Origin of the sequence: Gordonia sp. NB41Y, assembly GCF_030718915.1 — a bacterium.
In the GTDB taxonomy this organism is placed as follows: domain Bacteria; phylum Actinomycetota; class Actinomycetes; order Mycobacteriales; family Mycobacteriaceae; genus Gordonia; species Gordonia desulfuricans.
Genome location: NZ_CP132196.1, coordinates 2247938 through 2478623, shown reverse-complemented (window position 1 = coordinate 2478623; position 230686 = coordinate 2247938). Strand labels below are relative to the sequence as shown.

Sequence of the window (230686 nt, the reverse complement as noted above, 5' to 3'; positions counted from 1 at the left end):
CCGGATGCCCGCTTCGCCGCCAGCTGTGCCTCGCCGAGCCGACGGCACGTCCCCGGATATGCACCCGGCGGGGTGTGCGGGGCACTCGGTGCCTCCAGGATCTCGCGGCGGGTGCAGAAGCACTCGAAGGTGCGGCCCGCGGCGGTGAGCTCGTCGATCACCTCGCGGTATCGGGGGAGCCGATCGGTCTGATAGACGATCGGCGGATCCCACTCGACACCGAGGGCGGTCAGGTCGGAGATCTGCTGCCGGTCGGCGCCGGCGGCGGTACGGTCCAGATCTTCCATACGCAGCAGGAATCGGCGTCCGGTGGTGCGGGCGAACAGCCATGCGAGCACCGCCGTCCGGAGGTTGCCGACGTGCAGCTCACCCGACGGCGACGGCGCATACCGGCCGGCGGGGCCGGCGGGGCCGGCCGGTCGGAGGGTTCCGGAGTCCGAGGTCATTGCCCTGAGGCTACAAGTGGGTGACGATGGTCGGGTGGAGCTCCCCGTCACACCACCTGTCGCGCCCATGCTCGCCAAGGCGGTCACGACCGTCCCCGCCCAGCCTGCCGATGCCCTGGAATGGTCCTACGAGCCCAAGTGGGATGGTTTCCGCGCGTTGATCTTTCGAGACGGCGACGAGGTGGTCATCGGGTCGCGCGGCGGCAAGGATCTGGCCCGGTACTTCCCGGAGATCGTCGCCGCCGCCAAGGAAGAACTGCCGTACAAGGTGGTGCTCGACGGCGAGATCGGGGTGCCGGATCTGATCGACGGCACCCACCGCCTGGACTGGGATCGTCTCGCCCAACGCATTCATCCGGCCGCATCCCGGGTGGCCCTGCTGGCCGAGCAGACCCCGGCGGTGTTCATCGGTTTCGACGCGCTGGCGCTCGGATCGGAGGCGGTGATGGCCGAGCCGTTCCGGGTGCGCCGGGAGACCCTGGTGGAGGCCATCGGGCCGGGGTCACGGGATCGGCATTTCCACGTCAGCCGCGTCACCACCGACCCGGTGATCGCGCAGGACTGGTTCTCGGCATTCGAGGGCGCCGGCCTGGACGGGGTGGTCGGCAAACGTCTCGACGGACCGTATGTCGAGAACAAGCGCGAGATGGTCAAGATCAAGCACAAGCGCACCGCCGACTGCGTCGTCATCGGCTACCGGGTGCACAAGTCGGGGACCGGCCTCGGGTCGATGTTGCTCGGCTTGTTCCATGAGGGTGAGCTGCGGATGGTGGGCGGGGCGGGTGCCTTCACCGACGCCAAACGTCAGGAGCTGCAGGCGAAGTTCGAGCCGATGCGGCTCGACCCGGACAAGCCCGCGTCCGGCGAACCCACGAGGTGGCGGTCGGAGAAGTCGGGGGAGTGGATTCCGATCCGGCCCGAGCTGGTCGCCGAGGTGGCCTACGACCAGATGGAGAAGGGCCGCTTCCGGCACACGGTGAAGTTCCTGCGCTGGCGGCCCGACCGTGAGCCGGAGAGCTGTGGATACGACCAGCTCGAGGTGCCGTTGACCTACGACCTGCACGATGTGCTGGAAGGAACCGACTGATGGCGTCCCGCTCACCCGCCGAACAGCTCGAGGTGGACGGCATCGACGTCCGGATGAGCAACCCGGACAAGATCTATTTCCCCGAACTCGGCGACGACGGCGGGCGCAAACGCGATCTGGTCGGCTACTACCGCACCATGGCACTGCCCCGCGACGGGGCGGACGGGCCGATCATGGCCGCCCTGCGGGATCGTCCCACCTTCTTGCAGCGCTTCCCCGACGGCATCGAGGGCGACGAGATCTATCAGAAGCACATCGCCAAGAAGCGTCCCGAACACGTGCAGTCGACCCGAATCGTGTTCCCGTCCGGGCGAACCGGCGATGCCCTCCGGCCCACCGTGCCCGCCGACATCGTGTGGGCTGCCAATCTCGGGACCGTCACCTTCCATTCCTGGCCCACCCGAACCGATTCCGGCCACGATCACCCGGATCAGCTTCGGGTGGACCTCGATCCGCAACCCGGAACCGACTTCGACGACGTCCGCCGCGTGGCGCTGGAGGTGTTGCATCCGATCCTCGACGACCTGGGCTACACCGGATTCCCCAAGACCTCGGGTGGTCGGGGCATCCACGTGTACATCCCGATCGAACCGCGGTGGGACTTCATCGCCGGCCGCCGCGCCGTGATCGCACTGGCCCGCGAGATGGAACGTCGTGACCCCGATTCGGTCACCACCTCATGGTGGAAAGAGGAACGCGGCGAACGGATCTTCATCGACTTCAACCAGAATGCCCGCGACCGGACGATGGCCTCGCCGTATTCGGTACGGCGAAATGCCCGTGGCCGGGTGTCGACGCCGGTGACGTGGGCCGAACTCGTCGACGTCGATCCCGACGACTGCACCATGGCCACCGTCGCCGACCTCGTCGCCCGCCGCGGCGACCCGATGGCAGGCATCGACGAGCACCGCGCCGGACTGGAACCGCTGCTGGAGATGGTGCAGCGTGACGACGCGGACGGGTTGGGGGACATGCCGTATCCGCCGAGCTATCCGAAGATGCCGGGGGAGCCGCCCCGGGTGCAGCCCAGCAAGAAGGTCGCCGCGCACTGGGATGCCGAGGGCAACCGGATCGAGGACTGAAAATCCTGGTCCGGCCCGTGACCCGTAGGTTAGGGTCGCCTCATGCGCGCACGCTTTGGGTTGATTGTCGGAGTCGTGGTGGCCCTGGTGGGTCTGGTGGCCGGCGGACTCGTCGGGACCGGGGAGGTATCGGCGGCGCCGACGTGGCGGCCCGCGGTCTCGGTTTTCCTCGCCGACGGCACCACTCCGGTCGGTCAGACCGTCGTCCATCCCGGTGACAAGCTCGTCGTCAAGGGCACCGGGTTCGACCCGAACGCCAATCGCAGTGGTCTGCCGCTGCCGGTCCCGCCGGGTGTGCCGCACGGCACCTTCATCGCATTCGGTGCGTTCGCACCGGACTGGAAGCCGTCGGCGGGTGCCCCGGAGTCGGCGCGTGCCACCAACCGTTCGGGTGTGGCCTGGGCGTTGTCGCGCTCGGCACTCGCCCAGGTGCCCGACGTGCCGTTCGACATGCGTCGCACGATCCGGCAGCAGTGGGTGCCGCTGAACACCGACGGCTCGTTCACGGCCACCGTGACCGCCTCCACCCCGAAGGACATCCCGGCCGGTGCCCGCTACGGCGTCTACACCTACGGTGCCGCCGGCGCCGACAACGCGGCACAGGAACTGTCGGTCCCGGTCAACTACTCCACCGCCCCCGGCCCCAACACGCCGGCACCGGCCCCGCGCAACCTGGTGTGGGGATACTCGCCGTCGTTCCATCGCACCATCACCGAGGACGCGCAGGGCGGTATCTCCGGCTCGAAGGGCGCAGGTATCACCGACAACGGTGCGATGACCTTCACCCTGGCCTCGTCGACTGTGCGCAACGGCACCGGTGAGCTGCGGTTCGAGGGAACCGTCGTCGCGTGGAGCCGGTTCCATCTGTCGGAGATCGCGCTCGTCGACCCGATCATCCGTGTCCAGGGCGGCAAGGGTGTGCTGAGCATGAAGACCTCGACCACCAACATGAACGGCACCGATGCACTGCGTCGCGTCGACATCGCCGACGTCGACCTCGCCGGTATCGGCAACGGGTCCGACGTCCACGGCGCGCCGGTGCGCTTCCGCGCCGGGATCACCCCGGAGGTCCTCGCTGCGCTGAGCCTGGGTCAGGCGTCGCCGCTCGACCTGAACTTCCCGGTCAACTGAGGCGGTTTGGGTTTGTGAGGTCGGCTCGGATATGATCGACCGTCGTTGGAGGATTCGCCTAGTGGCCTATGGCGCTCGCCTGGAACGCGGGTTGGGTTAACAGCCCTCAGGAGTTCGAATCTCCTATCCTCCGCCACAGCCGGACCGGTTCTCGAGTAGTCGAGAACCGGTCCGGTTCGTTTCAGCTATCCACAGGCTCCCCGCAGCAGCCGTCAGACGGCATGTCGCGGCCTATCGTCAGGCCATGACGTACCCGGGGGGACCACAACAGCATCCGTATCACTCGCCGACCGGTCAGTTCCTACTGCCCGGTGGCGTGCCGCAGGGATCGCCGACGCCGCTGATGACACCGCCTTCACGCGACACCAGGATGTGGCTCTGGCCGGCCGGTATCAGCGCATTCCTCGCCGCAGTCTTTCTGGTCTGGGCTGTGGTGGCCACCGTCGAGGCAACGGTCTCCTCGGCGGCAGCGCCGAGTACTACGACGACGACGCACACCGAGCGGCTGACCTCGACCAGAACGGTCACGGTGACCTATACCGAGTCTCCGGCCGCAGCCGCGCCGGAACCGGCGCAACCTCCGGTCCGGGCGGGCGACTGGCCGAGCCCGCCATTTCCGGCGGCAGCCGGCCGGGAGTGGATACCGCTCGGACCGTACGCAGAGGATGGGCTATGCGGTCGAAGCCACGCAGTGTGGCCGTCGGTCAAGAGCGAGTGCTTCGCCCACGACGGGGCCTACTGGTTCTACGTCCTGCGCAACGTCGGCTGAACGCGCGCCGACCGTTCCGGACCGGATAGTGTGTCAGATCCTCTGACCTGGGCTGTTGCACGTTCATTCGGATGTATGATTGAAAACATCCTGTTATCTATGGTGAAGTTCTTCCCATGCAGTCAGATACCGCACCGGGAAGCTCGCCGACCGTCGACGACACGCCCTCCACGTTCGGGGCCACCACTGCCGCACTCTTCACCCTGGCCTGCGTTGTCGCCGTGCTGATGCTTGCGATCGTTCTGATCTCCGCGCCGGCGGGGTAGTTGCTGGTCGAGCTGAGCCGACGCGGAGCGTAACGACTGCGTGTCGAAACTCCGCCGGCCGGGCTCGGGGAGTGGTCACCTCCCGGTGCATGCTGCGGAGATTTCGACTCGGGTCCTCGCGCTACTCGGTCCTGGCTCAATCATCGTTGAGTCTTCTTGCTCGATCACCCAGCGCTGCACGGTGGTTGAGCCGACGAGGAGCGCAGCGACGAGACGTGTCGAAACCTCGGACGGCCGAACTCGGAACCTAGCCACAGCGAACGCAAGATCTGAATCAGCAAGCTGCGGTGGGTGGTTGAGCCGATGAGGAGCGTAGCGACGAGACGTGTCGAAACCTCAGACGGCCGAGCTCGCCAACGCGACCACCTCGGAGGTGGTCACCTCCCAGCGCATGCTGCGGAGATTTCGACTCGGGTCCTCGCGGTGCTCGGTCCCGGCTCAATCAGCAATGGTGCCCGGCTCAATCATCGTTGAGTCTTCTTGCTCGATCACCCAGTGCTGCACGGTGGTTGAGCCGACGAGGAGCGCAGCGACGAGACGTGTCGAAACCTCAGACAGCCGAACTCGGAACCTAGCCACAGTGAACGCAAGATCTGAATCAGCAAGCAGCGGTTGGTGGTTGAGCCGATGAGGAGCGTAGCGACGAGACGTGTCGAAACCTCAGACAGCCGAAGTCGCCAACGCGACTACCTCGGAGGTCGAGGTGGTCAGCATCCGGCGCATGCTGCGGAGATTTCGACTCGGGTCCTCGCGGTGCTCGGTCCCGGCTCAATCAGCAATGGTGCCCGGCTCAATCGACAGCAACAGCGCTCCTACTCAATCACCCACGCCCAGTTGATGGTTGAGCCGACGAGGAGCGCAGCGACGAGGAGAGTCGAAACCTCGGACGGCCGAACTCGGAACCTAGCCACAGCGAACGCAAGATCTGAATCAGCAAGCAGCGGTTGGTGGTTGAGCCGATGAGGAGCGTAGCGACGAGACGTGTCGAAACCTCAGACAGCCGAAGTCGCCAACGCGACCACCTCGGAGGTGGTCACCTCCCAGCGCATGCTGCGGAGATTTCGACTCGGGTCCTCGCGGTGCTCGGTCCCGGCTCAATCAGCAATGGTGCCCGGCTCAATCGACAGCAACAGCGCTCCTACTCAATCACCCACGCCCAGTTGATGGTTGAGCCGACGAGGAGCGCAGCGACGAGACGTGTCGAAACCTCAGACGGCCGAACTCGCCAACGCGACCACCACAAACCCAGACAGCGCTCCGACAGCTCAGAGCCCCATCCCTTCCAGGATCTCGACAAGGCGGGTCTCGATCGGCCCGACGGGGGTGATGACTTCCCGGATGGGGAGTCTCAGCCCAGTGTCTGTCGGGTCGGGATTCGGGGTGATGTCGATGGGCGGTTCGATGTGGATGGGTGGGTCGAACACCTTGATCACCAGGGCATCAGCATCGATCATGACGAACCCGTCGTCGGTGGTGCTGTCGAGGGTCACCGTGGCGGGCTGACCGGCCTCAGTGCTGCTGGTGTTGGTGTCGGTGCCGTGGATTTCGGCACGCACTTGTGCCAGGTGTTCCACATACTGTTGTCCGACATCCGGGAGCCGGTTGACTTGTTTCTCGTTCTGGGGTTGGCCGGGTTTGGCGTTGCGTTGCCACCAGGTGCGGCCCTCATCCGGGCCCGACCTGATCTTCCCGGTGGTGTACTGGCCGGGTTGGTCACCGACCATCCGGTGGTGGGTGGGACACGCCGGTGCCAACTCGATGATGTCGGTGCGGCCGCCGTCGGCGAAGTCGTTGACCGCGTGATGGATTTCGACGTGTGCTGCTACCCGGTCGCATCCGGGTGCCGAACAGTGATGGCCGTCGGGGGCGGAGAACAACATCAATCGTTGATGTTTGGTGGCTATCCGTTTGGCTTGCCCGAAGTACAGGGGGATCGCGGTGTGGTCTTTGAACACCGACAGATACATTTGGGCATCGGCGGCGAGGTCGACCAGGTCCGACATGGGGATGAGGGTTCCGGTCGCGGTGATGGCGTACCCGGCTTCGCGGATCAGGTCGTTGACATCGGTTTTGACGATCAGTTGGATCGGGACACCCATGTTGGTTTTCCCGAGCATCCCGTCGGCGAGCACGGCGGTCAGCAGGGCGTTGACCGCATCGTGGTTGCGTTGGGGTTGGGTACGCATGTCTTTGACCGCCGCCGCGTCCAAACCGTCGGGGTCGACGACCTCGGCGGTGCGGCTGTCCCCGTTCAGGCCGTGTGGTGTGTCGGGGTTGTTGACGCCGTGTTTGCCCCAGGCGGCGAAGAGTGTTTCGAGTCGGGCGCGCAGGATGGGGTCGACGTAGCCGGTCAGTTTGGACATGCCGTCGGCGCCTTGTTTGCCGAGGGTGATTCCGCGTCGACGGTCCCGGTCTTTTTTCTCGATGAGTTCGCCGTCGGGGTCGATGTGGGCGATGATGCGGGAGCCGCAGGTGCCGAGTGCGGATGCCCCGAATTCGGTGGCGTGTCGGGCGAGGGTGCGTTCGGCGGCGATCTTTTCGTCAAACCCGGCGGCGAGGGGGATTTTCTTCAACCAGGACAGGGCGATGTCGATGTGGGTGGTGCCGGCATCGCCGGAGGCGAAGACTTTCGCGAGTTCGGGGTATTCGGCCTGGGTGGGTTCGCCGGTCAACGATCGTTCGGGTTGGACGCGGTCCATCCGTTCGAGTCGGGCTTTGCAGTTGGAGGCGTGGAGTTCGGTGTCCATGAATGCGAAGATGGTGCGGTAGCCGCGGTCGCGGTGGATGTCTCGGTGGTTGATTTCGGTGATCACTCGGTCGCTTTGGAAGGTCAACCGGTTCAACGATTTTTCGGTGGTTTTCGCGATGGTGATCAGGGTGTCGGCATCGCTGGTGGTGAGGTCGGCGGTAGCGAGTAGGTCCAACCCTTGCGTGATCAGGGCGACTGCTTGTGACACGCGGGATTGGGGATCGGTTGTGCCGGTGTCGTTGGTCATCGACGCTCACCCCCCTGTCGCGTGAAGATCCTTTTATGATACAGGTGTTCGATGGTGTGTGCAATCGGTTTGGGGTGGTTGGTTTTCGGCTCTAGTGCTACTCAATCGCGAACGGCCAGTGGGTGGTTGAGCCGGTGAGGAGCGTAGCGACGAGGCGTGTCGAAACCTCAGACGGCCGACGTCGTCGACGTGACCACCTCGGCAGTGGTCACCACCCAGCGTGCGCTGCGGAGATTTCGACTCGGGTCCTCGCGATGCTCGGTACCGGCTCAATCACCAACGGGCAGTGTCTGGTTGAGCCGACGAGGAGCGAAGCGACGAGGCGTGTCGAAACCTCAGACGGACGGGCTCGGGGACGTGACCACCTCGGGGGTGGTTGCTACCCAGCGTTTGCTGCGGAGATTTCGACACGGGTCCTCGCTACGCTCGGTCCCGGCTCAATCAACAAACGGGGTCCCGGCTCAAGCAGCAATGGTGGTCCTGGCTCAATCATCAAGTGTGTTCGAGATCAATCAACATGTGGTGGTTGTGTCGTCTGACCGAGGTAGGTCGATTCGAGGACCGTATCGGGAATGAGCTTCTGATATTCGGCGTGTGATCTGTGCGTGCGGGTTAGCCAGTCGCGACCCTCGTGTTGCTGCATGAAGTTCCGGTACTCCGGTGCGCCCGGGTAGCCGACGTTGTCGGCGACGACCACGGATCCGGGATGCAGCCAACGATGCTGGAGGATTCGGTGGAGGTCGGGAAGATACTCGCTCTTCTCATGATCGAGAAAGAGAAAGTCGAGGCAACCGGGGGAGAACCGGTGTTCCTCACGCAGGGCTTTGATGGTCTTGTCATCGTCGCCGAGTGTGCCGACGACCACGACGATTCGCTCACCGACGCCCGCGTGGTCCCAGATGCGGTGCGCAATATGCGCATTCGCGGCATTGAACTCGATCGAATACAGCCGGGCATCGGCAGGCATCGCCCGGGCGATGCGGAGTGCGCTGTAGCCACAGTAGGTGCCGACCTCCAGGAGACGTTGTGGCCGTGCGGCGGCCACGGCGTCGTCGAGGAGCTGTCCCTTCTCGTCGCCGATGTTGATCAAGTACTTCTTGTGGTAGCAGAAGTCATCGATCACCCGGATGGCGTCGTCGACGTCGCCTGGGCGCGCGTGCGCGCAGACGTAGTCGGCGAGTGCTTTCTCGCGGCCGTCGCCGACCTGCCAAGTGGCCCCCATGTGGTTCAGTGCGAACACGAAGCGAAGGAACGACCATCGAAGGAATACCACTGGCTTGCCGGCACATTCGTTGGCGCCGACGGCGAGGGCGAGAAGCGCGACGACGCCGAGCACCATCCTTGCCGCGCGGGACCGGAGCCAACGAGGCCACCCTGGCAGAGTGCGCCGCACCACCATCAGCAGCGCCGCCGAGGCGCCCGCCACCGTGAACGCCGCGGCAGTGCTGGGGGACACCACCCCCAGCCGCCCGGAGGGTGATCCGACGGGCCCCGCCGCGTTCGACATCAGTGCCGCCTCCGCAATTCCCCATCGAGGATCGGGCCGATGACCGCGAGGGCTTCGGGATTGGTCATCTGGGCATGACTCACGTCGACGTCGTGCTCGATGATGTGGCCGGAGAAGTGCGGTTGCCACATCTCGCCGGTGAGGCCGGCGGTGATACCGCGCCGTGCGGAGAAGTAGAGAAGATCGGCGTCGACGGGTGAGGGCCGGTAGGACGCCGACATCATCACGCACGCGACGTACGCTCGGTGCAGCCGTTCGAGTTGTGTCCTGGTCAGTCCCCGCCCGGGCCCACTGCTCTGTGCCAGCGTCGCCACGGCGCCGTCGACGGTGAGAGGTCGCGTGTCCGGGGTCTCCGACTCGTTGCCCTCCAGATGTGTCACCAGATCACGCATCGTCGGGGGCTCGGGCGGCGGCGAAACACCCTCGGCGAAGGCAACACTGTCGAGCATCACGACCAGATCCACCGGGTGGCCGTCGGCGCGGAGTCCTTCTGCGAGAGCATGGGCGAGTTGCCCGCCGAGAGACCAACCCAGCAGATGGACGGGTCCCCGCGGCAGCACACGGGTCAGTTCACGCCGATACATCTCGACCAACTCGTCCACGGTATGACCGAACTCCGATCCGGTTGCGATCGCCGGTGTCTGCACTCCATAGATCGGCCGGTTCCCGATGTACGGCAACAACCCGGTGTAGCACCACGCCAGGGGAACAGCGGAGTGAAGGCAGACGAGGGGCGTCCCGACGCCGGTCGCGCGCAGCGGCAGAATAGTCGCCAGGGCCAGATCGACCTCGCTCCCATGGTCGTCGGTGGCCCCTGCACCGTGGGACCCTGCGCCGAGATCCCCTGCGCCGAGATCCCCTGCGCCCCGGGTGTCTGCGGCGCGGCTCGCTGCAGTCGCGCGGTCGATGGCGGTCGACATGGTCTGCACCGTCGGGGTGAACAGCATGGACATCGTGACGTCCGCACCGGTCTCCTCCGACAACCGCCGGCACAGGTCGACGGCCAGAAGTGAGTTGCCGCCCAGTTCGAAGAAGTTGTCGTCCAACCCGACGTCGGACTGCCCGGTCACCTCGGAGATCGCCAGTGCCACACTGTGTTCGACGGTCGTTCGTGGTTCGCGGAACTCCGGGCGCGCCACCGTCCGCGGATCCGGCAGTTTCGACCGGTCGGTCTTACCGCTGCTGGGGTTGATCGGTATCTCGGGAACGATCATCAACGCGTCCGGAATCATGGCCGCCGGCAGCACTTTCCGCAGTCTCGTGACCACGGCGCTCCGGTCGGTGGCGGTGTCGGCGGCGACGATGTAGCCGATCAGCCGGTCGCCGAGTGTCTCGGAGCTCCAGATACGCACGGCGGCTTGGACAACGGCGTCATCGTCGGCCAGTGCGCGCTCGACCTCGGCGGGTTCGATGCGCTGCCCGCGAAGCGAGATCTGGTTGTCACTGCGCCCGAGGTACTGGAGGGTGCCGTCGGGTCGCTCGCGCACCACGTCGCCGGTCCGATACATCCGGGTGCCCTCCGGGCCGTGAGGATTGGCGACAAATGACTGTGCGGTCACCGCGGGCTGTCGGAGATAGGCGCGCGCAGTGGCGTCGCCGGCAAGGTAGAGCTCCCCGCGTGCTCCGCGCGGCACCGGCCGTAGGCGGGTGTCCAGGACGCAGAGCTGCACGCCCGGCAGCGGCCGCCCGATGCTGACCGCCGACCCCGGCACCATCCGATCGGTCTGCGTCACCACGACGGTGGCCTCGGTGGGGCCGTAGGAATTGAACATGGCCACCCGGGCGGCCCAATGGTCGGCGAGCGCCGGTGGGCAGGCATCCCCGCCGACCGCCACGGTCTGCAGCGAGGTCAGCCGATCCCGGTCGAGCGTTGCCAGGATGGCCGGGGTGAGCATCAGATGGGTGATCGCATGGTCGGTGATCACCCGCGCGAGGCGCTCGCCTGCCACGACCTCGGGCTCGGGTATCACCAGCGTCCCCCCGGAGGCGAATGCGGACAGGTACTCCAGCATCGATGCGTCGCAGTAGGGGGAATGGGTCTGCGGGACCACCGACGTCGGATCGATGCGGTACCGGGCGATCAGGTCGTCGCCGAGCGCCGCCAGGCCCTCATGGGTGGTCAGCACGCCCTTGGGTTGCCCGGTGGAACCCGAGGTGTAGATCAGGTAGGCCGGATGAGCGGCCCGCAGCGGCCGTATCCGGTCCGCGTCGGTCACCGTGGTCACCGGATGGGTCAAGGCGGCCGAGGTGAACTCGTCGTCGTCGAGGACCAGCCAGTCGGCCACCCCGGTGCCGTCCAGCGCGGAACGCCAGCGCTGGTGCGTGACACCCATGGCGGCTTGTGAATTGGCGAACAGGCCCTGCAGCCGGGCGGGTGGCCCACTCGGGTCCACCGGGAAGAACACCGCGCCCGTTCGGGCCACGGCCCACAGGGCCATAACCGATTCGACCGACCGGGGCAGGGCCACCGCGACGACCACCTCGGGACCGGCTCCGTGGGCGATCAGTTCGCGTGCCCACTGTGCAGTCCGTTGGTCGAGTTCGCGGTAGGTCAGCGAACGTCCCTGCGCTCGCACCGCGATCCGCCCGCCGGAACCGACTCCGGCCGCGAGGAGATCGGGCAGCAACCGCCCGCTGCGGAGCGGCTGGGCCGCGGCGATGCTTCGGGTGGCCGTGACGGCGTCCAGCACACGCTGCTCGCCGGATGCCTGCAGGAACCGGGACAGACAGTCGAGGAACTGGCGGTGGTACTGGCGTAGTTCCTCGGCGCCGTACCGTCCCGGATTGGCAAAGAAGTCGATGTTCAGGGGGCCGTCGCCGAATCGGTAGCAGTTGATCGTCAGGTCGTCGACCGGGCCGGCCGAGAGCAGATGGGCCCGACCACGGGCAGCACCGAAACCGATGTGCTCCGGGAAGGTGAGAACGTTGATCAGCGGGCCATACCCGTTGCGGCCGGCGACTCCCACTCCTTGGTCGCGGAGCAGGTCCTCGTGGCGGTACAACTGGTGGCGCAGAGCCCCGACCAGGGTGGCACGCGTCCGGCGCACGATGTCGTCGATCGACGAGTCGGCAACTCCGCGTACTCGCACCGGCACCACGTTCGACACCATTCCGGCAGATCGACGCAGCGCGTGCGTGATCCTCCCGGCGACCGGCAGTGACACCGTGACGTCGCCGTCGCCGGTCATCTGTGCCAGGAACGCTGCCAGTGCCGCCACCAGGACCTCGGCCATCCCGGCGCCGCTGCGTCGGCCCACGGCCTCGATCCGGGACACCGCAGGTGCATCGAGAGTTGCCTGTACGACATGCGGATTCGAGGAGGGGGCGGTGTGGCGCTCCCCGAGGCTGGTGACATGGGTCAGGTCGGCGAGGTGTTCTCGCCAGTACTCGCGATCGCCGGTGAATCGTGGTGAGGACCGATAGCGCCGCTCGGCAGCGACGATGCGGGCCACGGACAGCGCGCCCGACGGTGCCGCAGGGCGCCCTTCGGCCGCAGCCGAATACAGCTCGGCACCTCGCGCCAGCAGGCGGCCGGCACCGTAGCCGTCGACCGCGATGTGATGAGCGCGTCCGTAGCACCGGTATCGGTCGGGTCCGAGGACGAACAGCACCACCTTGCTGACATCGCCGCCGGTGAGATCGATGATCCGGTTGGTGTCCTCGAGCATCCACCGGTGTGCGACGCGGTCGGGGTCGGGGTGTCCGGTGAGGTCGATTCGGTCGAACGCGGTCTCGATGCCGTGGTCGACGAACTGCAGCGGTCGACCATCGACGACGGTGAATCGCACGTGCGGTGACTCGAGTTCGTGTCCGGCCCGGCGGGTGCACTGCTCGAGCAGGCCCAGGTCGACCGGGCCGCGGAGATCGAAGTACTGCGAGATGGCGAAGGGCACCGTCGGATGAACCTGCTGGGCCAGCCACAGTTCGGACTGGGCGGCTGACAACTCGACGAGTCCCGGGTCGGTGACGGTTCGGTCATCACGCCATACATCGGTCGGGCTGTGGGGCACCGTGATTCCTCAGTTCTCGCCGCTGGTCGTGACGAGGAAACGTCGGACCACGTCGAGCATGTGGTCGACCGAGTCGGCGACGAAGAGCACCGGTTGACACCGGCCGTCGTCGACGTCGCACTCGATCACGTCACCCACTCGGAAAGGCCGCAGGTCGGCGTCGGCGAGCGAGTTCATCTCGCCCACCGAGGACAGGATCGCCGCACCGGTCGCCCGTGGCCGTCCCTTCTCGGCGACCAGGCCCACCTCCATGGTGAACCAGAACACTCGTGCGATCGCCGTGCGCGCCTCGGCCGAGTCGGCGTGGTTGATCGCGCGACCGAACAGGCGGTAGAGGTCTGCGAACTCCGGGTCGCCGAGCATCACCGCGTGCCCGACCAGTTCATGGATGACATCGGGGTCAGGTGAGAAGGACTCCTCGGCCGTCGGACGCACATTCGGGGTCGCGTGCAGTGTGCCGTCGGCCAGTGGCCCGTAGAACTGGCGTCCCGGCAGGGAACCTGTTGCGGGCGCCAACTGGAAACCTGTCAGCGCGTGTAGCGTGCGTGAGACGTCCGCCAACTGCGGTACCCGGTGCGTCGGCAGTGGCACGCGCCGGGCCGCCGACAGGTAGCTCGCACAGCCGAACTCCTCGTGCATCCCGTCGAGTGTGCTGAACACCCGTGACCACAGCGCGTCCTCCTCTCGTGTGTAGGTGAACGCCGGTACGGGTAGTCCGCGCCGGTGCGCGCGTGAAGCGCGCTCCCGGGCGGCTCGGATGTCGAGGTCGGCCATTACGATTGCGAACTCCTTTCCGCCGAGTCGGTGACGACCGGCAGAGTCGGTGTCGTGGACCGTTCCGGGTCTCCCGGTCTCGCCAGTCGGCGAGTGGGGCGCCTGGGGCATCGTCGTCGGATGGGCAGTGCCTGTCGGCACAGTGCCTTCTTGGCATGGTGCTTGTCGGGGCAGCGCTCTCGTGGGCGACCAAAGCTCTTGTCGGGGACCAAAGCTCTTGTCGGGGACCAGAGTTTTGATGACTGTCCGGAACTGCTCGCCGGTCCGTGGTCCAGCGTACGACGCGGATTTGTCGGCGAGGATCACCGCGGTTCCGCGGAGGGTGGACCAGGAGGTTGTATCGGGCCGGGCTCACCTCCGATCCGTCGTCCAGTGGTATCGGTACTTGCCAAAGTACTACAAGTTCGTTCGGTGTCGAACCTGTTGGCGCACAAGGCCGCTATGACCGTTTTGGCCTGATTGGGCGACGTGGGGTCGCTGAGGTGTGATCGCCGGGTCGGAGCATTCGCCGGCCGTATGCACATCAGGCGCACGCAGCGCCGCCGTGGGCGGAGTCTCCTCCGATCCGAATATGTTGGGGAGGAGACGATCTCCGCGACGTCGAGGGGGACGTCGAGGGGGACGTCGGGTGCGGGCGGGTGCGGCCCCCTCGCGACGGCGGCGGGGTTGCCGTCGCCGCTCCGCGCCCGGACGAGTCGAGCTCGGCGCGCTGTGCGTGCGCGCCGAGCTCGATTGTGACAGGGTCGGATTCCCTTGCCGTCAGTCTCCGGTCAGCTTGTCCTTGACCTTGTTCGCGGCGTCCTTGACGTCCTCGACGCCCTTTTTGACCGCCGATGAGACCTGGTCGGCCTTGCCTTCGTTCTTCAGATCCTCGTCACCGGTCAGTTCGCCGCCGGCCTCCTTGGCCTTGCCCTTGGCGTCCTCGACCTTGTTCGAGATCTTGTCATCGAGTCCCATGATGTTCCCTTTCTTTCTTTTCCCCCACGGATTCGCAGGTGGTCTCCGATATCTGCCGGGTCATCGTTTCGTCTGTGTGGTGGTCGGCTGCTCGAGATGGACCAAGGCCTGTACGCCGATGTCGGCGCCCTCGACGGCCCGTCGGACATTGCGCACCTCGGGTGCCAGTGCCGCGGCGACCTCGTCGTAGGAGTGTCCCGGTGACACGGTGACCTCGATCCGGATCAGCCGGCGGCCCCGGTCGTCGACCGCCTTGGCGGCGACCTCGCCGAACATCGGGTTCGCCGACAGCGATTCGGCGACGGCTCCGGCGATCAGCTTGGGTGGCACGGTGATCTGCCCGGGCGCCGATGACGACATGGTCAGCTCGTCGGCCTTCCCGGGCCGCCACACGGTGGCGATCAGCAGACCTCCCCAGACGAGGCCGACGACGACCAGGCCGAGAAGGACCGCCCACCACCAGGATGCGACGATCGCCGTGGTGGCCCACGAGGCGTCCAACCGGTCCTCCCACTCGGTGACCGGGGTGATGCCGGCCTGGTGGGCGATCGCACCGAGACCCACCACCAGGCAGATCAATCCGATCAACCCGACGGTGAAACGATGCAGCGCAACGGGTCCCCGGTTCATGTGTCTGCACCTTCGGTCTGTTGTGAGTGGACGGATCTGGTCCGGATCCTGATCCGCGGCGTGCGCCGTACCGCCGACACCGCGTCGTCGGCCGCGGAGTGGAGCACGGCCCGGTCGACCGGGACGTCGGTCGTCACCGATGTGCTCACGCGGCGCCGGTACACGACGGTGCTCGCGTGGGCCACCCCGGGCACCGATCGCATCACGGTGCTGACGCGACGGGCGAGATCGCCACGGCGGGTCCACATCACCTCGTAGTCAGCGAGTCGGATGTGGGTCTTGCGTCGCGGTTTCACCGCCAGCCAGAGTAGCCACAGGCCGACGATCACCAACACCACCGCGACCGCCCACATCCAGTTCTGCCAGGTACTCGACGCCACCCAGCGGGCGGTGCTCTCGGTCCACGGGGTGCCCTCGACCCAGCCGAACCGCACGATGTGGTCGTGGATGCCGACCGCGGCGAGCCCGAGCAGGAGCACCCCGATCACCGTACCGGCGATGGCAGCTCCCGGAAATGCCGCCGGTGCAGCATTTTTCCGTTTTGTGGTGTCGGTGGTGATATCGATGACGTCGCCACGGTGTGTCGCGTCGGCGGACTCGGCCGACTCGGCGTCTGCGTCGCCGGCGGGCGGCAGTACTGCGAAACCCTTGCGTGCGGTGCGCTCGTCGGAGACGATCCGCCCGACACCCACATCTACCCGTGACGGACGAATCCCGGTGAGCCGCTCCAGTTCCTGCTCGACATTGGCCGCGGCGTCACGACACACCCGGGCCACCTCGCACGGCCAGGTGACCGCCACGGTGACCTCGATCGCCGGTACCGCCCCGGATGCGTCCACCCGGGTGTTGGGATAGGAGCCGCCGAGTGCGGCGACACCACCCAGCAGGGCTCCTGCGCGGCCGGTGCTCGCCACCACGCCGTCGATGTCGAGGACCGCCCGCCGGGCGATCTGTTCGAGCACGCGGTCGCGGATGATCAGGTCGCCGCGGTCGGAGTGACCGTGCTCGCCGATCTCACCCGGCTCACCGCCACCCGGATCACCGACACCGCCGGGTGGCGGGATGGTGCCCGGCGGTGCGGAGTCGGTGACGATCTCAGCCACGGTTACGGCTCCGCAGCAGCGCACCGAGGTCGATCGCACCGTCGCGGTGCAGGCCGATGACCAGTCCGATCCCGCCGAGCACCACGCCCAGCAACAGTCCGGTGAAACCACCGGTGGTGATGACCAAGGTCAGCAGGAGCCCGACGAGGAGTCCGGTCTTGGCATTGTCACTCATTGTGGGTCAACCTCTTTCACGTCCGGCGGTGGCGGGTCCGCTGGGTCGGGTGCGGCCGGGTCGGGATCCGGTGCGGTGTCGGCCGGCGCCGGGGTACTGACGTCCTCGACGGTGACCGAGACCGGCCCGCCGGTGATCTGGCGGGTGGTGGCCGCCACCTGGGCCGCCACCGCCCGCAGATCGCAGGTCAGATCGAGGATCACATGGACCTCGGTGCGCTCGTCGTCCACCTGGACGCCGGTCACCCGGCCACCGGGCAGATAGGTGGCGATCTCCCCGAACAGACCGCCATACAGGTCGGTGACACCGTCGACGGCCAGGACGGCGTCGGCGATCTGTTCGGCAACCGACTTCTCGGTGCCGGTGGACATCACTGGACCCGGGGTGAATCCGGGGTGTCGGTGTCGTCGTCGGCGAAGTGGACGTCGTGGACGGTCACGTTGACCTCGGTGACCTCCAGTCCGGTCATCGACTCGATCGCGTCGATGACGTGGCTGCGGATCGCGGCGGCGAGACGGTGGATCGCCACGCCGTACTCGGCGACGATGGACACGTCCACGGCCGCCTGACGCTCGCCGACCTCGACGCTGATGCCCTGGGTGGTGTTCACGGTGGTGCCGGGCAGCACGTCGCGGACCTTCCCGACGACCCGCTCGGTGGCCCCGCCCAGGTCGTGCACGCCGTCGATTTCGCGGGCGGCGATCCCGGCGATCTTGGCGACGACGGTGTCGGCGATGGACGTCGACCCGCGCTCGTCGGACGAGTGGCTCAACGCCAGATCCTTGCCCGGCGAGCTCTTGCCGGAGGTGTTCTTACCGGTGCCGGTCTCGGCGGTGGTGGGGTCGGTCGTGGTGCTCATCAAGACTCCTGTGTCCTCGTTCCGGATCGTGCCCTGAATACTGCTGCTACCGGATGTTCTTGTCCCAGTATCTGTTGCGATCTCCCTGCATGTCGCTCGAGACGCATCGGTGCCCGACGTGAATCGTCATCGGGTGGTCCCTTTCGCGGGTTCACGCTCGTGCGACCGGCGGGATTGCATTCACTGCACCGGCGGTGCACTGCGCCGGTATAGGGTTAGTCGTACGCGAACCGGAATGTGCACGCACAAGTAATGGTGATCTACATCACAGTCGTTGCGACGTCGGCAGGGGGGACGTGGACCTCGAACATCACGCGCCGGTGCTGGTGCTGGCCGAACTGGACACCGACGAACTGGCCGCGGCGGCCGCGGTCGGCGACACCGAGGCCTTCACCGAACTGATCGGGCGGCTCTCGCCATCGTTGCTGCGTTATCTCCACCGGCTGGTAGATGATCCGCAGTCCGCCGAGGATATCGCCCAGGAGGTGCTCCTCGATGCGTGGAGAGGGTTGCCGGACTTCGGTTTTCGCAGCACGTTCAAGACGTGGATGTTCTCGATCGCCTACCGCAAGGCCGTCGACCACCTTCGGCGACGCCGCGACATCCCCACCGAATCCGAACGATTCGTCGATCTGGCGGCGGGTACTCCGTTACCGTCGGATGAGGCCCTGCACGACGCGCTCGTCGATGCATTGGGCGCGGAACTGGCCACCTTGCCGTGGGTGTCGAGGTCGGTGTGGTGGCTGCGCGAGGTGGAGGGACTGTCCCTCGCCGAGATCGCGCAGGTCCTGCAGATCACTGTCGGATCGGTGCGGGGGCATCTGCAACGAACCCGGAAATACCTCGCGGCGCGGCTGGCCCCGTGGCGGCCGACCGGTGACGAACGACCCGCCGGGGCCGGGGTCCCGAGCGGAACGGTCCCGGGCAAACAGGCCGGGGACAAAGCGGTCCCGGGCAAACAGGTCCCGGACGTGCGGGGCGCAGACGAACAGGGCGCAGACGAACAGGGCATGGGCGGCAGGGGTGTGGGGGAGACGGACGAGAAGGGAGTCCGGTGATGGACCATCGTGGAATTTCCGGTGACCTCGCCAACGGCCGCATCGACGACGACCGCACCGACGTCTGGCTCGTCGATGCCGGTCGCGAACTGGGCAACCTGAGCAGTGATGCGAGTCGCCTGGTGGCGGCGATCACGGCCGACCTGGGAACGGTGCTACGGCCGGGTCGTCCGCTCGACACCGACACCGTCGGGGTCTGTGTCTCCGACCGTGTGCTCAAGCAGATCCTGGCGGTCGGGATCCGCCGGGCGCTGGGCCGGCTGGTGGTCTTCGTCTCGGTCGACGGTGACGACGATGCCGTCGATCGCCTGCGCGTCGGACTCATCGCCCGGTACGGCGACATCCTCCCCGACAGATCCGACGACGTCCGTGAGGTCGCGCGCACGGTGCTGGCCGATCTGCTCGGTCCCGAGCATGCCCGCGCGGCCTCCGCCCGGATCGACGTCCGCTGGCAAGACCTCGAGACCCGCGACTGGTGGGAGAGTCCGGCGGCCGACTGAGTCCGGTGGCGCGATCCGGCGTCATCCCTGCCGAACAGACCGGCTCGGTATCGCCCGACCGCACGGCCCGAATGCCCGAAAGCCGCACGGTGTGCCCCCTGTTCCGGCCGCCGCGCGTCCCGGTCCGACGGGGCGATCGGTAGCCGGTTTCGGTTCCGCGTGGAGTGCCCGCTACACTTGTCCACGGATCCCGCGCGGCGTGCATCCTGTGAACTCCCCCAGGGCCGGAAGGCAGCAAGGGTCAACGGGCTCTCTCGGGTGCGCGGGGTCCCCTATACAAAAACCCCCGGATTCATCAGATTGCTGCGAAGCCGTGCGGGGTGGGCGACCATCCCGCGCAGGCTCGGCGAGAGGTCACGCGTTGAATTATCACTCGAAGAGTGCCGACCAACTCCGCGCAACCCAGGATGAACTCCGAAAGCTCTACGAGCAGCTGCAGGCTGCCGGGCTCGAGCTCGATCTCACCCGCGGCAAGCCTGCCCCGGAGCAGCTCGACCTGTCCAACGAGTTGCTGGCGTTGCCCGGCGACGCCGATTTCCGGGCCGCCGACGGCACCGACACCCGCAACTATGGCGGGGTGAAGGGTCTGCTCGAACTGCGCGAGATCTTCGGTGAGCTGCTCGCCGTCGACCCGGCCGATCTGATCGCCTTCGGCAACTCCAGCCTCGAGCTGATGCATCACCTGACCACCTTCGCGATCATCAAGGGCACCGCCGACTCCACCCAGCCGTGGGGCGCCGGCCCGGTCAAGTTCCTGTGTCCGGCTCCCGGCTACGACCGGCACTTCGCGATCACCGAGCACTACGGCATCGAGATGATCCCGGTGCCGATGAATCCCGACGGCCCGGACGTCGCCGCATGTGCCGCGCTGACCGCCGCCGACCCGTCGATCAAGGGCATGTGGGCCGTCCCCACCTACTCCAACCCGACCGGCGTGACCTTCAGCGAGGAGGTCACCCGCGGGCTGCTGTCGATGCCGGCCGCCGACGACTTCCGGATCTACTGGGACAACGCGTACGCGGTGCACACCCTGGTCGACGCGGCACCCACTCCGCTGCCGGTGCTCGAGATGGCCGCTGCGGCGGGCAATCCCAATCGGGTGTACGTGCTCGGCTCGACGTCGAAGATCACCTTTGCCGGGGCCGGCGTGGCATTCCTCGGGTCGTCGAAGGCCAACATGGACTGGTTCTGCAAGAACATCTCGTTCGCGACGATCGGTCCCGACAAGGTCAACCAGCTGCGCCATGCCAAGTTCTTCGGCAGCGCCGACGGCGTCCGCGAGCACATGGCCCGCCATCGCGCGATCATCGCACCCAAGTTCAAGCTGGTCCTCGATATCCTCGACAAGCGGCTCTCGGAGTCCAAGGTCGCGTCGTGGTCGGAGCCCGAGGGCGGCTACTTCATCAGCCTCGACGTGCCCGACGGTGCTGCCAAGCGCACCATCGCGCTGGCCAAGGAAGCCGGGATCGCGCTCACCGCAGCCGGTTCGGCGTTCCCGTACCGCAATGATCCGCACGACCGGAACATCCGGCTGGCACCCACCCTGCCCAGCACCGCCGATCTCGAGGTCGCGATGGACGGGGTGGCCACCTGCGTGCTGCTCGCCGCCACCGAGACCCTGCTCGCCCACCACGATTCGTGACGTCGCGGGTCCCGCGCGGCAGGCAGATCCTGGCGTGTGTGGCCGCGCTGGCGCTGGCCGGCCTGGCGGTGTGGTTGCAGCATGCGATCCTCCCGTTCTCGACGCCGTTCTGGGGACTGTTCGACTACCAGCTCGACCTCGACGTGTATCGCGGTGGGGCACAGACGGTCTGGGACGGCGGTAGCCTCTACGACGCCAAGCTGCTGGGGCAGATGGACTACACCTATGCCCCGATCTCGGTGCTGGTGTTGATGCCGTTCGCGTTCATGTCCTTCGAGGTCGCACGGATCGTCTGGAGCGTCGGCATCTTCGTGGCGCTGTATCTGGTGATCATGCTGTCGTTCCGGTCGCTGGGCCGGTCGGCCACGTGGCCGTTGCGTTGTCTGGCAATCGCTCTCGTGGCGGTGGCGTTGCTGTTGGAGCCGGTGCGCACCACCGTCTGGTACGGGCAGATCAACGTCTTCCTGCTGTTGCTGATCCTGGCCGACCTGCTGCGCGGCGACGACGCGAAGCTCAAGGGCGTCGGGGTGGGGATCGCCGGCGGGATCAAGCTGACCCCGCTGATCTTCGTCCTGTACTTCGCGGTGCTGCGCCGGTGGCGTGCCCTGGCCGGGGTGGTGGCCGGATTCGCGGCGACCGTCGTCGTCGGTGCGGTGTTCCTGCCGCGGGAGTCGTGGGACTACTGGACCGGCAAGCTCTTCGACTCTGATCGGGTCGGGGCGCCGCAGACCCTCGGCAACCAGTCGCTGCGCGGGATGATCGCGAATCTGGTGCACACCGACGCCCCCAACACCCTCGCCTGGGCGGCGTTGGTCGCGATCGCGATGGTGCTGGGGATGTGGGCGGCGGTCCGGGCGCATCAGGCCGGGCACGAACTGCTCGCGGTGAGCATCGTCGGGATGCTCTCGTGTGCGGTCTCGCCGATGTCGTGGGGCCACCACTGGGTGTGGTTCGTGCCGATCCTGGTGATCTGCGTCGATCTGGTCCTGCGCACCGACCTCGGCGTGGCGCGGCGTGCCCTGGCCGGGGTCGGACTGACGCTGCTGATCCTGATCGCGTTCTCCTGGCGCACCCATTTCGCCTACCCGATGTGGTTCGTCAACCGCACCGTCCCGGACGCCTACTTCATGGGGTTGTTCTTCAAGAAGGGGCCCGTGTGGGCCGAGTGGTTCCTGGTGTTCCCGTACAACGTCATCTTCCTCGGGACGTGTATCGCGACCCTGGCGGTGCTGGCCCGGACGCCGCGCCCGGAGCCCGCAGCACTGAGTTAGGGCCGATTCACCGAAATCGGACACGGGGGAGTGGTGTGCGTTCTACAGTGACGCCGACCACATCTGATGGCGCCGTGATCGGCGCCGCGCACGATCCCCGGAGGATTCGCCGTGAGCCGCATCGACACCCCACAGACCATGGACCTCGGATCCTGGATCGCGCGTCGCGCCGCGATCGGTCCGCACCGGCAGGCCCTCACCTTCGACGGCGCCACACTCACCTTCGGGGAGTTCGCCGACCGGGTCGACCGGCTCGCCGCCGCGCTGGTCGCCGGGGGTGTGACACCGGGTGACCGGGTGGCCTACCTGGGTCCCAACCACCCCATGTTCCTCACCGCGCTGTTCGCCTCGGCACGCGCCGGGGCGACGTTCGTGCCGTTGAACTTTCGTCTCACCGGCAGCGAACTCGCCTACATCCTCAACGACTGCGGTGCGCACACACTGATCGCCGACGCCGCGCTGACCGGGACCGTCGACGCCGTCGCCGGCGAGCTGTCGGTGTCCCGGAAGGTCGTCGTGACCGCCGCCGACGGATGGGAACCGGCCGAGGAGATCATCGCCGGCAGTGCGCCGATCGCCGAGCCCGCCCACCCCGCCGCCGACGAGCTCGCCGTCATCATGTACACCTCGGGTACCACCGGACGTCCCAAGGGCGCCATGCTCACCCATGGAAACCTGTTCTGGAACAACGTGAATGCGCTGCTGTGCCTGGATGTGGAGGCCGGCGACATCACCTACTGTGCGGCGCCGCTGTTCCATATCGGCGGGCTCAACGTCACCACCCTGCTGACCCTGCAGAAGGGCGGGCATGTGGTGCTGTCGGCGGCCTTCGACCCCGTGCAAGCCCTCGCCGACATCGAAACACATCGCATCACAACGATGTTCGGTGTCCCGGCGATGTATCTGTTCATGAGTCAGGTGCCGCAGTACGAGACCGCCGACCTGTCGAGCCTGCGCTATCTGGTGTGCGGCGGTGCACCCGTCCCCGAACCGCTGATGCGCCGCTACGCCGAGCGCGGCCTGGCCTTCGCCCAGGGCTACGGCCTCACCGAGACCGCACCGCTCGCGCTGGTGATGGGCCTGGACGAGTCCGCCGCCAAGATCGGCGCGGCCGGCAACAAGGTGCTGCCGCTGTCGGATGTGCGGCTGGTGGACGCGACCAATACGGTTGTGCCGAAGGGGAGTCCGGGCGAGATCTGTGTCCGCGGACCGCAGGTGATGGTCGGCTACTGGCAGAACCCCGGCGCCACCGCCGCGGTGATCGACGACGAGGGCTGGTTCCACACCGGTGACGTCGGCCGCGAGGACGACGACGGCTACATCTACGTCGTCGACCGCGTCAAGGACATGGTGATCAGCGGCGGTGAGAACGTCTACCCGGCCGAGGTCGAGAGCGTGCTCTACAGCCATCCGGCGGTCGCCGAGATCGCGATCATCGGCCTGCCCGACGCCAAGTGGGGAGAAGCGGTCACCGCCGTCATCGCCACCGCGGCCGGACAGACCGTCACGCTGGAGGAGTTGCGGGAGTTCGCCGCCGATCAGCTGGCCCGCTACAAGCTCCCGCTTCGTCTGGAGTTCGTCGACGCCCTGCCGCGCAATCCGTCCGGGAAAGTGCTCAAGTACCAGCTGCGTGAGCAGTACACCACGGCCGTCCCGTCGGCGTGAGGGTGCCGGGGCCGGCGGCCTGTGGACCGGACGGGTGGGCTGTCGGCGCTCGCCGGTAGTCTCGACGCGTGGCACTGTATCGCACCTACCGTCCGTCGACGTTTGCCGAGGTCGTAGGTCAGGAGCACGTCACCGATCCGCTCGGTCATGCACTCGACTCCGGTCGGATCAACCACGCGTACCTGTTCTCGGGCCCGCGCGGTTGCGGCAAGACGTCGTCGGCGCGCATCCTGGCCCGCTCCCTGAACTGTGTCGAGGGGCCCACTTCCACGCCGTGTGGCGTGTGCTCCTCGTGCGTGGCCCTCGCGCCGGGCGGCCCCGGCAATCTCGATGTGATCGAACTCGACGCGGCCAGCCACGGCGGTGTCGACGACACGCGTGAACTCCGCGACCGCGCGTTCTATGCGCCGTCGGAGTCGCGGTATCGCGTCTTCATCGTCGACGAGGCGCACATGGTGACCAACGCCGGCTTCAACGCCTTGCTGAAGATCGTCGAGGAGCCGCCGGAGCATCTGATCTTCGTCTTCGCGACCACCGAGCCGGAGAAGGTGCTGCCGACCATCCGTTCGCGGACGCACCACTACCCGTTCCGGTTGCTGGCCCCGCCGGTGATGCGCGGCCTGCTCGAGAACATCTGCGCAAAGGAAGGGGTGCGCGTCGCCGACGACGTGTATCCGCTGGTGATCCGTGCGGGCGGTGGTTCGCCGCGTGACTCGCTGTCGATCCTCGACCAGTTGCTCGCCGGTGCCGGCGAGCAGGGCGTCACCTACGACCGCGCCCTCGCCCTGCTGGGTGTCACCGACATCGCGCTGATCGACGACGCCGTGGACGCGCTGGCCGTGGCCGACGGCGCGGCACTGTTCGGTGTGGTGGAGAAGGTGGTCGACGCCGGACACGATCCGCGTCGCTTCGCCGTCGACCTGCTCGAACGACTCCGTGACCTCATTCTGCTGCAAGCAGTTCCGGATGCGGCCGACCGCGGTCTGGTGGAGGCGCCAGGCGATCAGCTGGCCCGGATGCAGGGGCAGATCGAACGCCTGGGGCCCGGTGGGCTGACCCGCTTCGCCGAGATCGTGCACACCGCACTCGGTGAGATGCGGGGCACCACCTCACCCCGCTTGCTGCTGGAGGTGATGTGCGCGCGCATGCTGCTGCCCACCACCTCCACCGATGAGGCCGCCGTGCTGCAACGACTCGAACAGCTCGAGGCCGGGGTGGGGACGGTCGGGCGGGCGCCGGCGGGTCCGGCGGTGGCCGCGGGTGCGGGGGCGGCGTCGGCCCCGGTTGCTCCGGTGTCGGCGCCGGTGGGGGATGAGCCCCCGCCCAAGTACGTGCGTCCCTCGCAGCGCAAGGCCGCCGAGGACGCGGAGGCCGAGCGCAAGGCGGCCGAGAGCGCCGAGTCCGAGCAGGCCGAGTCCGACCAGGTACAGGCCGAACATCTTGCGGCGGAACGCGAGGCGGCGCAAGCCCAGCGTGCCGAGGCCGAGCGCGTGGAAGCCCAGCGTCTCGAGGCCGAGCGGGTGGAGACCGAGCGTCTGGCCGCTGAACGGGTTGCGGCCGAACAGGCTGAAACCGACCGGGTTGCGGCCGAGAAGGCCGAAGCCGATCGGGCTGCTGCCGAGCGTGCCCAAGCCGAGCGTGCCGAGGCCGACCGTGTGGCCGCTGAACGTGCCGAAGCCGAACGCCAGGAAGCCGATCGGGCCGAGGCCGAGCGGAAGGCGGCTGCCGAACGCCAGGAAGCCGAGCGACAAGCCCGCGCAGAGAAGGAAGCCGCAGACAAGGAAGCCGCCGACAAGGCTGCGGCGGAGAAGGCGGCTGCCGACAAAGCTGCTGCCGAGAAGGAGGCCGCCGAGAAGGCGGCTGCAGCAAAGGTTGCCGCCGCCGAACAGGCTGTGCCGGAGCCGATCTCCGCTGATTTCGACGACGACATCCCCCTGCCCGAGGAACCTTTCGACGAGTACGAGGCACCGCCGGACGAGCCTGGTCTGCGTGCCTCACCCCGCAAGGCGGAACCGAAGCCGCAGGCAGAACCCGAGCCCGAACCCGAGCCGGAGGCCGAGGCCGGACTCGGCCTGGACTCCGTGCAGAAGCGGTTCCAGGAGTTGCGGTCCGCGGTGCGTGAGCGGTCGAAGAGTCTCGAACCCATGCTGTCGGCTGCGGTGGTCACTGACCTGCAGGACGGCGTCGTGGTGCTCGCGCATCCGGTGGAGGTGCTCGTCGGCCGGCTGTCGGCGCCGCACGCGGTCACCATCCTGCGTGAGGCGCTGCTGGAGGTGTTCGGCACGGAACTGGACGTGCGCACCGTCCACCAGTCGGCGGCCGCGGTGGCCTCTGCGGCTTCGGCACCGGCGGCCAAGCGTTCGGCCCCCAAGAAGCAGACCTTCTCACGGCCGAGCCGGTCACAGCCGAAACCGGAGAGTGGTGCCGGCGAACCATCTGCTCCCGCACCGGCTCCCGAGCCGGATCCCGAACCGGGGCCGGAGCCCGAGCCGCCCCGCGCCGACGAGGACATCCCCGACGACGAACGCGCCGAGATGGTCGCCGACGCGCACAACGCAACTCCCGACGCCCGGATCGACCCGGACAAGATGGCCTTGGAACTGCTGCAGACCGAACTCGGAGCCCGGCCGCTGGAGTGAGTGCCGCAGTGGCATCGACGCGGGTTCTGTTCAATCATCCACGGCTAGTTGATGGTTGAGCCGACGAGGAGCGTAGCGACGAGGCGTGTCGAAACCTCAGGCGGCTGACGTCGTCGACGTGACCACTTCGGAGGTGGTCACCATCCGGCGTAGGTTGCGGAGATTTCGACTCGGGTCCTCGCTGCGCTCGGTCCCGGCTCAATCATCAACGGGCCGTTGACGGGGCGTGTCGAGACCTCTGTCGGCCGACGTCGCCGACGTGACCGCCTCTGAGGTGGTCACTGTCCAGCGTGGGCTGCGGAGATTTCGACTCGGGCCTCGCTGCGCTCGGTCCCGGCTCAATCATCAACTGAGCGTTGACGAGGCGTGTCGAAACCTCAGGCGGCTGACGTCGTCGACGTGACCGCCTCTGAGGTGGTCACTATCCAGCGTGGGTTGCGGAGATTTCGACTCGGGTCCTCGCTGCGCTCGGTCCCGGCTCAATCAGCAATCGGTGTCCCGGCTCGATCATCGCTGGGGATTCTCGCTCAATCATCCACGGCTAGTTGGTGGTTGAGCCGATGAGGAGCGTAGCGACGAGGCGTGTCGAAACCTCAGACGGCCGACGTCGCCGACGTGACCGCCTCTGAGGTGGTCACTATCCGAGGTGGGTTGCGGAGATTTCGACTCGGGTCCTCGCGATGCTCGGTCCCGGCTCAATCATCGAAGGATGCTCGGCTCGATCAGTCACTCGCCGTTGGTGGTTGTTCCCAGAGCGGTCGGCGGCGGGTCGTCCCTGCTCGACCAGTCACGAGGTGGGCTGGTCGAGCAGGAAGGGCACTCAGCAGATCAGGCGTCCCACCATGGGCGCAGGGGAAGGCTCTGGCGGCCCTTGTCGTCGAGCTTCACCGCGAGCACGTGGTGCAGCTGGACGATGTCGCGCTCGAAGCCGATCCGGCAGCCGGCCATGTAGAGGCCCCACAGGCGTGCGGTGCCGACACCGACCTCCTCGACCGCCTCGTCCCAGTGATCCACCAGGTTGCGGTTCCAGTCGCGCAGGGTGGATGCGTAGTGATAGCGGAAGTTCTCCTCGTGCACCACCTCGAGGCCGCCGATGTCCTGCATCTTGGAGATGATCTTGCCCGAGCCGGTGAGCTCACCGTCGGGGAAGACGTAACGGTCGATGAACGAGCCCGCCCGCGAACTCTTCATGTTGTCGGGCCGGGTGATGCTGTGGTTCAGGACGAGTCCGCCGACCCGCGCCTTGTCGCGCATGAACGAGAAATACGACGGGTAGTTGCCGACGCCGATGTGCTCGGTCAGGCCGATCGACGACACCGCGTCGAAATCGGACTCCGGGACATCGCGATAGTCGCTGTGCCGCACCTCGGCGAGGTCGGCGAGGCCCTCGTCGGCGATGGCCTGCTGCGCCCACTCGGCCTGCTCTGCCGACAGTGTCACGCCGAGCGCCTTCACGCCGCGGCGTGCGGCGTAGCGGACCATTCCGCCCCAGCCGCAACCGATGTCGAGCAGCCGGTCACCCGGCTTGAGACGCAGCTTGTCGAAGATCAGGCGGTACTTGTTCTCCTGGGCGGTCTCCAACGACGCATCCGCATCGGGGTACACCGCACAGGTGTAGGTCATCGACGGTCCGAGCACCCACTCGTAGAAGGCATTCGACACGTCGTAGTGGTAGCTGATCACCTCGGCGTCACGGGTCTTGCTGTGCCGCAGTCCTTCTGCGAAGCGACGCCACCGCGGCAGGGCCTCCTGGGGAGGCGGGGTGATGGGCTTGAAGTGCTCGATGCCCAGCGATCGGGCGATCTGGGCGAGGGCCAGCGGCGACGGACGCTTGAAGTTGAGGTCCTCGGCGAGCGCCTGCAGGGCCCCGTACGGGTCACCCGGATGCGCGCCGATCAGCTCCAGGTCACCGGAGACGTACGCACGTGCCAGACCGAGGTCACCGGGTGCGGTGACCAGGTAGGTGGTGCCGCGCGGCGTCTTCAGGTTCAGGCCGAACTCGGCGTCCTCCGGGCCTGCGGAGCTGCCGTCGTAGGCGGTGATGCGGATCTTGAGATCGCCACCGAGCAGCGTCTCGAAGATCTCCGCAAGACTCAGCTTGCCGTGGTGTACATCGGTTTTGGCAGGTGTGCCTTCTTCGAATGTGGTCATTGCTGCTTCACCGCTTTCGCATAGAGATCGAGCAGTCGGCCCCGAGGGTCGTACCGCTTCTTGAGCAGACGATAGTGGTCGCCCCCGTACAACTCATCGAAATCGTCGGGACTGTAGAAGGACTCCGAATACAAGGACTTGTGTCCGTCGAGATCGGCGACCTTGCGTTCGATGAGCTTGTTGGCGTGGCCCGGATCGCCCGGCGTGACCGTGACCGCCGACCAGAACCCGACGTTGACGTAGGTCCGGTCGGGCTGCAGGGGGTACAGCGGCCAGGGGCGGGACGGGTTGCCGTTGGCGGTGGCGACCTCGACAGAGGTGTCGAGTCGCAACGGGCACAACCAGATCGGCTCGATCGGGATGTTCGCCAGGAACCACTCCAGGTAGTCGGTGGTGTGCTCGATCGGGACCTCGATGTCCTGCACCACGCGCTCGTTGGCGGGCAGCCCCTTGCGCTTGTTGAGCCGGTCGGCGATGTTGTACTTCTTGTCGTAGCCGATCAGCTTCCAGTAGAAACTGCTGCGCAACAACGACTTCGGCCAGAGCCGCCGGACTCGGGGATTCTGCGCCCCGAACGCCCGCGAGCACCAGAACCAGTCGGTGTCCCACCGCCACAGGTAGTCATGGATGGTCAGCCGGTCCCGCTTGGGGGTCTGCCCCGGCTCGTGCTGCAACGACCGGTAGAAGATGTCCATCCCGGTGTAGTCGCTGACCGGCCCGGCCTCGGCGGTCTGGCGTCCCAGGGTCAGATAGGCCTCGTCGGCGCTGAACACGGTGCCGTCGAGATAGTCGACCCGCTCGCCGTCGTAGGTCTTCTCGTCGACGATCGTGCTCATCGTCGATTCGAGCGCGCGCAGATCGGTGAACCGGATGTGGCGCAGCGCGACGAAGGGGTGGACCTCCTCCAGCTCGATCTTGAGGCGCACGGAGTAGCCGAGCGTTCCATACGAGTTGGGGAATCCGTAGAAAAGATCGGCGTGATCGTTTGTCGGGGTGGCGGTGATGATCTCGCCGTCGCCGGTGAGCACGTCGATCTCGAGGACGGATTCGTGCGGCAGGCCGTTGCGGAACGAAGTGGACTCGATCCCGAGACCGGTGACCGCACCACCGAGGGTGATGGTCTTGAGCTGCGGGACCACCTTGGGTGCCAGCCCGTACGGGAGGGTGGCCGCGACCAGGTTCTCGTAGGTGCACATCCCGGCGACGTCGGCGGTCCTGGCGTCGGCGTCGACGCTGATCACGCGGTCCAGTCCGGATACGTCGAGGCCGGGATAGGGGTTCTTGGCCCGCGTCCGGAAGAGGTTCGAGGTCTTCTTGGCCAGACGTACGGTGGCCTGCGGCGGGATCGCCCGATAACTCGCCAGAAGGGCAGCGACACCCTCGTCGAAGGCAGCGGTCCCCATCTCCATCTGTGCCGAGCTCACTTGGCTAGCCTAGGACGAGACCCGCACGCCCGCCAATCAGTGTCACACCACTGAGATCAGCTCGAGGAGAGTCCGCCCGTGGGAGAGATTTCCGCCAGCCAGTCGATCCAGATCGCCGCCGCACCCGATGTAGTGACCGGTGCCCTCGCCGACTACACCGAGGTCCGCCCGGCGATCCTTCCCGAGCAGTACCACGACTACAAGGTGCTCGAGGGTGGTACCGGCGACGGAACCGTCGTGCACTGGATCCTGCAGGCCACCAAGAGCCGGCAGCGTGATGTGAAGGCGTCGGTGTCGGTGGCCGGCTCCACCATCACCGAGCGCGACGCCAACTCGACGATGGTCACCACCTTCACCGTCACCCCCGCCGGTGGCGGCTCCGCGGTCACCGCGACCACCACCTGGACCAGCAATGCCTCGGGGATCGGCGGCTTCTTCGAGAAGACCTTCGCGCCCAAGGGCCTCGGCCGTATCCAGGCCGCACTACTGGCCAACCTCAAGACCCGGCTGGAGAAGTAATACCCCCGCGGCGGCGGGGTCGGGCCCGGCCCTCGCCACTGCCACCGCGCGACGGCGTCGACGCCACCCGCGTGGTGCTGCGGGCGGGGCCTGAACTGATCGTCGGTGACTGCCTGCGGGCCACACCGGCGCTGGCCGACCTCGACGCCGCCGCCCTGATCGCGCGCGCCGACCGTGGGGAGATCGTCGACGCCGACGGTCGGCCGGTGGATCTGGATGCCCCGGCCCGCCTGAACACGTCGGTGTACCTCTACCGGGATCTGCCCGACGAGGTGCCGATCCCGTTCGGCCTGCCGGTGCTGTACCGCGACGAGAACATCGTCGTCGTCGACAAGCCGCACTTCCTGGCCACGATGCCGCGGGGGAGGCACGTCACCCAGACCGCGCTGGTGCGTCTACGGCGAGAACTCGACAGCGACCTGGTGGCACCGGCGCATCGTCTGGACCGGCTGACCGCCGGCGTCCTGTTGTTCACCCTGCGGCCGCAGGTGCGGGCGGCCTACCAGGATCTGTTCGCGACCCGTCGCGCGGTGAAGGAGTATCGCGCGCTGGCCGGTCCGGCGGACTGGACGGGGACCGTGGAGGTACGCGACCGCATCGAGAAGACCGCCGGTGACCTGCGGGCCCTCGTCGTCGACGGTCCCGTGAATGCGATCAGCGAGATCACCGAGATCGAGCGCACCGACGCCGGATCGATCTATCGGCTGGTCCCGCACACCGGCCGCACCCATCAGCTGCGGCTGCACATGGCCTCGCTCGGGGTGCCGATCGTCGGCGATCCGCTCTACCCCGACGTCCGGCCGGATCTGGCCGAACGGCCCGACCACGGGGACTTCTCCGCACCGCTGAGGTTGGTCGCGCACAGCCTCGCCTTCACCGATCCGATCACCGGCGTGGACCGATGTTTCGCATCCCGGCGCAGCGTGGCCACCACCGCGGATACCCACTGAACGGGTTCGGGCGCCCACTCAGCGGGTTGGGGCGCCCGGTGAACGGGTTGGGGCGCCCACTCAACGGGTTGGGGCGCCCGGTGAACGAGTTCAGGCGCCCACTCAGCGGGTTGGGGTGCCCAGTCAATGGGTTGGGGCGCCCGGTCGACGGGTTGGGGTGCCCGGTGAACGAGTTCGGGAAGTCGGTGAACCGCAGCGACTACCCTGGCGTCCTGTGACCATCCGCGCCTCGTACGAACGCCATCCCGATCTCGGCTGCGAGGCCGTGGTCTTCATCGACGACGAGTCGCTCTCGTGTTTCCAGATCCAGCGTGACCTGGTCGGCAGCCCCCGGCACGGCGACGGATATTGCGTCACCACCGGTGCGAGCGCACCCATCTACGGCGGCGCCATCCAGGACTGGCGCGTCGTCGACGGCAACCGACTGGAGTTCGTGCTCGGCCCGCGGGCGGTGCGGCTGTTCGGCGACGACACCCTGTCCTTCGAGATCACCCCGGTCGGCGAGGACACGGTCGACGACATCGTCGCGCACGTCGAACGGCTTCTGGACTGAGTACCGGGCTACCCTGGGACCCGTGACTCAACCTTTCGACCCCAGCGCACTCTTCGGCGGCGGTGCCGGCGGCGATAACCCGATGGCCGGCCTGCTCCAGCAGGCGCAGGCGATGCAGCAGCAGCTGATCAACGCACAGAACGAGATCGCGGCGACCGAGGTCACCGGCACCGCCGGAAACGGCCTGGTCACCGTCACCGGCAACGGCACCGGCGAGATCACCGCGATCACCATCGACCCCAAGGTCGTCGACCCCGACGACGTCGAGACCCTGCAGGACCTGGTGCTCGGCGCACTCGCGGATCTGTCGCAGAAGCGTGAGACACTCGCCGGTGAGAAGATGGGCCCGCTGGCCGGTGGCCTCGGCGGTGGCCTCCCGGGACTGGGCTGACCCGTCCCGACCCGACCCGCCGAGTGAGGAAAGTACCGCGCACCCATGTATGAGGGACCGATCCAGGATCTGATCGACGAGCTGGCCAAACAGCCGGGTCTCGGCCCCAAGGGTGCCCAGCGGATCGCCTTTGCCCTGCTCGCGGGCGAGAAGAACGAGATCGACCGGCTGATCGCCGCACTCGGCCACGTCCGCGACGACGTCACGTTCTGCGCCGAATGCGGCAATGTCTCGGCCAACACACTGTGCCGCATCTGTTCGGATCCGCGGCGCGACGCCACCAAGATCTGCGTCGTCGAAGAACCCAAGGACGTGCACGCGATCGAGCGCACCAAGGAGTTCAACGGCCGCTATCACGTACTCGGCGGTGCGCTGGATCCGTTGTCGGGGATCGGTCCCGACCAGCTACGGATCCGGGAACTGCTGCGGCGGCTCGGCACCTCCGCCGACGGCGAGGACGTGTCCGAGGTGATCGTGGCCACCGACCCCAACACCGAGGGCGAGGCCACCGCCACCTACCTGCTGCGGATGCTCAAGGACTTCCCGGGCCTGAGCGTCACCCGACTGGCGTCCGGGCTGCCGATGGGCGGCGACCTGGAGTTCGCCGACGAACTCACCCTGGGGCGTGCACTCTCGGGTCGGCGGGTCCTGGTCTGAGGACCGCCGCGGCCCCGATAGGGTGACGGCCCATGACCACCGCGCCCTCGCGCTCCGCCCAGCCGACCCCGGCCGTCCCCGAACTCGACGCCGCGTTGAGCACCCAGCTCGACGACCTCGCCGCCGAGATGGTCTCGGGCATCGTCGCGATCGACGGGCCGTCGGGTGCGGGAAAGTCGACGGTGGCCGACGCGCTCGTGGCCCGGCTGCGCGCCCGCGGAACCGGCGTGGTGCTGGTCCGCACCGACGACTTCGCCACCTGGGACGACCCGGTCGCATGGTGGCCGGAGCTGGAATCGGAAGTGCTGCACAGCTTTGTGCGCCGTCGCGACTACCGGTACCGGCCCCGCGTGTGGGTCGACGGACGCCCCGAGGCCGGTAGCCGTATCTGGTACCGCTGGGAGCCGCTGCTGGTGATCGAGGGGGTGTCGTCGGCCCGGCGCCGCATCGCCGACCGCCTCACCTACTCACTGTGGCTCGACGGTGCACCCGCCACCGAACGCCTCGAGCGGGCCGTCGCCCGGGACGGGGAGCCGTCGCGTCCGTTCCTGGAGCGCTGGCAGCAGTTCGAGCGCGGATGGTTCGCCGTCGACCGCACCCGCGACCGCTGTCGGGTACTGGACTGAGTCGCCGTGGTTGCGTAGCGAGGTCGGGTGCGGAGGTCTCGACACGACTTGTCGCTGCGCTCCTCGTCGGCTCGACCGGCGATGCTCTTGTCGCTGTGTTTCTTGTCGGTTCGGCCGGTGGTGTTCTTGCTGCTGCACTTCTCGTCGCCTGGGCCGGCGGTGTTCTGGTCGCTGCGCTCCTCGTTGGTTCGGCGGGTGATGTTCTGGTCGCTGCGCTCCTCGTCGCCTCGGCCGGCGATGCTCTTGTTTCTGTGTTTCTTGTCGCCTCGACCGGTGGTGTTGTTGGTGCTGTGTTTCCTGTCGGTTCGGCCGGCGATGATCTGGTCGCTGTGCCCCACGTCGGTTCGGCCGGCAGTGTTCTTGCTGCGGCGCTTCTCGTCGCCTCGACCGGCGGTGGTGTGTCGAGCCGGTCGGGGTCGGGTGTCGCGGCGACCCGTCCGGTGGGGTTAGCGTCGAAGGGTGGCCGCCTATCCCAGCATCGCCGCACTCGACGCCGAGCTGATCGAGTGCCGGGCCTGCCCGCGCCTGGTCGCCTGGCGTGAGCAGGTGGCGCGGGAGAAACGTGCCGCCTTCGCCGACCAGGAGTACTGGGGCCGACCGGTCCCCGGATTCGGGGACGAACACGCGCGCATGGTGATCCTCGGGTTGGCCCCCGCCGCGCACGGCGCCAACCGCACCGGCCGCATGTTCACCGGCGACCAGAGCGGCGACGTGCTGTTCAAGGCGCTCTACGACGTCGGACTGGCCAGCCGTCCGACGGCGGTGTCGGCCGATGACGGGATGGAACTGTACGGGGTGCGGATGACCGCGCCGGTCCGCTGCGCCCCGCCGCAGAACAAACCGACACCGGCCGAGCGGGATCGGTGTGCCACCTGGCTCGAAGCCGAACTCGCTTTGCTCGCACCGACTTTGCGGTCGGTACTGGTGCTCGGCGCGTTCGGCTGGCGCAGTGCGCTGACCGGGTTCGCGTCGATGGGCTGGACGGTGGACCGGCCGCGACCGAAGTTCGGACACGGCGCGCGCACCACCATCCGGCGGCCGCGCGCCGACGACGGTACCGGGGCATCGTCAACCGCCGCCGAGGAACTCACCGTCTTCGGCAGCTATCACGTCAGCCAGCACAACACCTTCACCGGCCGGCTCACCCCAGAGATGCTGCGGGCGGTGATCCGCGACGCGGCCGGAGCCGCCGGGTTGTCGACCGATTGAACCCTTTTGCCGGTATCGCCTGCGCAAACGCGGGATCGACGCCGATCTACGCGCGTACCGTGGTGCCATGGGATCGGGACGCGGGAAGATCTGCCGCTGCGGTCATCCGCGGTCGTCGCACGAGCACTACCGGCCGGGGTCGGACTGCGCCGAGTGCGGCAAGGCCGGATGCACGCGGTACCGGCCGCATCGGTTCTGGCACCGCACGACCGGCCCGCAGGACAGGTCAGCCGCGGCGGCCGGCGGCGAGACGCTCGGTGCGCAGCCGGTCTACCTGTGGGAGGTCGAGCGGCGCAAGCGAATCCGTCCCGAGGGCCCGGGCGAGGAGAAGATCGGCTAGTTCCGGATTGCGGGCCAGTGCCGGACCGTGCATGTACGTGCCGATCACCGAACCCTGCACCACGCCCTCGGTGCCGTCACCCACACCGTTGCCGACGCCGTGCCGCACCGTTCCCAGCGGGGTGGCATCGCTGCCGAGAGTCGTACCGCCACGGTGGTTTTCGAATCCGCTGAGCGGTTGGGAGAGCCCGACCATCACCGGTGTGGTGACCAGTTCGCCGATGCTGCGGGTCGCCTGCGGGGAGGTGGTCAGGTCGAACAGCGAGATCCCGTCCACGCGTTCCCCGGCCGAGGTCTCATACCAGTGCCCGAGCACCTGGATCGCGGCGCAGATCGCCAGCACCGGACGGCCCGCCGCCGCGGCCCGCTGCAGACCCGGGTACCGGGTGAGGTGGCGGGTGGCCAGCCGCTGGGCGTAGTCCTCGGCACCGCCGAGGGTGTAGACGTCGAGGGAGTCGGGCACCTCGTCGTCGAGGGTGATCTGCACGATCTCGGCGTCGATGCCGCGCATCCGTGCGCGTTGCCGCAGGACCAGCGCATTGCCGCCGTCGCCGTAGGTACCCATCACGTCGGGCAGGACCAGGCCGATCCGCAGGGTCGATTCGCTCACTGCCGTGCCTCCCGGGCTCGTTCCAGCGCCACGCCGAGATCCCGGAACGCGGTGTAGTTGGCCAGCACCTCCACCCGTCCCGGCGGGCAGGACGCGATGGCCTTCAGCGGATCGGGGATGGTGGTGTGCTCGGCGCCCGCGTACAGCAGCCGCACCGACAGGTCGGCGGCCCGCTCCCCGGCGGCCACCACCTGCATGGTCTCGAACGCCTCGAACCGCACATCCCACAGCCACGACAGGTCCTCGCCGTCGGGGACCTGACCGTTGACCGCGATGACCAGGCCGTCGGCGTCCTGATCGATCATCGACAGTGCCTCCTGCCAGCCCGCCGGGTTCTTCGCCAGCAGGGTGCGCACCGAGTGCCGGCCGATCTGGGCGACGCCGTAGCGGCCGGCCACCTCACCGACGGTCTGCACCGCGGCGGTGGCCTTGCCCGGGTCGGCGCCCATCGCGACCGCGGCCGCGACCGCCTGGGTGGCGTTGCCGCGATTGGCGCGGCCGGGCACGGCCAGCTGCATCGGGGCGACGAAGCCGTCGGGACCGTAGATGAACTCGTCGTCGAACCACCAGGCCGGAGTGGGCCGCCGGAAGTTCTCGTCACCGGTGCTGTACCAGCCGTCGGCGTCGCGGACGATCGGCTCACCGGTACGCGGGCAGCTCACCGAGTCGCCCACCCAGCCGGCACCCGCGGCCACCCAGATCACCGTCGGCGCGTCGAAGGCGGCCGAGGTCACCAGCACGTCGTCGCAGTTGGCGACGATGGTGGCGTCCGGATGCCGGACGATGCCCTCACGCAGCCGGCGTTCGATCATGTTGATCTCGCCGACCCGGTCGAGCTGGTCGCGGGAGAGATTCAGCATCACCAGCACCTCGGGGGAGGTCGCGTCGGAGACGTGCGGGACGTGCAGCTCGTCCACCTCGAGTGCGGCGATCGGGGCCGACCGCTGCAGGCTGAGGGTGGCGATGATGCCGGCGTCCATGTTGGCGCCGTCGGCCTGGGTGGCCACCTCACCGAGCTCGGCGAGGGCGGCGGCGGTCATCCGCGTGGTGGTGGACTTGCCGTTGGTGCCGGTGATCAGCGCGGTGCGCTTGCCTGCGGCCAGCCGGGACATGATCTGCGGATCGATCTTCTCGGCGACCAGGCCACCGATCATCGACCCCTTTCCGCGGCCGGCGGTGCGGGAGGCCCAGCGGGCGGTCGCCGCGGCGGCCAGGGCCAGCGAGGTACGCAGGGGAACAGACATGCCGTCGAGTCTGGCACAGGGCCGGTGACGGTGCGTTCGGGTGCGGACGGGGTAGGCTCACCAGGCGTGACCAAGGCCACACAGTCCTCGCTCCCGCTTCCGCTCTGTCCGGCACGTGCCGCCGTCCGGCTGGCCGGAAGACTGCCCGCCGTTCTGGCGTCCGCGCTGTCGCGCTGGTGCCCGGTCAACGCCGACGGCGAGCACCTGGCCCCCGAGGCGTGGCTCGCCTCGATGTCCACCGCGGTGATGCCCGGCGGTGACATGAGCGGTGCGACGATCCCCGCGGCCCGTCGCAACCTCGAGATCAACTCCGCGCTGGTCGCGGAGAAGACGCCCGAGCTGTCGGTGGTGGAGGACCTGCTCCTCGACGGTCCCGACGGTCCGATCGGGGCCACCCGCTACCGGGCCGAGACCAGCTCGATCGGCCTGGTCGTGTTCTTCCACGGCGGCGGATTCGCCCTGGGCAGCCGCGCCACCCACGACGCCTATGCGCGGCGCCTGGCCCTCGACACCGGTGCCGACGTGCTGTCGGTGGAGTACCGGCTGGCCCCCGAGCACCCGTTCCCCGCCGCCGTCGACGACGCCCTCGCCGCCTGGCGGTTCGCCGTCGACGCGGCCCCGCGCTGGGGACTCGATCCCCGGCGCATCGTGGTCGCCGGCGACAGTGCCGGCGGCAACCTGGCCGCAGTGGTGTCCCAGCACGTACGGGGTGAGGACATCACCCCGGTGCTGCAGTTGCTGATCTATCCGCTGACCGACCTCGACCGGAACGGTGGCTCCCGCGACGAGTTCGCCGTCGGCTACTTCCTCACCGCCGAGCGGATCGACTGGTTCACCGACCACTATGTGCCTGCGGGCATCGACCACACCGATCCGCGCCTGTCGCCGCTGTATGCCGCCGACCTCGCGGGCCAGCCGCGGGCACATGTCGTCGTCGCCGGCTTCGATCCGCTGCGTGACGAGGGACTCGACTACGCCGCAGCCCTCGAACGCGCCGGGGTGCCCACCACGCTGCAGCGGGAGGGCGGACTCATCCACGGCTTCGTCAACATGGTCGCGACCGGCCCCACCCCGCGTCGGGCCGTGTCACGTATGCACCAGGCCGTCGTCGACGCGCTGGGCTGACACCCGACGAATCCGGGTCGCCGGGTCCAACTCGCCCGGTGCCACGGTCCGCTGACCGGGCGCATCTTCGCGTTGACCGGGCGCCGGAACACGTTGACCGGGCGCAACTTCGCGTTGACCGGGCGCTGGAACACGTTCACCGGGCGCCGGAATACGTTCACCGGGCGCCGGAATACGTTCACCGGGCGCCGGAATACGTTCACCGGGCGCAACTTCGCGTTGATCGGGCGCCGGAATACGTTCACCGGGTGCAACTTCGCGTTGACCGTGCACGGCCGGGCGGGACCGGGGCGCCGCGAGGACCCCGACGGCGCAGCCGGCGATCACCAGCGCGGCACCACCGATCTCGACCCAGGTGGGTTGCTCGCCCAGCAACGCCCAGGAGGCGCTGATCCCGACGATCGGAACCAGCAGCGACATCGGGGCGACGCGGCTGGCCGGGTAGCGCTTCATCAGCCCCGACCACAGACCGGCGCCGACGATCGTGCCGAGCAGGACGACATAGGCCAGACCGGCCAGCGCGGTCAGACCCGACGACGTGCCGAGTGTGGTCAGCGATTCCAGATCGGCCGCCGGGCCGTCGATCAGCAGGCTCATCGCCAGCAGCGGGATGGGTGGCACCACCGACAGCCACAGCGTCAGGCGCAGCGAATCATCCATCAGCCCACGGGGTTTTCCGGGGGTGCCCTCGGTGAGTGCGCGCCGGCTACCGATGTTGCCGATGGCCCACGACAGACCGGCGAGCACGGTCAGCACGATCGGGACGACGACACCACCGACGCCGATGTCGCTGTGGCCTGCCCGGTCGACGCCGATCACCACGATACCGACGACCGCGGCCAGGATGCCGAGAAGCTGTGCGGGCACGACGCGTTCACGCAGGAACACCACACCCAGCAGGACGGTGAACGGTGCCGAGGTCTGCAACACCAGCGATGCCAGGCCCGTCGGCATACCGAGATCCATGGCGAGGAACAGCAGGGCGAACTGACCGAAGCCGAATCCCAAGGCGTACAGCAGGAACCAGCGCATCCGAACCCGGGGGAAGCGGACGAATGCGATCACCGGCAACGCCATCACGGCAAACCGCAACGAGGCGAACAGGAATGGGGGAAAGTGCTCCAGGCCGACGTGGATCGCGATGAAGTTCAGTCCCCACAGCACGATGACGGTGAGTCCGAGGCAACGGTCGCGAGTGGTCATGCATCCATCGTCACGATTCGATCGATGAAGCACAATTGAAATTAACTGTACTAACTCATCAGAATTGCTACACAGTCTTAGATCCCGCCGATACCCTTGCCGACCAGCACCGCGCCGATCACCAGGATCAGTACCGCCATCACGGTCTTGTTGTTGGCCTCGAGCCATGCCTTGAGGTGATCGAGCGGATCGCGCAGACGGTCGGCCGCGGCGAGGTAGGCGATCACCGGGACCAGGACGGTGCTCGCGGCGAGGGCCACGAAGATCGCGATGGTCCCGATGAGCTGTCCGGTGCCGAGATCGGCTGCGCCGATGGCGATTCCGGCACCGATGCACATCATCAGGTTCTTCGGGTTGATCGCCGCGAGGGCGAAGCCGATGCCGGCGGCCGCCGGTGCCTTCATCTCGTCGATGGCCCGCATCCATGCGGGTGTGCCGGCGTCGGCGTCGCGGGTCCGCCATTGGCGTAGGCCGTCGGCGAGCAGCACGATGCCGAGCGCCAGCTTGATCCAACCCGTCGTCGACGACGCCCCGTCATCGGTCGAGATCGCACCGCCGACGATGACGAAGATCACCGTCGCGACCAGGATTCCCGCCACCCAGCCGACGCCGAATCCGATGCTGGTGGAGCGGGCGCGCGTGCCCAGCATCATGAGGATCGCCGCGATCAGCGGGACCGGGGACACGGCCACGCCGACCGCCAGGGGCAGGATCTCGCCGATGACGGTGTTCATGGGTGGCCTTTCCCTTCGCGCCCGAGCGTCGCCGGCGGGGACGTCGTCGGCCCTCGTCGACGTCCCCACCATCCCGCGGCCCCGGCCGCAGCACATCATCCGTGAGGGATGATGTCCGGCGATCCGGCCCCGCCGACCGGTCGGGAATAGAATCGGACCGCAGTCCGGTTGCTTCCGGTATGACTAAGAAGATCGGGTTCCTCTCGTTCGGTCACTGGTCGGACGGGCTCGGTTCGCAGGCGCGGACGGCGGCCGACGTGTTGCACCAGTCGATCGACCTCGCCGTGGCCGCCGAAGAACTCGGCGCCGACGGCGCCTACTTCCGGGTGCACCACTTCGCTCAGCAGCTGGGCTCACCCTTCCCGCTGCTCGCCGCGGTCGGTGCCCGGACCTCGAGCATCGAGATCGGCACGGGTGTCATCGACATGCGCTACGTCAACCCGTTCGGGTTCGTCGAGGACGCCGGCGCCGCCGACCTGATCTCGGACGGACGCCTGCAACTCGGGATCTCGCGGGGATCCCCGGAGCAGGTCATCGACGGCTGGCGGTACTTCGGCTTCGCGCCCGCCGAGGGCGAGACCGACGCCGACATGGCGCGCCGGCACACCGAGCTGACCCTGGAACTGCTCAAGGGACAGGGCTTCGCCCGGCCCAACCCGCGGCCGATGTTCCCCAATCCGCCGGGGCTGCTTCGCCTCGAGCCGCATTCGGAGGGGCTGCGCGAGCGGATCTGGTGGGGTGCGGGCAGTCGCGCCACCGCCGAGTGGACCGCGGAGCAGGGGATGAACCTGATGTCCTCGACGCTGCTCACCGAGGACACCGGGGTGCCGTTCCACCAGCTGCAGGCCGAACAGATCGAGCGCTTCCGCGATGCGTGGAAGCTGGCCGGTCACGAGTGGGAGCCGCGGGTGTCGGTGAGCCGCAGCATCTTCGCGCTCACCAACGACACCGATCGCGCCTACTTCGGCCGCGAACGCAACGGCACCGACCAGGTCGGTCACATCGACGGCGGGATCGCGCGCTTCGGCAAGTCCTATGCCGACGAGCCGGACAAGCTCGTCGAGCAACTCCGTGAGGACGAGGCGATCGCCGCGGCGGACACTCTGCTGCTGACGGTGCCCAACCAACTCGGCGTCGAGTACAACGCGCACGTGATCGAGTCGATCCTGACCCACGTCGCACCGGCGCTCGGCTGGCGCTGAGCAACCCGATCCCGTCGCGAGGCGGGGCCGACCGTCGACGACCCGCTCCCGACCGGGCGGGTCGTCGACGGTCGGCGGGCGTCACCCCAGGTCACGATTGAGCACCACTGTGCATGCAGGTGTTGTTGTTGCCGGTGTTTCTCGCCGATGCTGCACTCGTGATGCTGACGAAGCGATCCGTCCTGTCCGCGGTCGCGGTGGTCATGATGGTCCTGACCGGGGCGCTGGTCTCGCCGGGGGTCGCCGGTGCCGCGCCGAATCCCTCGTGGCGCTACACGCTGGTCGGTTTCAGCAAGGCCACCGACCGCGCCATGGACGTCTACCAGTCGTCGGATGCCACGACCTTCGACCTGCTCCAGCAGGCCGCCTACCGGCCCGCGTCCGGACGGGTGCGTGACCCGAGCATCTTCCGGCACACCGACGGGTACTACTACCTCACCTACACCACCGCCGACGGCGCGAACATCGGCTTCGCCCGCAGCCCCGACCGCATCCGGTGGACCCAGATGCCGAACTGGCCGGTTCCGCTGTGCTGCGCCTTCCTGCCGGGCACCGGCGACGGCCGCGGACTCGGGTCGTCGAGCGGCCCCGGCTCGTCGGGGTCGGCGGGCTCCAGCGACGGCCCGTCGCTCTCGCCGTTCACCACCAAGGCGTGGGCGCCGGAATGGTTCGTCGAGGGTGGGCGCGTCCACATCATCCTGTCGATGTCGACCGGTGGGGGATTCGTCCCGTATCTGATGACCGCACTCGACCCGTCCCTGCGAAGGTGGAGCTTTCCGGTGCCGATCGCCGGTATCGGGGCCGACCACATCGACACCACCGTCGTGAAGGTGGGATCGACCTACCACGCCTTCACCAAGAACGAGACCAAGAAGTTCATCCAGCACGCCGTCGCATCGTCGTTGGCGGGGCCCTATCGCTTTGTCACACCGGGAAACTGGGGAAACTACGTCGAGGGCCCGGCGGTCATCCAGCTGCCCGACGGTGCCTGGCGGATCTACCTCGACGCCTACACCACGGGCAAGTACGTCTACTCCGACAGCACCGACGGCATGCGCACCTGGTCTCCGGTGAAGGTGTTGCCCGGATTGTCCGGAACCATCCGGCATGTCGGCGTGATGCGTGAGCCTGCCTGAGGTCACACCCGACGGCTCGCCGCGGCACGAGATGTCGGGCGGGTCGTCGAATCGGGCCCGCAGGCGAACCCGGTGACCGACACTGGGGATCGGACACGCACGCATGCGACACCGATCCCAGGAGGTCTGCCGAGATGGGAACGCTGTGTTACGGGGGTTCGATTTCGCTCGACGGGTACCTCGCCGACGCCGACGGTGATTTCGGGTGGTACGTCCCGAGTGAGCCGGTCTTCGCCAGTCACGTCGACCGGATGGCCGAGGTGTCGACGGAAGTGCTGGGCCGCAACACCTATGCACTGATGCGGTATTGGGAGTCCGAGCCGGACGACGGCTGGAACCGCCTGGAGAAGGAGTTCGCGCGGCGATGGCGCGACATCGACAAGGTGGTGGCGTCGTCGACCCTCACCCGCGCCGGTCTCGGCTCCGATCGCGACCGGCTGGTCGCCGACCTGGGGCTGGACGAACTCCGCGAGATCGTCGGCGCGGCAACCGGATTGGTCGAGATATTCGGGCCCACCGTCGCGGCCGCCGCGATTCGTGCGGGACTGGTCACCGACTTCCGGTTCTATGTGGTCCCGGTGCTGATGGGCGGCGGTCTACGCGCACTACCCGACGGCGTCCGCCTGGACCTGCGCCTCGTCGAACACCGGACCTTCGACGACGGCGTCACCTACCTCCGCTACGTCCCGCGCTGACGACCGCCACCGGTCCCGCGAACACCGGTCCCGCGAGCGCGGGGTCCCCGGGGGCCGGTTCCGCTGCGATCGGGGTCACGCCGGCTGTTCGACGAGGTCACGCAGCCGCGCGAGATCGTCGGCCACCATCGCGGCGTCCTGCTCGAACTGCTCGTCGGACATGTCGAGTTGCCGGAGGGTGAACACCACCTCGGCGCCGTCCGGATGGGCGAGGACACGGATCGGGTTGGTGACGACGACCCCGTTCGGCAGGGTCACGTCGTGGTCGAGGATGCCGAAGTCGTTGCGCTCGACGAATCTCACCGTCACCTCACCCATCGGCGAGTCCGCGACCAGCAGGTCGCCGCGTCGGGTGACGGTGGACCGGGCGAGTCCGGCGGCCCATCGTGGCAGGTTGTCGGGGTCGGCGGCGAAATCGTAGACCCGGGCCACGGGCACGGCGATCACCTGGCTGACATGTCGGCTGCGCATGAATCCGATGATCGCACGTGCCACCGACATTCCGGAGCGTCTCCGACGGTCCCGGACATCCCAGTAGGATCGGCCGGATGGAGGTGCGCCGGCTGCGGTTGTTGCGCGAATTCGCCGACCGCGGCTCGATCGGGGCGGTGGCCGATGCGCTGCACATGACGCCGTCGGCGGTGTCGCAGCAGCTCAAGGTCCTCGCCGAGGAGGCCGGTGTCGCGCTCCTCGAGCCGGACGGCCGCGGAATCCGGCTCACCGATGCGGGCGGTGCCCTGGTGCTTCGTGCCGACGAGGTGATCGCCGCGGTCGAGCGTGCCCAGGAAGAGATGGCGTCCTATCGTTCCGGTCAGGCCATGGTGCGGCTGGCGATGTTCCCGTCGGGATCGACGCTGTTGCTGCCCGGGGTCCTCGACCGTGCGGCGGCGTCGGGAATCGACGTGCGGGCGGTTCATCTCGACGTCGAATATGCCAATGCGGCACCGGGTCTGGCAGATTTCGACATCGTCGTCACGCATCGGGGCGAGCGCACGGCGTCGATGTCGGCGCCGCGGGTGCGGGTGACCGAACTGATGCGGGAGCCGGTCGACGTGATCGTCGCAGCCGACTCGGACCTGGCCGGTGCCGATCGCGTGCCGGTTGCCGACCTGGCCGACCGGGACTGGATCAGCGTGGAGGGTGGCTTCCCGGTGGACGATGTGCTGCAGTCGATCTCGGCGTTCACCGGGGTGGCGCCCCGGGTGACGCAGCGGATGCTGGACTTCACCACCATCGAGGCCCTGGTCGCCGGGGTCACGGGATAGCGCTGATGCCGCGGTATGCGGTGCGGCATCCGGGCGTGCATCGGCTGGAGTTGGCCGGTGTGCGGGCGGCGAGGGTCTACGAGGCGCTCACCCGGCCTCGCGTCCGACGTGCGATCACGACCGTCGAGGAGCATCTGCGGCAGGTCGCGGAGTCGGTCCAGGCTCGCTGACCGGTCCGGGGTGCCCGCGAGACGGGTTCCAGGGTTGTGTTCCGGCCGAAACTAGGATATCCAACTAAATGGGATTCCAACGTTCACCGCAGGAGGAAGTCGATGGCCGGGACGTCGAACAGTGAGGTATCGGTGGGCGAACCGTCGATCAAGACCCACCGCAACGGGCACGTCGGGGTGATCGAGCTCAACCGCCCCAAGTCGATCAACGCCCTCGATCACGAGATGGCGCTGGCCATGGAACGCACCCTGCGGGAGTGGGAGACCGACGACTCGGTGGCCACCGTGGTGGTGCGCGGCGCGGGTGATCGCGGACTCTGTGCCGGCGGTGACATCGTCGCCATCCATCGCGATGCCAAGGAACTCTCGGTGACCGGGGCCCGCGGTGATCGTGCCGATCGCGCCGCCGCCGACAGTCCGTCGGGACGGTTCTGGCGCGACGAATACCGCCTCAACCACTACATCTCCCGCTACCCCAAGCCTTATGTCGCCCTGATGGACGGCATCGTCATGGGTGGTGGCGTGGGGATCTCGGCCCACGGCAACACCCGCATCGTCACCGACCGCACCCGCCTGGCCATGCCCGAGGTGGGCATCGGCTTCGTGCCCGACGTCGGGGGCACCCATCTGCTCGCCCGCGTGCCCGACCAGCTGGGCACCTACATGGCGCTGACCACGGCCCCCGCGAACGGGGCCGATGCGGTGGCACTGGGAATCGCCGACCACTACGTCCCGGCCGAGAGCCTCGACGCGCTCGTCGACGCGCTGGCCACCCGCCCGGTGGGCGACGTGCTGGCCGAGTTCGCGGTGGAGCCGCCCGCCTCGTCTCTGCATGGCGACGGTGAGTGGATCGCCGAGGCCTTCGCCACCGACGACGTCGCCGAGATCATCGCGAACTGCCGCGCCGTCGGCTCCGAGGGCGCGACCAAGACCGCCGACAAGATCGAGTCGAAAAGCCCACTGGCCCTGCGGGTCGCGCTGCGCTCCCTGCGTGAGGCCGCGGCCACGCCGTCGCTGGCGGAATCCCTGCGCCGTGAATACCGGGTGTCGCTGCGATCGCTGCTGCATCCCGACATGGCCGAGGGGATTCGCGCCCAGGTGATCGACAAGGACCGCAACCCGCAGTGGCAGCCGGTCGCCGACATCACCTCCGCCACGATCGACGACTTCTTCGCGCAACTGCCCGACGATGTCGAACTGGCCGACGCCGATCGACTCGACAACCCCGACCCCCAGGAGATCTCGAATGTCTGAGCCCACCACGATCCTCGTCGAACGCCGCGACCGCGTCGGCCTGATCACGCTGAACCGACCGAAGGTCCTCAATGCGCTCAACAGTGAGCTCATGACCGAGGTTGTCGCCGCCGCAACCGAATTCGACGCCGATCCGGGTATCGGTGCCATCGTGATCACCGGTTCGGAGAAGGCCTTCGCCGCCGGTGCCGACATCAAGGAGATGTCGTCGAAGACCTATGCCGACGTCGTCAGCCAGCAGTTCTTCGGCGCCTGGGACGATCTCTCGCGTCTGCGCACCCCGATCATCGCCGCCGTCACCGGGTACGCACTCGGCGGCGGCTGCGAACTGGCGATGCTGTGCGACACCATCATCGCCGGTGAGAACGCCCGCTTCGGCCAGCCCGAGATCAACCTCGGCGTGATCCCCGGCATCGGCGGATCGCAGCGTCTGACCCGTGCGGTCGGCAAGGCCAAGGCGATGGACATGGTCCTGACCGGTCGCCAGATGAAGGTCGACGAGGCCGAGCGCGCCGGCCTGGTCTCCCGCGTGGTGCCCACCGAGAAGTGCCTGGAGACCGCACTCGAGGCGGCCGCGGTGATCGCCTCCAAGTCGGCGATCGCCACCGCGCTGGCCAAGGATGCGGTCAACCGTGCCTTCGAGTCGAGCCTGGTGGAGGGTGTGCGCGCCGAGCGGGCACTGTTCTACTCGACCTTCGCCACCGACGACCAGACCGAGGGGATGGCCGCCTTCGTCGAGAAGCGGGAGCCGAACTTCACCCACCGGTGATCCCCAGCGACACGCCGTGACCGCGCCGATCGACTCCTGTCAGTCGATCGGCGCCGTCGTGTTCCGGTGTCGTCCGGGTCGGGTGGTGCCGTCACCGGTGCAGATCTCGTGCATTCTCATCCTCGAAGAATGAGGTCACGACGGCGCATACGGTGCCAGACTGAGGGGCATGACCTCCGGACTACCGAGCTCTGACGCCGAAGTCGACATCGGACCGATCGACTATCTCGTCATCGAATTCCCCACCGACGCCCGATTCGACGGGAGCGGACTCGCGCATCTGCGTGATGTCGTCGACCGGGACATCATCCGCGTTCTCGACCTCGCCTTCATCCGGCACGACGGGGACACCGTCGTCGCCATCGACGTCGCCGACCTGGGCATCGTGGGCGACCTCGACGCCGCACTGTTCGCCGAGGCGGCGACCGGACTGATCGACGACGAGGACATCGCCGAGGTCGGTGCGATCCTCGAGCCCGGCCATGCCGCTGCGGTGATCGTCTACGAGAACCATTGGGCCGCACCACTGGCATCGGCACTGCGCCGCACCGGCGCCGAGCTGATCGCCGCCGGCCGGATTCCGGTCGACGAGGTGGTCGCCGCACTCGACGACCTCGACGGAGGATAGGTCGGCCGCCCCGGCCGGAGAACCGATCATCGCGAGTACAACACCAGCAGCGAGTGGAGAAGGAGAGAAGAGAATGCCCGGACTTCTACGGGGGGTGGCACGGACGGCCGTGATCGCCGGTACCGCGACCTCGGTGTCGAACAGGGTGTCGCGGCGCCAGGGCCGACGATGGGCGCAGCAGGACGCCCAGCAGGAGGCGGCCGATCAGTACACCGCACAGCAACAAGCAGCGGCCCAACAAGCAGCGGCACAGCAGGCTGCGGCGCAGGCCCCTGCGGCACAGCAGACCGACAACCGGATCGCGCAATTGCAGCAGTTGGCCGATCTGCGGTCGCAGGGAATTCTCACCGACGAAGAATTCGCCGCAGAGAAACAGCGCATACTTTCATCCTGATCGAAAGAGCACAAGTGGGAGTTTGTGCCCAGAATGCGTCTAATCGGTGCCATTGCCACGTACGGTCATCCTAGGTAGAGGATGCTCTCAGTGATCGACTAACTTGGGATTCACTATCGTGGTTTCCGCCATTGCGTGGGGCAATGGCATTCGCTGGCAGCAGACCGATATCGGTGTCTGCAGGATGGAGGCACAATGACGACGAGCGGAAGTATCAACGACGGGTCGCCCTCGACCGAACAGAATTGGGCGGCAGGACTGTCGATCGTAGCGGCGGTCGTTCTACTGATCACCGGAATCCTCCAGTTCTTCCAGGGGATCTCGGCGGTTCGCAAGGACACGTTGCTGGTGTTCACCGGCGACTATGTCTTCAAGTTCAACCTGACCACCTGGGGCTGGATCCACATCGTCGTCGGCTTGATCGTCGCCGTCGTCGGACTGGCTCTTTTCTTCGGTGCCACATGGGCCCGTGCACTGGCGATCGTCGTCCTGGCGATCTCGGTGATCCTGAACTTCCTGTGGATTCCGTACTACCCGTGGTGGTCGATCATCCTGATCATTCTCGGTGTCATCGGCATTTGGGCCGTTGCCGCCTGGAACACCGACGAAGAATAGCGAGAAACGACATGGACGCTCCGATTTCCACGATCGACAATCCTCGGGAACATCGGAGCGCCGCAGAACGGGAGGCGCTGGGCCGACAGGCCCGCGAGCGCCTCCCGTTGTCGTCGCTGGGCGACTTCGACGAGGAGTCCACACGCGACCCGGTCGAGCTGCTGTTGTCGCAGAGCGCCACCCGGGTCCCCGAGCTCGTTCCCATCCGGCACGGGCGGATGGCGCAGACCCCGTTCACGTTCTATCGCGGCGCCGCCCTCGTCATGGCCGACGATCTCTCCCGCACGCCACATTCGGGTCTGCAGGTACAGCTCTGCGGCGATGCACACCTGAGCAACTTCGGCCTGTACGCCACCCCGGAACGCCAGTTGACCTTCGACGTCAACGACTTCGACGAGACCTACCCGGGGCCGTTCGAGTGGGACGTCAAGCGACTCGCGGCGAGTCTCACGATCGCCGCCCGCCACAACGGCTTCGAACCCAAGACAGCGAAGAAGATCGCCCGCGCCTGTGCCGACGAGTACCGGTCGTCGATGGCCGAGCTGGCCGCTCTGGGAACCCTGAAGAGCTGGTATCAGCATGCGATCCCGACCGACACGCTGGAACAGCTGGGCCCGCTGCTCAGTCCCAAGATGGCCAAGTCCGTCCGCAAGACCATCACCAAGGCATGGCAACGCGACTCGCTGCAGGCGACGTCCAAGCTGACCACGGTGATCGACGGTGAGCTGCGATTCGTCGACCAGCCGCCGCTGATCGTGCCGGTGGAACGGCTCCTGGGCGACGACGTCGCCGCCATCTTCTACGACGAGATCGCCTCGCGGTATGTGGACTTCCGGCTCACCATGGAACCCCACCATCAGGTGCTGCTGGACAAGTTCCGGGTCGTCAAGATGGCGCGCAAGGTGGTCGGAGTGGGCAGCGTCGGCACCCAGGCATGGGTGCTGCTGCTCGAGGGCAAGGACGCGGGCGATCCTCTCATCCTGCAGGCGAAGGAAGCCCAACGGTCGGTCCTCGACCGGTATCTCGACGGTCCCGAGTACGGCAACCAAGGTGAACGTGTGGTGCGCGGCCAGAAGCTGACCCAGGCGGTCAGCGACATCTTCCTGGGCTGGAACGGCGGCGCCGGAATCGACGGCACCCACCGTGACTTCTATCTTCGACAGCTCCGAGACGCCAAGGGGTCCTTCGTCGTCGAGGTGTTCGACCAGAACGCCCTGGCGATCTACGGTCGCGTGTGTGCCCGCGTCCTGGCCTATGGTCACGCACGCTCGGGCGACCCGCTGGCGATCTCCGCCTATCTGGGGAAGACCGACGAGTTCGACCGTTCCATCGGACGATTCGCGACACGCTACGCCAAGCGCAATGCCAAAGACCACACCGAATTCGTCGCCCGGATCGATGCCGGACAGGTCCCGGCGATGTTCGACGTCTGAGAGCGCTGCTCGGCCGGATCGGCCACTGGCTGTGGGTGGTTCAGCCGATGAGGAGTGGAGCGACGAGGCGTGTCGAAACCTCTGATGGCCGGCGGTGTGGGGTGGTGGCGGGGGACATGGTTGTCGTGCGGGATTTCGACTCGGGTCCTCGCCCTTCGGGCTCGGTCCCGGCTCAATCATCAAGGGGTGGTGGGTGCTTGGGCCGGTGAAGGACGGCTCGCGGCTCGATCATCAAGGGGTGGTGGGTGCTTGGGCCGGTGGAGGACGACTCGCGGCTCGATCATCAAGGGGTGGTGGGTGCTTGGGCCGGTGGAGGACGACTCGCGGCTCGATCGTCGAGGGGACGTGGGTGGTTGAGCCGATGAGGAGCGGAGCGACGAGGCGTGTCGAAACCTCGGAGGCCGACGACGCGAGGCGACCACCAGGGGACAACGGGAAACAGAAAGGGCCGTACACTGCGAGGATCGCCCGCGGTGTCCGGCCCAGGTCTGTGGTGATGTCTACTCTGCGGTGATGCTCACGGGGCCCAGGTCCGGGGTGCGGCGTCGGCGGCCTCGGGTGCTGCGGCGGTCACCCGGTGTGCCCGGTTGACGGCGGAGACGACGGCCCGCAGCGACGCGGTGGTGATCGACGACGCGACACCCACGCCCCACACGGTCTCGCCGTTGACCTCGGCCTCCACATACGACGCGGCATTGGCGTCGCCGCCGGCGGTCATCGCGTGCTCGCTGTAGTCCAGTACCCGGACCTCGAAGCCGACGGTGCCCAGGGCGTCGACGAATGCGGCCAGCGGCCCGTTGCCCGACCCGGAGATCTCCTTCTCCGCGCCGTCGACCTTGACCACCGCGGTGATGTGGTCGTCGCCGTCGTCGGTCTCCGATGCGTCGACCTTCTGGCGCATGCGCTCCAGCGGCAGGATCGGATGCAGGTACTCGTCGGCGAAGACGTCCCACATCTCCTTCGGTGAGACCTCGCCACCCTCACCGTCGGTCAGCTTCTGGATCTCGCGGCTGAACTCGATCTGCAGGCGCCGCGGCAGGTTCATGCCGTGGTCGGTCTTCATGATGTAGGCGACGCCGCCCTTGCCGGACTGGCTGTTGACCCGGATGACGGCCTCGTAGTTGCGGCCCACGTCCTTCGGGTCGATCGGCAGATACGGTACGGCCCAGGTGATGTCGTCGATGTCGGCGTCGGCCGCGTCGGCGTCGAACTTCATCTGGTCCAGGCCCTTGTTGATCGCGTCCTGGTGGCTGCCGGAGAACGCGGTGTAGACCAGGTCGCCGCCGTACGGGTGACGCTCGGGCACGTTCAGCTGGTTGCAGTACTCGACGGTGCGACGGATCTCGTCGATGTCGGAGAAGCTGATCTGCGGGTCGACACCGCGGCTGAACATGTTCATGCCCAGGGTCACCAGGCACACGTTGCCAGTGCGCTCACCATTGCCGAACAGGCAGCCCTCGATGCGGTCGGCACCGGCCTGGTAGCCCAGTTCGGCTGCGGCAACGGCGGTTCCGCGGTCGTTGTGCGGATGCAGGCTCAGGATGATCGAATCGCGGCGGGCCAGATTGCGGCTCATCCACTCGATCGAGTCGGCGTACACGTTGGGGGTGGCCATCTCCACCGTCGCCGGTAGGTTGATGATCATCGGCTTCTCCGGAGTGGGGGCGATGATCTCGGTGACCGCGTCGCACACCTCCTTGGCGTAGCTCAGCTCGGTGCCCGTGTAGGACTCCGGCGAGTACTCGTAGCGCCAATTGGTGTCGGGGAACTTCTTCTCCTCCTCCAGCACCTTGTGCGCGGCATGTGTGGCGATCTCGGTGATCTTGTCCTTCTCGGCGCGGAAGACCACGCGTCGCTGCAGAACCGAGGTGGAGTTGTAGAAGTGCACGATCACGTTGGACGCGCCCTGGCAGGCCTCGAAGGTGCGCTCGATCAGCTCGTCACGGCACTGGGTCAGCACCTGGATGGTGACATCGTCGGGGATGGCGCCGTCTTCGATGATCTCGCGGACGAAGTCGAAGTCGGTCTGGCTCGCCGACGGGAAACCGACCTCGATCTCCTTGTAGCCCATCCGAACCAGCAGCTCGAACATGCGCCGCTTGCGGGCCGGGCTCATCGGGTCGATCAGCGCCTGGTTGCCGTCACGCAGGTCGACGGCGCACCACAGCGGTGCGCGGCCGATCACCTTGTCGGGCCAGGTGCGGTCGGGGACCGACACCTTCTCCACCTCGTCGGCGAACGGGCGGTAGCGATGGACGGGCATCGCCGAATTGCGTTGGGGGTTCCACACGGGCTGGCCGGCGGGGATGGGTCCGGCGGGCTCGACGATACGGCTCGCGCCCGAGGTGAAGCTGTCTGCTGGTGCCATTGGTCAATCTCCGAGATCTGGAAGAAAAAGGGGGAAGATGACCGGCGCATGATGGGGCCCCGCGACGGAGGGCCGGTCGTTCAGACCCCGCCGCGGCAACCGAGAAGGAGCGCGCGCTGCATGCATTCGACCTTACTCCTCGCGTTACGGCCAGATCAAATGACCCCATTTACCGTGGCGCCCGCCCCGACTGCGCGCCGGGGTCGGCCGGGATTGCCGGATTGGTCGATATTGTGCCTGTGACCTGCGGAAATTGTCAGGAGATCGGCAGGGTCGGGACCGCTCCGAGACGCCTCGACGCGCCTAGCGTGGAAGGTGTCACCGTCCCCCGACCGAACGAGGACCACCAGGGCCCGCACGGGGGTGACGGTCAGGAGGAGATCATGTCCACTCTCAGCCGTCCGCTGGTCCGACGCTGCGCATCGGTGCTTGCCGGAACCGCGGTCGCCGCGGCCGGAATCGGGCTCGCCGCCGGTACCGCGAGCGCCGACGCGGGGCCGTCCACACCGATGGCGGGTACCAACTGCGTCGTCGCACAGGGGGAACGCGCGCTCCGCGCCGAGGCGCCCGACATCTACGCCCACATCGAGCAGTACCCGACGTCGGCGCAGGGCCTGGAGAACGTCTTGGCCCTGAGTCCGGGCGACCGTGCCGACGATCTGTCGATCGCGCATCCCTACAACGACTCCGGGCTCATGAAGTTCCTGGGTGTGTCCGGGTGGTCGCATGACGAACGCCATGCCGCGACGGCGGCGATCGAACAGGCGGCAGCCGATTGCGCCGCCTACTGACCGCCGCAACCTACTGACCGCCGCAACCTACTGACCGCCGCAACGGGTCAGGACGCGCGGACCCGCATGTCGACGACGGTGCCGCCCGGCCGCAGCCGACGGACCAGTCCGTCGATGACGGTGCCGATGACGGCGTCGGCGGCCGGCCGTGCCGGATACCGCACGCGCAACTCCAGCCCGTGATGACCGCGGGAGAACCACAGCTGGGCGGTGTCGGTGGAGGTGACCGCTGAGATGTGCTGTGCACCAGGCAATGCCGGCCCCAGCTTGCGGTAGTCGAGGTAGGACACCATGAAGATGTCCTCCGAGACGAACTGCGGTGCACACTCGGCGAGCACCTGCTCGAGCGGCAGCGTCGACAACCCGGCCGCGTGCCGCAGCCAGGCGTCGGCGGAATCGGGGTTCCCGGCCTCGACGACCACCGGCGCATTGGAGACCATCCAGCCCGCGGTGTTGTGCCACCCGGATCGGGAACCGCCACGGGTGTGGATCGGGATCAGCGTGGCCAACCGGTCGGGTCCGCCGGCATCGGCGACCGCCGCGGCCAGCTCGGCGAGGATCGTGGCGAACGGCCGCGAGCTCAGGGCGGTCTCGGCGGCGTCGGCATCCAGGATGTGGATCACCGTGGTGTGCTGCGGATCCCGGCCCTCGCCGAGCGGGATCGGGAAGGCCGGCAGGGCGCCGTCGGTGGCGGCGAAGAAGTCCTGCCAGACACCCATCAGCTCGGCGCGCCGCTCGGCGGTGAGATCGGCCAGGATCGAACCGGTTCCGTCCTCGGCGCAGCAGCGCTCGGCGAAGTCCTCGCCGGGGCGGGCGGCGCTGTCCGGATCGGCGTACAGCTCGGCCATCCGGCGCAGCACCAGATCGATGGTCAGCGCGTCGGCGTGTGCGTGGTCGAAGGCGCACACGAGGGTGCTGCCCAGCAGTCCGAAGAACAGCCCCGGGACCCGTCCGGCATGGCAGCGTTCGTTGATCAGCGATGTCACGAAGCTGTGCCACACCCGGCCCACCAGGCGCGGACGCACCGACACCTGATCGGGCTCGAAGACGTCCTGGCGCGGGTGATCGCCCACCGTGAACCGGGCCCGGAGTGCGTCGTGCTCACCGAGGAACCGCTCGACAGCCGTGGCGACCTTCGCCGGATCGTTTGCCGCACCGGGCAATTCGACGGTACCGGCCAGCCATGCGCCGCGTCCGAGCTGTTGGGCGCGCAGGTGATTGCCCTGGTTGAACGCGACCGGCAGATCTCGTCGCGGCGGTTCACCGGTCCACGACACCACGAGTTCGGTCAACTGCCCGGACAGGTCGATGACATCCATCGCGGTCACATGCATCAGGCCACCTCACCCTCGAGCGCCACGGCTGTGGCGATGACGTCGCGCACCGTGGCGAAGAATCGGGTGACCGATTCCTGTGCCACCGGATTGCCGGGATACTGCGTTCCGATATGCAGACCGTCGGCGGTCCGCCACGCCCACATCGACGCATTGCGGGTGCGTCCCTCACCGGTGAACACCACCAGATCGCGGGTGTTCGGCGCGGTGGGGAACCACCGGAAGTCGAGCAGGTTGACCATCTGGGGGCTGACCACCACGGACGGGTCGATCACGCCCTGCATCAACAGGATTCCCAGCACGGCGTGGACCGGGTCGGCCGATGCACGCTTCATCGCCTCCACCGCGGGCCCGGCCTGGGCGAGGACCTCGGCGAAGTCGGTCGACGGGACCGGGAAGCCGAGCGGCGCGAAGTTGACATACCAGCCCTGCGACGCCATGTGCTCGCCGGTGCGGCTGCTGAGAACCGTTGCCGTGGCATACCATTCGCGGTCGTCGACGAGTCGGCCGGCGATCGCCAGCGCGGTGTGCAGCACGGCGGTGAGTCCGGTCCCGTGCTGCTTGGCGAGGGCGACCAGGCGGTCGGTGTCCTCGGCGTCGGACAACTTCTGCTCGGCAAACCACACCGGTTGGGGCTCATCGTTTTCCAGCCCGAGTGGGAGCGGGAACGCCGGGATTCGGCCGCCGGATTCGGTCAGCACGTGGCGCCACCGGGCCACCGACTCCGAGTCCGGCGTGACCTGACCCGCACGGCCGTATTCGTCGGTGATGTAGTCGATGTGGCTGCCGTGCGTCGTCACCAGCGGCGACGCGGAGTCGCCCCGGTAGCGGGCCAGGATCTCGACGAGTCCGAGAACCTGCGAGGCGCCGTCGCCGTAGGCGTGATCGATCCCGAAGTACAGATCGAACGATCCGGGGCGGCTGACCGCGCCGACCGCGCAGCCGGGAAAGGTGTCGAAGACCGCCTCGGTGGGCAGACGCCGGTCGAGGTGCGCGAGCGGATCGGTGTCCTCCGACGGTGTCGCCACCAGCGAGATGTCGGCGGCGTCGACCACGTACCGGATCGGTTGACCGTCGTCACCGATCCGGAACGACGACCGCAAACCCTCATGGGCACCGAGGAATTCGGTGAGGGCAGTCGTCATCCGGTCGATGTCGAGACTTTCGTCGACGTGCACGGTGCTGCAGGTGTAGCCGCGGTGCACCCGGCCGTCGGCGCGCTGGACGAGCACCGCGGAGATGTGATCGCGCTGCAGGAACGACGGTCCCACCGGATGGGCGGGTGCCGCGGCCGCCGCGGCGAGGGTCGCCGCCGACGGCGACCAGTCGAGGATGGTCCCGGGTTCCGGCGACCAGTCGTCGTCGTCGATCAGCCTCACAGCTGCTCCACCGCGTCGGGTGACCCGGCGGCTTCGGAGGTGTCGGTCAGCTGCAGGTCACCGTTGGTCGCGACATCGCGCAGGACCGCCGCGAACTCGCCGATCATGGCGTGGATCGATGCCGCGGCGACCTCGTTGTTCGGGAAGCGCAGCGAGATGTTCATGCCCTCGGTGGTGCGGTTGACCCAGATGTAGACCTCGTCGTTGTTCGCGATCCGGCTCCGCAGGGCGCGGTCGCGGTCGGTCCAGGTGGCCGCGCCCGGGAGGAACCGGGCGTCGACGAAGGAGACCGCGAAGCGCGGGGTGTCGAGCATGCCGGCGAGCGCGGCGATCCGCGGGTACGGCTGATGGGTGAGGGCGGCGTGACGGCGTACACCGGCGTCCACCGAGGCGAGGGCGGCCGAGAACGACGGGGCGTCGCCCAGGGTGATCGACGCCGGGACCAGGCCCACGTACCAACCGGCCGCGGCGAACGACTCGGGGGTGGTGCGGGTGTGCATGGGCATCACGAAGCGGGTCTCGCGCTTGCCGGTGAGGCGGTGCAGCGCGGTGGTGAGGGCGGTGAACGCCCCGGTCGACAGCGACGCGCCGTGCCGCTTGCAGGCGGCGTTGAAGGCGTTGGTCTCCTCGGCCGACAACAGCCACAGCGACAGGCTCGACTGCTGGCCCGCGACGTCGTCGGTGGGGACGGCCGGCTGGGTGGGCAGCGGGAACCGCGGCATGGCGGGGACGTCGGAGCCGTCGTCCCAGAATTCCTGCCAGGGTGCGAGCGCGGAATGGTCGGCGTCGATGCCCAGGCCGGCCTCGTGCTCGGTCACGCAGTAGTCGACATAGGAGCCGCAGGCCGGCAGCTCGGGTGCGCGACCCTCGCCGAGAGCCTGGTAGAACTCGTTGATCTCGGTGATCAGGAGGAGCTGGCTGTAGGCGTCCATCACGGAGTGGTCGGCGGCGAGCACGACGATGACGCCTTCGGCGGCCTCGATCATCGAGTCGGGTTCGATGGTGACCGCCACCACGTGCGGCCAGTGGGCGGCGCTCAGATCACGTGCGAAGAAGTCCTCGATGTGGCCGCAGATGTCGCTGCCCGGGTCCCGCTCGGCCGGGCGGGAGGTGACGGTGACCGCATCCGGCGAGATGCCGAAGCGCTGCAGCCCCTGATCGGTGAGGCGGGCGGAGGTGCGGAACGCGTCGTGGCGGGCGATCCACAGTGCCAGCGCATCGGCGAAGCGCTGCGGGTCGAAGGCGCCGATCAGGCGGAACGCGGTGCCGATCCACGAACCCAGGGGGTCGACGTGATCGGAGGTCAGCGCGTGTCCGAGGTGCGCCTCGTGGTTGGGTGACAGAGGTCGCTCATCCGGTTGCCACGCCCCGGAGTCGACGGCGGGGATCCATTCGGTGATCCGGCCGGTGGGCAATGGATAGTCGGCGAGTTCGGTGTACTCCATGGCGATCCCCCTGGGGTGATGAGTCAAAACGGGTTGGCACGCGAGGACGGCTTGCACCGCACGCAGACGCGTGTCGTCGGGGGGTGTGGAAACCGGAGTACCAGCATGTATTCCACGAACACCGCCCCGCACTCGGTGAGACCCGTCACGCGGGGAACCACCGGAATGCGGTTGTGTCAACACCGCCGGCGACGTTGCGCGACAGCTGTCCGGCGCCCTTCAGCCCCAACTCTGAAAGGCGTCGCGGAAAAGACATTAACCCGAAAACGTCAGCGGTTTCCAGTGCAAACAATCCGGTATTTGCACCCTTGCCTCACGGAATCGCATGGGGCACAATCAATGCTCCCAATTCTCGGCCGACACCTGCGAAGACGGATCCTGCGGAGGTCGTGATGGTTGTCACGATCAGGGTGAACCGGAAATGAATTCAGGGAATCCTACTGTGAATTAAAGTTACAGAAACCCTGGGGAAACGTGAGTTCACAGCGACTTGGCAGCGATCATATTGGATCACTCGATCAGGCATGTGTCTTTTGCCCCGCTCAGCAGGCTGTCCTACACTCCGGATCGGGACAAGGCGGGGGTCGCGTCCCACATCGGAGGCACGTTCGCGTTTTGCGATCGACAATTGTCGGTGTGGAGATGAAGCACCGTGATTGCCATACCCAACAATGGGTTCTGCAAAATCAACCGTGGAGGACGTGAGATAGTGACCTCGAGCACAGGGTCGGCGGATAGTGCCGGACCGTCCTCTGAGGGGGACGCCACCCGGGTGCGACTGTCGGTCGTCATCCCGGTCTACAACGAGCAGGACACCATCGGAGAGTGCCTCGGCCTGCTGATCAAGCAGATCGAGCACATCGCCGAGGTCGTCGTCGTGGACAACAACTCCACCGACCGCAGCCGCAAGATCGTCGAGGACGCGATGAGCGGCTGCCCGGTGATCACCATGATCGACGAGACCCGGCAAGGGCTCGTCTACGCCCGAAACGCCGGCCTCGACGCCGCCACCGGGGATGTCATCGCGCGGATCGACGCCGACACCCGGGTGCCCGAACGGTGGGCGCAGACCATCGTCGAGTTCTTCGAACACGACGCGGAGAAGGAGTGGGCGGCCCTCTGTGGTCGCGGCGCGGCATACGGTCTGCCGTTCGAGGGGTGGACCAGCAAGTGGAAGGCGCGACTGCGCCCGGTCTTCGACGCCCTGCCGTCGCGGTCCACCGCCGCCGCCCCGGACGACATCGCCGTCCGCGAATCGCCGGTGCTCTACGGCTCCAACATGGTGGTCCGCCGGGAGACCTGGGCGGCCATCCGGGACACCGTCAGCATGCGCCGCGATGTCTTCGAAGATGTCGACATGGGGTTGTGCGTTCGAGATATCAACGGTCGCAATGCATTCCTCACCTCCATCACGGTCGGCGTCTCACCGCGCCGGATGGAGACCGGGATGCTCGCCTTCATGGAGTACATGAGCTTCCTGCCCCGGACCCTGCTGCTGCACCGCCGCTACGGCATGGCCGCCACCGTGGTGCTGGGCTACCTACCGCCCCTGTTCGCCGTGCACGGTGCGAGACTGGTGATGATCCGCGCCTATGACCCGCAGACCGCGAGTTTCTCGGTCCGCAATTTCTGGCGTCCGACGGCGCAGCGCTGCCTGCCGTGAGGAGATGACGATGACGGCCGAGACGGCCACCACCCCGACGGGCCGATCCGCGACATCCGGGGCCGGTCCGTTACGGGTCGCCGGACCCGACGAGTCCTTCCTGCTCGCCGAACAGCGACTCGGATTCCGTACCCCGATCCAGTACCTCTGGGTACTCGACGACGATCCCGGTGCGGATGCGGTGGAGAAGTTCGCCCATGTGATCGCCGGTGGGCAGTTGAATCGCGCGGTCGCGCGGCGACGGGTGCCCGGGGCACGGGGACGGTGGGTGCGTTCGAGCATCCCCCCGCAGGTCCTGCACCTCGGCCGGATCGACGACGACGCGGTCGGACCGTGGGCCGACGGCATCCTGCGCACCGCCGACCTGCACGCGCCCGAGGGCCTGGCATGGAAGCTGTGCACCGTGACCACGACCCGCGCACGTCGTGTGGTGGCCCTGCTGATCTCTCATCTCGTCGCCGACGGCGAGGCCATCATGCGGGCACTGATCGCCGCCGCCGACGGCCACCTCGACCCGCTGCCCGATCCCGCTGTCGCCCGGGGCCGCCATGCCGTCCGGGAGGACGTGACCGATGCGGCCACCCAGCTGCGTGCAGCCGCACGATCGCTGAAACCGATCATGCGCGAGATCCGCTCCAAGCGGCCGGCGAAGTCGGAGGCCACGCCGGCCGTCCCTCGTCCGCCGGTCACCTACGATCCGCTGCGGGTCGCACTGGCGACCGTCGACCTCGACGCCGCGGACTTCCACGAGCTGGCCCGCCGGTACAACGGCACGGTCAACACGCTGTTCACGGCGATCGTCGCCGGAATCGCCCGTCGTGCAGGGCATCCCGACTCCGAGGAACTCCGCGTCAGTGTCGCGGTGAGCAAACGGGGTGGGCCCGAAGACCGTCGGGCCAACGCCTCCGGCGGCATCTGGCTGCGACTGCGTGACGGCGAGGACGCCCCGTTCGACCTGGGCGGAATCCGCGCCCAGAGCCGTGAGGCCTTCACCACCTATGCCGAGAGCGGCAACGACGTCCCCGACGAGACGCTGTCGGTGGTGCGGTTGCTGCCGCGCAAGGTGCTCGGTGCGCTGCTCCCGCTGGTGCCCGCACCCGACGTCAGCGTCTCCAATCTCGGTGTGCTGAACGAGAAGGTGCAGACCATCTGCGGGGTCCGCGCATCGTCCTTCGTGTTGCGGCTGATGGTCCAGGAACCGGTCGGGGGTGCCCGCGCCGACATGCCCGGACCCGGCATGTCCGGCTGGATCGTGCAGTACGACGACCGGATCACGTTGTCGTTCGCCGCGTTCGCGACCGAACGCTTCGGCGACGACGAAGGGTTGCGGGCACTGGTCGACGCGGAACTCGCCGCCTGGGATCTGGAACACCGGTTCTGGTGAGTCCCGCGCACATCGTCTTCCTGCTGTACGGCTCCCGGGGAGATATCCAGCCGGGTATCTGTCTGGCCACCGAACTGCTGCGGCGAGGCCATCGGGTGACCGCGGTGGTGCCGCCGAACCTCGTCGACCTCGTGGCCTCGGCCGGTGTGCCCACCGTGTACCCGGTGGGGCGCGACACCGACCGGCAGTGGTCGTCGGACACCGCCCTCGATGCGCAACGATCCCGGAACCCGTTGACCAAGGCGAGGTTTGCGCTCGACACCGTCGTCGATGGCATCCGATCGTTCGACGACGGCCTCATCCGGCTGTTCGTCGACGCCGATCCGACGACCGGCAAGCCGCCGGTCCACGACGTCGACCGGCTGGTGGTCGCGCCGATCTGTCAGGCCCGGGGGATGGCGCTCGCCGATCGGCTGGGCGTCGTGCTGACCGTGTTGCGGTTCGCGCCGATGTCGCCGAACTCCTGGTACGGGCCGGTACCGGGAGTCACCGATGGTCTGGGCCCCCGCGCGACCCGGGCGGCCTGGCGGGCCTACAACTCCGTGGTGTGGTCGTCGACCCGACACGGCGAGAACAGATTTCGGCGTCGGCTCGGTCTCGCCACGATGCATCGACCCTGCCCCGACCGTCTGGCGGCCCGCCGGATCGTGCAGATCCAGGCCTACGACCCGGCGATCGTCCCGGGCCTCGGCGACGAGTGGGGAAGTCTCAAGCCGATCATCGGGTTCCTCGACCTCGCCGCGCAGGACCGCCGGCACCTCACGGAGGTGTCCGGGCATGACACCGATCTGACGGCCTGGCTCGCGGACGGAAGCGCACCGGTCTACGTCGGGTTCGGATCGATGCCGATCGCCGATCCGGACCGGATCTCCGAGATATTCTGCAGTGTCGCAGCCGAATCCGGTCTCCGGCTGATCCTCGCGTTGGGTGGCAGACCCGGCCGTGACCCGCAGCACCCGGATGTCTACCACGTCGGCGCAGTGGACCACTCGTGGCTGTTCCCCCAGTGTGCGGTGGTCGTCCACCACGGGGGCGCCGGCACGACCGCGGCCGTCCTCCGATCGGGGACACCGGGCGTGATCTACGCTTTCACCGCCGAACAGCCGTTCTGGGCCAATCGGATCGCCGCACTGGGGGTGGGGGTGGGACGCCGCTTCTCCGCATTGAGTCGCAAGACCGTCGGCGAGGACCTCCGAGTGGTGATCGGTGACGGAATACGTGATGCAGCAAGAGGATTCGCGGCGCAGATGGTGACGCCACAACAGGCTGTCGCAACCGCCGCGGAACTCGTCGAGGGGCGCAGTCGAGCACTGGCGAGACCCTAGTGGTGTGTCTCTGAATTAGTTGGCTACTTGTTCGAGTGTTGCGCGTGCGCGGGCAACTTTGGCGAGGATGGATTCGGCGGTGGCGGTCCAAATGTAGGGCTTCGGATTGTCGTTGTGCGCGTGCATGTATGACTCGATACTGGCGATCAGCTCGGGCACGCTGGGGAAGATCCCGCGGCGGATGTTCTTGTCGGTCAGCTCGCGGAACCAGCGCTCTACCTGGTTGAGCCACGATGATGAGGTCGGGGTGAAATGGAAATGAAACCGCTTGTGCCGCTTCCTCCATTTCTGCACGTTCGGGTGTTTATGGGTGGCGTAGTTGTCCAGGATCAGATGCACCTGCAACCCGGCCGGGACCTGACGGTCGATGGTGTTGAGGAACGTGATGAACTCCTCGTGCCGGTGACGCGACAGGCACTGGCCGATCACGGTACCGGTGAGCACGTCCAACGCAGCGAACAAGGTGGTCGTGCCATTGCGTTTGTAGTCGTGGGTCATGGTCCCGGCGCGACCGGCAACCATCGGCAGCGACGCTTGGGTCCGGTCCAATGCCTGGATCTGGGACTTTTCATCCATACAGAGCACGATCGCCTTCTCCGGCGGGTTCAGATACAACCCGACCACATCGATCAGCTTCTCCTCGAATCGGGGGTCATTGGATACCTTGAACGTGTCGACTCGATGCGGTTTCACGTCGAGATCCGACCAAATCCGTTGCACTGTAGAAGAACTCACCCCTACTCGCTGCGCCATCGTCCGACACGACCAATGCGTCTGCCCCGGCGGTGTCGTGGTCGTGGTCAACCGCACGATCTCGGCGACCGTCTCCGCGCTGATCGACGACCGTCGACCCCGGCCCTTGCGAATCACACCCAGACCGGCCAAACCGTCCTCGCCGAACCGGCTCCGCCAGGCCCGCACCGTGGCCGCGCGGACCCCAACCTCCTCGGCAATCCGGATGTTGGCGACCCCGTCCGAGGCCAGCAACAACACCCTGGCCTGCAGCACCTGCTGATGCGGAACCCGCTGGCTGCGGGTCAACCTCTCCAACGTCTCGCGCTCACCATCGGTCAACGGCAACGGTGCCGCAGCTCGCCCACTCATACAGAGAATTGTACGCAACATGTAGACGGTTATTTGCGAGACACACCACTAGCCGAGGAGTCGGAGGTGGTTGGGGACGCGGGTGCCCGGCTCGACCATCGTTGGTGACCACCTCTGGGGTGGTTGCGGACATTGTTGTCTCGCCGGGTCTCGACACGGGTCCTCGCCTTGGCGGCTCGGTCCCGGCTCGACCATCGTTGGGGGAGCGCGTTTACGGTGGTTGAGCCGATGAGGAGCGTAGCGACGAGGAGTGTCGAAACCTCTGTCGGCCGACGTCGGGAGGTGGCCACCTCTGGGGTGGTTGCCGACATTGTTGTCTCGCGGGGTCTCGACACGGGTCCTCGCCTTGGCGGCTCGGTCCCGGCTCGACCATCCATGGTGACCACCTCTGGGGTGGTTGCCGACATGGTTGTCTCACGGGGTCTCGACACGGGTCCTCGCCCTTGGGGGCTCGGTCCCGGCTCGACCATCCAAAGTGGTTGCGTCCGTTTTACGGTGGTTGAGCCGATGAGGAGCGTAGCGACGAGGCGTGTCGAAACCTCTGTCGGCCGACGTCGGGAGGTGACCACCTCTGAGGTGGTGGGGGACATGGTTGTCTCACGGGGTCTCGACACGGGTCCTCGCCCTTGGGGGCTCGGTCCCGGCTCGACCATCCAAAGTGGTTGCGTCCGTTTTACGGTGGTTGAGCCGATGAGGAGCGTAGCGACGAGGCGTGTCGAAACCTCGGTGGGCCGACGTCGGGAGGTGACCACCTCTGAGGTGGTTGCCGACATTGTTGTCTCACCGGGTCTCGACACGGGTCCTCGCCCTTGGGGGCTCGGTCCCGGCTCGACCATCCATGGTGGCCACCTCGGGGGTGGTTGCGGGCATTGTTGTCTTACGGGGTCTCGACACGGGTCCTCGCCCTTTGGGGCTCGGTCCCGGCTCGACCATCCAAGGTGACCGGCTCGACCATCCATGGCGTCCGGCTCGACCATCCATGGTGACCGGCTCGGACGTGGGTACGGCCAGGCCTACGTCGCACGAGGATGTCCTGGTCACGGAGCGGGCGGGCGTGTCACCACGACTTCGCGGACAGGCCCCACCGATCGAGTTCCCTGGTGATCAGTCCGGTCAGGGCGGCGTCGTCGGCCACCCGATCGGGGTCGAGGGAGGTCATGCACAGGGTGATCGAACCGGCGCTGCGGCCCAGCCAGGCGCTGACCCCACCCTGCATGCGGCGCAAGGTCTCTGCGGTGGTGCCCACCGTGACCGAGCGGAGGGCCACCGAACCGGGGGTGCCGGTCCCGAGACCGGCGAAGGTGGGATCGAGGGTGCCCAGGGTGGATGCCAGGCACAGCGGGGCGCGGGAATCGGCGGCCAGCCGACGCACCAGGCCGTCACCGAGCGGCTGCGCGATCCGGCCCAGCAGGGAGAGCTGACCCGGTCCCGCCGACAACTCGCCGTAGGCGGCCTTGGTGGCGGTGCGCAGCGGCGAGAGATCGTGATAGCGGTCGGCGGTCACCGGAATCCGCGCCGTGACACCGGTCGTCGCATTCGCGCGACGATCACCCGGGGTGCGGGTGGACATCGGCAGACTCAACGGCACCACATCGCCCTCCACCACCCGGCCGGTGGCCTCGAGCACCCCGATGACGATCGCGGCGAACAGCGTGGTCATGGTGCCGCCCGCGGCCGACGCCGCGGCGTCGTAGGCTCCGCCGTCGATGGTCACCACCGCCGTCGGACTGACCCCGCCCCACGACGACTCGTCCACCGCGGGCACCGGGCGGGCGTCCGGACGGACGATCGGCTGCGGACGGGTACGGATCAGGCGCACAGCGGCTTTCACCGACCCGCCCATCGAGGAACCCAACTCGGTGAGGGTGTCGACGATGCTGGTGGGGGCGTTGGTGGTGTCGAACGGGACACCGACGAGGACCTCCGCGATCCCGCCGAGTACCGCACCGCCGTCACCGATCACATGGGATCCCGTCCACGTCACGAACGTCTCGTCGGTGTCGGCGGATCGGACCGCCGAGATCCGCCACGACGGTCCGGCGACCACGTCGAAGCCGGCACCGGCCTGCCCGCGCGCCCAGTCGAGGATCGACGACGCCGGGATCGGATCGTCGGCGTAGTGCGACACACCGGCAGATACGGAGTGGAACCACCGGTCGCGCACCGGAAGCGGGCTGCGCCGGACCAGCCTGGCCAGCCGGCTGTGGGACAGCCCGCTCGCCAGCCGATCGAAATCGGCACGGGCGAGCTCACCGGGTATCCGCCACACCACCTGGTTGACCACCGGCAGGTCGAGCGCCTGCTCCATCCGGACGAACAGGTCGTCGTCGGGGGTCAGTCGCTCGGGACGTGCCGGTGCGGGTGCGGTGACAGAGGCGTCGGTCTGGTCGGCCACGATGCCAGTCCTTCCGAAGGTGATGGGGTGCCCGGGATCTCGGGCGGTCAGGCGCGACGGAGATAGGCGCGCACCGCGATCGGTGCGAACACGGCGATGATCACGACGGCGCCGATCAGTGTCCAGCCCACGTGCGCGGTGACCTGGCCGTCGTTGGCCAGTGACCGCAACGACGACACCAGATGCGAGACCGGGTTGATGTCGGCAACCGAGGCGATCCAGGAGGGCATGGTCTGCACCGGCACGAAGACATTCGAGGTGAAGGTCAGCGGCATCAGGATCAGCATCGAGACACCCTGCACCGCAGAGGCTTTGGACAGCAGGACACCCATCAGCGCGAAGATCCAGCTGATCGCGAACGCCGCGAACATGGTCAGCAGCACACCGAGGATGGTGCCGAGCACACTGTGCGGGCGGTAGCCCATCACCATGCCGACGCCCAGCGACATCACCGCGGCGATCGCATAGCGCACGATGTCGGCGATCAGTGAGCCGGCCAGCGGCGCGATCCGCGCGATCGGCAGCGACACGAACCGGTCGAACACACCTCGGTCCATGTCCTCACGCAGCTGCACACCGGTGACCACCGAACTGTTGATCGCCACGGCGACCAGCACACCCGGAACCAGTTGCGGCAGATAGGCGGAGACATCACCGGCGATCGCACCGCCGAAGATGTTGGCGAACATGACGGTGAAGACGATCGGCACCACGATCACGTCGAACAGCTGCTGCGGGGTGTGCTTCATCCGGAGCAGCCCGCGGCGGGTCATCGTGATGGTGTCGGTGACCGCCTGCGCGAACCCGACCCGCTCGATGGGCGGGGCGAAGGTTGCGGTGGTGGCGGGCGAGGTGTCGGCGACGGCGGTCATGCGGCATCCTCCTCGGAGTCGGCGGGTGCGGGGGTCGTCGAGCCGGGCGAGTCGCCGGCGGTGATGGCGAAGAAGACGTCGTCGAGACTCGGTCGGCGGACCGCGATCTCGGCGACCGGGATACCCACCTCCTCGAGTGCGACCACCGCGCGCGCCGACAGCGTGGGGTCGGAGATCGCGGCGAGCAGCCGGCCGTTCTCGGGGGTGGTGGTGATCGGACCGTCGAGCACGCGCCGCAGGATGTCGGTCGCCTCGGTGAGCCGCACGGCGTCGAACAGGGCGATCTCCAGCGACCGCTGGCCGACACGGTCCTTGAGGGTGTCGGCGTCGCCGGAGGCCACCACCCGACCGGAATCGATGACGACCAGCGAATCCGACAGCTGATCGGCCTCCTCGAGGTACTGGGTGGTCAGCAACACCGTGCTGCCCCCGGCGACGAGTTCACGCACCGCGGTCCACACCTCCTGGCGGGTGGTGGGATCGAGACCGGTGGTCGGCTCGTCGAGGAACAGCAGTGCCGGTTTGCGGATCATCGACGCGGCGAGGTCGACGCGGCGTCGCATACCGCCGGAGAACCCCGACACCGGGCGGTTGGCCGCGGCGGTGAGGTCGAACTGCTCGATCAGTTCGGCGGCACGCTTCTTGGCGGCCCGCCCGCGGTAGCCGAGCAGCCGCGCGAACAGCTCGAGGTTCTCCGACGCGGTGAGGTCTTCGTCGACCGAGGCGTACTGGCCGGTGAGCGAGATCTGGGAGCGGACGGCGGTGGCGTCGGAGACGATGTCGCGACCGAAGACCGTCGCCGAACCGGAGTCGGGGCGGATCAGCGTCGCCAGCATCCGGACGGTGGTGGTCTTGCCCGCGCCGTTGGGCCCGAGCACACCGAGCACCGTGCCGGTGGGGACGGTCAGGCTGACGTCGTCGACGGCGACGACGTCACCGAACGTCTTGCGCAGGTGTTCGGCGCGGATCGCGATGTCGGGGAGCACTGCATACCTCCATGTCGGCAGGGAACCCACCGGGTTCCCGGGATGCGAGAAGAGTGCACCGCGGAACTTTCATCTCGCTTTCACGCAGGTCGGAGGGGGTCAGTGCAGCAGTGACAGCAATGCGGTCCGGTGCGACGCCGGCCCGGGGCCGATGTCGACGACGGGGAAGTCGCGCCGGTAGCGGGCGCCGCGGGCCGCCGCGAGGAGTGGGTCGTCGGCGTCGAGTCCGGTGACCATGCCGATCGCTGCGGCGGCCGCGCCGAGGGCGGGCAGATTGGGGGTGGGCATCATCGCGAGCCACCCCAATGCGACCCGCAGGCCCTCCGCGGCGATACGTGCCTCGGTGTCGGCACCGGTCACGAACAGGATCGCCGCCCGCACCCCGTGCAGGTAGGCCGAATGCCCGTCATGCGGCGGGCCGATCACGGCGATCGCGGTGTCGGCGGTGCGCCGGGCCCCTGACGGGTCGGCGGCCGCCCGGAGCTGGGCGCGGGCCATGTGGGCGGTCGCCACATAGGCGCGCCCGGAGTCGCCGGCCTCACGCAGACAGGAATCGAGGAGTTCGCCGGCCAGATCCGGATCGGACCGGAGCACGGCGAGCGCCTGATGGACCCGCACCTGACAGGCGTCCTCGGCCAGCCCGAGGGCGGCGTAGTCGGCCGCGGCCCGGCCGAGATGGACCGCTGCGCCGGCGTGGTCGCCGAGTAGGGCATGCCCGCGGCCGAGGCGGTGCCGGCCGGTGGTGACCAGCCACGGGTGCCGCGTGCGTTCGGCGGCGACGAGGGCTCGCAGCGCCGCCCGCCGGGACAGGGTCGGTACGGCGAGGAACTCGGCCGAGTCCGAACGGATGATCTCGGCGACCGCCACCACCATCGGGTCCCGCGACCGCGCGGCGCGGGTGACGATCCGGGTGAAGTCCGACGGGGATGCGGTCAGCAGGTGCACGATCAGGGCGATCACCGGCGGCAATGTGGCACCGGCGGCGAGGCGACGCAGCCGGGCCCGGGCCCGGGCCGCCGCCCGGGGCTGGATCAGGAGGATGAGATAGGCGGTGGCACAGGCGATGCCGACACAACACTCGCTGCCGGTCGCGTCGTCGATCGCGGCGAGGGCAAAGCGTTCGGCGTCGGGGTAGCCGCCGGTCCGGATCACCCGCCAGGTGATCACCGGCAGCAGCCGGGCCACCGAGCCCTGCGGTCCGTGTCCGTCCGCCGCCGCATGCAGCGCGGCCAGGAGCGCATCGGAACTCTCGTCGAGGCGTGCGACGACGCCGACCACCTCCCCGGCCAGCAGGCCGGCGCCGAGTGATTCGAGCAGATCGACCGCCCAACAGACGAATTCGCCGTCGAGTGCATCCTCGTCCCGGCCCGTGCGGGTGCGGGTGAAGTCCCGGACGGTCTCGGTCAGTCGGTAGCGGGTGAGTCCGTCGTCGCCCTCGATCACCGTGGCCAGGCTGTGATCGCAGACCTGTGCCAGGCCTTCGACGGTGACGCGGTCGAAGGTGAGCGCGTCGTGGATTCGGACGTCGCCGGGGAACAGGGCGAGCACGGCCAGCACGCGGCGGCCCCGGTCGTCGAGGAGATCCCAGCTGGCCGCGACCACGTCGGCCAGGGCGTGATGGCGGCCCTCGCCGGGTACCGCGAGCAGACCGAACCGTGCATCGAGCCGGCCGACGATGTCGGCCAGCGACAGATACCGCAGCTGGGCGGCGGCCAGTTCCAGGGCGAGCGGGGAACCGTCGAGCCGCGTGCACAATTCGGTGACCAGAGCCGGATCGAGGCGCACGTCGCCGCGGACCCGGCGGGCGCGTCGGGTCAACAGGTCCGCGGCGGCCGGCCCGGGCAGCGGGCCCACCGCCACCAGGTGTTCGCCGGCGAGGTCGAGCGGGGTGCGGCTGGTGGCGATCACGCGGATATCCGAACGGCGTGAACGGATCTCGGCGATGATGTCGGCCACGGCACCGGGCAGGTGCTCGCAGGTGTCGAGGACGACGACGGTGTCGGGCGGGGCGAGCTGGGCCACCGCCGCCCCGGCGGTGTGCGGTTGCGGCCGCAGCGACACACTCCGATCCGGGACCGCACCCCGGCCGAGGGCCACGGCCACCGCGGCGAGTGTGTCGTCGGCCTGCCGTGCCGCCGACAGATCCACGAAGACATTCGTCGGCTGTTGTGCGGCAATGTATTCGGTCACCAGCCGGGTCTTGCCGATACCGCCCGGACCGGTCACCGTGACCACCGCCGACGCCGCGAGGGCGGCGGTGAGCTCCTCGAGCGCGGCGGTGCCCGTGACATAGGCGTCGGCCGGGGGTGCCGGGGTGTGCGGCAACGGTGAATAGGCCAGTGCCGCACTGTGTGCCGCCGCGACCTCCGGACCGGGATCGGTCCCGAGGGCATTGGCGAGACCGGCAGCCAGCTCGGCGTGGACGGCGAGTGCGGCATTGGGATCGCCGGCCTGCAGCAGGGCCCGCATGTGCAGGGCGGCCAGGTGCTCGTCGAGAGATGCCGCAGAACGCAATTCGGCGATCTCGGCCGCCACCCGGCCGGGTTCACGGGCCAGCCGCCCGTGCCAGTCACGTTCGCGCAGCGCATGGGCCGCACGATCGGACCGCTCGATCAGTTCGTCGCGGATATCGCCCGCGGGCAGATCGGTTCCGGGTTCGCCCCGCCACCACGACCGCAGCAGCGTTGCCCCGGCGGCATCGTCGGCGGCGTCGGTGCGCAGGAACTCCTCGGCCGCCGCGAGATCGGAGGCGGGGGAGTCGGTGGTCAGGCGGTATCCGGCGGCCGACCCGGCGATGCTGTCGGGGCCCAGTATCCGCCGCAGCCGCGACACCTGCGTCTGCAGGGCGCCGGCGGGATTCTGCGGGGCCCGCTCCGGCCACACCGCCTCGATCAGCCGCGCCGATCCGACCGGGTGGGGGTGCGCCAGCGCCAGGGTCACCAGCAGTGTCCGGGCCCGTCCGGACGTGATCGGTTCCGGGCGGCCGTCCACCACGACGGTGACCGGACCCAGAAGTCCGACAAGCGGATTCGACCCTGACACGCCCATGTCGAGGCGATCAGCCGGCGTCGGTGAACGGCCGGCCCCACTCGCCGGTGAAGGCGATCTGGTGGAGGGGGAGCCGCTGCCGGGGCATCTCGTCGCGTTCGCGGACCTCGTCGGCCAGCGTGGCCGGGTCGTCGGCGAGTACACCGATCGCGAGGATCAGCATGGGCCGCTTGTCATCCGGGATGTCGAATACCTCGCGGGCGGCGACCGCGTCGAAACCGGCCATCGGATGTGGGATGAGTCCCTGGGCGACCGCCTCGAGGCTCATCTGCGCTGCGGCGAAACCGAGGTCCACCCCGCCGTAGTCGTGGGGTTTGACGTCGTCGGCGTCGTCGGTGGTGCACAGCAGGATCAGTGCGCCCGCGGCGGGCGCCCAGCTCTTGTTGCCGCGGTTGAGGACCGCCACGAGGCGCTCGAAGGTGTCGTCACCCCGCAGGCCCACCACGAACCGGACCGGCTGCAGCCTGCCCCAGGTGGGTGCCCACCGCCCGGCCTCGAGGATGTCGGTCACCGCCGCGACGGTGACCTCGCCGTGGGGGTCGTAGCCGCGTGCGCTCCAGCGCTTCTCGATCAGTTCGTGCACAGGGTCGAGGATACGTCGTCGCCGGTCACCGGGGTTTCCGGGCGGTATCCGCGCCGCGCTGGCTGCCGCCGTGACCGGCCCCGGTGGCCATCGCCCATTGTGGGTGAGTTCGCTTGTGTGGTCCGCCGTCAGGCGCGGACCATGAGCGAGGGGAGCCCGGCGTCCGGAGGTGATCGATGTCCGCACGCAGGATCATGGTGGCGGTGCTCGTCACGCTCACCGCCATCCTGACCATCGGCTCGGTGACCGCCGGATATGTGCGCGCGGTGCTGCTGGACTCCGACACCTATGTGTCGGTGGTGGGGCCGTTGGCGACCGACCCCGCAGTGCAACACGCGGTGTCCGAGGCGGTGAACGACGAGATCGCCGGCCACGTCGACTACCAGGCCATCACCGACTCGATGGTCGACGAACTCGCACAGCTCATCCCCGGTGACCGGCCGCGACTGGAGGGGGTGGCCACCGCGGCCGCACCCATGATCGCGAGCCGCCTGCAGGAGTTCACCCGGTCGGCGGTCGAGGAGTTCGTGGCCTCCGACCGGTTCGCCACGGCATGGGAGAACGCCAACCGGCAGGCCCACGAGGCGCTCGTCGCCCTGCTGACCGGCCGGGCACGACGCGACGCGGTCCAGATCGGGTCGAACGGCACGGTGGCGATCTCCCTGGATCCGATCCTCGTCGGGGTGCGTACCCGGCTGCTGGACCAGGGACTGTCCTTTGCCCAGCACCTGCCGACGTCGACCGACCGTCAGCTGGTGCTGCTGCACGCCCCCGGACTCGCCAAGGCCCAACGCGTGAACCGCATCCTGGACGCCGTGGCCTGGGTGCTGCCGTGGATCGCCCTCGGCTGCGCGGCGGCGGCGGTGGTCCTGGCCGGTCGGGGACGCCGCTGGTCGACCACGGCGGTCATCGGGGTGGCCGTGGTCGTCGGGATGGTGATCCTGGCGATCGCCCTGCTGATCACCCGTTCGGTCCTCATCGACCAGATCCCGTCGTCGGTGGGATCGGGGGCGGCCGCACGCGTGGTGCTTGACGCGGTGCTGGACCCGTTGCGGGTCGCGCTCCGATCGGTGGCCGCGGTGGGTCTGGTGCTCGCCGTCGTGGGATTCGTGGCCGGCGGGTCGGCGTCGGCCCGACGGCTGCGGGCCGGGGGTGGTCGCGTCATGGATGCGGTGGTCCGGCGCGGTGGCGGACATGTGCCGGCCGCCTGGGCGCGGGGGGTGTCGCAGAACCGCCGGATGCTGCAGGTGCTCGTCGTGCTGGCGGGTGCGCTCATCGTGGTGTTCTGGACGTCGCCGTCGGCGCTGGTCGTCCTGGTCGTGGCGGTCGTCGTCGCCGTGGTACTGGCGGTGATCGAGCTGGTCAGCCGGTCGGTGATCCGGTCGTCACCACCGGATTCCCCGACAGCCGCCGTCGGGGGCCCGCAGGATTCGGATCCGCCGACCGAGGAGACCCGACAGCCGACGTCGGAATGATCCGACGCCGGTTGTCAGGAGAGCGGGGAGTCGTCCCGATCAGGGGACTGGTAGGAGACGAGGTGGAATTCCGTCACCCGTAGCCCGAGGATCTCGCAACGCGAGAGGATTCCGAACATCTGGGACGAGTCGACGACAGCGCATCCGAAGACGGTGTCACCGTGATCTCGATCGACCCACACCGGGTGAAAGGAGTCGAGCAACTCGGCGCTCAATTCGCCCTCGATGCGAAATCGATAGATCTCGGTAATCGGAATCACCCCTGGGTTCACCCGTGTGGATCGGATTTCAGTGTGGCCGACGAGTTCTTCGTCCGCGTCACGCAAACAGGGTGAGATCGAATCGGACGTCGTTGTCCCCCAAGCGGACGACGGCGCGATCGCTTATCCCGACATCACGATCGGAGAATTCGGACACCTTGTCGCGGTGAGGCGATGGGCGGGGCACAATGACGACGGGCCGGGAGTGGATGGAGTGGTTGCAGAAGAACTGTGACGGCAGAATCGTGACGGCAACCCGATATCCGCGGAGACGAATCCCGGACGGTTGTGAATGATTTCTCGACAGACGGGTGATCGATGGCATCCGACGCCGATTCCGGGCGCAATTCGACTGCGCCCACCGGGCCGGTCGTCCGCAACATCGTTCTGCGCGCCGATGTGCTGAACCGGCTCGACGGGGTGCTGCGTGCCGATGTGTTCGTCGTCTGTGCACCGGCCGGTTACGGGAAATCCCTGGCGATGGCGGCGTGGCTGGATTCGCGCATGGTGGAGCAGGTGGCGTGGGCGAACCTCGGGGCCGTCGGGGAGTCGGCATCACGGTTGTGGTCGGCGGTGATCGACGGGTTCGTCCGGATGGCCGGCGACGACGGAGAACTGGCGGCGGTCGCGGTCCTGGCCGATCGGGCGCCCGCCGAGGTGCCCCGCCGGCTGGCCGGCTGGATCGCTCGCCGCTCCGGCCCGGTGGTGCTGGTGCTCGACGATCTGCACGGCGTGACCGGTCCCGAGGCGCACGAGCAGGTGCAGCAGTTGGTGGCGGTGTCGCCGGCGGGCCTGCACATCGTGTGCATCACCCGGCACGATCCGCCCTGGCCGCTGCATCGGATGCGGTTGGACGTGCGGATCGACGAGATCCGTACCGACCTGTTCCGCTTCGACGTCGCGTCGACGATGGCGCTCTTCGAATCGCTCGATCTCTCGCTGGGGCCGGCGATCGCGACGGCATTGGTGGACCGTACCCAGGGGTGGGCCGCCGGAATCCGTCTGGCCGCATTGGGTGCGGCGAACTCCGATGACCCGGAGGGGTTCGTGGACGGGATCACCGGCCGCACCGGGTACATCGCCGACTACCTCCTCAAGGAGGTCTATCAGCGGATGCCGCCGGCCTGGCGCGATCTGCTGATCCGCGTCAGCGTCGTCGACGTGGTGTGCCCCGAACTCGCCGAGGCGCTCGGTGCCGGGGTCGACGGCGAGGCGACGCTCGTCCAGCTGGCCCGCGAGCACGCCTTTGTCCACGAACTCGGCGACCAGCCGGGCTGGTTCCGGCTGCATCCGCTCCTGCTGGACTTCCTGCGCAGCCGAATCCACGATCAGCGCGAACTCCTCGACCTCCACCGCCGCGCCGCGCAGTGGTACGCCGATCAGGGCAGGCCGCTGGTGGCACTCGGACACGCGATCTCCGCCCACGACTGGGATGCGGCCGCGACATTGGTCGGCCGGCATGCGGTCACGTGGACCGTCTGCCGGAATCCTTTCGAGCTCAAACGAATTCTCGACGGCGTAGCCCTCGACGAGGTTCTGGCCCGCCCCGGGCTGGCGACCGGCGCGGCCGCGGTCCGGGCGATGGCCGGGCTCACCGCCGAGATCGAGGGGTTCGCGGTGGCGGCCCGGTCACGGCTGGACACCTGCGGCAGCGCCCGCCCCCGCCTCGAACTCCTCCTCGACCTGATCGACATCGGATACCGGCGCTGGACCGGCGATGTGGACGGCATGCTGGCCGGCTGCCGCCGGGTGAACACCGACCCGGCAGCCCTCGCCGGTTCCGGTCTCACCGACTGGCCGGTCATCGGGGTGCTCGTGACCAGCAACACCGGCAGCAGCGAACTGTGGACCGGTGAGATCGAACCGGCACGGTCGCATCTGATCGAGGCGGCGACGGCGACGGCCGGTCCGCCGATCATGTTGCCGGTGCTCAACGCCCGGGCGCACCTGGCATATCTGCAGTGGCGCTGCGGGGAGCTCACCTCGGCCGACGACCGGGCCCGCGAGGCGATCGCCGGATTCGCCGAGGCCGGGATTCCGGCGGCGGCCCATGCGGCGTCGGCGTATCTGGCGCTCGTCGGGGTGTCGCTCGACCGCGACGACCTCGACGCCGCCGACGCGTGGGTGCAGGCGGCGGCCGCGTCGGCCATCGAACCCCACACCCTGCTCGTCCTGGCGATGATGCGCGTGCGCATCCTGCTCCGTCGGGGTGCCGCCTACGACGCCGCATCGGTGATGCGGGATGCCGTCACCGGCACGGGATTCGACGTCGTCCCGGCGGCGCTGCGACGTGAGGCCGAGGCGCTGGGGTCGGTGGTCGCCGCCTACGTCGACTCGGGTTCGGGGCGGCGGGGACACGTCGATGCACCTGCCCTGCCCGATCGGCCGACCACCCGGGAACTCGTCGAGTATTCGCTGGCGGTGGCGTCGAATCCGGCTGTCGACCAACAGATTCGGACAGAACTCATCGATCGGGCCCTGGCCGCGGCCGCTGCCGAGGATCTTCGGCGGCCGTTTCTCGAACGGGCAGAACAGATCCGGGACCTGCTCGCCGGCCGGATCGAGCGGGGAAGTCCACAGGCCGACTTCGCGCTCGGACTGCTTCGGAGAATGCCGTCGGAGGGCCGGCGGACCGCCGACGACGGGCGGTTCGTGCCGCTCAGCGCCCGGGAGATGGAGATCCTCCATCATCTGGTGGGCTCGATGACGATCTCCGAGATCGCCGGCGCGCTCTACATCTCGGTGAACACGGTGAAGACCCATCAGCGTGCGGTCTATCAGAAACTCGGTGTCAGCGGCCGTCGTGAGGCGGTCACCCGGGCCCGGTCGCTGCGGCTGCTGTGACCGGCGTCAGTGCGCTTCGGTGACCCGTCCGGTCTCGACGACCTGCTCCACCACCGCCGGCCGCTCACGCATCACGACCGCGACGACGACGCTCAGCACACCCAGAGCGATCACCGCGAGCGCCATCGCGGCGTGTAGACCGTCGACGTAGGCCGCGCGGGCGGCATCGGCCAGCGCCACCCCGTCGGGTCCCATCCCGGATGCCGTCTGCAGGGTCTCGCCGAGGGTGTCGCCGAAGCCCAGACCGGCGCCGGAGGCGTGGAACACCAGCGTGGCGATCGATCCGAGTACGGCGAGTCCGGAGGCGGTACCCAGTTCGAAGCTCGTCTCGGAGATGCCCGACGCCGCACCCGACCGCTCCGGCGGAACCGAACCGACGACGATCTCCGACACCAGACTGAACTGCACCGCGAAGCCGACACCGGCGACCGCCGTCGACACGATGTAGATCCACAGTGGGCTGTCGGTGGTCAGGAACTGTAGGCCGGCCAGGCCGATCGCGGACAGGGCGACCGCCCCGGAGAGCGAGGCCCGCTCGCCGAAGCGGGCCACCACGCGCCCGGTGCCGATGGAGAACACCGCCACCGTGATGGCCATCGGCAGGCCCGCGAACGCGGCCACCAGGACGTCGTGACCGAGCACCGACTGGAGGTACACCCCGGTCAGGTAGGAGGTGCCGCCCAGCGTCATCATGCCCAGCAGGGCGACGAGGATGGCCATGACGAACCGTCCGGAACCGAACAGCGACAGGTCGAGCAGTGGGGCGCGGGCGGCCCGCTGTTGCAGGATGAACCCGACGAGGGCGAGCACCCCGATCGTGGCGCTCGCGATGATCACGGGGGAGAACCCCTCCGACGCCGCGGTCTTGATGGCGTACATTATCGGCAGGATCGCCAGCATCGACAGGACGACGCCGGTGACGTCGAACGGGGCGTGCGGCCCGTCGGCCCGGTACTCCGGCACCAGCCGCGGACCGAGCACGAACAGCACGGCGAGCACCGGCACGTTGATCAGGAACACCGCACCCCACCAGAAGTGGTGCAGCAGAATGCCTCCGATGACCGGACCGATGGCCGACCCGCCGGCGAAGGCCGCGGTCCACACGCCGATCGCGCGGGCCCGGTTGCGTCCGTCGGTGAACATGTTGGCGATCAGCGACAGGCTCGACGGCATCAGCGTCGCGCCGCCGATTCCCATCAGCGCCCGCGCGGCGATGAGCACCTCCGCCGACGGGGCGAATGCGGCGATCACCGAGGCGATCCCGAACACCGCGGCACCGGCGAGCAGGATGCGCCGACGGCCGATCCGGTCGCCGACGTTGCCCATCGTGATCAGCAGGCCGGCGATCAGGAAGCCGTAGATGTCGAGGATCCACAGCTGTTCGGCGGCACTCGGGTCGAGCGCGACGGTGATCGACGGGATCGCGAGGTAGAGCACCGAGAAGTCCATCGACACCAGCAGCACCGGCAAGGTCAGGACCGCGAGTCCCCACCAGGCGCGTCGATCGGCGGCCGAGGTGTCCCGGTCGCGCTGATCGGTGGGCGGGCAGGTGGTGGACATGAGTCGGCTCCGGATCGTCTCGTGGGCGGATGCTGCGTACGACGTACGCGAACATCACGATACGCCAGATGGGTACGCTGTACGCAACCCGAATATTCCCAGCTGGACGAGGAGTTGACCGCCGGTGGCCCCACAGCCGACCAAACTGACGACGGCGGTGATCGTGAACACGGCGATCGACGTCGCCGACGGTGATGGTCTCGACGCCGTGTCGATGCGTCGGCTCGCCGAGGAGATCGGCGTCGGCGCGATGTCGTTGTACCGGCACGTCGACGACAAGGATGCCCTGCTGCAGGCGATGGTCACCGAGGTGGGTCGCCGGTTCCCGTATCCGGTCGGCGACCCGGTACCGGCCGGCTGGCGTGAGCGTGTGGCGATCGCCGCCGACATCGACTGGGCCCTGTACCAGCGGCATCCGTGGGTGCTGCTGGCGTACTCGGTGCCCCGCTACGGGTTCGGTGCCGAGGCGCTCGACGGGATGAACTGGCTGGCCGAGGGCTTTCTCGAGCTCGGTGTCGACGCGGTACGGGCGGTCGACATGGTGCTCACCGTGTGGTCGTACATCAACGGTGTGGCCCTCGCCGCGGTGAGCGACCGTCTCATGCGGTCGGGGCCGGCGGGCGACGACCCCGGCGGGCTCGCCGACATCGTGTCCGGGCGGATCACCACCGGGCTCGAGAACCTGCCGCACCTGGCCGCGATCGTCGGCGACCCGGCGGCGGCACGATTGCTCGACCCGCGCGCCGCCCTCGATGCCGGCGTGGCCTACCTGTGTGCGGGATTCGAGGCGGCCACCGCCGACGGGCGGTGAGGGACCGGCTCGGTGAGCCCCGCCACGACTGCCGCGCCGGTGTGATGATCACGTCGGTGTGACCGCTACTCGGGTGTGACGACCATTCCGGTGTGACGACTACTCGGGTGTGACGATCGCGAAATCCGGATCCCCGGGTTCCAGCAACGCCGCGAGCCGGGCGAGCGTCCCGACGTCTCCGGTGATCTCGATCCCGGCGTCGGCGAGCTGTTCGGCCGACATCCCGCCCACCGCGAGCAGCGGCAGGGTTGCCGCGGTGGCGCTCACGCCGACATCGGCCGGCGTCGGCTGCGGATAGGTGCTGTAGGTGAGCACCCCGTTGGCCAGGCGGAGCCGATAGGTGTCGTCGGTGCCGGTGATGTGCACGTCGATCGAGAGCCGCTCGTCCCACGCGGCCGGCCCGTCGACCCGAATGGCGATGGCGTCGAAGAACGTCGGGGGAGTCAACCGGCCGAGGAGATCGGCCGACGCCGTCTGGGTGGGGCTGCCGAAGACGCCGCCGCGTAGTTCGGTTGCACCGGAGAGGTAGAAATTCCGCCAGGTGCCGTTCTCTGCGCCGTAGCCCAGTTGCTCGTAGGTGTCGGCGAGCAACTCGCGGGCGCCGGCATGTGTCGGGTCGGCGAAGACCACGTGGTTGACGACCTGTGCCACCCAGCGGAAGTCGCCGTCGGCGAACGACTTCCGTGCCTTCGCCACGACGGCGTCGGAGCCGCCCATGAAGTCGACGTACCGCGTCGACTGCTCGACCGGTGTGTGTTCCCACAGTGATGCCGGGTTGCCGTCGAACCAGCCGAGATAGCGCTGATAGACGGCCTTCACGTTGTGGCTGACCGACCCGTAGTAGCCGCGCGCCGACCACGAGTTCTCCAGTGCCGGTGGCAATTCGATCTGTTCGGCGATCTCGGGTCCGGTCAGCCCCCGGTTCAGCATCCGAAGGGTCTGATCATGCACATAGGCGTACAGATCACGTTGGGTGGCAATGAAGTCCACGACCCGCCGGTTACCCCACGTCGGCCAGTGATGCGAGGCGAAGACCACCTCGACGTCGGCACCGAACAGATCGATCGTCTCGGTGAGGTACTTCGCCCACCCGTGCGGATCCCGGACGACGGCACCCCGCAGGGTCAGCAGGTTGTGGAAGGTGTGCGTCGCGTCCTCGGCCGCGCACAGCGCCTTGAATCCGGGGAGATAGATCAGCATCTCCGACGGCGCCTCGGTGTCGGGGGCCATCTGGAACACCATCCGGACGCCGTCGACCGTCGCCTCCTGCCCGGTGGCGGTGACGATGTCGGTGGGGGCGATCAGGGTGATGGTGCCGGTCGACACCGTCTGGCCGAGGCCCGCGCCGACCTGCCCCTGCGGGCCGCGCGCGAGGGCGGCGCCGTACATGTAGCCGGCCCGGCGGGCCATGGCCGTTCCCGCGTAGACGTTCTCGGCGACGGCATGTTCCAGAAATCCTTCCGGTGCAAAGATCTTCACCTCGCCGGACTCGACCTGTTCCGGTGACACGAAGCCCCGGACACCGCCGAAGTGGTCGACGTGGGAGTGGGTGTAGACGATCGCGGTGACCGGACGGTCTCCCCGGTGCGCGCGATACAACTCGAGGGCCGCCCGCCCGGTCTCCTCCGACAACAGCGTGTCGATCACGACCACACCGGTGTCGCCCTCGACGAACGACGTGTTCGACAGATCGAGGCCGCGGACCTGGTAGATGCCCGGCACCACCTCGAACAGCCCGTCCGTCGCGACGAGTTGCGACTGCCGCCACAGACTCGGGTTCACGGTGTCCGGTGCATCGCCGGAGAGGAAGTCGTAGGTGGAGTTGTCCCAGATCACGGTCCCGTCGTCGCCGGTCACCGCGGCCGGTTGCGTCCGTGCGATGAAACCTCGTGCGGCGTTGTCGAAGTCGGTGGTGTCGGCGAAGGGGAGTGCCTCGCGCACCGCATTCTGATGGGCGATCACGGTGTCGGAGGCGGGCTTTGGCGATGGGGTCATGGGTTCTGTTCGGGGAGTGTGGGATCGGGAAACCGGCGTGGCGAGTTCACTCGGTCCGCCAGGTTGCCACCGCCCAGATCACGATGATGTCGACGGCGATGATGACGATCGACCACCACGGGTAGTAGGGCAGCCACAGGAAGTTCAGGATCAGCGACAACGCCGCGATGATGATGGCGACCACCCGTGCCCAGGCCGCCCCGGCGTACATGCCGATCGCCACGAGGATGGCGATGATCCCGACGACGATGTGGATCCAGCCCCACGTCGTGACATCGAAGTTGTAGACGTACTGCTGACCGACGACGATCAGCTGGTCCTTGGCGACGGCGGAGATGCCTTGGAGCAGGCCGAGCAGACCGGCGACGAGGAGCAGCGTGGCCGCCGCGATCGTCGTGACACCGGCGATGCCCTGCCCGACCGAACCGGACTTGTCGGGAGGCGGATTCGTGGCCATGGTGGGTCCCTTCGAGCGACGACGGACGGTGCATCCAGCATCGCGCCGATCCCGACCACACGCCTCACCCGTGCGGGGTGATCGCCGCGGGACCTCAGCAGATCGTCGACGTCACATCGCGTGGGGGTAGACCGTGAGCATGTACGCGCCGAACCAGGAACTGCCGATCACGATCGGGATCAGCAGCGCGATCCCGGCACGCGGCCGGCAGCGGGCCAGACCGATCGCCGCGGGCACCAGCAACACGAAGGCCGGCAGCAGCAGCCGGGGGCGGCTCATCATCAGCCCGCTGGACAGCACGATCGATGCCACCACGAGGATGCCGTAGACCAGCACCGGCCACGGCAGGCGCGCCCACACGGCCACCGCGATCAGCACCAGCGTGATCACGATGATCCACGACACCGCCACCGGGACCAGGCCGTCGGAGTTCACCAGCATGTCGTTGACGAAGTTGAACGCGGCCACCCCGCCGTCGAATCGGGTGTCCCAGCCCTCGGTCTGGACGGCGAACCATCCCGTCGGCGACCCGGTCTGCGACCACACATATCCCAGGTAGCCGAGGTAGCCCACCGGACTGATCACGAACGCGATCCACGGCACCACCGACTGCCACGTCGACCCGTCGTCGGCGCGCCGACGCTCACCGCCGGGCCCGAACCGGTCGATCAGCACCGCCAGCATCACCACCCCGATCACGACGACGGCGGTCGGCCGGACGGTGCCCACCAGGGCCGCGCAGATCCCGGCGAGCACCCACTGCCGGCGCAGCACGCCGACCAGCGCCCACACACTGAGCGTGCAGAACAAGGTCTCGGTGTAGGCCATGTTGAGCACCACCGACATCGGTGTGGCCGCGAACAGCGCCACCAGGAACAGTCCCACCCGGGCGGTATCGATGCGGCCCGGCCCGGTGGCGTCGGGGCCGGGGACGATCGGTGACCGGCCGCGCATCGCCCGGACGCACAGCTCACCGAGCCGCGCCACGCCCACCGCGGCCACACATCCGAGGAGCAGGTTGATGCCGACGGCCGCCCCATACTGGCTGATCAGCGGCAACGACGCCAGCGCGCGCACCAGATATGGGTAGCCGGGGAAGAACGCGAGCGCGGTGTCGGCGGTGTGGATGCCACGGGCATCGGTGAGATCGAACGGCACCCCGGCGTAGCCGTGCTCGGCGATCGCGAGCATCCACTCGCCGTCCCACGCCGACAGCGACTCGCGCAGCGATCTGCCCCGCAGCGCGTCGAACCGGATCAGCGTCAGGATGCCCACACCGCGAACCACCAGGTAGATCGCTATCGGGGCCACCCACGAGCGCCAGTCGGGCGTCGCCCGGCGCCGGGTCGTTACGTCGTCCGGCGCGGCGTCGGGGAGGGGGTCAACGTCGCCGACCGTGCGGGTGGTGGACACCTCAGCGATGGTAGGGCAGCACCCTTCGGATACGTGTCGTGGCCGGTCCGGACGGACGGGGCGCGAATCACCGGCGCCGCGCCGGTAAGGTTGTCGGCGCAAACATCGCATCCGACGTAACGACAATCTGCAGGAGGTCACCCGACGTGGCACTCGTGGTGCAAAAGTATGGCGGATCCTCGGTCGCCTCGGCCGAACGTATCCGCCGGGTCGCCGAGCGGATCGTCGAGACCAAGAAGCAGGGCAACGACGTCGTCGTGGTGGTGTCCGCGATGGGTGACACCACCGACGAACTGCTCGACCTCGCCCAGCAGGTCAACCCGGCGCCCCCGGCCCGTGAAATGGACATGCTGCTGACCTCCGGTGAACGGATCTCCAACGCGCTGGTCGCGATGGCGATCAGTTCGCTGGGTGCGCAGGCGCAATCGTTCACCGGCTCGCAGGCAGGTGTGATCACCACCAGCAGCCACGGCAAGGCGAAGATCATCGACGTCACCCCGGGCCGTGTCCGGACCGCGCTCGACGAGGGCAAGATCGTGCTGGTCGCGGGCTTCCAGGGGGTCTCCCAGGACACCAAGGACGTCACCACCCTGGGCCGCGGTGGGTCCGACACCACCGCCGTCGCGCTCGCCGCCGCCCTCGAGGCCGATGTCTGCGAGATCTACACCGACGTCGACGGCGTGTACACCGCCGACCCGCGGATCGTGCCCGACGCCCGCCGCCTCGACGCGGTCTCCTTCGAGGAGATGCTCGAGATGGCCGCGTGCGGCGCCAAGGTCCTGATGCTGCGGTGCGTGGAATACGCCCGGCGGTACAACGTTCCCGTTCACGTGCGCTCGTCGTACTCGACCAAACCCGGCACCATGGTGACCGGCTCGATGGAGGACATTCCCGTGGAAGAAGCGATTCTCACCGGTGTCGCACACGACCGCAGCGAGGCGAAGATCACCGTCGTCGGCCTCGACGACAAGCCGGGTTCGGCCGCGAAGGTCTTCCGCGCGGTGGCCGACGCCGAGATCAACATCGACATGGTGTTGCAGAACATCTCGAAGGTGGAGACCGGCAAGACCGACATCACCTTCACCCTGCCGCGCGAGCTCGGCCCGATGGGCGTGGAGAAGCTCACCAAGCTGCAGGCCGAGATCGGCTTCACCGAGCTGCTCTACGACGACCACATCGGCAAGGTGTCGCTGGTGGGTGCGGGTATGAAGAGCCATCCCGGCGTCACCGCCACCTTCTGTGAGGCATTGAGCAAGGCCGGTATCAACATCGAGCTGATCTCCACCTCGGAGATCCGGATCTCGGTGCTGTGCCGGGACACCGAACTCGACGACGCGGTCCGCGCCATCCACGAGGCATTCGACCTCGGTGGCGAGGAAGAAGCGGTCGTGTACGCAGGAACGGGGCGGTAGCACCATGGTCAACATCGGAGTGGTCGGCGCCACCGGTCAGGTCGGCGGCGTCATGCGGGCCCTGCTGGCCGAGCGCAAGTTCCCCGCGAGCTCGGTGCGGTTCTTCGCGTCGGCGCGGTCGGCGGGCAAGACGCTGCCGTGGGGTGACGGGGAGATCGTTGTCGAGGACGCCTCGACCGCCGATCCGTCCGGCCTCGACATCGCCCTGTTCTCGGCCGGCGCCACCATGTCGCGTGAGCAGGCGCCGCGATTCGCCGCCGCCGGCGTCACGGTGATCGACAACTCGTCGGCGTGGCGCAAGGACCCCGACGTCCCGCTGGTCGTCAGCGAGGTCAACGGCGAACTGGCCAAGACCCCGCCGAAGGGGATCATCGCCAACCCGAACTGCACCACCATGGCCGCGATGCCGGTGCTCAAGCCGCTGCACGACGAGGCCGGGCTGACTCGCCTGATCGTGTCGTCGTACCAGGCGGTCTCGGGTAGCGGCCTGGCCGGCGTCGAGGAGCTCGCGTCGCAGGCGCGTGCGGTGATCGACGACGTCGAGAAGCTGGTCTACGACGGTTCCTCGGTGACCTTCCCGGCCCCCGACAAGTACGTCGCGCCGATCGCCTTCGACGTGATCGCGCTGGCCGGTGCGCTGGTCGACGACGGTTCCGGGGAGACCGACGAGGATCAGAAGCTGCGCAACGAGTCTCGTAAGATCCTCGGACTGCCCGAGCTGCTGGTGAGCGGCACGTGCGTGCGCGTGCCGGTGTTCACCGGTCACTCGCTGTCGATCAACGCCGAGTTCGACCGTCCGATCTCGCCCGAGCGTGCCCGTGAGATCCTTTCGGGCGCAGCAGGAGTGGACGTCGTCGACGTCCCCACCCCGCTCGCCGCCGCAGGCCAGGACAACTCGCTGGTCGGTCGCATCCGTCAGGATCCGGGTGTCCCGGAAGGTCGCGGCCTCGCGCTGTTCGTCTCCGGCGACAACCTCCGTAAGGGCGCTGCGCTCAACACGATCCAGATCGCCGAACTGCTGGTCTGAGTTCCACACCCCGACGGCGGGGCCGGGTGCATGTCACCCGGCCCCGCCGTCGTTCATGTTGTGGCAGTTGGTGGTCGGTGGGTTGAGCCGATGAGGGTCGGGGTGTTGGCGGCTCGGTCCCGGCTCGACCATCGGAAGTGGTTGCGCTCGTTCTACGGTGGTTGAGCCGATGAGGAGCGTAGCGACGAGGCGTGTCGAAACCTCTGTCGGCCGACGTCGGGTGGTGACCACTTCTGGGGTGGTTGGGGACATTGTTGTCTCGCGGGGTCTCGACACGGGTCCTCGCCTTGGCGGCTCGGTCCCGGCTCGACCATCCATGGCGGCTCGGTCCCGGCTCGACCATCCGTGGCATCCGACTGGACAGCCGGTGGTCTTCAGTCGGTGGTGGGGCGGTCGTGGACGGCTTGTGCGGCCTCGTCGACGATCGCGCGCATCGCAGTCTCGGCGGCCCCGGGATCGCCGAGGCGGATGGCGCGGGCGACGTCGTCGTGCAGTGCGATCGCCACCGGATTGGGGGTCTCCGGCATCATCCCGTGATGGGTGCGTCCGGCCAGCACCTCGTCCACCACCCCGGTCAGGGCGCGGAACATCTCGTTGCCGCCCGCGGCCAGGAGGGTCTGGTGAAAGAGCTTGTCGGCCAGTAGATATGACTGCTGATCTCCGGTGCGGGCGGCGATCGCCATGTCGGATGCCGCTGCGGCGAGCACCCGGCAGTGGTGGTCGTCGCCGCGTTCGGCGGCCAGCGCTGCGGCCGCGGGTTCCACACCGCGGCGCAACTCCGACAACGTCACCAGGAACTCGGCCCGCCCGTCGCCGTCGAGGCGCCACCGGATCAGCCGGGGGTCGAAGACGTTCCAGTGGGTGGCGGGCTGCACGGTGATCCCCACCCGGCGGCGTGAGGTGACCAGGCCCATCGACTCCAGCACCCGGATGGCCTCGCGGGCGAGGGTCCGCGACACCGCGTACTCGGTGCAGATCCCGTCCAGCGTCAGTACGTCGCCCTCGGTGAGGGCACCGGTCGCGATGCGGGTGCCGACTGTGGTGAGCACGTGGTCGTGCAAGGCTCCGGGGCTGGTGTCCTGGGTCACCTTTTCATCTTCTCATTACCGCCCCGTGTCGGGTAAAGGCATACGTTCTACGAAGAAGTACTTGCAATAGTCATACGTTTGAGTCAGGATATGTGACCACCAGCACATCGACGTGAGGAGTGGTGATGAGCGGACCAGTGGTGGTCATGGGGGTCTCGGGGAGCGGGAAGTCCACGGTCGGCGCGGCCCTGGCGCAGCGACTGCGCGTGCCTTTCGCCGACGCCGACGACTTCCACTCGCCGGCCAACATCGCCAAGATGAGCGCCGGTGAACCGCTCACCGACGCCGACCGCGGGCCCTGGCTCGACGACATCGGCAGCTGGCTCGCCGAACACCACGAAGGTGGCGTGATGAGCTGCTCGGCGTTGCGCCACATCTACCGTGACCGGCTTCGCGCGGCATGCCCCGACGTCGTCTTCGTCCACCTCACCGGCACGCCCGAGGTGATCGCGGCACGCCAGGCGACCCGACCCGGGCACTTCATGCCGACGTCGCTGCTCGCCTCGCAGTTCGACACCCTCGAAGACCTCGGCGCCGACGAGCGTGGCGTGGTGGTCGACGTCGACCGCAACGTCGACGCCATCGTCGAACGCGTCGTGGCCGCGCCCGAGATCGCCGGAGGAACCCGATGAACCACACCGCCGTGCTCGCCGCGGGCACCGATCTACCCGAACCCGTGGGCTCCGGCTGGCATCTCGTGCTGGCCGCACTCGCCGGTATCGCGGTGATCGTCGTCCTGATCACCTGGGTCAAGATCCACCCGTTCCTCGCGCTCATCCTCGGTGCGGCCACCGTGGGAATCGTTGCCGGAGAATCGGTTCCGACCGTGCTCGACTCGTTCACCACGGGCTTCGGGTCCACCGCGGCCGGGGTGGGCATCCTGATCGCCCTCGGCGCGATGTTCGCGAAACTGCTCGCCGACTCCGGGGGCGCCGACGAGATCGTCGACACCATCGTCGGACATGCGAGCCCGCGGATGCTGCCGTGGGCGATGGCGCTGGTCGGCGCGGTGATCGGCCTGCCGATGTTCTTCGAGATCGGCCTGGTGCTGCTGATGCCGGTCATCTACCTGGTCTCGCGGCGCTCGGGGATCGGCCTGATCCCGATCGGTATCCCGGCGCTGGCCGGACTGTCGGCGATGCACGGCTTCGTGCCGCCGCACCCCGGCCCACTGGTGGCGATCGACGCCCTCGGCGCCGACCTCGGTCTCACCCTGGCCCTCGGTGTGGCCGTGGCGATCCCGACGATCATCGTCGCCGGTCCGCTGTTCGGCTCACTCGCCGGGCGGTGGGTCCCCGTCGAGGCACCGCACACCTTCGACGCCGACCCCGGCACCGCCGGTTCTGGTGCAGCCGCCGGGTCCGGCGGTGACAAGCCCCGCCGCCGGCCGGGTTTCGGGATCACCCTGACCAGCATCCTGCTGCCGGTGGTGCTGATGCTGGGCAAGGCGCTCGCCGAGATCTTCCTCGACGACGGACAGTGGCTGCGGCAGATCCTCGACGTCCTGGGCACCCCGCTCATCGCCCTGCTGATCGCGGTGCTCGTCGCGATGATCACCCTGGGCCGTGGGTCCGGCATGGGCCGCGACGAGATCTCGTCCTGTGTGGGGTCGGCGCTGCCCGCGATCGCCGGCATCCTGCTGATCGTCTCCGCCGGCGGCGGCTTCAAACAGGTCCTCGTCGACACCGGTATCGGCACCCAGCTCGCCGACTGGGCGTCGGCCGCCAACATCTCGGTGATCCTGCTCGGCTGGGTGCTCGCGGCCCTGATCCGCGTCGCCACCGGCTCGGCGACCGTCGCCACCATCACCGCGTCGTCGTTGATGCTCGGCCTGGTCGACGGCCTGGGGTCCACCCAGATCTCGCTGGTCGTGCTGGCGATCGGCGCCGGCTCGGTCTTCCTCTCGCACGTCAACGACGCCGGGTTCTGGCTGGTCAAGGAATATTTCGGGATGACGGTCGGCCAGACCTTCAAGACATGGTCGGCGATGGAGACGATCCTGTCGGTGACCGGTCTGATCGTGGTGTCGGCGATCGGGGTGTTCGTCTGAGGCGGCGCCCGGCCGTCCGATCATTCGCCGCGTCATCGAACACGATGCATCTGACACGATGACGCGGTGAACGCGACCCTCGTCACACACCCCGACCCTACTGTGCGGTAGGTTACGGTTCATGACGAAGTTTCGGGGGAACTCCTCTACACGTACGGCCCGGTCACGCCGGGGTGGGTCGGGCACCTGGACCCGGCGCTGGGCGGCGGTGCTCACCGCAGGCGCGGTGGTCGGCACCGGTCTGACCGCGGCCGCCGGGCAGGCCCAGGCGGCCGACTTCTACACACCGCCGGCATCGTTCGACCCGACGCCGGGATCGATCATCCGAAGCCAGCCGTCCCCGCTGCTGCTGCAGATCCCCGGGGTGCCCAACCAGTGGCCGGGCACCGCGACCCGGATCATGTACACCTCGCAGTACCAGGACGGATCGCCCGCCGCGGTGACCGGCACCGTCATCGAGCCGACCGCCCCGTGGCGCGGTCGCGGTCCGCGGCCCACCGTGGTGATCGGCCCGGGCACCGTCGGCCAGGGTGACCAGTGTGCCGGCTCCAAGATGATGGCGCTGCCGATGGCCATCGACGTCACCAAGCCGAGCATCGCGGTCAACTACACCGCCCCCGACATGTACCTGCTGCTGCTCAACGGGGTGCGGGTGACCATCACCGACTACATCGGCATGGGCACCCCCGGCGTGCACACCTACGTCAACCGCGCCGAATCCGGCCACGCCATGCTCGACGCCGCGCGCGCCGCGCTGCGGGTGTCGGGTGCGCCGGCCGACGCGCCGGTCGCCTTCTCCGGCTACTCGCAGGGCGGCGGCGCGGCGGCGTCGGCGGCCGAGCTCGCCGACACCTACGCGAAGGACCTGAACGTCAAGGCCACCTATGCGGGTGCGCCGCCGGCCGACCTGGCCAAGGTGATCGACCAGATCGACGGCACCGCGATCTCCGGCGGCATCGGCTATGCGATCAACGGACTGCAGGCCCGCTACCCGGTGGTGAAGGACGTCGTGCAGCGCGAGACCAATGCCGTGGGCAAGAAGGCGCTCGAGCGTCTGTCCACCCAGTGCATCGGCGACACCGCCCTGTCTTTCGGATTCCAGCGAACCAAATCCTGGACACGCACCGGACAGCCGCTCTCGTCGGTGATCAAGGCGCACCCGGAGGTGCAGAAGGTGGTCGACGACCAGCGGATCGGGCGACTCAAGCCCAACGCCCCGGTGCTGCTCGAGGGTGGCGTCGCCGACGACGTCATCCCGAACGGCCAGGTCAACCAGCTCTACCGGGACTGGAAGGCGCAGGGCGCCGACGTCCGGCTGATCACCAACACCATCCCGCCGATCTTCCCGGGCCTGGTGATCAACCACACCTTGCCGATGCTCACCACACTCCTGCCGGCGACGAACTTCTTGCTCACCGAACTGGATCGCTGATACTGGGGAGATGATGCAGTGGCGGTCGGGGGCCGGAAGACGTGAAGACAAGCTGTTGTGGCGAAAGGTCCACGGGCGAAGGCTGTTCGGGGCCACGGCCGTGACCGGCACCACACGCGCGACGGGTCCCAGGACGGCGACGCTCGTGGCCGCGATGATGGCGGCGGTCACGCTCTCGGCTGCGGTGGTGGCCCCGGCCGCTGCCGCGCCCACCACCGCCCCCGCCGATCCGGGTGCCCCGATCCTCGGACCGGTGGGTACCTCGCTGATGCACGGCGACCTCGCATCCACCGACTCCACCCCGAACCCGGGACCCGGACTCCGGGCCCGGGTCCGGGGTTCGTCGGTTCCGGGCGGGGCCTGCGCGGCGACCTTCATCGGCAGTGACGGAATGCCGGTGTCGTTGTGCACCAAGTTCATCGGCGATCCGCGGACCGGTGGATTCGCGGTGCCGTCGGTGGTGTTGTTCGACCCGCGCACCGCGGCGCCGGTGGCGAGCGTCGACCTGCGCAAGGGGGGTCTGCTCGGCGGTGTGTACGGCTACCTCGACGGCCGGAACCGGGTGGTGGTGGCCGATGGGTCGAATTCTGTTCTGTTCGTGGGACATCGACGCACCGCCCAGGGCTATCAGGTCTACGTCGACGATCGGGTGGACGTCTCGGCGCACATCCCGGCGGGGGACGCCGTGACGGGCCTGGCCCCGGATCGCCAGGGCCGCATCTGGTTTGCCACCACGAACGGGGTGATCGGGACCGTCGGCGCCGACCGTGACGTCCGGTCGATGCACCTGCCGGCCGGTGAACAGCTCGGCAACGGTCTCAGTGTGCGGCCCGGGGGAGTCTCGGTGCTCACCACCCATGCCCTGTACGAGATGTGGATACGAGCCGATGGCACCCCGGAGACGGTGTGGCGCAAGGCCTATGACCGCGGTCCCGCCCGGCGTCCGGGGCAGCTCACCTGGGGGTCGGGTACCACACCGACCTACTTCGGCCCGGGCGGTGACAGCTGGGTGGCGATCGTCGACAACGCCGATCCGCGACCCTCGCTGATCGTGCGGGAGAGCGACACCGGCAGGCTGGTCTGCCAGATGCCGGCGTTCGGCACCTCCGGACAGGGTACCGAGAACTCGCCGATGGCCTGGGGGAACTCACTGGTGATCCCGAGTACCTACGGCTACCAGTACCCGCCGATGGCGGTGACCGGGCCGTCGCAACCGTCGGATGCCGGATTCACCGGCGGGTCCACCCGCATCGACGTGAGCCCCACCGGCTGCCGTCGGGTGTGGGAGAACGGTGACCGGTTCGCGTCGTTGCCGCGCCTGTCCCGCGCCGACGGACTGATCCACGGGCTCGGCTACGGCCGGTATGTCCCGGGCGCGATCCAGCAGGCCGGACCCGTCTACTACCTGGCCACCGACTTCGCGACCGGACGCCGGGTGGTCAGCAGTCAGGTGGGGGTCGCACCCGCCGACGAACCGCTCGAGCTGACCGGGACCATCGCCGCCGACGGCACGATGTGGCAGGCGACCATCGGGCGGATGCTCGCCATCAGCGGGGACGGGAGGACAATGCAGTCATGACCGACCCCACCGATCCCACCGATCGGTCAGATCCCGAACACATCCCCACCCAGGCGGAGCTGGATGCGGAGGATCTCGCGCAGCTGCAACGCAGATCCCGGGACAAGGACGAGGCGAACCTGTACCCGGGTCGGCCCGCCGACCCGGGTCCGGCGCCCACGGCGCTCGCGGTGCACGCCCGGGTGGCCTGGTGGGGATCGGCGATCGCCGGTCTGGTGGTGTGGGTCTACGGGGTCGTCGACCGGTCGGCGATCGGCGACATGTTGCGGTCGCGCATGCTCACCGATGCGGTCGCGGCCCCGAAGGGCCAGCCGACCGACGGCCAGATCGACACCTATGCCGCCGTCCTGCCGGTGGTGGCATTGGTGGTGATGGTGGTGCTGCCGATCGGGGAGTACCTGTTCCTGGTCGCCGCGGCGTCCCGCCACAGCCGCAACTGCCGCAACTTCTTCCTCACGATCGTGGTGGTGCACCTGCTGTGCATCCCGGTCGGGATCGACCTGTTCTTCGACTACCCGGGCCTGTGGTCGGGGGCGGCGGTACTGGGCTGGCTGCAGTTCGCGCTGCTGATCGTGGCCGGGGTGATGACCCTGCGCCGCGTCGTCGACCGCTGGTTGCCGGAATCCACGCGGATGCGGCCGTCGCGGATGTTGCGCGCACGCTGACGGGTGTGCCGAAGCCCACTCCAGACTGGACTGGTTCCGGAAAGGGTTAAGCTGGAGTGCATGCAAGGCGAGCTCGACTTCCGACAACAACTCCGTGCGGCGGGTCTGCGGGTGACCGCACCCCGACTGGCCGTGCTCGAGGTCTTGCAGGAACATCCCCACGCGACCGCCGACATCGTCGCCACCGGGGTGCGTGAACGGCTCGGTGCCGTCTCCACCCAGACCATCTACGACGTGCTGCACGCCTGTGCCGAACACGGCCTGCTCCGCCGGATCGAACCGGCCGGCTCGGCGGTCCGCTACGAGGCCCGCACCGACGACAACCACCATCACCTGGTGTGCCGCGCCTGCGGTCAGATCGTCGACATCGATTGCGTCGTGGGCCGCGCACCCTGCCTCGACCCCGACGACGACCACGGCTATCTGGTCGACGAGGCCGAGGTGACCTTCTGGGGACTCTGCCCCGACTGCCGCGACTCCTGACCGAGTCCCCGGCCGGCGATCTGCGCCGGTGGGACGCCATTCCGCCGACGACGGTGTGTTCGGCCGGATCGATCTGACACGATCGAGGGTGGCGCCGTCATTCGCACTCGCCCGTCGGCGCCCGACTATCCGATTGGGAGTGAACATGGCAATCGAACCGGCATACCGTGTCTGGTCCAAGGCAAGTGGTGGCGGTCGCGACGGAGAAGTGGTGTCCGAGAGCGGCCGGATCGACCTGGAACTGCGTCCGCCGGCCGCACTGGGCGGCAGCGGTGAGGGCAGCAATCCCGAGGAATTGTTCTCGGCCGGTTACTCGGCATGTTTCCTCGGCGCGCTGCGTGCGACCTCCAAGCAGGCCGGTTCGCCGGTGCCCGACGACTCGACGGTGACCGTCACCGTCGGGATCGGCAAGGATCCCGCCGACGGCGGCTTCGGACTGGTCGTCGAGATCGAGACCTACATCCCCGGTGTCGACGAGGCCAAGGCGAAGGAACTGGCCGACGCCGCCCACGCGTTCTGCCCGTACTCGAAGGCCACCCGCGGCAACATCGACCACACGCTGACCGTGCGCGTCTGAGACCGGCTCCCGCCTCCCTGGCAGGGCACCTGTCAGGGAGGACGCGGATCCGGCCCGGGAGCGGATCTAGCCGGAGCGGGAAGCGGCTTTCTCCTTGAGCAGCCGCTTGAGGCCGATGGAGTAGACCACCGCCGACAGATAGAACCCGGCCAGCATGCCCAGCGCCGCATAGGACACGCCGCCGTGGGGGAGTCGGCCGCCGTCGAAGACCTGCAGGGCGAAGATCAGGATGGATCCGGAGATACCGAACAGCAGGGCGAACAGGCCCCATCGGTTGGAGGTCGGGGCGTCGTAGAGCAGCGCCGTCGGGTCGTCGTCACGACGCATGATGGTGTCGATGAGCGCGATGTTCACCCAGGGGCCGATCCAGACGCCGAGCACCATGATGTAGCCCTCGTAGGACGCCGGGAGATCGCTGGTCGCGGCCCAGCCGAGCAGGAAGGCCAGCACGGTCATCGTGATCGGCCCGAGCAGAGTGCCCGTCCGGGGCCGAGCCCGAGCTTCTCGACGTCGAACAGCGTCCGCGCCGAGCGCAGGGTCATCGAGTTGTTGGTCCACGATCCGCCGATCAGGCACAGCAGGACCACCACCCCCAGCCAGTCCGGCAGGAACGACGTGAACTGTGTGGTCGGGTTGACCTCGGCGGCGTGCCCCTCCGCCTCGACGACGATCGCAGCGGAGGTTCCGATGATCATCAGGAATGTGGTCGCGATGAACAGCCCGAGACCCGAGCAGACGCCGGCCATCCGCGGCGAGGCGCTGACCGGGGTCCACTTGCTGTAGTCGGTCGCATACGGATTCCAGCCGATGGTGTACGCCCACGCGATACACGCGACGACGACGATCGCGATGAGTCCGTTGAGGTTCCACGGCTGACCGGCGTCGACCGACGGATCGGCCTTGACGAAGCCGATGATGCCCGACACCACCAGGACCACGGTGATCAGCGGAAACAGATAGCGCTGCACCGCGGCGAACGGGATGTCGATCTGGGCGAGGAACAGCTGGACCACGACGGCGACCGCGGTCCCGGCCACCACCGGAAGTCCGAACAACGAGTTGATCGCGAGACCGGCGACCACCGAATTGACGATGAACCAGCCGAACGAGCTGATGATCGCCATCATCGTGGTGACGATCAGGCTGCCCAGGTCACCGAACGCCGACCGGCCGAGCACGATCTGCGGGACCTTCAGCTGGACCCCGCGGGTGGTGAGCACACCGTGGCTGATCGCACCGAACGCAGTTCCGAGGACGATGCCGATCACCGCCTGAACAAGGCTCATGTCCAGGTAGAGGACGACGATCATGCCGACGTAGACGGCGCCGAACTCGATGTGCGGTGTCACCAGCCAGGTCCAGAAGAACCACCAGCTGCTGCGGCCCCTGCCCGACTCGGTCTCGGCGGTTGGCGACTCGGTCTCGACGACCGTCCCGTACCCGACGACGCGAACTCCGGCGGGCAGTGAACGTGGTTCGACGGCACTTATTCTTCGACGGCTCCTGGCGGATTCAGGTCTGGTCTGGGCGTGGTCGTGCTCGTGGCCGTGGCCCCGATCGCCCGGTGGTGCAAGGGACGTCCGGTGGGTGCACGGCGTACGAGTGTGCTTCTCTGATCTTCTGTTTTCACAGTATTGAGGCGAATGGGCGACCGGTTATCATCTCCTGGCCGTTCTTCGTCCCACATCGGTTGCCCGTTCGTCCCCAAACACACGTGGGTGACGTGCCTCATAGTCGCCCGGGACGTCGCGGTAGCGTGGCCGTGTGGATTCTGGGTATGCGCTCGCGAGTGTGGGGTTCGTGGTCGTCGTGGGGGTCGTGGCCTACGCGTACTTGGCCGGCAGGGACACGCATCGGTTGCGTCAGGGGGCGGTTCTGGCACGTGACCTGCGTGAGATCGCCCGTGACGACGCCGTTCGGCTGGCCGCCGTCGACGAGTTCGAGACCACGCTCTACCAACGACTGTTCTTCGCCTCGACGGTCTCGCCGCGGCTGCGCAGTGCCGCCTGGGCACTCATGGCCGCGGTGATCGGTGCCATCGGTGCCCTGGTCACCCGGGGTGACGGCGTCGTGCTGACCGTCGTGCACGGCGTCGCGCTGGTGCTCGCGGTCCTGTTCGGTCTGGCGGCGCTGTTCTTCGTGGTGATGGCCGCATTCCATGCCGCCACGACGCCGCGGGTGTCCTTCGCCGAGTCCTATGCGGCGACGGCGTCGGCCGGTGAGTCCGCCCCGGTGCGGGACACAGCGGACGAGGACTGAGACCTGCGGCTTTCGTGCCGACAGTGGCGACACCGCACGCCATGCGATCTGTGACGTGAAGCCGCATGTTTTGTGCCACGCTTCGCGACAGGGTTTTTCCAGTCGACTGCCAGGAAGGGGTCGATTGGCGTCGATCGCTTCACCATGTCTCATGTTTGGTGATAGCATGCTCAGATTTGTATTCGTGCTGTTCCGGGGTGATTTCGCGGCCCTGGCCCCGTCACTTCGCTCTCACCTGCGGAAACCCGAACCTGCACGCCCCCGGGGCGGTCGGCGCGTCGGAAACGACAGGGATCTGTGGCCCCGGGGGCATCGCCCGCAGCGGGGGACTTTCGTCCGGTGGTGCAAGCCCTCTGGCTGAGATTAGATATTCGAGGTGATCCTTGCGTGCGGCCCCAATTGTCCGTGGTGTCCGGTCGGAAGGAACACCAGGGACACTTTGCGTCCGTATGTGAGAAAGGTATGACGTCGTGACACTGCCCGACGGAGGCGACGCCGCGGTCACCGCGCAGATCGCTCCCATCGCCGGCGGTGGGGATGACACCCCACTGCTGGTTGCCGAGAACATCGAGGTCAACGCTTCCTGGGGCCATATCTACGGTCCTGTCTCATTCACGGTCCGGCCGGGCGGCGTGACCGTCCTCGTCGGCTCGGGCGGACGCGGTCGCACCGCACTGCTGCTGACCCTGGCCGGCCGGATGAAGCCGTCGAAGGGTCAGCTGCACTCGTTCGGGCACACCAACAACGCGCAGCACCTCTTCAAGCAGGCCGCCATCGCCTACATCGACGAGGTCGACGAGATCGAGCAGACGATCCGGGTCCGCGACGTCGTCACCGAGACCATCCGGTGGGCGGCCCCCTGGTACAAGTGGGTCGCCCCGGCCAAGCAGGACGATCTCGAGCGGATCTGCCGTCCGGTGTTCGGTCCCTACTCGCTGCCCACACTCGAGGCCTACGTCGAAGAGCTGCCCGAGCTGACCGCGGCACTGTTCCGCATCGCGGTCGCCAACGTGCGCAAGCCACCGCTGCTGGTGGTCGGCGGTGTGGACCGTCTGACCCGTGTCGACAGCGCACACAAACTGATGGCCCGCCTGGTGGACCTCGGCCGCGAGCAGACCATCATCACCGCCGACGTCAACGGTGGGTTCCCGGACCTCCAGCTACGAGACGTGATCACGGTCGACAATCTGACCGACAACGAGTTCGTGAAGCTCGAACAAGAAGAACGGAACTGACCAGATGCTCGCCGCTTTCTCGCCGGGTAGCGATTTCAAGAGGTACTACCGGGGACGGATGCCCCGACTCGCACTCATCGTCATCATCCTGATGCCGCTGATGTACGGGGCGCTGTACCTGTGGGCGTTCTGGAATCCGTTCGACGCCGTCAACAAGTTGCCGGTAGCCCTGGTCAACGCCGATCGTGGCGCCACCATCGAGGGCAAGGACCTCAAGGCCGGTGACCAGGTGGTCACGGGCCTCGTCGACTCCAAGCAGCTCGACCTGCACCTCGTCTCCCAGGAGGAAGCGGAGCAAGGCGTCTCCGACGGCAAGTACTACTTCTCGATCACGCTGCCGGAGGACTTCAGTGAGTCGCTGACGTCGGCGACCACCGACAACCCGCACTCGGCACAGCTGATCTTCACCTACAACGACGCCACCAACTATCTGTCCACCGTGATGGGTCAGGACGCGGCGCTGCAGGTCATCGAGCAGGTCGGGGCGCAGGTCGGACAGCAGACCTTCGACGTGGTGCTCAACGAGGCCACCGCACTGATGCCCAAGCTCAAGCAGGTGCAGTCCGGTGTCAACGAGCTCAACAGCGGCATGAAGACCGCCAACACCGGTGCGCACGAGCTGGCCACCAACCTGGTCACCGCCAAGGACGGCGCCGGACAGCTCGCCAGTGCCCTCGGCGAGCTCGACGGTGTGGTCGACAAGGCCACCACCCCGCTGCTCAACGCACTCGGTCAGGACCAGACCGGGATCACCGCCGCGGAACTCACTGCCACCGCCGATCGCCTGGCCACCAACACCGGCACGGTCAGCACCCAGCTGAACCAGGCCGCGAACGGTCAGTCGCAGGCCTACCAGGTGGTCTCGTCGGCGCTCGCCCAGCTGCAGCGCAGCAGTGACCCCAACATGCGGGCACTGGCGCAGACGCTCTCGCCGGTGCAGACCTTCCTCGGCACCCAGGGGCTCGGCCCGAACGCGAACAACCAGATCAGTCAGGTCCGCACCGACGCCAACGCACTCTCCGAGCAGCTGTCCAACCCGAACAGTCCGCTGCGCACCGTGCTCGCGCTGTCGGAGAACGGTGGACTGCGCAACGACATCCAGACCCTGCGTTCGGCCGCGGGTGAGCTGAGCTCGGGCGCCAACCAGTTGAGCACCGGTCTCGGTGAACTCAGCACGGGTGCCGACGAGCTCGCCGACGGCACCACCCAGCTGGCGGCCGGTACGGCGCAGCTGGCCACCGGTGTCGACGAAGGGGTCAAGATGATCCCGCACTGGTCGGACCAGCAGAAGGCCGCCCTGGCCAAGACCCTCGGTCAGCCGGTCGCGCTGCAGGAGAACGTGCTCAACGAGGCCAAGACCTTCGGTACCGGCTTCGCCCCGTTCTTCTTCGGACTCGCGCTGTTCGTCGGCAGCATCATCGCGTGGATGCTGTTCAAACCTCTGCAGGCGCGGCCGATCGCCCAGGGGCTGAACTCGTTCCGCGTGGTGCTGGCCTCGTATGCGCCGACCTTCGCGGTGGGCATCCTGCAGGCGACGATCCTCTACCTCGTCACCGTGTTCGCGATCGGACTCAAACCCGTCTATCCATGGGCCACATACGGTTTCATGTTGTTGATGGTCGCCATGTTCATGGCGATGATCCAGATGTTCGACGCCGTCTTCGACATAGCCGTGGGTCGCGTGGTGACCCTGGCCTTCCTGATGGTCATGCTGACCTCCGCGGGCGGCATCTATCCGGTACCCACGACCACCAAACCCTTCCAGTACATCCACTGGGTCGACCCGATGACCTATACCGTCACCGGTCTCCGACAACTCACCGTCGGCGGTGTGGACCAGAGGTTCTGGACGGCGCTGATCGTGGTGATCGCCCTGATATTCGTGTTCCTCGCGATCACGACACTCGCGGCACGAAGAAACAGGCAGTACAACATGGACCGTCTGTACCCCCCGGTCGAGGTCTAGGAGGTCTCCGGACTGCACTGATTCGGCTACGAGTTGCCCTGACACCCCGTCGATTTCGTATCACTCACTCAAGGAGCAGCCTTGTCCAAGCACACCAATGCGCGTGCCACCACCAACTCCACCGAGTCGCACATCATCAACCCGGTCTTCGTCCGACCGGGTGAGGCGACGGAGTTCCCGAAGTTCACCATCCCGGACGGCCTGAGCCTGCCGGAGACCGCGTACCAGATCGTCCACGACGAGGCGATGCTCGACGGCAACGCGCGACTGAACCTCGCCACCTTCGTCTCCACCTGGATGGACGACGAAGCTCGGAAGCTGTACTCCGAGACCTACGACAAGAACATGATCGACAAGGACGAGTACCCGCAGACCGCGGCGATCGAGGACCGGTGCTGGAAGATCATCGCCGATCTGTGGCACGTCCCGGACGTCAGCAAGTCGATCGGTACCTCGACCATCGGTTCGTCCGAGGCCGCGATGCTCGGCGGTCTGGCGCTCAAGCGACACTGGCAGGGTCGCCGCAAGGCCGAGGGCAAGTCGATCGAGAAGCCGAACCTGGTGCTCTCCACCGCGGTCCAGGTCTGCTGGGAGAAGTTCCTCAACTACTTCGAGGTCGAGCCCCGCTGGGTGCCGGTCTCCGAGGAGCACCCGGTCTTCGACGGTTACGAGCTCGAGAAGTACGTCGACGAGAACACCATCGGTGTGGTCGCGATCGTCGGTGTCACCTACAACGGTCTGTACGAGCCGGTCAAGGAGATCTCGGCCAAGCTCGACGCGATCCAGGAGTCGACCGGCCTCGACATCAAGATCCACGTCGACGGTGCCTCCGGTGCCATGGTCGCGCCGTTCTGCCAGCCCGAGCTGGAGTGGGACTTCCGGGTTCCGCGCGTGGTGTCGATCAACACCTCCGGTCACAAGTACGGCCTGGTGTTCCCGGGTCTGGGCTGGATCATCTGGCGTGACACCGAGGCCCTGCCGGACAGCATGGTCTTCCACTGCAGCTACCTCGGTGGCGACATGCCCACCCTGGCCCTGAACTTCTCGCGCCCCGGCGCGCAGGTGCTGCTGCAGTACTACAACTTCCTGCGTCTGGGCCGTGAGGGCTACCGCCAGATCCAGCAGGGGTCGATCGACGTCGCGACCTACCTGTCGGGTCAGATCGAGAAGCTCGGCCCGTTCGAGCTGGTCAGCCGCGGCGACACCATCCCGGTGTTCGCATGGCGTCTGAAGGATGGCTACACCGACAAGTGGAACCTCTACGATCTGTCGGATCGCCTGCGTCTCAAGGGCTGGCTGGTCCCGGCCTACCCGAACGCCGAGGGCCTGGAGAACCAGACCCTGCAGCGCGTCGTCGTCCGGGCGGGCCTGAGCCACGACCTGGCCACCGCACTGCTGCGTGACATCGAGAGCGAGATCGCGTTCCTCGACGCGCTCGAGTCGCCGATGCCGCGTGAGGGCACCGGATCGCACTTCCATCACTGAGCGTCGTACCCGGTACGGACGAGCGGTCACCGCTCGTCCGTACCGGGTTTTCGCACCGACGACCGATTCCCCTGGCTTCCCCCGCGGATACGCGCTGATGCACGACAGGATCATGTGATGACCTCTGTGACCGCCCAGTCCTCGGCGGCTCCGACTCCCCGATGGAAGGTGCTGCTCCTCGCCCCGACGCTGACCAAGCAGTGCTGGGGCTTCATGATCGGGTCGGCGCTGTTCTCGCTCGGTTCGGCGCCCTGGCTCGGTGAGTGGATGGGCGCGTCGAACGCCAACATCTGCTACTTCATCGGTGCCTGGTTCTTCACCTATGCGGGCATGATCCAGCTGATCAACAGCGGTGCGGTGAGCGTCGCCGTCGATTACGCGCCGGGCCGTATGGTGCGGGCCGAGTGGCTGGCCGCCTCCACGCAGTCGTTCGGCACGATCCTGTTCAACGTCTCCACCACCTCCGCGTTGGCCGCGCACACGATCGCCTCCGAGAAGCATCTCGTGTGGTCGCCGGACGCCGGCGGGTCGGTGGCCTTCCTCATCTCCGGCGTCATGGTCCTGGTCGCCTACTCGCACACGGCGAAGGCATGGGACCCGGGCAAGATCGGGTGGTGGTCGGGCGTCATCAACTTCCTCGGATGTGTGGCCTTCGGTGTGGCCGCCGTCGGTTCCTACATCGCCCCCAACGGCAACACCATCGACAACACCCTTGCCAACGCCGGTACCTTCATCGGTGGGCTGTGCTTCCTGGTGGCCTCACTCGTCGTCCTGCCCCAGTGGACGCGATCGACACGCTGATCCCGCCGTGCCCACTTCGCAGCGACTGTCCCCGGATCGAGTCCGGGCCTGGCAGACCCAGATCGGGGCACTGGACCCGATCGGCGACAACTCGACCCGGCTGTTCCGGCGCACCGGGGTGGACGGACTGGCGAACTATCTCCCCGCGCTGGAGATGGTGGTCGACGATCCGACGGAGTTCGACGAGGTGGCCTACTGGCGTCCGCTCTCGGATCTGCTGGTCTACGTCCTGATCCGGACGCCGTGCACGATGCGGCGTGACCCGGCGCTCATCGCCGAGTATCCCTCGCAGTACGCCATCGTCGGGACCCAGACATTCGCCGGTGGCGGAGTCCTGCGCCAAGACGGGCAGGAACTGCCGTACCGACACCCCAACCACCTGCTGGTGGTCAACAACAACTTGCCCTACGAACACACCGCCTATTCCGTTGCCGATCTGGCCGGGCTGTGGATCCCGTTGGAGCTGTTGGGACATGACACCGAGGCGGGGCAGTCGCCGCTGGGGCCGGTGGTCACCGACACCCCGCTCGCCCGTGCCGCGGCGGCGTTCATCCGCAACTTCGCCTACGACGTCGCGGTGCGGGGCGCCGAGGTCGACCCGGACACCGAGCTGGCCGCGATCGACCTGGTCCGCGCCGCCGTCGGTCAGCGGCGGGCCGCCGACACGTTCGCCGATCTGCAGAACCGTCCGGTGTTCGTCCGGGAGGCCACCCGCACCCTGATCGAGCAGAACTTCCGCGATCCGGCCTTCGGTGCCGAGTCCATCGCCAAGGCGCTGCACATGAGTCGTCGGCATCTGTATCGGCATTTCGTCGACACCGAGGAGACCCCCGCCACGATGATCGCCGCACGCCGGCTGGAGCGTGCGCGGGAGTTGTTGTCGCACTGGGAGAACGCCGGACTGGATGCGATCGCAGCGGCGAGTGGTTTCACCTCCGCGGCGACGCTGCGCAACCGATTCCGGGCGGAGTACGAGATGACGCCCAACGAGTATCGGCGGGGCGCGGTCGGTGGTCAGGCGCAGCCGGATACCGACGGGGGGCTCCGATGATCTCCCAGCACCACGGGCTCGATCCGCTCCTCGTGGCCCGTTGGCGTCGTGAGATCGGCCTGTCGATGGCCAAGGGCCTCGACGACGTCACTCATCTGCGAGGGCGCAATGGTATTGCTGCAGAACGCCGTTGGCGATTCGACTGCCGGGACCCGGGGACCTTCGAGGCGTGGATCTACCAGCGCGAGTTGTCGTTGATGCACTGCCTGTGTGGGCTCTACACGCCCTGCAGCCTCTCCCGCGACGCCGAGCACATCAGCCGTACCGAGAAACCGGGCGTCTATGTCTTCGTCCGCACCATCGCCGGTGGGTTCGTCGCTCGGCACGGACGCAACGAGCACTCCTACACCGCAGGCCAACTCGTCGCTGCGCGGACCGACATGCCGCTCACCCTCACCATGCCCACCGCCGGTGACATGACCGGTGTGGTGATCCCGTTCGACCTGCTCGGTGGCGACATCGGCGGGAGTCGTTGGGACGGTGGGGTGCTCGCCGCCGACAATCTCCTGGGACGTGCGACCTCCCAGTTCATCCGCCGGCTCTGCTACACCGCGGTGACCGATCGGGCCTCGGTGGACACCGAGTTCGAGGAGGCCGGACTCAACCTGATCCGCAACCTGCTCGGCAACGTCGGTCACGACATGGACCGCGGGCGCGACATTGCGATGTCGGTGCGGCTGGCGACCCGTGAACTCATCGAGGAGAACTTCACCGATCCCTCCTTCTCCGCGGACTCGATCGCCCGCGACCTGCACATCAGCCGGCGGCATCTGTACCGGCAGTTCTCCGGGGCCGGTGACTCGGTGGCCGCGATGATCACCTCCCGGCGGCTCGACCGGGCGCGGGAGCTGCTGGTCCGCGCCGGGATGATCACCCTCGAGGAGGTTGCGCGGCTGTCCGGCTTCAGTTCGGTTGCCACGATGCGCAATCGGTTCCGGGGCCGATACGGACTCACCCCGAGTGAGTTCCGGGACCGGTCGCGGACCGTCGGGGGTGGACAGCCGGCGGGACTGGCCGGGCTGCCGGAACCGGCGCGACCGGTACTCGATCCGCTCGCCGATCTCGACGACGGTCCGAGCGTGGTGTCCTGACACCTGCGAGGATGGGGGCGGAGACCAGGAGGCGATGTGAGCGAGCAGAACACCGACCGGACCGATGTCGACGACATCCGCGCACGGGTACACGAGCTGATGCCCAGGGCCAGGCAGGATCTGGCCGAGATGGTGGCCTTCGGGTCGGTCTACGACCCCACCCGGCCGCCACCGCCGGACTGTGCGGAGATGGTCGCGTGGCTGCAGACGGCGTTCACCGAGATCGGGGTGCACGACGTCGCCGCGCACGTCACCGCCGACGGGTCGCAGGCGGTCACCGGGCACATCCCCGGACCGCCCGGCGCGCCGACGGTGCTGCTCTACTTCCACCACGATGTGCAGCCGGCCCTCGACCCGGCCCTGTGGGATTCCCCGGCGTGGACGCTGACCGAACGTGACGGTCGCTGGTACGGGCGCGGTGCGGCGGACTGCAAGGGCAACATCGCCGTTCACCTGACCGCCCTGCGGGCGCTGGCCGCCGACCCGCCGGTCACCGTCAAGATCATCGGTGAGGGATCGGAGGAGCAGGGTTCCGGCGGCCTGGAGGACTTCGTGCCGAAGCATCCGGAGCTGCTGGCCGCCGACGCCATCCTGATCCTCGACTCGGGCAACATCGAGGTGGGCCGGCCCACCCTCACCACCAGCCTGCGCGGGATCGCCAACATCGTCGTCGGTGTCGAGACCCTGGGCTCGGCCATGCATTCCGGCATGTTCGGCGGTGCGGCGCCGGATGCCCTCGCCGCGCTCATCGCGATGCTCGCGACACTGCGCGACGAGCACGGCAACACCACCGTGCGCGGCCTCGAGACCGATCAGGCGTGGGACGGCATCGACTACCCCGAGGCACAGTTCCGCAGTGATGCAACGGTTCTCGACGGTGTAGGGGTACTGGGCACCGGCAAGATCGCGGAGATGGTGTGGGCGCGGCCGGCTGCCACGGTGCTCGGTATCGACTGTCCGCCGGTGGTCGGGTCGTCGGCGGCGGTGCAGCCGAGCGCGCGGGCCCGGATCAACCTGCGGGTGCCGCCGGGGATGGATCCGCAAGCGGCACAGGACGCGCTGATCGCCCACCTGACCGAGGTGGCGCCGTGGGATGTGCGTGTCTCGTTCGAGCGGGAGGCGATCGGTGCGCCGTTCTCGGGGTCGACGTCGGGACCCGCATTCGATGCGCTCACGCGGTCGCTGGGCGCCGCATACGGCCGGGATGTGGAGCAGCAGGGGCAGGGTGGGTCGATCCCGTTGTGCACGGTGCTCGCCGAGACCTTCCCCGATGCCGAGATCATGCTGTTCGGTGTGGAGGAGCCGCGCTGTCTGATCCACGCCCCCAACGAGAGCGTGGACCCGACCGAGATCGAGAACATGGCGGTCGCCGAGGCACTGTTCCTGCACGACTTCGCCAGGAGCGCCGCGGCCTCGGACTGAGGCAGGACGACGCCGGGGGCGGAAACGACTCGGGCCGGACGCGATCGGTGATCGCGTCCGGCCCGGCGTTTTTCACGTTCTGGAGGTCAGTGCCCTCACAGGCCGTCGGCGCGCGGCTTCCAGCTGGCCACCGCCCAGATGACGATGATGTCGAGGATGATGATGATGATCGCCCACACCGGGTAGTACGGCAGCCACAGGAACTGCGCGATGATCGACAGGGATGCGATCAGGATGGCCGCGACGCGTCCCCAGTCGCTGCCCACCACCAGACCGCCGGCCACGATCACCGCGATGATGCCGAGCACGATGTGGATCCAGCCCCACGAGGTCAGGTTGAACTCGAAGATGTAGTCCTCGGTGAAGACCAGCAGGTTGTCGTTGTTGACCGCCGAGATGCCCTGGAAGATGGCGACGATGCCGGCGACGAAGAGCAGGGCGGCCGCCACGATCGAGATGCCGACCGCGAAGCCTTCCTTGGTCGCCGCGTTGATCTGTTTGTCGGTGTTGGACTCACTCATGAAAAACGTCCTTTCGCTGTGCACACGCCGGTGCTGTCCGAATTGATCGTAGTAAAGGTGAGGAGTGCACTGAAGTCATCTGTGGGCATATCGCCCAAGTCGGCACAAAAGTGTCGCAAAGTGTCCGCTGACCAGGCGATTTAATACTTTGCGCCGGTAGGGGGTAACCTAGTCGAGGTTCCACACACGGGGTGTGGCGCAGCTTGGTAGCGCGCTTCGTTCGGGACGAAGAGGTCGTGGGTTCGAATCCCGCCACCCCGACGCTAGGTTGAGATAGCAGAAGAGGCCCTGGCCGGAGAAATCCGGTCAGGGCCTCCTCGTTTCCGGCCGAACCCGGCACGAAAGTGTCGACGAACGTGCATGTATCCGACGACATTCCGTCACGAATCCCGGGCCGTCGCATACGACTGCAGGAACAAGGCCTCGACGAGTGCCATGTGCTCGATCTCCGACGGGTCGACGCTCTCGTTGGGTGCGTGGATCAGGCACTGCGGTTCCTCCACGCCGAGCAGCATGATCTCGGCGTCGGGGAAGGTCTCGGCGAAGACATTGCACAGCGGGATCGATCCGCCCTGTCCCATCAGCAGGACCTCGGTGCCATAGGCGCGTCGCATGGCGTCGACCATCGTGTCGTAGCCGACACCCGCGGTGGCGCCGATGAACGGTGCGCCGTCGGCCTCCCGGTCGATCGTCACGCGCACGTGCCACGGCGCGGCGCGCTGGAGATGGTGGATCAGCGCCTGCTGGGCGACCTGTGCGTCCATCCCGGGCGGCACACGCAGGTTGATCCGGGCGCGGGCACGTGGCTGGATGGCCGCCGACGACCCGACCACGGGCGGACAGTCGATGCCCAGGACGGTGGCGGCCGGTCGGGCCCACACCATGTCGGCGACACTGCCCGAGCCCAGGAGATCCACTCCGTCGAGGACCGTGGCGTCGGTCCGGAACGCATCGACCGGATACTCCACGCCATCCCAGTGCGCCGATGCGTCCAGTCCGGCGATCGTGGTGTTGCCGTGCTCGTCACGCAGTGTGGCCAGCATCGCGACGAGCGCGGCGAGGGCATCCGGCGCCGCGCCGCCGAACATGCCGGAATGCATTGCCGAAGAGAGGGTCTCGACGGTGACGACGACGTTGGCGATCCCCCGGAGGCTGGTGGTGAGGGCCGGGCGGCCGACGGCGAAGTTGCCCGAGTCGCAGACGAGGATGGCGTCGGCGGCCAGCAGATCGGCGTGCTTCGGCACGAAGTCCTCGAGGCCACCGGTGCCCTGCTCCTCCGATCCCTCGCCGACGATGGTGATGTTGACACCGCGCTCGCCGCCCAGTGCACGAAGGGCGGCGAGATGCATCGCGATGTTGCCCTTGCAGTCGGCGGCGCCGCGCCCGTACCAGCGGCCGTCACGTTCGGTCAGCGTCCACACCGGGGAGTCCCACTGGTCGTCGCCCAGCGGCGGCTGGACGTCGTGGTGGAAGTACAGCAGCACGGTCGGGGCGTCGTCGGGGCCGGCCAGATGGCCGACCACGGCCTTGCTGCCGTCCGAGGTGGTGTGGGCGGCGACGTCGTCGAATCCGATGGCCGAGAACGACTCCTGCAGCCAGTCGACCATCTTGTCGCACTCCTCGGGGGGCGACTGCGCGGCGTCATGGACCGACCGAAAGGACACCATCTCGGTCAGATCCGTTCGTGCACGTGGCATCTGGGCATGAACGCGGTCGCGTAGGGTGTCATCGGTCATCGCTGCTCCTCGGTTGCGGGGTCGGACGTGGTGGTGCGGGGCCAGATCCAGAACACCGCGGCGGCGGAAGCGAGCACGATGATCGCCGTGACCAGCATGGTCAGGCCGAGTCCTCGGGAGAAGGCGTCGATCACGGTGTCGGTCACCATCTTCTGGAGATCGGCGGGCAGTCGGGACAATGCCTCGGTGAAGGACGACGAGTTCACCAGCGCGGCATGGGCCTGATCGATCTCCGGCTGTGTCATACCCGAATCGGCCACGGCATGGTGGGAATCGGCGATCGTCAGGCCGCGGGTGATCGCGGTGAGCAGGGCGACTCCGAGTGCCCCGCCGACCATGCTCGACATCTTGAAGACACCGGCGGCGGTGCCGGACAGGCGATCCGGGACATCGCCGACAGCGGTGTCGGAGATCGGGGTGGACAGCAGGCCGAGGCCGCAACCGATCACCACGAGCGCCACCATGATCAGCCAGAGCGTCGAATCATGGTGCAGCGGGGAGATCACCGCGAATCCGACGGCCAGGACGACCAGGCCGAGCAGCACCGGCCGGCGTCCACCGACACGTTCGTCGAGCCGTCCGCCCAACGGGATCAGGGCGAAGATACCGATCGTCGCGGGCAGCATCAGCAGACCGGCGGTCACGGCGCTGTACCCGCGCGCATTCTGCAGCCACAGCACCAGCAGGTAGCTCAGCCCCGCGTAGGCGAGATTCATCACGAGGTTGGCGGTCAGTGCGCCGTCGTAGGCACGTAACCGGAACAGCGACAGATCCACCAGCGGCGCAGTGGCCTTGCGCTCCCACAGCACCCAGCCGACGGCCAGGACCGCAGCCGCCACGAACAGGCCGATCACCAGCGGCGACGACCAACCGGCCGTGGGACCGTCGGTCAGCGCGTACAACAGGGCGAAGACGGCCAGCCCGAGAGTCGCGAGGCCGAGCCAGTCGATGCGATGGTCGGCACCGGCATCGCTGACCTCGGGGGTGACCACGGCGATGGTGATCGCGGCGGCGGCCAGTGGCAGGTTGATCCAGAACAGCCACTGCCACCCCGGTCCGTCGGTGATCACCCCGCCGATCGCCGGTGCGAGCGCCTGCCCGCCCCAGGCGACCGCCTGCCAGATCCCGAAGGCGGTGAGCTGTCGGGAACCGGTGAACTGGGCGGGGATCACCGCGAGTGTCGCCGGGAGGATCAATGCCGCGCCGATTCCCATCAGGGCCCGCCCGACGATCAGGACCTCGACCGACGTCGCGAGCGCGGACAGGATGGAGAACACCGCGAACACGGCGATGCCGACCTGTAGTACCCGACGCTGACCGAAGATGTCACCGAGCTTGCCCGAGGCCACCACGAATGCGCCGGCGGTCAGACTGAAGGCGTTGTTGGCCCACTGAAGACTGCCGAGATCGGCGTGCAGGTCGTCGGCGACGGTCGGTGTGGCGACCCCGAAATCGGCGAAGGCCAACCACACCAGACCCGCCGCGGTGCAGGTGGCCGTCAGCGAGATCCATCGGCGTGAACCGGGTACGGTGGCCGCCGTCGTCATCGCGCGTAGTTCTGCTCGTCGATGAACTCGCGGACCACGGCCGCATTCTGTGGACAGTAGACCTCGACGATCAATCGCATTCCCTCGAAGACGTTCTCGGTCAAGATGATCGGACGGACATAGAACTCGCCACCGACGCCGATCTGGGTCTTGAGGTAGCCCAGTTGTTCCTTGCTGCCGGTGGCCGCACAGACGGTGCCGCCGTCGTCGCCGAGTACCTGGGCCACCTTCTGGGCCGGGTACGGCGTGGCCAGACCGTTCTGTTGGTACAGGGAGATCAGTTGCTCGGCCTTGGCGACCGCCTCCTTGTTGTCCCGGTGGTAGTCGTAGGTCGCCAGCATCACCACGAGGAGGACCAAGACCACAGCGCCGACGATCCAGTAGATCACCGTGCTGCCGGTGTGGCTGCTGTTGTCTGCGTGGGTGTTCGCACCGTCGGTGCTCATGACGGTTGCTCCTCGGAGTTCTCGGTGACATGCCAGCTCGGCTTTCGGAAGACGATCAGCAGCCAGGGAACGATGAGTCCCAGCAACAGGATTCCGCCGCCGACGATGCCGACGAAGGCCCACGGACTGCCGTTCCCGAACTGTGACGGCGGAACGAAACCGATCACGATCGCGGCCACCGAGGCGATGAACCCGACGCCGCACAGCAGCGGCAGCGCCGGGGCGCGGTAGCCGCGCGGGTGATCGGGGGCGATCTTGCGCAGTCGATAGGCGGCGATGAACAGCCACAGGTAGACCAGCAGGTAGACCGAGGTGGTGATGGTCATGAAGATCCAGTAGGCATTGGAGACCGCCGGGACCAGGGCGAACAGCAGCGCCAGGAGGGTGGTCACCCAGCCCTGCACCACCAGGATGTTCTGCTGTACGCCGACCTTGTTGGTCTTCTGCAGATAGGGCGGCAGGTATCCGCCGTCCTTGGCGACCAGCAGCAGACTCTTCGACGGGCCCGACAACCATGTCATGAAGCCGGCCAGCGACGCGATCACGATGGCGAGGCCGACGATGGGGACCAGCCAGCCGAGTCCGAAGTGGGCGAAGACCACCGAGAATGCCTGCATCACACCGGCGGTCAGCGAGATCTGGTCTCCGGGGACCACCCACGAGATGGCCAGCGGCGGGAGGATCAGGATCACCAGCACCAACGCCACCGCGAGGAACATCGCGCGTGGGAACTGCTTGCCCGGTTCCTTGAGTTCGTTGACGTGGACGGCATTCATCTCCATGCCGGAGTAGGCGCCGAAGTTGCTGACGATGAGCACGATGCTCGCGATGCCGGTCCAGGCGGGGAAGATGTTGCTGCCCGACATCGGGGCCGCCGACGGATTGCCCTGCAGCAGATAGACGATGCCGAGCAGCACCAGCAGGGCACCGGGGATCAGGGTGCCCACCAGCACGCCGCTCGATGCGAGTTTGGCGATCACGCCGATACCGCCGCGTAGTGCGAGAAGTACACCCGCCCAATAGACGACGATGATGACGACCGCGGTGAACACGCCGTTGGAGGCCAGCGTCGGATCGATGACGTAGGCGAGTGTGCTCGCGACGAACGACAGCAGCGTCGGATAGTAGAAGATGGTCATCGCGAACTGATGCCAGGCCGCGGCGAATCCCATGTTCGGTGAGATGCCCTCGGTCACCCAGCGATACACGCCGCCGGACCAGCCGGAGGCCAGTTCCGCCGACACCAATGCCGTCGGCACCAGGAAGACGATGGCCGGCAGGACATAGAGGAAGACGCATGCGAGACCGTAGACGGCCATCGTCGGTGCCGGGCGGAGACTGGCGACCGACGACACGGTCATCAGGGCCAGTGCCGTCCAGGTGATGTAGGAACCGGATGGACCGCGGGTCGCGCTCGTCGCGCCCGGCCCGGGTGTCGTCGAATCGGGTTCTCCGGCTGCGTTTCCGCCTGCCGTGTTTCTTCCCGATGCAGGTCCGGTGGGTTTGTCGGTCATCAGCACTCCTGGTCGAAGTGTGCGGTGCCGGTCATGCCGCCGATCTCGACCGGCACGGATGGGGGACCTTGTGGTCCGTCTGAATCCTCGCCACCCTCGGGGGTCGATGCATCACCCTCGGTGGGTGAATGTGGCGGTCACCCCCCCGAGGGTGAACTCACGAGGTGGTCACCTCGAGTGCACGTAGTCCCATCTCATCGAGCCTGGCGAGGTGTCCGAACAGCTGCGCCTCGTCGACGACCTCGCCGGTCAGGACGATGTGACCGTCGCGCTCGCCGGGGGACAGGCCCGGAAGGTCCGATTCCCGTCCGGCCGGCAACGGCCCGTCGATCATGATCTCGCAGCGCATGATTCCCTCCAATGCTCGATCGGACGGGCCGCCCCGCGTCGGACGTGTCCTTCGATCAGCTCCCGTGTTCTGCGCGCAGTTCGACCAGGTGCAGGCCCAGTTCGTCGACGCGAGAGACGAATGCGATCAGATCGGCCTGCGTGTCCAGCCGGGCGCGGACGATCGTTCTCCCGTCGTCGTGGGCGGCCCCGGCTCCCCCGATCAGGGCATACACGGCGAGCTCGGAGAGTTCCCCACCGATCACGATTCGATAGGTCGACATCGGAGCTCCTCGCATGGATGTGTGCGGTCCACCCCTCCAACACCGTCCGCCGGCGGTGTCCGATTGTCGTCACCCGGCGGGGGTGAACGGATTCGTCGTCGGGCGGAACCGGCATCGGGCGGAACCGGCATCGGGCGGAATCGGCGAGGATGAATCGGCAGACACGAATTCGCCGGAGAAGGGATTCGGGAGACCGCATTCTCGATATCGAATACCGATCGATATCGACCGAGTAATCCCTTTTCCCTCGAATTCGTGCCATTCTCGTTTTATGCCGTTCGCGCCGTTCGTGCGGTCGTCCCTGCGGTCGCGGCTCCGTCCGCCGACCGCGGTACGGTCGCGGGTGTCGCGTGCTCACCTGGCCGACGGTCCCGCGTGGGACCGTCCGGTGATGCTGTTGTCCGCATCGGCCGGATCTGGCAAGACCACCCTGCTCACCGAGCGTGCGGAACTCGTCGCGCGCAGGGGCGGGGTGGTGGCGTGGCTGACGCTGACCGACGCCGAACGGTCGGCGACCGCGTTGTGGACGGGGGTGCTGGCCGCGTTGGCGGTGGGGCATGCGGCCGCCGGGCACCATGAGTTCGGTGCCCGGATCGGCGAACTCGTCGTCGACGACGAGCTGGCGATGGTCGACGATCTCATCGACATCCTCGGGGATGCGCCGGCAGCGTCGACGCTCATCGTCGACGATGCACACGAACTGCGGGCCGGTCACGGTGCCGATGCCCTGGCGGTGTTGTCGGCGACGGTCCGGTCGGTGCGGGTGGTACTCGCCGGGCGGTGGGACCCGCCGGTGCACTGGACCCGTCTCGTGATGGCGGGGACCGCGGCGCAGATGCGCGCACCGGATCTGGCCTTCGGCCGTTCTGAGGCGCAGGAACTGCTGCGGCGCAACGCTATCGAGCTGAATCCCGGGCAGCTCGACCTCGTGATGGACCGCACCGAGGGGTGGGCTGCCGGATTGCAGCTGACCGCCGCCGCGTTGCGGAACCGTTCGGACACCACCGATCTCGACGAGTACCTGGCCGCGCTCTCCGGTGACTCCATGCCGATCGCCGACTACATCGTCGACGAGATCCTCACCGCACTCGCACCGGACGTCCTCGAATTGATGACGGCCACCTCGGTTCCCGATCAGGTGACCGTCGACCTCGCGGTGCGGCTGTCCGGGCGTACCGACGCCGGTCGGGTCCTCGAGGGCCTCGTGGCCGCGAGCATGCTCGTCGTCCGCGCACACGCAGACCCGCCCACCTACCGCTACCACGCGCTGCTGCGGGCCTACCTGCTCGCCGACGGCGCCCGCCGTGACCTGGGCGAGCAGCGTCGTGCGCTGCTGGTCTGCGCCTCCTGGGCGGAGGAACATCAACTCCCCGAACATGCCCTGGCCTACCGGATGCACGCAGAGGACTGGTCGGGGACGGTGCGGTTGCTCGAGGAGCGCGGACTCGACCTGGCGCTGCGCGGGCAGGGGAGGCTCGTCGACGAGGTGCTGGCCGGATTGCCGTCGGCGATCACCGCCGAACCGGGCATGGTGTTGTTGTCGGCGACGGTCGCCGCCGTCGCCGGAGAGGCACAGACCCTGCGGCACGCATTGCTCGGGCTCGGGGACGATCCCCGCTCACAGGCCACGTCCACCGCCGTCGTCATGCACGCGACGGCCCTGCTGATCGATTCGATGGTGTCCGGCGATCCGACGGTCCCCGGGACGGTGCCCACATCCGGGTCGCGGCAGACCCGCACCGACGACTGGGTCGGCGCCCTGCGCGACCAGCATGAGGTGGCGCCGGCGGCACAGACACTCGCGCTGGCGACCGCTGGCAGACTGTGGGCCGTCAAGGGGCGATTCGAGGAGTCGATGGCGACGCTGATCCATGCGCACCGACTGGCCGACACCGCGGGATACCACCTCCTCGCCCTGGACTGCCTGTCGTATTCGGTGATCGCCGCGGCCGGACTCGGCGACTTCGTGAAGCTCGATGAGCATGCCACGGCGGCAACGGATATGGCGCGTAGACGCGGATGGACCCGGCTACCGGCGATGGCCGGGGTGTACGGGGTCGGCGCCTGGGCCGCGTGGCGAGGGGGTCAGGACGACAGGGTGGGCGAGTACCTGATCCTGCTCGACCGTATCGACGGTGTGGTGGCGCCCCAGTCGGTGATCTCGGCGATCGCATTCGGCGCCTACCTCGATCACACGACGACCGGGGACCATCAGACGATGCGGGCCCGGACCGCGCGGCTGTGGGCCGAGTACGAGGTGACCAGCGCGGCCCCGCCGGCCTATGCGGTGCTGTTCGTCTCCGAACTGTCCGCGGCGTTGCGTGCCCGTGACCCCGCTTGGGTCGTCGAGATCCGCCGACGTTCTGAATCGGTCCTCGGTGCGCAGAGTGCGGTTCTGTGTGATGCCGTCAGGGCGATGGTCGACGGGCACGCATCCCGTGCGATGCCCGCGCTGCGGGCCTTCCGCGCTGAGCTCGCCTACCTGCAGATCTGGGCCACGCTTCTCGAAGTCGCCGTGCTGCAGGAGAACCGGCAGGAATCGGCGGCGTTCGGGCGGCTGCTCGACGCCCTGGCCACGGGTGTACAGACCGGTGCGGTCCGGCCGTTCCTCGAGGCACCGGAGCCGGTGGCCGAGATCGTCGTCGGCAACGCCGGACGCTTCGGCGTGCTGGAGGGTTTCGCCGCATCGATCACCACGACACTGCGCACCCGGGGTGCCACGAACGACGTCCCGGATCTCACACCCAAGGAGCGGGAGGTGTTGCGCGACCTGCCGTCGGATCTCACCATCGCCGAGATCGCACACGCGCGGACGGTGTCGGAGAACACGATCCGCACCCAGCTGAAGTCGATCTACCGCAAGCTCGGGGTGGGGTCGCGGCGTGATGCGGTTCGCCGTGCCCAGATCCTCGGGCTGGTGTGAGGAGATCGAGAACAGCTGACCGGCAACCGATTCGGCCTGTCGGTGTCTGCGCCGGCTCAGACGTCCAGTTGTGTCGCGAGATCCTCGATGTCGCGGGCGTGGAAGTCGTTGTGCGGTGAACCCGAGTCGTCCTTCGGGTCGCCACCCCATTCGGCAGGCCGCTCGATGAAGGCGGTGTGCAGGCCGTGTGAGCGGGCGGCGTCGAGGTCGGACTGATGGGTGGCCACCATCATCACCTGGGCCGGCTCGACCTCCAGCAGCCGTGCCAGTCCGAGGTAGGTCTCGGGGGCCGGTTTGTAGTGGTGCCACAGATTCGAGGCGCCGATGACATCCCAGCCGAAGTCGTTGTGCTTGGCCATCTCCGACAGCAGCGCGACGCTGCCGTTGCTCAGTGCGCAGACGGTGAAGCGGCGGCGGAGCCGGGCCAGACCCGGCGCGGAGTCCGGCCAGCCGGGAATCGTGCGCCAGGCATGCACCAGACGTGCCACCGTGGCGTCGTCGGCGGCGACACCGGATTCGGCGAGCACACCCCGCAAGGTCTCGGTCTGCAGGTCGTCGAGACCACGCCAGGGCAGCTCACCGGACTCCACCCGGGCCAGGATCGGTGCGTACCGGCGGCGCCACTCCCGTGTCAACGCGGCCGCATCGTGTCCGGGCAACTCCGCGGCCATGGCGTCACGGATACCGGTGAACCAGTCGGCGACGGTGCCGAAGGTGTCGAAGGCCAGGACCCTGATCTGATCGGCGGTGGTCACCGGCACGCTCAGTGGGCGTCGGTCGCGAGCTGCGGCAGCGAGTGGTCCTCGTCGAAGGAGGCATCGCCGTGCGAGACCGGGGTCAGCGTCAGCAGACTGGCCTCGGGGCGGCAGCAGAAGCGGGCCGGCGCATAGGGGGAGGTGCCCAGACCGGCGCTGACGTGCAGCTGCATCGACGCACCCCAGCGCGAGGGACCCTTCACCCGGGACCGGTCGATGTGGCAGTTGGTCACCAGTGCGCCGACGCCCGGCAGGCACAGCTGGCCGCCGTGGGTGTGACCGGCCAGGACCAGGTCGTAGCCGTCGTCGGCGAAGCGATCGAGCACCCGCGGCTCGGGTGAATGGGTCAGTCCCAGCCGCAGGTGGGCCAGCGGATTGGGACGTCCGGCGACGGTGTCGTACCGATCACGCTCGATGTGCGGGTCGTCGACCCCGGCCGCCACCACCCGCACTCCGCCGATCTCGAGCTCACGCACGGTGTGGGTGGTGTCCAGCCATCCGCGCTCGACGAATGCCGCCCGCAGATCCTGCCAGGGCAGCGGCTCACCGTGGGTGCGCTTGTGGTCTTTCTTGAAGTACTTGAACGGGTTCTTCGGCTTGGGGCCGAAGTAGTCGTTGGACCCGAAGACGAACAGACCCGGCCGCGACAGCAGACCACCGAGTGACTGGATCACCGCGGGCACCGCCTGCGGATGGGCGAGGTTGTCACCGGTGTTGACCACCAGGTCGGGTTCCAGGGCGTCGAGCTCGGACACCCACGCCTGCTTGAGCCGCTGGCCGGGCATCATGTGCAGATCGCTGATGTGCAACACCCGCAACGGCGTCGACCCGGGCTCGAGGACGGCCATCGTGGTGTGCCGCAACGTGAACGCATTGCGCTCGATCACCGTCGAATAGAACAGCCCGGCGGCCGCGAGACCGGCCCCCGCGGTCGCCGACCGCGCGATCGTCGACGACGGCAGGCGAAGATCCAGGCGCTGCACCGGATTCGAGTCGAGGATGGACATCAGCCCAGGATACGCGTGCAGGCGATCATCCCGGAAGATCGATCACCACCGGTCCGACGCCCGGCACCTGCACCGTCGTCTGGGTGGGCTGCCCCGACCCCTGGCCCTCGGCGCGGCGGCCGTTGCTCACATAGATCGTGATGGTGCTGCCCGGCAGGGCCGAATCGCTCGGCGCGGTGAACACCACCGTGCCCTGCGTCTTGCCGCTGTCGACCTCGAGCTGGGTGACCTTGAATCCCGCCGACTGCAGTCGCGAGGTGGCCTCGCTCGCGGTCAGGCCGGTGACCTGCGGGATTCGGCCGCGATCGGTACCCGCGACATAGCGCGGGTCGGTCGGCGGCAGCTGGGTGGGGCCGAAGTTGTTGGCCACCGGCAGCATCGCCTGATACCAGGTGCGGGCCGGTTCCATACCGCCGTAGAGGTTGCCGTCGTAGCAGGACCGCAGCGGGCTCGAGCAGATGCCCGACGGGTTGGGGCCGTCACTGTAGACATAGGTGGCGCCGGCGATGTTGTTGGTGAAGCCGAGGAAGGCCGACGAGCGGTGCGCCTCGGTGGTACCGGTCTTGCCCGAGCTGGGCAGGGTCCAACCGATGGCGCCGGCGGCGGCCGCCGAGGTGCCCGCACCCTTGTCGTCCTCGCTCATGGCGTTCGCCAGGGTGTTGGCCAGGCCGGTCTCCACCACGCGTTCGCAGGCCGGCGGATTGAACGGGACCCCGGTGAGCACCGGGTTGCCGTCCGGGCCGGGCACCGGGTTGCCGTTCTCGTCGCGCTTGATGGTGCTGATCGACCCGATCGGCGACGGCGGGCACCAGACCCCGCCGGATGCGAGGGTGGCCGCCACGTTGGACAGCTCGACGCCGTTCACCGGGAGCGGGCCCAGGGTGAACGATCCGAAGTTCCCGTCCTTGACGTACTGGGCGATGCTCTTGTCCCCGGACCCCGAGGTGCCGGGGGTGTTGTAGGACCGCAGGCCCAGCCGTACGGCCATGTCGACGGTGGGTTTGACGCCCACCTGCTTGAGGAGGTTCACGAACGCGGTGTTCGGGGACTGCGCGAGCGCCTGCGTCACCGACATCGACGCAGGGTAGCGGCCGTCGTTCTTCACGCAGTAGGCGTTGGCCGGGCAGCCGTTGGAACCGCCGCTGTTGCCCATCCCCTCCACCGCGAGGAACCCCGGCACCGGGATGTTGGTGCCGGTACCGAGCCCCTGCTCCATCGCGGCGGCGACGGTGAACACCTTGAAGACCGAGCCCGCGCCGTCGCCGACCAGCGAGAACGGCTGCGGTTGGACGGTCTCGTCGGCGGCCTGGTCGAGTCCGTAGTTGCGGCTGGACGCCATCGCGAGCACCGCGTGGGAGGTGGTGCCCGGGCGGATCGCGCTCATCACATTGGCCACGCCGTCGGCGTGCGGGCTGGCCTGGGCCTGCGCCGCGCGCTGCACCGATCGCTGTACCGCGGGGTCCATCGTGGTCTTGATGATGAAGCCGCCCCGCATCACCGAGTCCCGGGAGATCCCGTTCTCGGCCAGGAACTGCAGGGCGTAGTCGCAGAAGAAACCGTTGTTGCCGGCGCCGATGCAGCCCTGGGTGGGGATGTCTGCCTTGGCCAGGATGCCCAGCGGTGCCTGTTTGGCCTGGGTGAGCTCGTCCCGGCGGTTCGGGAAGTTCTGGATCATCGTGTCGAGCACGGTGTTGCGGCGGGCCAGCGCCGCCTCGGGGTTGGTGTAGGGATCCAGGGCGCTGCTCGACTGCACCATGCCGGCGAGCAGTGCGGCCTGCTCCACCTTGAGGTCCTTGGCGTGCACGCCGAAGTACACCTGCGAGGCCGCCTCGATGCCGTAGGCGTTGTTGCCGAACGGCACCACGTTCAGATAGCGGGTGACGATCTGCTTCTTCGCCTCCTGCTTGGCCGCGGCGTCGGACATGCCCTTGCGCTTGGCCTGCTCGGTGAGCGACTGCTCGAGGGTCAGAGCCATCCGGACCTCGCGCAGCTTGCGTGCCGGGGTGGTCTCGGTGGCGGCCTCGCGGTCGGCCTCGGTCCGGGCCAGCACGAGCAGCTGATAGTTCTTGATGTACTGCTGGTCGAGGGTCGATGCACCCTGCTGGACCTCGCCCGACGACGAGTTCTTCAGCGCGGCACGGATCGTGCCCTTCCAGTCCACACCGTCGTGTTCGAGGAACCGGCGGTCCTCGATGGAGATGATCGCCGCGACCATGTCCGGGGAGATGTCGTTGTATCCGACCTGGTAGCGGTACTGGTCGAAGAGCAGCGCGATCGGGTTGCCGGCCGAGTCGGTCATGGTGGTGACCTCGGGCAGGGTGCCGTTGAGCAGTTCGGAGGAGACGTTCTCCACCGCCGACGCGGCGCGGTTCGAGACGAGTCCGACGCCGCTGGCCACGGGATAGAGGAGACCGGCTACGAGCACACCGGCGAGGACACACGCGGCAGCGAGCGGCCCGAGCTTCTTCGAGACTGGCACCACGACAGGATACGTGTGATTTCCCGAACACCCGGTCACCGACGGGTGGGAGTCCGGTCGGGGGACACCGATCTTGGGTTTCACCTGCGGTTTCGTGCCAAGTATGCACGGTTGTGCCAGTTTTTCGCGTTCAGGGGTTGCGGCCACAAGCACAGATCCCTAGATTGAGGGCAGAATGTGACTCACCTAACAGGCGTTCCGGAGACGTGTCACACGTATCACCTCCGGACGAGGATTTCGTGAACCGGACTCCGGTGGGGAGCACTCGACGTCGGGCGATGCCGTCCGGCGATGGGCATTCACAGAACAGGGGTGACGGTATGGCGACAGCGGCAGTATCGGCGGCGGCAGTATCGGTGGGGGAGGCACGTCTGAGTTGGGTGTCGCAGGCGCGGTGCCGTGGCGAGAATCCCGACGACCTGTTCGTCCGGGGGGCCGCGCAGCGCAAGGCCGCGACCATCTGCCGGCACTGCCCGGTGCAGCTGCAGTGCGGGGCCGATGCGCTCGACAACCGCGTCGAGTTCGGTGTCTGGGGTGGGATGACCGAACGTCAGCGGCGCGCCCTGTTGCGTCAGCATCCCGAGGTCACCTCGTGGGCGGCCTTCTTCGAGGCGCAGCAGCGCCGTCAGCGCGCCGCCGTCTGAGTTCCGGTGGCCTGACCTGCAAGCCCCGAACCCGCAGGTCCTGAACCCTCAGGTCCTGAACCCGCAGGCCGGCGCACACGGCCGCGCCGCACACTTCTCCAGCCGACATCACACATCCCATCACCGACCGACACACCGGCCGAGGGCGATCAGCCCCGGCCGGTGATCTGTTCGGCGACCGCCCGCAGTGCGACGCGGTCGGCCACCTCGAACGGCAGTGACGGCACCCCGACCACCGGCACCCGCGGATGCGATGCGGTGAACCGCTGCAGCAGGTGCACCTCCCGTTTGCCGGTCGCGGCGCGCTCGGCATGCACCGCCAGCACCCCGCGCGTCAGGTCGTCGTCGACGTGGTCGAGTGCCACCCGCGCGACCTCCTCGGAGATCCCGGTGAGGTTGGGGTGGGTGCGGTTGAGGATCAGCCCGGCCAGCGGCATCGACTCCTCGGACAGCCGGTCGACGAAGAACGCGGCCTCGCGGAGGGCGTCGGGTTCGGCGGCGGCGACCACCGCGAACCGGGTACCGGGCTGCTTGAGCAGTTCGTAGGTCTTGAGTGCGCGGTCCTGGAATCCGCCGAACATCGAGTCCAGCGACTGGACGAAGGTGGCGACATCGCGCAGCATCTCGCCGCCGATGATCGTCGAGACCCCGCGCATCGCCAGACTCATCGCCCCGGTCACCATCCGGCCCACGCCGCGACCGCCGCCGACGAGCACCTTCATCAGCCGGCCGGACAGGAACGACCCCAGTCGCTGCGGGGCGTCGAGGAAGTCCAGTGCATTGCGTGACGGCGGGGTGTCGACGACGATCAGGTCCCAGCGCTTCTGCTCGAGCAGTTTGCCGAGCTTCTCCATCGCCATGTATTCCTGTGTGCCGGAGAATGATTCGGCGACGGTCTGGTAGAAGGAGTTCTCCATGATCGCCGCCGCTCGCTCCGGGGTGGAGTATTCGAGCACCATCTCGTCGAAGGTGCGGCGCATGTCGAGCATCATCGCGTCCAGGGTCCCGGTGCCGTCGATCGCCACCGGCTGCGGGTCGTTGGTGAGCTCGGACATCCCCAGTGACTGGGCGAGCCGTCGGGCCGGGTCGATGGTCAGCACCGCGACGGTCCGGCCGTGCTCGGCGGCGTGCAGGGCCATCGCCGCGGCGGTGGTGGTCTTGCCGACACCACCGGCGCCGCAGCAGATCACGACGCGGGTCTCGGGGTCGGCGAGCATCGCCCCCATCTTCAGGTCGAGCGGCATCACGCCCCCGCTTTCTGCAGCAGATTCGCCAGTTCGTACAGGGAGCCCAGGTCGATGCCGTCACCGAGCGCGGGCAGTTCCAGGGTGGGTACCTCCACGTCGTCGAGCTGGGCCTTGGCGATCTGCTGGGCCTGCAGCCGCGACGCGTGCTCGATGGTCTCGGTGAGCAGGCCGGCGAAATCGTCCTCGGAGGCGGTGATCCCGGCGGCGGCGAGGCCGTCGGCCACCCGCTGCGCGTCGATCTTCCCCTCGGCGATGTCGTCGATGGAGTCCGGTGGTAGATGGATCGGGTTGACGCGGTTGATGATCAGGCTGCCGATCCGCAGGTCCTTGCCGCGCAGTTCCTCGACCGCCTCGATGGTCTCGGTGATGGGCATCGCCTCGAGCAGGGTCACCAGGTGGATCACCGTCTCGGGGGAGTGCAACAGCCGTACCACTCCGTCGCTCTGGTTGCGGATGGGACCGGTCTTGGCCAGATCGGCCATCGCCTTGGTGACGTCGAGGAAGGTGCCGATCCGTCCGGTCGGCGGCGCGTCGACGACCACCGCGTCGTAGCGGCGCACCCCCGCCTTGTCGGAGGCGATGATGCGTTCCTTGATCTTTCCGGTGATCAGCACATCCCGCAGGCCCGGGGCGACGGTGGTGACGAAGTCGATCGCGCCGATCCGCTTCATCGCCCGCCCGGCGAAGCCCAGGTTGTAGAACATGTCGAGGTACTCGAGCAGGGCGTGTTCGATGTCGAGGGCCAGCGCCCACACCTCGCCGCCTCCCTCGGCGGTCGCCACCCGTGTGTCGGTGGGCGGCAGGGGGGCGATGTCGAAGAGCTGGGCGATGCCCTGTCGTCCCTCGCATTCGACCAGCAGGACGCGCTTTCCGTCGCCGGCCAGCGCCAGCGCCAAGGATGCGGCGACGGTCGTCTTCCCGGTTCCCCCCTTGCCGGACACGAAGTGCAGCCGCGCGCGGGCAGCGGACTCCGGCCACACATTGGTCGCGGTCAGGTCGTCGGCGGTGTCGCCGGCTGTGTCGTGAGCCACCAGATCACCTTATCCACTGTGCTCAGCGCGTGGGGCGGACCGGTTAGGCTGACCATCATGAGTGAAGTGACCGCGTGGGAGTACGTGACCGTGCCGCTGCTGACGCATGCCACCAAGCAGATCCTCGACACCTGGGGTGCCGACGGTTGGGAGCTGGTCAGCGTGTTGCCGGGGCCGACCGGCGAACAGCACGTCGCCTACCTCAAGCGTCCGAAGGGCTGAACCGACCATGACCACCTGGACTGCTCGCCTGGCCGAGCTGGGCATCACACTGCCCACCGCACCCAAGCCGGTGGCCAACTATGTGCCCGCCGTCCGCAGCGGCAACCACGTCTACACCTCCGGGCAGCTGCCGTTCGTCGACGGTGAGCTCGCGGTGCGCGGCAAGGTGTCGGAGACCGCCGAGGGCGTCGTGCGTCCCGAGGAGGCCGCCGCCTGTGCCCGGCAGTGCATCATCAACGCGCTCGCCGCGGTGGACGGCCTGGTCGGGATCGACTCGGTGGTGCGCGTGGTGAAGGTGACCGGCTTCGTGGCCTCGGCGGTCGGCTTCACCGGCCAGCCCGCCGTGCTCAACGGTGCGTCGGACCTGCTCGGTGAGATCTTCGGCGAGGCCGGCGTGCACGCCCGCTCGGCGGTGGGTGTTGCCGAACTGCCGCTGGCCGCACCGGTCGAGGTGGAACTGATCGTCGAGGTCGCCGACAACTGAGCATCGAGATCGCCGGGCTGGTCGTCGCCGCGGCGGCGGCCGGCTGGGTGGATGCGGTGGTCGGGGGTGGGGGTCTGATCCTCATCCCCGCCCTGCTGATCGGTCAGCCCGGCATCGTCCCCGCCTCGGCGCTGGCCACCAACAAGATGGCCGCGGTGGTCGGTACCGCCTCGGCGGCCTGGCGCTTCGCCCGCAAGGTGCCGCTCGACTGGCGTCGTCTGGCACCGGTGTTCTGCTGTGCGGTGGTCTGTTCCGGTGCCGGCGCCTATGTGGCCGGCACCCTGCCCCGGCAGGTCTTCGTTCCCATCGTGCTGACCCTGCTGGTCGCCGTGGGACTGTTCGTCGCGCTCAACCCGCGATTCGGTTCCGGTGCCGGCACGTTCCGGTCACGCTCCTCGATCCTCGTCGGATTCGCCGTCGCCGGTGTGGTGATCGCCTTCTACGACGGTGTCATGGGGCCCGGTACCGGAACCTTCCTGATCATCACACTCACCGCGCTGGTGGGCACCAACTTCCTGGAGAGCTCGGCGACGGCCAAGGTGATCAACACCGGCACCAATCTCGGTGCGCTGCTGGTGTTCGCCGCACAGGGGCATGTGCTGTGGCTGCTCGGTCTGGCCCTGGCGGTGGGCAATGTGATCGGTGCCCAGCTCGGCGCCCGGATGGCGCTGGGCCGTGGCAGCGGATTCGTCCGCTGGGTCCTGCTCGCGGTGGTCGTGGTGATGGTGGCCAAACTCTCCTATGACCTGCTCGCCGCGTGATCGGATAGGGTCGCAGGACAAGCAGAGTCGAGGGGGCCGGCGGTGATCGGGACGATCGGGGTGGTCACGGTGGCGATCGGCGGTGGCGATCAGCTCGGCGAGGTGGAGCTGCCATTTGCCGGGGGGACCGAGCGATTCCTGGCCCGCGGCCGTGAACCGATCGGCGTCGACCAGTCGGTTCTCGTGGTGGCGGAGTCACCCGGGCGGATCGTCGAGGTGGAGCGGTGGATCGTGCCGCCGACCGTCGGTCGTTCGGTCGATCTCCGGTGACCACGAGGCCGCTTCCCAGGATTCTGTATTCGATTGTCGTTCTGTATTCGACTGACGCAGAGGAGTACTGATGCTCGGTTACAACGTTCCGGAGCCAGACGAGGCGATGCTGATCTCCGGCAAGAAGCGCAGTGAGGGTGCCGCGCCGTTCGATGTGGTGGTGGGACATGGCAAATGGGCGATGCCGTTCTTCCGCAAGGTGCGATTCTTGTCGATGGCGTTGCACGAGGCCAGCATTCGCGAGGTCTGTGTGACCACCCAGGGTATCCAGCTCAATGTGCGTGCGGTGATCGCGCACAAGGTGGGTTCCGATCTGGCATCGATCGTCAATGCCGGCCAGCGGTTCATCTCCGAGCAGGAGGACGAGATGAATCAGCTGACCGGGCAGGTCTTCTCGGGTCATCTGCGGTCGATCGTCGGTTCGATGACGGTGGAGCAGATCATCCGCGAGCGTGACACCCTGGCCCGTCAGGTGCTCGAGGCGTCGAAGCGGGAGATGGGGTCGATCGGGCTGGTCGTCGATTCCTTCCAGATCCAGTCGATCGACGACATGGACTCCGGCTACATCAACGCCCTCGCCGCCCCGAACATCGCGAAGGTGCAGCGGGAGGCGGCGGTGGAGCGGGCGCGCGCCGACCAGGAGGCCGCCATGGCGCAGCAGGAGTCGCTGCGGAATCAGGCCGACTACGAGCGCGAGACCGCGATCAAGCGGGCCGAGATCAAGTCCGAGACCGACAAGGCCAATGCCGAGGCGGCCCAGGCCGGTCCGCTGGCCGAGGCCCGCGTCACCCAGGAGATCATCCGCGAGCAGTCGTTGCTGGCCCAGGCCCAGGCGGATCTGCGCGAGCAGCAACTGATCTCGGAGGTGGTCAAGCCGGCCGAGGCGGAGGCCCGACGCACCCGCATCCTCGCCGAGGCGGAGGCCCAGGCGGTGGAGATCTCGTCGGCGGCGGCCGCCAAGAACAATCGGATCGCCCTCGACCAGCAGCTGATCGAGCAGTTGCCGCAGTTGGTGGCGGAGGCGGCCAAGGGGCTCGGCAGCTCCAACCTGACCGTCTTCAACGGTGCGGAGGGTGTCAACGAGCTGATGACCGGAGTGGTCACCCAGGGTGCGGCGCTGCTGCGCAGCCTGCAGGACGAGATCGCGCCGCGCGTGGTCGACCATGCGGACGGGCCGGGCCGGGAGAGGTGAGGCCGGCGTCACGGCCGGTGTGGTCGGGGTGACCCGGCCACACTAGGCTGTGGCCATGACCGACCCCGGTGCCCCCGTGTCCGAGTCCCCGGCCGAGCCGACCCATCCGGCATACGGGCAGCTGCGTCAGGTCACGCCGTATGCGTCGGTGTTGTTGTGCGACAACGCCGGTGTGATGGAGCTCGACGGCACCAACAGCTGGATTCTGCGGGCGCCGGGCTGTAAGGAATGTGTCGTCGTCGATCCGGGGCCACCGCGGCACAAGAAGCACGTGAAGGCGCTCGCGGCACAGCCCGGTGTGGCGCTCACCCTGATCACCCACCGGCACTTCGACCACACCGGTGCAATCGATGCCCTGCACAAACGCACCGGTGCACCCACCCGTGCCCGGTTGCGCGAACACTGCCGCGATGGTGCCCCGTTGCGTGACCGCGAGGTGATCGACGTGGCCGGGCTGCGGATCACGGTGCTCTACACCCCCGGTCACACCGGTGACTCGGTGAGCTTCCTGGTGGAACTCGACGGTCACCGCGCGATGATCACCGGCGACACCATCCTCGGTACCGGGACCACCGTGATCGATCCGTCGGACGGCAGTCTGCGCGACTACATGGGGTCGCTGAATCGGCTGATCGTCGACGGCGCCGAGGCGGCGTTGCTGCCCGCGCACGGTCCTGACCATCCGAGGCTGGAGCCGGTCGCGCGGTTCTACAAGGCGCACCGTGAGGAACGGCTCGACCAGATCCAGCGTGCGCTCGACGAGATGGGCATCTCGGCCCGCAAGGCCAAGCCGATGAAGGTGGTCCGCAAGGTGTACGCCGACGTCGACAAGAAGCTGTGGCCGGCCGCACGGATGTCGGTCAAGGCCCAGCTGGAGTATCTCCGCGAGCACGAGTAGAGGCACCGGACTCCGGAAAGCGAACGTCACCAATCCGCGACGGCGAGGAGCCGGCTGAACGACGACGTCACCGGCATCGTTTGCGCCGCGCCGCGGTGCAGGAGGAAGCGGCGAGGAGTGGAGCAGCACCGTTAAACGACGACGTCACCGACATCGTTTGCGCCGCGCCGCGATGCAGGAGGAAGCGGCGAGGAGCGGAGCAGCACCGTTAAACGACGACGTCACCGACATCGTTTGCGCCGCGCCGCGATGCAGGAGGAAGTGGCGAGGAGCGGAGCGACGATGTCGGTGACGACGAAGAGTGGTGCTTGAGGGCGCAAACCCGCGACGGCGAAGCCGGCGCAGAACTACAGAGTTACCGGGCGCGGCGGGCGAGGCGCTCGCTGTCGGCGATCAGTACGCTCTTGCCTTCCAGGCGCAGCCAACCGCGCTGTGCGAAGTCGGCGAGGGCCTTGTTGACCGTCTCGCGGGAGGCGCCGACCAGCTGGGCGATCTCTTCCTGGGTGAGGTCGTGGGTCACGCGCAGCGAGCCACCCTCCTGGGTGCCGAAGCGCTGGGCCAGCTGCAGGAGCTGCTTGGCGACACGACCGGGCACGTCGGTGAAGATGAGGTCGGCCAGGTTGTTGTTGGTGCGGCGCAGGCGACGCGCGAGTACGCGCAGCAGCTGCTCGGCGATCTCCGGGCGATCCTTGATCCACGCACGCAGGGCGTCGCGGTCCATCGAGACCGCGCGGACCTCGGTGACCGTCGTCGCCGACGAGGTGCGGGGGCCCGGGTCGAAGATGGACAGCTCGCCGAACATGTCGGACGGGCCCATGATCGTCAGCAGGTTCTCGCGGCCGTCGGGTGACCGACGTCCGACCTTCACCTTGCCGGACAGGATGATGTACAGCCGGTCGCCGGGCTCGCCCTCGTGGAAGATCACATGTCCGCGGGGAAAGTCGACGGGCTGAAGCTGCTTGGTCAGTGCCGCGACGGCCGAGGGCTCAACGCCCTGGAATATGCCCGCCCGCGCCAGTACTTCCTCCACCAAGGAGTCCCTTCTCACTCAAAAACCGGTGGCATACCCGGAACGGCACACCACCTGCAACGCTACTCTCGCCCCCAGCATATGTGTTGAATGGGTCACTGGCGGGTCTTTGCGAACGTGTATCGGACGAGTCGGTCAGCCCGCACGACGGGTGCGGAGTTCGTCGAGTGCGGCGGGCATTCCTTCGCGCGCAAGGGTGTCCACCCCTTGGGCGTCGGTGGCCTGCAGAAACTCTTCGACGTTGTCGCGGTTGACCGCCACTCGGTCGGTCCAGGCCTGAACCTTTTCCATCCCGAGTGCGAAGAGCATCAGCACCGCCGGGAACAACAGCACGGCAAGTCCTTGCATGGGGAACAGTAAACACAACCTGTTCGGTGTCCCCCAACCTGGAACGGCCGTGGTGACCCACTTGTGACCTAACGGGTGCCGGGATCACCCCCGCCGCGGAACGTCCACACAGCCGGAATCGCTAACCTGGATCAGATGGCCGCGCGCAAGGTGTCGGCGTCGGTGCCACCGCCGACGCGGATCAGGACCGAAACCCACCTGGGGCTGGTCCGGCGTGCGCGCCGGATGAACCGGACGCTCATGGTGGCCTTTCCCGAGGTGCACTGCGAGCTGGACTTCTCCACCCCGCTGGAGTTGTCGGTGGCGACGATCCTGTCGGCGCAGTGCACCGATGTGCGGGTGAACCAGGTCACTCCGGCGTTGTTCGCGCGGTACCGTTCGGCGCTGGACTACGCCCAGGCCGATCGCACCGAGTTGGAGGAGATGATCCGTTCCACGGGTTTCTATCGGAACAAGGCCAACTCGATCATCGGGTTGGGGCAGGCTCTGGTGGAGCGGTTCGACGGTGAGGTGCCGGGCAGGCTGGCCGATCTGGTCACCCTCCCGGGATTCGGGCGCAAGACGGCGAATGTGGTGTTGGGCAATGCTTTCGGGGTTCCGGGTATCACCGTCGACACCCATTTCGGCCGACTGGTGCGGCGTTGGCGGTGGACCGATGAGACCGATCCGGTGAAGGTCGAGCATGCCGTCGGCGCACTCTTCGAACGCAAGGAATGGACCGATCTGTCCCACCGGGTGATCTTCCACGGACGACGTGTCTGTCATGCCCGGAAACCGGCGTGCGGGGTGTGCATCCTGTGCAAGGACTGTCCGTCGTCGGGCACCGGCCCGATGGACAAGCTCGAGGCGGCGGCCCTGGTGAAGGGTCCGGAGACCGATCACCTGCTCGCGCTCGCGGGGATCGGGGACTGATGGACGACACCACGAACCCTGATCGGGAGAGCCCGGATCGGGGCGCCCCAGAACGGGACGCCACAGAACGGGACGGCACAGAGACTTCCGCGCCGGGAGCATCCGGCGGCGGGAACCCCGGTAGCGAAGTGTCCGGCGGCGAGAACCCCGGCAGCGAGAACCCCGGCACCGGGACCCCGTCGGCCACCGGCCGGGCGCACACCTCCCGGTTCCCGCCGGCGGCACGGTGGACGCTGGTCTTCTTCATCGTGATCATCGCGCTGGTGGTGGCGATCTGGCCCCGCGGCGGCGACGCGCCGACCTCGCCGTCGGATATGCAGGTGCGGCCCTCGGGTGCGTTGTCGGCGACCGACCTGCAGGTCGACGACTCCGAACTCGCCCAGGCCCGCGCCGATGCCGCGCTCGCCCCATGCCCGCAGACCGGGATGCCGGTGGCATCGGGCGCCGTACTCGCCGGGGTCGTCGCACCGTGTCTGGCGTCGGGCGTGCCCTACGACCTCGGCGTCGGTACCGCCGGACGGCCGGTCGTGATCAACATGTGGGCGGTGTGGTGCCAGCCCTGCCGCCGCGAACTGCCGGTCCTGGCCGAATACGCCCGCCGCGCCGGCGATGCGGTTACGGTGCTGACCGTGCACGCCCGTGAAGGCGCCAACAACCCGTACCTGGTGCTGCGATTCCTCGCCGAGCTCGGCGTGCACCTGCCGACCGTCCTGGACCAGGACGGCAAGGTCGCCGCCGCGCTGCAGGCACCCCGGGTCTTCCCGTCGACCATCATCCTGCGGGCCGACGGCACCGTCGCGAAGGTCGCACCGCAGGTCTTCGAGGATCCCCAGCAGATCGCCGACGTCGTCCGCGATGCCACCGGGGTGACCACGTGAGCACCGGGCGGCGCGACGGTCTGCCGCCGGAACCCCACATCGGCCCACTCGTGGCGCGCGAGGCCATCCCGCCGTGGATGCGTCCGCTCACCGACAATGTCGCCGCGGTGCGCGAGAGCGTGCTCAACCGCGGTGGCGACCGCGATCGCTGGGCCACCATGTTCGGGGCATCCCGCCGCTCGGCGGCCGTGCTGATCCTGATCGCCGGTGCCTGGGACGCCGACCCCACCCACCCGGGTGGACTCCCCGCCGACGCCGACGTCCTGCTCACCGAACGCGCCGCCACCCTGCGCCAGCACAGTGGGCAGGTGGCCTTCCCCGGCGGCAGCTTCGACCCCGGCGACGACTATCCGGTGGGCACCGCGATGCGCGAGGCCGACGAGGAGACCGGACTCTCGGCGGCCGGCGTCGACATCCTGGCGACCCTGCCGACCTTCCCGGTCCCGCCGTCGGGTTTCGACGTCACCCCGGTGGTCGCTCACTGGAGCGCGCCGAGTCCGGTGCGGGTGGTCGACGAGGGTGAGACCGCACGTGTGGTCCGGGTGTCGCTGCGCGAACTGCTCGCCCCGGAGAACCGCTTCCAGGTGCGCCGCGAGGTGATCGGCGGACAGGACTACCTCGGGCCCGCCTTCTTCGTCGACGGCCTGCTGGTCTGGGGATTCACCGGCGGCCTCATCGCCGCGATCAGCGACGCCGCGGGCTGGGACCAGCCGTGGGACCGCGCCGACATCCGTCCGTTGGACCAGATGATCGAACTGGCCGGCAGCCGCCAGGAGAGCGGATTCGCCGCCGTGCACCCCCGACACCTGCATCACCTCGCCGACCCCGACGGTCAGGGACGTCGATGACAGCGGCGACCTGGGTCGATGTCATCGTCATCGGGCTGGCGTTGCTCGCCGCGATCAGCGGCTACCGGCAGGGTGCGGTGGCGTCGGCGCTGGCCGTGCTCGGCGTGCTGCTCGGTGCCTTCGCCGGAATCCTCCTGGTACCGCACGTGATCGAGCGCATCGACGACCAGACGATGCAGTTGCTCGCCGGGGTCGGGGTGCTGGTGGCGCTGGTGGTGATCGGCGAGATCGCCGGCATGATCCTGGGCAACGCGGCCCGCGGCGGCATCCGGTCACGGGAGCTGCGCGCCGTCGACAGCGGTGTCGGTCTGGTGCTGCAGGCGCTGGCCGTCCTGGTGGCGGCATGGCTGCTGTCGACGCTGCTGGTCAGCGCCAACTCGCCCAAACTCACCGAGGCGATCGAGGGATCGAAGGTGCTCGGTGCGGTCGACCGCGCCGCACCGGCCTGGCTGTCGGAGAAGCCGCGGCAGGAGTTCGAACGGCTCCTCGGCGATTCCGGACTGCCCGGCGTCATCCGCTCGACCAACGAGAGCGTCGTCGATCCGCCGGACGCGAGACTCGACGACTCGAAGGTGGTGAACCAGACCCGGGCGAGCGTGGTGAAGATCGAGGGCGAGGCACCGCAGTGCCGGCAGGCCCTCGAGGGCAGCGGATTCGTCGTCGCACCCGGCCTGGTGATGACCAACGCGCATGTCGTCGCCGGCACCGATTCGGTCCGGATCGAACAATCCGACGGCGCGGGGATCTCCCCGACCGTCCACGAGGCCGTGGTGGTGCTCTTCGACAGCGCGACCGACATCGCGGTGCTGCGCGTCGACGGACTCGACACCCCGGCCCTCGACTTCGCCTCCCGTCCGGGCGGCAGCGGCGACGACGCCATCGTGATGGGGTATCCGGAGGCCGGGCCGTTCCTGGCGACCGCGGTCCGCATCCGTGAGATCCGGGATCTGCCGACCGCCAACATCTATCAGGATCGGCAGGTCACCCGTGAGGTGTACACCGTGCGCGGTGTCATCCGGCAGGGCAACTCCGGCGGTCCGATGATCAACACCCGCGGCGAGGTGCTCGGGGTGGTGTTCGCGACGTCGGAGAACCCGGCCGACGAGACCGGCTATGTGCTCACCGCCGCCGAGGTCCGCGAGGACCTCACGATCGCGCAGGACCGTTATCGGCCGGTCGCGACCGGAGCCTGCGTCCGCGAGTGATGCGATCGGCGCCGGCCGGCCGCTCCATCGGGGAATCGAGTAGTCCGAGCAGTGCGGTGTTGACCGCGTCGGGCTGTTCCTGATGTGCGAAGTGGCCGCTGCCGGCGATCTCGACGTGGGTCAGCCGATCGGCCCACACATGGCCGGCCCGCATCACGTGCTCGGTGATGAACGGGTCGTCGGCGCCGCGCAGCGACAGCGTCGGGATGTGCAGCCGACGATGCATCAACCGCATGAACCGGATTCCGTCGGGCCGGAACTGGGACCGGTAGGCCCACCGCTGGTACTCCAGGCTGGAGTGGGCCACATACGGGATCTGGATGGCCGACCGGTTGCGGGCGAGTGCCTCGGTGAAGTCGTCGGTGGCCCGCCAGGACTCGCCGGCCAGGGCGGTGAGGTAGCGCGCGATGAAGGCACCGTCACGACGGACGAGGCGGTTCTCGGCGAGCCGAGGCAGCTGGTTGTAGAGGAAGCGGGGGAGGAACGACGAGCGCTGGTCGTGGCGCAGCAGCGCATCGTGGCGCAACGCCCGTGGATGGGGTGAGGCGATCACCGCGATCCGGCGCACCACCCGCGGGTGCAGCGTCGCCGTCGCCCAGCAGACCAGGCCACCGTCGGCGTGCCCGACCAGGGTCGCCTCGGTGTGCCCGAGTGATCGGATCAGACCATGGGTGTCGCCGGCCAGCGTCCAGCCGTCGTATCCGCGCGGGGGTTTGTCGGAATCGCCGTAGCCGCGCAGGTCCACCGCCACCGCCCGGTATCCGGCGTCGGACAGCGCGGTCAGCTGGTGACGCCAACTCCACCAGAACTCCCCGAATCCGTGGAGTAGCAGCACGAGCGGACGGTCGGCGGTGTCCGGCCCGACCTCCACCGCGTGGAACCGCACCCCGTTGGCGCGGACGTCGAGATGCCGCCAGGCCCCGGGGAGCCGGACGGTCGACGGATCGGGTGCGCTCACCCGTCAGCCTTCGCGGGCCGGCGGAATCCTCGGGTGGTCGACGTCGGGCACCGACGCCTCGGTGTGGGTGGCCGAGCCCGACGTCGGCAGCACCGACGGGATCTCCTTGACGCTCTCGATGGTCTTCTTCGGTCCGCGGACCTTGCGGAAGAAGACGTACCCCACGATCGCCACACCCACCGTGATCACGACCAGCAGCGCGAAGACGATCAGGAACGAGGCCCAACGCGGCAGCCACTCGTCGAGCAGCTCGGCGAGGAAGAAGAAGAAGAAGAAACTCGCGTACAGCGCGGTGACGCCGGCGACGATCAGCGCGCCGGTGCCGGCCCCGGCCTTCTTGGCCTCGCCGACGAGTTCGGCCTTCGCCAGGGCCACCTCGGCGCGGACCAGCGTCGACATGCTGGCGGTGGCGTCTTTGACCAGGTTGCCGATGCTCGGTTCGCCGCGGGGCCCGAGATCTGCATCGGACAGCGGGATGGCGGGGACCGGTCGGCCTGCCGGTGCAGACTGGCCGTTCTCGTTTCGGCTCACAGCATCCTCCGTATCTGGGGTGTGGGGCATATGTTGCCATGCCACCCCGGTGGCATGTTCGGCCACCGACACGGCGGCGGTCTCGTCGGGGGCCGACACAGCGGTGCGCCACCGGATAGGGGGCTTCCGGTGGCGCACCTGGTCAGGGGCCGTCAGACGGCCGGCGGTCAGGCCTTCTTGGCGCGGATGGCCTCGAACACCGACGGGTCGACCAGGGTGGAGGTGTCGCCGAGTTCACGTCCTTCGGCGACGTCTTTGAGCAGGCGTCGCATGATCTTGCCCGAGCGGGTCTTGGGTAGTTCGGGGACGACGTTGATCTCGCGGGGTTTGGCGATGGGCGAGATCTCGACGGAAACCTGTTGGCGCAGTTCGGCGATGAGGGTGTCGCCGGTGTTCTCGACGCCTTCTCGCAGGATGACGAATGCGACGATGCCTTGGCCGGTGGTGGGGTCGGAGGCGCCGATGACGGCGGCTTCGGCGACTCCGGAGTGGCCGACGAGGGCGGATTCGACCTCGGCGGTGGAGATGCGGTGGCCGGAGACGTTCATGACGTCGTCGACGCGGCCCAGGACCCACAGGGCGCCGTCGTCGTCGTAGCGGGCGCCGTCACCGGCGAAGTACCAGCCCTGGTCGGCGAAGCGTGACCAGTAGGTTTCGCGGTAGCGTTCCTCGTCGCCCCAGATACCGCGGAGCATGGCCGGCCAGGGCTGGTCGAGGACGAGGTAGCCCTGCTCACCGTGGGTGACGGGCCGGCCGTTGTCGTCGACGATCTGGGCGGAGATGCCGGGCAGTGGTCTCATCGCCGAGCCGGGTTTGGCGGCGGTGACGCCGGGGAGCGGGGAGATCATGATCGCGCCGGTCTCGGTCTGCCACCAGGTGTCGACGATGGGGGCGGTGCCGCCGCCGATGACGTCGCGGTACCACTTCCAGGCTTCGGGGTTGATCGGTTCGCCGACGCTGCCGAGCAGGCGGATCGAGGTCAGGTCGTGGGCGTCGGGGATGTCGCGGCCCCACTTCATGAAGGTGCGGATCAGGGTGGGGGCGATGTAGTAGATGGTGACGCCGTAGCGCTCGATGATGTTGAAGTGGCGGTGTTCGTCGGGGGAGTTGGGGGTGCCCTCGTAGATGACCTCGGTGGCGCCGTTGGAGAGGGGGCCGTAGACGAGGTAGGAGTGGCCGGTCACCCAGCCGATGTCGGCGCCGCACCAGAAGACGTCGCGGCCTTCCTTGTGGTCGAAGACGTAGTGGAAGGTGTAGGACGCCTGGGTGAGGTAGCCGCCGGAGGTGTGCACGATGCCCTTGGGCTTGCCGGTGGTTCCGGAGGTGTAGAGCAAGAACAGGGGGTGTTCGGCGTCAAAGGCCTCGGCCTGGTGGGTGGGGGACTGTTCGGCGACGGTGTCGTCCCACCACACGTCGCGGCCGTCGACCCAGGGCAGGTTCGGGTCGTGGTTGGTGCGGCGGACCACGAGGACTTTTTCGACCGAGGCGGCGGCGTCGGCGCCGGTGCCGAGGGCTTCGTCGACGGCGGCCTTGAGCGGGGCGGGCTGGCCGCGTCGGTACTGGCCGTCGGTGGTGATGACGAGTTTGGCGGCGGCGTCGTCGACGCGGGAGCGCAGGGCGCCGGCGGAGAATCCGGCGAAGACCACCGAGTGGGTCAGGCCGAGGCGGGCGCAGGCGAGCATGGAGATGATGGCCTCGGGGACCATCGGCATGTAGATGGCGACGCGGTCGCCGGCGGTCAGGCCGATCGCGGTGAAGTAGTTGGCGGCCTTGGACACCTCGTCCTGGAGTTGGGCGTAGGTGATGTCGCGGGAGTCGCCGGGTTCGCCGACCCAGTGGATTGCGACGCGGTCGCCTTTGCCGGCGGTGACATGGCGGTCGACGCAGTTGACCGCGACGTTGAGTTTGCCGCCGACGAACCATTTGGCGAAGGGTGCGTCCGACCAGTCGAGGACCTGCCCGAAATCGGTGTCCCAGTCCAGGCGTCTGGCCTGTTCGGCCCAGAATTCCAGGCGGTCGGCATCAGCGCGGTCGTACAGTTCGGCGGTGCCGTTGGCCTGGGCGGCGAACTCCGGGGTCGGCGGGAAACCGGGGACGGTTTGTGGGGCAGATGCGGTCATCGTGTGCATGGCCTTTCGCTGATCGGCAATTCGTCCGGCTGCGACGGCCACGGTGACGCGACGTCGCGGGGGATTCTCATTGTGAGGGTAGTCACGTTGGATGGCCGTTGCAGAAGGGGATGCACCCCGACGTGCGGTGAAAGGGCGGCAGGGCTCGATGAACGGTGCAATCGTGCGCGATTAGGGTGGCCAGATGTGAGTACCGATCCGTTGGCACCGTTGCTGGACCTGCCGGGCGTGCGGCCGGCGGCCGACGAGGCGCGCGACGCCCTCAGCGCGGTACACCGTCACCCCGCCAATCTGCGCGGATGGGACAAGACCTCCACCGAGGCGTCGTGGCGGGCCGGTAGGTCCTCGGCGGCGATCGACGGCGGCAGTGTGGAACTGCGCCGTGACGGCGACTTCGACGACCCGATCCTGGCCGGTGCCATGCGGGTGGCCCAGGCGCTCGACGGCGACGCGCTCGATCCGCTCACCGCGGTGTTCCGGCGCGCCCCGGCGCAGGCCTTCGCACGGCTGCACATGCTGGCCGCCGCCGACCTGGTCGACGACCCCGACGCACTGGGTCGTCCCCGCGCAGGAACCGACGTGGCCGCCCGTCTGGACCTGCTCGCGCAGCTGATCACCGGCGCCACGTCGATCGCCGCACCCGTCCTCGCCGCGGTGGTGCACGGTGAGCTGCTGAGCGTACAGGCCTTCCCGACCGCCAACGGCGTCGTCGCCCGTGCCGCATCCCGGTTGGTGTGCACGTCGTCGGGGCTCGATCCGCACAACCTGGGTGTGCCGGAGGTGACCTGGTTCAAACGTCTCGGCGAATACCGCTCGTTGTCGGCGGGCTTCGGGACCGGTCGCCCGGAGGCGCTCGCGGCGTGGATAATCTTCTCGTGCGAGGCCTTGACCGCCGGAGCCGCGGAGGCGAGATCGATCGCCGACGCCGCGCGGGGCTGAGTCGGGCGGGCAGTGGGTCTTCGGTGACGGTTCTTCGGTGACGCGGATCGTCCCGGAACGCCCTGCCCTGCAACGTCCTACCTGACAACGCACTGCGGGCGGCGCTCGGTCTGTGACCGGTCGCCGCCCGCGTAGCACGGACTCAAGTTACCAAGCGTGCTTGGTGGGTTGTGGGTACCGCCTCGGCGAGGGACCGCACTCCATCTCCCGTGGGTCTCCTTCCGGCGCAGCCATTCTCGTGCCCATCACGACGCCATCAGATGATGTCGTCGGCGCTGTCCGAGGGTCGAGGCGCTGCCATCCAGAGTCACGCAAAGATGCCGCGATATCGCAGGCGCACAACACTTGTGCCTTTAGGTGGCTCGCTCCGCGTGGGTACTTGCCGCCCGTGCTGGGAAGTGCTCGGAGAGGGGGTTCGATCCTTCTCTTCCGGATCGGACTTTGCCTTCCGAGATTTCCGTAAGACCTTTGTACACCGTGACCGCGATCACATCAAGGGGTAAGTCGACGAAGTTTGCACCCACTGGGCTGGAGGGTCCGATCACGCTGGCGCACAACGATTTTACGGCTCGGTCCTCGGCGTGTCGGCGGGTCGCCCGTCGGGCTGACGGGAGCGCAGGCACCACCCGAGTGCGCAACCCGCGAGTACTCCGGCGCCGACCGCCCCGGCCACCGTCGCCGCCGTGATCGCCGGGCCGGCATCGGTGTGCCGGCGGCGCTGTGGGGCGGTCGGGGTGAAGTCGAGGATCGGCCAGCCGTACTCCTCGGCGTGCCGCCGCAACCGGCGGTCGGGGTTGACCGCCACCGGGTGGCCCACGGCGGTCAGCATCGGCAGGTCCGTGATCGAGTCGGAGAAGGCGAAGCTCGCTGCGAGGTCGTATCCGTGTTCGGCGGCCAGGCCGCGCATCGCCTCGGCCTTTCGCTCTCCGTAGCAATAGAATTCGATCTCGCCGGTGTAGTGGCCGTCGGCGATGGTCATCTCGGTGGCGCGGATGTGGTCGACGCCGAGCATCGCGCCGATGGGAGCGGCGAACTCCATGCCGGATGCCGAGACCAGGACGACGTCCCGGCCGGCATGGCGGTGGTCGGCGATCAGATCCTCGGCCTCGGCGTAGATGAGTGGGGTGACCACGTCCTGCAGCGTCTCGGCGACGATGCGGCCGACCTCGTCGACGTCCCAGCCCCGGCACATGCTCGTGATGGACCGGCGGAGGCGTTCGACCCGGCTCTGCTCGTGCTCGATGCCGAGTCCGACGTTGCCGTAGACAGAACGGACCAGGGTCCGCCTGTTGAGCAGTCCTGCGGAGTAGAAGTGGGGGACGAAGGCGAGGGCACTCGACCGCGTGATGACCGTTTTGTCCAGATCGAAGAAAGCTGCAGCGCGGGATCCGGGGGTGTGGTGGGGGCGACCGTCGCTCACACGGGCCGATGGTACGACGACCGGGGCGACTATAAGTCGAGTTGGGATATCTCGTGCTTCGCGGCTCGGTGAAACGGACATCGGCGCGACGGTCTCGCAGCAAACCCGCAGGCAGTGATACGAAATCGTGATGTTGTGTCGATTCATCGGTTTGTTTGCGGAGAAGCGCCGAAAGTGTATAGTCGTCGGTATCCGGTCTTCGGGCCGGTGCCCTTCAGCCCGACCCCCCGGGGCTGAAGCGCGATGACCCCGGCCTCCTCCCCCCCTGGCCGGGGTCGTCCTCTATCTGGGGGTCGAAATCTCACTGCTCCGCCTTCCCATGCCGGTTCGACAAGCCGACCTGGGGTGCCACACGATCTGAATTCAGGTTAGGCTCACCTTTCAATCGTCGAGTGGGTGTCACCAGGGGTTTCGCCGTGAGCGTGGGAGTCGCCGTGTATCGGGAGACCTCAGACGGAGTGGACCGCCAGGTCGCTGGCACTGCAGACCGCCAGATCTCCAACACCGTGGACCGGCGGATCGCGATCGTGGTGGTCGCCTCCGTCGTCGTGCTCGCGGCGACGATCCGCGTCGGATTCGCCTGGGCGAAGGGCCTACTCGGCAGTTCGTTCGGCTTCGACGAGTCGGTGTACTTCCTCGGTGCGCAGCATGTGGTGGCCGGGGAGTTTCCCTACCGCGACTTCGTGTTCGTCCACCCGCCGGGGATGCTGCTCGCGCTGACGCCGTTCGCGTGGCTGGCGGAGCTGACCACCGACTCGGCCGCGATGGCGGTGGCGAAGGTGGTCTTCGGGCTGCTCGGGGCGGCCTGTGCCGGGCTCGTGGCCTGGCTGCTGTTGCGTTCGGCGTGGTCGCGGCGTTGTTCGGCGGCGGCCTGTACGCGGTGTGGTCGGCGGCGGTGTGGGGCGAGACGATGCTCATGATGGGCCCGTTGCTGAACGTCGCGATGCTGGTCGCGTTGCTGTCGGTCCGACGGCCCGGGGGCGCTCCCGTCGCGGGTGTCGTCCTCGGTCTGGCACTCACGGTGAAGCTATGGGCGATCGTGCCCCTCGTGGTGGTGGGTCTGTGGGTGCTCGCGCGACACGGATGGCGGTATCTGGCCCGGTTCACCGGCGGTGCGGGTGTCGGGGTGCTGGTGATCGTGTTGCCGTTCTTCCTGCTGGCCCCGGGCCGGATGATCGCCGATGTCATCGGATTCCAGTCGGGCCGGCCGCGTTCGGGGCCGGGGCTGGGGGAGCGGGTGTTCTTCTTCACCGGGTCCCTCATCGGTCACGGCAGGCTGCCGAACGTGGTGTGGCTGATCGTCGGTGCGATGGCGGTGGTGCTGGTGGCGGCGCCGGTGATCGTCGCGGTGCGCGGACGGGTCGTGCCCTCTCGCTGGGATGAGACGGTGTGGTGGTCGGTCCTCGCGTCGGGGGTGCTCGCGGCGCTGGCGTCGGCGCCGTCGTTCTACGGTCACTACACCGGCTTCGCCGCACCTGCCCTGTGTCTGCTCGCCGGATATGGACTGTTCGTGCTGCGGCGCAATCTCTCTCGTGTCCGGGTTCGGCAGGTCGTGACCGGGGTCGCCGCGCTGGGACCGGCGGTGCTGGCGCTCGCGGCGGGCCGGGTGATCGCCGGCGGTCATGTGCAGCCGCCGGACCTCGCGGGAGTGGCGGCCGGACATGACTGTGTGTGGATGCACCACCCCGGTGCGCTGATCGAGGCCGATGTGTCCGGCGACCAGGTCGAGCGCGGCTGCCCGATGTTCGTCGACCGCTACGCCGTGGCGATGGGCGAGGTGTCGGTGTCGGATGCGGAACATACCGCGGCACTTCCCGGGGCCACCGGCTATCAGCGGGCGATCGTCGAGCAGTTCCGGGGCAGCGATGTCGTGCTGGTCAGCGAGATCCAACTCGCCGAGCTGGCCCCGGACACCGTCGCGGTGCTCGGTGCCGAGTTCACCCGCGCCGACGATGTCGGCCGCTATCAGCGGTGGGTGCGCACCGGCGGCTGACCGGGAGGATCACGAGTCCTCGCCACGGGTGGTGGCCAGGTGCCGTTCGTCGGCGAAGTCCTTGTCGGCGAAGGCCGGGCCGGCCGACGACTCGGACGGCGTACTCGTGCTGTAGCGCGACGTACTCACCCGCCGACGGCCACCGGCTGTGCACAGTTCGACGGCCGTCCACAGCGTGGCGGTCGCAGGGCTGCCGATCACCGGGTTCCGGTGGCCGGGGCGCGCAGGATGGCGGCATGTCCGAGACCCTTCTCGTCCTTGTCCACGCGGATCTGCGTGATGACGTCGCCCGGTGTGCCGCCGCCGCGGGGTACCGGATGGTGGTCGGGGAGCCGGCGTCGTGTCGGGCGGAGTGGTTGCGGGCGCGGGCGGTGGTGGCCGATCCCGAGGCGGTGACCGCATTGCGGTCGGCATCGGTGCCGCGGCGTGACGGCGTGCTGCTCGTGGCCGCAGGAGAGCCACCGCCTGCGGTGTGGCGGGCGGCGATCGATCTCGGGGCCGGTGAGGCCGCACTGCTCCCCGCCGACGAGGGCCATCTGGTCCGGCGACTGACCGATCTGCGGATGCCCCGCCGCGCCGGGGGCGGCGGGATCGCGGTGATCGGGGCGCATGGCGGTGCCGGGGCATCGGTGCTCGCCGCGGCGGCGGCATCGGTGGCCGTCGACGACGGTGACCGGGTGCTGTTGCTCGACGCCGACGACCTGGGCGGTGGCCTGGACCTCACGCTGGGTGTCGAGGACCGGCCCGGATTGCGTTGGCAAGACCTCACTCTCGAGGGTGGCACGGTGAGCGGGCAGGCGTTGCACCGGGCGCTGCCTGCGGTCGGCGATCGGTTGTCGGTGCTCGCCGGACGGCGCGACGATCCGCGTCCGGTCACCGCCGATGCCGTGCTGGCCACCGTGGATGCCGGTCGCGCACACGGGGATCTGGTGGTGGTGGATCTGCCTCGTGCGGATTCCGCGGTGGTGCGTGGGGTCGTCGAATCCGTGGATCTGGTGGTGCTGGTGACCACGGCGACCGTCGCGGGGTGCGCCGCCGCCCGCCAGGTCGCGGCCAGGCTGCTGCACGACGCCGTCGGGGTGGGGCTGGCGGTACGCGGCCCCGCACCGGGCGGGTTGCGGGCCGCGCAGATCGCCGATGCGGTCGGGATGGCGGTGCTGGCCGCATACCGCCCGGACCCACGACTGCCGGGTGCCCTCGAAGACGGCCGTCTCCGTCTGGGGACACGGTCGCCGCTGCGGCGGGCGGCACGTGCGATCGTGCAGGCCGCGCGGATCGGTGAGCGGGCCGCATGACCGGGCGCAGCGACGAGGCACTGCTGGAGAGGGTGCGGACGCGGTTGGCGGGGGCGGCCGCGGAGCCGACCGCGGAGCTGATCGCCGATGCCATCCGGGCCGAATCCGGCGGCGTACTGGGCGACACCGACCTGTTGTCGGCGTTGCGGTATCTGCAGACCGAACTGACCGGTGCCGGACGGCTCGAGGAGCTGCTCGCCGAACCGTCGATCGCCGACATACTCGTCGTCGGGCCGCACCGGGTGTGGGTCGATCGTGGTGCGGGACTGGAACTCACGCCCATCACCTTCGACGACGACGCCGCGGTCCGCCGGCTCGCCGGTCGGCTCGCGCTCGGTGCCGGCCGTCGTCTCGACGACGCCCAGCCCTGGGTGGACGGACAGCTGTCGAACCTCGGTCGCCGCGGATACACGGTGCGACTCCATGCGGTGATCCCGCCTCTCGCGGCGGACGGAACATGTCTGTCCTTGCGTGTCCTCCGCAGCACCGGAATGGGATTCGACGCGCTGGTCGCCTCGGATGCGATTCCCGCCGATGCGGTCGCGGTGATCCGGACGATCCTCTCCGCGCGTCTGTCGTTCCTCATCGTCGGCGGTACCGGCAGCGGCAAGACCACCCTGCTCGGAGCGCTGATCGGGCAGATGGGTGATGCCGAGCGGGTGCTGTGCGTGGAGGACGCCCAGGAGCTGACCCCGGCACATCCGCATGTCGTGCGGCTGGTGGCCAGGACGGCGAATGTCGAAGGCGCGGGGGAGGTCCCGGTGCGGGTGCTGGTGCGCCAGGCGTTGCGGATGCGGCCCGACCGGATCGTCGTCGGCGAGGTGCGGGGTGCCGAGGTGATCGATCTGCTGACCGCCCTCAACACCGGTCACGACGGGAGCGGGGGCACGCTGCACGCCAACTCCACCGCGGAGGTCCCGGCCCGGATGGAGGCCCTCGCCGCGCTCGGCGGAATGGGTCGCGATGCGCTGCACAGTCAGCTGGCCGCCGCGGTCCAGATCGTGCTCGGGGTGTCGCGCACCGTCGACGGCGTGCGGGGGCTCGCCGAGATCGGGGTCCTCGCCCGCGGTACCGACGGACTGGTCAGTGTGGTGCCGATCTGGTTGCGCGGCAGTGGATTCACCACCCATCATCATCTCTTCGAGCAGATGGTGGCAGCACGATGACCGGATGGGCACCTGCGGTGATCCCGCTGGCGACGGCGGTGGCGGTACTGCTGTGGGGGCCGGGGCGAGCCCATCACCGCGTGGCCGCGGCGACATCGGGTTCACCGGGAACTCGGGTTCGGTTGGCGGGTAACCGGGTTCGGGGACCGGTGGCCGCGGTCGCCGGGATCGTGGTCGCGACACTCGTCGGCGGGGTGTCGATGGCGGTTGCCGTGGGGATCATCGCCGGACTGCTCGGGTGGCGTCGCCGCGGCCGGGATCGCCGCGATGCCGCCGACCGTCGGCGAGACGACCTGCTGACCGCGCTGTCGTTGATGATCGCCGAACTCGCGGTGGGTGCGCCTCCGGCCCGCGCCTGCTCGGCCGCCGCCACCGAGATGGCGGCGGCGCGAGCCGGACCCGGGGAGGTGGCCGATGCGTTGGCCGTCCTCGCCGGGCGTGCGGAACTGGGCGGCGGCGTCCCCGACGCCGCCGGCCTCGCCGAGAGCGGTGATACCTCCTGGGGACGGATCGCGGTGGCCTGGCAGACATCGGATGCCCATGGTCTCTCGCTCGCCGACCTGCTCGAAGCCCTGCGTGCCGACCTGCTGGCGCGCAAGGCGTTCATCGAACGCACGCGCGCCGGACTGGCCGGACCGCGGGCCACCGCCACCGTTCTCGCCGTGCTGCCGCTGCTGGGGATCGCGCTCGGGCAGGCCACCGGTGCGCGCCCGCTGCAGACGCTCACCGGGGGTGGGCTCGGTGGCATCCTGCTCGTCATCGGTACCGCCCTGGTCGCAGCCGGGATGATCTGGTCGGATCGGATCACCGACAAGGTGCTCACCCGATGAGTCCGCCGGTCCTGCTGTGTCTGGCCGTGGCGTGCTGGTGCTGGCCCGGTCCGCGGTGGCGGCTGTGCCGGGTCACCGGTTCGCCGTCGCGCCGGTCCGGCGAACCCCGGTGGCTGGGCGTGTCCCGCGCGGGCGACGACCCGTTCGCCGTCGCGGCATGCCTCGACCTGTTCGCGGTGTGCCTGCGAGCCGGGCTACCGGTGTCGGCGGCGGCGCGGGTCGCCGCGGGCAGTGCACCGGAGTCGCTGGCCGTGCCGCTGACGGCCACCGCCGAACTCCTCGAACTCGGCGCCGATCCCGAACGTGCCTGGGCCGCAACCGAGAGCATCCCGGCCGGTCGGTTCGCCCGGAGGCGGACCCACGCGAGACCCGCGGTGCACTTCGATGATCTGGCCACTCTCGCGCGACGCTCCGCGCGTTCGGGTTCTGCCCTGTCCCAGGGAGTTTCCGGTCTGGCCGAGTCGGTACGACGCCAGGCCCACGACGATGCCCTGGCGCGTGCCGAGCGGGCCGGGGTGATGGTCAGCGGTCCACTCGGCCTGTGTTTCCTGCCCGCGTTCATCTGTCTGGGGATCGTTCCGGTGGTGATCGGACTGGCGACGCGGACTCTCGGCGGCATCTAGTGGTGCCGATCGCCGATGATCGGCGGCCGTCACCGCTCGGCGATCACTGTCATCCCCAGCACCTCGACGGAATCGGTCGGCATGTCGAGATCACGGACCGCGATGCCATAGAGGCCGGTGGTGGGGCCCTCGACGAAGCGCACGTGTGCGCCGGGTAGCGCAACGGTCGAACCGGTTGCCTCGCAACCGAGGAACTCGGCCAGCAGGCGGGCATCGGATTCCGGGTCGGTACTCCGGATCAGGATGGCGGCCAGATCGGGACGACCCTCGAGGGAGATGCCCTGCGCGGCTCGGTGTTCGGCGCGCATGCGGGCGATCTCGGCGCGGGGAGGGTCATAGGTGATGAAGAACGGGAAGTGGGCAGGTGCGTCTCGGACGAACACCTCGACGAATCCCGCATCGCGGTCGGCGAACCGAACTTCGACGACGTCCACCTCGCGGCCCGCGTCGCGAAGGGCTGCGGCCGTGGCATGGGCGTCGGGTACGTCGACGGCGAATGTGAGCAGGCCGGGCCCGCCGAGTGCGTCGATGGCGGGTTTGAGTACCTCGAGGCTTCCGGCGTATGTCGAGGTGGTCACCGCTTCCCAGTCGTCGACAGCGGCCAGTTCGACGTACCGTGCGTCGTCGACGCCCCAGGCGGCGTTGGCGAATCCCGGCATGGTGAGCGCGGTCTGGGCGGGCAGGCCGAGCGACTCGTACGACGCCATGGCGCCGTCGAGATCGTCAACCCAATGGATCAGATGGTCGAATGTGGCCGGCATCGTCGCTCGCTCCTCGGGGGTAGGGGGCACCAGTTCTCTTAGGTAACCCTAACTCGGACCGTAGCACGGACTCGTTGCCCGGCGATCTGCCCCGATGCTGTCGTGGGAGATCCGCACACGTCGGTTTGCCCTGTCTCCGAGGTGAATACGCCATCGGGCGCACCTGAGGCGGACGGGGGCCGAAGCCGAATCCCGGCAGATCTCGGCGGGAGACGGAATTCCGGCGGAATCCAGGGGAGCCAAACGGCGTCCCGCTGCGTCCAAGTAGTACGGCCGCAGATCGCCGGTCATCCGAGAGAACAGGAAACATCATGTCGCCCAGACGAACCTACCGCTCTGCCCGTACCTGGCTCGACGAGCAGGCCCTGCGCCTGCTAACCGACGAGAGCGGTATGTCGACCGCGGAATATGCCATCGGGACGATCGCTGCCGCGGCCTTCGGTGCGATCCTCTACACAGTGGTCACCGGTGGCGACATCGTCAGTGCACTGACCGGGATCATCGACAAGGCCCTGAACACGTCGGTGGGCTGATCGTGGATGGGCTCTGGCGTGACGAGGACGGGATGGCGACCGTCGAGGGGGCGTATGCGATCGCGGCGATCGTCGTCGTCCTGATCCTCGCGCTCGGCGGGATCGGGGCGGCCATCACCTCGATCCGGTGCACCGATGCTGCCCGTGAGGTGGCCCGGCTGACCGCCGCCGACGACCCCGATGCCCGTGCCGCCGGACAACGGCTGGTCGGGGCCGACGCACGGATCACCGTGAGCGAGAACGATGAACGGATCGTCGTCGAGGTGACCGATGGCGTGCTGATGCTGCCTGGGCTGACCATGTCGGCCCGGGCGGTGGCGGTCCCCGAACCGGACGGCTCCGATCAGGTGGTGTTCGCGCCGGGAGTGCAGCCGTGAGGTCCGGGCCGACGCGGCTCGCCGACGATGAGGGCGGCTTCGCCACGGCCGCCGCGGCGGGGGTGATCGTCGCGGTGCTCGCGGTGATCCTCCTGGTGATGGTGTTCGGCGCGGCGGCGCTCGCACGTCATCGTGCACAGTCGGCGGCCGATCTCGCCGCGCTCGCCGCCGCAGCCGATCACGTCGCCGCCGGGGCGGACCCGTGTGCGGTGGCGGTGCGTGTGGCGGGCCTGCAGACACCACCGGCGCGGATCGTCGACTGCCGGACGGCCGATGCCGATGTGGTGGTGCGTGCCGAGGTCGCGGTGGACCTGGGGCCGTTCGGTGTGCGGCACGGCGAGGCGGTCGCGCGCGCCGGCCCGGCGTAGATCGTTACCCACTCGAACAAGATGAGTCATTTGTCCAGATGATTCCGATTTTCTGCCAACCCGCGTTGTGACGATCGCAGACTTCGTTCCTGTGACCGTCCTGAGAGGCGTCACAGACGAGCATCCGTACGGGGGGCGGGGCTTGCCTGATCACCGCGAAACAAGGAGCAACCGAAGTGCACGTCGCACGTAATCCGCGCCGCCAGACCGGACTGATGATGGGCCTCGTCGCCGCGGGTGTCACCGCGGCCGTGGCCGCCCCGTTCGCCTCGGGAGCGGCACCTGTCGTGGCCGCCGATGCGGTCACCACCGCAGCCCTCACCACGACTGCCGAACCCTCGCCGATCGTGTACTACCAGCAGGTCATCGCCGAGACGCTGGCGAATCTGCAGGATATCGGCACGACCATCGGCACCCAGGGCGCCACCCCCATCCTGACGGCGATCCTGAACAACCAGGCCGAGCATGCGCAGGCCGTCGGGGCCGCACTGGGCGAGATCGGGCCGAATCTCATCGCCTCGCTGCAGACCGATCTGCCGCGCTACCTCACGGCGGCGCAGACGGAGTTCGAGGCCGGCAACATCGACGCCGCACTGAACCAGCTGTTCGTCGCGGTGCTGGTCCCCGTTCTCAAGGGACTCGACCTGTTCGGCGGCACCCTGACCCCGATCATCGCGGCGCTCTCCGAGCCCTTGGAGAATCTCAATGCCGTGGTCAAGTGGCAGTTGGCGAACTCGATCCTGATCGGTGGGATCGCGCTGATCAGCCCCATCGCCGGCGCCTACGGTGGCCTCGGCGACGGCATTCAGGACATGGTGACCGCGGTCGAGAACGGCGACGCCGTCTCCGTGATGAACGCGCTCCTCAACTTCCCGGGCAAGGTCGTGGGTGGATTCCTCAACGGCGGTTCCGGACCCAACCTCGGTTCGCTCCTGGGTATCGACATCCCGGGCATCGTCATCACCTCGGGTGGTCTGCTCGGCGGTGCCGGTGGCGGGGCGAACGGGACGTCGCTGTTCGGCAGCATCCCGGCGCTGCAGTCGTTGCAGCAGAGTATCGCCGGGATCCTCGACGGCACGTCGTCGCTCAGTCCGCATCCGAACACCGACACCCGATCGATCACGGTGACGCTGGGTGCCACATCGACCGATGCCGCCACCACCGTGTCGACGCCGGCCTCCACGCCGGAGACCGTCGAGGTGAGTGCGCCGGAAGCAGCCACGCCCGAGACCACCACTCCCGAGTCGAGTGCGCCCGAGACGGGTGCTGCGGAGACCCCGGCGCCCGAGACCACCACCCCCGAGACCATCGCACCGGAGGCCACCGCACCGGAGACGACAGGTTCGGACTCGGCTGACTCCGGGGCCCCGGCCGATCCGGGGACGTCGGCCGCAGACTCCGCGTCCGACGACGACGCGGGATCGTCGCCGGGATCCACCGATGGTGGTTCGTCGGGTGACGACGGTTCGTCCGACGGTGGCGCCTCCACCTCGGACTGATCCCACCAACCCCGCCGCAGGGGCCGGTGGAGCCGACTAGTCTTCGGTCCTCCGGCCCCTGCCGGCGGGAGACCCCACGGTGAGAGCCGTGAACACGAGCGGGAGTGACGTGCCGACGATCATCGACGACGATGCGGGCCGTGGCGTGCACCGCGCGGGCCCGGTGGTCGGTCGTCGTCCCGAGTTCGAGCTGGTCGACGGGTTCGTCCGGGCCATCAGGGCCGGCGACGCACCCGTCGTCCGGGTGGTGGGCGATCCACTGATCGGGGTGACGACGCTCGTCGCCGAGTGTGTCGCCCGCGCCCACGGCACCGGGATCACCGTGCTTCGCGCCTCGGGGGTGGAGTCGGAGACCGACATCCCCCTCGCCACCCTCCAAGAACTGCTCCTCCCGGTGATCTCGGATCCGGTGGTGCCCCCGACCCTTCAGATCGCGCTGGGCCTCGCCGACGGACCCCGTCCGACCGAGGACACTGTCATCGCCGACACGCGAGCGCTGCTCGCCGGTCTGGCCGCGACGACGGGGCTGCTCGTCGTCGTCGACGACCACCATCTCGCCGATCCGTTGTCGCGCACCGTCATCGCGGCATGCGCCGATATCCCCGCGACCGGCATCCTGCTCGGCACGCACCACCCCGCCCTCGACTCCCCGGCACCGATCACGACGATCCGGCTCGCCCCGCTCGACGACGAATCGGCCGCCGAGCTGCTGCGGCAGCGCCACCCCGACATCGCCGGCAGCGTCGCCTCCCAGGTGATCGCCTGGGCCGCCGGAAACCCGACGGCGCTCGACGAGATCGCCGCATCCCTCTCGCCGAGGCAACGTGCCGGTGCCCGTGACCTACCGCGCATCCTCCCGATCAGCCGTCGGCTGCGCCGGATCGTCCACACCACCCCGCCGGGGCCGGGCGCTCACGCGCAGGGTGTACCCGGCACCGTCGCCGATCGCGACGTGCTCCTCGTGGAGTTCCTGCGATCACTCGCCTCACCGTCGCATGCCGGCACGGATGCGGCCCGACGGTCCCGGGTCCTCGCCGACTCGCTGACCTGGGCACGATGTACCGGTGACGAGCAGGACACCCTGATCCGGATCGCATCGACCGGCGTACCACCCGAGGCGGCCCACGAACTCGGGGACCATCTCGACGGACTCCGCGCCGATCTCGACGCCGACCCCACCGAACTCATCCTGGGGCTGGCGCTCCTCGCCGAGACCGCGGTCGTGGCCGGACGATTGGACGAGGGGGTCACCCTGCTCCGCGAGGCGGCGACCCACGAACCCACCGCGGCCCGCCGGGCACGGCTCATCGGCCGGGCGGTGGGAATCGCCGCGGTCACCGACGTCGGTTTCGCCGCCGAACTGATGGAACAACTGCGCGTCGACGACCCGTACTTCGGCCGGTCCCTCGTCGCCGCGACCGGCGCCGGCGCGGTCCTGGCGCATGGGCCCCGCGGCGATATCGATGCCGCACATCGCATCCTGCGAACCGCGCTGGACCGCCGGCCGGTCGCCCATCATGCCGGTCCGCAGCAGGCCGGGCCGGTGGTCGTCGACGCCCTGCGCGCCCTGCGCTGGGCAACATGGCTCGGCGGCCGTCCGGAGCAGTGGGAGCACTACCATGCTGCAGTCGAGCGGCTCTCACCCGATTCCCGCCATCCCCTCGACGAGGCGACCGTCGACGGCCGCATCGATCTGTCGCGGATCGACACCCTGATCACCCGCCTCGCCGACCCGTCGACCTCGGCGATCGATGTGGTCCTGATCGGTGAAACCGCCTCGGCTGTCGATCATCTCGCCGAATGTCGCCCCGCGATCGAGGCGACGTCGGAGCTCGCCACCCGGCTCGGCCTGCCCATGATCAAGATGTGGATCGACCTGCAGCTCTCACTGGACGACCTGAACCGTGGCGAGTACGGTGCGGTGATCGCCGCACACGGGGGTGCCCGCCGTGATGCACACGACCCCACGGCCACGCCCAACATGCTGGGATGGGCTGCCGACTATCACCTGGGTATCGCCCATGCGCGGCGGGGCGACGTGGATGTCGCGATCATGATCGCCGAATCGGTTGCCGCCTGGGCGCTTCCGCGCCGAGCCCGCACGGTGGCGGGTTGTGCCGAGCACGTTCTCGCGATCTGTGCGACGGCACGCGACGACCACGAATCCGCGTACACGCACCTCACCGCGATCACCTCGCCCGGAACCTGCCTGGAACCGAGTTGGTGGGCGACCTCCGTCGACTTCGAGATCGTCCTCGCCGCGGTGCGGACCGGGCGTAGGGAGGTCGCAGGAACCCATGTGGAGGCCATGCGGCGCAGCGGATATCCCGAGCGTTCCGCGCTGGCACGGATGCTGTACCTGACCTCGTGCGCCCTCGTGTCGGCCGATGCGGATGCGCATCGACTGTTCGCCGCGGCCCTCGCGGTCCCCGGTACCGAACGCTGGTCGTTCGATCGTGCACGAGTGCAGCTGCTCGCCGGTTCCGCACTGCGACGCCGACATTCGGTCACACGGTCGCGTCCGCTGCTCGCCGACGCGGCCACCGCCCTCACCCGGATCGACGCGGGGCCGTGGGCCGATTGGGCGCGCCGGGAATGGGAGGCCACCGCCTCCACCCGGCGTCGGACTCCGCCGTCGGGCGCCGTCGCCGACGTTCCGGCCGGGGGGCTCACCCCGCGGGAACGCCACATCGCAGAGCTCGCCGCAGAAGGATTGAGCAACAAGGACATCGCCGCTCGGCTGGTGATGTCGCCGCGCACCGTCGGCAACCATCTGCATCACGTCTATGCGAAACTGTCGGTCACCTCGCGGCTGGCACTCCGTGATGCGCTTGCGCAGACATCGGCCCCGGCGTCGAGCGGGGAGTGACCGGACCGTCGGATGGCTTCGGGTGCAAAAGATCTCGGAGTCCTGCCCGGGATCGCACGCCGAGCACCCCGTAGACGTGATGCAGGTGCGTACCCACCGTACTCGGCGACATCATGAGGTGGGTCGCGATCTCACGGTTGGTCCGGCCCGATGCGGCCATCTCGGCGATCCGCTGCTCGATGGCGCTGAGCCGTTCGAATCCGATGATCGACGCCGCACCCGTGTGGACACCCAGGCTGTGCAGTTCGCGGCGAGCCTGCTCGAGCCACGGCGTCGCGCCCAGGAGCTGGAAGGTCATCGCAGCCCGGCGCAGGTGGTCGGTGGCCTGTGCGGCGACGGCGGGATCGGCGTCGCGGCGCAGGACGCGGGCGAAGGCCAGCCGGATCCGCGCGGTCACGAAGGGCCACCGATCGCGGTCGGTCCGGACCAGCGCCCGGGTGAACATCTCGACGTCGGAGGTGGTGATCGCCAGGGCGCCGAGGAAGATCATCGTCGAGCGGGCCCGGCGGTAGTCGGTGTCCGGGTCGACGTCCGGATCGGCGGTGGTCGGCCCGGAGGCGTCGAGCATCCCGGTCAGGCGTCGACGCAGCGCCGCGAGGTGGTCACCGGCGCCGCTGCGCTGGGCGGACTCGGCGAATTCGAGTGCGGTGCGGTCGTCGACGGCGATCAGCTCGCCGTAGCCGGCGTCGTCGGTGAGGCCGCCGAGTAGCCGGTGAGCGCGCCGTGGGCGGTCGGCGGCGAGGGCACTCGCAGCACGGATGTGGACCGATCTGTCCCGGAGACGTTGTGCGCCACGGGGCGTCGACCATTCGCCGAGGAACGCGGCGTGTTCCAATGCGGCGGAATCATCTCCGCGATGGGCCTCGACGATGCCGAGGTTGTGGTGCAGCCATGCCTCGGAGACCGAATGGTGGTCGCGATCTGCCCGCAGGGCCAGTGCGTCGGCGGCGATCGTCGCGGCGTGGTCCCAGTTGCCGTCGTCGATGCCGTCGGCGGTCAGCAGCACTCCCGCATAGATCGCCGATGCCGTCGGATACCGCCGAGTCCACAGTCGTTCCAGGGCATCTCGCCACCAGTAGTGACGCCGGCGGGTGCCGGTGGCAAAGGCGACCCGGATCGTCTGGGCCGGATCGTCGGTGTGGGTGAGCGCCCGCACGACCCGGGAGTCATCCGGTGGCCGGAGCACGGCGGCGCCGGGCGTGGTGGCGGTGGCGGCGATCGTCGCCCACGTCGAGACGCGATCACCCAGTCCGATGACTGTGTTGCCGAACAGATCCCAGATGTCGCGCCGTTCGGCGGCGGAGGCGACCAGATACATCGCCCAGAGCGCTTCGTCGAGGACCCATCGGCCGGCGATGCGGTCCTGGTCGCGCAGTCCGGTCGCCATCGAGTGCGCCAGTGCGCTCAGCCGCGCGCCGCTGCCGAGTCCCAGATGCAGGTGTGCGACCTGGGCTTCCAGCGACGCGGCGGTGGTCCGGTCGGCAGACAGGGCCTGACGCAACAGCAGCGACACCTGGTCGAGGTTGGCGGTCACGTCGGCGGCCACCCCGGCCGCGGCCGCCAGCAGCCGGCCGCGCGTCTCCGGGTCGGTGCTGGACTCCACCGCACCGGCGAGTTCGGTTGCCGCTCGGTCGATGTCGCCCGACCGGAGCTCGGCAAGCGCACGTCGGGTGGCCTCGGTGGGATCGGTCGGCAGTCCTGGGGCCCCGGTCGGGGACGCACCGGCCACGGGATCGGCGGTGGTCGGATACCAACGGCGGGTGACGATCCGGTCGTCGACCACGGCATCGGGGGTCGCGGTGGCGAGGATGGCGATCGGTTGGTCGCGGAGCCGGCGGGCGACACCGGCGAGTACATCGGCGCCGGCCCGGTCGATCAGATCGAGATCGTTGAGCGCGATCACCACCGGGCCCAGCGGCCGCGCCGCCTGCTGTAGTCCCACCAGGCCGCCGATCAGGGCCAGCACATCGGGTTCGTCGGCAGCGACGAGTCGTTGCAGGCGGCTGATCCGGTGCCGGGCAGGGTGGTCCGCGGCGGTGCCGGCGGGCAGCGTGACGTGATGGAGCAGCGATCGGAGCGCACTGAGCGGGTGTATGTGATCGGCGTCGAAGCGATGTCGCAGGACGAGTGCTCCGGACCTGCGCGCCTGCGTGAGGATGGTGTCGACGGTGTGGCGTGACTCCCGCGTCGAGGCGCCGACGATCAGCGTCAGTCCCGGTGGCGGGGTGATGGCTTCATGCGTCGTCGCAGACATCCTCGACTCACTGCTCTGTGGACCGAACCCGCTCAGGCTACTCCCCGGTAATATCGCGGCGGAGCGGAACCGTCCACTTCGTCCGGAATCGGTTCACCGCGGTGGTGCCCGGTTCACCGTTGTGTCGTCCGGTTCACCGCTGTGTCGTCCGGGTGTACGACGAGCCTGTGCACACGCCGATCCCGGTGTCACCATCGGTGGATGGACATCTCCTGTCGTCGGCTTCCGGTCGCGCTCCTCGTCGCCGTGGGACTCGCGGGTGCCGTGGTCGGATGCGGTCCGGACGACACCTCCACGAAGTCCTCGGCTCCGGTTGTCGTGGTCACCGAAACACACACGGAGACAGTCGGTCCGGCAACGACGGCAACGACGGCGACGACGACACCGTCGCCGACGGCCACGCAGGCCGACACCGCCGCCTACGTGGGGGACTGGACCGGTCACACCCGCGGCATGGCGTTGTCGTCGGACGGGACCGGGACGATGTCGGTGTTCAGCGGCGCCGCCGACGGCGAGGACTGGACGCTCACCTGGGGCGCCTCCGGCGGCGGTGTGGACGTGACGCTGGTGAGCCGGACCTCGGTGGTCGGGGACGGTCTCTCCGGCGCGATGAACGCCGGGGCCACCTATCGTGGCACCCTCACCTCGGACAGCGCCGGTGTCACCTACATGACCATGACGGGATTCGGCAACGGCGGCTATCCGGTCACCTGGTGTAACCGGGAACGCTACGGATCTTCGCCGGAATGTGGTGCGTGAGCCGACACTTCCTGCCCGCCCTCGGCGGCGGCCGCCCGATCGTCAGCTCTCGCCGAGTTCCACGACCGACACCTCGGTGCCACCGGTACGAAGGGCCGTGACGACGTCGGCGGGGGCCGTGTCATCGGTGATCAGGCGCTCGAAATCGTCGAGCGGCGCGATCCGGTGCAGGGCGGTGCGCCCGATCTTGCTGCCGTCGGCGAGGATCACTCGTCGCGACGCGGACTCCAGCATCGCCGCCTTGGAGGCGGCGACGTGCTGTTCGGGGTGGTAGACACCGCGCCGGTCGACGCCGGCGAACGAGAAGAACCCGATGTCGGCGCGGATCTGGCGAGCCGCTTCCTGGCAACTGATGCCGTGCGTACTGGCGTGGCGCACGTCGTACTCGCCTCCGAGGACCACCAGTCGCACGTCCTCCCACTCCGCCGCCCGAGAGATCACCGGGACGAAATTGGTGATCAGGGTCAGTGGGCGCACGGCCTCGAGAGGATCGAGCAGATGCAGGTTGGTGGTGGAACTGTCCAATATCACCGACATCCCGGGCTCGATGAGTGCCGCCGCATGGGCTGCGATCGCCGCCTTCTCGGTGAGCGCTGCGCCGAAGCGGTACTCGATGCTGCTCTCGAAGACGCTCGACGGTTGCGCGGTGACGCCGCCGTGGAACTTGCGGACGACACCCTTGCGTGCCAGCGCGTCGAGGTCACGGTGTGCGGTCACCAGGCTCACGTTGAAGCGGTCGGCGAGTTCCTGCGCGGTGGACGTGCTGTGCGTGAGCAGGAAGTCGGCGATGTCGCGCCGCCGCTGGGCGGCTGATTCCCCCCGTCCTGACGTCATGATCGGCTCCCGGGGTCGGGTCGGTTCGGTGTCGTGCAGCACGAGATTAACACCGGCGGATCTCGTCGCCCGAGTACGCGGATCACGTTGCGTGACAGTCGCATCCTGTTTCCCATTCCGATGTCGTCCCGTCATCTCGCGACAGGATACGGAAATTCTGGCTTAACTCTTCCCGAAGTTGTCGTCTGATCGTGAAAATTCATCACTTCATACGACATAGTTGTCGTCGGCGCGCTCGGGGAACCGCCGCGACGAGACCACTGCCTCGTCGTCGGAGGACGGGTGCGAACTCATGACTGTCGCCATTCACATCAGAAGGAGCTGCATAGACCATGCGTGTTGCCAGACGTGTCCGCATGATCGGCGCATTGGGGGCGAGTGTGCTCGCCGCATTGGCGTTCACCGGATGCTCGAGTGCGGTCGGAGGCCAATCCGACGAGGCCGCCTCCGCGACCGTGATCCAGTACAACTGCCCCGATCAGTGGGCGAACTTCCCGGCTGTCCGGGCGGCGTTCGCCGACGAGTCCGGGATCACCGTCCCATCGGACGTCAAGAACAGCGGCCAGTCGCTCAGTGCCCTTGCCGCGCAACGGGATCACCCGCAGGCCGACGTCGCCTACTGGGGTTCGAACTTCGGCATCACCGCCTATGACCAGGGACTGACGACGCCGTACTCGCCGGCCGGTTCGGCCGAGATACCCGCCGATCTGAAGTCGAAGGACGGTTCCTGGACGGCCGTGCACTACGGGGTGGTGGCGATGCTCGTCAACAAGAAGGCCCTCGGCGGGCTGCCGGTGCCGCAGACCTGGGACGACCTGCTCAAGCCCGAGTACAAGGACAAGGTCTTCTACGCCGACCCGGGCAAGGCCGCGATCGGCTACTACACCGCAGCGGCGATCAACCTGGCCAAGGGCGGAACCACCTCCGACTGGCAGCCCGCGATCGACTACTTCGGCAAGCTCAAGGCCAATGGCGCGCAGGCCCCGGTGAACACCACGCCGGCGAAGGCCGCGTCCGGTGAGTACCCGATCCTGATCGACGCCGATTTCAACGGCTACGCCCAGAAGTACGACAACGGAGCCGATCTCGACGTGGTGATCCCGTCCGACGGCACCGTGAAGGTGTCCTATGCGGTCAGTCTGGTCAAGGACGGACCCAACCCGGCCGGGGCGAAGAAGTGGATGGACTTCCTCCTGTCCGACACCGGTCAGCAACTCTTCGCGAAGTTCTACGTCCACCCGGTTCGGGGCACCATGCCCGCCGACATCGCCGCACGCATGGCACCGCAGTCCGACTACGACAAGGCCCGCACGGTCGACATCGGCGCACTGGCCGCCGCGCAGGACGGCTTCGTCACGGCGTACACCGCCGCGATCTCGGGCTGAGTGATGGCGGTCCTTGCTACCGGAACCGCTCCCGGGCTGCGTATTCCGCGCAGCCTGGGAACGGGGCTGATGGTCGTCCCGGCGGTGGCCTTCCTCGTCTTGTTCATGGTGGTGCCGCTGGTGTCGTTCTTGGTCCGCAGCGTGACCGGGGACGACGGCGGATTCACCTGGCAGTACTACGCGGAGATCTTCACAACCGCGAATTATCGTTCGGCCCTGATTAATTCGCTTCTTCTGGCCATCGGCTCGACCCTCATCACGATCGTCATCACGGTGCCCGCGGCGCTGCACCTGGCCAGGATCGACGGGAAGCGGGCGATCGGCTACGACGCCGTACTGACCTTCCCGTTGTCGTTGCCCGGCCTGGTGATCGGCTTCTTCGTCATCATCCTGTTCGGCAGGGCGGGCCTCGCGCAGTCGGCGAGCACCGCACTCACCGGGCATCCGTCGTTCGTCCTGGCGTACTCGATGCCGGGATTGTTGTTGGCCTACCTGTACTTCCAGTTGCCCCGCACTCTCGGAATCCTGCGTGGTGCGGCCGCGGCTCTCGACCCCGATGCCGAATCGGTGGCCCGCACCCTCGGGGCATCGCCGGCGCGGATCACCGCGACGGTGGTGTTGCCCGCGTTGTGGCCGGCGATCCTGTCGGCGGCCGGGATCGCGATCGCCAGCTCACTGGGCGCCTACGGCACCGTCGCCGCACTGTCGGAGGGATTTCGCGTGCTGTCGTTGGAGATCGCCGAACAGGGGACCGTGTTGCAGAACACCGCTCTGGCCGGGGCGATGGCCATCGTCCTCGCCGTGCTCAGTGCGGTGTTCACCGTGATCAACCATCTCGGTGAGCGGATGATCGAACGTTCGGCGGTGCGCGCATGACCGCCGCGCCGGCCGCCGTGTCCACGCGGCCCACGGCCGACCGGTCGCCGGGGAGCTCACCCGCACACAAGGATCCGGCGCGGCGGAAGCCGCAGGGGCGGCGACGATGGGTCACGGCATCGGCGGCCCGGTTCTGCCTGTTCATCTCGGTCCTCCCGATCGTGGTCACCGTGCTGGTGGCGTTCACGGCGAACTGGAACGGCGGTCCGTTGCACGGAGGTGTGACGACCGCCTGGATGAACGACGCGCTGCCCACGTTCCTGCCCGCGCTCTCGATGAGCGCCCAGGTCGCCGCACTCACCCTGCTGATCGGTCTGCCGTTGGGAATCCCGCTGGCGCTGTTGCTGGCCCGCGGCGGCGTGCCGGGCGTCGGGCTCCTGCAGTGGATGGCGAGTCTGCCGTTGGCGGTACCGGGTATCGCCGTGGGACTGGCGTTGGGTGCGATGTACCCGCAGCTGCAGCGGTCGGGGTGGTTGCTGATCCTCGGCCACGTCGTGGTGACCATGCCGTTTCTGGTCGGCACGCTGACCCCGGTGCTGCGGGATCCCGATCTGCGTGAGCTGGAACAGACTGCGGCCACGTTGGGTTCGGGGGCCTTCCGGCGCCTGTGGACGGTGACCCTCCCGCATGTCCGTCCCGCTCTGCTCGCGGCGATCCTGATGGTCCTGGCCATCAGCTTCGGCGAGTTCAATCTGACCTATTTCATCGTCAATCCCGCACAGCAGACGCTGCCGGTGGTGTTGTACAGCGCGTTCGTCTACGGACAGACGTCGGAGGGCGCCGCCCTCGCGTTGTGGTACTGCATCACCGTGATCCCCCTCGCGATCGGGCTGCACCTGTTCGGGACCTTCACCGTGAGGAGGCACAAGTGACATCCAGATCGGGATCGACGCCGATGGCCGTCGAGGCCGTCGGATTGACCCGGCGATACCCGAAGGCCGGGCGTGCCGCGGTCCAGGACGTCGGTTTCACCGTGGCGTCGGGCGAGGTGCTCGCGCTCGTCGGGCCGTCGGGCTGTGGCAAGTCGACGACGCTGAAGATGATCGCCGGACTCGAGCCGCTCGACGGCGGGTCGTTGGCGCTCGACGGTGTCGACGCGACCTCGACCCGTCCGGAGAAGCGCCGTGTCGGCTGGGTGCCGCAGAGCTATGGCCTGTTTCCCCACCTGAGTGTCGCGGCGAATGTCGGCTACGGCCTTGCGGCACGCAGGGTTCCGAAGTCGGAGCGGATCGATGCGGTGCGGGAGGCCCTGCGGCTGGCGCGGGTGTCCGATCTCGCCGATCGATCGCCGCGGCAGCTCTCCGGCGGCCAGCGCCAGCGCGTCGCGCTGGCGCGCGCGTTCGCCACCGATCCGCGGGTGCTGTTGCTCGACGAACCGCTGGCGGCACTGGACCCGCAGTTGCGTGACGAACTGCGCAGTGAACTGGCCACCATCCTGCATGCCTCCGGGCGCGCCACCATCCTGGTCACCCACGACCAGCACGAGGCGTTGTCGTTGGCCGACCACATCGCGGTGCTGCGCGACGGCCGCCTCGAACAGTGCGGTTCCACCGAGGAACTGTGGCACCGGCCGGCCAATCCGTTCGTCGCGGCATTCCTGGGCCGCGCGACGATGATTCGCGGCACGGCCACCCCGACGTCCTCGGTCCGTCTCGCCGGCGACTGGGAGATCCCGCTCGACGTCCTGGACGGCCCTCGGCCCGAACCCGGCCAGGCCTGCGATGTGGTGTTGCGCCCCAAGTCATTCGATCGGGCCGCCACCGGCGGCCTGCCGCTGCGGGTGCTGCGCTCGGAGTACCTCGGCGACACGGTTCGGCTGCATGGCCTGATGGGTCACTCGGACACCGAACTCGTCGTCGAGCTGCCCGCCGGTGCCGGGGTCACCGACTGGGTCGCCCTGATACCCCGCCCCGACTCCATTTCGATCACTCCTGTTGCGCGAGAGAAGGTCTTGGCATGAGCTCGGTTGTCGACGTCGACACTGCCGACGAGATGATGGTCCTGTGGGACCTGGATCAGACATTGCTCGACTCCGGCGGGGTGGACCGTGAGGTGTGGCTCGACGTGTGTGCCGAGCTGACCGGCACGGTTCCCGACCCGCCCGAGGTGATCCCGGGCAGCACGGTGCGCTTGTTGTTCAGTTCGCTGTTGCGGCAGGCCGGTATGGCCGAACCCGCGATCGCCGCCGCATGTTCGCGGGCGATCGAGCGGGAACACGAACTGCTCGGCGAGCGTCGTGACCGGTTGATGCGCCGGGGCCGTGCCCTGCCCGGGGCGCATGCCGCGATCGATCACTTCGCCCGCTCGGGGCACATCACCCAGTCGGTTCTGACCGGTAACCAGGTCGGTACCGCGCGGATCAAACTCGATGCCTACGGTCTGTCGTCCGGGCTCGATCTCGAGCAGGGGGCGTTCGGTACGCACACAGTGCATCGCCGGGATCTGGTGGTCGATGCCCTGGAGCTGGCCCGCGCGCGACGCGGTGCACCACTGCGGCCGGACGATCTCCTGATGATCGGTGACGCCGTCTTCGACGTCGAGGCCGCGCGGAGCAACGGGGCGCGGGTCGTCGCCGTGGCCACAGGTGTCACACCTGCGGACGAATTACGCGCGGCCGGAGCCGATCTGGTGATCGACGACCTTGTCGACCTGATCCCCGCCATGAGTTCTCATCCTGTTCTGAAAGGCTTCCTGTGACCGCCCATACCCGTTGTGAGCTCATCCAGATCTCCGACACCCATCTCGTCGCCGCCGGAACGTTGTTCGAGGGCATCGACAGTCAGGCACATCTCGAGCGCGCATGTGCGGCGGTGCGTGCCGCCGATCGCACCTTCGACGCCATCGTGCTGACCGGTGACCTCGTCGACGGCGGCGGCGAGGAGGCATACCGCCGGCTGTCGGTGATGGTCGACGAATTGTCTTCCGAGGTGGGCGTTCCCGCGATCTACGCGCCGGGCAACCACGACGATCCGGAGCTGTTCGCGCGGTTCCTGGGAGTGCCGATCGGCGCCGGGGGAACCCTCGACCACCAGACGTCGGTGGGTGGCCTGCGTGTGGTGGTGCTCGACAGCAATGTGCGCGGAGCGGGCCACGGTGAGCTGCGTGATCACCAATTCGACTGGCTCACCGAGGTTCTGGGCGAGCCGGCGGAGAACGGGGCGCTGCTGGTCGTGCATCATCCGCCGATCCCGGCGAGCTCGCCCTACCTCGACGACTATGTGCTGGCCCCGGCAGATCGGGACCGCCTGGCAGATGTGGTGCGCGGCACCGATGTCCGGATGATCATCGCCGGTCACTACCACCAGCCGATCGGCGGCGTCCTGGCCGGGATCCCGGTGTGGGCGAGTGGTGCGGTGTCCTACACCGGGAGTGCGTTCGCGCCGGCCGGGTTGCATCAGGGTCTGCGGCTGCCGATGATCTCCAAGGTGCAGCTGTACCCCGATACGGCCATCGGCGTGGCACATCCGTTGCTGGCGGAGCCGCCGGTCTACACGATGGCCACGGAGTAGATCGGTCCGCCGGGTGGGTCGTTCACTGCGTGGTTCGGATCACCGCGTGGTTCGGTTCACTGCGTGGTGCGGTCACACGGTGTCGACGACGATCCGTTTCGGATACACGCGGGTGGAGTGCATCGGGGCGAACCACACCTGCCCGAAGTGCACGTCGGTGTCGCCGCGATAGGCCAGTTCGAGTCCGCCGCCGGTGGCGGTGCGCACGCGGGGACGGACGGCCTGCACGAACGGGGCCCAGTGCACCACCTCGCCCTCGGTGAGGAAGCCGCCGGCCGCGGCCCACACCTCGTCGGTGTCGTGGTCGGCGGTGGCCAGGTACACCTCGCCGAGACCGGGATTGATCCGTGGCCCCACCATCGCACTCTGCAGGTACCACTGCGCGGTGTCGGCGAGGGCGTGACCGCCGTGACGTACGGCGCACCAGGCGTAGTGGATGTCGAGGGCGTCGAGGGCCTGCGCCTCGGAGTCGAAGACGTCCCACTCGCCGATCGTCGACGGCATCCGGTCGACGTCCTGGGTGGGCCGGGCGAGCAGGAAATACACCGGGCGGGCGCGCAGAATCATCGGTGACGGGCCCGCGCCGCCGGAGAACCGGTCATGCATCGGACCAGTATTGCCGAAAGTCATCCCGTTCGCGTAGAGGGTGTCCCGTGGGCGTGCGGGGCGTCGCCGGTGACCGGGTCCGCGATCGGCCCCGGAATCAGGTCCCCGACAGCCACCCCGTGATCGCCGACAGCGTCTGTACGGCCCCGGCCTTGTCGAGCGGGTCGTTGCCGTTGCCGCACTTGGGGGACTGCACACACGACGGGCAGCCGTTGTCGCAGCCGCAGGCCCGGACGGCGTCGCGGGTGGCGGCGATCCAGGTGGCGAACTCGGTGTAGCCGCGTTCGGCGAAGCCCGCCCCGCCGAGGTGGCCGTCGTAGACGAACACCGTGGGCAGGCCGGTGTCGGGGTGGCTGCTGGTCGACAGACCGCCGATGTCCCAGCGGTCGCAGGTGGCGATCAGCGGCAACAGTCCGATCGCGGCGTGTTCGGCGGCGTGCAGCGCACCGGGCAGCCGGGTGGCGTCGATGCCGAGGGCGGCGAGTTCGTCGTCGGGCAGGGTGTAGAGCACCGCGCGGGTGTGCAGGGTGTGGCGCGGCATGTCGAGTGCGACGGCGTCGAGCACCTCCCCCGACAACAATGTGCGCAGGTAGCCGACCACCTGGTGGGTCACGTCCACGTCGGCCAGGGCGACGGTCAGCGGACCGTGGGTGGCCTGGTCGATGATCTCGGTGATCACCACCTCGGTGGTCTCCCGCGCCGACGTCGTCCAGTCGGGTTCCTCGGGGTGCGCCAGGGCCAGGCCGTCGTCGAGGTCGAGCTCGTCGACGACGTAGCTGCGGCCCTGGTGGATGTGGACGGCACCGGGATGCACGCTCGACGGCGCGCGGCCGGAGTCGACGGTGCCGAGCAGTTCGGAGGTGGTCTGGTCGATGATCAGGATCTGCCCACCGATCCCGCCGCGAATGTCGATGTCGCCGTGCGGATCCACTCCGGCCGCGGGATACCAGCCGGCCTTGCGTCTGCGCAGCAGGCCCTGGGCGGTGAGCTCGTCGACGGTGTCCCGGGCACCCCACGCGTCGATCTCGGTGTCCTGCAGCGGGAACTCGGTGGCCGCACACAGCAGGTGCGGGCCGAGGATGTAGGGGTTGCGCGGGTCGAACACCGGTGCCTCGACCGGGGTGTCGAGCAGGGCCGACGGATGATGCACCAGGTAGGTGTCGAGCGGGTCGTCGCGCGCCACCAGCACCACCAGGGCGTCGCCGGAGGTGCGTTGACGTCCGGCGCGCCCCGCCTGCTGCCAGAACGACGCCACCGTTCCGGGGTAACCGGCGATGATCACCGCGTCGAGTCCGCTGATGTCCACGCCGAGTTCGAGGGCGTTGGTGGTGGCCACGCCGACCAGTTCGCCCTCGGAGATCTGCTGCTCGAGTCGCCGGCGATCATCGGCCAGATATCCGGCGCGATAGGCGGCCACCTTGTCGACCAGGTCGGGTGCGCTGTGCGACAAGGCCTCTCGTGCGCCGAGCGCGGTGATCTCCACGCCGCGCCGGCTCCGGCCGAAGCAGAGGGTGCGAGCACCTTCGATCACGAAATCGGCCAGCAGCCGGGCGGATTCGGCACCGGCCGACCGGCGGACCGGGGCGTCGTTCTCGCCGGTCACCCCGGGGACGAAGTCGGGTTCCCACAGGGCGATGGTGCGCTCGCCGCGCGGGGAGCCGTCGTCGGTGACGCCGACCGCCGGTTCGCCGATCAGCCGGGTCAGCGCGGCGGCCGGGTCGGCGACGGTGGCGCTCGCGGCGATTACGGTGGGGTCGGACCCGCACGCGCGTGCCAGACGCAGCAGCCGCCGCAGTACCAGCGCGGTGTGTGCGCCGAACACCCCGCGGTAGTGGTGGCATTCGTCGACGACGATGTATCGGAGGTTGCGCAGGAAGCCACGCCACTGGCCGCGGGTGGGACCGGCCGCGCCGCCGCCGGCGAAGACCCCGGTGAGGATGCCGATGTGCAGCATGTCGGGGTTGGTGAAGATCCACCGGGAGTGCATGCGCGCCCAGTGGCGGATCTCGGGATCGGTGTCGCCGTCGTATGCGCACGGGGCCAGATGGGAGAACGCCGGTCGCCCGGCGATCAGCGATGTCACCGCACGGATCTGATCGGCGCCCAAAGCCTTTGTCGGAGCGAGGTAGAGCGCGGTCGATCGTTGATCACGCACCATCGCATCGAGAATCGGCAACTGGTACGCCAGTGACTTTCCGGATGCGGTGCCGGTGGAGATCGCGACATGACGTCCGGCAGCGGCATGTTGGGCCGCCTGCGCCTGATGGATCCACGGTCGGTCGATACCGGAATCGACGAACGCCTCCCGGACCGCGTCGTCGACCCACTCCGGCCACTCGGCGAAACGTGCTGTGCGGGTGGGGATGACGGACAGATGCGTGATGGGACCGGAGTCCGTTCCGGTTCCGGCGAGAGATCGACGGAGAAGGTCGGTGCCGAAAGTGTGGGGAGTCATCTGATCGAGGGATATCAGGGGCGTCGGAGCCCGGAATTTGCTCGCCGGGCGGGGATTCGAGACCTGATCGGTATGGGCCGTATCTGGCGCGTCATCTTCGAGAATGTTACAGGCAGGGGCATCTGCGGAAGAAATCACAGCCTTTTCGCGCACGGTGGGACTCTTGACTATCGCTGGCGCGCCGAACGTGATTGACTGTCCTCGGCCGCAGCTTCTTCCGGTGCATCGTCACTGCGGTGTGTTGGGGGAATCGGGTTGCAGCCGTGGTACTGCGTTTTACCTCCGCCGGGTCGTCTTCGACCGGGCGGAGCTTCTTCGAGGTATGGCGGTCAGACCGGCCGCGGTGCGGGGTCACCTCGCATCGCGTCAGATGGAATGTATGTAAAGGAATGCAGTAATGGCACAGGGGACTGTGAAGTGGTTCAACGCGGAGAAGGGCTTCGGCTTCATCGCGCCTGACGAGGGGTCCGACGACGTGTTCGTCCACTATTCCGAGATCCAGGGATCCGGTTTCCGCACCCTCGAAGAAAACCAGCGCGTGGAGTTCGAGGTCGGTCAGGGCACCAAGGGCCCGCAGGCGACCGGCGTTCGCGCCGTCTGAGACTCGCCGACGATGTAGCCACCCGGCTACTCGATCGAAAACCGCTCCTGACCTGGGGTTCCAGGCCGGGGGCGGTTTTTTGTGTGGTGGGGCAGTAGGGTCATGGCCGTGGGCCAGTTGGCGTTCTTCTCGGCGGAGACCGATGATCCGGTCATCGACGACCTCGCCGGTCTCCTGGCCGGCACCGGACAGTCGATGCTCTCGAAGTCCGGCACGCGCGTCTCGGTCGTCGTCGACGCCCGGTGGCGGGCCGAGGCGATCGTCGCCGAGATCCGCACGACCGGCCTCGACGCCGACGTCGCGGTGTCGGAGGAGGGCAGTCCGCTCGCCCGCACCACCGTCGACCACCGACTCGACGACCTGCATCGTGCCTGGTCGACCGGGGCGGTGAAGACCATGCCGACCGGCTGGGTGCCCACCCCGCGGGCCCTACGGTTCTGGGCCCTCGCCTCCGGTCGGGGTGATGTCGATCACTATCTGCTGGGCCTCGACCCGCACTGCCCGGATTCCCATGCCCTGCTGTCCACCGCGCTGATGCGCGCCGGGATCGCGCCGACCCTGGTGGGCACCCGTGGCCAGACGCCGGCCCTGCGCGTGGCCGGCCGCCGCCGGCTCGAACGACTCGCCGAGTACGTCGGTGCACCACCGTCGCCGTCGGCCGTCGACCAGTGGCCGCGCGAACAGTGGTGAGCCGCGCCGCGCGCACATCCGGGCATTTCCGAAGAGAGTCCCATCGGTTTTCCGGTCGCGACATGACCCCGTCGAGTGTCCCCTGACCAGGGGATCTTCGGTGGTTTCCGGCGCCGCCATAGGCGATGATCGGCGGGGACCGGGAATTGCGATGTGCAATCGGCACTAATAATGAGGTACAAACCGAACTGACTACACCCGAACCGAGCCCGCGCGGCCCGGTTCAGAAGCGAAGGACCCGCGTTGGCCGAGACCAGCACCACGACCACCTCCAGTGGCAAGGCGATCCGCCGGCTCGTGATCGTCGAGTCGCCCACCAAGGCGCGCAAGATCGCGGGCTACCTCGGGTCGAACTACGTGGTGGAGTCCTCCCGTGGGCACATCCGGGACCTTCCCCGCGGTGCGGCCGACGTCCCGGTCAAGTACAAGGGCCAGCCCTGGGCGCGCCTGGGTGTCAACGTCGACGACAACTTCGAACCGCTCTACGTGGTGTCGCCGGACAAGAAGAGCACCGTCACCGAACTCAAGTCGCTGATGCGCGACGTCGACGAGCTCTACCTCGCCACCGACGGTGACCGCGAGGGGGAGGCCATCGCCTGGCACCTCCTCGAGACGCTCAAGCCCAAGATCCCGGTCAAGCGGATGGTCTTCCACGAGATCACCGAACCGGCCATCCGTGCCGCCGCGGAGAATCCCCGCGACCTCGACATCGACCTCGTCGACGCCCAGGAGACCCGCCGCATCCTCGACCGCCTCTACGGCTACGAGGTGTCGCCGGTGCTGTGGAAGAAGGTCATGCCGAAGCTGTCGGCGGGCCGTGTGCAGTCGGTGGCCACCCGCATCATCGTCCAGCGCGAACGTGAGCGGATGGCGTTCGTCTCCGCCGACTACTGGGACATCGACGCGGTGATGGACGTCGGTGCCGACGCCTCCACCACCCCCCGCACGTTCACCTCACGGCTGCTGTCGGTCGACGACGCCCGCGTGGCGACCGGCCGCGACTTCACCCCGCAGGGTGCGCTGAAGAAGACCGACGGTGTGATCGTGCTCGACCGGGCCCGCGCCACCGCCCTGGCCTCGGCCCTCGACGGTGCGGCGATGACCGTCACCTCGGTGGAGGAGAAGCCCTACACCCGACGCCCCTATGCGCCGTTCATGACCTCGACCCTGCAGCAGGAGGCCGGCCGCAAGCTGCGCTTCTCGTCGGACCGCACCATGCGGATCGCGCAGCGGCTGTACGAGAACGGCTTCATCACCTACATGCGTACCGACTCCACCACGCTGAGCGAGTCGGCGATCAACGCCGCGCGGGCGCAGGCGCGAGAACTGTACGGCGACAGCTTCGTTCACCCCACCCCGCGGCAGTACACGCGAAAGGTCAAGAACGCCCAGGAAGCCCACGAGGCGATCCGGCCGGCGGGCGAGACCTTCCGTACCCCCGGTCAGGTGGCCGGGCAGCTCGAGACCGACGAGTTCCGGCTGTACGAGCTGATCTGGCAGCGCACGGTGGCCAGCCAGATGGCCGACGCCAAGGGCACCACGCTCAGCCTGCGGATCGGCGGCACCGCCACCTCCGGCGAGACCTGTACCTTCGCCGCGTCGGGCCGGACCATCACCTTCCCGGGCTTCCTGTCGGCCTACGTCGAGACCGTCGACGACCAGGCCGGTGGCCAGGCCGACGACGCCGAGAACCGGCTGCCGGTGCTCACCCAGGGGCAGGCGCTGACCGCCACCGAGCTCGCCGCCGACGGTCACACCACCAACCCGCCCGCCCGCTACACCGAGGCCTCGCTGGTCAAGGTGCTCGAGGAACTCGGCATCGGCCGTCCCTCGACCTACGCCTCGATCATCGGCACCATCCAGGACCGCGGCTACGTCATCAAGAAGGGCAACGCGCTGGTCCCGTCGTGGATCGCGTTCGCGGTGGTCGGCCTGCTCGAGGCCTACTTCCAGAGCCTGGTGGACTACGACTTCACCGCCTCCCTCGAGGACGATCTGGACCAGATCGCCAACGGCGAGGAGAACCGCACCCGCTGGCTCACCGAGTTCTATTTCGGCGATGCCGCCCCCGACGCCCAGCACGACGCGGAGATCGCCGGCTCCGAGATCGCCAAGCACGGCGGCCTCAAGAAGCTCGTCGGGGTGAACCTCGAGGAGATCGACGCCCGCGAGGTCAACTCGATCCGCCTGTTCGACGACGAGCAGGGCCGTCCGGTGTACGTCCGCGTCGGCCGGTTCGGACCGTACCTGGAGCGCAACGTCGCCGAGGGACCCGACGCCGAGCCCGACCTGCAGCGTGCCAACCTGCCCGCCGACATGACCCCCGACGAGCTGACCCTCGCCGTGGCCGAGAAGCTGTTCGCCACCCCGCAGGAGGGGCGCTCGCTGGGTGTCGACCCGGTCAGCGGCAACGAGATCGTCGCCAAGGAGGGTCGCTTCGGGCCGTACGTCACCGAGGTGCTGCCGTCGGAGGACGACGACACCGACGACGGTGGTGCCGCCCCGGCACCGGCGACCATCCCGGCCGGTCCCACCCCGCGCGACGGCGGTGCCGACGCCGACATCGTCCCGCTCGACGACACCCCGGCCGGCACCGGTGCCACGACGACGGCCACCAAGACCGCGACCAAGACCGCCGCCAAGAAGACGGCGGCAAAGAAGACCGCGAAGAAGGCCGCCGGTCCCAAGCCGCGCACCGGATCGCTGTTCAAGTCGATGGACATCTCCACGGTCACCCTCGACGAGGCACTCAAGCTGCTGTCGCTGCCGCGTATCGTCGGCGTCGACCCGGCGTCGAACGAGGAGATCACCGCCCAGAACGGCCGTTACGGTCCGTACTTGAAGAAGGGCACCGACTCCCGTTCGCTGGCCACCGAGAACCAGATCTTCGAGATCACCCTCGACGAGGCGCTCAAGATCTACTCCGAGCCCAAGCGTCGTGGCCGGCAGGCCGCCGCGCCGCCGCTGCGTGAACTCGGCAACGACGAGGTCAGCGGCAAGCCGATGGTGATCAAGGACGGCCGGTTCGGGCCGTATGTCACCGACGGCGAGACCAACGCGTCGCTGCGCAAGGGCGACGAGGTCGGCACCATCACCGTCGAGCGGGCGATGGAATTGCTGGCCGACCGCCGTTCGCGCGGTCCGGCCACCAAGAAGGCGACCAAGAAGGCCGCCAAGAAGACCCCGGCGAAGAAGACGGCCACCAAGACCGCGGCGAAGAAGACCGCCGCCAAGAAGACGACCGCCAAGAAGACGACTGCCAAGAAGACCGCCGCGACCAAGACGACTGCGGCCAAGAAGACCGCCGCGGCCAAGAAGGCGCCGGCGAAGAAGACGACGGACTGAGCAGACGCCGGACCGAGCAGACGGCGATCGGCCCGGGTTCCCGGGCCGATCCCGGCCGTCCGGACCCGATGCCCGGGGGATGACGCCCGGGGGACGACGGGGTCTCTGCGGTTACGGGCTCCGGGTTACGGGATCTGGGTCTCGAGCCCGAGCGGACGGGCGAGCAGCGTCTCGATGCCGCGGCCGCGCAGTTCCACGCCTTCCCCGATCGACCAGTGGGTGGCCTCCTCCTGGGAGGCGAGGAACACCGCACGCGCCGACCCGAGCACACGGGTGGGCTCGTCCTTGGCCAGTTCGGTCAGGCGGGCGGCCTCGTTCACCGGGTCGCCGATCACGGTGTACTCCAGGCGGGCCTCGGCGCCGATGTGCCCGGCGATCGCCTTGCCCGCCGACACCCCGATCCCGATGTCGGTGTCGCCGAGCGTCTCGTACAGTTCCTGGCGCAGTTCCCGCGCCGAGGCGAGGGCCCGTCCGGCGAAGTCGTCGAGGTCCAGGGGCGCACCGAAGATCGCCAGCGCCGCATCACCCTGGAACTTGTTGACGAACCCGCCGTGCCGGCCGACGACGGCCACCACCACCCGGAAGAACTCGTTGAGCAGGTCCACCACCTCGCGGGGCGGACGGTTGACGGCCAGCCGCGTCGACCCCACGATGTCGACGAACAGCACCCCGACGTAGCGTTCCTCGCCGCCGAGTTCGGTGCCGATCTCGATGGCCCGGCGGGCCACGTCCTCGCCGACGTACCGGCCGAACAGGTTGCGCAGCTGCTGCCGTTCACGCAGGTCGGCGACCATGTCGTTGAAGCCGGCCTGCAGCTCGCCGATGTCGGTGGCGTCGTAGATCTTCACCGATGCGTTGAGGTCGCCCTCGGAGACCTTGGCCTGGGCGCGACGGAGCTGTTTGATCGGGTCGTTGATCGCGGTCACCACGCGGACGATCGCCAGCAGGCTGAACGCCAGCGCCGACAGCGCCATCCACAGGATCGGTCGCATCAGGCCGTCGGCGTCGGTCTGGATGTAGTGCAGGCGCTGCATGGTGATCAGGCCGACGATCACCAGCATCGGCGCCACCACGCTGATCACCCAGAACACGGTGATCCGGGTGGTCACGCCGGGGGCGATCGCGTTGTTGGGGTTGTTGGCCATCGCGGCGACGGTGATCGGCCGCAGCACCTTCTCGAACTGCAGGAAGCTCAGCACGCAGGTGACGAGGGCGCCGATACAGCTGGCCATCGCGACGATGAAGGCATCGCGCCCGGACACGGTGAGGTTGACGCAGGTGAACAGCACGCCACCGACCACCCACATGCCGACGTTGACCGCCGACAGCAACATCGGTAGTTGCAGGGCCCGCTTGCGGGCGCCCTGGTTGTCCAGGCGCGATCTTCGGCGGTGCCAGATCAGCACCGGCAGCGACAGCTGGATGCTGAGGACCGCACCCACCACCATCGCCACCACCAGATAGGTCGCGAAGATGGCCTGGTTGAGTGCGGTGATCTCGTTGAATCGGAACGAATCGGACTCGGGCATGCCGAACCGGAGGAACGCGAAGGTGAACAATGCGCCGACGAGGTTGGAACGCAGCATGTCGAGGGCGAGGATCGGCCACGGGGTGTGCGCCAGCCAGCGAGCAGTGTGCTGGGCCTTCGACAGGCGTGACCGGCGTTCAACCACCCAACCACGGTAGCTGGCTGCTTGCAATTGTTAAACGCGATATGTGCAGGCGGAAGTGTCCGAACTGCGGATTAGGGTGGTGGCTGTGACAAATGTCTTCGATCGGATGATCGGTCAGCAGGCCATCATCGCCGAGCTCGCCGACGCCGCTCGTGCCGCCCGCGGGCTGGCCGACCGGCTCGACGAGTCTGCGGCCGGTGCGGTCTCGATGTTCGCGCCCGCCGACGACGATGCTCCCGGCGAGGCGGCGGGCGGAGACCTGGAACAGGAGATCGAGGCCCGTACCCGCGCGTCGATGACCCACGCCTGGCTGTTCACCGGCCCGCCCGGCAGCGGCCGGTCGATCGCCGCGACGTGTTTCGCCGCGGCCCTGCAGTGCCGGCATCCGGAGATCGTCGGCTGCGGTGAGTGCCGCGCCTGCACCACGGTGCTCGCCCGCACCCATGCCGACGTCCGGCACATCGTGCCCGCCGGGCTGAGCCTGTCGGTGGACTCGATGCGTGAGATCGTCCAGCTCGCCTCCCGCCGGCCGGGTACCGGACGGTGGCAGATCGTCGTCGTCGAGGACGCCGACCGGCTCACCGAGCAGGCCGCCAACGCCTTGCTGAAGGTGGTCGAGGAGCCGCCGTCGCGCACGGTGTTCCTGTTGTGTGCGCCGTCGGTAGATCCGGAGGACATCGCGGTGACCCTGCGCTCGCGCTGCCGCCACGTCGCCCTCACCAGTCCGTCGGTCGCCGACATCGAGCGGGTGCTGGTGGAGCGTGACGGTATCGCCCCCGACGCCGCGCGGTGGGCGGCCTCGGTGTGCGGCGGACATGTCGGCCGGGCCAAGCGACTGGCCACCGACGCCGATGCCCGCGCGCAGCGCGAGTCGGCCCTGGGGATCGCGCGGGCGGCCACCCGGGACTCCACCGCGTACAAGGCGGCCGAGGAACTGGTGCGGTCGGCCGATGCCGCGGCCAAGGCGATCAGCGCCGCCCTCGACGAGGCCGAGACCGAGGAACTCAAGACCGCGCTCGGCGCCGGCGGAACCGGCAAGGGCACCGCCCGTGCGCCCCGCGGCACCGCCGGGGTGCTCAAGGATCTGGAGAAGCGGCAGAAGTCGCGGGCCACCCGCGTCGGTCGCGACGTCCTCGACCGCGCCCTGGTCGATCTCGCCGCACTGTTCCGCGACGCGCTGGTGGTGTCGATGGGTGCGCAGGTCACCGCCATGCACCCGGACAAGGCCGACGACCTCGTCGGGCCGATGGCCTCCTATGCGGGTCCCGAACAGCTGCTGCAGTGTGTGGAGGCCGTACTCGACTGCCGAGAGGCCTTGGACGTCAACGTGAAACCGAAGTTCGCCGTCGACGCGATGGTGGCCCGGATCGGTCAGGCGATGCGGTCGGGGGAGCGCGTCTAGACCCCTTCGGGCCGCTCCACACAGGGTTACGAATCGGTAATCCGACAGCAACACCGGACTCCTAACGTGGCGACCCATGGCACCAGTGCAGCCGCGCCCTCCGGGCACCGGGCTCGACATCTCCGGTCTGACCAAGACTTTCCGAACACGCACGCTGCGTGGTGGTTCCACCGTGACCGCGTTGTCCGACGTGGACCTGCAGACGTCGGAGGGGGCCTTTCTCTCGCTGCTCGGGCCGTCGGGGTGCGGCAAGTCGACGGTGCTGCGCATCCTGGCCGGACTCGAGGAACCCACATCCGGTACCGCGCTGATGAACGGTCAGTCCCCGGGCGATCTGCAACGCAATCATGAGCTGGGCATCGCCTTCCAGGATTCGGCGCTGCTGCCGTGGCGGTCGGTGGAGTCCAACATCAAACTGCCGTTGCAGGTGGGGCGGATGCCCGCCGACGACGACCTGGTGGCCGACCTGATCGAGCTGGTCGGGCTCACCGGGTTCGAGAAGGCCAAGCCCGCGATGCTCTCCGGCGGTATGCGCCAGCGTGTTTCGATCGCCCGCGCACTGGTCGTGCGGCCCACGGCGCTGCTGCTCGACGAGCCCTTCGGCGCGCTCGACGACATGACGCGGCAGCGCCTGAACATCGAGTTGCTGCGGATCTGGACCGAGAAGCCGGCCACCACGCTGATGGTCACGCACGGGATCGCCGAGGCGGTGTTCCTCTCCGACGTCGTCGCGGTGATGAGTCCGCGGCCCGGCCGGGTGGTGGAGGTGGTGCCGATCGACCTGCCCCGTCCGCGGACCCCGGAGATGATGCGTACCCCGGAGTTCCATGCCGTCCACGATCATCTGTCCGGGCTGCTGTTCGGCACCGTGTCGTCGGAACGTGCTGTGGCGCCGGATAGTTCGGGGTCGTCGGATCGTGCGGGTGTCGCCGGTGCGGCGGAGGTCGTGGGTGGGTAGGTTCGCCGGTGGACGCTGGGCCACGGGTGCGGTGGGCATCGTCGGGCTGATCGGTCTGTGGTGGATCGCCGGTGCCCTCGAATGGTTCTCCGGCACCATCCCCACCCCGTGGGCGGTGCTGGCGGCGATCGGCGACCGTGGCATCCAGTTCTACATCGACAACTTCTCGGCGACAATCCAGTTGGCGTTCGCGGGGTTCCTGTGGGGCAACGGTCTCGCGATCGTGCTGGCGGTGGCGGTGATCCTGTTCCCGCCGGTCGAGGGACTGGCGACGCAGCTGGCGATCATCTCCTACTGCACGCCGATCATCGCGGTGGCCCCGATCATCCAGGTGGCCTTCGCGCAGGTGCAGACGATGATCGTGTTCCTCGCGGCGATCTCGGTGTTCTTCACGACGATGATCGGGACGCTGTCGGGGTTGCGGTCGCCGCAGAAGGCCGGCATCGACCTGGTGACGGTCTACGGCGGCGGACGGTTCACCCAGCTGTGGCGGGTGCGGTCGGTGGCCGCACTGCCGAACACGTTGGCCGCCATCAAGATCGCCGCACCCGCCGCGGTGCTCGGCGCGGTGCTCGGCGAGTTCCTGGCGATGCCGGAGAAGGGGGCCGGTCCGACGATGATCATCGCGCAGCAGGCCGGTGACATCCCGCAGGTGTGGGCGATCGCGTTGCTGTGCGGGGTGATCGCGGGTATCGGCTATGCGATCGTGGCGGTGGTCGCCCGGTTCGCGACCCGCTGGTCCACCGGCGTGGCGGTTCTCGGATGACGGCCGGACTCGCGAGTATGTGGTCGGTGGCCCGGTTCCTCGGCTCGCTGCTGATGGCGTTCGTCCTGATCCTGGTGATCTGGTGGCTGTTCCTGCTGGCCTTCCCCGACATCGGGCCGATCATCGGTCGCACCCCGGGCGATGTGTTCGCCTATCTGTTCACCGATCCCGACGCGGCACAGGCGCGGTCGGAGATCTTCGCTGATCTGTGGATCACGTTGACCGACACCGCGATCGGATTCGTCACCGGTATGGTCGCAGCGGTGGCGGTGGCCGCGGTGTTCGTGGTGTCACGACCTGCGGCGCAGACCTTCATGCCCATCGCGATGCTGCTGCGATCGGTGCCGCTGGTCGCGATGACCCCGCTGATCACCCTGGTCGTCGGACGTGGGGTGGCGGTGGTCGCGGTGATGGGCGGCATCGTGGTGTTCTTCCCGGCGCTGGTGCTGATCATGACCGGACTCGCCAACGCGCCCAGGCAACTCGACGACGTGATCAGCGTCTACGGCGGTGGCCGCTGGACGGCGTTGCGGCGTGCGGCGATCCCGTCGGCGGTACCGTCGCTGTTCGCTGCGGCCAAGGTGTCGGTGCCCGGCGCGATCATCGGTGCGACCGTCGCCGAGTGGCTGGGCACCAACAAAGGTCTGGGAGCCACTCTGCAGCAGGCACTTCCGGCCGCAGCCTACGACCAGCTGTGGGCGTCGGTGCTGGTGATCACGGTGGCCTCGATCATCCTGTACGCCGTCGTCGGTGTGCTCGAGACGGTGGTACTCGCCCAGATGGGGATGCAGCAGGAGTGAGAGCTGTCGGGGGCAGAGAAAGAGCAGTCCGGGCAGCGTGGCCCTCGTGTGTTGAACCCAGGGGCCGTACGGCCCGATCGAGGAAGGACCTCACCATGTCACAGTCGCCCATGTCTGCGCCGATCGGCGGACGCAGCCGCGGATTCGACCGCCGCTCGTTCCTGCGCTACACCCTGATGGCCGGTGGTGCGGCTGGGGCGCTCGGTGTGGCCGGCACCTTGTCGGCGTGCAGCAGTGGCGATTCCGGGAGCAGCGGCGCGTCGTCGACCAACCCCAAGGTGCAGTTGTCGTGGCAGAAGAACATCGAGTTCGCCGGTGAGTACTGGGCTCTGGACAAGGGCTACTACGAGGCCGCCGGGGTGGGCACACCGGAACTGATCACCGGCGGCGGTGCCGGTACCGGTGTGGAGACCGGTCTGACCTCCAACAAGGTGTGGATCGGTATGACCGCCCCGCAGCTCACCGCACCTGTCGTGCTGCAGGGCGCCGGGCTCAAGACCGTGGCCGCGACGTTCCAGAAGAATCCGTTCTGCATCATGTCGCTGGCCTCCAATCCGATCGATTCGCCGGAGGACATGAAGGGCAAGAAGATCGGTGTGCAGGCATCCAACGAGAACGTCTTCAAGGCGTTGCTCACCGCCAACGGTATGACCGAGTCCGACGTCGAGAAGATCACCGTCCAGTACGATCCCACCCCGCTGACTACCGGTCAGGTCGACGGCTGGGTGGCGTATGTGACCAACGAGCCGATCGAGTTGAAGGACAAGGGGATCGACAACACCAACTTCCTGTTCGCCGATTTCGACCTACCGCTGGTCGCCGAGACCCTGGTGGTGCGGCAGGAGACCATCGACAACGAGCGTGACAAGCTCAAGGCTTTCCTCAAGGCCGACATCCAGGGCTGGTATGACGCCGTCGCCGATCCCGCCGGGTCGGCACGCCTGGCCGTCACGACCTACGGCAAGGATCTCGGCCTGAACGAGGCCAACCAGACCGAGCAGGCCATCGCCCAGAACACCCTCGTCGTCTCCGGCGACACCAAGGCCAACGGTCTGCTCACGATGACCGACGAGCTGATCGCGTCGAATATCGAGGCCCTCGCCAAGGCCGGGTACACCATCAAGCCCGAGCAGCTCTTCGACATGTCCCTGATCAAGGAGGTCTACGAGGAGAATCCCGACCTCAAGAAGTAGCGGTGCCATCCTGCCGGCGGGGCCACCCTATAGTTGTCGAAAGGACTGGCCCCGCAGGCAGGAGTGAGCATGTCGGACTTCATCAAGAAGCTCAAGGAAGACGCGAAGGCGGTCGAGGCCGCCATCGACAACGAGCTCACCGTGCTCGAAGGCGTTCCCGGCTACGACCCGCTGGCCAAGGACGACTCGGCCGGCGAGGAGACCGAGGGTGACGCGGCCGAGGTCGCCGACGCCGACTGAGCTGGGCTTTGTCGACGGGACGGCATCCCGTCACCTCATCGCGGAGAGTCCCCGGTCACGAGCGGAAGTTCCGGATCGCCGGCCCAGGCCGTCATCGATCCGTCGTAGACCGCGACGTCGTCGCGACCCGCGAGGGCCAGGGCATGGGCGACGCCGGTCGCCGCGATCCCGCCGCCGCAGTAGGTCACCACGGTCCGGTCGGTGTCGAGCAGACCGGCCTTCTCGAACTCGGCCCGCAGGTCGTCGATCGCCCGCAGGGCACCGGTCTCGGCGTCACGCAGCGTGAAGACCGGGAAGTTGATGCTGCCCGGGATGTGGCCGCGACGGGCGTAGGTGTCGACCTCGCCGCGGTAGGTGGCCTCGTCGAGCACGTTCACCAGCAGGGTGTCCGGGTCGTCGAGCGCGGCGGCGATCTCGGCGGTCGAGCGGATCAGGCCCGGCCGGTGCTCTCCGGTGAAAGTCCTTGCCACCGGGGTCGATTCGGCATCGGTCACCTCGAGGCCGGCAGCCTTCCAGGCACGCAGGCCGCCGTCGAGCACGGCGACGTCGTCGAAGCCCTCCAGCCGCAGCTGCCACCACAGGCGGGTGGCCCAGAATCCGTCGTGCTGGTCGTAGACGACGACGGTGGCACCCTCGCCGATCCCGAGTGCCCCGGCGGCCGCGGCGAATCGGTCGTGGCCCGGCGCGGTCCACGGCTGCGTGGCGTCGGCGTCGGCGAAGTCGGTCAGCAGGTCGGCGAACAGTGCGCCCGGGATGTGTTCGGCGCGGTAGCTCTCGGCTCCCGATTCGGGGACGTACGGGCCGTCGGTGGGGACGGGCAGGTGGGTCGTGGAATCGACGATCACCAGCGCATCGTCGTCGAGATGGTCACGCAGCCAGTCGACGTCGACCAGTGCGGGCACGGTGGAACTCATTCGGGTCGCCTTTCGGGAAACGGGGGCCAAGCGGCAGTGCCGATGGTAGGAGCGGGCAAATCGCCCACGCACAGATACCGATCTCACTGCGGGCAACCCTTGTGACCGCTCACGATCCGGGATATCGATGACGGCGGGCGCCGGCCAGCGAGAGCCGGACGTCGTCGTCGGAGAGCTGATCGAAGTGGTCGTAGGATGCGCCGACGCCGTAGAAGTGGGTGACCGACGACGGACACACCACCTCGACCTCGGTACGCAGGTCCGCGAGGGTGTCGGCGGGGCCGACCGGTACGGCGGCCACGAGTTCCGCGGCACCGAGCGTGCGCAGCGCCGCGAGTGCCGCCCGCATCGTCGCACCGGTGGCGATGCCGTCGTCGACCACGATCACCGTCTTGTCGCGCACCGGGGCCGGCGGGCGATCGGCGCGATACGCGAGGTTGCGGCGTCGTAGCTCGATCCGTTCCCGGGCGATCGCATCCCGCAGCGCGACCGGGTCGATCCGGGCCTTGCGGATCACGTCCTCGTTGCGGACCAGGACGTCGTCGGCGATCGCGGCCGCTGCCAGCTCCGGCCGCCACGGCACCCCGACCTTGCGCACGGTGATCACATCGAGTGACGCACTGAGGTATTCGGCCACCTGGACGCCGACGGGGACACCGCCACGGGGGAGGGCCAGCACCAGCAGATCGCGGTCGTGGACGGTGAATCGGTCGAGATTCTGGGCGAGAATGCGACCGGCATGCGCGCGATCCCGGAATCTGATCGGGTGCTCGGAAAAGGCGTGACGATGCATGACGGGCTCGCTTCGGTGGATCAGTTTTCACGGTAGCACCGGACTGCGGCTCGGGGAGCGTGCGAATCGACCGTCATCGGCCCAACCGTCTCGTCGGAGCCCTCCGATGGCGCCGTGGCCGGTCCGAGGTCCAGCACCGCCACAGGGCGACATCGGCCACTGTATACGCGACTTGCCAACCGGCTCTTCGTAATTGACGGTGTGGCGGCACGTTTCCCACCGTGTGCCCCTCGGGTTGCCGCCCACTATCTGCGTAGCAGGCCCCGGCAGAGTAGTTCGAGTTGGTCGGCAGCCGAGGACGGGGCAGCCACGCCAGAGGCGGCGTGCATCCCGGCCTCGTTGATGGCGCCGAGGATCAACTGCGCAGCCACCCCCGGATCGACCCCGGGGACAAGCTCATCCGACTCCGCCAGGTCTTCGAGGAGTCCCCGGATCAAGCCCAACGATCGGCCGTTGTCGAGGGCTCGCCAGCGCGTCCAGCCCAGCGCCGTCGGGGCTTCCCGGAAGACGACTTTCAACAGCACGGGGTCGCGCGCGAGTGCGTCCAGGGTGGCTTTGCCCAGTGCGAGAAAGCGCTCCCGCGGTCCGTCGACACTCTCGAGTGCAAGGCTCACCGACTCCACGAGGGAGCTCTCGGCTTGCGTGAAGACCGCCTCCATGACCTCCGTCATGTTCGCGAAGTGGTGATAGAGCGCCCCGCGGGTCACTCCGGCTTCCTCGCTGAGTGAGGTCGTCGTGACCGCAGCGAATCCTTGTGTGGTGAACAGATCTGTCGCGACGTCGACCAGCCGCTGTCGAGTCGCGAGAGCTCGGGACGTCCGCAAGGTGACCATGGCGCAATCCTACCCTTGACATACAGAATGCATGTGACATTCACTCTGTATGTGAATCCAGAGCAGATCCGCAGTATCGCCGGCAACGGGACCGACCTGATGTCCCTCTTCCTGCCCATCTCGCCATTCGTCGGACTTCTCGGTGTGAAGGTCGAGAGCCTCTCCGACGACGAAGCGCTCCTTCGTCTTCCCTGGCGAGAAGAGCTCGCCACGACCGAAGACATGGTTCACGGCGGCGCGATCGCGGCCCTCGCCGACATCGCCGCCATGGCCGCAGCCTGGTGCGGTCGTGACCTTCCTGATCGACTTCGCGGGGTGACGACGTCACTCGCGCTGGAGTTCCTCGAACCTGCCCGGGCCGAGGATCTTCTCGGCCGGGGACGCATACTGCGCCGAGGCTCGACCCTGACGGCGTGCGACATCGACATCACCACCGCCGGTGGGGTCAACGTGGCGAAGGCCATCGCCAACTACAAGGTGGGCTGACATGCTCAAGATGAAGACCGAGTGCGAACTCTGCGCCGGCGCCCTGGCGGGCGACGACCAGGCATGGATCTGCTCCTACGAATGCACCTACTGCACCGACTGCCGAGGTGCCCTCGATGCCTGCCCCAATTGCGGGGGCGAGTTGGTGCCTCGCCCACGGCGCACCACCGGAGCGGCCGCGATCGCCGCGAGGATGCCGACGCGCATCGCGCGACGGTTCGGTCGTCGACGTGACCGATAAGAGCATCTGACCGTTGCCCGGGTGGCCGAAGGGCCCGGGGGCGCGTGGAACACGGCGGACGATGCACGCCGTCACGGGGCGGCTTCGGAGAGGGTTGGCCGGACCCAGAAATAGGGTCTGCCCTGTGGAGCCGCCCAGGGGAATCGAACCCCTGACCTATTCATTACGAGTTCTTCGTGTCCGCGTGACCTGCGGAAACGCTGACGGTCGCTGTGTGTCTACGATTGTCTATAAACCGTTGCTGCGCAGTAGATCACGACGTCGAATCCGTCGCCGACTGTCCATGATTGTCCGCTGAGGTCGAGCCGTTGTGTGTGCGCTGTGTGTGCTCGTGTGTGCTGGCCTCGATCTGCGCGACCGCGGCGAATAACTCGTCGTCGCCGCCTGCGTGCGCGTAGACGCGGCTGACCAGGGTCGAGTCGGCATGTCCGAGCAGGCTCGCGACGCGGGTGTAGGCGACGGCGTGCGACGCCCAGGCGTGCCGCATGGCGTGTGTCGTGACCTTGTCGACCCCTGCCATCTCGCACGCGGTTGCAAGCGCACGGTTCACGTTGGACCCCCGGAACTGGTTTCCGCGCGCCGTGCGGAAGATGAGCGCGTCGCCATAGAGCGCGTTCAGGAGGTCGTCGACCTCGCTGCCCTTCCGTGCTTTGAATTTCGGTAGCCGTGATCGCTCGACGGCCGTCGCCTCGTGGAGCACGGTCGTGGCTTCCGATGACAGCGGCACCCGACGCGCACGGCCCGACTTTGGGGATCCGATCACAAGTCCGCCCTTGGTCTCGACCGCGGACCGGCGGACGTTGAGTACGTACCGGGTGCCGTTGCCGTCTGTCACGGTCTCGATGTCCTTCCGGCGCAGTTCGCAGACCTCACCGATACGCAGCCCGGTCAGCGATTGAAACCGCACGAGTCGCCGGGTGTGCTCGTCGGCCACGTGGACGAGCAGAGCATCTAGGTCGGCCGGAGTCAGGTACTCGTCGGCAGCGTCCTCCTCGATGACCGTGCGACGGTCGGTGGTGGGCACAGTAGCTGCGCGTGCGGGGTTGCCCCGGATGAGACGGTCGTCGACCGCGACGTCGAGCATCTTCCGCACGACGTTGGCGTATTTGCGGACGGTGGTCAGCGACTTGTCGGCGTCGAGCAGGTCGGCGATCCATCCATTGATGTCGGAGACCACGAGAGATCCGACCTCGCGATCGCCGAATCGCTCACAGAACACGTCCACGATCGACCCGTAGCTCTGGCGCGTTGAGGCCGGTTTCGCCGACAGCGTGCGCACGTAGGCGTCAGCAACGGTGCGCACGGTGACCCGTGCCCGCTCGTGTTCGATATAGGACCCGGACCGGAATTGATCGGCCAGTTCGTCGCGGCGCGCGTGCGCGGCCTCGCGGTCGTCGAATCGCTCGTACCGCTGCTTGCCTGCGGTGTCGACGTAGCGGACCTCCCAGCGCAGCGGGGACTTAGGAACGGCCTTGCCTGCGGCGTTCGTCGTCCACGAGTACCCGCGTCGCACCTTCCGGCGCGCATCGGAGTAATGCCGGTCGAATACCGACACGGTGCCGACCTTGCGGCGGCCCGGGGAGCGGGGGGCAGGGGTGCTGTCGAGGTCGACGATGTCGGTGGTCTCTCGTGGACTCATAGAGACAGACTAGCAGATGACCTATTCATTCCGACGAGATGTGATGCGGCTCTGCGAGGTCTCTAGCAGGCAATACGACCGGATACGGGGCACACCTGTCACGGTTCGCGCGCGATCGACATTTGCCCAGGTCGGCGACAGTGGTGGACCTTGGTGTCAGCGCGCCGACACCGGACGACGAAACCGTCGGTGTCACACTGACACTCAATCGAGGAGCATTAAATGTCCACTGCGGCAATCAATCTCACCGACCGAGCACGCGATGCGCTGGCACCCGCCGACGCACTCGATCGCCTGCTCGACACCGACGAAACCGCGGGCATCTGCGGACTGTCGCCGCGCACCCTGCGCACGTGGCGCAGCGACGGCAGTGGCAAGGGTCCGGCGTTCGTGCGGGTCGGTACTGCGATCCGGTATCGCGCGTCGGACGTGCAGACGTGGATTGCACGTCTGGCCTGAGTTCTCTCACCACCACGTAACCGGGGAGCGGTTAGCGCGAAACGTATTCGCGCGCAACGAAAGTAGGAGAATGTCCAGGAATGAGAAACGGCGCCCGACCGGGGAGTCGGACGCCGTCGCCACGGTCGCCACCACGCGTGACCGAGAGCAGGAGATGCCCACCACTGACGATACGTCGGGGGTCGGACATTTCGCACGTCTCGCGCACGAGATCGCCGATGCTATCCCCGGCGTGACCGTCGGGCCGCTCGCCGGGAAGGCGCCGCTGCCCGAAACGAACGGCTTCTACGACTTCGTTGGCGTGGATGACCCGCGGTTCGACGAGATCGCTTGCGCGGCAGACGCAAACACTCGCGTGACGGGTATCGGTTGGCGCCCCCCGGTCGGGGTCGCCGTGATCGACTATGACGCATACAAGCGGGGTATCCCGGAACGTTTTGCGACGTTCACCGCGGCCGTCGATCTGCCCGACACGCTGACCATTGTGACCGGTAAGGGTGGCCGTCATCTCGTGTTCACGCTGCCCGACTATGCGCGTGAGTCCGGGCTGTCGGTGCCCGACGGCAGTGGCATTGACGCAGTCCGGACGCACTGGCAGGGGTATTTGGTCGGACCCGGTTCGGTGCACCCGGACACCGGTGACCTGTACCGGTTCGACGAGACCCGGCACCCGATCGCCGAATTGTCGCCTGACGCTGTCGCTGCGCTCACTACGCCTCGTCGTCGCACGAGCGGCCGGGTCGGCCGGCCGGCGTCCGACGAGGTCGCCTTGTGGCTGTATCGCAAGGGGAGCGGCCGGCCGTCGAGCGCGATGCGCGCCGCGGTCCGCGATCTGGGAGCGATGCGCGAACGCGCACACGACACGATGCGCGATGCGATCTGGCGGTGCTTGCACCTCGCCGACGAGGGACACCCCGGCGCACAGGTCGCCATCGGCAAGGTCACGTCCAAGTTTCTCGACGAGATGACCCGACGCGAGCGCGCCGGGTTGCCGGGAGTCCGCACGCACGACGAGGCAATGCACGAGATCCGCGATGCGCTCGCTGGGGCCGTGGCGCACATCCTCGCCGACGGTGAGGGGGTGGCCTCGTGAGTGACGCCGACGAGACCGCCCGCAAGGTGACCGAATCGCTTGTCGGTCAGCCCCCGAAAGAGCGAAAGCGCAAGCCGCGCAGGGACATGCACAAGATCGCCGACGCCGTGGAGGTGTACTTGCGCCGGTACTGCGTTCTGCCCGGTGAGCACTGCTACGTCGCTGCGACGTTGTGGACCATGCACACGTGGGTCGTCGAGTGCTTTGACACGACGCCGCGATTGTTTCTGGACAGCGCGGTACCGGGGTCGGGCAAGAGTCGGGTGCTCGAACTGCTCGAACACCTCACGGCGCACCCACTCAATTCGTTCTCGGCGTCCCCGGCCGCTCTCATCCGCTCGATCGACGCCGGACAGCGAACAATCCTGATTGACGAGGTCGACACGGTGTACGCGAAGGCCGCCGGCACTGAGGACATCACGGCCGTGATCAACGCCGGATACAAACGTGGCGCACGGGTGCCGCGGTGCGTCGGGCAGGGTGCCGACTTCGAGGTCGTCGAACTGTCCGCGTTCGCGCCTATGGCTCTGGCAGGGCTGACGACCAACGTGCCCGACGCGGTGCGTTCGCGCTCGATCCACTTCCGGATGCGCAAACGCATCGCTGCTACCGAACCGCTCGCGCGGTACCGACGCCGGGACGCTGACGCAGAGGCCGCACCGATGCGCAACGCGCTGCGTGCGTGGTCGGAGTCGACGGTGACCGACGCCCTTACGGCCGCACGCCCCGAACTGCCCGACGGCGTCGAGGACCGACCCGCGGAGGTATGGGAGCCGCTCGTCGCGGTCGCCGACGCGATCGGGGGTAAGTGGCCCGAACGTGCACGCGCAGCGTGTTCGTCTTTCGTGTTCGCGAAGTCGGCCGATGGCCCGTCGCTGGGAGTCGAACTGCTGACCGCGATTCACGAGATCATGCACAAGCGCCGGGTCAACGACATCACGACGGCCGCACTCCTGACCGCGATCAAGAATATGCGGGACATGTCGCCGTGGCCCCCGTCGCGGGGTGATCTCGAACCCGCGACACTGGCCGCATTGCTGCGCCCGTTCGACGTTGTGCCGCAACAGTTCAAGGTGAACGGGAAGAAGGTCCGCGGTTACCGGCGGTATGGCGACGGTGGTCTGTACGACGCGTTCGCGCGCTACGTCGACGGCAGCGACTCGCCCGACACCGAACCGGGCAGCGTCCCGGCGCCGGCGCGCACGAGCATCGTGCATATCGACCGGACGGGCCAGCAACCGCGACTCACGTTCAACTGCGACATGCGTGAGGTGCCGGGTGTTGACGCCCCCGACGAGGACACCGACGACGACGCACAGGCCGCGTCGTGACCGCGCCCGCGCCCGTCCTCGTCAAGAGCGGTACCCCCGGTACCCCCGGTACCTGGTCGGCATATCCGCTGGTCAGAGGTTCGCGCGAGGGGTACCGGGTATCGCAAGCTGCCCGGTACCCGACCCGGTACCCGGCGGTACCGACGCGACGCAGACACGGTCCGGAACGAGGTACCGGGCAAACGGGGGTACCGGGTACCCGGTACCGACCCGGTACCGATTTCACCCCCTCTGACCTGCGCGGTACCGGCAGTACCGGCAGTACCGCCCTCTCAGCCAATGGACGGAGGCACGAAAGCAGATGAGCGCATCCACGAGCGGCCGCGGCCCGCGGTCGAGCAAGCGTGAGGCAGCGCAGGTCGAGCGCCGGCGACGGTTCGACGAGTACGTGGCCCGGATGCTGACCGACCCGCCGATCGGATCGACGTGGCATCCGCTGTACCGCTGGCCGTCGGACACCGATGCCGACTACGCGGCACGGGTCGCCGCACACGAGGCCAAGGCCTCGCAGACCACCGGGGAACACAACAACATGGCCCATCGGGCCGGATAGGAGAACACCATGTCGAGGATTAAGCACGTAGTCGACGTCGACACTCCGCCGTCCGCGGCGGCGTATGCGCGGGAGCGGCAGCGACCTGTTTACGGCGCATCGCGCGCGGAGGTCGCACGGCACAACAAGCGTGCGATGGCGGAGTACGGCGACCGACTGGCAGCGGACAGCATCCGCAATGCGCCGCAGCCTGCGCCGCCGGTCGGTGCGCACCCGCCGACTCCGGAACTGACCGACGCCGGGGACATTGGCCAGGCCGTGATTGACCTCCTGCGGGTTGATCGCATTGAGGCCGCACGTACCCGCTGCCTCAGTCGCATCGTGGAGGAGGAGCGCCACCAAGCGGAGGAGGCCAGCCGCGCGGCGCTCGACGCGCGGATCGACGAGGCACTGACGGCCGCGTGGTCGGCCGCGGCCAAGCGGGAGAAGGTGCCCGGTCTGCTCGACGACATCGTTCGCTGGGATGCACACGAGCGGATTACGCAGGACCGGTTGAACATTGGCAAGCGGCTGCGCGAGGCGATCGACGAACGGGCCGTGTTAGAGGCTCGGGAGGCCGTGCGGGGTGCGCTCGACGAGATCGACGACGCGGTGCTCGACGAGGCGCACGCGGCGCTGGCCGACGCGGTGCAGGCGCACGAGCGTCTGGCGCTGGCAGGGGTCGCGGTGGACGCCGACGCCGGCGCGCTCGTGGACGCCGGCGACGACGGCGTGCTGTCGGCGTTGCGCCTGTGGCGGTCGGCCGTGGCCCGGTGGTCCGATGTGCAGGCCGTGCGCCAGTGGTGCGCGGCTGCGCTGGCCCGTGGGTTTGTGGTGAGCCAGGGGTCCGTCGTGGTGGTGCCTCCTCCTCGCAAGCGCAGCGGTGAGTACCTGCGCCATGACGATGCGCAGCGGCACAACGGTCCGCAGGCCGAGGCGCTTACCCAGGGGTCCGGTGCATGGCAGGGTGATGCGCCGTCGTGGCTGGGACAGGGGTCTCACGAGGCGCTGCGGTGGTGGGTCGGACTCGACGAGCACGAGCGGCCCGAACCTCGTGGTGTCGCGGATCTAGACGACGTGGTCGGGGTGGTGTCGGCATGAGCGAAGGGCTGCGCGGCAGCGACGACGACACGTATGACCGCGGCTTCGGTCGGTATCTCGACGAGGACATGGCGAACCGGCCGCACACCGCCGCGGAGGCCGACGACGAGCGCGAGACGCGGGGACAGGGAACGGTTGGTGACAATCGGCCCGATGAGGATCGGCGTCGCCGTCCGGCTCGTCCCGGCGACAGGGGTTTCGGTCGATACCTTACCGGCCAGTGAGCCGATAGGCCGTCAGCGGCCGAATGAGACCCCGATACGACGTGTGCGTATCGGAGTCTCATCATGTCCGGGGTCGCTGGGGTAGGGGGTGGGGACCCCTCCCCGGTCGATCAACCAGAGCCCCGCCGCGTACTGTCCTCGAAAATGTGTACGGGTCTTAACGGAATCGCCTTAGCTCGCCTGACCTGCGTAAATAGGCCGTCTCCGACCCCTGAGAGCCACGCTAACGGCACATCTCGACGGCGTCTACCTCGAAACACTCACCCGCGCAACGGATTACAGCGACGCTGAGGTCAGACGGTCGCCAGTGCGTACCTGCTTTGCGAGTGTTGGCGTTCGCCATGCTCGATCACGCGGTGGAACACGTCAACCATCGGGCTGTCTGGTGTCAATCCGAGATCGCCGAGGTTGACCCCCTCGTTAGATGCCGGAGCTGCGTCACTGCCGCCTAGAGCGAGCCATGCGAGCATGTCTTGTCCCTCGGGGTCCTTGCCTTGCGCGACAGCCCAGACCGAATCGAACGGTGTCATCTGAGAAGTGATGGTCCGCAACGTGTCATCGAACTCGACGGGAACGATGATCACGTCGCCGCTCGCCGCGGGTTGTTCGAAGAACCACGCGATGTCCTCAGACGGTTGGCTCTGGAAGTAACGAGCTAGGAACTTAAGCGCGTTGTCGTATGTATGAGATTCGAGACCCCCGCGCACCCAGATGCCGGAGCCCTTGTCGGCCTCATGTTCCACCATCTCGCGGATCTCTGGCAGTTGACCGACCGGAACGTCGAGCGAGAACGCCAGCGCAGCACGGTACTGCTCACGTGCGTCGTCAAGGTTATGGGCACCGCCGACGATGCTCTCCGGCATCGAGTAGAACTGCCACTGCGGACCGCCGGACATGCTTGAGCGATAAACGACTGTCTGTGTGTCGTTAGCCATTCAACTCACCTCTCCCCGTGCCTCCTGTGCGGTCAATCCGACGTCATTAACCAGGACACGCCGAACGATGTTCCCGTTGATCTCGTCTCCATTATGGTATGCGAAAGTGAAGTACTTGTGTTTGCCCTTGTATCTGCGGTGTGAGCCGTTTTGGCGGGTAGGTTGTCCACAATGACGTTCGATGATGCGGACCAGGTCAGACGCGCGTACGGATGGCCAACTATCGCCCATGCGTTCTCCGGATGGTCACGCGGTGATGCTACTGCACAGTTGTGTCGGTTGACCGTTAAGCACGACTCTTAGCGTCGCTGAGCATTGAGCCGTGTGTGTGCTCTGTGTGTGCTAACGGCCCTCTGTGCGCATTCGCGTAGGTTTGATGCATCCGGTAGAAATACCCCTCTACCTGCTGTTACTCGTGGAGCCGCCCAGGGGAATCGAACCCCTGACCTATTCATTACGAGTGAATTGCTCTACCGACTGAGCTAGGGCGGCGTGCTGCGCGAGGCAGCGCTCACGAGTGTAGCGAGCGTGTGCACGGGAACCAAAACGGGGTCCATCCCGGGCGGTGGGCGTCGTATCGTCGGAGTATGTCCTCTCCACGCACCCCGGTGAGCGCGGCCACGGCGTCCGACGAGGTCGCCGAACCGTGGCGTGTCATCGCCGACGCCCTGCAGGCCGCCTACCGCACCCGCAACATGGTGACCGGCGGCGAGTTCGTCGCCCGGGTGATCGAGGCGGCAGAAGCCGCCGACCATCACCCCGACGTCGATCTACGTTACGGCTCAGTCCATTTCACCGTCAGTACGCACAGTTCGCGTCGGCTCACCGCCGCCGACGTCGCCCTGGCGAATGCGATCGCCGGGATCGCCGACGAGATGGGTCTCGAGCCGTTGGCCGCACCGCCGGCGCGATTCGACGTGGCCATCGACACCGCCGACGCCGAGCGGATCCGGCCGTTCTGGCGGGCCGTGCTCGGCTACCGGGACGACCCGGGCCACACCCTGGCCGACCTGACCGACCCGGACGGCATCCTGCCGCCGGTCTGGTTCCAGCAGATGGATCTGCCACGACCCGAGCGCAGCCGCACCCACGTCGACCTGTGGGTGCCGCACGACGTCGTCGCCGACCGCATCCAGGCGGGACTCGACGCCGGCGGACGGCTGGTGACCGACGAGTACGCGCCGGCCTGGTGGGTGCTCGCCGACGCCGAGGGCAACGAGATCTGCCTGTGCACCTGGCAGGACCGCGAGGAGGACGGGGCCTGACACCGCCCTGATATACGCAGGTCAGGGATGTGGTTCGGGGGCGATCAGTCGGAGGACATCGTCTGTGTGAACGTCATCCGATCGCCCCGGTACAGCGAGCGCCGCTGCTCGATGGGGACGTTGTCGGCGTCATAGGACAGGCGATTGAACAGGAACATCGGTGTGCGCGCGTCGACGTGCAGGAGTGCGGCCTCCCGCGCGTCGGGCAGAGTGGCCTCGATGTTGTCCTCGGTTCGGCCGAACCGGACCCCGCGCCGGCCGAACTCGGCATAGAGCGACGAGGTGACCTCGAAGCCTTCTTCCAGGCCGGGGTAGCGGTAGGCGGGTAGCCGGGTGCGTTCGAGGCCGACGCGGACGTTGCCGGTGGTGAACACACGCTCGAGCTGGATCACCGGATCGCCGACAGCGATCTCCAGTTGGTTCGCGAGCGCGGCATCGGCGGTCATGGGTGTCCAGCCCACCAGGATGCGGCGGGCCTCCATACCGCGTTCGCGGGCGGCCTCGGTGTAGGAACCCATCGACAGCGGTTGCAGGATCTTGGGCCCGGCGACCACCGTCATCCGGCCGCGTCGCTCGATCTTGCCGTCGACGAGACCTTCGAGCGCGCCTACGGTGAACTGATCTCCGGCGGTGTGCAGGCGGTCGCCGGTGCCGCAGAGCTCTTCGCCTCGCTGCGGGCCCGCGGTATCGCCACGGCGTTCACCACCGGCTTCAGCCCGGCCACCCAGCAGCGGATTCTGGATGTCCTGGGATGGGGTGACGTGGTCGACCAGGTCCTGGCCCCCGTCGCCGGTCTGCGGGGTCGTCCCTACCCCGACCTCGTCCTGGCCGCCGCGCTCGGCGCCCAGGTCGACGGCATGGCCAACGTCCTCGTCGTCGGTGACACCTCCAGCGACATCGAGACCGCTCGCACCGCCCGCGCCGGTATCGCCGTCGGCGTCCTCACCGGCGCCCACGACGAGGCCGCCCTCCGCGCCGCCGGCGCCGACCACGTCCTGGCCTCGGTGGCCGACCTGGACTCCGTCCTGCGCACCGCCTGACCGACCCCGCCGCCCGCCGCCTTGCCCCGCCGCACCACCCATCACCTCACGAACTGACGAAGAAAGGCTCCCTCTCATGAAGCTCCGTCGGTCGCGCCTGGCCCTCACCGCTGCGCTCGCGACAACCGCCCTCGTCCTCGCCGCCTGCTCGGGCGGCAACTCGGATGCCCTCAACGACAAGGGATTCCCCGAGACCATCACCCTCGCCGCGATCCCGGCCGAGAACTCCTCCGACCTGAAGTCCAGCTACGCCCCGGTGATCGACGTGATCGAGCAGGAGACCGGCTCGAAGGTCGAGTTCGTCCAGGCCTCCGACTACGCCGGGGTGGTCGAGGGCATGATCGCCGACAACGTCGACCTCGCGTTCTTCGGTCCGTTCGCCTATGTGGTGGCCGGTCTCAACGGCGCCGAGATCACCCCGCTCGGTGCCGTCGTGTCCGAGAAGGGCGAGGCCCCGGGCTACCAGTCGTACGGAATCACCAAGGCCGACAACGGATCGATCAACAGCATCAAGGATTTCGCGGGGAAGACGGTGTGCTTCGTCGACCCGGGGTCCACATCGGGATTCCTGTACCCGACCGCCGGGCTCATCGAGGCCGGCGTGATCAAGTCCGGTACCGAGGCCGACATCGCGGCGGGCGTCACCCCGGTCTACGCCGGAGGACACGACTCGTCGGCGCTGTCGGTGGCCGCAGGGGACTGCGACGCCGGATTCGCCTTCGACTCGATGGTCGACTCGACCCTCGTCGAGAGGGCGACCTGAAGCCCGGTCAGGTCAAGACCGTGTGGAAGTCGGAGACGATCGCCGGATCGGTCTTCGCCGCCAACGACTCCCTCGGCACCGAGGCCATCGACAAGCTCGAGAAGGTCTTCACCGAGAAGATCAACAAGGACTCGATGGAGGCCGCCGGTATCTGCACCGGCGACGCCTGCCTGATCACCGACGAGCGAGCCTGGGGCGTGGTCCCGGCCACCGACCAGGACTACGACGGCGTCCGCCACGTCTGCGACGTCACCAAGTCCGAGAAGTGTGCGAGCTGACATGCCTGCACCCACACATTCGGTGGCCGGTGACGATCTCGTCGTCCACGTCGAAGGACTGACCAAGCGTTTCGGCAACACCCTGGCCGTCGACGACGTCTCGCTCGATGTCCACCGCAGTGAACTCGTTGTGCTACTGGGCCTCTCGGGGTCGGGGAAGTCGACGTTCCTGCGCTGCCTGAACGGTCTGCACCCCACCTCGTCCGGGCTGGTCGACGTGGTCGGCCATCGTGTCGACCAGGCGGGCGGCGTGAGATGCGTGAACTCCGCCGCCAGGTCGGTTTCGTGTTCCAGCACTTCAACCTGGTGGGGCGTATCAGCTGCCTGGAGAACGTGCTGCTCGGTGGGCTGGGGGAGTTGCGCTTCCCCCGTTACGGTGAGCTGACCTATCCCAAGCGGATGCGGCAGGCCGCGCTCGACCACCTCGACCGGGTCGGGCTCGCCGACCTCGCCAACCGTCGCGCCGACACCCTGTCGGGAGGCCAGCAGCAGCGTGTCGCGATCGCACGCACCCTGATGCAGAAGCCCGCATTGCTGCTCGCCGACGAGCCGGTGGCCTCGCTGGATCCGGAAAATGCCAGTGCCGTCATGGATCTGCTGTTCCAGGTGTGCGTCGAGAAGAAACTCACCATCCTGTGCACGCTGCATCAGGTCGATCTGGCCTTGGGTTGGGCGCACCCTGTCGTCGGACTGCGGACCGGCCAGAAGGTCCTCGATCGTTCCACGCTCGGCCTGTCCCGTGACGAGGTGATGGAGGTCTATCAGCGCGTCGATCCCGATCTCGCGGCGTCGTCGAGCGGTTCGGTCTCGTTGCGATGAACACGTCCCTGCTGACCCGACCGCAGGCATCCCCGCCCTCGGCGGCGCCCGGGGGACGGGGCCGGTCGCGATCGGCGTGGTCGCCACCGCCGTCGGTGCGGTGCTGTCGATCCCGGTGGGAATCCTGGCCGCCCGCAACGTGACTCCGCATCCGGTGGTGTACTGGCTGGCCCGGGCATGGGTTCTCGTGGTCCGGGCGGTCCCCGAACTCATCCTCGCCGTGGTGTTCGTCGCGGCACTGGGGTTGGGTCCGGTCGCCGGTCCGTGCGCCTTGGCGATCGGCTCCATCGGCTTCCTCGCCAAGCTCGTCGCCGACGCGCTCGAGGAGATCGACGAGGGACCCGTCGACGCGGCACGGTCGGTGGGATGCGGCTGGTGGAAGACGCTGTTCGCCGCCGTTCTGCCACAGGCGATGCCGTCGATCGTCGGCTCGGGTCTCTACATGCTCGACGTCAACATCCGTGCCTCCACGGTGTTGGGCATCGTCGGTGCCGGCGGGATCGGATTCCTGTAGTTCGAGTCGATCCGCACCCTCAACTTCGATGTTGCCGGTGCCATCGTGATCGTCATCTTCGTGATCGTCTTCGCTATCGAGAGGTTGTCCGGATGGATACGCTCACAACTGGTCTGACCCGTGCCGCCGTCTGGCGCGGCGGGAGTCGCATCGACATCGTCGAGATGCCGATTCCCGCACCGGGTCCTGGCGAGACCATCGTCCGGATCCGGCTGGCGATGGTGTGCGGCAGCGACCTGCACACCGTCACCGGCCGCCGGCAGTCACCGTGCCCGTCGGTACTCGGCCACGAGTCGGTGGGGGAGGTGGTGGCTGTCGGCGACGGTGCCACGGCCGCCGTCGGCGACCGGGTGGTGTGGTCGGTGACCGTGGCCTGCGGCGAGTGTGATCGTTGCATCCGCGGCCTGACCGCCAAATGCCGCCACGTGCGGAAGGTGGGGCACGAGTCGTTCGACAGCGGGTGGGCCCTGTCCGGCGGATACGCCGAGCACATCGTGTTGCCCAGGGGGACTGCGGTGGTCGCCGTGCCCGAGGGCCTCGCCGACGCCGTGGTCGCGCCGGCAGCATGCGCCACGGCGACGGTCATGGCAGCTGTCGAGCGGGCCGGTGACCTGTCGGGTCTGCGCGTCCTGGTCGGCGGGGCCGGGATGCTGGGCATGACCGCGGCAGCGGTGTGCGCCGACCGCGGTGCACATGTGCTGATCGCCGACCGCAACCGATCGAGGCTCGAGATGTCTGCACGGTTCGGTGCCGAACCCGACGACGGCGGGGCCGTCGACACGATCCTCGATTTCACCGGTGCCACCGAGTTCATCCGGGATGCGTTGTCTCGACTGGAGATTGCGGGGACTCTGGTGCTCGCCGGGTCGGTGACACCCGGTCCGGTACTCGACGTCGATCCGGAGCAGGTCGTGCGGCGTTGGTGGACGATCACCGGTGTACACAACTACGAGCCCCGTCATCTGCAAGAGGCAGTGGACTTCCTCACCCGCACCGCCGAGCAGTATCCGTGGTCGGGGTTGGTGACCGCCCCTGTCCCGCTCGCCGAGATCGAGAGCGCACTACAGCCGACACCCGACGGCAAACTGCGCGTTGCAGTCGCTCCATAGGCAGCCACAATTCGTCAACGGCCCATAGATGATTGAGCCGGGACCGAGCATCGCGAGGACCCGAGTCGAGATCTCCGAGTTGGTCACGTGGCGACGTCGTCCGTCTGAGGTTTCGACACGTCTCAACAACTGCCCGTTGATGATTCAGCCGCGCGTTCTACGATGATTGTGCCGGGACCGAGCGTAGCGAGGACCCGTGTCGAAATCTCCGTAGCGTGCGTTGGGTGGTGACCACCTAATCCTCATTGGATCAATCGTCCACTGGGCGTTGCTGATTGAGCCGGGACCGAGCCGGAAGGGCGAGGACCCGAGTCGAAATCTCTGTAGCGTGCGTTGGGTGGTGACCACCTCCGAGGTGGTCACGTTGACGACGTCGGCCGGCGGAGGTTTCGACACGTCTCGTCGCTACGCTCCTCGTCGGCTCAACCACCCACTGAGTGTTGATGATTGAGCCGCGCGTTCTACGTTGATTGAGCCGGGACCGAGCGGAGCGAGGACCCGAGTCGAAATCTCCGCAGCCGACGATGTCCCCAACAACCCCACAGGTGAACCCGAACCCCCAGGGTGAACAACCTTCACAATCTATCCACAAATCTTGTTCTACTTGCTAATTCGGCTGCTCATCGCCTATACGTTCGCTACAATGGAACACATGCAGGGGGAGCTGGATACCGTGATCGACATACTCACCGATTGTCGTTTCGACGACGATCAGACCGGGCAGATCGTCTTTACGAACATGCAGAAACTGGTCACCATACGCAACCTCGTCGATTCGCTCACCGCCGCCGGCGCCGGGCATCTCGACCGGCTGGGTGTGGCACAACGGCACGGGCACAAACCGATCGCCTTGTTGATCGAGATGGGGCTCGCGCCCGCCGTCGCCGCGCGGATGCAGCGGATCGGCACCTCAGCGGTCGTGGAACGCACACTGAAACACGCCGCCGACGGTGCGATCTCGGGTGAGCATGTGGATGCGATCGTGCGCGGACTCAACCAGATCGGGTTACGTGCCGGGGAACCGCCGACTGCCGAGACCTGGGCCGAGTTCGAGGGTGATCTGCTGGCGCAAGTGTTGTCGGGGGCGAAACCGTCCGAGGTGATGGCACGAGCACACCAGTTGGGGGACCATCACTCGTCGGATGCCGAGGGTGGACGCCCGGCGAAAGAAGACCGCAATCTGAACGCCCTGGATATCGGGCGCACCGATGATGGGCGGGTCGCTATCTCCGGGAGTCTGGATGTGGTTGTCGGGGAAAAGCTCGCGACCGCGATCGAGAAACTGTCAGCGCCAGTGCCGCAGCCGGATGGTTCGAAGGATCCGCGTGAAGCGCCTCGACGCCGCGCGGATGCGTTGGAGATGGTGTTGGATATGGCGGCTGGTGCGGGGGAACGGTCGGTGACCGCGCTACCTGCGGCGTTGATCAACCTGTCGGTGCCCGCGGATACACCTGACAAGTCGGAGTTGGCGTTCGGTGGGTCGATCACTCACAGCACTTTGCTGGAAACCAGTTGTGATGGTGTGGTGGTGATGACGATCGTCGACGGTGAGCGGGTGCCGTTGGATATGGGCCGGTCGAAACGGTTGTTCACCGCTTCGCAGCGGCGTGCGTTGTTCGAGCGGGATCGGTGTTGTATCAAGTGTGGTGCCCCGGCATCGCGCACGCAGGCCCATCACATTGCGCATTGGTCGGATGGTGGTGCCACCGACCTGGCGAACGGTTGTTTGTTGTGTTCGTCGTGTCATGCCGATGTGCATCACAACGGGTGGGATGTCTATATGGGTCCGGATGCGCATCCGTGGTTGATTCCGCCTGAGGTGGTGGATCGGCGTCGTCGTCCGATCCCGGCGTATCACAGGCGGTTTGCTGACGAACTACCGAATGCTGCCTGAGTTGTGATTGAGCTTGTGTTCTTTGAGAACTTCATAGAGATAGTGGTGTGTCGGGACCTCCGTTGGTTGCGTTGGCGAGTTCGGCCGGCGGAGGTTTCGACACGCCTCGTCGCTTCGCTCCTCGTCGGCTCAACCATCAACGGGGCGTGGATAATTGAGCTGAGCCCTCTTACTTGATTGAGCCGCGCCTACCTTGCTGATTGAGCCGGGCCTTCTACGATGATTGAGCCGGGACCGAGCGTAGCGAGGACCCGTGTCGAAATCTCCGCAGCCTACGTTGGGTGGTGAGCACTTCGGAGGTGGTCACGTCAGTAACTCGGCCGGCGGAGGTTTCGACACGTCTCGTCGCTTCGCTCCGCGTCGGCTCAACCATCAACGGCGAGTTGCTGATTGAGCCGGGACCGAGCATCGCGAGGACCCGTGTCGAAATCTCCGCAGCCTACGTTGGATGGTGACCACTTCTGAGGTGGTCGCTGCGAGCCCCGGATACACCGACGCCGCCACGTGCTAGACGTGGCGGCGTCGGCATCGGATCAGTGGGTCCGCGAGATCAGGAGCACAGCCCCTCTGCCTCGGCTACGGCGGCGACGGCCTGCGCCACGGCCGGTGCGACGCGCTGGTCGAGCGGGCTCGGCACGATCTTGTCGGCTGCCAGCTCGTCGGCGACGACGGACAGGATCGCCTCGGCGGCAGCGATCTTCATGCTCTCGGTGATCCGGCGTGCACCGGCGTCGAGGGCGCCCTTGAACACGCCCGGGAACGCGAGCACATTGTTGATCTGGTTCGGGAAGTCGCTGCGTCCGGTCGCGACGATGGCGGCGTACTTGGCCGCCACCTCCGGGTGGATCTCGGGATCGGGATTCGACAGCGCGAACACGATGGAGCCCTCGTTCATCGACGCGATCAGTGACTCGTCGATCTTGCCCGCCGACACCCCGAGGAACACATCGGCGCCGTCGAGGGCCTCGGCCGCCCCGCCGACCAGCCCGCGCGGGTTGGTGCGTGCGGCAAGATCGTCCTTGAACTCGTTGAGGCCCTCGCGGCCGGTCGACACGATGCCCTTGGAGTCGAGCACCACGACGTCGGAGACACCTGCGGCGAGCAGGATGTTGGCGCACGCCACACCGGCGGCACCGGCGCCGGAGATCACCACACGCAGGCTTGCGAGATCACGCTCGAGCAGACGCACCGCACCCTTGAGTGCGGCGAGCACCACGATGGCGGTGCCGTGCTGGTCGTCGTGCATCACCGGGCAGTCGAGGGCCTCGATGACGCGGCGCTCGATCTCGAAGCAACGCGGTGCGGAGATGTCCTCGAGGTTGACCGCACCGAAGCTCGGACGCAGCCGGATCAGGGTCTCGACGATCTCGTCGGGGTCCTTGGTGTCGAGCACGATCGGGATCGAGTTGAGTCCGGCGAAGGTCCGGAACAGTGCGGACTTGCCCTCCATCACCGGCAGCGATGCGCGCGGGCCGATGTCGCCGAGGCCCAGCACCGCCGAACCGTCGCTGACCACCGCGACCAGGCGGTCGGTCCAGGTGTACTTGTCGACCAGTGCCGACTCGCCGTGGATGGCGCGCGACACCTGCGCGACACCGGGGGTGTAGGCGATCGACAGGTCACGCTGGGTCTCGATCGGGGAGCGCAACTCCACCGAGAGTTTGCCGCCGGCATGTGCCATGAAGATCTCTTCGTCGGTGATCGGCTGATCGGCGATCGCCGGCTCCACGAGTCCCTCGTCCTGGGTCACGTTGTTCTCCGTGCTCGTCACGGTCTTCCTCCTCAAGTGGCGGCGCCTCCCGGCGGCCGCTCGTGATCCGGATCAGCGCCCTTGATGATCCGTTGGTGTGGGGGTCGTACGTCGTCGGCCGGGGTGGTGGCCGACGCCTGTGTGCGAGTGCCCACGCCCTTGGGCGGGTGTCGCCGGGGCGAGGATTGCCTGACAGTCTCTCACCCTCGGGTGCCGACTCCATCACAGTGGTCCATTGAATGGACCCGGGCGCTTGACCCGGGAGCTTCCAACCCTGTCGAGAGGTCTAGTATTCAACTTGTGTCTATGTTGAACGCAAGTGGTATCTCGGCTGCGGAGCGCGTCTACGGCGAGGTCAAAGAGCTCATCCTGACCAACGAGATCCCTGGTGGCGAGCTGATCAGCGAGGGCGAGATCGCCCAGCGCTGTGAGGTCAGCCGGACGCCGGTGCGTGAGGCCTTCCTCCGGTTGCAGGCCGAGGGCTGGATGCGGCTCTATCCCAAACGCGGGGCGCTGGTGGTACCGGTGACCGACCGCGAGGCACGCGACGTCGTCGAGGCCCGCCGCCTCCTGGAGGGGCACGCGGTCCGCACCGTGGTCGCCGCATCCGCAGGCCTGACGACGCTGACCGCCGGGCTGCGCCGCAACCTCGACGACCACCGTGGCGTCCACGCCGACGACATCGCCCGCTTCTCCCGGGTCGACGCCGAGTTCCATCAGCTCATCGTCACCGCCGGCGACAACGAGGTGCTCTCCGGTTTCTACACCGGCCTCGGCGAACGCCATCGACGCATGACCACGGCCAGCGTGCACCGCGACCCGGCGATCACCGATCGCATCCTCGCCGACCACGCCGAACTGCTGAACCGGATCGAACAGCGGGACGCCGTCGGATTCGACGCCGCGCTCGAACGTCATCTGACCACCGTCCACGACATCCCCGGAGCCACCCGATGAGCACCACCACCGCCGAGGTCGATCACACGCCCACGCCGTCGGCGCCGTCGCATGCCACCTGGCCTGCGGTGGCGCTCGCGGTCTTCGCGTCGGCGTGGGGCGGCAACGAGTTCACCCCGTTGCTGGTGATGTACCGGCACACCGGCAACTTCTCGGCGGTCCTCGTCGACACCCTGCTGTTCCTCTACGTGCTCGGCATCGTCCCGGCGCTGCTGATCGGCGGCCCGCTGTCGGACCGGATCGGCCGGCGACCCCTGATGCTGCCGGCGCCGATCATCGCCGCCGCCGGATCGGTGCTGCTGGCCCTCGGCTCCGACACCGTCGCGCTGCTCGTCGTCGGACGCGTCCTGTCCGGTATCGCCCTGGGCCTGTCGATGGCGGTCGGCGGCAGCTGGATCACCGAACTGAGCATCCGTGACGGCGACAAGGCCGCGGCCGGCGCCAAACGCGGTGCGATGAGCCTGACCGCCGGATTCGGTGTCGGTGCCGGTGTCGCCGCGGTCCTGGCCCAGTGGGCACCGTGGCCGACGGTGTTGTCCTACCTGGTGAACATCGTCATCGCGGGTGTGGCGGTGGTCCTGATCATGCGGGTGCCCGAGACGCGGCCGCGCGCCACCGACCCGGGCCGTCTGATCGACGACCTCAAGATCCCGTCGGCACGGCACCGCCGCTTCCTCACCGTCGTCCTACCGGTCGCACCCTGGGTGTTCGGCGCCTGCGCCTCCGCCTACGCGATCATCCCGGCGCTGATGGCGGCACGCACCGCGGGCGCACCCATCGCCTTCGCCGGGCTGTGCTGCGTGGTGGGGCTGACCGCCGGGTTCGGCATCCAGTCGGTGGGTCGTCGCATCGACCGTCCGGACGGCAACCGTGGTGTCGTCGTCGCCCTGATCACCCTGGCGTTGGGGATGGCGCTGGCCGCGGTCGCCGCCCACCTGCTGACCGTGTGGATGTCCCTGGTCGCCGCGGCCGTGCTCGGCTGCGGGTACGGCATGGCGATGATCTCCGGACTGCTGGAGGTCCAGCGCATCGCCGTCTCCAGCGGCAACGACGACCTTGCCGGCCTGACCGCGGTCTTCTACGGCGTCACCTACCTGGGCTTCGCGGTCCCGGCGGTCCTCGCGTGGATCGCCGCGCAGTGCACCGCCGTCACCTACACCGAGATGTTCGGCTTCGGCATCGTCGCCGCGCTGGTGTGTCTGCTGATCACCGTGGCCGGCCATCACCGCAACCGGATGCGGGTCTGACGGTACGACGGGTCTAGCGCACTGCCCGTTCCTGCACCGGGTCGATCAGCCGGGCGGCGATGTCGTCGGCGGTCCGGGTACCCCAGCGGGTGGTCGAGATGATGCCCAGCGCCAGGATCACCGCCGCCAGGATCACCACCATCACCCACATCGGGTGCATGGCGTCGGCGAAGTCCGCGCCCAGCGTGGCCTCCGCCGACGCGCCGGTGACACTGCCCGCCAGCGCGACGCCGATGCTCACGCCGACCTGCCGGCTGGTGGAGGCGATCGCCGACGCCGCGCCGGCCCGTTCACGGGGCATACCGCTCACCGCGGAATTGGTGATCGGGGCGTTGACCACACCGAATCCGATTCCGAACAGGGCGAACGCCACACCGAGCAGCACCAGCGAGGTGTCGGCGTCGACGCCGAGCATGAGCACACCGCTGGCGATCAGCATCACCCCCGACACCGTCAGCGACAGCCGCGGACCGTACCGGCCGACCGCCGCCCCCGACAACGGGGAACTGATCATGGTGGCGACGGCCAGCGGGAGGAACAAGGCGCCGGTCTCGATGGCGCTCAGGCCGCGCACCGACTGCAGGTAGATCGACATCAGGAACAGGAATGCGCCATAGGCGGCGAAGGCGCTGACCGCGATCAGCGTTGCCGACGAGAACGGCACACTGCCGAAGAACCGCAGGTCGATGAACGGATCGGGATGGCGGCGCTCCCAGATCAGGAACCCGGCCACCGACACCGCGGCGACGGTGAACACGATCAGCGTGGTCGGCGACGACCAGCCGTGCTCGGGGCCCTCGATCAGCCCGTAGACCAGGGTGGCCAGGGCGATGATCGCGAGGATCTGGCCGACCGGATCGAGGGTGCGGACCACCGGCGAGCGTGATTCCGGCACGAAGATCGCGGTCAGCGCGATCGCGATCGCACACACCGGCAGGTTGATCCAGAACACCGCCTGCCAGGAGATGAGGTCGATCAGCAGGCCGCCGACGATGGGTCCCACCGCCATGGAGATGCCCACGACCGCGCCCCACATGCCGATCGCCCGGGCGCGTTCGCGGGGTTCGACGAACACCTGCGTGATGATCGACATGGCCACCGGGTTGAGCATCGACCCGCCGATCGCCTGCACGGCACGGGCGGCGATCAGGAAACCGATGGTGGGGGCGAGTGAACACAGCAGCGAGCCGAGCGCGAACACCGACAACCCGATCTGGAACAGTCGTTTGCGGCCGTACCGGTCGGCGGTGGCCCCGGACAGCATCAGCAGACTCGCCAGCACCAGCGTGTAGACGTCGATCACCCATTGCAGATCCGACACCGAACCGCTGAGATCCGTCCGGATCGCCGGGAGTGCGACGTTCACGATGGTGGCATCCATCGACACGATGAGCAGACTCAGACAGCATGTCGCCAGGATGATCGCCTTGCGGCGAGGGGTCGGCACACTCGGATCGGCGGTCGGCACCGCCCAATCCTACGGTCGGTGCCACCGCTTCGGTAACGTCCACCATCGAAAGCAGAAGGGGGCCCGATGCTTCTCGGTGCATGGGTTTGCGTGGTGACCGCGCTGCTACTGGTGATCCCCGGGGCCGCGATCGGCCGCCGGATGTCGCTGTCGTGGCCGGTGGCGCTGGTCGCCGGTCCGCCGCTGACATTGGCGGTGGTCGGTATCGCCACGGTGGTCTACGGTGCGATCGGTTTCGAGTGGAACCCGGTGACCGCACTGCTGGCGTGGGTGGGGGCGTTCGCGGTCGCCTGGATCTACCATGCCGGGATTCGGCGCTGGGCGGTTCCGAAATCCGTTGACACCGAACCGGACACATCCGACGATCCGCCCCTCGGTGTGCGTGCGGCCGGGATTGCCGCGCTGGGGCCGGTGCTCGGCGGGGTGATCATCGCCGTCACGTGTATCCGGCCGCTCGTGCAGACCGCACCCGGCGGGCTGAACAACATCCCGCAGATCTGGGATGCTTTGTGGCACGCCAGTTCTCTGCGCTGGATCCACGAGACCGGTGTCGGGTCGTCGCTGCGTATGGGCGAGCTGATGAACTACGACACCCACGGCTTCAACTACTACCCGAACACCTGGCATGCCCTGGGCGCCCTGGAATTCGATCTGACGAGCGCGAACACCGTCGAGCTCTACAACACGTATTCGCCTGCGACACTGGCGGTGACCGTTCCGCTCGGGGTGGCGGCCCTGGCGTATTGGTGTGCCCGGCACCGATTCTCGACCACCACCTCGGCCTACGCCGCAGGTCTCGCCGCGGCCATCGCAGCACCGTTCCCGTCGCTGCCCTATGTCGAGGTGTCGTTGACGTCGGTGCCCAACGCGGTGGGTGTGTCCCTCGCGCCGGTGGCCGCGGTACTGACGATCTCCGCGGTCGGTGACCGTCGCCGGATCCTGCCCGCCGCCCTGGCCGTCGCCGGCGTCACCGCGACCCATCCGTCGGGGCTGATCCTGATCGCCGTCATCGTCGGGCTGTGGTGGCTCGTGCAGGCCCTGTGGCGACCGGTGCACGGGCGTGTCGTCGACGCCGGGGCCCTGGCGCTCACCGGTGTCCTCGCCCTGGTGGCGATCCTCCCGGTGATCTACGGGACGATGCGCATCGCCGACAACAACGAGCTGTCGGGGTTCGAGTTCCGGGACGAGACCGCCGGGGTGGGGACGGCGGTGTCGCAGGCCCTGTTCAACGCCACCGTCCCGATCAGCGAGCACCGCATCTGGTGGCTGGTGGGGCTCGCCGTGCTCGGTCTGGTGGTGATGATCTGGGCCCGCTGCTGGGCGGCGATCGCCGCGTGGGCGGTGTTCGTGCTGCTCACCGCCAACTCGGTGGTCGCGCTGGGGCCGTTGTCGGGGCCGTTGGGCACGCTCGGCGGCTACTTCTACAACTCGGGGCATCGTCTGACGTTCGTCACCGCGATGTTCTCCGCGGCCGCCGCCGGTCTGGCGGTCGGTGTCGCCGGGGTGTGGGTGGCCGACCGGTTCGGGGGTGCCCGGTCGTGGACGCGGCCGGTGGTGTTCGTCGTCCTGCTGGCATTGGTCGCCGGTGCCGGGGTGTGGCGGTATCCGTCGAATGCGCTGATCGCCAGCAAGAACCGGCACGAGGTCCGGATCGGACCCGACGATCTCGCCGCCTACGCCTGGCTCGACGCTCAGCCGGGGGCCCACGACGGGCTGATCATGAACAACCTCGATCAGGGCACGGGGTGGATCTATCCGGTCACCGGACTGACCCCGATGTTCCCGTTCTATCGGGCCAACGACTTCTCCGAGCGGCAGCGCGACCTGTTCTGGGGTGTGGACCGGATCGGTGCCGACCCGCACATCGACGCGATCGTGCGGGACATGAACGTGCAGTACGTGATCGATTCACCGCCGAGCTACTGGGGATTCCAGCACGGTGCCCCCGATCCCGCGCACGGTCACCAGGGTGATCCGTTCCTCGCGTTGCGTCGCAACGGTGCCCCCGGCCTCACCGAGGTGTTCCGGCAGGGCTCGGCGACGGTCTATCGGGTCACTTTGCCGCAGGAGACGCAGCCCGCCGGCTGACCTCGGCAGCCGCGCCCGTTGCCGCTCGACCCCGACAACTCAGTCCGGGTAGCCGTTCGGGTTACACGATTGCCAGCGCCAGGTGTCGGCGCACATGTCGTCGATGGTCTTGGTTGCGTACCAACCCAATTCGGTGTTCGCCCGAGTGGGGTCGGCATACGACGCGGCGATGTCGCCGGCCCGCCGCGGTGCGATCTGATACGGGATGTCCCGGCCGCTGGCACGCTCGAAGGCCTTGATCACCTCGAGCACCGAGACACCCTTGCCGGTGCCGAGATTCCACACCGACAACCCGGGATCGACGGCGACGAGCCGTTCCAGTGCCGCGACATGCCCGGCGGCGAGGTCGTCGACGTGGATGTAGTCACGGACACCGGTTCCGTCGGGGGTGGGGTAGTCGTCACCGAACACCGACAACGACTCCCGACGCCCCACCGCGACCTGCGCGACGAAAGGCATGAGGTTGTTCGGGATGCCGCTGGGGTCCTCGCCGATCTGTCCGCTCGGGTGCGCGCCCACCGGGTTGAAGTAGCGCAGCGCGGCGATCCGCAGGGCATCGTCGCTGGCGGCGACGTCGCGCAGGACCTGCTCGATCATCACCTTGGTCCAGCCGTACGGGTTGGTCGCCGACGTCGGTGAGTCCTCGGTCATCGGCAGCACCGGTTCGGCGCCGTACACCGTCGCCGACGACGAGAACACCAGCGTGTGCACGCCGTGGCGGCGCATCGCGCGCAGCAGCGAGAAGGTGCTGTCGAGGTTGTTCTGGTAGTACTCGAGCGGCTTGGCCACCGACTCGCCGACCGCCTTGAACCCGGCAAAGTGGATCACCGCGTCGATCTGCTCGTGTGCGAAGACCTGCTCGGTCTTGTCGACGTCGGTCAGGTCGACGACGTGTACCGGGATGCGGATGCCGGTCAGACCCTCGAGCCGGGCGATCACCGTCGGCTTGGAATTGCTGAAATCGTCGACCACCACCACGTCGTGTCCGGCCTGCACCAGCCTGATCACGGTGTGTGATCCGATGTATCCGGCTCCACCACTCACGAGTACGCGCATGCCGACCACGGTATTCGCCCTGTCTGAATTGTTCCTGTTCGGGTCCTGTGGGCTGGACCGCACCGATCGGTGTCCGATACCGTGACAATGGCCGGTGGCACCATCTGCGTGCAGGGAGTCAACCATGAAGAGGTCCGATGTCGAGTTCGCATCGTCGGGAGTGACCTGTCGGGCCTGGCTGTACCGGCCCGACTCGCCGAACCCGCCGGTCATCGTGATGGCGCACGGGCTCGGTGCGACCCGCCGGATGCGGCTGGACGCCTTCGCCGAACGGTTCACCGCCGCCGGATATGCATGCCTGGTGTTCGACTATCGCCACTTCGGTGACAGCGGCGGCCGCCCACGGGAGCTGCTGTCCATCCGCCGGCAGCTGGCCGACTGGGACGCCGCGATCACCTTCACCCGCACCCTGCCCGACGTCGACACCGCTCGCATCGTCATCTGGGGAACCTCATTCGGTGCCGGTCACGCGCTGGTCATCGGCGCCCGGCACCCGGAGCTGGCCGCGGTGATCGCCCAATGTCCGTTCACCAGCGGACTCGCATCGCTGCGGGCCCTGGATCGGGCCGGGGCGGTCAAGGTCACCGCGCTCGGGCTCGCCGACGCCGGCGCCGCACTGCTGCGTCGTCCACCGGTGCGGGTGGGGCTGGTCGGACGTGCGCACGATGCCGCGCTGATGACCGCCGCCGACGCCGAGTCCGGCTATCTGCGGCTGGTCCCCGACGACGCCGAGTTCACCAACGCGGTGACCGCGCGCGTGGCGCTGACCCTGCCGCTGTATCACCCGGTCCGGTCGATCCGCCGGCTCCGGGTCCCCACCCTGATCTGCGTGTGCGACCGCGACACCGTGGCCCCGGCCGGCCCGACGATCACCGCGGCGGAGGCTTCACCGATGGTGACGCTCAACCGCTATCCCGACGGGCACTTCGACATCTACGTCGACGACGGGTTCGAGCGGGTGGTCGCCGATCAGATCGCGTTCCTGCAGCGCACGGTCCCGGTGTGAGCCGTCACCGTCGAGCCGCGACCGGACGCGGGGTTCAGCCCAGCACCTTCTCGGTGACCGCATACTTCTGCTCGGCGGCGTCCTTGGCGGTCTGCCACCACGACTCGTGCTCGCGGTACCAGTCGATGGTCGCCGACAGCCCGGACCGGAAGTCCACATACTGCGGCTGCCAGCCGAGTTCGGTCCGCAGACGGGTCGAGTCGATGGCGTAGCGGCGGTCGTGGCCCGGGCGGTCGGTGACGAAGTCGAAGGCATCGCGGGGCCGGCCGAGCAGTTCCAGGATCGTCTCGACGACGGTGCGGTTGTCCACCTCGCCGTCGGCGCCGATCAGGTACGTCTCGCCGATGGTGCCCTTCTCGATGATCGTCCACACCGCGTCGTTGTGGTCGTCGACGTGAATCCAGTCGCGCACATTGCGCCCGTCGCCGTACAGCCGCGGCCGCACCCCCGACAGCACGTTGGTGATCTGCCGCGGGATGAACTTCTCCACATGCTGGTACGGCCCATAGTTGTTGGAGCAGTTGGAGATCGTCGCGGGCACCTGGAACGACCGCACCCAGGCGCGTACCAGCAGGTCGCTGCCGGCCTTGGTGGAGCTGTACGGGCTCGACGGGTTGTACGGGGTGTGCTCGGTGAATCGTGCCGGGTCGTCGAGCTCGAGGTCGCCGTACACCTCGTCGGTGCTGATGTGGTGGAACCGCACCTGATGGCGGCGGACCGCCTCGAGGAGCGTGTAGGTGCCGACCAGGTTGGTCTGGACGAACGCCGACGGGTCCGACAGCGAGTTGTCGTTGTGCGACTCGGCGGCGAAATGCACCACCAGGTCCGAGTCGGCGACCAGTGAGTCGACGAGTTCGGCGTCGGCGATGTCGCCCTGGACCAGTTCGACGGTGTCGGCCACCGAGGCCAGGGTCGCCGGATTGGCGGCATAGGTGAGCTTGTCGAGGACGCGTATACGCACCTCGGGGCGGCGGGCCGCGGTACGCAACACGAAGTTCGCACCGATGAAGCCGGCACCGCCGGTGACCAGGACGCGCATTGTCGGATCTCCTCCTGTCGTCGACGGCGGGAAGTCTACCGACGTCGGACTCGCCGCGTCGGGTGCGGCAGCCGCTAGGCTGGTGAGCCATGCGCGGGATCATCCTGGCCGGGGGCACCGGCAGCCGCCTGCACCCGATCACACAGGGTGTGAGCAAACAGCTCGTCCCGGTCTACGACAAGCCGATGATCTATTACCCGTTGTCGACGTTGATGCTCGCCGGCATCCGCGACATCCTGATCATCACCACGCCGAACGACGCCGCCGCCTTTCGCGGGTTGCTCGGTGACGGAACGCGATTCGGTATCTCCCTGACCTACCGCACGCAGGATTCGCCGGACGGTCTGGCGCAGGCGTTCACCCTCGGCGCCTTCCACATCGGTACCGACTCGGTGGCTCTGGTGCTGGGCGACAACATCTTCTACGGTCCCGGACTGGGTACCCAGTTGCAGGGTTTCGGCGGGATCGACGGCGGCGCGATCTTCGCCTACCGGGTGGCCGATCCGAGTGCGTACGGCGTCGTCGACTTCGACGAGCACGGCACCGCGGTGTCGTTGGAGGAGAAGCCGGAGAATCCGAGGTCTCACTATGCGGTACCCGGACTGTATTTCTACGACAACGAGGTGATCGAGATCGCCCGTGGCCTGAAGCCAAGTGCGCGTGGCGAATACGAGATCACCGACATCAACGCCCACTATCTGGCGCAGGGCCGGTTGAAGGTCACCGTCCTTCCGCGTGGCACGGCATGGCTGGATACCGGTACGTTCGACTCGTTGCTGGACGCCGGGAACTTCGTGCGCACCGTCGAACAGCGGCAGGGCCTCAAGATCGCGGTCCCCGAGGAGATCGCCTGGCGGCACGGGTTCATCGACGACGACGAGCTCGCCGCGCGTGCCGAGCCGCTGCGCAAGTCCGGCTACGGCGACTACCTGCTCGAACTGTTGGCCCGCGGCAAGGGTTTCTAGAAACTCACGATCGAAGGAGACGTTGGACGATGAAGGTGCGACCGCTGACGATCGACGGGGCCTGGGAGTTCACCCCGGTGCTGCACGGTGACGCCCGGGGCCTGTTCACCGAGGCGTTCAAGGCGGACGTGATCTCCGAGACCATCGGCCACCGATTCGATCTCGCGCAGGTCAACCTGTCGGTGTCGGCGGCCGGTGTGCTGCGTGGCGTGCATTTCGCCGACGTCCCGCCCGGCCAGGCCAAATACGTCACCTGCCCCAAGGGTGCGGTCCTCGACGTGATCGTCGACATCCGCGTCGGTTCGCCGACCTTCGGCACCTACGACACCGTCTTGCTCGACGACGCCGACCGTCGTGCGGTGTACCTGTCGGAGGGGCTCGGTCACGCGTTCTGTGCACTCGAGGACGGTTCCACGGTCACCTACCTGTGCTCCACCGGCTACAACCCGGGCCGCGAGCACGGCATCGACCCACTCGACCCGCAGCTGGGTATCGAGTGGCCGACCACCGCGCGTGACGGATCGCCGCTGACCTATGAGCTCTCACCCAAGGACACCGAGGCCCCCGGACTGTTCGCGGCCCGCGACCTCGGCCTGCTCCCGCAGTTCGACGACGTGAAGCAGTTCTTGCAGACCCTGTCCTGACGTGGCCGGTCGGGTCCCGCCGTCCGGTCCGTCTCAGCGGGTCGGGTCGTCGGGGGTGTGCTCGTCCGGTGCCGCGGCATCCTCGGATGCCGCCGTACCTCTGATCGTCGGTTGCGCGTTCTGCAGTGCGATGGCCCGGGCGAGTCGGGCGTAGCGCACCTCGAGGTCGCGGAACCGCAGATAGGTCGACACGGTGGTGAACGCGAAGGCGATCACCAGCAGGAACAGCACCAGGTCCAGGCCGCGTTGGATACCCAGCCGGTTGGCCAGCCAGGTGATGTCGTCCTGCCGGAACATCGCGTACAGGCCGAAGGCGACGAATGCGACGAACAGCAGTTTCACGCCGGCCGAGGCGCGGGCGGTGCCGCGGTTGACGATGAAGAACATGACCAGTGCGAGGATGCCGACGATCGCCAGGATCTGGAACCAGATCATCTCGCTCACCTCCGCGCCGTGCTGTGGAAGATGCCGTCGGCGAGGATGTTCACCCCGTTGATCAACGATTGCCCCTTGGCGCGCGAATAGTCGGTGTAGAGGATGGTGACCGGCTGCTCGGCGACCCGCCATCCGTTGCGGTCGATCAGGGTCACGAATTCCGAGGCGTGGCTCATCCCGCTCATCAGCAGGTCGAGCTGATCGGCGACGGTCCGGTTGAACGCGCGTAACCCGTTGTGCGCATCGGTCAGTCCCAGCCTGCGGGTGCGTGGACTGAGGAACACGATGGTACGCAAGGCCATTCGGCGGACCAGTGGCACCGATTCGCTGCGTCCCTCGGCGAACCGGGTGCCCACGATGATGTCGACGGGTTCGGTACGCAGCCGCCCGATCATGGCCACCACATCGTCGACGCGGTGCTGGCCGTCGGCGTCGAAGGTGACGAAGAACCGGGCGCCGGGCTGTGCCCGCGCATACTCGACACCGGTCTGGATCGCCGCACCCTGCCCGAGGTTCACCGGATGGCGGACGAGGTGTGCGGAGGTGCCGGCGATGCGGGCCGCGGAGTCGTCGCGGCTGCCGTCGTCGACGCACACGATGTTCGGGAACGTCGCGGCAGCCTCGGTGACGACGTCGGCGATGACCTGCGCCTCGTTGTAGACGGGGATCACCAGCCAGACGTCCTCGTTGGTCGTCGCGGGGCCGGTCATGGGCGTAACCCTAGCCCAGAGATCCACAGCAACCTTCTAGGCTGGTCGGGTGCCGATCGACGTGATGATGCCGTACTACGGAGATCCCGGACAGTTCCGACAATCTGTGCGCAGTGTGCTCGCACAGTCCGATCCGGACCTCCGGCTGGTCGTCGTGGACGACTGCTATCCGGATCCGCAACCGCGGGAATGGCTGTCGGGGTTGGGTGACGGGCGCGTCGAGTACGTGCGCAACGAGACCAATCTCGGGGTCAACGGCAACTTCCGGCGCTGTGTGGAGCTCGTCACCGCCGGGTGGTTCGTGGTGATGGGCTGCGACGACGTGATGCTCCCGGACTATCTGGCCACGGTGCGACGACACGCCGAGCAGAATCCGGATGCGGCGGTGATCGCCCCGGGTGTGGAGGTGATCGACGCCGACGACGCCGTGGTCCGCCCGCTCGGCGACCGCATCAAATCCGTCCTCGCACCGCGCCGTGCCGGCGTGCTGTCGGGGGAGCGGCTGGCCGCCGGGCTCTACCACGGCAACTGGACCTACTTCCCGTCGCTGCTGTGGAACACCGACGCGGTGCGGCAGGTCGGGTTCCGGCCCGGACTGGAGATCGTGCTCGACCTCGCCCTGCTCGTCGACCTCACCGCCGCCGGCGGCAGCCTGGTCCACGACCCGACGGTGGTGTTCCGGTACCGCCGACACGTCGAGTCGGTGAGCTCGGTCCAGGCCGTCGACGGCCGCCGCTTCGCCGAGGAGAACGCGTTCTTCGACGGTGAGGCGGCCCGATGCGCCGCATTGGGCTGGGACCGGGCCGCGCGGGCAGCCCGCTGGCATGCCACGTCACGTCTGCACCACGGCATCGCCCGCATCGCACGACTGCTTCCCTGACCCGCCCGCACCACGCCGATCGGGCGCCCCATCTCGTTGACTGGGCGCTCGATCGCGTTGACCGGGCGCCCGATCGCGTTCATCGGGCGCTTCTTCACGCCGAGTGTGCAGACGATCCGGTCCGAGGGGGCACGATGGGACTCACGGCACCCGACGATGAGAGGTCACGATGGAATTCGACGACGTCATCCGCACCACCTTCGCAGCGCGCGAGTTCACCGACGACCCGGTGCCCGACGACGTGCTCGTCGACATCCTCGACACCGCCCGATTCGCCCCGAGCGGCGGAAATCGGCAGGGTGCGCACATCGTCGTCGTTCGTGACGCCGACACCAAGGCGCGTCTCGCGGAGCTGAGCAAACCCGCCGCCCGACGCTACCTCGCACAGCGCAGAAGGGGCGAGAACCCGTGGAATCCGTTGCAGCCCACCACCGCGACTCCCGAGGAGATCGCCGCGGTTCCCGGTGTCGACGGTTTTGTAAGTTCGATCGTGACGGCTCCGGTGGTGCTGGTGGCGGCGGTGGACCTCGGCAAGGTCGCCACCACCGATTCGGGACTCGATCGCATCGGGATCGTCGGTGGCGCATCGATCTATCCGCTCGTCTGGAACATCCTCACCACCGCCCGCTCCCGCGGATACGGCGGGACCATCACCAGTATGGCCGTCGCCGAGGAGCCGGCCGTGCGAGAACTGTTGGGAATACCGGATTCTCACGCACTGACCGCGGTGATCCCGCTCGGCAGGCCGGTCCGCCAACTCACCCGCCTGCGCCGGGTCGAGGTGCGCGACTTCGTCACCCGTGAACGCTTCGACGGTGAGCCGTTGACCTGATCGGCCCGGCTCGATATCGAGTCGTCGCCCGTGTCCGTACCGCCTCCGGTGGTCGGCCCGCACCCGACCACCGCTCGCAGCGGGCTGAATCGGACTCGCAAGAAAGAGAATGCGTTCTGGTGGAAGAATATTCACTGTATCACCGGGCGCCGGCGGCGGAAATCGGCTCGGACGGCTACAGTCGGGGGCGGAGCTGAAAATCAGGTGCACCGCTGCCTGCACCCTCAGGCGTCACGCGGTGACGGCGGGATCGCTGGTCCCGTGAATCAATCTGCGTTGGAGACGATACGAATGACACAGCCCGACAATTACTACACCACAACCGATTCCGGTGCTCCGGCAGGGAGTGACGAGCACTCGTTGACGGTGGGCCCGGCCGGGCCGATCGTCCTGCACGATCACTACCTGATCGAGCAGATGGCCCAGTTCAACCGCGAACGCATTCCCGAACGGCAGCCGCATGCAAAGGGCAGCGGGGCGTTCGGGACGTTCGAGGTGACACAGGACGTGTCGGCCTACACGTGCGCGTCGGTGTTCCGACCCGGTGTGAAGACCGACATGATGGCGCGCTTCTCCACGGTGGCCGGCGAGCGGGGGAGTCCCGACACCTGGCGTGACCCACGAGGATTCGCGCTCAAGTTCTACACCGACGAGGGTATCTACGACATGGTGGGGAACAACACGCCGGTGTTCTTCATGAAGGACCCGATGAAGTTCCAGCACTTCATCCGGTCGCAGAAACGCCGCGCCGACAACAATCTTCGCGATCACGACATGCAATGGGACTTCTGGACGCTCTCGCCGGAGTCGGCACACCAGGTCACCTGGTTGATGGGTGACCGCGGAATCCCCAAGACATGGCGCCATATGAACGGCTACAGCTCACACACCTATATGTGGGTCAACGCCACCGGGGTGAAGCACTGGGTGAAGTACCACTTCATCACCGATCAGGGGGTGGAGTTCTTCACCCAGGACGAGGCCGACCAGATGGTCTCTGCCGACACCGATTTCCACACGCGTGACCTGTTCGAGACGATCGCCGCGGGAGACCATCCGAGTTGGACACTGAAGGTCCAGCTGATGCCGTACGACGACGCGGTCGTCTACCGGTTCAACCCGTTCGACCTGACCAAGGTGTGGCCGCACGGCGACTATCCCCTGCACGAGGTGGGGCGGATGACGTTGCACACCAACCCCACCGACAATCACGCCCAGATCGAGCAGGCGGCCTTCGAACCGAACAACGTGGTACCCGGCATCGGGTTCAGCCCGGACCGGATGCTCCTCGCCCGGGTGTTCAGCTACGCCGACGCCCATCGGGCACGGTTGGGCGGCAACTACAAACAGATCCCGGTGAACGCACCGCGATGTCCGGTGCACAGCTATTCCAAGGACGGTGCCATGCGGATCACGCCGGTCACCGACCCGGTCTACGCACCCAACTCGAAGGGCGGACCGTCGGCGTCGGGATTCACCGGTCAACCCGAGCCGCAGTGGGCCGCCGACGGTCAGATCGTGCGGAGCGCCTACGTCGACCATCCGGAGGACGACGACTGGGGGCAGGCCGGCACCATGGTGCGCGACGTTCTCGACGACGCCGCACGAGACCGGTTGGTGGACAACGTCGTCGGCCATCTGCTCAACGGTGTGAGCGAGCCGGTCCTCGGTCGCGCGTTCGAGTACTGGCGCCGGATCGACGCGGGGGTGGGGGCACGGATCGAGCAGGGGGTGCGGGCGAAGGCCGACGAGCCCGATCCCAAGAAGGACGAGCAGGGCAATCCGGCGCGGTCGTCGATGCAGGAGAAGGCGTGAGCGCAGACGGCCCATGACCGCGGACGCCGGTATCCGGGCGGCGTCCGCGCAGGGCCGGTGGCTGATCGCGGCCGCCGTGCTCGGTTCCGGGGTGGCGTTCCTCGACAGCACCGTGGTGACGGTCGCACTCCCGGCGATCGCCCATGACCTCGACACCGACCTCCGCGGCCAGCAGTGGGTCCTCGACGGCTACATGCTCACCCTCGGTGCGCTGCTGCTCGTCGGCGGGGTCGCCGGTGATCGTTACGGTCGGCGTGCGATCTTCGTCGGCGGCCTGGCGGTGTTCGCGGTCGCCTCGGCCGGCTGCGGGCTGGCACCCAGTGTCGAATGGCTCGTCGTGGCCCGACTCGTCCAGGGGGTCGCGGCCGCCGCGGTGGTGCCCGGCAGCCTGGCCCTGATCAACGCCGAGATCAGCCCGGACGACCGGGGCGGTGCGGTGGGCGTGTGGGCGGGGATGTCGGGTGCGACCAGCGCACTGGGGCCCTTCGTCGGCGGGTGGCTGGTCGACGCGGTGTCCTGGCGGTGGGTGTTCTTCCTGGGCGTCCCGCTCGCGGCTGCCGCCATCGCGATCGCGGTGCGGCATGTGCCCGAGTCCAGAGATCACGCGGACGGACGCCTCGACGTGGCCGGGGCGGCCATGATGACACTCGGACTCGCCGGGGTCGTCTATGCGCTGATCGAGGGCCCGGGCCGCGGCTGGTCGTCCCCGACGATCGTGGCCGGAGTCGTCGGCATCGTGGCCCTGATCGGCTTCGGCGTCGTCGAGACGCGTGTGTCCGCCCCGCTGTTGCCCTGGCAACTGTTCCGGTCGAGGCAGTTCAGCGGGGCCAACCTGACCACGCTGCTGGTGTATGCGGCGCTGGGCGGTGCCCTGTTCCTGCTGGCCCTGCAGTTGCAGCAGAGTCTGGGCTATTCGGCGTTCGAGGTCGGTGCCGCGATGTTCCCCAGCACGCTCATCATGCTGTTCGGATCGCCGGTCTCCGGGCGTCTGGCCCAACGCACCGGTCCCCGCATCCCGATGACGGTGGGCCCGGTGATCGCGGGCATCGGGCTGGCGCTGATGGCGCGCGTGACGCCGGGCGCGAGCTATCTCGGCGCTGTGTTCCCGGCGGTGGTGGTGTTCGGGCTGGGGATGGCGGTCACCGTGGCCCCGTTGACCGCGGCGGCGCTCGGTGCCGTCGACGACGCCCGGGCCGGTACCGCGTCGGGGGTCAACAACGCCGTCGCCCGCGTGGCCGGACTGGTGGCGGTTGCGGTGCTGCCCGCCGTTGCCGGTCTCGACGTCGGACCGGGGCAGCCGCTCGGCACCGGTTTCGGTGTCGCGATGTGGATCGCGGCAGGGTGCTGTGCGGCCGGTGGGGTGGTCGCGGCGTCGACCATCCGGCGGGGCGCGGGCTTCCGGCCGCAGGTGCTGCCTGCGGTGAACAGTGCCTGCCAGGATGCGGTCACCCGCACCGGACCGGTCAGCGGCGGGGAATCCCGAATGCCGTGAACAGTGTTGCCAGCGCGGCGAATCCGACGAGCAGGCCCAACCCGATCGTGTAGCTGTGGTCGACGGCGTCATAGGTCGCACCCATCACCAGCGGTGGGAAGAACCCGCCCAGACCGCCTGCCGCACCGACGATCCCGGTGACCGACCCGACCCGTTCGGCCGGTGCTGCCTGCGCGACCCAGGTGAACACCGATCCGGAGCCGAGGCCCATGCACAGCGCCATCAGGACGAAGTCGACGCCGGCGGGCAGTTCCAGTGGTGGTTTGGTCATCATCCAGATCGCCAGGACCGCGGCACCGCCACACGAGATCAGTGTGATCGGCCGCGGTCCGAACCGGTCGGCGAGTACCCCGCCGACGGGGCGTGCGATGACCGCGGCGATCGCGAATCCGGCGGTGCGTGTGCCCGCGGCCTTGATGTCCAGCGAGTACACATCGTTGAGATAGGTCGGAAGGTAGGTGGAGAACGCGACGAATCCGCCGAATGCCGCGGCATAGAGGAAACTCATCTGCCACGTCACCGGGAGTTTCGCCGCGGCAACCAGTTTCGGTACCACCGGATCGTGGTTGGGCGCCCAGCGTGGCGAATCCCGCATCCAGGTGCGGCAGATCAGCGCGACCACCACCAGCACCACCGCGATGATCACATGCGTGGTGACATAGCCGAACCACGACACGAATCGTGGGGTGAAGTACGCCGAGAGGGCGGTCCCGCCCATACCTGCGCCGAAGACACCGGTGGCGAATCCGCGTCGGGACGGGTCGTACCAGGAGTTCACGAACGGGATGCCGACGGCGAAGGTGGTGCCGCCGATCCCGAGGAAGAATCCGGCGGCGATCAGCAACCAGTAGCTGTCGAGGTACCCGCCGAGCGCCACCAGCAGGACGAACGGGACTGTCGCGATCAGCAGGATCGGGAACATGGTGCGGCCACCGAAGCGGTCGGTGAGGGCGCCGGTGAGGATTCGGCCCACCGAACCCACCAGGATCGGGATGGCCACCAGCACCGACTTCTGCGATGCCGACAACCCGAGGTCCTCTGCGTACCGGATACCCAACGGCCCGATCAGGTTCCATGCCCAGAAGCTGACGGTGAAGGCGAGGGTCGCCAGGGTCAGGTTGACCGACTGCGCACGTGCGGAGACGGCGACGGGGGTGGTGGGCACGGTGGTCATCGGTCGCGATCCCTCACTCCGACCGGGGCCCAGCCCGGTCGGCTCGGACGGTTTCCGGGCGCCGCCGCCACGTCACGGCTGCGGTAGACGATGTAGGGCCGGAAGAAGTAGTGCAGTGGGGCGGTGAAGATGTGGACCAGCCGGGTGAACGGCACCAGGCAGAACAGCAGCATGCCGATCACCACGTGGATGTGGAACCGTAACGGCGCCGCCGACATCGCGTCGATGTCGGGGTGGAGGAAGAAGACCGACCGGAACCACGGTGAGACGGTCTCCCGGTAGTTCACCCCCTCACCGTGGGGGTCGACCGCGCCGACCACGGTGATCACGGTGCCGGCCACCAGGGCGCAGACGAGCACCAGGTACATGAGTTTGTCGTTGCGGGTGGTCGCCATGAACACCGGTCCGGTGGTGCGGCGTCGATAGATCAGCAGACCTACGCCGACCAGGGTGGCGACGGCGGCGATCAGCCCGAAACCGGCTGCACCCCAGTGGTACATCGTCTCCGAGATCCCGATGGCGTCGGTCCACGACTGGGGGATGACCAGGCCGATGGCGTGGCCGGCGATCACCACGAGGATGCCGTAGTGGAACAGGGGGGAGGCGAATCGCAACAGCCGCGACTCGTACAGCTCCGACGAGCGGGTGGTCCAGCCGAACTTGTCGTAGCGGTAGCGCCAGATGGTGCCGCCGATGACGGTCAGCAGCGTGATGTACGGCAGGACTCCCCACAGGAAGATGCTCATCGGAACGTCTCCAGACCGACTGCCTCGATGGGGATCTCGGTACGCACCCCGAATCCCGTGCCCTCCCCGGCAGGCAGGGTGGAGCAGATCGCGGTGAGGACGTCGGCATGGCGGCTGCCACGCTCGGTCAATGCCTGCCGGATCGACTCGAGGGCCCGTCGGTGTGTCCGGAGCAGTTCGGTGCCGCGCTCGGGATCGGCGATGGCGCAGAACTCCAGGATGATCGGGAGATGATCCGGCAGTTCGCCGTGGAGGTCGACGACGAAACCCGAATCGCGGTAGAGCTGTTTGATCGCGGCCAGTGATTCACCGCGGCGTCGGGTGTCACCGTCGGTCCAATAGGTCAGGTACAGCGTGTGTTTGCGATTCAGGTCGAACAGGTCGATGTAGTCGTGGCGCAACACCTCCGGCGGTGTCTGGGCGAGATGTCGCACCATGCCGCGCAGCAGATCGGTGGCCTCGGTGTCATCCTGTTCGGCCAGTGCGGCGTCGAGTAGCGGAAGGCGCGCCAGCAGCGCGTCATCCGGGTAGCCCAGACACCATGACGCCACCTGGTGGACGACGCGGTGATCGGTGGTGGTGAGGGGGCGTCGCATCCGCAGCCTCATGATCGGTCCTCACGACGCGGGAACAGGCCGGCCGGCGCGCCGTTGCCGTCCCAGTTCAGCAGGTTGGTGCGGCCGGCCAGCACCGACTCGCTGGTCGCCGAATCGCTGGTCTGGCGTTGGCGCAGCGCGTGGAAGGTCTCCACCGACACCGGGGCGGGCCGGCCACTGGCCTCGCCGAAGGCCCCCGACTCGAACATCCCGGGCCCGTCGTCGTAGTCCAGGGAGCAGGCCATCTCGTCGAGGTTCTCCGCCTGCTCCAGGTGCGCCGGGGGGATCACATAGCGCTCTTCGTATTTGGCGAGTGCCATCAGTCGGTACATCCGGTAGATCTGCTCCTCCGACAGCCCGACCGACGCCGGGATGGTCGCGTCGGTCTCGCGCCCGAGGGTCACATCGCGCATGTAGGAGCGCATCGCGGCGAGGCGCCGCAGCACGGTGTCGATCACGCCGGTGTCCCCGGCGGTGAACAGCTCGGCCAGGTACTCCACCGGGATGCGGAGGGTGTCGATGGCGCCGAACAGATTTCGGTGGTCCTCGGCGTCGTGGCCCTGGCCGGCGAGCAGGTCCACGATCGGCGACAGCGGCGGGACGTACCAGACCATCGGCATGGTGCGGTACTCCGGGTGCAACGGCAACGCCACCCGGAACTCCTTGGCCAGCGCATAGATCGGCGACCGGCGTGCGGCATCGAGCCAGTCCTCGGGGATGCCGTCCCGGCGCGCCGCGGCGATGACCTGTGGGTCGTTCGGGTCGAGCAGCAGGTCCAGTTGTGCCTGATACAGGTCCTGCGGATCCGGGGTCGACGCCGCGGCGGTCACCGCGTCGACGTCGTAGAGGAACAGACCGAGGTAGCGGAGGCGGCCGACGCAGGTCTCCGAGCACACCGTCGGTTGCCCCACCTCGATCCGCGGATAGCACAGCGTGCACTTCTCGGCCTTGCCCGACTTGTGGTTGAAATAGATTTTCTTGTAAGGACATCCGGTGATGCACTGCCGCCAGCCGCGGCAGCGGTCCTGATCCACCAGCACGATCCCGTCCTCGGCGCGTTTGTAGATCGCCCCGGACGGGCACGACGCCATACACGACGGATTGAGGCAGTGCTCGCAGATCCGCGGCAGATAGAACATGAAGGTCTGCTCGAAGCTGAACGTCACCGCGTCGGACGACTCCTGCCGAAGCTTGGCGACGACGGGGTCGAGATCGCCGTATTCGGTTGCACCGCCGAGGTTGTCGTCCCAGTTGGCCGACCAGGTGACCTTGGTGTCCTCGCCGGTCAGCAGCGACTTGGGTCGGGCGACGGGGAAGTCGTCGCCGAGTGGCGCCTCGACCAGCGTCTGATAGTCGTAGGTCCAGGGCTCGTAGTAGTCGGAGATGGTGGGCTGCACCGGGCTGGCGAAGATGGTGAGCAGCTTCTGCAGCCGCCCGCCGGTACGCAGCCGCAGCTTGCCGCGGCGGTTGAGCCGCCATCCGCCGCGCCAGCGTTCCTGGTCCTCGTATCGTCGTGGATATCCTTGTCCAGGGCGGGTTTCGACGTTGTTGAACCAGACGTACTCGGTACCGGAACGGTTGGTCCACGCCTGTTTGCACGTCACCGAGCAGGTGTGGCAGCCGATGCACTTGTCGAGGTTCATCACCATCCCGACCTGCGCCATCACTCGCATCAGTAGGTCACCTCCTGGCTGCGCCTGCGAATGCTCGACACCATGTCACGCTGGTTGCCGGCCGGACCGAGATAGTTGAAGGCATACGACAACTGGGCATACCCGCCGATCAGGTGGGTCGGCTTCACCAGCAGCCGGGTGACGGAGTTGTGGATGCCGCCGCGGCGTCCGGTGGCCTCCGACTTCGGTACGTCGATGGTGCGTTCCTGCGCGTGGTAGACGTAGCAGACGCCCTCGGGCATACGGTGACTCACGATCGCCCGGCACACCAGGACCCCGTTGGCGTTGACGCATTCGATCCACTCGTTGTCGGACACCCCGATCGCGGCGGCATCGGCGGGACTGAGCCAGGCGGTGGGCCCGCCCCGCGAGAGCGACAGCATGAACAGGTTGTCCTGGTACTCGGAGTGGATGGACCATTTGGAATGGGGTGTCAGGTAACGCACCGTGACCTGCTGTGCGCCGTCGGGTCCCAACTTGGGTTCCCCGAACAGCCGGTGCATGTCCAGCGGCGGACGATAGATCGGCAAGGCCTCGCCGAGGTCGATCATCCAGTCGTGATCGAGGTAGAAGTGCATTCGGCCGCTGAGGGTGTGGAAGGGTTTGAGCCGCTCGATGTTGGTGGTGAACGGGGCGTAGCGGCGACCACCGGTCTCCGATCCCGACCACTCCGGTGAGGTGATCACCGGGACCGGTGCGCGCTGGGTGTCGGCGAAGGTGATGCGTTTGTCCTCGGCGCCGATCGCGAGGTCGGTGAGCTGCTTGCCGACGCGGCGTCCGAGTTTCTCGAATCCGTCGACGGCCAACGCGCCGTTGGTGGTTCCCGACAACGTCAGGATGGCCTCGGCGAGTTTGGCATCGGTGTCGATCGCCGGCCGGCCGTCGCCGGCACCGCCGAGCATCACCCCGTTGGTCCCGGCCAGCTGCGTTGTGGCCTCGGTCAGGTCGAAGGTGACGTTCTTGACCGTGAAGCCGAGTGTGTCGGCGAGTGGCCCGATCGCGGCAAGTTTGTCGGCGATCGCGGTGTAGTCGCGCTCGACGACGCTGAACACCCCCATGTTCTTGCCGGCTACCGCCGGGATGTCGGGGTCGCGCCAATCGCGCACCCGCCCATGCGGTTGTGCGGTCTCGCCGGGTGTGTCGTGCTGGAGCGGCACACTCACCAGGTCCTTGCGGACTCCGAGATGGGTGCGGGCGAGCTCGGAGAGCTTGCGGGCGAGCAGATGGAACAGGTCGAAATCCGACTTCGCCTCCCACGGTGGGGTGATGGCCGGGGAGAAGGCATGAACGAAGGGATGCATGTCGGTGGAGGAGAGGTCGTGCTTCTCGTACCAGGTGGCGGCCGGCAGGACCACATCCGAGAGCAGCGTGGTGGAGGTCATCCGGAAGTCCGCCGACAGCAACAGGTCGAGTTTGCCCTCCGGGGCCTGGTCGCGCCAGATCACCTCGGATGGCCGTGGCGTCTCGGGGTTCTCGGTCCCCAGCACGTTGTGGTGGGTACCCAGCAGGTGCCGCAGGAAGTACTCGTTGCCCTTCGCCGACGATCCGAGCAGGTTCGACCGCCACAGCACCAGGGTCCGCGGCCAGTTCTCCGGGGCGTCGATGTCGGTGATCGCCGGGGTCAGCCGTCCGTCGACGAGTCGCGCGGCCACCTCGCTCGGGACGTCGGTGGCCGCACCGGAACCCACGGCGGCGGTCACCTCGTCGGCGATGTCGAGCGGGTTGCGGTCGAACTGCGGATAGAACGGCATCCAGCCCAGGCGTGCGGACTGGGCGATCGCGTCGGCGGTGTGTTCGTGGGTGAGGGTGCCGCGGGCCAGCGGCGAGGCCAGCGATGCCGCGGAGTAGCCGTCGTTGCGCCACTGGTCGGTGTGCATGTACCAGTACGACGTCCCGGTCATGGTGCGTGGCGGGCGGGACCAGTCCAGGGCGTTGGCCAGCGAGATCCAGCCGGTGATCGGGCGGCACTTCTCCTGTCCGACGTAGTGGGCCCAGCCGCCGCCGTTGCGGCCCATGCTGCCGGTGAGGATCAGCAGCGACAGGATGGCCCGGTAGGTGGCGTCGCCGTGGAACCACTGGCAGATCCCGGCACCCATGATGATCATCGAACGGCCGCCGGATTCGGCTGCGTTGTCGGCGAATTCGCGGGCGATCCGGATCGCCGCCGTCGCCGGGACGCCGGTGATCTCGGACTGCCAGGCCGGGGTGTAGGGGGTGTCGGCGTCGTCGTAGCCCGACGCCCAGTCGCCGTGTAGGCCGTCGCGGCCGACGCCGTACTGGGCGAGCATCAGGTCGAAGACCGTGGTCACCAGATGTCCGTTGACGCGGACGGCGGGGACCCCGCGGTGCAGCACCGATCCGCTGCCGTCGGGGGCGTCGAACGCCGGGAGCGAGATCGGCACCGACTCCGCGTCGGCGCGGCCGTACAGCGACAGCGCCGGTGTGACCCCCTCGAGATCGAGATTCCAGCGCCCCTCACCTGATTCGGAGTAGCGAAAACCCATGGAACCGTTGGGGATCACCGGCATCCCGGTCTGCTCGTCGAGCAGCACCGTCTTCCACAGGGCGTCGTCGCCGGTCGCATCGGCGCCCGGGAGTCCGGTCTCGTCGGCGGTGACGAACTTGCCCGGCACCCAACCGGCGTCGGTCTGGTCGAGATGGATCAGGAACGGCAGGTCGGTGTAGGTGCGGACGTAGTCGGTGAAGAACGGGGTGTCGCGGGCGACGAAGAACTCCGAGAGGATGACATGGCCCATCGCCATGGCGAGGGCGGCGTCGGTACCGGCCTGCGCGGGCAGCCATTCGTCGGCGAACTTGGTGTTGTCGGCGTAATCGGGGCTGACGGTCACGATCTTGGTGCCGCGATAGCGGACCTCGGCCATCCAGTGGGCGTCGGGGGTGCGGGTGACCGGGACATTCGATCCCCACATCATCAGATAACTCGCATCCCACCAGTCACCGGATTCGGGGACGTCGGTCTGGTCGCCGAACACCTGGGGACTCGCGACCGGCAGGTCGGCGTACCAGTCGTAGAACGACGTCATCACTCCGCCGATGAGCTGGATGAATCGCGTTCCGACGCAATGGCTCACCATCGACATGGCCGGGATCGGGGAGAATCCGGCGCAGCGGTCGGGGCCGTGGGTCTTGATCGTGTGGACGTGGGCCGCGGCGGCGATCTCGACGGCCTCGTCCCAGCTGACCCGGATCAGGCCGCCCTTGCCGCGGGCCTGCTGATAGGCGCGACGACGCACCGGGTCGCCGACCACGTCGCCCCACGCCAGAACCGGGTCGCCGAGTTTTTCTTTGGCCGCCCGGTACATCTCGACGAGGACCCCGCGCGCGTACGGGTGACGCACGCGGGTGGGGGAGTAGGTGTACCAGGAGAATGCCGCGCCGCGCGGGCATCCGCGCGGTTCGTATTCGGGGCGGTCGGGGCCGACCGACGGGTAATCGGTCTCCTGGGTCTCCCACGTGATGATGCCGTCTTTGACGTAGACCTTCCACGAACATGAACCGGTGCAATTGACCCCGTGGGTCGATCGCACGATCTTGTCGTGACTCCAGCGGTCGCGGTAGAACACATCGCCGGCACGCCCCCCGTTGCGGAAAACCACTCGCTCGTCGGCGGTTTCATCCCAGCGGGTGAAGAATCTGCCGACGTTCAGCAGCGAGGAGGCCGCAGGGCCCTGTACGTCCGGTGATCCGGCCATGGGCCTCACCCTACGGCGCATGCCGATTCGGTGGCGGGTAATCGGACGAAATGCACAATAGCTCAGGTTTGCCTATCCAATGAATTCCATGAATGGCGGGTGAACGTGTGCCGGTGCGGAATTGATCACCGAATTACCGATTCGCCGAAATCCGCGATCGACGGTATGGAATACGCGAATTTCACATGGGATATTCCTCATTGTGAGGTCTGTGTCGAAACGATGACACAGATGGTCAGCCGGTGATGACGGTCAGCAGCACCGCCGAATCCTGCTGGGCCGACAGTCCGTGTCGCTCATCCGGGATGGTGACGAGGTCGCCGTCGGTGCCCTGCCAGGTGCGGACGCCGGCGGTGAGGGTCACGTGTCCGCGCAACACCTGCAGGGTGGCCTCGGCGGGGGCCTCGTGTTCGGCGAGTTCGGTTCCCGCGGTCAAGGCGATGACGGTCTGGCGCAGACGCTGCTGCGAACCGCCGTGCAGGGTCTGGGCGGCGCGTCCGTTGTGCCCGCGGTGGGCGGTGGTGATGAGTTCGTCGACGACGGTGGGCAGGTTGGAGGATTCCATGTCTTCACTGTGACACCGACTCCGGCGTGGTGGCGGGAAACCGGATATCGGCGGTCAGGGCACGTCGATCGCGGTGGCACCCGGCGTCACCGACACCGTCCGGGTGGCCTTGCCGCTGCCCCGGATCACGGTCACCGTCGCGACCACCGGCCCGGAACCGGTGGGTGCGACCGCCGACGTCGGCAACCGGTGCGAGGTGTTCCTGGGAGTCGGGAACTCCGGCAGCTGCCGCGGCCGCAGCACCAGGGTCCCGGTCTTGCCCGATCGCAGATTGCGCCACGAGACCAGCAGGTGATCGTCGGCGGCGCGCGGGTCGTAGCGCTGCAGCGGGCTCACGGAGAAGTCCACCGCGGCGGGTGGCGGCGGGTACTGCAGCGTGCGCGGCGCGGGCCGGGCCGTGACGGTGACCGGCGTCCACGACGGATCGAGTGCCGGGATCGAGATGCTCAGGACACCGGCTGCGACGGGTACCGGTGACGCCACCGGGGCCGCAGCGGCCCCGGACACCGGCACGAGCGTGCCCACCGCGGCGACCAGGGCCACCAGGGATCGCCGGGCGAGCGTGTGTGTCGAGCGCATACCGTCTCCGTTCGGGTCGAGCGTGCGCCCAGCCTACGTTGCGCGGCGTCGGGAGCCCGGAGATCCTGATCTGCATGGGCGACACCGAGACACTGCAGGTGCTGATGCGCGCGATGTTCACCGAGATGGTGGAGGCCAAGGACCTCACGAAGGCGGAACGGTTCTACGACCCGGACTTTCGGCTGTACACCAACGGCCAGGAGCAGGACTACGAGGCGTTCCATGCCGGGCACGCCCGCGTCTATCCCACCGCCATCACCTATGCGGTCCGCTACGACGACGCCGCGTGGGTCGAAGGGGGTGACCGTCTCGGCGGGCGCGTCTGGATCACCACGACACGTCCCGACGAGGACCCGACCGAGATCGAGGTGATCTTCCTGGCCACCTTCCGGGACGGCCGGATTCACCGACTGTGGGAGCTGACCTGGCCGGACTGGTCCTCGCTGAAGGAATTCGACCACTACGACGGATGAGCCGACCGGCCGGGACGGGGTGTGCCGAGCACTCACAGCCACGCGAGCGCGGCGACGACCAGCGCCTCGGTGCCGGTGTCGAGGGTCGGCTGCATGACCGGGGCGAAGGTCGGGGAGTGGTTGACCGGGATGTCCTGGTCGATCCGGCCCTCGGCTTCGGCCCGCTGGTAGCGCTCGGGGTCGATCCCACCGAATCCCCAGTACGTGTACGGAACCCCGAGCGCGCGGGGGATGTCGCTGAAGTCCTCGCTGGCCGGCTGGAGCGGCAACTGCACCAACCGATCGCCGAAGAACCCGGTGAGTGCGTCGGTCACCCGCGCGGTGACGGCGTCGTCGTTGATCGTCGGCGGGAAGTGGTCGTACAGCTCGAACTCCGGCGGCCGCGGCGATCCGGCCGCCTGACATTCGGCCTCGACGATGCGGCGGATCGCGCCGAGTACCTTGTCGCGCACCTGGTCGGAGTAGGTCCGGATGTTGAGTTCGAGGGTCGAGGAGTCGGCGATGACGTTGCTCTTGGTTCCGGCATGGAGGGCACCGATGGTCAGCACGGCGATGTCGGTGGGTGCCACCTCGCGGGCGACGACGGTCTGCAGCCGCATCACCACCGACGCCGCGAGCACCACGGCGTCGACGGCGGCCTGCGGCATCGACCCGTGCGCGCCGCGGCCGTAGAGGGTGATGCGCATGCTGTCGGCGGCGGAGAGCACCGGCCCGGAGCGGGTGCCGACGATCCCGGACGGTGCCGGTAGTACGTGCTGGGACAGGGCGACGTCGATCGGGGGGAGGACGCCGGCGAGCCCGTCGTCGACCATGCGGGCGGCGCCGTCGCCGAACTCCTCGGCGGGCTGGAACAGGGCCACGAAGGTTCCCGACCAGTGGCCGGTGCCGCGGGAGAGGAGTTCGACCGCACCCAGCAGGCAGGTCACGTGGACGTCGTGACCGCACGCGTGCATCACCGGAACCGTTGTGCCCGAGCGGTCCTGGGCTTGTTCGGTGCTCGCGTAGGGCAGCCCGGTGGCCTCGGCGACCGGTAATGCGTCCATATCGGCGCGGGCGAGGACGGTGGGGCCGTCGCCGTTGCGGAGGATGCCCACCACCCCGGTGCCGCCGATTCCGTCGTGGACGTCGAGACCCAGTCCGCGCAGCCGTTCGGTGACCAGCTTCGAGGTCCGATGTTCCTGGTGGGAGAGTTCGGGGTGTTGATGCAGGTCGCGATAGAGATCGGCCTGCCATTCACGGGTGCTGCTCAGTGCGTCCAGGATCGATTGGGCACGTGGCTGATCGGCCACGGGAACCTCCGCGACAGGTGGGAAACGAGGGGTCGGGGCGTCGGTGGCGACGATACTCGCCCGAACCCCCGAGCCCCACCAAACCCTCCACACTTGCGCAGACACTCCGGGTGAAACCCCCGTGGGTCTGCGTAAGTGTGGAGGGTTTGTCGCCCACGATGACGTGTGACAGCTCAGACCGTGGCCGGTGCCGGGATCTCGGGGACCGGACGCGCGGCACGGACCGTCGATCGGATCCGGCCGAGCCGCTCGATCTCCAGGGTGACGACGTCTCCCGGTGACAGCCACCGGTCGGAGGTCGGGTCCACCCCGATGTGCTCGAGCAGACATCCCGTGGCGACGGTCCCGCTCCCGATGAGATCACCGGGTGCCACACGGGTTCCGCGTGAGGCGTAGGCGATCATGTCGCCGAACGACCAATGGAGGTCCGACCAGTTCCCGGACGAGATCTCGACGCCGTTGACGCTCGCCACCATCGACAGGCGGTGGCCACGTCCCGAGCGGACGTCCTCGAGTTCGTCCGGGGTGACCAGCATCGGGCCGAGGCTGGTGGCGGTGTCCTTGGACCTCGTCGCATCCGGACGATGATCATACGGGCTCACCGCGACCGCCGGTGTCACCTCGGACGGTCCGCGGCCGTGGTCTCCACCGTCGCGTGGGATCGCCTGGGGCCCCGCACATTCTGATCCTCTCGTTCAGGCCCGGCGCAGCAGCTCGCGCGCCATACCCGCCAGCAGTGCCGATCGTCGTTCGAACTCGTCGATGTCGAGGTCCTGCTCGCCCATCGCGCCGGCCCGGAAACGGGCGGCGACCCCCTCGGCGATCGCCGCGAGACGCCAGATCGCGAACGCGTGGTAGAAGTCCAGATCACCGACGTCGCGTCCGGTCAGCCGGGCGTACTCGTCGACGACGGTTGCGGTGTCGGGGAATCCGTCGTCGGGGTCGGGGGCCCAGCCGAAGACGTCCGCGGAGGACCAGCTCGCGACCAGCCAGCCGAGGTCGGCGAGGACATCACCGACGGTCCACAGCTCCCAGTCGAGGACGGCGGCCACCTCGCCGTCGGGTGTGATCAGCAGGTTGCCGGGACGGAAGTCGCCGTGCACCACACCGGTCCACCGTTGCGCCGGGATGCGTCGGCCGAGAAGCTCGTGGATCTCCCAGATCGGGCCGGGTCCGACGCCGCCGGCGGTGAGTTGTCTGCCCCACCGCCGCAACTGCCGTTCGATGTATCCGCCGGGACGGCGGAACTCGGTCAGGGCGCCGGTCTCGGTGTCGACCGCATGGATGGCGGCGAGCGTCTCCACCATGTTCGACGCCGCCGTCGTGCGGTTCGGACGGGGAAGGGCGGCGACGGTTGACGCATCGTCGAGCACCACACCGTCGACGTGGTCCATCACGTAGAAGTCGGCGCCGGTGACGGCCGGGTCGGTGCAGCATCCGACGGTCGGCGGCACGGGTACCGGGGTGTCGGCGAGGATGTCGAGGATGCGCCATTCGCGGACCACGTCATGGGCCGAGGCGAGGATGTGGCCGGTGGGTGGCCTGCGCAGCACCCAGCGATGGCCGGCCTCGTCGACGACCCGATAGGTCAGGTTGGACCGGCCGCCGGTGATGAGGTCGAAGTGCAGGGGCGGGGTCACGTCGGCGACGGTGCCGGTGAACCAGGCCGTCACCGAGGCGCGGTCGATACCTGCGGGTTCTGTCGTCGCGTCATGCTCGGTCATCGTTGCCCTTCCCGCCGGCGCTCGACCGCAGGTCTATCACGGCGGTACCGCGTTCCGGGCGGATTCCGATTCACGCGTGCAGACGATCTCCGAGCCACGTGTCGACGTCGTCGAGCGCGGCTCGTCCCATGGGTGTCGGGTGTGCGGTGAAACCGTGTGGTGCGCCGGGGTAGACGCGCAGGTCCACCTCGACCCGGGCGGCGGAGAGGTGGGCGGCCATGACGATGTTGTCGGACATCAGGATGTCGTCCTGCCCCACGACGATCAGCGTCGGCGGCAGACCTGCCAGATCGGCATAGACCGGTGAGATGTCGGGGTGGGTGCGGTCGGCGGCCGATCCGGCATAGGCCTCGATGAAGTACTCGTCGGCGATCGACCGTCCGCTCGGCGTCTGCCCGCTGAGGTCGTAGGTGCCGAATTGTAATGCGGCCGCACGGAATCCGCCGACACCGCGATCGCGAAGGCGGATCAGTGTGGTCATCGCGAGGGTTGCGCCCGCGGAGAACCCGCCGATGGCCAGGTGGTCGGTGCCGAAGCACTCGCCGGCGTGCTCGGTGAGCCAGAGTGCCACGGTCTCACAGTCATCCGGTGCGGCGGGCCACGGGTTCTCCGGTGCGAGGCGGTAGTCGACGCCGACCACCGCGATGCCGAGTCGATCCGCGATCGCGCGGCCGGCCACGTCGCGCCGTGCCGCCGACCCCATCATGAAGCCGCCGCCGTGGATGTCCAGGAGCACGCCGGCCGGATCGCCCGACGTGGGGCGATGAATCCGCACCGGGACCCGGCGGCCGCCGTACTCGACGACGTCGACCTCGGCCGGGGGATCGGCCGGTTCGGGCGGGGGCGCCGCCGCCCGGAACGACATGAGCTCGGCCTGGTCGGCCGGACCTCGCCCGAAGCCACGCTGCAGGTAGTACTCGCGCGTCGGATAGACCAGTGAGTACAGGCGGGGGTCGATCGTCCGTGTCAGTCCCAGCTTCATCCGGTCAGGGTAGTCCGTGTGCGAGATGCCTCAGGTGTCCCGGTTGCCTGCCGCCGGATCTGATAGGTTGGGTGAAACTCGTAGACGATCGGAACATGTTGTGACAGAGGCGAATAAGTCCGGTAGACGGCCGGCGTACGAGGTCGTCGCCGATGCGCTTCGCACACGGATTCTGGCCGGTGAGCTGACCCCGGGAACGCGACTGCCACCCGACGCCGAGCTGCGCGCCGAGTTCGGTGTCGGGCAGAGCACCGTCCGCGAGGCGATCCGTTCACTCGCCAGCGAGAACCTGGTCCACACCACCCGCGGTGTCACCGGCGGGACATTCGTCGCCACGCCCGACATCGGGCAGCTCAGCGCCCACCTCGAGGCCGGGGTGACACTCCTCGCCGCCGCCGAGGCGGTCACCGTCGACCAGCTGATGGAGGTCCGTCAGCTCACCGAGGTCCCGGCCGCCGGTGCGGCCGCCTTCCGGCACACCGATCTGCATCTGGAAGAGTTGCGCGCCACCATCTTCGACCCGTCGGCCGAGATCGGCCCCGAGGTCTATGCGAACAACCAGGAGTTCCACCGCATCCTGCTGCGCGCCGCCGACAACCCCCTGCTCGACCTGGTGACCGTCCCGGTGTTCCGGGTGATCGGCAGCAGGTTCAGTCGCGATGCCGCGCCCGAGGGGTTCTGGCGGTGCGTCGACGCCGACCACCGGGCCATTCTCGAGGCGGTCGAACGTCGGGACTCGATGACCGCGATGACACTCATGCGCCGCCACCTCGACCACCTCGGTGACGTCTACAAGCAGATGGATCTGCTCAGACGTCAGGGCTGAACCAGCCGGTCGGCCCGCTGGGCGGCCTCACCGTCGGTCGACGTGGATCGGCGGAGTCCGCAGGTGCCAGTCGGTGTGGTCCTGGATCTGTTCGGCCAGTGCGAGCAGGAGTCCTTCATCGGTCTCGGCGGCGGTCAGCTGGCCACCGATCGGCATGCCGGACGGATGTGTCCCGATCGGCAGGGCCAGGGTGGGGCCGGTGTGCAACGACCACGGATAGGTGAGTTGCCCCATCCGACGGGCCTGGGCGATCACCGCGTCATCGCCGCCGAGGGGCGGGACATCGACCGGCATCGCCGGCGTCAGCACCACGTCGGCCTCGGCGAACACCCGCACCATCGCCGCCCGGAACACATCCCGCCCTCGGAGTGCGGCATCGCGGCGATCGTCGGAGATGCTCAGCCCCAAGCTGATCCGCTCGCGCGTCGCAGGCTGGAACCGGCTGGGTTCGTCGCCGAGCCGTTGTGCATGTGTCCGTGCGAGGTCGGAGTAGATCAGCGTGTAGACCACGTCCTGGGCCGATTCGCTGTGTGGGATCGGGATGTCGACCACCGTGTGGCCGAGCCGTCGGAGCAGCTCGGCGGTGGTACGGACCGCCTCGCCGATCGCCGGGTCGACGTCGGCGGTCACGAACGGCCACGGCACCGCGATCCGCAACGGCCCGTCGTGCCGGGGTGCCACATCGAAGTCGACCAGGGCCGACAGCGTGCGGCGTACCAGCGATGCGGTACGGGCGATCGGTCCCACGGTGTCGAAACCGGCGCTCACCGGAAAGATCCCGGTCATGTCGAGGGTGCCGATCGAGGGGCGTAGCCCGGTCACACCGCAGCAGGCCGCGGGCAGGCGGATCGACCCGCCGGTGTCGGTGCCGAGCGCGACGTCGACGATCCCGGCGGCCACCGCGACCCCGGACCCGCCGCTGGAGCCGCCCGGGACCCGGGCCGGGTCCCACGGGTTCACCGGTCCACCGGAGGCGGAGTTCTGACTGGTGACACCGACGGCGAACTCGGCGAGATTGAGGGTGGAGGTGATGATCGCACCGGCCCGTTTGAGCGCGCCCACGCATGCGGCGTCGGAATCCGCGATCCGATCGGCGAAGTACGCCGAACCGCAGGTCGAGCGCACACCGCCCACGTCGATGTTGTCCTTCACCCCGATCCGCACACCGCTCAGCGGTCCCGACGTCACATCCGGGTCGGTACCCGAGGACTCCGGAACCCACGAGATGACGGTGTTCAACCGTTCGGCGACGTCGACGATCCCGCCGGCCCCGCCGAACCCTGGGGTCAGGACGCCACCCGGGACGAGCGCACCTGCTCGGTGGCAGCGGCGTCGATCGTCCAGTCGTCGGTGTTCACGACGACACCGTAGTCGCGGCGGGCCTCCTCGGCGGTGAGGTACTCGTCCCACACGTCGGAGAGCACCGCGAACGGATCGCGCAGGAAGGGATCGCCGAATCCGCCGCCCGACGGCATCCGGATCTCCAGGCGATCACCGGCGTGGACGACCTCCTGTGTGACCTTCGAGAACAGCACCTCCTCGTCGGGCGTGCCGGGATTGCGTATGAACGATCCGGACGCTCCGTCACCGCCGCCGAGCGCGCCCGCCGGCGGGTCGGTCCGGTTGTCGGCCTCCGAGCCCAGGAAGGTGTCGGTCTGCATGTACCAGGTGCGCACGCTGCCGATACCGCCGCGCCACCGGCCGGGCGCGGGCGACTCGTCACGCAGCTCGTAGCGTTCGGCGCGCATGGCGTGGTTGAGCTCGAGTTCTTCGATCGGGTTGTTGCGGGTGTTGGCCATCAGGGCGTCCACCGCATCCATCCCGTCCTTGCCGTTGCGTGCACCGTAGGAGCCCTCGTTGATCTCGATGTAGACCCAGTACGACTCGCCGTCCTCGGCCAGACCCGAATAGGCGATCGCGCACAGTGCCGCCGACGAGCCGGCGATCGCCCGCTCCGGCAACACCGGCGCCAACGCCAGGTTGATCGAGTCGAAGATCCGGTTGACCTGCGAGAACCGTGCAAAACACGACGCCGGGAAGTCCGGGTTGAAGATCGTTCCCTCGGGTGCGTAGGCCCGCACGGGGCGGAAACAGCCGTCGTTCTGCGGGACGAACTCCTCGGTGAGGTACTCGTCGAGCAGGATCGTGCGGATCGCGCTCACCGCGACCGGCAACACCGACCCCTCGAAGGGCACGTTGAACGCCGTCGGCACCTGGTCGTTGGAACCGGTCAGGTCGATCAGGACGTCCTCGTCCTCCACCTGCACGCGCACCGCGACCTTCAGCGGCACACCGCGGTTCTTGCCGTCGTCGTCGAGATAGCCGAGCGGCGCCTCGTAGCTGCCGTTGGGGATCGCCCGGATCCGGCTGCGCAGCATCTCCTCGGAGTAGTCCATCCAGCGGTCGGCGGCGCTCATCACCACGTCGAGACCGTACTTCTCGAGCAGTTCGATGAACCGCTTCTCGCCGATCCGCGAGCAGGCGATCAGCGCCTCGAGGTCACCGCGGTTCTGCTCGGGGGTACGCACGTTGTCCAGGATGTGCTGGATCAGCATGTCGTTGCGCACGCCGCCGTCGTAGATCTTCATCGAGTCCATCAGCTTGCCCTCGGCCCAGACGTCGACGACGTCCATGCACAGACCGGGGAAGTTGCCGCCGATGTCGGAGACGTGTCCGGTGCACCCGGCGAATCCGATGTGCTCGCCCTCCCAGAAGATGGGGATGATCACGCCGTAGTCGGGGGAGTGTGCGGCACCGTGATACGGATGGTTGTGCAGGATCACGTCGCCGGGCCGGTACGTGCCGGCCAGGCGCCGGTTGACGCCGCGGATGTAGGCCGGGATCGAACCGCAGTGCATGGGAGTCGAATCCGACTCGCACAGCTCACGTCCGTTGACGTCGAAGATGCCCGCACCGAGGTCCTCGGACTCGCGGATGAGGCTCGAGTAGGCCATCCGGTACAAGACCTGGGCCATCTCCTTGGCCATGGAGTTGAGCGCACCGCCGATGACGCGCAGGGTGATGGGGTCGACCTCGACGGTGTTCCACGTCCGATTCGCCTCGGCGGCAAGGGAAACGCCGTCCTTGGGCATCAGGGCCTTCGCCATGTCAGGCGCTCCTCTCGATGATGATGTGACCCACGGCGTCGACCGTGGCCTTCTGTCCGATGCCGACGATCGTCGTCGAGTCGAACTGCTGGACGATCGCGGGACCCTCGAAGGTGTTGCCCGCCTTGAACAGTGCGCGGTCGTAGATCGGGGTCTCGACCCACTCGGGATCGGCGGAGTCGTTCTTCCAGAACAGGGCCCGGGTGGTGGCCTTGACGGCGGCGGAGGCGTCGGCCCCGCCCTTCTCGATCTCGGCGATCCGGATGTGTTCGACGGCACCGACTCCGGTGACGCGGAGGTTGACCAGCTGCACCGGCTTGTCGTCGAAACGCTGGGAGTAGGTGCGCCCGTGTACCTCGTGGAAGGTGGCCGCGGTCTGCTCGACCCAGTCGGCGGTGACCTCGCCGCCGGGAGCGGGTACGCGCAACTCGTAACCCTGTCCGACATTACGACAGTCGACGCTGTCCTCGAGGGTGATGTCGTCGTCGGCGATGCCGTCGGCGCGCAGTTGGTCGACGGCCTGTGCGGAGAGCCGGTCCATCTCCCGGCGCAGGAGGTCGAGATCGGGTTCGGCAGAAGAGGTCCACACGGTGGTGGGCACTTCGTAACGCACGTCGGTGGTCAGCAGACCGACTGCCGAGGTGATACCGGGATGACCGGGGACGATGACCCGGGGGATACCCAGGTGCTCGGCGATCTGCCATGCGTAGAGGGGGCCGGCCCCGCCCTCGGCCACCAGCGAGAAGTCGCGGGGGTCATAGCCTTTGCGCACCGAATGCAGCGAGATGGCCTCGGTCATCGAGTGGGCCAGGATCTGGAAGATGCCCATCGCGGCATGCTCGAGGTCGGCGCCGAGCTTGTCGGCGATGTGGGTGCGGACCGCCTCGGTGGCGAGTTCGGTCTTGACCTCCATGGTTCCCGACAGGAAGCTGTCCTCGCGCAGCCAGCCCATCACGACCATCGCGTCGGTCGATGTCGGTTCGGTGCCGCCGCGGTTGTAGCAGGCGGGTCCGGGGGTGGCCCCGGCGCTGCGGGGGCCGACGCGGAACATCCCGCCCTCGTCGATGCTCGCGATGGAGCCGCCGCCGGCACCGATGGTGTCGACCTCGGCCATCGGGACCATGGCGTGGTAGTCGCCGATCCGCGTGTCGAGCAGGTGCTTCATCCGCAGCTTGCCGTCGGGGGCCACGCCGATGTCGGCGGAGGTGCCGCCCACGTCGAGGGTGATGACGCTGGGGTAGCCCGACGCCTTGCCGATGAAACAGCCGCCGAGCAGACCTGCGACGACGCCGCTGGTCAGCAGCGACACCGGCACCTCGCTCGCGCTGCGCGAGGTGACCAGGCCACCGGCGGAGGTCATCAGGTGGACGTCCTCGCCGACCCGGGCGGCCTTGGCCTTGCCGGCCAGGTTCTCGATGTAGCGGGAGGTCTTGGGGCCGACGAAGGCGTTGAGTGCGGTGGTGGAGAAGCGTTCGTATTCGCGGTACTGGGAGGCGACGTCGCTGGAGAGCGAGACGAACACCCCGGGGTATTCCTCGGCGATGATCTCGCGGACCCGCTGCTCGTGGCTCGGGTTGCGGTAGGCGTGCAGGAAGGCCACGGCGATCGCCTCGACCCCCCGTTCGCGGAGCAGGGCCACCTCGCGGCGGACGGCGTCCTCGTCGAGCGGGGTCAGTACGGTGCCGGCGGCGTCCATCCGCTCGGGGACGGTGCGCCGGTTGCGGCGGGGGACCAGCTGCCACTTCTGCCAGGGCAGATCCTGGTAGTTGGAGTAGTTCAGGGGCCGCTTCTTGCGGGCGATGTGGAGGAGGTCGCGGAAGCCGTCGGTGGTGATCATGCCGACGTCGCTGCCGTTGTGCTCGAGCACGATGTTGGTGGCCACGGTGGTCCCGTGGAAGAACATCTCGATGTCGGCGACGTCGATTCCCGCGCGCTCGGCGAGCACCTCGATGCCGTCCATCGTGCCGATCGAGGGGTCGTGGTTGGTCGACGGCGTCTTGTGTACCGTCACCGTCCCGTCGTCGTCCCACAGGACCAGGTCGGTGAACGTGCCGCCCACATCCACGCCGATTCGCTTCATCGAAACTCGCTTCCTCTTCCAACGCCGACACCCCGACCCGGACCGGGGTGGTGCCCGGGTCGGGGTGGTGCTCACTGACGGGAGTGATCTGAGCCATACATGTGCTCGCCGGAAATCTTGCAATACATCGGAGGGTTACGGCAACCCCTAGGCGAATACTCTAAGAATTACCTGCATCGCCCACGCTTTGACTCGTAAAAGATCAGAGGTTTACGATGGGCCGCGTCACGGCGATGCGTCGCTCTCCGACGCCGCACCTTCAGGAGGACCATTGACCACCCACCCCGCCACACTCGGGCGTTTCTTCGAGGACTACGTCGTGGGCGACGTCTACCAGCACCCGATGGGCCGCACGATCACCGACACCGACAACGCGTGGATCACCTGCCTGTCGATGAACACCAACCAGAACCACTTCAACGAGCACCTGGCCCGGCAGAACCCCATCACCGACGGCAAGGTCATCGTCAACTCGGGCCTGACCATCGCACTGGTCCTGGGACTCTCGGTGATCGACATGAGCCAGAACGCGGTGGCCAACCTGCAGTTCACCGATGTCACGCTGGCCCACCCGGTCTATGTGGGGGACACGATCTACGCCGAGAGCATCTGCACCGATCTGCGCCTGTCGCAGTCGCGGCCGTATGCAGGCATCGTCTCGATGGTGACCCGCGGGATCAACCAGGACGGCGAGGTGGTCGTCTCCTGGAAGCGGTCGGTGATGGTGGCCACGCGCGAGAGCGGTATCGGTCAGAACTACTTCCCGGAGGTCAAGGCGCCGTCGTTGACCGAACTCACCGCGCCCGCTGCGGCCGAGGGTCACCGATGAGGCCACTCGAGGACGTCCGCATCATCGCGATCGAACAGTACGGTGCGGGCCCGTTCGGCAGCGTACACCTCGCCGATCTCGGTGCCGACGTCCTCAAGATCGAGGAGCCGTCGTCCGGTGGCGACGTGGGGCGTTATGTACCACCGTACAACTCCGGTGAGGACTCGCTGTTCTTCGAGACGTTCAACCGGAACAAGCGCAGCCTGTCGCTGGATCTGGGAACCCCGGAGGGCCGCAAGGTCTTCGAGGATCTGGTGGCCACGAGTGACGCGGTGTACTCCAATCTCCGCGGGGACGTGCCCGCGAAGATGCGGATCACCTACGACGACCTCAAACACCTCAACCCGGCCATCGTCTGCTGCAGTCTCACCGGTTTCGGCATGACCGGACCGCGGTCACGGCAGCCCGGCTACGACTACATCCTGCAGGGGCTGGCCGGCTGGATGGACCTGACCGGTGACCCGGACGGTCCGCCGACCAAATCCGGTCTGTCCCTGGTGGACTTCTGCGGTGGGTACGTGGCGGCACTGAGTCTGATGGCCGGCCTGCACGCCGCGCGGCGTGACGGTGTCGGGGGCGATTGCGATGTGTCGCTGTACGACACGGCGATCTCGATGCTCACCTACCCGGCGGCCTGGCATCTCAACGCCGGCTTCCGGCCGGTCCGGACCAAGAACTCCGCTCATCCGTCGCTGGTGCCGTTCCAGGCCTTCGAGGCCGTCGACGGATGGTTCGTCGTCGGATGCGCCAAGGAGAAGTTCTGGGTGCGCCTGGTCGAGGCGATCGGTCTGGCCGATCTGCTCGACGACCCGCGGTTCGTCGACTTCACCGCGCGTGGTGAGTACAAGGACGAGCTGCTTCCGGTGCTGGAGAACCGGTTTGCCGAGAACTCGGTGGATCACTGGGTGTCGCTGCTGACCGCGGCGGGTGTGCCGACCGGGCCGATCAACGACGTCGAGCAGGCGCTCACCGAGGAACACACCGTGGCCCGGGGGCTCATCGCGACCACCGACCACGAGGTGTGGGGTGAGGTGCGGCAGGTGACCTCCCCGGTACGGTTCGGTGACGACCCGGTCCGCTACCGTCGCGCACCGCACCGCAACGAGAACTTCGACGAGGTGATGACCATGCTGGGCTACAGTGCCGACGAGATTCGCGGCCTGGTCGACGCGGGTGCCTTCGGGAAGATCGCGCAGGAGACGGCATGACCGCGCGCCGCCTCGCCGAGTGGGCCGCCGGACTCGACGTGGGTGCCGTGCCGGAGACCACCCGTCGGGCCGCGCTGCGGCACCTGTTCGACGGTGTGGGCAACGGGATCGGCGCACGACGCCGTGACCAGGGAGGTCCCGGGCTGGCCGTCGCACAGGGGCTGGGTGGCCCCGCCCAAGCGCATCCGCTCGGGGACGTCACCGCGATCTCGGCGCCGGCCGCCGCGTACGCCAACGGCGTCCTGATGCACACCCTCGACTTCGACGACACCCACGCCGGTGCGCTGGTGCACCCGACGACCGTCGTCGCCCCGGCCGTGCTGGCGGTGGCCGAGGAGGTCGACGCCACCGGCGCGCAGGCGGTCACCGTACTGGTCGCCGGGCTCGAGGTGGCCTGCCGTCTCGGCGCGGCGGTACCGCACGGATTCCATGCCCGCGGACTGCACGCCACCGCGGTGGTCGGCCCGGTGGCCGGTGCCCTCGCGGCGGGTCTGCTCTACGGAGCCGACGCCGACGCCCTCACCGATGCGCTCGGGATCGCCGCGTCGTCGTCGGGCGGCCTGCTCGAGTTCCTCGACACCGGCGCCAACACCAAGACCCTGCATCCGGGCAACGCCGGGTTCGCCGGTGTCCTCGCCGCGCGGCTCGCGCTCGCCGGTGCCAGTGGCCCGGAGTCCGTGCTGGAGGGTCGGCGCGGTCTGTACCGGGCCCTCGCCGATCGTGACGTGGATCCCGACGTGGTGGTGGACGAACTCGGAACACGTTGGGAGAGTGCGAGTATCGGTATCAAACCGTATCCCAGCTGCCAGCTGATGCACGCTACTCTCGACGCCGTCGGGCGCGCGCTGGCCGATGCGCGTACCTCGGGGATCGCGGTCTCGGCCGCACAGATCGCGTCCATCGCCGTCGACGTCCATCCCGACAGCGTGGCCATCGTGTGCGGACCTGGGACCGGCACACGGGGCCCGCGCAGCGTCTACGACGCGAAGTTCGACCTGCCGTGGAGTGTCGCCGCACTCGTGCACGACGGGGCGGTCACCGTGGACACCTACGACGAGAACTCCATCGCGCGCCCGGAGGTGGCCGCCACCGCCGGAAAGGTGGAGATCTCCACCGTGCCCGACGCCCGCCCGGCCGCCGACGCCAAGGGCCGCGCGGTGATCACCTTGCTCGACGGCGTCGAGATCGTCGGCGAGGTCGACTGTAGCCGTGGCACTTCCGGCAATCCGATGGACCATGCCGCGGTTGCGGAGAAGTTCCTGGCCAACACCGGTGACGGCGAGCCCGCACGGAACCTCGTCGAGGTGGTCACCGGCCTGGCCGATGCGCCGTCGGTGCATCCGATCCTCAC

The 230686-nt window shown here is 68.1% G+C and carries 206 protein-coding genes, 3 tRNA genes, 1 other RNA gene and 5 pseudogenes (2 of these 215 cut by a window edge); 126 read left to right on the top strand and 89 right to left on the bottom strand.

Annotation, left to right across the window (positions count from 1 at the left end; all coding sequences use genetic code 11):
* On the bottom strand, positions 1–446 hold the start of the coding sequence (gene gluQRS / locus Q9K23_RS10730) for a tRNA glutamyl-Q(34) synthetase GluQRS (protein ID WP_020791121.1). Its footprint begins 496 nt before the window's first position; the window shows 446 of its 942 coding nt (coding positions 1–446); it begins with the start codon at positions 444–446; the stop codon falls past the left edge of the window.
* A gap of 34 nt (positions 447–480) precedes the next feature.
* Here gluQRS and Q9K23_RS10725 point away from each other — a divergent pair, with 34 nt between their 5' ends.
* The 4 genes from Q9K23_RS10725 to Q9K23_RS10710 all read left to right on the top strand — a co-directional run bounded on the left by Q9K23_RS10725 (position 481) and on the right by Q9K23_RS10710 (position 3882).
* Positions 481–1533 (top strand): ATP-dependent DNA ligase, encoded by a 1053-nt coding sequence (locus Q9K23_RS10725; RefSeq protein ID WP_053777060.1) that lies wholly within the window; start codon positions 481–483, stop codon positions 1531–1533.
* On the top strand, positions 1533–2615 hold the full coding sequence (locus Q9K23_RS10720; RefSeq protein ID WP_020791125.1) for a DNA primase small subunit domain-containing protein: 1083 nt from the start codon (positions 1533–1535) through the stop codon (positions 2613–2615). Before Q9K23_RS10725 ends, Q9K23_RS10720 begins: the two co-directional genes overlap by 1 nt.
* 42 nt (positions 2616–2657) lie before the next feature.
* Positions 2658–3746, top strand: coding sequence for an HtaA domain-containing protein (locus Q9K23_RS10715; protein ID WP_053777035.1), 1089 nt, complete (start codon positions 2658–2660; stop codon positions 3744–3746).
* A gap of 47 nt (positions 3747–3793) precedes the next feature.
* A tRNA-Ser gene (locus Q9K23_RS10710) sits at positions 3794–3882 on the top strand.
* A 158-nt stretch (positions 3883–4040) separates the two neighbouring features.
* Here Q9K23_RS10710 and Q9K23_RS10705 read toward each other — a convergent pair.
* A complete protein-coding gene (locus tag Q9K23_RS10705; protein WP_152972708.1) occupies positions 4041–4274 on the bottom strand; it encodes a hypothetical protein in 234 nt (77 codons plus the stop codon).
* Positions 4275–4631: 357 nt separating this feature from the next.
* Here Q9K23_RS10705 and Q9K23_RS10700 point away from each other — a divergent pair, with 357 nt between their 5' ends.
* Positions 4632–4781 (top strand): hypothetical protein, encoded by a 150-nt coding sequence (locus Q9K23_RS10700; protein ID WP_157079443.1) that lies wholly within the window; start codon positions 4632–4634, stop codon positions 4779–4781.
* 1265 nt (positions 4782–6046) lie between these two features.
* Here the strand turns inward: Q9K23_RS10700 and Q9K23_RS10695 are convergent.
* The 10 genes from Q9K23_RS10695 to Q9K23_RS10650 all read right to left on the bottom strand — a co-directional run bounded on the left by Q9K23_RS10695 (position 6047) and on the right by Q9K23_RS10650 (position 17792).
* The gene (locus Q9K23_RS10695) at positions 6047–7777 is read right to left on the bottom strand and encodes an HNH endonuclease signature motif containing protein (protein WP_053777037.1); all 1731 of its coding nucleotides are present in this window, start codon (positions 7775–7777) and stop codon (positions 6047–6049) included.
* A gap of 508 nt (positions 7778–8285) precedes the next feature.
* Positions 8286–9284 carry an O-methyltransferase gene (locus Q9K23_RS10690; RefSeq protein WP_315972004.1) on the bottom strand — a complete coding sequence of 333 codons (999 nt, stop codon included), beginning with the start codon at positions 9282–9284 and terminating at the stop codon, positions 8286–8288.
* On the bottom strand, positions 9284–13294 hold the full coding sequence (locus Q9K23_RS10685; protein WP_053777038.1) for a non-ribosomal peptide synthetase: 4011 nt from the start codon (positions 13292–13294) through the stop codon (positions 9284–9286). Before Q9K23_RS10685 ends, Q9K23_RS10690 begins: the two co-directional genes overlap by 1 nt.
* Positions 13295–13303: 9 nt before the next feature.
* Positions 13304–14068 (bottom strand): amino acid hydroxylase, encoded by a 765-nt coding sequence (locus tag Q9K23_RS10680; protein ID WP_053777039.1) that lies wholly within the window; start codon positions 14066–14068, stop codon positions 13304–13306.
* A 759-nt stretch (positions 14069–14827) separates the two neighbouring features.
* Positions 14828–15025: a CsbD family protein gene (locus Q9K23_RS10675; RefSeq protein ID WP_020793008.1), complete on the bottom strand. Its 198-nt coding sequence runs from the start codon at positions 15023–15025 to the stop codon at positions 14828–14830.
* A 60-nt stretch (positions 15026–15085) separates the two neighbouring features.
* Entirely contained in the window at positions 15086–15655 is a 570-nt protein-coding gene (locus Q9K23_RS10670) for a hypothetical protein (protein ID WP_020793010.1), read from the bottom strand.
* Positions 15652–16758: a DUF6286 domain-containing Asp23/Gls24 family envelope stress response protein gene (locus tag Q9K23_RS10665; RefSeq protein WP_020793007.1), complete on the bottom strand. Its 1107-nt coding sequence runs from the start codon at positions 16756–16758 to the stop codon at positions 15652–15654. The genes Q9K23_RS10670 and Q9K23_RS10665 overlap by 4 nt, the downstream gene beginning before the upstream one ends.
* Positions 16751–16933, bottom strand: a complete 183-nt coding sequence (locus Q9K23_RS10660; RefSeq protein WP_053777040.1) for a hypothetical protein — start codon at positions 16931–16933, stop codon at positions 16751–16753. The genes Q9K23_RS10665 and Q9K23_RS10660 overlap by 8 nt, the downstream gene beginning before the upstream one ends.
* Positions 16930–17304, bottom strand: coding sequence for a hypothetical protein (locus tag Q9K23_RS10655; protein WP_174519090.1), 375 nt, complete (start codon positions 17302–17304; stop codon positions 16930–16932). The genes Q9K23_RS10660 and Q9K23_RS10655 overlap by 4 nt, the downstream gene beginning before the upstream one ends.
* On the bottom strand, positions 17304–17792 hold the full coding sequence (locus Q9K23_RS10650) for an Asp23/Gls24 family envelope stress response protein (protein ID WP_020790565.1): 489 nt from the start codon (positions 17790–17792) through the stop codon (positions 17304–17306). Before Q9K23_RS10650 ends, Q9K23_RS10655 begins: the two co-directional genes overlap by 1 nt.
* Positions 17793–18088: 296 nt before the next feature.
* Here Q9K23_RS10650 and Q9K23_RS10645 point away from each other — a divergent pair, with 296 nt between their 5' ends.
* The 7 genes from Q9K23_RS10645 to Q9K23_RS10615 all read left to right on the top strand — a co-directional run bounded on the left by Q9K23_RS10645 (position 18089) and on the right by Q9K23_RS10615 (position 26567).
* Positions 18089–18850, top strand: coding sequence for a sigma-70 family RNA polymerase sigma factor (locus Q9K23_RS10645; RefSeq protein ID WP_020790564.1), 762 nt, complete (start codon positions 18089–18091; stop codon positions 18848–18850).
* Positions 18850–19350 (top strand): hypothetical protein, encoded by a 501-nt coding sequence (locus Q9K23_RS10640; protein WP_053777041.1) that lies wholly within the window; start codon positions 18850–18852, stop codon positions 19348–19350. Before Q9K23_RS10645 ends, Q9K23_RS10640 begins: the two co-directional genes overlap by 1 nt.
* A gap of 182 nt (positions 19351–19532) precedes the next feature.
* Positions 19533–19627, top strand: an RNA gene (ffs, locus tag Q9K23_RS10635) — signal recognition particle sRNA small type.
* Positions 19628–19711: 84 nt separating this feature from the next.
* A complete protein-coding gene (locus Q9K23_RS10630) occupies positions 19712–20992 on the top strand; it encodes an aminotransferase class I/II-fold pyridoxal phosphate-dependent enzyme (protein ID WP_053777042.1) in 1281 nt (426 codons plus the stop codon).
* A complete protein-coding gene (locus Q9K23_RS10625; protein ID WP_020790562.1) occupies positions 20989–22263 on the top strand; it encodes a glycosyltransferase 87 family protein in 1275 nt (424 codons plus the stop codon). Before Q9K23_RS10630 ends, Q9K23_RS10625 begins: the two co-directional genes overlap by 4 nt.
* 138 nt (positions 22264–22401) lie before the next feature.
* Positions 22402–23928 carry a long-chain fatty acid--CoA ligase gene (locus tag Q9K23_RS10620; protein WP_059039404.1) on the top strand — a complete coding sequence of 509 codons (1527 nt, stop codon included), beginning with the start codon at positions 22402–22404 and terminating at the stop codon, positions 23926–23928.
* 68 nt (positions 23929–23996) lie between these two features.
* Positions 23997–26567: a DNA polymerase III subunit gamma and tau gene (locus Q9K23_RS10615; RefSeq protein ID WP_053777043.1), complete on the top strand. Its 2571-nt coding sequence runs from the start codon at positions 23997–23999 to the stop codon at positions 26565–26567.
* Positions 26568–27395: 828 nt separating this feature from the next.
* Here Q9K23_RS10615 and Q9K23_RS10610 read toward each other — a convergent pair.
* Positions 27396–28718, bottom strand: a complete 1323-nt coding sequence (locus Q9K23_RS10610; RefSeq protein ID WP_020792317.1) for a class I SAM-dependent methyltransferase — start codon at positions 28716–28718, stop codon at positions 27396–27398.
* The gene (locus Q9K23_RS10605; RefSeq protein ID WP_053777064.1) at positions 28715–30121 is read right to left on the bottom strand and encodes an FAD-binding oxidoreductase; all 1407 of its coding nucleotides are present in this window, start codon (positions 30119–30121) and stop codon (positions 28715–28717) included. Before Q9K23_RS10605 ends, Q9K23_RS10610 begins: the two co-directional genes overlap by 4 nt.
* Before the next feature lie 99 nt (positions 30122–30220).
* On the opposite strand from Q9K23_RS10605, the gene Q9K23_RS10600 reads away from it, so the two are divergent.
* The 7 genes from Q9K23_RS10600 (at position 30221) to Q9K23_RS10570 (ending at position 35047) form a co-directional block, all read left to right on the top strand.
* A complete protein-coding gene (locus tag Q9K23_RS10600; RefSeq protein ID WP_020792321.1) occupies positions 30221–30661 on the top strand; it encodes an SRPBCC family protein in 441 nt (146 codons plus the stop codon).
* A gap of 71 nt (positions 30662–30732) precedes the next feature.
* Positions 30733–31611, top strand: a complete 879-nt coding sequence (locus tag Q9K23_RS10595) for a pseudouridine synthase (RefSeq protein WP_053777044.1) — start codon at positions 30733–30735, stop codon at positions 31609–31611.
* A gap of 214 nt (positions 31612–31825) precedes the next feature.
* On the top strand, positions 31826–32164 hold the full coding sequence (locus tag Q9K23_RS10590; RefSeq protein WP_053777045.1) for a hypothetical protein: 339 nt from the start codon (positions 31826–31828) through the stop codon (positions 32162–32164).
* A 22-nt stretch (positions 32165–32186) separates the two neighbouring features.
* Positions 32187–32555 carry a YbaB/EbfC family nucleoid-associated protein gene (locus tag Q9K23_RS10585; protein WP_020791402.1) on the top strand — a complete coding sequence of 123 codons (369 nt, stop codon included), beginning with the start codon at positions 32187–32189 and terminating at the stop codon, positions 32553–32555.
* 45 nt (positions 32556–32600) lie between these two features.
* The gene (gene recR, locus Q9K23_RS10580; RefSeq protein WP_020791401.1) at positions 32601–33212 is read left to right on the top strand and encodes a recombination mediator RecR; all 612 of its coding nucleotides are present in this window, start codon (positions 32601–32603) and stop codon (positions 33210–33212) included.
* Positions 33213–33340: 128 nt separating this feature from the next.
* Positions 33341–33838, top strand: a complete 498-nt coding sequence (locus Q9K23_RS10575) for a (d)CMP kinase (RefSeq protein ID WP_053777065.1) — start codon at positions 33341–33343, stop codon at positions 33836–33838.
* A gap of 459 nt (positions 33839–34297) precedes the next feature.
* The gene (locus tag Q9K23_RS10570; RefSeq protein ID WP_053777047.1) at positions 34298–35047 is read left to right on the top strand and encodes a uracil-DNA glycosylase; all 750 of its coding nucleotides are present in this window, start codon (positions 34298–34300) and stop codon (positions 35045–35047) included.
* Positions 35048–35273: 226 nt separating this feature from the next.
* Here Q9K23_RS10570 and Q9K23_RS10565 read toward each other — a convergent pair whose 3' ends face one another.
* Positions 35274–35996: a glutamine amidotransferase gene (locus tag Q9K23_RS10565; protein WP_053777048.1), complete on the bottom strand. Its 723-nt coding sequence runs from the start codon at positions 35994–35996 to the stop codon at positions 35274–35276.
* The gene (locus Q9K23_RS10560) at positions 35993–37240 is read right to left on the bottom strand and encodes a MurT ligase domain-containing protein (RefSeq protein ID WP_305950501.1); all 1248 of its coding nucleotides are present in this window, start codon (positions 37238–37240) and stop codon (positions 35993–35995) included. Before Q9K23_RS10560 ends, Q9K23_RS10565 begins: the two co-directional genes overlap by 4 nt.
* A 66-nt stretch (positions 37241–37306) precedes the next feature.
* Here Q9K23_RS10560 and Q9K23_RS10555 point away from each other — a divergent pair, with 66 nt between their 5' ends.
* Entirely contained in the window at positions 37307–38365 is a 1059-nt protein-coding gene (locus Q9K23_RS10555) for an alpha/beta hydrolase (RefSeq protein ID WP_305950500.1), read from the top strand.
* Here the strand turns inward: Q9K23_RS10555 and Q9K23_RS10550 are convergent.
* Both Q9K23_RS10550 and Q9K23_RS10545 read right to left on the bottom strand, forming a co-directional pair.
* Positions 38327–39568 (bottom strand): EamA family transporter, encoded by a 1242-nt coding sequence (locus tag Q9K23_RS10550; RefSeq protein ID WP_238404082.1) that lies wholly within the window; start codon positions 39566–39568, stop codon positions 38327–38329. The genes Q9K23_RS10555 and Q9K23_RS10550 overlap by 39 nt on opposite strands.
* 77 nt (positions 39569–39645) lie before the next feature.
* On the bottom strand, positions 39646–40302 hold the full coding sequence (locus Q9K23_RS10545; RefSeq protein WP_020793758.1) for a GAP family protein: 657 nt from the start codon (positions 40300–40302) through the stop codon (positions 39646–39648).
* Between Q9K23_RS10545 and Q9K23_RS10540 the strand changes: the two genes are divergently transcribed.
* From Q9K23_RS10540 to Q9K23_RS10525, 4 genes are all read left to right on the top strand, one after another.
* Positions 40289–40414, top strand: coding sequence for a hypothetical protein (locus Q9K23_RS10540; RefSeq protein WP_305950499.1), 126 nt, complete (start codon positions 40289–40291; stop codon positions 40412–40414). The genes Q9K23_RS10545 and Q9K23_RS10540 overlap by 14 nt on opposite strands.
* A gap of 67 nt (positions 40415–40481) precedes the next feature.
* Positions 40482–41504, top strand: coding sequence for an LLM class flavin-dependent oxidoreductase (locus Q9K23_RS10535; RefSeq protein ID WP_053776627.1), 1023 nt, complete (start codon positions 40482–40484; stop codon positions 41502–41504).
* A gap of 113 nt (positions 41505–41617) precedes the next feature.
* Entirely contained in the window at positions 41618–42640 is a 1023-nt protein-coding gene (locus Q9K23_RS10530; RefSeq protein ID WP_053776628.1) for an arabinofuranosidase, read from the top strand.
* A gap of 134 nt (positions 42641–42774) precedes the next feature.
* Positions 42775–43335: a dihydrofolate reductase family protein gene (locus Q9K23_RS10525; protein WP_020791788.1), complete on the top strand. Its 561-nt coding sequence runs from the start codon at positions 42775–42777 to the stop codon at positions 43333–43335.
* Positions 43336–43410: 75 nt separating this feature from the next.
* Here Q9K23_RS10525 and Q9K23_RS10520 read toward each other — a convergent pair whose 3' ends face one another.
* Positions 43411–43806, bottom strand: a complete 396-nt coding sequence (locus tag Q9K23_RS10520) for an SRPBCC family protein (RefSeq protein WP_053776636.1) — start codon at positions 43804–43806, stop codon at positions 43411–43413.
* Between the two features lie 77 nt (positions 43807–43883).
* On the opposite strand from Q9K23_RS10520, the pseudogene Q9K23_RS10515 reads away from it, so the two are divergent.
* From Q9K23_RS10515 to Q9K23_RS10485, 7 genes and pseudogenes are all read left to right on the top strand, one after another.
* Positions 43884–44770 (top strand): annotated as a pseudogene (locus Q9K23_RS10515) (LysR family transcriptional regulator).
* A 102-nt stretch (positions 44771–44872) separates the two neighbouring features.
* Positions 44873–46024, top strand: coding sequence for an enoyl-CoA hydratase/isomerase family protein (locus Q9K23_RS10510; protein ID WP_053776629.1), 1152 nt, complete (start codon positions 44873–44875; stop codon positions 46022–46024).
* The gene (locus Q9K23_RS10505; RefSeq protein ID WP_020791910.1) at positions 46017–46793 is read left to right on the top strand and encodes an enoyl-CoA hydratase; all 777 of its coding nucleotides are present in this window, start codon (positions 46017–46019) and stop codon (positions 46791–46793) included. Before Q9K23_RS10510 ends, Q9K23_RS10505 begins: the two co-directional genes overlap by 8 nt.
* 169 nt (positions 46794–46962) lie before the next feature.
* A complete protein-coding gene (locus tag Q9K23_RS10500) occupies positions 46963–47421 on the top strand; it encodes a DUF6325 family protein (protein WP_020791909.1) in 459 nt (152 codons plus the stop codon).
* A gap of 73 nt (positions 47422–47494) precedes the next feature.
* Complete coding sequence (locus Q9K23_RS10495) at positions 47495–47815, top strand: SHOCT domain-containing protein (protein ID WP_053776630.1); 321 nt, start codon at positions 47495–47497, stop codon at positions 47813–47815.
* 195 nt (positions 47816–48010) lie between these two features.
* On the top strand, positions 48011–48430 hold the full coding sequence (locus tag Q9K23_RS10490; RefSeq protein WP_020791914.1) for a hypothetical protein: 420 nt from the start codon (positions 48011–48013) through the stop codon (positions 48428–48430).
* A gap of 11 nt (positions 48431–48441) precedes the next feature.
* Positions 48442–49863, top strand: a complete 1422-nt coding sequence (locus Q9K23_RS10485; RefSeq protein WP_053776631.1) for a DUF2252 domain-containing protein — start codon at positions 48442–48444, stop codon at positions 49861–49863.
* Between the two features lie 517 nt (positions 49864–50380).
* Here Q9K23_RS10485 and leuA read toward each other — a convergent pair.
* Positions 50381–52231: a 2-isopropylmalate synthase gene (gene leuA / locus Q9K23_RS10480; protein ID WP_020791911.1), complete on the bottom strand. Its 1851-nt coding sequence runs from the start codon at positions 52229–52231 to the stop codon at positions 50381–50383.
* A gap of 383 nt (positions 52232–52614) precedes the next feature.
* On the opposite strand from leuA, the gene Q9K23_RS10475 reads away from it, so the two are divergent.
* Positions 52615–53022: a hypothetical protein gene (locus tag Q9K23_RS10475; protein ID WP_152972647.1), complete on the top strand. Its 408-nt coding sequence runs from the start codon at positions 52615–52617 to the stop codon at positions 53020–53022.
* A 47-nt stretch (positions 53023–53069) separates the two neighbouring features.
* On the opposite strand, the gene Q9K23_RS10470 is transcribed toward Q9K23_RS10475, so the two are convergent.
* The 3 genes from Q9K23_RS10470 to Q9K23_RS10460 are packed head-to-tail and all read right to left on the bottom strand — an operon-like array spanning position 53070 to position 57180.
* Positions 53070–54356, bottom strand: a complete 1287-nt coding sequence (locus tag Q9K23_RS10470) for a hypothetical protein (protein WP_053776633.1) — start codon at positions 54354–54356, stop codon at positions 53070–53072.
* Positions 54356–55735, bottom strand: coding sequence for a condensation domain-containing protein (locus tag Q9K23_RS10465; RefSeq protein WP_059038415.1), 1380 nt, complete (start codon positions 55733–55735; stop codon positions 54356–54358). Before Q9K23_RS10465 ends, Q9K23_RS10470 begins: the two co-directional genes overlap by 1 nt.
* On the bottom strand, positions 55732–57180 hold the full coding sequence (locus Q9K23_RS10460) for a condensation domain-containing protein (RefSeq protein WP_053776634.1): 1449 nt from the start codon (positions 57178–57180) through the stop codon (positions 55732–55734). The genes Q9K23_RS10465 and Q9K23_RS10460 overlap by 4 nt, the downstream gene beginning before the upstream one ends.
* Before the next feature lie 709 nt (positions 57181–57889).
* Here Q9K23_RS10460 and Q9K23_RS10455 point away from each other — a divergent pair.
* From Q9K23_RS10455 to Q9K23_RS10445, 3 genes are read left to right on the top strand one after another with little or no spacing between them, the layout of a single operon-like run.
* Positions 57890–58843, top strand: a complete 954-nt coding sequence (locus Q9K23_RS10455) for a glycosyltransferase family 2 protein (protein ID WP_261977755.1) — start codon at positions 57890–57892, stop codon at positions 58841–58843.
* A 10-nt stretch (positions 58844–58853) separates the two neighbouring features.
* Entirely contained in the window at positions 58854–60227 is a 1374-nt protein-coding gene (locus Q9K23_RS10450) for a hypothetical protein (protein ID WP_053776638.1), read from the top strand.
* Positions 60224–61552 (top strand): nucleotide disphospho-sugar-binding domain-containing protein, encoded by a 1329-nt coding sequence (locus Q9K23_RS10445; protein WP_261977756.1) that lies wholly within the window; start codon positions 60224–60226, stop codon positions 61550–61552. The genes Q9K23_RS10450 and Q9K23_RS10445 overlap by 4 nt, the downstream gene beginning before the upstream one ends.
* 15 nt (positions 61553–61567) lie before the next feature.
* Here Q9K23_RS10445 and Q9K23_RS10440 read toward each other — a convergent pair whose 3' ends face one another.
* From Q9K23_RS10440 to Q9K23_RS10415, 6 genes are all read right to left on the bottom strand, one after another.
* Entirely contained in the window at positions 61568–62656 is a 1089-nt protein-coding gene (locus tag Q9K23_RS10440) for an IS630 family transposase (protein ID WP_305950498.1), read from the bottom strand.
* A gap of 1057 nt (positions 62657–63713) precedes the next feature.
* Entirely contained in the window at positions 63714–65051 is a 1338-nt protein-coding gene (locus Q9K23_RS10435) for a hypothetical protein (protein ID WP_305950497.1), read from the bottom strand.
* A 47-nt stretch (positions 65052–65098) separates the two neighbouring features.
* Positions 65099–65923, bottom strand: coding sequence for an ABC transporter permease (locus Q9K23_RS10430; RefSeq protein ID WP_020793724.1), 825 nt, complete (start codon positions 65921–65923; stop codon positions 65099–65101).
* Positions 65920–66909, bottom strand: a complete 990-nt coding sequence (locus Q9K23_RS10425; RefSeq protein ID WP_020793723.1) for an ATP-binding cassette domain-containing protein — start codon at positions 66907–66909, stop codon at positions 65920–65922. The genes Q9K23_RS10430 and Q9K23_RS10425 overlap by 4 nt, the downstream gene beginning before the upstream one ends.
* Positions 66910–67008: 99 nt before the next feature.
* On the bottom strand, positions 67009–69957 hold the full coding sequence (locus Q9K23_RS10420) for a BTAD domain-containing putative transcriptional regulator (RefSeq protein ID WP_305950496.1): 2949 nt from the start codon (positions 69955–69957) through the stop codon (positions 67009–67011).
* A 10-nt stretch (positions 69958–69967) separates the two neighbouring features.
* Positions 69968–70540, bottom strand: a complete 573-nt coding sequence (locus tag Q9K23_RS10415; protein ID WP_020794232.1) for a nitroreductase family protein — start codon at positions 70538–70540, stop codon at positions 69968–69970.
* Between the two features lie 176 nt (positions 70541–70716).
* Here Q9K23_RS10415 and Q9K23_RS10410 point away from each other — a divergent pair, with 176 nt between their 5' ends.
* On the top strand, positions 70717–72015 hold the full coding sequence (locus tag Q9K23_RS10410) for a hypothetical protein (protein ID WP_152972764.1): 1299 nt from the start codon (positions 70717–70719) through the stop codon (positions 72013–72015).
* 14 nt (positions 72016–72029) lie between these two features.
* On the opposite strand, the gene Q9K23_RS10405 is transcribed toward Q9K23_RS10410, so the two are convergent.
* Complete coding sequence (locus Q9K23_RS10405) at positions 72030–72341, bottom strand: hypothetical protein (protein ID WP_157079526.1); 312 nt, start codon at positions 72339–72341, stop codon at positions 72030–72032.
* A gap of 252 nt (positions 72342–72593) precedes the next feature.
* Here Q9K23_RS10405 and Q9K23_RS10400 point away from each other — a divergent pair, with 252 nt between their 5' ends.
* Positions 72594–75119: a LuxR C-terminal-related transcriptional regulator gene (locus Q9K23_RS10400; protein WP_305950495.1), complete on the top strand. Its 2526-nt coding sequence runs from the start codon at positions 72594–72596 to the stop codon at positions 75117–75119.
* Between the two features lie 6 nt (positions 75120–75125).
* Here Q9K23_RS10400 and Q9K23_RS10395 read toward each other — a convergent pair whose 3' ends face one another.
* Positions 75126–76679 (bottom strand): MFS transporter, encoded by a 1554-nt coding sequence (locus tag Q9K23_RS10395; RefSeq protein ID WP_020794064.1) that lies wholly within the window; start codon positions 76677–76679, stop codon positions 75126–75128.
* Positions 76680–76803: 124 nt separating this feature from the next.
* On the opposite strand from Q9K23_RS10395, the gene Q9K23_RS10390 reads away from it, so the two are divergent.
* Positions 76804–77490 carry a TetR/AcrR family transcriptional regulator gene (locus Q9K23_RS10390; RefSeq protein WP_059038399.1) on the top strand — a complete coding sequence of 229 codons (687 nt, stop codon included), beginning with the start codon at positions 76804–76806 and terminating at the stop codon, positions 77488–77490.
* Between the two features lie 99 nt (positions 77491–77589).
* Here the strand turns inward: Q9K23_RS10390 and Q9K23_RS10385 are convergent, their stop codons facing one another.
* The 3 genes from Q9K23_RS10385 to Q9K23_RS10375 all read right to left on the bottom strand — a co-directional run bounded on the left by Q9K23_RS10385 (position 77590) and on the right by Q9K23_RS10375 (position 81355).
* Positions 77590–79485 carry an alkyl sulfatase dimerization domain-containing protein gene (locus tag Q9K23_RS10385; RefSeq protein WP_053777484.1) on the bottom strand — a complete coding sequence of 632 codons (1896 nt, stop codon included), beginning with the start codon at positions 79483–79485 and terminating at the stop codon, positions 77590–77592.
* Positions 79486–79531: 46 nt separating this feature from the next.
* Positions 79532–79942 carry a hypothetical protein gene (locus Q9K23_RS10380; protein ID WP_020794370.1) on the bottom strand — a complete coding sequence of 137 codons (411 nt, stop codon included), beginning with the start codon at positions 79940–79942 and terminating at the stop codon, positions 79532–79534.
* Between the two features lie 111 nt (positions 79943–80053).
* Positions 80054–81355 carry a hypothetical protein gene (locus tag Q9K23_RS10375; RefSeq protein ID WP_305950494.1) on the bottom strand — a complete coding sequence of 434 codons (1302 nt, stop codon included), beginning with the start codon at positions 81353–81355 and terminating at the stop codon, positions 80054–80056.
* A gap of 146 nt (positions 81356–81501) precedes the next feature.
* On the opposite strand from Q9K23_RS10375, the gene Q9K23_RS10370 reads away from it, so the two are divergent.
* Together Q9K23_RS10370 and Q9K23_RS10365 are read left to right on the top strand one after the other, a co-directional pair.
* Positions 81502–82767, top strand: a complete 1266-nt coding sequence (locus tag Q9K23_RS10370) for an aspartate kinase (RefSeq protein WP_053777483.1) — start codon at positions 81502–81504, stop codon at positions 82765–82767.
* Positions 82768–82771: 4 nt separating this feature from the next.
* Complete coding sequence (locus tag Q9K23_RS10365) at positions 82772–83794, top strand: aspartate-semialdehyde dehydrogenase (protein ID WP_020792911.1); 1023 nt, start codon at positions 82772–82774, stop codon at positions 83792–83794.
* A 374-nt stretch (positions 83795–84168) separates the two neighbouring features.
* Here the strand turns inward: Q9K23_RS10365 and Q9K23_RS10360 are convergent, their stop codons facing one another.
* Positions 84169–84882 carry an FCD domain-containing protein gene (locus tag Q9K23_RS10360; RefSeq protein ID WP_053777482.1) on the bottom strand — a complete coding sequence of 238 codons (714 nt, stop codon included), beginning with the start codon at positions 84880–84882 and terminating at the stop codon, positions 84169–84171.
* A 125-nt stretch (positions 84883–85007) separates the two neighbouring features.
* On the opposite strand from Q9K23_RS10360, the gene Q9K23_RS10355 reads away from it, so the two are divergent.
* From Q9K23_RS10355 to Q9K23_RS10325, 7 genes are all read left to right on the top strand, one after another.
* Positions 85008–85514, top strand: a complete 507-nt coding sequence (locus Q9K23_RS10355) for a gluconokinase (RefSeq protein WP_053777512.1) — start codon at positions 85008–85010, stop codon at positions 85512–85514.
* Positions 85511–86932, top strand: coding sequence for a gluconate:H+ symporter (locus Q9K23_RS10350; RefSeq protein WP_053777481.1), 1422 nt, complete (start codon positions 85511–85513; stop codon positions 86930–86932). Before Q9K23_RS10355 ends, Q9K23_RS10350 begins: the two co-directional genes overlap by 4 nt.
* 121 nt (positions 86933–87053) lie before the next feature.
* Positions 87054–88364 (top strand): lipase family protein, encoded by a 1311-nt coding sequence (locus Q9K23_RS10345; protein WP_305950493.1) that lies wholly within the window; start codon positions 87054–87056, stop codon positions 88362–88364.
* A 154-nt stretch (positions 88365–88518) separates the two neighbouring features.
* On the top strand, positions 88519–89943 hold the full coding sequence (locus Q9K23_RS10340; protein ID WP_053777511.1) for a hypothetical protein: 1425 nt from the start codon (positions 88519–88521) through the stop codon (positions 89941–89943).
* Positions 89940–90608, top strand: coding sequence for a hypothetical protein (locus Q9K23_RS10335; RefSeq protein WP_053777480.1), 669 nt, complete (start codon positions 89940–89942; stop codon positions 90606–90608). Before Q9K23_RS10340 ends, Q9K23_RS10335 begins: the two co-directional genes overlap by 4 nt.
* Before the next feature lie 60 nt (positions 90609–90668).
* Positions 90669–91091, top strand: a complete 423-nt coding sequence (locus tag Q9K23_RS10330) for a Fur family transcriptional regulator (protein WP_020790957.1) — start codon at positions 90669–90671, stop codon at positions 91089–91091.
* Positions 91092–91236: 145 nt separating this feature from the next.
* Complete coding sequence (locus Q9K23_RS10325) at positions 91237–91668, top strand: organic hydroperoxide resistance protein (protein WP_053777510.1); 432 nt, start codon at positions 91237–91239, stop codon at positions 91666–91668.
* Between the two features lie 66 nt (positions 91669–91734).
* Here the strand turns inward: Q9K23_RS10325 and Q9K23_RS10320 are convergent, their stop codons facing one another.
* Positions 91735–92124 carry a hypothetical protein gene (locus tag Q9K23_RS10320; RefSeq protein WP_053777479.1) on the bottom strand — a complete coding sequence of 130 codons (390 nt, stop codon included), beginning with the start codon at positions 92122–92124 and terminating at the stop codon, positions 91735–91737.
* A complete protein-coding gene (locus tag Q9K23_RS10315) occupies positions 92121–93134 on the bottom strand; it encodes a cytosine permease (RefSeq protein WP_261977958.1) in 1014 nt (337 codons plus the stop codon). The genes Q9K23_RS10320 and Q9K23_RS10315 overlap by 4 nt, the downstream gene beginning before the upstream one ends.
* 298 nt (positions 93135–93432) lie before the next feature.
* On the opposite strand from Q9K23_RS10315, the gene Q9K23_RS10310 reads away from it, so the two are divergent.
* The 8 genes from Q9K23_RS10310 to Q9K23_RS10275 all read left to right on the top strand — a co-directional run bounded on the left by Q9K23_RS10310 (position 93433) and on the right by Q9K23_RS10275 (position 102978).
* Positions 93433–93927 carry a hypothetical protein gene (locus Q9K23_RS10310; RefSeq protein ID WP_053777477.1) on the top strand — a complete coding sequence of 165 codons (495 nt, stop codon included), beginning with the start codon at positions 93433–93435 and terminating at the stop codon, positions 93925–93927.
* Positions 93928–94439: 512 nt separating this feature from the next.
* Complete coding sequence (locus Q9K23_RS10305; RefSeq protein WP_152972770.1) at positions 94440–95162, top strand: ATP-binding cassette domain-containing protein; 723 nt, start codon at positions 94440–94442, stop codon at positions 95160–95162.
* 4 nt (positions 95163–95166) lie between these two features.
* A complete protein-coding gene (locus Q9K23_RS10300) occupies positions 95167–97128 on the top strand; it encodes a YhgE/Pip domain-containing protein (RefSeq protein WP_020790961.1) in 1962 nt (653 codons plus the stop codon).
* Between the two features lie 81 nt (positions 97129–97209).
* A complete protein-coding gene (locus Q9K23_RS10295) occupies positions 97210–98613 on the top strand; it encodes a glutamate decarboxylase (protein ID WP_053777476.1) in 1404 nt (467 codons plus the stop codon).
* Positions 98614–98730: 117 nt separating this feature from the next.
* Positions 98731–99414: a hypothetical protein gene (locus Q9K23_RS10290; RefSeq protein WP_053777475.1), complete on the top strand. Its 684-nt coding sequence runs from the start codon at positions 98731–98733 to the stop codon at positions 99412–99414.
* 7 nt (positions 99415–99421) lie between these two features.
* Entirely contained in the window at positions 99422–100465 is a 1044-nt protein-coding gene (locus tag Q9K23_RS10285; RefSeq protein WP_053777474.1) for a helix-turn-helix domain-containing protein, read from the top strand.
* Positions 100462–101556: a helix-turn-helix transcriptional regulator gene (locus Q9K23_RS10280; RefSeq protein WP_020791294.1), complete on the top strand. Its 1095-nt coding sequence runs from the start codon at positions 100462–100464 to the stop codon at positions 101554–101556. Before Q9K23_RS10285 ends, Q9K23_RS10280 begins: the two co-directional genes overlap by 4 nt.
* Before the next feature lie 36 nt (positions 101557–101592).
* Positions 101593–102978 (top strand): dipeptidase, encoded by a 1386-nt coding sequence (locus Q9K23_RS10275; protein ID WP_261977950.1) that lies wholly within the window; start codon positions 101593–101595, stop codon positions 102976–102978.
* A gap of 95 nt (positions 102979–103073) precedes the next feature.
* Here the strand turns inward: Q9K23_RS10275 and Q9K23_RS10270 are convergent, their stop codons facing one another.
* Positions 103074–103499, bottom strand: a complete 426-nt coding sequence (locus Q9K23_RS10270; RefSeq protein ID WP_053777473.1) for a hypothetical protein — start codon at positions 103497–103499, stop codon at positions 103074–103076.
* Positions 103500–103686: 187 nt separating this feature from the next.
* Here Q9K23_RS10270 and Q9K23_RS10265 point away from each other — a divergent pair.
* Positions 103687–103760, top strand: a tRNA-Pro gene (locus Q9K23_RS10265).
* Between the two features lie 119 nt (positions 103761–103879).
* On the opposite strand, the gene Q9K23_RS10260 is transcribed toward Q9K23_RS10265, so the two are convergent.
* The 6 genes from Q9K23_RS10260 to Q9K23_RS10235 form a co-directional block, all read right to left on the bottom strand.
* On the bottom strand, positions 103880–105235 hold the full coding sequence (locus Q9K23_RS10260) for a dipeptidase (RefSeq protein ID WP_020790328.1): 1356 nt from the start codon (positions 105233–105235) through the stop codon (positions 103880–103882).
* Positions 105232–106782, bottom strand: a complete 1551-nt coding sequence (locus tag Q9K23_RS10255) for an MFS transporter (RefSeq protein ID WP_020790337.1) — start codon at positions 106780–106782, stop codon at positions 105232–105234. Before Q9K23_RS10255 ends, Q9K23_RS10260 begins: the two co-directional genes overlap by 4 nt.
* On the bottom strand, positions 106779–107228 hold the full coding sequence (locus Q9K23_RS10250; protein WP_020790334.1) for a hypothetical protein: 450 nt from the start codon (positions 107226–107228) through the stop codon (positions 106779–106781). The genes Q9K23_RS10255 and Q9K23_RS10250 overlap by 4 nt, the downstream gene beginning before the upstream one ends.
* Positions 107225–108742, bottom strand: coding sequence for an APC family permease (locus tag Q9K23_RS10245; protein ID WP_082365914.1), 1518 nt, complete (start codon positions 108740–108742; stop codon positions 107225–107227). The genes Q9K23_RS10250 and Q9K23_RS10245 overlap by 4 nt, the downstream gene beginning before the upstream one ends.
* Before the next feature lie 157 nt (positions 108743–108899).
* A complete protein-coding gene (locus Q9K23_RS10240) occupies positions 108900–109091 on the bottom strand; it encodes a hypothetical protein (protein WP_020790338.1) in 192 nt (63 codons plus the stop codon).
* Positions 109092–109146: 55 nt separating this feature from the next.
* Positions 109147–109353, bottom strand: coding sequence for a hypothetical protein (locus Q9K23_RS10235; protein WP_020790333.1), 207 nt, complete (start codon positions 109351–109353; stop codon positions 109147–109149).
* A gap of 271 nt (positions 109354–109624) precedes the next feature.
* Between Q9K23_RS10235 and Q9K23_RS10230 the strand changes: the two genes are divergently transcribed.
* A complete protein-coding gene (locus Q9K23_RS10230; RefSeq protein ID WP_053777472.1) occupies positions 109625–112276 on the top strand; it encodes a LuxR C-terminal-related transcriptional regulator in 2652 nt (883 codons plus the stop codon).
* Positions 112277–112332: 56 nt separating this feature from the next.
* Here Q9K23_RS10230 and Q9K23_RS10225 read toward each other — a convergent pair whose 3' ends face one another.
* The 3 genes from Q9K23_RS10225 to Q9K23_RS10215 are packed head-to-tail and all read right to left on the bottom strand — an operon-like array spanning position 112333 to position 116517.
* Positions 112333–113031, bottom strand: coding sequence for a haloacid dehalogenase type II (locus tag Q9K23_RS10225; RefSeq protein WP_261977949.1), 699 nt, complete (start codon positions 113029–113031; stop codon positions 112333–112335).
* Between the two features lie 8 nt (positions 113032–113039).
* Positions 113040–114038: a metallophosphoesterase gene (locus Q9K23_RS10220; RefSeq protein ID WP_020790325.1), complete on the bottom strand. Its 999-nt coding sequence runs from the start codon at positions 114036–114038 to the stop codon at positions 113040–113042.
* Positions 114039–114063: 25 nt separating this feature from the next.
* Positions 114064–116517, bottom strand: coding sequence for a penicillin-binding protein (locus Q9K23_RS10215; protein WP_053777504.1), 2454 nt, complete (start codon positions 116515–116517; stop codon positions 114064–114066).
* Between the two features lie 320 nt (positions 116518–116837).
* Here Q9K23_RS10215 and Q9K23_RS10210 point away from each other — a divergent pair, with 320 nt between their 5' ends.
* On the top strand, positions 116838–117161 hold the full coding sequence (locus Q9K23_RS10210) for a WhiB family transcriptional regulator (RefSeq protein ID WP_053777471.1): 324 nt from the start codon (positions 116838–116840) through the stop codon (positions 117159–117161).
* 149 nt (positions 117162–117310) lie between these two features.
* On the opposite strand, the gene Q9K23_RS10205 is transcribed toward Q9K23_RS10210, so the two are convergent.
* Positions 117311–118405, bottom strand: a complete 1095-nt coding sequence (locus Q9K23_RS10205; RefSeq protein WP_053777470.1) for an ArsA family ATPase — start codon at positions 118403–118405, stop codon at positions 117311–117313.
* Positions 118405–119439 carry an ArsA-related P-loop ATPase gene (locus tag Q9K23_RS10200; RefSeq protein ID WP_244882689.1) on the bottom strand — a complete coding sequence of 345 codons (1035 nt, stop codon included), beginning with the start codon at positions 119437–119439 and terminating at the stop codon, positions 118405–118407. Before Q9K23_RS10200 ends, Q9K23_RS10205 begins: the two co-directional genes overlap by 1 nt.
* A gap of 57 nt (positions 119440–119496) precedes the next feature.
* Here Q9K23_RS10200 and Q9K23_RS10195 point away from each other — a divergent pair, with 57 nt between their 5' ends.
* The 6 genes from Q9K23_RS10195 to Q9K23_RS10170 all read left to right on the top strand — a co-directional run bounded on the left by Q9K23_RS10195 (position 119497) and on the right by Q9K23_RS10170 (position 123266).
* A complete protein-coding gene (locus Q9K23_RS10195; protein ID WP_169798191.1) occupies positions 119497–119661 on the top strand; it encodes a DUF4177 domain-containing protein in 165 nt (54 codons plus the stop codon).
* Between the two features lie 7 nt (positions 119662–119668).
* Positions 119669–120145: a RidA family protein gene (locus Q9K23_RS10190; RefSeq protein WP_020790326.1), complete on the top strand. Its 477-nt coding sequence runs from the start codon at positions 119669–119671 to the stop codon at positions 120143–120145.
* 2 nt (positions 120146–120147) lie between these two features.
* Positions 120148–120906, top strand: a complete 759-nt coding sequence (locus Q9K23_RS10185) for a TSUP family transporter (RefSeq protein ID WP_053777468.1) — start codon at positions 120148–120150, stop codon at positions 120904–120906.
* Positions 120907–120948: 42 nt separating this feature from the next.
* Positions 120949–121176 (top strand): hypothetical protein, encoded by a 228-nt coding sequence (locus tag Q9K23_RS10180; protein ID WP_020790329.1) that lies wholly within the window; start codon positions 120949–120951, stop codon positions 121174–121176.
* A 70-nt stretch (positions 121177–121246) separates the two neighbouring features.
* Positions 121247–122368, top strand: a complete 1122-nt coding sequence (locus tag Q9K23_RS10175; protein ID WP_053777467.1) for a flotillin family protein — start codon at positions 121247–121249, stop codon at positions 122366–122368.
* A gap of 55 nt (positions 122369–122423) precedes the next feature.
* Complete coding sequence (locus tag Q9K23_RS10170; RefSeq protein ID WP_053777503.1) at positions 122424–123266, top strand: MBL fold metallo-hydrolase; 843 nt, start codon at positions 122424–122426, stop codon at positions 123264–123266.
* 355 nt (positions 123267–123621) lie between these two features.
* Here Q9K23_RS10170 and Q9K23_RS10165 read toward each other — a convergent pair whose 3' ends face one another.
* Both Q9K23_RS10165 and Q9K23_RS10160 read right to left on the bottom strand, forming a co-directional pair.
* Positions 123622–124296, bottom strand: a complete 675-nt coding sequence (locus Q9K23_RS10165) for a Crp/Fnr family transcriptional regulator (RefSeq protein ID WP_006373149.1) — start codon at positions 124294–124296, stop codon at positions 123622–123624.
* A gap of 135 nt (positions 124297–124431) precedes the next feature.
* Positions 124432–124644 (bottom strand): hypothetical protein, encoded by a 213-nt coding sequence (locus tag Q9K23_RS10160; protein WP_020790344.1) that lies wholly within the window; start codon positions 124642–124644, stop codon positions 124432–124434.
* Positions 124645–124779: 135 nt separating this feature from the next.
* On the opposite strand from Q9K23_RS10160, the gene nth reads away from it, so the two are divergent.
* The 4 genes from nth (at position 124780) to Q9K23_RS10140 (ending at position 128487) form a co-directional block, all read left to right on the top strand.
* Positions 124780–125556 carry an endonuclease III gene (gene nth / locus Q9K23_RS10155; protein WP_053777466.1) on the top strand — a complete coding sequence of 259 codons (777 nt, stop codon included), beginning with the start codon at positions 124780–124782 and terminating at the stop codon, positions 125554–125556.
* Positions 125557–125789: 233 nt separating this feature from the next.
* Entirely contained in the window at positions 125790–126434 is a 645-nt protein-coding gene (locus Q9K23_RS10150) for a TlpA disulfide reductase family protein (protein ID WP_053777502.1), read from the top strand.
* A 77-nt stretch (positions 126435–126511) separates the two neighbouring features.
* Positions 126512–127282, top strand: a complete 771-nt coding sequence (locus Q9K23_RS10145) for a CoA pyrophosphatase (protein ID WP_152972769.1) — start codon at positions 126512–126514, stop codon at positions 127280–127282.
* Positions 127279–128487 (top strand): MarP family serine protease, encoded by a 1209-nt coding sequence (locus tag Q9K23_RS10140; protein WP_020793288.1) that lies wholly within the window; start codon positions 127279–127281, stop codon positions 128485–128487. Before Q9K23_RS10145 ends, Q9K23_RS10140 begins: the two co-directional genes overlap by 4 nt.
* Here Q9K23_RS10140 and Q9K23_RS10135 read toward each other — a convergent pair.
* The 3 genes from Q9K23_RS10135 to acs all read right to left on the bottom strand — a co-directional run bounded on the left by Q9K23_RS10135 (position 128429) and on the right by acs (position 132096).
* Entirely contained in the window at positions 128429–129445 is a 1017-nt protein-coding gene (locus Q9K23_RS10135; protein ID WP_053777464.1) for an alpha/beta hydrolase, read from the bottom strand. The two genes, Q9K23_RS10140 and Q9K23_RS10135, sit on opposite strands and share 59 nt — an antisense overlap.
* 3 nt (positions 129446–129448) lie before the next feature.
* The gene (locus Q9K23_RS10130; protein WP_053777501.1) at positions 129449–129976 is read right to left on the bottom strand and encodes a phage holin family protein; all 528 of its coding nucleotides are present in this window, start codon (positions 129974–129976) and stop codon (positions 129449–129451) included.
* A gap of 167 nt (positions 129977–130143) precedes the next feature.
* Positions 130144–132096, bottom strand: a complete 1953-nt coding sequence (gene acs, locus Q9K23_RS10125) for an acetate--CoA ligase (RefSeq protein WP_053777500.1) — start codon at positions 132094–132096, stop codon at positions 130144–130146.
* A gap of 195 nt (positions 132097–132291) precedes the next feature.
* Here acs and Q9K23_RS10120 point away from each other — a divergent pair, with 195 nt between their 5' ends.
* Entirely contained in the window at positions 132292–133044 is a 753-nt protein-coding gene (locus Q9K23_RS10120) for a hypothetical protein (RefSeq protein ID WP_053777463.1), read from the top strand.
* Positions 133045–133606: 562 nt separating this feature from the next.
* Here Q9K23_RS10120 and Q9K23_RS10115 read toward each other — a convergent pair.
* Positions 133607–134464, bottom strand: a complete 858-nt coding sequence (locus Q9K23_RS10115; RefSeq protein WP_053777462.1) for an HAD-IB family hydrolase — start codon at positions 134462–134464, stop codon at positions 133607–133609.
* 416 nt (positions 134465–134880) lie between these two features.
* On the opposite strand from Q9K23_RS10115, the gene Q9K23_RS10110 reads away from it, so the two are divergent.
* Together Q9K23_RS10110 and Q9K23_RS10105 are read left to right on the top strand one after the other, a co-directional pair.
* Positions 134881–135384, top strand: a complete 504-nt coding sequence (locus Q9K23_RS10110; protein WP_152972760.1) for a hypothetical protein — start codon at positions 134881–134883, stop codon at positions 135382–135384.
* Positions 135309–136457, top strand: coding sequence for a hypothetical protein (locus Q9K23_RS10105; RefSeq protein ID WP_053777460.1), 1149 nt, complete (start codon positions 135309–135311; stop codon positions 136455–136457). Before Q9K23_RS10110 ends, Q9K23_RS10105 begins: the two co-directional genes overlap by 76 nt.
* Before the next feature lie 9 nt (positions 136458–136466).
* Here the strand turns inward: Q9K23_RS10105 and Q9K23_RS10100 are convergent, their stop codons facing one another.
* Complete coding sequence (locus Q9K23_RS10100; RefSeq protein ID WP_053777459.1) at positions 136467–136658, bottom strand: hypothetical protein; 192 nt, start codon at positions 136656–136658, stop codon at positions 136467–136469.
* A 35-nt stretch (positions 136659–136693) separates the two neighbouring features.
* Between Q9K23_RS10100 and ssd the strand changes: the two genes are divergently transcribed.
* The 4 genes from ssd to Q9K23_RS10080 are packed head-to-tail and all read left to right on the top strand — an operon-like array spanning position 136694 to position 140371.
* Positions 136694–137752, top strand: a complete 1059-nt coding sequence (ssd, locus tag Q9K23_RS10095) for a septum site-determining protein Ssd (protein ID WP_053777458.1) — start codon at positions 136694–136696, stop codon at positions 137750–137752.
* A complete protein-coding gene (locus Q9K23_RS10090; RefSeq protein WP_020794524.1) occupies positions 137749–138918 on the top strand; it encodes a TadA family conjugal transfer-associated ATPase in 1170 nt (389 codons plus the stop codon). The genes ssd and Q9K23_RS10090 overlap by 4 nt, the downstream gene beginning before the upstream one ends.
* Positions 138915–139748, top strand: a complete 834-nt coding sequence (locus Q9K23_RS10085) for a type II secretion system F family protein (protein ID WP_053777457.1) — start codon at positions 138915–138917, stop codon at positions 139746–139748. Before Q9K23_RS10090 ends, Q9K23_RS10085 begins: the two co-directional genes overlap by 4 nt.
* Positions 139745–140371: a type II secretion system F family protein gene (locus Q9K23_RS10080; protein ID WP_053777456.1), complete on the top strand. Its 627-nt coding sequence runs from the start codon at positions 139745–139747 to the stop codon at positions 140369–140371. Before Q9K23_RS10085 ends, Q9K23_RS10080 begins: the two co-directional genes overlap by 4 nt.
* A gap of 29 nt (positions 140372–140400) precedes the next feature.
* On the opposite strand, the gene Q9K23_RS10075 is transcribed toward Q9K23_RS10080, so the two are convergent.
* Positions 140401–141132, bottom strand: coding sequence for a VOC family protein (locus Q9K23_RS10075; RefSeq protein ID WP_020790375.1), 732 nt, complete (start codon positions 141130–141132; stop codon positions 140401–140403).
* Between the two features lie 311 nt (positions 141133–141443).
* On the opposite strand from Q9K23_RS10075, the gene Q9K23_RS10070 reads away from it, so the two are divergent.
* The 5 genes from Q9K23_RS10070 (at position 141444) to Q9K23_RS10050 (ending at position 146778) form a co-directional block, all read left to right on the top strand.
* Complete coding sequence (locus tag Q9K23_RS10070; RefSeq protein ID WP_020790376.1) at positions 141444–141665, top strand: DUF4244 domain-containing protein; 222 nt, start codon at positions 141444–141446, stop codon at positions 141663–141665.
* A gap of 32 nt (positions 141666–141697) precedes the next feature.
* Positions 141698–142042, top strand: coding sequence for a TadE family type IV pilus minor pilin (locus Q9K23_RS10065; RefSeq protein WP_053777499.1), 345 nt, complete (start codon positions 141698–141700; stop codon positions 142040–142042).
* Positions 142039–142410, top strand: a complete 372-nt coding sequence (locus tag Q9K23_RS10060; protein WP_053777455.1) for an Rv3654c family TadE-like protein — start codon at positions 142039–142041, stop codon at positions 142408–142410. The genes Q9K23_RS10065 and Q9K23_RS10060 overlap by 4 nt, the downstream gene beginning before the upstream one ends.
* Before the next feature lie 176 nt (positions 142411–142586).
* Positions 142587–143909: a hypothetical protein gene (locus Q9K23_RS10055; protein WP_020791823.1), complete on the top strand. Its 1323-nt coding sequence runs from the start codon at positions 142587–142589 to the stop codon at positions 143907–143909.
* An 88-nt stretch (positions 143910–143997) separates the two neighbouring features.
* Positions 143998–146778 carry a LuxR family transcriptional regulator gene (locus Q9K23_RS10050; RefSeq protein ID WP_053777454.1) on the top strand — a complete coding sequence of 927 codons (2781 nt, stop codon included), beginning with the start codon at positions 143998–144000 and terminating at the stop codon, positions 146776–146778.
* Here Q9K23_RS10050 and Q9K23_RS10045 read toward each other — a convergent pair.
* On the bottom strand, positions 146711–149032 hold the full coding sequence (locus Q9K23_RS10045; RefSeq protein ID WP_053777453.1) for a LuxR C-terminal-related transcriptional regulator: 2322 nt from the start codon (positions 149030–149032) through the stop codon (positions 146711–146713). The two genes, Q9K23_RS10050 and Q9K23_RS10045, sit on opposite strands and share 68 nt — an antisense overlap.
* Positions 149033–149233: 201 nt before the next feature.
* Between Q9K23_RS10045 and Q9K23_RS10040 the strand changes: the two genes are divergently transcribed.
* Positions 149234–149791 carry a hypothetical protein gene (locus tag Q9K23_RS10040; RefSeq protein WP_053777452.1) on the top strand — a complete coding sequence of 186 codons (558 nt, stop codon included), beginning with the start codon at positions 149234–149236 and terminating at the stop codon, positions 149789–149791.
* Positions 149792–149833: 42 nt separating this feature from the next.
* Here Q9K23_RS10040 and Q9K23_RS10035 read toward each other — a convergent pair whose 3' ends face one another.
* Complete coding sequence (locus Q9K23_RS10035) at positions 149834–150625, bottom strand: DeoR/GlpR family DNA-binding transcription regulator (protein ID WP_152972758.1); 792 nt, start codon at positions 150623–150625, stop codon at positions 149834–149836.
* A gap of 332 nt (positions 150626–150957) precedes the next feature.
* On the opposite strand from Q9K23_RS10035, the gene Q9K23_RS10030 reads away from it, so the two are divergent.
* Genes Q9K23_RS10030 through Q9K23_RS10005 form a run of 6 tightly spaced genes read left to right on the top strand, consistent with a single transcriptional unit; the run spans position 150958 to position 156395 of the window.
* Positions 150958–152010 carry an extracellular solute-binding protein gene (locus Q9K23_RS10030; protein ID WP_152972757.1) on the top strand — a complete coding sequence of 351 codons (1053 nt, stop codon included), beginning with the start codon at positions 150958–150960 and terminating at the stop codon, positions 152008–152010.
* A gap of 3 nt (positions 152011–152013) precedes the next feature.
* Positions 152014–152886, top strand: a complete 873-nt coding sequence (locus tag Q9K23_RS10025; protein ID WP_152972756.1) for an ABC transporter permease subunit — start codon at positions 152014–152016, stop codon at positions 152884–152886.
* The gene (locus Q9K23_RS10020) at positions 152883–153758 is read left to right on the top strand and encodes an ABC transporter permease subunit (RefSeq protein ID WP_053777448.1); all 876 of its coding nucleotides are present in this window, start codon (positions 152883–152885) and stop codon (positions 153756–153758) included. Before Q9K23_RS10025 ends, Q9K23_RS10020 begins: the two co-directional genes overlap by 4 nt.
* Complete coding sequence (locus Q9K23_RS10015; RefSeq protein WP_305950492.1) at positions 153755–154846, top strand: ABC transporter ATP-binding protein; 1092 nt, start codon at positions 153755–153757, stop codon at positions 154844–154846. Before Q9K23_RS10020 ends, Q9K23_RS10015 begins: the two co-directional genes overlap by 4 nt.
* Positions 154843–155583, top strand: a complete 741-nt coding sequence (locus Q9K23_RS10010) for an HAD hydrolase-like protein (protein ID WP_020791749.1) — start codon at positions 154843–154845, stop codon at positions 155581–155583. The genes Q9K23_RS10015 and Q9K23_RS10010 overlap by 4 nt, the downstream gene beginning before the upstream one ends.
* Positions 155580–156395, top strand: a complete 816-nt coding sequence (locus Q9K23_RS10005) for a metallophosphoesterase (RefSeq protein WP_020791748.1) — start codon at positions 155580–155582, stop codon at positions 156393–156395. Before Q9K23_RS10010 ends, Q9K23_RS10005 begins: the two co-directional genes overlap by 4 nt.
* Before the next feature lie 72 nt (positions 156396–156467).
* Here Q9K23_RS10005 and Q9K23_RS10000 read toward each other — a convergent pair whose 3' ends face one another.
* Both Q9K23_RS10000 and Q9K23_RS09995 read right to left on the bottom strand, forming a co-directional pair.
* A complete protein-coding gene (locus Q9K23_RS10000) occupies positions 156468–156962 on the bottom strand; it encodes a hypothetical protein (RefSeq protein ID WP_238403547.1) in 495 nt (164 codons plus the stop codon).
* A gap of 136 nt (positions 156963–157098) precedes the next feature.
* The gene (locus tag Q9K23_RS09995; protein WP_053777446.1) at positions 157099–159456 is read right to left on the bottom strand and encodes a DEAD/DEAH box helicase; all 2358 of its coding nucleotides are present in this window, start codon (positions 159454–159456) and stop codon (positions 157099–157101) included.
* 397 nt (positions 159457–159853) lie between these two features.
* On the opposite strand from Q9K23_RS09995, the gene Q9K23_RS09990 reads away from it, so the two are divergent.
* From Q9K23_RS09990 to topA, 3 genes are all read left to right on the top strand, one after another.
* A complete protein-coding gene (locus Q9K23_RS09990) occupies positions 159854–160057 on the top strand; it encodes a cold-shock protein (protein ID WP_004022110.1) in 204 nt (67 codons plus the stop codon).
* A gap of 108 nt (positions 160058–160165) precedes the next feature.
* Positions 160166–160747, top strand: a complete 582-nt coding sequence (locus Q9K23_RS09985) for a hypothetical protein (protein ID WP_053777498.1) — start codon at positions 160166–160168, stop codon at positions 160745–160747.
* Positions 160748–160990: 243 nt separating this feature from the next.
* Positions 160991–164092: a type I DNA topoisomerase gene (gene topA, locus Q9K23_RS09980; RefSeq protein WP_053777445.1), complete on the top strand. Its 3102-nt coding sequence runs from the start codon at positions 160991–160993 to the stop codon at positions 164090–164092.
* A gap of 125 nt (positions 164093–164217) precedes the next feature.
* On the opposite strand, the gene Q9K23_RS09975 is transcribed toward topA, so the two are convergent.
* Positions 164218–165678, bottom strand: coding sequence for an adenylate/guanylate cyclase domain-containing protein (locus Q9K23_RS09975; protein ID WP_053777444.1), 1461 nt, complete (start codon positions 165676–165678; stop codon positions 164218–164220).
* Positions 165679–165850: 172 nt separating this feature from the next.
* Between Q9K23_RS09975 and Q9K23_RS09970 the strand changes: the two genes are divergently transcribed.
* The 6 genes from Q9K23_RS09970 (at position 165851) to Q9K23_RS09945 (ending at position 171124) form a co-directional block, all read left to right on the top strand.
* The gene (locus Q9K23_RS09970) at positions 165851–167167 is read left to right on the top strand and encodes a DNA polymerase III subunit delta' (protein ID WP_053777443.1); all 1317 of its coding nucleotides are present in this window, start codon (positions 165851–165853) and stop codon (positions 167165–167167) included.
* Between the two features lie 76 nt (positions 167168–167243).
* The gene (locus tag Q9K23_RS09965; RefSeq protein WP_053777442.1) at positions 167244–168125 is read left to right on the top strand and encodes an ABC transporter ATP-binding protein; all 882 of its coding nucleotides are present in this window, start codon (positions 167244–167246) and stop codon (positions 168123–168125) included.
* Positions 168118–168891, top strand: a complete 774-nt coding sequence (locus Q9K23_RS09960) for an ABC transporter permease subunit (RefSeq protein WP_059036399.1) — start codon at positions 168118–168120, stop codon at positions 168889–168891. Before Q9K23_RS09965 ends, Q9K23_RS09960 begins: the two co-directional genes overlap by 8 nt.
* On the top strand, positions 168888–169691 hold the full coding sequence (locus Q9K23_RS09955; protein ID WP_053777441.1) for an ABC transporter permease subunit: 804 nt from the start codon (positions 168888–168890) through the stop codon (positions 169689–169691). Before Q9K23_RS09960 ends, Q9K23_RS09955 begins: the two co-directional genes overlap by 4 nt.
* A 110-nt stretch (positions 169692–169801) precedes the next feature.
* Positions 169802–170884 carry an ABC transporter substrate-binding protein gene (locus Q9K23_RS09950; protein ID WP_053777440.1) on the top strand — a complete coding sequence of 361 codons (1083 nt, stop codon included), beginning with the start codon at positions 169802–169804 and terminating at the stop codon, positions 170882–170884.
* Positions 170885–170953: 69 nt separating this feature from the next.
* The gene (locus Q9K23_RS09945) at positions 170954–171124 is read left to right on the top strand and encodes a hypothetical protein (protein ID WP_169798180.1); all 171 of its coding nucleotides are present in this window, start codon (positions 170954–170956) and stop codon (positions 171122–171124) included.
* Between the two features lie 35 nt (positions 171125–171159).
* On the opposite strand, the gene Q9K23_RS09940 is transcribed toward Q9K23_RS09945, so the two are convergent.
* The 3 genes from Q9K23_RS09940 to Q9K23_RS09930 all read right to left on the bottom strand — a co-directional run bounded on the left by Q9K23_RS09940 (position 171160) and on the right by Q9K23_RS09930 (position 173664).
* Entirely contained in the window at positions 171160–172038 is an 879-nt protein-coding gene (locus Q9K23_RS09940; protein ID WP_053777439.1) for a rhodanese-like domain-containing protein, read from the bottom strand.
* 109 nt (positions 172039–172147) lie between these two features.
* Positions 172148–172831, bottom strand: a complete 684-nt coding sequence (locus tag Q9K23_RS09935; protein ID WP_053777438.1) for a phosphoribosyltransferase family protein — start codon at positions 172829–172831, stop codon at positions 172148–172150.
* A gap of 245 nt (positions 172832–173076) precedes the next feature.
* Complete coding sequence (locus tag Q9K23_RS09930) at positions 173077–173664, bottom strand: TetR family transcriptional regulator (protein ID WP_020790015.1); 588 nt, start codon at positions 173662–173664, stop codon at positions 173077–173079.
* 33 nt (positions 173665–173697) lie between these two features.
* Here Q9K23_RS09930 and Q9K23_RS09925 point away from each other — a divergent pair, with 33 nt between their 5' ends.
* Together Q9K23_RS09925 and Q9K23_RS09920 are read left to right on the top strand one after the other, a co-directional pair.
* Entirely contained in the window at positions 173698–174150 is a 453-nt protein-coding gene (locus Q9K23_RS09925) for a PaaI family thioesterase (RefSeq protein ID WP_082365913.1), read from the top strand.
* Between the two features lies 1 nt (position 174151).
* Positions 174152–174391, top strand: coding sequence for a DUF1272 domain-containing protein (locus Q9K23_RS09920; protein WP_020790007.1), 240 nt, complete (start codon positions 174152–174154; stop codon positions 174389–174391).
* Between the two features lie 253 nt (positions 174392–174644).
* Here the strand turns inward: Q9K23_RS09920 and Q9K23_RS09915 are convergent, their stop codons facing one another.
* The gene (locus Q9K23_RS09915) at positions 174645–176030 is read right to left on the bottom strand and encodes a site-specific integrase (protein WP_020790012.1); all 1386 of its coding nucleotides are present in this window, start codon (positions 176028–176030) and stop codon (positions 174645–174647) included.
* A 222-nt stretch (positions 176031–176252) separates the two neighbouring features.
* On the opposite strand from Q9K23_RS09915, the gene Q9K23_RS09910 reads away from it, so the two are divergent.
* The 6 genes from Q9K23_RS09910 to Q9K23_RS09885 all read left to right on the top strand — a co-directional run bounded on the left by Q9K23_RS09910 (position 176253) and on the right by Q9K23_RS09885 (position 180770).
* Positions 176253–176489, top strand: coding sequence for a helix-turn-helix domain-containing protein (locus Q9K23_RS09910; protein WP_020790009.1), 237 nt, complete (start codon positions 176253–176255; stop codon positions 176487–176489).
* A gap of 154 nt (positions 176490–176643) precedes the next feature.
* Positions 176644–177582: a bifunctional DNA primase/polymerase gene (locus Q9K23_RS09905; protein WP_305950491.1), complete on the top strand. Its 939-nt coding sequence runs from the start codon at positions 176644–176646 to the stop codon at positions 177580–177582.
* Complete coding sequence (locus Q9K23_RS09900; protein ID WP_053777435.1) at positions 177579–178913, top strand: DUF3631 domain-containing protein; 1335 nt, start codon at positions 177579–177581, stop codon at positions 178911–178913. Before Q9K23_RS09905 ends, Q9K23_RS09900 begins: the two co-directional genes overlap by 4 nt.
* Before the next feature lie 301 nt (positions 178914–179214).
* Positions 179215–179466 carry a hypothetical protein gene (locus tag Q9K23_RS09895; RefSeq protein WP_020790008.1) on the top strand — a complete coding sequence of 84 codons (252 nt, stop codon included), beginning with the start codon at positions 179215–179217 and terminating at the stop codon, positions 179464–179466.
* A gap of 9 nt (positions 179467–179475) precedes the next feature.
* A complete protein-coding gene (locus Q9K23_RS09890) occupies positions 179476–180546 on the top strand; it encodes a hypothetical protein (RefSeq protein ID WP_053777434.1) in 1071 nt (356 codons plus the stop codon).
* Positions 180543–180770: a hypothetical protein gene (locus Q9K23_RS09885; RefSeq protein WP_020792775.1), complete on the top strand. Its 228-nt coding sequence runs from the start codon at positions 180543–180545 to the stop codon at positions 180768–180770. Before Q9K23_RS09890 ends, Q9K23_RS09885 begins: the two co-directional genes overlap by 4 nt.
* A 293-nt stretch (positions 180771–181063) precedes the next feature.
* Here Q9K23_RS09885 and Q9K23_RS09880 read toward each other — a convergent pair whose 3' ends face one another.
* Together Q9K23_RS09880 and Q9K23_RS09875 are read right to left on the bottom strand one after the other, a co-directional pair.
* On the bottom strand, positions 181064–181705 hold the full coding sequence (locus Q9K23_RS09880) for a hypothetical protein (RefSeq protein WP_152972753.1): 642 nt from the start codon (positions 181703–181705) through the stop codon (positions 181064–181066).
* A gap of 416 nt (positions 181706–182121) precedes the next feature.
* A tRNA-Thr gene (locus Q9K23_RS09875) sits at positions 182122–182197 on the bottom strand.
* A gap of 95 nt (positions 182198–182292) precedes the next feature.
* On the opposite strand from Q9K23_RS09875, the gene Q9K23_RS09870 reads away from it, so the two are divergent.
* Positions 182293–182970 carry a VOC family protein gene (locus Q9K23_RS09870; RefSeq protein ID WP_053777432.1) on the top strand — a complete coding sequence of 226 codons (678 nt, stop codon included), beginning with the start codon at positions 182293–182295 and terminating at the stop codon, positions 182968–182970.
* A 44-nt stretch (positions 182971–183014) separates the two neighbouring features.
* On the opposite strand, the pseudogene Q9K23_RS09865 reads toward Q9K23_RS09870, so the two are convergent.
* A pseudogene (locus tag Q9K23_RS09865) lies at positions 183015–183569 on the bottom strand (GntR family transcriptional regulator); the annotation flags it as partial.
* Between Q9K23_RS09865 and Q9K23_RS09860 the strand changes: the two are divergent.
* The 6 genes and pseudogenes from Q9K23_RS09860 (at position 183498) to Q9K23_RS09835 (ending at position 189387) form a co-directional block, all read left to right on the top strand.
* On the top strand, positions 183498–184010 hold the full coding sequence (locus tag Q9K23_RS09860) for an HAD family hydrolase (protein WP_261977956.1): 513 nt from the start codon (positions 183498–183500) through the stop codon (positions 184008–184010). The pseudogene Q9K23_RS09865 and the gene Q9K23_RS09860 overlap by 72 nt on opposite strands.
* Positions 184011–184086: 76 nt before the next feature.
* Positions 184087–185051: pseudogene (locus Q9K23_RS09855) on the top strand (phosphate/phosphite/phosphonate ABC transporter substrate-binding protein).
* Position 185052: 1 nt separating this feature from the next.
* Positions 185053–185870, top strand: a pseudogene (locus tag Q9K23_RS09850) (phosphonate ABC transporter ATP-binding protein).
* A gap of 64 nt (positions 185871–185934) precedes the next feature.
* Positions 185935–186501, top strand: a pseudogene (gene phnE, locus Q9K23_RS09845) (phosphonate ABC transporter, permease protein PhnE); the annotation flags it as partial.
* Complete coding sequence (locus tag Q9K23_RS09840; RefSeq protein WP_053777431.1) at positions 186477–187493, top strand: zinc-binding dehydrogenase; 1017 nt, start codon at positions 186477–186479, stop codon at positions 187491–187493. The pseudogene phnE and the gene Q9K23_RS09840, both read left to right, overlap by 25 nt.
* Before the next feature lie 652 nt (positions 187494–188145).
* Positions 188146–189387: an HNH endonuclease signature motif containing protein gene (locus tag Q9K23_RS09835; RefSeq protein WP_152972751.1), complete on the top strand. Its 1242-nt coding sequence runs from the start codon at positions 188146–188148 to the stop codon at positions 189385–189387.
* A 550-nt stretch (positions 189388–189937) separates the two neighbouring features.
* On the opposite strand, the gene Q9K23_RS09830 is transcribed toward Q9K23_RS09835, so the two are convergent.
* Positions 189938–191158: an NADP-dependent malic enzyme gene (locus Q9K23_RS09830; RefSeq protein ID WP_305950490.1), complete on the bottom strand. Its 1221-nt coding sequence runs from the start codon at positions 191156–191158 to the stop codon at positions 189938–189940.
* A 285-nt stretch (positions 191159–191443) separates the two neighbouring features.
* Between Q9K23_RS09830 and Q9K23_RS09825 the strand changes: the two genes are divergently transcribed.
* Both Q9K23_RS09825 and Q9K23_RS09820 read left to right on the top strand, forming a co-directional pair.
* Entirely contained in the window at positions 191444–192094 is a 651-nt protein-coding gene (locus tag Q9K23_RS09825) for a GntR family transcriptional regulator (protein ID WP_020793516.1), read from the top strand.
* Positions 192091–193341, top strand: coding sequence for an MFS transporter (locus Q9K23_RS09820; protein ID WP_082365904.1), 1251 nt, complete (start codon positions 192091–192093; stop codon positions 193339–193341). Before Q9K23_RS09825 ends, Q9K23_RS09820 begins: the two co-directional genes overlap by 4 nt.
* A gap of 13 nt (positions 193342–193354) precedes the next feature.
* Here the strand turns inward: Q9K23_RS09820 and Q9K23_RS09815 are convergent, their stop codons facing one another.
* Positions 193355–194809 (bottom strand): DHA2 family efflux MFS transporter permease subunit, encoded by a 1455-nt coding sequence (locus Q9K23_RS09815; RefSeq protein ID WP_020789450.1) that lies wholly within the window; start codon positions 194807–194809, stop codon positions 193355–193357.
* 66 nt (positions 194810–194875) lie between these two features.
* Between Q9K23_RS09815 and Q9K23_RS09810 the strand changes: the two genes are divergently transcribed.
* Positions 194876–196897, top strand: a complete 2022-nt coding sequence (locus tag Q9K23_RS09810) for a DUF6541 family protein (RefSeq protein ID WP_053777428.1) — start codon at positions 194876–194878, stop codon at positions 196895–196897.
* Between the two features lie 39 nt (positions 196898–196936).
* Here Q9K23_RS09810 and galE read toward each other — a convergent pair whose 3' ends face one another.
* On the bottom strand, positions 196937–197953 hold the full coding sequence (gene galE, locus Q9K23_RS09805; protein WP_053777493.1) for a UDP-glucose 4-epimerase GalE: 1017 nt from the start codon (positions 197951–197953) through the stop codon (positions 196937–196939).
* 124 nt (positions 197954–198077) lie between these two features.
* On the opposite strand from galE, the gene Q9K23_RS09800 reads away from it, so the two are divergent.
* Positions 198078–198959 (top strand): alpha/beta fold hydrolase, encoded by an 882-nt coding sequence (locus Q9K23_RS09800; RefSeq protein ID WP_305950489.1) that lies wholly within the window; start codon positions 198078–198080, stop codon positions 198957–198959.
* Positions 198960–198993: 34 nt separating this feature from the next.
* Here Q9K23_RS09800 and rfbB read toward each other — a convergent pair whose 3' ends face one another.
* Positions 198994–199998 (bottom strand): dTDP-glucose 4,6-dehydratase, encoded by a 1005-nt coding sequence (rfbB, locus tag Q9K23_RS09795; RefSeq protein ID WP_020790731.1) that lies wholly within the window; start codon positions 199996–199998, stop codon positions 198994–198996.
* Positions 199999–200087: 89 nt separating this feature from the next.
* Between rfbB and rfbA the strand changes: the two genes are divergently transcribed.
* On the top strand, positions 200088–200963 hold the full coding sequence (gene rfbA / locus Q9K23_RS09790; protein ID WP_020790734.1) for a glucose-1-phosphate thymidylyltransferase RfbA: 876 nt from the start codon (positions 200088–200090) through the stop codon (positions 200961–200963).
* Between the two features lie 29 nt (positions 200964–200992).
* A complete protein-coding gene (rfbC, locus tag Q9K23_RS09785; protein WP_020790729.1) occupies positions 200993–201607 on the top strand; it encodes a dTDP-4-dehydrorhamnose 3,5-epimerase in 615 nt (204 codons plus the stop codon).
* Between the two features lie 33 nt (positions 201608–201640).
* On the opposite strand, the gene Q9K23_RS09780 is transcribed toward rfbC, so the two are convergent.
* Positions 201641–202042 carry a DUF2304 domain-containing protein gene (locus Q9K23_RS09780; RefSeq protein WP_053777492.1) on the bottom strand — a complete coding sequence of 134 codons (402 nt, stop codon included), beginning with the start codon at positions 202040–202042 and terminating at the stop codon, positions 201641–201643.
* Positions 202043–202047: 5 nt separating this feature from the next.
* A complete protein-coding gene (locus Q9K23_RS09775; RefSeq protein ID WP_020790732.1) occupies positions 202048–202752 on the bottom strand; it encodes a glycosyltransferase family 2 protein in 705 nt (234 codons plus the stop codon).
* Between the two features lie 49 nt (positions 202753–202801).
* On the opposite strand from Q9K23_RS09775, the gene Q9K23_RS09770 reads away from it, so the two are divergent.
* The 4 genes from Q9K23_RS09770 to Q9K23_RS09755 all read left to right on the top strand — a co-directional run bounded on the left by Q9K23_RS09770 (position 202802) and on the right by Q9K23_RS09755 (position 207771).
* On the top strand, positions 202802–203632 hold the full coding sequence (locus Q9K23_RS09770; RefSeq protein WP_053777426.1) for a glycosyltransferase family 2 protein: 831 nt from the start codon (positions 202802–202804) through the stop codon (positions 203630–203632).
* A 169-nt stretch (positions 203633–203801) separates the two neighbouring features.
* A complete protein-coding gene (locus Q9K23_RS09765; RefSeq protein ID WP_020790137.1) occupies positions 203802–204464 on the top strand; it encodes a nitroreductase family protein in 663 nt (220 codons plus the stop codon).
* Between the two features lie 291 nt (positions 204465–204755).
* Positions 204756–206279 carry a catalase gene (locus Q9K23_RS09760; RefSeq protein ID WP_020790138.1) on the top strand — a complete coding sequence of 508 codons (1524 nt, stop codon included), beginning with the start codon at positions 204756–204758 and terminating at the stop codon, positions 206277–206279.
* A gap of 13 nt (positions 206280–206292) precedes the next feature.
* A complete protein-coding gene (locus Q9K23_RS09755) occupies positions 206293–207771 on the top strand; it encodes a DHA2 family efflux MFS transporter permease subunit (RefSeq protein ID WP_053777425.1) in 1479 nt (492 codons plus the stop codon).
* Here Q9K23_RS09755 and Q9K23_RS09750 read toward each other — a convergent pair.
* The 7 genes from Q9K23_RS09750 to Q9K23_RS09720 form a co-directional block, all read right to left on the bottom strand.
* Positions 207743–208945 carry an MFS transporter gene (locus tag Q9K23_RS09750; protein ID WP_020789876.1) on the bottom strand — a complete coding sequence of 401 codons (1203 nt, stop codon included), beginning with the start codon at positions 208943–208945 and terminating at the stop codon, positions 207743–207745. The two genes, Q9K23_RS09755 and Q9K23_RS09750, sit on opposite strands and share 29 nt — an antisense overlap.
* Positions 208942–209691 carry a respiratory nitrate reductase subunit gamma gene (gene narI, locus Q9K23_RS09745; RefSeq protein WP_020789880.1) on the bottom strand — a complete coding sequence of 250 codons (750 nt, stop codon included), beginning with the start codon at positions 209689–209691 and terminating at the stop codon, positions 208942–208944. The genes Q9K23_RS09750 and narI overlap by 4 nt, the downstream gene beginning before the upstream one ends.
* Positions 209688–210299, bottom strand: a complete 612-nt coding sequence (gene narJ / locus Q9K23_RS09740; protein WP_082365903.1) for a nitrate reductase molybdenum cofactor assembly chaperone — start codon at positions 210297–210299, stop codon at positions 209688–209690. The genes narI and narJ overlap by 4 nt, the downstream gene beginning before the upstream one ends.
* Positions 210296–211960, bottom strand: coding sequence for a nitrate reductase subunit beta (gene narH, locus Q9K23_RS09735; RefSeq protein WP_053777424.1), 1665 nt, complete (start codon positions 211958–211960; stop codon positions 210296–210298). The genes narJ and narH overlap by 4 nt, the downstream gene beginning before the upstream one ends.
* The gene (locus tag Q9K23_RS09730; RefSeq protein WP_053777423.1) at positions 211960–215673 is read right to left on the bottom strand and encodes a nitrate reductase subunit alpha; all 3714 of its coding nucleotides are present in this window, start codon (positions 215671–215673) and stop codon (positions 211960–211962) included. Before Q9K23_RS09730 ends, narH begins: the two co-directional genes overlap by 1 nt.
* Positions 215674–215908: 235 nt before the next feature.
* Positions 215909–216238, bottom strand: coding sequence for a cupin domain-containing protein (locus Q9K23_RS09725; RefSeq protein WP_020793638.1), 330 nt, complete (start codon positions 216236–216238; stop codon positions 215909–215911).
* Positions 216239–216292: 54 nt separating this feature from the next.
* Complete coding sequence (locus Q9K23_RS09720; protein WP_238403539.1) at positions 216293–216817, bottom strand: hypothetical protein; 525 nt, start codon at positions 216815–216817, stop codon at positions 216293–216295.
* A gap of 74 nt (positions 216818–216891) precedes the next feature.
* On the opposite strand from Q9K23_RS09720, the gene Q9K23_RS09715 reads away from it, so the two are divergent.
* Positions 216892–217290 (top strand): nuclear transport factor 2 family protein, encoded by a 399-nt coding sequence (locus Q9K23_RS09715; RefSeq protein WP_053777490.1) that lies wholly within the window; start codon positions 216892–216894, stop codon positions 217288–217290.
* A 32-nt stretch (positions 217291–217322) separates the two neighbouring features.
* Here the strand turns inward: Q9K23_RS09715 and Q9K23_RS09710 are convergent, their stop codons facing one another.
* The 4 genes from Q9K23_RS09710 to Q9K23_RS09695 all read right to left on the bottom strand — a co-directional run bounded on the left by Q9K23_RS09710 (position 217323) and on the right by Q9K23_RS09695 (position 221285).
* The gene (locus tag Q9K23_RS09710) at positions 217323–218579 is read right to left on the bottom strand and encodes an amidohydrolase (RefSeq protein WP_053777422.1); all 1257 of its coding nucleotides are present in this window, start codon (positions 218577–218579) and stop codon (positions 217323–217325) included.
* 173 nt (positions 218580–218752) lie between these two features.
* Complete coding sequence (locus tag Q9K23_RS09705; RefSeq protein WP_222838380.1) at positions 218753–219181, bottom strand: fumarylacetoacetate hydrolase family protein; 429 nt, start codon at positions 219179–219181, stop codon at positions 218753–218755.
* 93 nt (positions 219182–219274) lie between these two features.
* A complete protein-coding gene (locus tag Q9K23_RS09700) occupies positions 219275–220303 on the bottom strand; it encodes a phosphotransferase family protein (protein ID WP_020792904.1) in 1029 nt (342 codons plus the stop codon).
* A 70-nt stretch (positions 220304–220373) separates the two neighbouring features.
* Positions 220374–221285 (bottom strand): alpha/beta hydrolase, encoded by a 912-nt coding sequence (locus tag Q9K23_RS09695; RefSeq protein ID WP_053777421.1) that lies wholly within the window; start codon positions 221283–221285, stop codon positions 220374–220376.
* A 100-nt stretch (positions 221286–221385) separates the two neighbouring features.
* Between Q9K23_RS09695 and Q9K23_RS09690 the strand changes: the two genes are divergently transcribed.
* Complete coding sequence (locus tag Q9K23_RS09690; RefSeq protein WP_053777420.1) at positions 221386–222111, top strand: GntR family transcriptional regulator; 726 nt, start codon at positions 221386–221388, stop codon at positions 222109–222111.
* Between the two features lie 27 nt (positions 222112–222138).
* Here Q9K23_RS09690 and Q9K23_RS09685 read toward each other — a convergent pair whose 3' ends face one another.
* The 3 genes from Q9K23_RS09685 to Q9K23_RS09675 are packed head-to-tail and all read right to left on the bottom strand — an operon-like array spanning position 222139 to position 227298.
* The gene (locus Q9K23_RS09685) at positions 222139–223350 is read right to left on the bottom strand and encodes an amidase (protein ID WP_082365902.1); all 1212 of its coding nucleotides are present in this window, start codon (positions 223348–223350) and stop codon (positions 222139–222141) included.
* 47 nt (positions 223351–223397) lie between these two features.
* The gene (locus Q9K23_RS09680) at positions 223398–225218 is read right to left on the bottom strand and encodes a hydantoinase B/oxoprolinase family protein (protein WP_305950488.1); all 1821 of its coding nucleotides are present in this window, start codon (positions 225216–225218) and stop codon (positions 223398–223400) included.
* Position 225219: 1 nt separating this feature from the next.
* Positions 225220–227298: a hydantoinase/oxoprolinase family protein gene (locus tag Q9K23_RS09675; RefSeq protein ID WP_053777419.1), complete on the bottom strand. Its 2079-nt coding sequence runs from the start codon at positions 227296–227298 to the stop codon at positions 225220–225222.
* A 271-nt stretch (positions 227299–227569) separates the two neighbouring features.
* On the opposite strand from Q9K23_RS09675, the gene Q9K23_RS09670 reads away from it, so the two are divergent.
* The 3 genes in view from Q9K23_RS09670 to Q9K23_RS09660 are tightly spaced (each overlapping or abutting the next) and all read left to right on the top strand, a layout consistent with a single transcriptional unit that may run on beyond the window.
* Entirely contained in the window at positions 227570–228127 is a 558-nt protein-coding gene (locus tag Q9K23_RS09670) for a MaoC family dehydratase (RefSeq protein WP_020792767.1), read from the top strand.
* Positions 228124–229335, top strand: a complete 1212-nt coding sequence (locus Q9K23_RS09665; protein ID WP_053777418.1) for a CoA transferase — start codon at positions 228124–228126, stop codon at positions 229333–229335. The genes Q9K23_RS09670 and Q9K23_RS09665 overlap by 4 nt, the downstream gene beginning before the upstream one ends.
* Positions 229332–230686, top strand: partial view of an MmgE/PrpD family protein gene (locus tag Q9K23_RS09660; protein ID WP_053777417.1) — the 5' portion only. It continues 37 nt past the right edge of the window; 1355 of the gene's 1392 nt are visible here — the first part of the coding sequence; it begins with the start codon at positions 229332–229334; the stop codon falls past the right edge of the window. The genes Q9K23_RS09665 and Q9K23_RS09660 overlap by 4 nt, the downstream gene beginning before the upstream one ends.

Coding starts and splice junctions, on each gene's coding strand:
- Q9K23_RS10720 (WP_020791125.1), top strand. CDS start 1,533: ATGGCGTCCCGCTCACCCGCCGAACAGCTCGAGGTGGACGGCATCGAC.
- Q9K23_RS10715 (WP_053777035.1), top strand. CDS start 2,658: ATGCGCGCACGCTTTGGGTTGATTGTCGGAGTCGTGGTGGCCCTGGTG.
- Q9K23_RS10700 (WP_157079443.1), top strand. CDS start 4,632: ATGCAGTCAGATACCGCACCGGGAAGCTCGCCGACCGTCGACGACACG.
- Q9K23_RS10695 (WP_053777037.1), bottom strand. CDS start 7,777: ATGACCAACGACACCGGCACAACCGATCCCCAATCCCGCGTGTCACAA.
- Q9K23_RS10690 (WP_315972004.1), bottom strand. CDS start 9,284: ATGTCGAACGCGGCGGGGCCCGTCGGATCACCCTCCGGGCGGCTGGGG.
- Q9K23_RS10680 (WP_053777039.1), bottom strand. CDS start 14,068: ATGGCCGACCTCGACATCCGAGCCGCCCGGGAGCGCGCTTCACGCGCG.
- Q9K23_RS10675 (WP_020793008.1), bottom strand. CDS start 15,025: ATGGGACTCGATGACAAGATCTCGAACAAGGTCGAGGACGCCAAGGGC.
- Q9K23_RS10670 (WP_020793010.1), bottom strand. CDS start 15,655: ATGAACCGGGGACCCGTTGCGCTGCATCGTTTCACCGTCGGGTTGATC.
- Q9K23_RS10660 (WP_053777040.1), bottom strand. CDS start 16,933: ATGAGTGACAATGCCAAGACCGGACTCCTCGTCGGGCTCCTGCTGACC.
- Q9K23_RS10655 (WP_174519090.1), bottom strand. CDS start 17,304: ATGTCCACCGGCACCGAGAAGTCGGTTGCCGAACAGATCGCCGACGCC.
- Q9K23_RS10650 (WP_020790565.1), bottom strand. CDS start 17,792: ATGAGCACCACGACCGACCCCACCACCGCCGAGACCGGCACCGGTAAG.
- Q9K23_RS10640 (WP_053777041.1), top strand. CDS start 18,850: ATGGACCATCGTGGAATTTCCGGTGACCTCGCCAACGGCCGCATCGAC.
- Q9K23_RS10620 (WP_059039404.1), top strand. CDS start 22,402: ATGGACCTCGGATCCTGGATCGCGCGTCGCGCCGCGATCGGTCCGCAC.
- Q9K23_RS10610 (WP_020792317.1), bottom strand. CDS start 28,718: ATGACCACATTCGAAGAAGGCACACCTGCCAAAACCGATGTACACCAC.
- Q9K23_RS10605 (WP_053777064.1), bottom strand. CDS start 30,121: ATGGGGACCGCTGCCTTCGACGAGGGTGTCGCTGCCCTTCTGGCGAGT.
- recR (WP_020791401.1), top strand. CDS start 32,601: ATGTATGAGGGACCGATCCAGGATCTGATCGACGAGCTGGCCAAACAG.
- Q9K23_RS10575 (WP_053777065.1), top strand. CDS start 33,341: ATGGTCTCGGGCATCGTCGCGATCGACGGGCCGTCGGGTGCGGGAAAG.
- Q9K23_RS10560 (WP_305950501.1), bottom strand. CDS start 37,240: ATGTCTGTTCCCCTGCGTACCTCGCTGGCCCTGGCCGCCGCGGCGACC.
- Q9K23_RS10550 (WP_238404082.1), bottom strand. CDS start 39,568: ATGACCACTCGCGACCGTTGCCTCGGACTCACCGTCATCGTGCTGTGG.
- Q9K23_RS10540 (WP_305950499.1), top strand. CDS start 40,289: ATGACGGTGTTCATGGGTGGCCTTTCCCTTCGCGCCCGAGCGTCGCCG.
- Q9K23_RS10545 (WP_020793758.1), bottom strand. CDS start 40,302: ATGAACACCGTCATCGGCGAGATCCTGCCCCTGGCGGTCGGCGTGGCC.
- Q9K23_RS10535 (WP_053776627.1), top strand. CDS start 40,482: ATGACTAAGAAGATCGGGTTCCTCTCGTTCGGTCACTGGTCGGACGGG.
- Q9K23_RS10530 (WP_053776628.1), top strand. CDS start 41,618: ATGCAGGTGTTGTTGTTGCCGGTGTTTCTCGCCGATGCTGCACTCGTG.
- Q9K23_RS10525 (WP_020791788.1), top strand. CDS start 42,775: ATGGGAACGCTGTGTTACGGGGGTTCGATTTCGCTCGACGGGTACCTC.
- Q9K23_RS10520 (WP_053776636.1), bottom strand. CDS start 43,806: ATGCGCAGCCGACATGTCAGCCAGGTGATCGCCGTGCCCGTGGCCCGG.
- Q9K23_RS10510 (WP_053776629.1), top strand. CDS start 44,873: ATGGCCGGGACGTCGAACAGTGAGGTATCGGTGGGCGAACCGTCGATC.
- Q9K23_RS10505 (WP_020791910.1), top strand. CDS start 46,017: ATGTCTGAGCCCACCACGATCCTCGTCGAACGCCGCGACCGCGTCGGC.
- Q9K23_RS10500 (WP_020791909.1), top strand. CDS start 46,963: ATGACCTCCGGACTACCGAGCTCTGACGCCGAAGTCGACATCGGACCG.
- Q9K23_RS10495 (WP_053776630.1), top strand. CDS start 47,495: ATGCCCGGACTTCTACGGGGGGTGGCACGGACGGCCGTGATCGCCGGT.
- Q9K23_RS10490 (WP_020791914.1), top strand. CDS start 48,011: ATGACGACGAGCGGAAGTATCAACGACGGGTCGCCCTCGACCGAACAG.
- Q9K23_RS10485 (WP_053776631.1), top strand. CDS start 48,442: ATGGACGCTCCGATTTCCACGATCGACAATCCTCGGGAACATCGGAGC.
- leuA (WP_020791911.1), bottom strand. CDS start 52,231: ATGGCACCAGCAGACAGCTTCACCTCGGGCGCGAGCCGTATCGTCGAG.
- Q9K23_RS10475 (WP_152972647.1), top strand. CDS start 52,615: ATGTCCACTCTCAGCCGTCCGCTGGTCCGACGCTGCGCATCGGTGCTT.
- Q9K23_RS10470 (WP_053776633.1), bottom strand. CDS start 54,356: ATGCATGTGACCGCGATGGATGTCATCGACCTGTCCGGGCAGTTGACC.
- Q9K23_RS10460 (WP_053776634.1), bottom strand. CDS start 57,180: ATGGAGTACACCGAACTCGCCGACTATCCATTGCCCACCGGCCGGATC.
- Q9K23_RS10450 (WP_053776638.1), top strand. CDS start 58,854: ATGACGGCCGAGACGGCCACCACCCCGACGGGCCGATCCGCGACATCC.
- Q9K23_RS10440 (WP_305950498.1), bottom strand. CDS start 62,656: ATGAGTGGGCGAGCTGCGGCACCGTTGCCGTTGACCGATGGTGAGCGC.
- Q9K23_RS10430 (WP_020793724.1), bottom strand. CDS start 65,923: ATGACCGCCGTCGCCGACACCTCGCCCGCCACCACCGCAACCTTCGCC.
- Q9K23_RS10420 (WP_305950496.1), bottom strand. CDS start 69,957: ATGGGCGTGTCAGGGTCGAATCCGCTTGTCGGACTTCTGGGTCCGGTC.
- Q9K23_RS10410 (WP_152972764.1), top strand. CDS start 70,717: ATGTCCGCACGCAGGATCATGGTGGCGGTGCTCGTCACGCTCACCGCC.
- Q9K23_RS10400 (WP_305950495.1), top strand. CDS start 72,594: ATGGCATCCGACGCCGATTCCGGGCGCAATTCGACTGCGCCCACCGGG.
- Q9K23_RS10395 (WP_020794064.1), bottom strand. CDS start 76,679: ATGTCCACCACCTGCCCGCCCACCGATCAGCGCGACCGGGACACCTCG.
- Q9K23_RS10385 (WP_053777484.1), bottom strand. CDS start 79,485: ATGACCCCATCGCCAAAGCCCGCCTCCGACACCGTGATCGCCCATCAG.
- Q9K23_RS10380 (WP_020794370.1), bottom strand. CDS start 79,942: ATGGCCACGAATCCGCCTCCCGACAAGTCCGGTTCGGTCGGGCAGGGC.
- Q9K23_RS10365 (WP_020792911.1), top strand. CDS start 82,772: ATGGTCAACATCGGAGTGGTCGGCGCCACCGGTCAGGTCGGCGGCGTC.
- Q9K23_RS10355 (WP_053777512.1), top strand. CDS start 85,008: ATGAGCGGACCAGTGGTGGTCATGGGGGTCTCGGGGAGCGGGAAGTCC.
- Q9K23_RS10350 (WP_053777481.1), top strand. CDS start 85,511: ATGAACCACACCGCCGTGCTCGCCGCGGGCACCGATCTACCCGAACCC.
- Q9K23_RS10345 (WP_305950493.1), top strand. CDS start 87,054: ATGACGAAGTTTCGGGGGAACTCCTCTACACGTACGGCCCGGTCACGC.
- Q9K23_RS10340 (WP_053777511.1), top strand. CDS start 88,519: ATGATGGCGGCGGTCACGCTCTCGGCTGCGGTGGTGGCCCCGGCCGCT.
- Q9K23_RS10335 (WP_053777480.1), top strand. CDS start 89,940: ATGACCGACCCCACCGATCCCACCGATCGGTCAGATCCCGAACACATC.
- Q9K23_RS10330 (WP_020790957.1), top strand. CDS start 90,669: ATGCAAGGCGAGCTCGACTTCCGACAACAACTCCGTGCGGCGGGTCTG.
- Q9K23_RS10325 (WP_053777510.1), top strand. CDS start 91,237: ATGGCAATCGAACCGGCATACCGTGTCTGGTCCAAGGCAAGTGGTGGC.
- Q9K23_RS10320 (WP_053777479.1), bottom strand. CDS start 92,124: ATGACCGTGCTGGCCTTCCTGCTCGGCTGGGCCGCGACCAGCGATCTC.
- Q9K23_RS10300 (WP_020790961.1), top strand. CDS start 95,167: ATGCTCGCCGCTTTCTCGCCGGGTAGCGATTTCAAGAGGTACTACCGG.
- Q9K23_RS10290 (WP_053777475.1), top strand. CDS start 98,731: ATGACCTCTGTGACCGCCCAGTCCTCGGCGGCTCCGACTCCCCGATGG.
- Q9K23_RS10280 (WP_020791294.1), top strand. CDS start 100,462: ATGATCTCCCAGCACCACGGGCTCGATCCGCTCCTCGTGGCCCGTTGG.
- Q9K23_RS10270 (WP_053777473.1), bottom strand. CDS start 103,499: ATGAGTGAGTCCAACACCGACAAACAGATCAACGCGGCGACCAAGGAA.
- Q9K23_RS10260 (WP_020790328.1), bottom strand. CDS start 105,235: ATGACCGATGACACCCTACGCGACCGCGTTCATGCCCAGATGCCACGT.
- Q9K23_RS10255 (WP_020790337.1), bottom strand. CDS start 106,782: ATGACGACGGCGGCCACCGTACCCGGTTCACGCCGATGGATCTCGCTG.
- Q9K23_RS10250 (WP_020790334.1), bottom strand. CDS start 107,228: ATGAGCACCGACGGTGCGAACACCCACGCAGACAACAGCAGCCACACC.
- Q9K23_RS10245 (WP_082365914.1), bottom strand. CDS start 108,742: ATGACCGACAAACCCACCGGACCTGCATCGGGAAGAAACACGGCAGGC.
- Q9K23_RS10240 (WP_020790338.1), bottom strand. CDS start 109,091: ATGCGCTGCGAGATCATGATCGACGGGCCGTTGCCGGCCGGACGGGAA.
- Q9K23_RS10235 (WP_020790333.1), bottom strand. CDS start 109,353: ATGTCGACCTATCGAATCGTGATCGGTGGGGAACTCTCCGAGCTCGCC.
- Q9K23_RS10230 (WP_053777472.1), top strand. CDS start 109,625: ATGCCGTTCGCGCCGTTCGTGCGGTCGTCCCTGCGGTCGCGGCTCCGT.
- Q9K23_RS10220 (WP_020790325.1), bottom strand. CDS start 114,038: ATGTCCATCCTCGACTCGAATCCGGTGCAGCGCCTGGATCTTCGCCTG.
- Q9K23_RS10210 (WP_053777471.1), top strand. CDS start 116,838: ATGGCGACAGCGGCAGTATCGGCGGCGGCAGTATCGGTGGGGGAGGCA.
- Q9K23_RS10205 (WP_053777470.1), bottom strand. CDS start 118,405: ATGCCGCTCGACCTGAAGATGGGGGCGATGCTCGCCGACCCCGAGACC.
- Q9K23_RS10195 (WP_169798191.1), top strand. CDS start 119,497: ATGAGTGAAGTGACCGCGTGGGAGTACGTGACCGTGCCGCTGCTGACG.
- Q9K23_RS10190 (WP_020790326.1), top strand. CDS start 119,669: ATGACCACCTGGACTGCTCGCCTGGCCGAGCTGGGCATCACACTGCCC.
- Q9K23_RS10175 (WP_053777467.1), top strand. CDS start 121,247: ATGCTCGGTTACAACGTTCCGGAGCCAGACGAGGCGATGCTGATCTCC.
- Q9K23_RS10170 (WP_053777503.1), top strand. CDS start 122,424: ATGACCGACCCCGGTGCCCCCGTGTCCGAGTCCCCGGCCGAGCCGACC.
- Q9K23_RS10160 (WP_020790344.1), bottom strand. CDS start 124,644: ATGCAAGGACTTGCCGTGCTGTTGTTCCCGGCGGTGCTGATGCTCTTC.
- nth (WP_053777466.1), top strand. CDS start 124,780: ATGGCCGCGCGCAAGGTGTCGGCGTCGGTGCCACCGCCGACGCGGATC.
- Q9K23_RS10145 (WP_152972769.1), top strand. CDS start 126,512: ATGCGTCCGCTCACCGACAATGTCGCCGCGGTGCGCGAGAGCGTGCTC.
- Q9K23_RS10140 (WP_020793288.1), top strand. CDS start 127,279: ATGACAGCGGCGACCTGGGTCGATGTCATCGTCATCGGGCTGGCGTTG.
- acs (WP_053777500.1), bottom strand. CDS start 132,096: ATGACCGCATCTGCCCCACAAACCGTCCCCGGTTTCCCGCCGACCCCG.
- ssd (WP_053777458.1), top strand. CDS start 136,694: ATGTCCGAGACCCTTCTCGTCCTTGTCCACGCGGATCTGCGTGATGAC.
- Q9K23_RS10090 (WP_020794524.1), top strand. CDS start 137,749: ATGACCGGGCGCAGCGACGAGGCACTGCTGGAGAGGGTGCGGACGCGG.
- Q9K23_RS10085 (WP_053777457.1), top strand. CDS start 138,915: ATGACCGGATGGGCACCTGCGGTGATCCCGCTGGCGACGGCGGTGGCG.
- Q9K23_RS10080 (WP_053777456.1), top strand. CDS start 139,745: ATGAGTCCGCCGGTCCTGCTGTGTCTGGCCGTGGCGTGCTGGTGCTGG.
- Q9K23_RS10075 (WP_020790375.1), bottom strand. CDS start 141,132: ATGCCGGCCACATTCGACCATCTGATCCATTGGGTTGACGATCTCGAC.
- Q9K23_RS10070 (WP_020790376.1), top strand. CDS start 141,444: ATGTCGCCCAGACGAACCTACCGCTCTGCCCGTACCTGGCTCGACGAG.
- Q9K23_RS10065 (WP_053777499.1), top strand. CDS start 141,698: ATGGCGACCGTCGAGGGGGCGTATGCGATCGCGGCGATCGTCGTCGTC.
- Q9K23_RS10045 (WP_053777453.1), bottom strand. CDS start 149,032: ATGTCTGCGACGACGCATGAAGCCATCACCCCGCCACCGGGACTGACG.
- Q9K23_RS10040 (WP_053777452.1), top strand. CDS start 149,234: ATGGACATCTCCTGTCGTCGGCTTCCGGTCGCGCTCCTCGTCGCCGTG.
- Q9K23_RS10035 (WP_152972758.1), bottom strand. CDS start 150,625: ATGACGTCAGGACGGGGGGAATCAGCCGCCCAGCGGCGGCGCGACATC.
- Q9K23_RS10030 (WP_152972757.1), top strand. CDS start 150,958: ATGCGTGTTGCCAGACGTGTCCGCATGATCGGCGCATTGGGGGCGAGT.
- Q9K23_RS10025 (WP_152972756.1), top strand. CDS start 152,014: ATGGCGGTCCTTGCTACCGGAACCGCTCCCGGGCTGCGTATTCCGCGC.
- Q9K23_RS10020 (WP_053777448.1), top strand. CDS start 152,883: ATGACCGCCGCGCCGGCCGCCGTGTCCACGCGGCCCACGGCCGACCGG.
- Q9K23_RS10010 (WP_020791749.1), top strand. CDS start 154,843: ATGAGCTCGGTTGTCGACGTCGACACTGCCGACGAGATGATGGTCCTG.
- Q9K23_RS10000 (WP_238403547.1), bottom strand. CDS start 156,962: ATGATTCTGCGCGCCCGCCCGGTGTATTTCCTGCTCGCCCGGCCCACC.
- Q9K23_RS09995 (WP_053777446.1), bottom strand. CDS start 159,456: ATGACTCCCCACACTTTCGGCACCGACCTTCTCCGTCGATCTCTCGCC.
- Q9K23_RS09990 (WP_004022110.1), top strand. CDS start 159,854: ATGGCACAGGGGACTGTGAAGTGGTTCAACGCGGAGAAGGGCTTCGGC.
- Q9K23_RS09975 (WP_053777444.1), bottom strand. CDS start 165,678: ATGCTGCGTTCCAACCTCGTCGGCGCATTGTTCACCTTCGCGTTCCTC.
- Q9K23_RS09965 (WP_053777442.1), top strand. CDS start 167,244: ATGGCACCAGTGCAGCCGCGCCCTCCGGGCACCGGGCTCGACATCTCC.
- Q9K23_RS09955 (WP_053777441.1), top strand. CDS start 168,888: ATGACGGCCGGACTCGCGAGTATGTGGTCGGTGGCCCGGTTCCTCGGC.
- Q9K23_RS09950 (WP_053777440.1), top strand. CDS start 169,802: ATGTCTGCGCCGATCGGCGGACGCAGCCGCGGATTCGACCGCCGCTCG.
- Q9K23_RS09945 (WP_169798180.1), top strand. CDS start 170,954: ATGTCGGACTTCATCAAGAAGCTCAAGGAAGACGCGAAGGCGGTCGAG.
- Q9K23_RS09940 (WP_053777439.1), bottom strand. CDS start 172,038: ATGAGTTCCACCGTGCCCGCACTGGTCGACGTCGACTGGCTGCGTGAC.
- Q9K23_RS09935 (WP_053777438.1), bottom strand. CDS start 172,831: ATGCATCGTCACGCCTTTTCCGAGCACCCGATCAGATTCCGGGATCGC.
- Q9K23_RS09930 (WP_020790015.1), bottom strand. CDS start 173,664: ATGGTCACCTTGCGGACGTCCCGAGCTCTCGCGACTCGACAGCGGCTG.
- Q9K23_RS09920 (WP_020790007.1), top strand. CDS start 174,152: ATGCTCAAGATGAAGACCGAGTGCGAACTCTGCGCCGGCGCCCTGGCG.
- Q9K23_RS09915 (WP_020790012.1), bottom strand. CDS start 176,030: ATGAGTCCACGAGAGACCACCGACATCGTCGACCTCGACAGCACCCCT.
- Q9K23_RS09910 (WP_020790009.1), top strand. CDS start 176,253: ATGTCCACTGCGGCAATCAATCTCACCGACCGAGCACGCGATGCGCTG.
- Q9K23_RS09905 (WP_305950491.1), top strand. CDS start 176,644: ATGCCCACCACTGACGATACGTCGGGGGTCGGACATTTCGCACGTCTC.
- Q9K23_RS09895 (WP_020790008.1), top strand. CDS start 179,215: ATGAGCGCATCCACGAGCGGCCGCGGCCCGCGGTCGAGCAAGCGTGAG.
- Q9K23_RS09890 (WP_053777434.1), top strand. CDS start 179,476: ATGTCGAGGATTAAGCACGTAGTCGACGTCGACACTCCGCCGTCCGCG.
- Q9K23_RS09885 (WP_020792775.1), top strand. CDS start 180,543: ATGAGCGAAGGGCTGCGCGGCAGCGACGACGACACGTATGACCGCGGC.
- Q9K23_RS09880 (WP_152972753.1), bottom strand. CDS start 181,705: ATGGCTAACGACACACAGACAGTCGTTTATCGCTCAAGCATGTCCGGC.
- Q9K23_RS09870 (WP_053777432.1), top strand. CDS start 182,293: ATGTCCTCTCCACGCACCCCGGTGAGCGCGGCCACGGCGTCCGACGAG.
- Q9K23_RS09840 (WP_053777431.1), top strand. CDS start 186,477: ATGGATACGCTCACAACTGGTCTGACCCGTGCCGCCGTCTGGCGCGGC.
- Q9K23_RS09835 (WP_152972751.1), top strand. CDS start 188,146: ATGCAGGGGGAGCTGGATACCGTGATCGACATACTCACCGATTGTCGT.
- Q9K23_RS09825 (WP_020793516.1), top strand. CDS start 191,444: ATGTTGAACGCAAGTGGTATCTCGGCTGCGGAGCGCGTCTACGGCGAG.
- Q9K23_RS09820 (WP_082365904.1), top strand. CDS start 192,091: ATGAGCACCACCACCGCCGAGGTCGATCACACGCCCACGCCGTCGGCG.
- Q9K23_RS09810 (WP_053777428.1), top strand. CDS start 194,876: ATGCTTCTCGGTGCATGGGTTTGCGTGGTGACCGCGCTGCTACTGGTG.
- galE (WP_053777493.1), bottom strand. CDS start 197,953: ATGCGCGTACTCGTGAGTGGTGGAGCCGGATACATCGGATCACACACC.
- Q9K23_RS09800 (WP_305950489.1), top strand. CDS start 198,078: ATGAAGAGGTCCGATGTCGAGTTCGCATCGTCGGGAGTGACCTGTCGG.
- rfbB (WP_020790731.1), bottom strand. CDS start 199,998: ATGCGCGTCCTGGTCACCGGCGGTGCCGGCTTCATCGGTGCGAACTTC.
- rfbA (WP_020790734.1), top strand. CDS start 200,088: ATGCGCGGGATCATCCTGGCCGGGGGCACCGGCAGCCGCCTGCACCCG.
- rfbC (WP_020790729.1), top strand. CDS start 200,993: ATGAAGGTGCGACCGCTGACGATCGACGGGGCCTGGGAGTTCACCCCG.
- Q9K23_RS09780 (WP_053777492.1), bottom strand. CDS start 202,042: ATGATCTGGTTCCAGATCCTGGCGATCGTCGGCATCCTCGCACTGGTC.
- Q9K23_RS09775 (WP_020790732.1), bottom strand. CDS start 202,752: ATGACCGGCCCCGCGACGACCAACGAGGACGTCTGGCTGGTGATCCCC.
- Q9K23_RS09765 (WP_020790137.1), top strand. CDS start 203,802: ATGGAATTCGACGACGTCATCCGCACCACCTTCGCAGCGCGCGAGTTC.
- Q9K23_RS09760 (WP_020790138.1), top strand. CDS start 204,756: ATGACACAGCCCGACAATTACTACACCACAACCGATTCCGGTGCTCCG.
- Q9K23_RS09755 (WP_053777425.1), top strand. CDS start 206,293: ATGACCGCGGACGCCGGTATCCGGGCGGCGTCCGCGCAGGGCCGGTGG.
- Q9K23_RS09750 (WP_020789876.1), bottom strand. CDS start 208,945: ATGACCACCGTGCCCACCACCCCCGTCGCCGTCTCCGCACGTGCGCAG.
- narI (WP_020789880.1), bottom strand. CDS start 209,691: ATGAGCATCTTCCTGTGGGGAGTCCTGCCGTACATCACGCTGCTGACC.
- narJ (WP_082365903.1), bottom strand. CDS start 210,299: ATGAGGCTGCGGATGCGACGCCCCCTCACCACCACCGATCACCGCGTC.
- narH (WP_053777424.1), bottom strand. CDS start 211,960: ATGCGAGTGATGGCGCAGGTCGGGATGGTGATGAACCTCGACAAGTGC.
- Q9K23_RS09730 (WP_053777423.1), bottom strand. CDS start 215,673: ATGGCCGGATCACCGGACGTACAGGGCCCTGCGGCCTCCTCGCTGCTG.
- Q9K23_RS09725 (WP_020793638.1), bottom strand. CDS start 216,238: ATGGAATCCTCCAACCTGCCCACCGTCGTCGACGAACTCATCACCACC.
- Q9K23_RS09720 (WP_238403539.1), bottom strand. CDS start 216,817: ATGCGCTCGACACACACGCTCGCCCGGCGATCCCTGGTGGCCCTGGTC.
- Q9K23_RS09715 (WP_053777490.1), top strand. CDS start 216,892: ATGGGCGACACCGAGACACTGCAGGTGCTGATGCGCGCGATGTTCACC.
- Q9K23_RS09700 (WP_020792904.1), bottom strand. CDS start 220,303: ATGACCGAGCATGACGCGACGACAGAACCCGCAGGTATCGACCGCGCC.
- Q9K23_RS09695 (WP_053777421.1), bottom strand. CDS start 221,285: ATGAAGCTGGGACTGACACGGACGATCGACCCCCGCCTGTACTCACTG.
- Q9K23_RS09680 (WP_305950488.1), bottom strand. CDS start 225,218: ATGGCGAAGGCCCTGATGCCCAAGGACGGCGTTTCCCTTGCCGCCGAG.
- Q9K23_RS09675 (WP_053777419.1), bottom strand. CDS start 227,298: ATGAAGCGAATCGGCGTGGATGTGGGCGGCACGTTCACCGACCTGGTC.
- Q9K23_RS09665 (WP_053777418.1), top strand. CDS start 228,124: ATGAGGCCACTCGAGGACGTCCGCATCATCGCGATCGAACAGTACGGT.